A 188804-nucleotide genomic window follows, 5' to 3' on the forward strand; every position below is an offset into this window, starting at 1 on the left:
GCTCAAGGCACTCACACTTATCGGTAATCTGTTTTGTTAAAGAGCGTTTGAACTGCTTCGTTACCGACGCTTCGTCAGCAGCGAAGACGCGAACTATACGCTTGAAGACGTATACGGTCAATACTTTCAGCGGAATTTTTTTCGGGAAATGTTGTCATATCTCTGTCGGATAAGGTTTTTTATTTTTGCCAAATGCTGCGCCGCCTCCAATAATCCCTTCCTCCCCTCCTCTGGCTGGTGCGCCTTTGTGAATATGCCGTCTGAAACTTGGGGCTTCAGACGGCATTTTGTATCCAAAACGGTAACTAATGTATCCGTACTTTGTTATAGAATGGCTGCTGTTTTTCTTCGTAATTTAGAAATTGTCAAAATGGGCAAACATATTCTTTTAGGTGTAACAGGCAGTATTGCAGCGTATAAGTCTTGCGAGTTGGTGCGGCTGCTGAAAAAACAGGGGCATTCGGTTACGGTGGTTATGAGCCGCTCGGCAACCGAGTTTGTCTCTCCTTTAACTTTTCAGGCTTTAAGCGGCAATCCTGTGCTAACCGACACGCACGGTGGCAACGGGTCAAACGGTATGGAACATATCAACTTAACCCGGAATGCGGATGTTTTTCTGATTGCTCCTGCAAGTATGAATACTTTGGCGAAAATTTGCTGCGGGATTGCGGACAATCTGTTGACGAACTTGGCGGCGGCGAGCAAATGTCCTCTTGCTGTTGCGCCCGCGATGAATGTGGAAATGTGGCTCAACCCTGCCAACCAACGGAATATCGCACAACTGGTTTCAGACGGCATTACTGTCTATATGCCGGGATCGGGCGAACAGGCTTGCGGGGAAAATGGTATGGGAAGGATGCCGGAACCTGTCGAATTGCTGGATTTACTTCCGGACTTGTGGACACCGAAAATTTTAAAGGGCAAGAAAATCTTGATTACCGCAGGTGCGACATTTGAAGCCATTGACCCTGTCAGGGGCATCACAAATATTTCCAGCGGGAAAATGGGCGTGGCTTTGGCGCGGGCGTGCCGTGCCGCCGGTGCGGAAGTCAGCCTGATTTACGGGCAACTTCAAACCGAACTGCCTTTCGGCATATCCGATACGGTTCAAGCCGTCAGTGCCGAAGATATGCATCGCGCAGTGCATCGTTTGATTGAAAAACAAGATGCTTTTATTTCTGTTGCCGCCGTCTCAGACTATAAGGTTAAAAACAGGAGTACGCAAAAATTCAAAAAAGATAAAAATGCCAAACCGTTATCCATCGAATTGGATGAGAACCCTGATATTTTGGCTTCCATTGCCTCATTGCCGAACCCGCCGTTCTGCATCGGTTTTGCCGCTGAAACGGAGAATGTATTGGCATATGCGCGGGAAAAACGTATTAAGAAAAAAATACCGGTGATAGTTGCCAATGATGTTTCAATCGCGATGGGCAAACCGACCAACCGGATTACCATTATCGGGGACGACGGGGAACTGTCTTTTCCCGAAACAAGTAAAGATGAAGCGGCAATGCGAATTGTTGAAAGGCTTGCCGTATATTTGAACAAATTCGGGACAGATGAAGGCAGCTACTAAAGATTTATGGAAAACTATTGAACGTGAACAAGTGTCCAAAAATCAATTTACTAATGAACAACTAATGAAGATTAAAGCAGGAAATGAAAAAATTCCTAGTTATACATGGCATCATAATGCACAAAGCTCTCCTAATAATATGCAGTTAATTCCTAATAGTATTTATAAAGCTGTTAGGCATACCGGTCAAAAATCGTTAAAGAAAGATCAGTGAACATGGAAAAACTATCAATATCATCAGATGAGGGATTGGTTCCAATAAGAACAATTCAACAATTTGCTGAAGATATAGGGGTTGTTTTTCCTGTTTCATATGTATCGCTTCTTAGCAAACATGATCATTTATACCCTAAAGAAAATATTTTCAATTTTGTCAATCACTACGGTGCAAATGATGAAAGGGACATTTCATTTTTAGGGTATAAGCAAAATTTAGGCTATGAAGATATTTATAGCTATTCATGTATTGATGATGAATATGGGTATGCAAAAAAAGTGATTGCTTTTGGGATTTCAGCTAATGGTGATTATATCTGTTTTGATTACAGAAAATGCAATGAAAATCCATGTATCATTCTAATGTATCATGATGATTTTTATGAAGATGAGAATGGGGATACGAAAATGGTAACTAGCCATATTGCAGATAGTTTTGATGCCTTTTTGGATATGCTATATGAACTTTCAGATTAAGTGTGTAGGTTGAGTTGAAAACCCAGCTAAATTAAAAAGATCGTCTGAAATCAGCAAGCCGTAGTCCATATGAAACCTAAACTCAACAAGTAGGATGCGTGAGAAACGCACGTACAAAAGCAGCTTACCGCCACACCCATATCAGCAGCACGGCCGGCAAAACGATTATCCGAAGCGGCGGGGATACCACCCTCAAAGGTGCGCAGCTTATCGTCAAAAGCATACAGGCAGATAAGCAATTGAACGGATAAACCATAAAACGGATTGCCTGTTAATCAAAAGATAACCCGTTTTACCTGCTTCAACTTCTGATGACTTTGCGGATATATGGGATGCTGTGCAGATTTTGAATAATCTGATTCAACTGATCCAGATTCTTGACTTTCAATAAGAATTTAAATTCGACAAAACCTTCCGTTCCCGACTGGGATTTAGACGGTGTTTCGACCGACTCGATGTCCGCACCGGAATCGGAAATCGCTTGCGCCATTAATGCCAACAGGCCGTGGCTGTCTTCCGATTGGACTTGAAGCCCGACACGGTAGTTCTGCCCATTCATATTTTCCCAGTCTGCATCCAGCTGCTGTTCGGGATCGGACTTCAACAACGTCGGGCAGGTATCCCTATGGATAATCATGCCTTTTCCCTTAACCAACAACAAACGGATGGAATCGCCGGGAACAGGGTGGCAGCACTCTGCAAAATGAATATGTCCGCTTTCCTGACCATCGACTTTAATGGAGCTGAGCTTGACCTCGCTGCCGAAATGCTCCCCTGCCAACTCGGCAATGTGCATGGCGACATAAACCGGCAGGGTATGCCCCATCCCTACGTTGTATAACACTTCTTCAAACGATGTCTGCTTGTCGTTAAGGTCTTTCAAATACTTTTCTTTGATGCCGTCTGAAAGCAGGACATCTTTGGGCAGCAAACTGGACAGGGCTTTTTGTAAAAGGCTCTCTCCCAAAACGACCGCATCGTGCCGGTTAAGGTTTTTAATATATTGGCGTATAGCACTGCGCGCCCTGCCGGATACGGCAAAATTCAACCACGCGGGATTGGGTTTGGCGTGTTCGGATGTGATGATTTCGACGGAATCACCGGTTTTGAGCTTCGTACGCAGCGGCATCATCACGTTATTGACACGCGCGGCAACGGTTTTATGCCCGATGTCGGTATGTACCGCATAAGCAAAATCGACAGGCGTTGCCCCCTTGGGCAAAGTTAGAATTTTTCCTTTCGGGGTAAGGATGTAGATTTCGTTCGGGAACAAATCGACTTTAACGTGTTCGAGAAACTCAATGGCATTGGCGCTGCTTGCCTGTAAGTCTAAAATGTTTTTCAACCATTGATTGGTGTGCAGCACCGCCTGATCGACCGTTTGGGAATCTGATTTATAGCTCCAATGGCCGGCGATACCTCCTTCCGCCACGGCATCCATTTCCCGCGTGCGTATCTGAACTTCAATCGGCAAGCCGTAAGGACCGACCAAAGTGGTATGCAGGCTTTGATAACCGTTGCTTTTCGGAATGGCGATGTAGTCTTTGAACCTCCCGGGCTTGGGCTGATAGAGGGTATGCAATGCGCCGAGTGCGGCATAACAGGCGGGAATGCTGTTGACAATGACGCGGAAACCGTAAATATCCATAACCTCGGCAAAGCGCAGCTTTTTCGCCATCATTTTCTGATGGATGCCGTACAGGTTTTTTTCCCTGCCTTTGATTTTGGCCTCTATATTCGCGCCTACCAGCCGCTGACCGAATGCGCGCAAGACTTTGCCGACAACGTCCTGCCGGTTCTTCCGGCTCTTGTCCATTGCTTTTTTTAAAGTCTCGTAGCGGTTGGGATGAAGATTTTGGAACGATAAATCCTGAAGCTCCCGATACGCATTATTCAGACCTATGCGGTTGGCAATCTGCGCGTAGATTTCGAGGGTTTCCCTTGCAATCCGGCGACGCTTGTCCGGACGCATCGAACCGAGCGTCCGCATATTGTGCAGGCGGTCGGCAAGCTTGACGACAATCACGCGCACATCTTTGGTCATTGCCAAAATCAGTTTGCGGAAACTCTCCGCCTGATGCTCTGCATGATCTTCAAATTTGAGTTTTTCGAGTTTGGACAGCCCGTCCACCATCTCGGCAACCGTATTGCCGAACACCGCCGCCATTTCCCCTTTTGTTACGCCCGTATCTTCCAATACGTCGTGCATCACGCCTGCACAAAGGCCCTGTATGTCCATATGCCACAGGGCGAGCTGCGTCGCAACGGCAATCGGATGCGTAATGTATGGTTCGCCACTTTTCCGGGTTTGTCCGTCATGAGCGTGAAATGCATAGGCAACAGCCTTCTCGAGCTCAACCTGTTCTTCAGGCTTGAGATAGGAAGCGGTACGGAAAAGCAGGGTACGTGCTTCGGCAGTTAAATAGTCGTAAGGTGCGGTGGGTTGTGGGACAGGCATTTCAGACGGCTTTCGGAACATATTTGATTTTTCGTTTCAAACCGTCGGACTGCACGGCGGCAGAATGTGCCGACGTGCGTTTCCGGCAGAATTTATTTATTGCGCGTCAGCAGTTCCGTACCGATATGCCCGGCAGCGATTTCCCTTAAGGCGGTAACGGTCGGTTTGTTATTGCGGACATCGTCCACAAGCGGCGTGTTGCCGTTCTCAAGCTGGCGGGCGCGGCGGGCCGCTACCAATGTCAGGTCAAAATGGTTGGAAATTTTTCCGGTACAGTCTTCGGTGGTAATACGTGCCATATTATTTGCTTTCTTTCAAAAATATTTAAATTGGGAAACCGAGTATTTTCGCGGTTTTTTAGGAATTTTCCAACAAATCTGCAATAAATCCCAGTTGCCGCGACCTTTTCAGACGGCAGGCATTCACGATATGGAGCAAATCCTCCTCCGCACGCGCCAAGTCGTCATTGACCACGACAAAGTCGAACAATACGGACTGTTCGATTTCATGCCTTGCCTTCGACAGCCTCCTTTGGATAACTTCCCGACTGTCCGTCCCGCGTCCGTTGAGGCGCGCGGCAAGTACGTCGAAAGAAGGCGGCAGGATAAAGATGCCGACGGCTTCGGGCAGCGCGTCGCGAACCTGAGCCGCGCCCTGAACATCGATTTCCAAAATCACGTCATAGCCTGCCGCCGCCAACGCATTCACGCCCTCCGCGCTTGTGCCGTAATAGTTGCCGAACACGTCCGCGTATTCCAAAAAAGCTTCCTGCGCGATAAGCGACTCAAACTCTTCTTTGGAAACAAAGTGATAATGTACGCCGTTTGCTTCGCCTTCACGCGGCGGGCGCGTCGTGTGCGACACGGAAACGCGCAAACCGTTATGGTTTGCCAACAGCCGCGACACCAGCGTGGTTTTGCCCGTGCCGGAAGCGGCCGAAATGATAAAGATGTTGCCTTTTCGATAAGCGGACATATTTTTTACCTGTATATTTTCCAGCCGATTGTATCACAACGGACACTCGGTTTCCTATTTGCCGATGCCCATATTTTGCCGCTATTGTTTTGATTGATTTGGCAAGCGGCAGGCTGACGGCTACAATATGGCGTTAAAAACATCAAACATGGAACACACAATGCTGGTTCATCCCGAAGCTATGAGTGTCGGCGCGCTTGCCGACAAAATCCGCAAAATCGAAAACTGGCCGCAAAAAGGCATCTTATTCCACGACATCACGCCCGTCCTGCAAAGTGCGGAATACTTCCGCCTTTTGGTTGATTTATTGGTTTACCGCTATATGGATCAGAAAATCGACATCGTTGCCGGTTTGGACGCGCGCGGCTTCATTATCGGCGCGGCACTCGCCTACCAGCTCAACGTCGGTTTCGTCCCCATCCGCAAAAAAGGCAAGCTGCCTTTTGAAACCGTATCACAAAGCTACGCGCTCGAATACGGGGAAGCTGCGGTGGAAATCCACACCGATGCCGTCAAACCCGGTTCGCGCGTGCTGCTGGTCGATGATTTGGTTGCCACGGGCGGCACGATGCTTGCCGGACTGGAGCTGCTCCGCAAACTCGGCGGAGAAATTGTCGAAGCCGCTGCCATTTTGGAATTTACCGACCTTCAAGGCGGCAAGAATATCCGTGCAAGCGGCGCGCCCTTATTTACCCTGCTTCAAAACGAAGGCTGTATGAAGGGCTGAAAACCGACCCTGCCGTCTGAAACCGGCAGGGTTGTTGTTATGCGTTCAAATCACACCCAAATCTTGCAAGCCCCTCAACACACCGTCTTCATCAACGCCGGGGCAAACATATTTCGCCGCTTCTTTCGCTGCCTGTTCCCCGTTGCCCATTGCCACGCCGAACCCGACTTCAGACAGCATTTCCACATCGTTCAAACCGTCGCCGAACGCCATCACGTCCGCCATTTTCCATCCCAATGCCTCAACCACGCTTCTGATGCCGTCCGTTTTCGACATTCCCTCAGGCAGCAGATCGACCGCTTCCTCGTGCCAGCGCACCGTTTTCAAGCCTTCCCGTTCCACAATATCCGACCAAAGCGGCATTTCGTTTTCCTCCGCAAACACCAGCATCTGATACACCGGTTTGCTTGAGAAATAATCCTTATCGGCAAAAAAATCGCTGGCGATATGCTTTAAGGCGCGGCACACGCATTCCGACAGTGCGGACACGGCAATCCCCTCTCCGCCGACAAATGCATAATCCATGCCCAAGCCATCCAAATACGCGCAAACCCTGCCCATCAAACCGGCATCCATCGGTACTTCGCGCACAGTTTTTCCGTGCAGCAGCGCAAACTGTCCGTTTATCGTTACCACGGCATCCATACCCATTTCCGCCATCATGTCCCTGACCTTTTCAGGAATCGTCGCCAAAGACCGCCCCGTTGCCAACGCCGTCAATATACCTTTGCCGCGCAAAGCCGCCACCGCCGTTTTCACGGAAGGGCGCAAGGTATCTGTATATTTTCGGTACAGCGTATCGTCAATATCGAAAAACACGATTTTAGGATTCATCACATTCTCTCTCGCATTCAAACTGCCGCATTGTATCCCAAGCAGGCAAATACTTGATAAATCCTTATAAATTTCCCGGCAAAATTGACCGCGAACACGAAAAGGCGGATAATCCGCCCATCTTCAAACACCCTTCAGACGGCATTTGCAGCAATGCCGTCTGAAACATTTTTACAAAGCACACAAATCATGTTTCAACACACAGGACGACACATAAAGCGTCGCCCTATGTGTTGCCCTGATTCGGAAAGGGTTACGCCCCTCCAAATAAAGTCTGATCCTGCCGCCCTAAAGGGCGGGGTTTCAACCGAAAAGGAAACACGATGAAAGCACCCGAACTCTTATTGCCTGCCGGCGGCTTGGAAAGAATGCGCGCCGCCTACGATTACGGCGCAGATGCCGTTTATGCCGGCAGCCCGCGTTACTCCCTGCGCGCCCGCAACAACGAATTTGCCAAACTTGATGTTTTAGAACAAGGCATTAAAGAAGCGCACGAGCGCAACAAAAAATTCTTTTTGACCGTCAACACGCTGCCGCACAACTCCAAACTCAGAACCTTTGTTTCCGATATGGAGCCCTTGATTGCGATGAAACCCGACGCGCTGATTATGGCGGATCCGGGTTTGATTATGACCGTGCGCGAAAAATGGCCGGAGATGCCGATCCACCTGTCCGTACAGGCGAACACTACCAACTACTGGGGCGTAAAATTCTGGCAAAACATCGGTGTCGAACGCATCATCCTGTCGCGCGAATTAAGCATGGAAGAAATCGCCGAAATCCGCCAAGAATGCCCCGACATTGAACTCGAAGTCTTCATTCACGGCGCATTGTGCATCGCTTATTCAGGACGTTGCCTGTTGTCCGGCTATTTCAACCACCGCGACCCCAACCAAGGCACCTGCACCAACTCCTGCCGTTGGGACTACAAAGTCCACAACGCCACGGAAAGCGATGCGGGCGATGCCCAACTTCTGCAAGGTTTCAACTTTGAAAAAGCCCAAGAAGAAGCCAACCAAAACTTTGAAGGCATCAACGGTCAAAAACGCCATCCCTACGCCGACAAAGTTTTCCTGATTGAAGAGTCCAACCGCCCGGGCGAAATGATGCCGATTATGGAAGACGAACACGGCACCTACATCATGAACTCCAAAGACCTTCGCGGTATCGAAGTCGTTGAAAAACTCGCCAAAATCGGTGTGGACAGCCTCAAAGTCGAAGGCCGCACCAAGTCGCTCTACTACGTCGCCCGCGTCGCCCAATCCTACCGCAAAGCGATTGACGATGCCGTCGCAGGCCGTCCGTTCGATTACAGCCTGTTGAGCGAACTCGAAGGCCTCGCCAACCGGGGCTACACCAGCGGCTTCCTCGAACGCCACCAAACCCAAGACTATCAAAACTACCTCAGCGGCCATTCCACCGCCAAACAAAGCCAATATGTCGGCCACGTTACCGAAATCGACGCTGAAGGTTGGGCAACGGTGGAAGTTAAAAACCGCTTCGCCGTCGGCGATTCACTCGAAATCATCCACCCGAGCGGCAACCAAACCATCAAATTGGAACAAATGACTCGCAAAGGTCAGCCTGTCGATGTTGCCCCGGGCAACGGTATTCAGGTCAAAATCCCGAATATGCAAGGCAAAGAAAAAGCCCTCATCGCACGCGTGTTGAACCCCTGAGCCACAATGCCGTCTGAAACCCGTTTTCAGACGGCATTTTGTTGAATCTTACGGTACAATGCTAATGATTTCCCACAGCAAACAAGGACATCCGACATGAAAAAAATCCTCATACTCTCCGCCGCCGCCCTGATGCTGGCAGCCTGCCAATCCGGCCGCGCACCTAAAAACGCGCACATGGCATCCGCCGGCACACAGGCCGGAGAATCATGCAAAGTTATCCGGGGCGACACCGCAGGAGGCGGCAAAAACATCATTTACCGTTGCAGCAACGGTCAGGCGGCAATAAATGCGGCCACCGCGGCCGGCGTATTGGAATCCGGGATTCCCGTCAGCTTCGGCGGCGGCGGCGTACCGGTTGCAAACGGTCAGGGCTTGGTTACCCGTCAGGCGGCAAACGGCGTAGGCAAATCCGACTCCGAGGCCTGCGAACGCGCCCTAATCAATGCCGCCCGCAAATTCCAGCAGACCGCAGGCAAACTCGGCGGGCGCAGTGTTACCGGCTTCCACAGCTACTTCGACAAGCAGCCGCTGCAAGGCGGGCAATACGACTGTCAGGCAGGCTCGTTCCACGTCCGCGTGGTCATGCGCGCCAATGTCGTCCGTTAACATATCGGCAACCAAAAAATGCCGTCTGAAACATTTTTCAGACGGCATTTTTAATCCTGCAACATTACCCCCTGCCCGAGTTCGGATACTGTATCAATATAAAACCCCATCACACAGATTTACGGTAAAAAACCGTCCGAATGAGTTCTTGAACACAATTCGGACGGCTTTAATTTTCAACAAGACGATTAATTCAATAATACCAGATTAAAACTTCCATTCCAGCGATACGGCATAGTTGCGGCCGGGGGCGTAGTAGCGTTCCAGACCCTGATTTGCTGATTTAGTATTCGATACGCTTAAAGAGTTAATAGTCGATCTCGGATTGATGCCGCGCAAGCTGTCCCAAGTATGGTATTTCCGGTTAAACAGATTATAAACGCCCGCCCGCAAAGTCATACGTTTTGCCGGTTTGTAGTAGCCGAATACATCCACAACAGTTGCCGCTTTATTCAACCAACGGAAGTCGATTTTATCGTCACGATACTGCAAGGCAACAGCACAATCATCTGTTTCCTCACCTGTCCAAGGATCGAGCTTATAGCTTGTGCAATAGCTCTTTTGTTCAATTACTTGGGCATCTTTGGCTTTTTTCCTGCCCATATAGCTGACACGGGAGAAAATACCCCAGCGCTCGTCTGGAGATTCATAATCCAATCCAAGCACCAACTTCAGCGGCTGGATGGACAACAAACTGCCGCGATCGCCGGACAATTTGCCTTTGCTGTAACCCAATGCGCCGGATAATTTGAAACCTTCCGGCACGGGCATTACTTGATGCAGGTTTATCTCGCCTTTAAATTCAATTCCCCTCACCCTTGCTTTATCGACATTGACCATTTGCTGACCGATTTGGGTAAGTGTAGCACCGCAATAGGTCGGATCCGTATAACAAGCATACCAATCACCAGCAAATGGATTGGGAACTTGGAAGGTATGTTCTTCTTCAAACAGGAAATTACGGTAACGGGTTTGATACAGGCTGAAATCCAAAGACCCCTTGTCGTTTTTACCATGCAGCGACAATGTTTGATTCAGGCTGCGTTCGGCTTTCAGCGACGGATTCGCTATCCAGTGGCCATACACGCTGGTATAAGTAAAATACATTTCCGATGCTGTCGGCACGCGATGCCCCGTATTGATTTGGTAAGCAGCACGCCAAGTGTCGTTCAAGCGGTAGTCCAAACCTAAAACGCCGTTCCATGTATTAAAACTTCTTGCGGCCGGATTGCCGTCATTAACACAGGTACTCAGACAAGGCGTATCCGGCTTGAAAGCCTGCGGTTTTACCTTCTCATGGTCGTAGCGCACGCCTGCATTTACAGATAACTTGTCGCCTAAAGCGATTTTATCCTGCAATGAAAAACCGATTTGATCCGTCTTCATCGGACGTATAATGGTGTAATGTTTACGTCCGGTTATATCGCCTGTTGAATTAAAATCCAAATCATCATTTACATTTTCAAAGTCGCGACGACTGGCAAAAGTCTTAAACGATAATCTGTGCTCCCCTTTCCACAGTGAAAAAGGCTGGCTGTCCAAACGGAAGGATAAACGCTTGTATTTGGTATCCATATTCCGCTCGTCTCTATCAGCCATAAAGCCGTTGTGATACTGATAACCTGTGCGCCAGTCTCCGGTACGAACCATATCACCTTTATAGTTTATCGCCCCATTGCGGGTCTTCTGATAATCCAAGTCCGTGCGCAGCAAAGCAAGGATGGAAGAGTCGGGAGTCCACTCGTGGTTCAGGTTGATATTGGTGCGTTTCTGTATATCATCCGCCTCCCGCCAATAACTTGTCAGAGAGTAAGTTTTTTCATAAGTGTAATTGCTGTTATTTTGTCCATTAACAGAAAAACCGAAGCGGTGAGAGTCGGCCGGTTGCCAGCCTAATTTCACCAAATAACTGTGGTTATTGTGTTTGGACGGATCTGGATGAATGCGTGCAGAGCCGCGCTCTGCCTGATCCTGCTTATCCAATTCACCAAACCCTACAAGATCAACGACATCCCCCCCCCCGCTTTTCATTTCATGCCCGTGTCGGCGGGAATACAAAACCACGGCATCAAAAACATTGCCCGCATAGCCGAAACCTGCGGTATTCGCCCACTCTCTGTTTTTACTTGCGTAACCGCTGCGTAGAAGTGCGCCGAAATTTTGTTCCGGCAAAACAATATCCCGTGCATCAAGCGTGCGGTAGTTCACATTACCACCTAAAGAACCGCTGCCGCTTTCAAATGAATCCGCACCTTTCGTAATATCCACACCCTTAACCAACTCGGTATCGATACTTAAACGGGAATTATTGAAGTTGCCGTAACGTGCATAAAGTGAATTTTCTTCCGAACTGGGCAATGCCACACCGTCGATACTGATACCGACACGGTTGTCTTCTACCCCGCGCATGGCAAAGCCTTTCATACGGCGGCCATCATCGGATACACCGACATCTGATGAATAACGCACCAAATCGCGTGTATCCCGAATCATTTGCTCTTGAATGGTTTTAGCCTTTACTCGTTCCACAGTGGTAGATGCATTGTGCCTACCTTTAACGCGCACTGCTTTTACCTCTGCCTTAACGGGTGTGGTTTCAGTTGCAGCTTCATCCGCTGCCAAGACTGGATTGCCGAAAATACTGCCGACCAGCGCGGCGATAGGGAGCATTTGTAATGGTTTCATATTATCAACTCAAGATGTATGGATTGTTCATCCTCGGTTAGCGCATAATAGATTTTCTGATAATCATTAATATTTAATAAGACAGTAATCCGTGCAAACAAAACCGCGCCGTGTAATTAAAGGTCCCTGCAAACAGCTATGCCGAGACCTTGTTTATTTGATTCGATTATTTTTTAGTGCCTGTGCGGCATCATACCTTCGGGAGCTTCGGCATCGGCTGCCAAGCCGAAGGTTTCGCGCAACACGACTTTGTAGAATGCAAAGGCTTCGCGCGCGCCTTGGATGGCTTCCGCTTCCGCTTCGGGAGTCAGGTTCAAAGCGTTCAGATGCTCGACGAAGGCGCGCCAGTGTTTGCCGCGACCGTTCGGATGGGGAGCGAGGTGGCGTGCGCCGTGTTCGCCGTTGTAATCGAGTTTTTGCGCGTGTTTGAACAAAAACGCCGCGCCCAAATTGGATCCTTCGGCGCAATAAAGCCAGCCGATTGCTTTGTTGCCGGTTTCGTGTGGCAGCGGTTTGCCGTATTCGTAAGGTTTGTCGCCCAAATCTGCGAGGTCTTGCGTTACGGCATCGTATCGCGCCATATATTCCAACTCGGGAATGGCCTTGTTCAATTCGGCATCTTTATAGATGTGGTTGACGGCTTTGTGGAAAACGGATTGGAGTTTCAAAAATTTGATGTAGTTTTCTTTGCTGACAAACGGTTCGACGGACATAACGAGGTTATCCACGCTGTCGTGAACCGCCGTGGTATCCGCCTTCAGGCGTTTGGCAAACGTCAGGGCTTGATTTTCGGTTTCGCTCATAAGTTTTCCTTTGTCGGTAAGGGATAAGGATGCGGGGCGGGCAAAATCCGCACTTGCCCGCATACAAAAATAATAAAGAATCATAAACGAAATTTATTATCACATATTTTTGGAAAAAATATCATTTGCGTTATATTTTTAAGCGGGTATTTTACGATTATTTACAAAATCGGGGTTTTATCAAATAGGCTTGCCGGCCGGAGGGGCAGCCGCTCAAAAAATATTTTTGCCGGACACCAAGGGTTTGTTCATACTGCCGAACCTGCCGGTTTTGCATCCTGATTAGGTGTATCGCCTTTTTTCCTTTATAATGCCGCCACTTATATTTGCTACTTTCCCGATGAAGCCGTTTGCCGAAAATATCCCCCACAGCCTTCGCGGCAGCTGCCGCGACGAAGCCCTGCCGCCGCATACGGTAGATTGCCCGGAATGTGGCTGCCGCGCGGATGTGCCCCGTTTGGACAGGGGGGAGGCGGCGTTCTGCCCGCGCTGCGGCTATAAGCTCTTCAGGGTGGGCAGCCACCCTTTTTCCGGCCCGCCCGCCTATGCGGCGGCTTCGCTGATTTTGATGGCGTTTGCTTACAGTATGACGTATATCGAGGTCGGGATACCGGGTGCGGCATCCGTCCTTTCGCTGCCCGAGATGATACGCCTGATGGTGTTTCAGGATTATGGTTTTTTGGCCGAAGTGATGTTTGTGCTGACCTTCGGCGCGCCGGTTCTGTTTCTGCTGCTGTGCCTGTATGTCTATGCCGCGCTGATACGGAAACAGGCGTATCCTGCGCTGCGTTTGGCAACGCGTGTGATGGTGCGCTTGAGGCAGGCGATGATGGCGGATGTGTTTTTTATTTCCACTTTGGTGGCGTATATCAAGCTTTCGGCTGTGGCGGAGGTGAAGTTCGGTCCAGCGTTTTACCTGATGTTCGCGCTGTCGGTTATGCTGATTCGGACTTCGGTATCGGTTCCCCAGCATTGGGTGTATTTCCAAATCGGGCGGCTGACGGGGGATAATGCGGTTCAGACGGCATCGGAAGGCAACACCTGTTGCAGCCGCTGCCTGTATTTCCGCGACAGTGCCAAATCCCCCTGCGGCGTGTGCGGTGCGGAACTGTACCGCCGACGGCCGAAAAGTCTGAGTATTTCGTCGGCGTTTCTGACGGCGGCGGTTATTTTGTATTTTCCTGCCAATATCCTGCCGATTATGATTTCGTCCAATCCTGCCGCCACGGAGGCCAACACCATCCTTAGCGGCATCGCTTATATGTGGGACGAGGGCGACAGGCTGATTGCGGCGGTTATTTTCAGCGCGAGTATTTTGGTGCCGGTGCTGAAGATTGCGGCGATGGCGGTTTTGATTGCGGCGGCACGGTTCGCTTTGCCGACGGGTGCAAAGAAATTGTCGCACCTCTACCGCATCACCGAAGCGGTCGGCCGCTGGTCGATGATTGATATTTTTGTGATTATTATTTTGATGTGTTCGTTCCACACTTATGCCGCGCGCGTCATTCCGGGCAGTGCGGCAGTCTATTTCTGCCTGGTCGTGATTCTGACGATGCTGTCCGCCTATTATTTCGACCCGCGCCTGCTTTGGGACAAACGCGCTTCAGACGGCATTGCTTTCAACGAAACGGAAAAATATGACTGACAACAGCCCTCCTCCAAACGGACACGCCCAAGCACGCGTCCGCAAAAACAATACCTTCCTCTCCGCCGTCTGGCTGGTTCCCCTAATCGCGCTGATTGCCGGCGGCTGGCTGTGGGTTAAGGAAATCCGCAACAGGGGGCCTGTGGTTACGCTCTTGATGGACAGCGCGGAAGGCATTGAGGTCAACAATACGGTCATTAAGGTATTGAGCATCGATGTCGGACGCGTTACCCGAATCAAACTGCGCGACGACCAGAAAGGCGTGGAAGTAACCGCCCAACTCAATGCGGACGTATCCGGCCTCATCCGCAGCGACACACAGTTTTGGGTGGTCAAGCCGCGTATCGACCAAAGCGGCGTAACCGGTTTGGGTACGCTGCTTTCGGGTTCGTACATCGCCTTTACACCCGGCAAAAGCGACGAGACAAAAGACGTGTTCCAAGTGCAGGACATTCCGCCCGTTACCGCCATCGGGCAAAGCGGGCTGCGCCTGAATTTGATCGGCAAAAACGACCGCATCCTCAACGTCAACAGCCCTGTTTTGTATGAAAACTTTGTGGTCGGGCAAATCGAAAGCGCGCATTTCGACCCCGCCGACCAAAGCGTGCATTACACCATCTTCATCCAAAGCCCCAACGACAAACTGATTCATTCCGCCAGCCGTTTTTGGCTGGAAAGCGGCATCAATATCGAAACCACAGGCAGCGGCATCACACTCAATTCTGCCCCTCTGCCTGCCCTGCTGTCGGGCGCGATTTCATTTGATTCGCCGAAAACCAAAAACAGTAAAAACGTCAAAAGCGAAGACAGCTTCACGCTTTACGACAGCCGCAGCGAAGTCTCCAACCTGCCTGACGACCGCTCGCTGTATTACACTGCGTTTTTCAAACAATCCGTGCGCGGCCTGACCGTCGGTTCGCCCGTGGAATATAAAGGACTGAATGTGGGCGTGGTTTCCGACGTTCCCTATTTTGACCGAAACGACAGCCTGCATTTGTTTGAAAACGGCTGGATACCCGTACGCATCCGCATTGAGCCTTCCCGTTTGGAAATCAATGCCGACGAGCAAAGCAAAGAACATTGGAAACAACAATTTCAGACGGCCTTAAACAAAGGCCTGACCGCCACCATCTCCAGCAACAACCTACTGACCGGCAGCAAAATGATTGAGTTGAACGATCAGCCTTCCGCCTCGCCCAAGCTGCGACCGCATACCGTTTATGCAGGCGATACCGTCATCGCCACACGGGGCGGCGGTTTGGACGACTTGCAGGCCAAATTGGCGGATTTGCTGGACAAATTCGGCAAACTGCCTTTGGATAAGACGGTTACCGAATTGAACGGCTCACTTGCCGAGCTCAAATCCACACTAAAAGCCGCCAATGCCGCCCTAAGCTCCATCGACAAACTGGTCGGAAAACCGCAGACGCAAAACATTCCGAACGAGCTGAACCAAACCCTGAAAGAGTTGCGCATAACCCTGCAAGGCGTATCGCCGCAATCGCCCGTTTACGGCGACGTACAAAATACGCTGCAAAGTTTGGACAAAACCTTAAAAGACGTTCAACCCGTCATTAACACTTTGAAAGAAAAACCCAACGCGCTGATTTTCAACAGCAGCAGCAAAGACCCTATCCCGAAAGGAAGCCGATAATGCGCCTATTCCCGATTGCCGCCGCCCTGACACTTGCCGCCTGCGGTACTGTGCAAAGCACACAATATTTCGTGTTGCCCGACAGCCGCTACATCCGTCCTGCAACGCAAGGCGGCGAAACCGCCGTCGAAGTCCGTCTTGCCGAACCGCTCAAACGCGGCGGACTGGTCTATCAAACCGACCCCTACCGCCTCAACACCGCACAAAACCACGTTTGGGCAGGCACCTTGGACGATATGCTCGAAGCGGCGTTGAGCAATGCATTCAACCGTTTGGACAGCGCACACATCTTTGTTCCTGCCTCACGCAGCGGCAGTACCGAAAAATGGACGGTCTATATCGACGCATTCCAAGGCAGCTACACGGGCAAAACCCTCATCAGCGGCTACGCCGTCCTACCCGACGGTACGAACAGACCCTTCCATATCGAAACCGAACAGCAGGGTGACGGCTACTCCGCCATGACCGCCGCACTCGAACAGGGACTGAAACAGGCGGCGCAACAGATGATCGAGTAAACCGTGAACTATTGCGAATTTGCCGCCTCACTTCCCGAAAACACCGATAACCCGAACAAACATTACCACGACACGCAATACGGTTTTCCGCTTGAGGACGACAATGAATTGTTTGAACGGCTGGTGTTGGAAATCAATCAGGCAGGATTGAGCTGGACACTGATGTTGAAGAAGCGGCAGGCGTTTCAGACGGCATTTGAAGGGTTCGACATCGATACGGTTGCCGCCTTCGACGACACCGACCGCGAACGCCTGCTTGCCGACGCGGGCATCGTCCGCAACCGTCTGAAAATCGATGCCGCCATTTTCAATGCACGGCAAATCCAAGCATTGCAACAAGAACACGGCTCGTTCAAGAACTGGCTCGACGCGCACCATCCGCGAAGCAAAGACGAATGGGTCAAACTCTTTAAAAAACATTTCAAATTTGTCGGCGGCGAAATCGTCGGTGAATTTCTGATGAGTACCGGCCACCTCAAAGGCGCGCACGCCGAAAGCTGTCCGGTTTACCGTGAAACCCTGAAATACCACCCGAAATGGCTCGATGCCGTCTGAAAAACCAATGAACAGAAGAACCTTCCTCCTCGGCGCAGGCGCGTTGCTTCTTACCGCCTGCGGCAGAAAATCCGCCCGAACCCACGCCAAAATTCCCGAAGGAAGCACTGTGCTTGCCTTGGGCGATTCGCTCACCTTCGGCTACGGCGCAAACCCCGGCAAATCCTACCCCGCGCAACTGCAAAAACTGACAGGTTGGAACATCGTCAACGGCGGCGTATCGGGCGACACGTCCGCACAAGCCCTCGACCGCCTGCCCGCGCTGTTGGCACGCAAACCCAAGCTTGTGATTATCGGCATAGGCGGCAACGACTTTCTGCGCAAAGTTCCCGAGGAGCAGACCCGCGCCAATATCGCGAAAATCATCGAAACCGTGCAAAAGGAAAACATCCCCGCCGTCCTCGTCGGCGTGCCGCACATTACCTTGGGCGCGTTGTTCGGGCATTTGAGCGATCATCCGCTTTACGAAGACCTGTCCGAGGCATACGGCATTCCCCTGTTCGGCGGCGCGTGGGCGGAAATTTTGAGCGATAATAATCTGAAATCCGACCAAATCCACGCCAACGGCAAAGGCTATCGGAAATTTGCCGAAGATTTGAATCAATTTTTGAGAAAACAGGGGTTCAGATAAACAAAGGTTTATCCGCACCCAAGTTGTTTATATAATCATGAACCGACTGGAACACCAAACTGCTTCGGGACGCATATGCCGTCTGAAGTGCAAAACCTATGCCATACAGCCGCATGAAGTTGCAGCGCTATGGCTTTTTTTGAAAAAGACGGTCTGCCGGTTCAGACGGCATGACCGACCGTCCGAACCTGCTGTGGATAAAGCCCGGACAGGCTGAAATCATGGAATATTGCGAACCTGAAGAAGCATCCGACCCGTACGCAACATACAGGCGTGCCAACCTGATGGCGGGGCTGCCGCTGTTTGTCGTGATTTTGGTTCTGCTCAATATTGTTTTTCCGCTTCCGGCGCATCCCTTGGCTTGGCTGGTGCCTGCAGGTTTCATGGTTTTGGTCGGCGGCTTTCCCTTATCGCTGCCGCTTGTGGTGCTGCTTGTCCTGACCTGCTGCATTCTGGCGCGTTGTCCGCCATTATCCCGTCTTTTGTGCTACCCTTGCCCGAATCATCCGATGTCTAAAAATTCTGCCTGATGGCAGCCCTACAAACCCGAAGGAGTAGAAATGAAACTGTCCGAACTGTTCAACCCCAACGAATTTGCCGCGCGACATTTGAGTTTCGGCGACGAGGCCGCGCTTTTGGAAACGCTCGGCGAGAAGAGTATGGACGATTTTGTCGGCAATACCGTGCCGCAAAGCATCCGTATGCCGTCTGAACTCGATTTGCCCGAGGCCTTGACCGAGGCGGACGCATTGGCGAAATTGAAAGGCATTGCGTCGAAAAACGTGATCAACAAGTCCTATATCGGTTTGGGTTATTACCCGACCCGCGTGCCGAACGTGATTTTGCGCAACGTATTGGAAAATCCGGGTTGGTACACTGCCTACACCCCATATCAGGCGGAAATTGCGCAGGGGCGTTTGGAAGCGTTGTTGAACTTCCAACAAGTGTGCATCGATTTGACCGGTTTCCCTGTGGCGGGCGCGTCTTTGTTGGACGAAGCAACCGCCGCCGCCGAAGCAATGGCGATGGCGCACCGCGTGGGCAAAGTGAAATCCGAGCGTTTCTTTGTGGATGCGCGCGTGTATCCGCAGACTTTGGACGTGATGAAAACCCGCGCCAAATATTTCGGCTTTGAATTGGTGGTCGGCGATTTTGCCCAAGCGGATGAAGGCAAATACTTCGGCGCGCTGTTCCAATACGTCGGCAAAGACGGCGACGTGCAAGACTTGCAGGATGTTATCGGCCGTCTGAAAGCAAAAGGCACAATCGTGGCCGTTGCCGCTGATATCATGAGCTTGGTTTTACTGAAATCACCTGCCGAATTGGGCGCGGATATTGCTTTGGGCAACACCCAACGTTTCGGCGTACCGATGGGCTTCGGCGGTCCGCACGCTGCTTATTTCGCGTTTAAAGACGAGTTCAAACGTTCCGCTCCAGGCCGCATCATCGGCGTATCCAAAGACGCATCGGGCAAACCTGCCTTGCGCATGGCGTTGTCCACCCGCGAGCAACACATCCGCCGCGAAAAAGCGACATCCAATATTTGTACCGCGCAGGCATTGCTGGCGAACTTGGCCGGTATGTATGCCGTTTACCACGGCCCTGAAGGTGTGAAACGCATTGCCAACCGCATTCATGCGCTGGCTTCTGCCTTTGCCGATGCGCTGGTTTCAGACGGCCTGAATGTGGTTCATAAGGTCTTCTTCGATACCGTTACCGTCGATTTCGGCAACAAAGAGAAAGCAGACCAAGTGTTTGCCGCTGCTTTGGAATCGGGCTATAACCTGCGCCGCGTTAACGATACTCAAGTTGCGGCTGCATTCCACGAAACATCGGCATGCGAAGATTTGGTTGATTTGTACCGCGCGTTTACCGGCAAGGATACGTTCGCATTTGCCGATGATGTCAAAGGCCGTCTGAATGCAGAATTGCTGCGTCAGGACGATATTCTGCAACATCCTGTGTTCAACAGTTACCACACCGAACACGAAATGCTGCGCTACCTGAAAAAACTCGAAGACCGCGATTTGGCGATGAACCGCAGCATGATTTCGCTGGGCAGTTGCACCATGAAACTCAATGCCACTGCGGAAATGTTGCCGATTACTTGGGCGGAGTTCTCCGACATCCATCCCTACGCTCCCGAAGCGCAAACCGCGGGCTACCGCGAATTGCTCGCCGATATGGAAAACAGCTTGAAAGCCATCACCGGCTTTGACGCGATTTCCTTCCAGCCCAACTCAGGCGCGCAGGGCGAATACAGCGGCATGCTGTCCATCCGCCGCTATCAAGAAGCCAATGGCGAGGGACACCGCAACATCTGTCTGATTCCAAAATCAGCCCATGGTACCAACCCTGCGACTGCGGCCATGCTGGGCTTGAAAGTCGTCGTTGTCGACACCGACGAACACGGCAACGTCAACATCGACGATTTGAAAGCCAAAGCCGAGCAACACCGCGACGCTTTGTCCGCCATCATGATTACTTACCCGTCCACCCACGGCGTGTACGAAGAAGGCATCCGCGACATTTGCCGCATCGTCCATGAAAACGGCGGACAGGTTTATATGGACGGTGCCAACCTCAACGCCCAAATCGGCATCATGCAGCCTGCCGAAGTCGGTGCGGACGTGTTGCACATGAACCTGCACAAAACCTTCTGCATCCCTCACGGCGGCGGCGGTCCGGGCATGGGTCCCATCGGTCTGAAAGCCCACCTCGCCCCATTTGCTCCAGGCCATACCTTGACCGACACCCACAGCGCCAGTGCCAATCAAACTGCCGTGGCTGCCGCAGCATATGGTTCTGCATCCATCCTGCCGATTACTTGGATGTACCTGACCATGATGGGCAAACAAGGTATGGAACAGGCAACGCGCCGCGCATTGCTCAACGCCAACTACATCGCCAAAGCCTTGGGCGAGGATTATCCGATTCTCTACACAGGTAAAAACGGCCGTGTCGCGCACGAATGCATCGTCGATTTGCGTCCGCTCAAAGCCGAAAGCGGCATCACCGAAACCGACATCGCCAAACGCCTGATGGACTACGGTTTCCACGCGCCGACAGTTTCCTTCCCTGTTGCCGGTACGCTGATGATCGAACCGACCGAGAGCGAAAGCAAAGCCGAACTCGACCGCTTCATCTCCGCCCTGAAATCCATCCGCCGCGAAGTGCAGAAAGTCATCGACGGCGAATGGCCGAAAGACAATAATCCGCTGGCCAACGCCCCACACACCGCCGCAGATATAACCGGCGACTGGGCGCGCCCGTATTCCCGCGAAGAAGCCGTCTTCCCGCTGCCGTTCGTGCGCGAACACAAGTTCTGGCCCTTTGTCAACCGCGTGGACGACGTGTACGGCGACCGCAACCTCGTGTGCAGCTGCCCGCCGATGGAAAATTATGAAGACTGACCGTTAAAACCCCGAAGACAAATGCCGTCTGAGACACTTTCAGACGGCATTTTCGTCAACGGCGGGCCGGTTGCACCGATACACATATCTCGGCTATAACTCCAAAATAAATGTGTTAAACCAGTATCCATACATCAGCTTTTTTATCATCCTACTTTTTATTCATCCGATCGGGCAGACAGATTTCAAAGATGAAAAGCCTATTTGCACCCTTTGATGTCATTCCCACACGGACAAACAAATAAATTCCCATAAAAAAAACGGAGCAGACACCTGCCCCGTTTTTTAATTTAATCCAAAATTTTAATCCGAATTTAGAATTTCGCACCGGATTGGTTTGCCATATAGTCAACCGCTGCTTTGACTTCGTCATCGCTCAAGCCGGCATTGCCGCCTTTGGCAGGCATCGCGTTAAAGCCTTCAAGGGCGTGTTTGTGCAAGGTTTCTTTGCCTTTTTTGATACGCGGCGCCCAATCGTCTTTTTTGCCTATGCCGGGAATACCGGGGATTGAACCGCCGTGGCACGCCTGACAACTTGCTTCAAAAACTTTCTTGCCGTCTGCACCGGCTGCAGGTGCGGCAGCACCTTTGTCTTCTGCCCCCGCTTCCGCTGGAGCTGCATTATCGGCAGGAGCAGAAGCTGCCCCTGAAGCGGCATTGTCGGCAGGTGCAGCCTCATCAGGATTTGGGAAAGAACCTCCGCTTTTGTTTGCCATGTAGGTAATCGCCCGTTTGAGTTCCTGATCGGTCAGGTCTGCCGCACCGCCTTTGGCAGGCATGGCGTTAAAGCCGTTCAGCGCGTGTTGGAACAAAGTATCGAAGCCTTGCGCGATACGCGGCGCCCAGTCGCCGTTGTGCTCCAGTTTCGGAGCATTCGGCACATTGCTGTCCGCCGCGTGGCATTGGATACAGATTTTGTTGAAAACCTGATCGCCTTGGCGTTCGCCGACGGGGATGCCGTCGCCCATCGTCAATTGTCCGACGGGCTGGATACGGGTCTGCGTTGCCGCTTCCGTAGTGGCATCGACATCGCCGAACGAGCCGCTGCCCGCCAGCTTAATCAGGAAATAAAGGACTGCAATAACAATAACGATACCGCTCACAAGGGTAAACAGTGCAGAGCCTTGGGCTTTATTGTCGCGGAGTTGTTTCATTTGGTAGGCCTCGCCGTCAGGTTAGGTTGTGCTGTAAATTATAGTTTGGTGTGTTAAACGCAGTTAACAATATTTTGCTGGATTATACTGAATTCACAGGGTCTTTCCAATCGCTATCATTGAAAATATGAAAAAATTTGCCAACAGTATCTGTGCAAAACAAATAATCCGTTGAAAATACTGGATTATCTCCAAGAAAACTCCCATTATGCCGCCATACGCCGCCTGACGGCGCAAGATAACCTTTGCCAATTTGCAGAATTTACGTTAACCTTACGTTCTCCGCACCCATAGCTCAGTTGGAAGAGTGTCAGTTTCCGAAGCTGGAGGTCACAGGTTCGATCCCTGTTGGGTGCGCCAATTATAAAGAGGCCGTCTGAAAGATAAATACTTTTCAGACGGCCTTTTGACTTACTTCAAACTCTTATTTCAACACTTCGGCAAACGCATCGGCAACATAGGCGATATTCGATGCGTTCAGCCCGGCGACGCACATCCTGCCGGAATCCAGCAGGTAAACGGCAAATTCGTCGCGCAGCCTGCGGACTTGTTCTACGCTCAACCCTGTGTAGCTGAACATGCCGCGCTGCTTGATGAAATAAGTGAAATCGCGACCGGGGATTCGGTCGGTCAATACGCCGTAAAGTTTCTGCCGCATCTCACGGATGCGGTCGCGCATCATATAAACTTCGTTTTGCCACAAGGCGTAAAGTTCGGAGCTGTTCATCACATCGGCGGCGAGATACGCACCGTGTGCGGGCGGGCTGGAGTAGATGCGGCGGACGGTAAATTTGAGTTGTCCGAACACCAATTCCGCTTCTTCTGTATTCGGGCAAACCACGCTTAAGCCGCCGACGCGCTCGCCGTAGAGCGACAGGTTTTTTGAAAACGAATTGCTGACGAACAGCGGCAAATCCATTTCCACCGCTTTGCGGACGGCGTAGGCATCGCTGTCCAAATCGCTGCCAAAGCCTTGGTAGGCGATGTCCATAAACGGAATCAGTTTGCGCATTTTGATGATTTGCAACACTTCGTCCCATTGCTGTTCCGACATATCCACGCCGGTCGGGTTGTGGCAGCAGGGATGGAGGATAAGGACGCTGTTTTCGGGCAGGGTGTTGAAAAACGCGGTCATTTCGTCGAATTTCACGCCGACAGTGGCGGGGTCGTAATATGGGTAAGTGCCGACCTCGAAACCTGCACCTTCAAAAATGCCGCGATGGTTGTCCCAAGTCGGGTCGCTGACGTAGGCGCGCGCTTCGGGAAACCAGCGGTGCAGGAAATCCGCCCCGACTTTGAGCGCGCCCGAACCGCCCAAGGTTTGTACGGTAACGATGCGCCCTTGCGCGAGTGTGGAGTTGTCTTTTCCGAACAACAAATGCTGCACCGCGCTGCGGTAAGTGTTCAAACCTTCCATCGGCAGGTAAGGCGACGGCTCAGGTGTAGCGGCACGGGCGGTTTCGGCACGGTTTACGGATTCCAATACGGGCATTTTGCCTTCGTCGTCGAAATAAATGCCTATGCTCAAATTGACTTTTTCAGGGCGCGGGTCGCGGTTGAACGTTTCGACCAAACTCAAAATCGGGTCGCCGGGGTAATATTCAACGTGTCGGTACATAGTCCTTACCTTTTGCTTTTTCCAAGGATTTTCTTTTTCAACAGTACGCCGCTTTCGATATGGTGCGTAAACGGGAATTGGTCGAACAAGGCGGCACGTTCGACCGTATGGGTTTCCGCCAAGGTGTCCAAATTAGCACGCAGGGTTTCGGGATTGCAGGAAATGTAGATGATATTGTCAAACTGCGACACCAGCTTCAAAGTTTCCTCATCGATGCCGGCACGCGGCGGATCAACGAAAATAGTGGAAAATGCATAATCCGTCAAAGCAATACCACCCTCCTTAAGACGTGTAAACTCACGTTTGCCGGTATAGGCTTCGGTAAATTCTTCGGCAGACAGGCGGGCGATTTTGATGTTGCCTATCCCGTTTGCCTCAATATTCCATTGCGCCGCACCTACTGAAGTTTTGGAAATCTCGGTTGCTAAAACCTGTCGGAAATATTGGGACAGCGGCAGGGTGAAATTGCCGTTTCCGCAATATAGTTCGAGCAAATCCCCGCCCAGCCCTTCCGCCGCGCGGCACGCCCATTCGAGCATTTTCCGGCACACAGCGGCATTCGGCTGGGTGAAGCTGCCTTCGATTTGGCGGTAGTGGAAATCGCGGTCGCCGACGCGCAGGGTTTCGGTTACGTAATCTTGTTTTAAAACGATTTTCTGCCCCCTGCTCCGCCCAATAACGGAAATATCCAACTGTTGCTGTAACGCTTGCGCCGCCTGCATCCACTCATCATCAAGCCTTTTGTGGTAAATCATGGTAACCAGCATTTCCCTGCTGAGCGTGGAGAGGAATTCGACGGCATACCAGCGTTTTTTGAGTTCGGGGGATTGCGCGGCGGCGGCGATCAGCTCGGGCATGAGGCGGTTGACGGCCTCGGAAGCTGCTTCAAAACGGTCGCAGCGTATCATGCTTGCGCCGCTGGCTTTCTGCCCTTTTTCAAACATGGCGTAAAACATTTCACCGCCTTCGTGCCAAATACGGAACTCGGCACGCATACGGTAGTGTTTGTCCGGAGATTCGTACACTTCCCACTCGGGAACATCCAAACCTGCAAAAAGGGTTTTAAGGTAGTCTTTTTTACCTTGAAGCTGCTGCGTGTAGTCGCTCATATCGCTATCCTGAAAAATCAGACCGGATTATAAGCCGATTCACTGCAAAACACGCAACCCCTTTACCGGCATATAACCCGTTTTCCTCCGGCTTTTATGCTAAAATCCGCCGTCTCCAACATACCGCCGACAGAGGGAAAATATGGCAGGCAACACTTTCGGACAACTCTTCACCGTGACCACGTTCGGCGAAAGCCACGGCGCGGGTTTGGGCTGCATCATCGACGGCTGCCCGCCCGGACTGGCATTGACCGAATCAGACATCCAAGCCGACCTCGACCGGCGCAAACCCGGCACCAGCCGCCACGTTACCCAACGCCGCGAAGCCGACCAAGTCGAAATCCTCTCCGGCGTCTTCGAAGGCAAAACCACCGGCACACCCATCGCCCTCTTAATCCGCAACACCGACCAACGCAGCAAAGACTACGGCAACATCGCCACCAGCTTCCGTCCCGGCCATGCCGACTATACCTATTGGCAAAAATACGGCACGCGCGACTATCGCGGCGGCGGCAGGAGTTCCGCCCGCGAAACCGCAGCCCGCGTTGCCGCCGGAGCCGTCGCCAAAAAATGGCTGAAAGAAAAATTCGGTACGGAAATCACCGCCTACGTTACCCAAGTCGGCGAAAAAGAAATCCGGTTTGAAGGCTGCGAATATATTTCCCAAAATCCTTTTTTTGCCGCGAACCAAAGCCAAATTGAGGACTTGGAAAACTATATGGACGGCGTGCGTAAATCCTTGGATTCCGTCGGCGCGAAACTGCATATTGAAGCGTCTAACGTCCCTGTAGGCTTGGGCGAACCCGTTTTCGACCGCCTCGATGCCGAAATCGCCTACGCGATGATGGGCATCAACGCCGTCAAAGGCGTGGAAATCGGCGCGGGCTTCGGCAGCGTTGTCCAACGCGGTAGCGAACACGGTGACGAACTGACCCCGCAAGGCTTCCTGTCCAACCACGCCGGTGGCATCCTCGGCGGCATCAGCACCGGGCAAGACATCTGCGTCAATATCGCCATCAAGCCCACCAGCTCCATCGCCACTCCGTGCCGAAGCATCGACATTCACGGCAACCCCGTCGAACTCACCACCCACGGCAGGCACGACCCCTGCGTCGGCTTGCGCGCCGCGCCGATTGCCGAAGCTATGCTGGCATTGGTTTTAATCGACCACGCCCTGCGCCATCGTGCGCAAAATGCCGACGTTCAGGTTAATACGCCCGACATTACTCTTTCAAACAAATAAAAATTTAGCCAAAACACAGACTTTATAATAGAATACCAAGCATTGCCGTGCCGCTTTGACGCACGGGTTTGTTTAGAGGAACACAACCGACATGACACAAGAAACCGCTTTGGGTGCGGCACTGAAATCCGCCGTCCAAACTATGAGCAAAAAGAAACAGACCGAAATGATCGCCGACCACATCTACGGCAAATACGATGTATTCAAACGCTTCAAACCGTTGGCGCTCGGCATCGATCAGGATTTGATTGCCGCGCTGCCCCAATACGATCCTACACTTATTGCACGCGTCCTCGCCAACCACTGCCGCCGTCCGCGTTATCTGAAAGCCTTGGCGCGCGGCGGCAAACGTTTCGATTTGAACAACCGTTTCAAAGGCGAAGTTACCCCCGAAGAACAGGCGATCGCGCAAAACCATCCTTTCGTGCAGCAGGCTTTGCAACAGCAGTCCGCCCAAGCTGCCGCCGAAACGCCGTCTGTTGAAGCCGAAGCAGCCGAATCTTCCGCAGCAGAATAAATCCCCAAACGAAATGCCGTCTGAAAACCGATTTGGTTTCAGACGGCATTTTTTCGTATGCGGCAATCACGGTTCAAATATCGAGTTCCGCCGTATCTCCTTCGCGTTCCATCCAGGCGCGGCGGGCGGCGGCTTCGCCTTTGCCCATCAGTTTGACGAAGATGTCGCGCGTCTCGTCATCCGCGCCTTCAGGGATTTGCACCTGCAACAGGCGGCGGGTGTCTGGGTGCATGGTGGTGTCTTTGAGCTGGTCGGGGTTCATCTCGCCCAAGCCTTTGAAACGGCTGATGGAATAAGCAGTTTCTTTAACGCCTTCTTTTTGCAGCCTCTCTAAAATGCCGTCAAGTTCGTTTTGGTCGAGGGCGTAGAATTTGCGGGCGGGTTTGCTTTTGCCTTGTGCGTTGACATCGACGCGGAACAGCGGCGGCTGGGCGACGTAGATATGTCCGTCGGCAATCAATTTGGGGAAGTGGCGGTAGAACAGGGTCAGCAGCAAAACTTGAATATGCGAGCCGTCCACGTCGGCATCAGACAGAATAGCGATTTTGCCGTAGCGCAGGCCGCTTAAATCGGGATTGTCGTTGATGCCGTGTGGATCGACGCCGATGGCGACGGAAATGTCGTGGATTTCGGCGTTGCCGAAGAGTTGGTCGGGGTGGACTTCGAAGCTGTTGAGCACCTTACCACGCAGGGGCAAAATCGCCTGCGTCGCCTTGTCGCGGGCGAGTTTGGCGGAGCCGCCAGCAGAATCGCCTTCGACGAGGAAGAGTTCGTTTTCGCGAATGTCTTCGCTTTCGCAGTCGGTCAGCTTGCCGGGCAGGACAGCGACGCCGCTGCCTTTTTTCTTTTCAATCTTTTTAACCGAACGCATCCGTGCTTGTGCCTGACGGATAGCGAGTTCGGCGATTTTTTTGCCGTAATCCACGTTTTGGTTCAGCCACAATTCCAAAGGGTCGCCCGATACGGTGGCAACGAGTTTCAACGCGTCACGGTTGGTCAGCTTGTCTTTGGTCTGACCTTGGAACTGCGGGTCGAGGACGCGGGCAGAAAGGACGAAGGCGGTTTTGCCGAACACGTCGTCACTTTGTACTTTCACGCCGCGGGGCAAGAGGTTGTGCAGATTGATGAAGTTGTTGACGGCGTTGAACACGGCTTGTTTCAAGCCTGCTTCGTGCGTGCCGCCCAGCGGGGTGGGGATGAGGTTGACGTAGCTTTCGTTGGCGCACGAGCCTTCTTCCAGCCAAGTCAGGGCAAAGGCGGTGCCTTCTCCGATGCTGAAATCGCCGTTGTGGTTGTCTGAAATATAGTTTTCGCAGGAGAACAGCGGCACGGCTTCCTGCGCGTCGGCAATCAGGTCGGTCAGATAGCTTTTCAGGCCGTCGGGGTAGTGCCAGGTTTGGGTATGCGCTTCGTCTTCGCCTTTGACCGGGCGGGTCAGGGAAACACGCACACCCGGCAGCAGCACGGCTTTGGCGCGCAGCAGGCGTTCGAGTTCGGGAATGCTGTAATTCGGGCTTTCAAAATATTTTCCGTCCGGCCAAACGCGCACTTCGGTGCCGCTGTCTTTGACGGCGCATTTGCCCACTTCCGCCAACGGTTCGACCACGTCGCCGCTGGCAAACACGATGCGGTGGATTTTGCCTTCGCGTTTGACGGTGACTTCAAGACGGGTGGAGAGGGCGTTGGTGACGGACACGCCCACGCCGTGCAGGCCGCCTGAAAAGGCATACGCGCTGCCGCCGTCTTTTTTATTGAACTTGCCACCCGCATGCAGACGGGTAAACACGAGTTCGACCACGGGTACGCCTTCTTCAGGGTGCAGGCCGACGGGAATACCGCGCCCGTTGTCGCGCACAGAAAGCGAACCGTCTTCATGAATTTGCACGTCGATTGCCGTGGCGAAACCGCCCAACGCCTCGTCCGCCGCGTTGTCGATGACTTCTTGGCAGATGTGGGTCGGGCTGTCGGTGCGGGTGTACATACCGGGACGCTCTTTAACCGGCTCCAAGCCTTTGAGGACGGTGATGCTGGATTCGCTGTATTGGTTGTTTTTAGCCATAGGAATAATCTGAAAGTAAGAAAAACAACGCTTTCAGACGGCCTGAAAGCGTTGCGTTCCGTTGTTTTACCGGTTGCCGGAAGGTTGGCGGGCGGCAAAGTCTTCATAACTTTCCATACCGCGCAGGAAGCGGGAGAGTTCTTTCAACGCCCCCAAATAAACGTCGCGTTTGAACTCGATGACTTCGTCAACAGGAGCCCAATATTGGTGCCAACGCCAGCCGTCAAATTCGGGGTGGCGGGTGGCGCGCAGGTTGACATCGCAATCCCGGCCGGTCAGGCGCAGGAGATACCAAATCTGCTTCTGTCCGCGATAAGAGCCGCGCCATTCGCGGCGTACCCAGTTGTTCGGCACGTCGTAACGCAGCCAGTCGCGCGTCCGCCCGACGATTGTGACGTGTTGCGGCAGAAGTCCGACTTCCTCGTAAAGCTCGCGGTACATCGCGGTTTCGGGGCTTTCGCCGGGCTTGATGCCGCCTTGCGGAAACTGCCAAGAATGTTCGCGCACGCGCTTGCCCCAAAAGACCTCGTTGCGGTTGTTGGTTAAGATGATGCCGACATTGGGGCGATAGCCTTCCCTGTCCAACACGGTGTCGCCCTCCGTTAAATTCAATCGTGCGATTTTCCCACAAATCAGGCGGTTTTGACAAATCAGACGGCATGGCGGTACGTGTGCCGAAACACGGGGGGATTTGGGAAAATATCTTGAATTTGGTTTACAATAATACGTTTCAAATTAATTCGGGAATCAGACCATGTTAGATATCCAATTGCTCCGCAGCAACACCGCCGCTGTGGCGGAACGCTTGGCCGCACGCGGTTATGAATTCGATACCGCGCGTTTTAATGCGCTGGAAGAACAGCGAAAAGCCGTCCAAGTGAAAACCGAAGAACTACAAGCCTCGCGCAACAGCATTTCCAAACAAATCGGCGCACTGAAAGGTCAGGGCAAACACGAAGAAGCGCAGGCGGCGATGAATCAGGTTGCCCGAATCAAAACCGATTTGGAACAGGCCGCCGCCGATTTGGAAGCCGTGCAAAAGGAACTGGATGCATGGTTGTTGAGCATACCTAACCTGCCGCACGAAAGCGTACCCACCGGTAAAGACGAAACCGAAAACGTCGAAGTCCGCAAAGTCGGCACGCCACGCGAATTTGACTTTGAAATCAAAGACCATGTCGATTTGGGCGAACCTTTGGGTTTGGATTTCGAAGGCGGCGCAAAACTCTCCGGCGCACGATTTACCGTGATGCGCGGACAAATCGCCCGTCTGCACCGCGCGCTGGCGCAATTCATGCTCGATACGCACACGCTGAAACACGGCTACACCGAGCATTACACGCCCTATATCGTGGACGACACCACCCTGCAAGGCACGGGCCAGCTACCGAAGTTTGCGGAAGATCTGTTCCACGTTACCCGTGGCGGCGACGAAACCAAAACCACGCAATATCTGATTCCGACAGCTGAAGTTACCCTGACCAATACCGTTGCCGACAGCATTGTGTCCGAAAGCGAACTGCCGCTGAAACTGACCGCGCATTCGCCCTGCTTCCGCAGCGAGGCGGGGTCATACGGCAAAGACACACGCGGCCTGATCCGCCAACACCAGTTCGACAAAGTAGAAATGGTACAAATCGTTCATCCCGAAAAATCATACGAAACGCTGGAAGAAATGGTCGGCCATGCCGAAAACATCCTGAAGGCTTTGGAACTGCCCTACCGCGTAATTACCCTGTGTACCGGCGACATGGGCTTCGGCGCAACTAAAACGTATGACTTGGAAGTTTGGGTACCAGCGCAAAACACTTACCGCGAAATCTCAAGCTGCTCCAACTGCGAAGATTTCCAAGCACGCCGCATGAAGGCGCGTTTCAAAGACGAAAACGGCAAAAACCGCTTGGTACATACCTTGAACGGCTCCGGCTTGGCTGTCGGCAGAACGCTGGTCGCCGTATTAGAAAACCATCAAAACGCCGACGGCAGTATCAATATCCCAGCCGCTTTGCAGCCTTATATGGGTGGCGTTGCCAAGTTGGAAGTCAAATAAGTTTGCAGGCTGCCTGAACGTCAAATGCCGTCTGAAACCTGTTTCAGACGGCATTTCCTTTAAACTCTTAAAACACATCAGCCGTCGGCACGAACCGCATTGCCGCAATCGCCGGTCTGTCCGACCTCGCGGATATTGGACAGCGTAACTTCCGAAATATTACCCAACGCCTCTTCCGTCAAAAATGCCTGATGGCCGGTAAACAGCACATTATGACAAGACGACAGGCGGCGGAACACGTCGTCGGTAATCACATCGTTGGATTTGTCTTCAAAAAACAGCTCGCGCTCGTTCTCGTACACATCCATGCCCAATGCGCCGATTTTCCGGCGTTTCAACGCCTCAATCGCGGCAGAACTGTCAATCAGACCGCCCCGGCTGGTGTTGATAATCATCACGCCGTCTTTCATTTTGTCGAATGCCGCTTCGTTCAGCATATAGTGGTTTTCCGGCGTGGAGGGGCAATGCAGCGTGATGATGTCCGATCGGGCATACAGCTCGTCCAAATCCACATATTTTCCGCCGAGTTTTTCCACTTCGGGGTTGCAAAACGGATCGTAAGCCAGCAGGTTCATACCGAAACCCTTTAAAATCCGCATCGTTGCGATACCGATTTTCCCCGTGCCGATAACGCCCGCCGTTTTGCCGTACATATTGAAACCGGTCAGACCTTCCAGCGAAAAATTCGCATCGCGGGTACGCTGATAGGCTTTGTGGATACGGCGGTTCAAAGTCAGCATCAGACCGACCGTATGTTCCGCAACCGATTCGGGCGAATAGGCAGGCACGCGCACGACTTTCAAGCCCAACTCTTCAGCCGCCTTCAAATCCACATTATTGAAGCCGGCACAACGCAACGCCACAGTTTTCACGCCAATTTGCGCCAATTTTTCCAACACAGGCCGGCTGCTGTCGTCGTTTACAAAAATACAGACCGCTTCCGCGCCTTCCGCCATTTTCGCCGTTTTCGCATCCAGCATGAAATCAAAAAACTCCAGCTCGAAGCCGAAATGCCGGTTGGCGCGGGTAAAATGTTCGCGGTCATAGCTTTTCGTACCGTAAATCGCAATCTTCATCCGGATTCCTATCCCTTGTCCGTTGTCGAAAACGGCATCATACACTGGATTCGGGCAGAGCCGGCGGCTTGTTTTCGCGGTTTTGCGCCGCAGGCGCGCCCTGCCCGACCGCCCGGCACGTCAAAATGCCGTCCGAACGCCGTTTGCACCTTATGTTTCCGAAAGAGGGCGCACGTTCAAATCCCCTTTTTTCCTTATTTCCGAACAAAAAAGCCGGGAATATGCGGGCGCATCCCTTCCGCTTATCATCCGATCGGCGGAAAAATGCCGTCTGAAAAAGCATTTCTTTTTCAGACGGCATTTTTCAGACTGTCCGCCATATGCCGCCGGTTTTGCTATTGATTTTTCATTATTTTCATGTTTTTTATGTGCTTTGCCTTAAAAGACTGAAATATAAAAAATAAAGCCGCAAATTGTCAGAAAGAAAAGTAAAGCTAAACTTTTTATTTTATTTTCTGCCGTATCTTCTTCCCATGGTTTAAATATAAATAGACCAGTTATGAAATCAAATATTGAATGCCAAACCGCTAAAAAAAACTCCATAAAATTTCCTTAAAAAATATCCCGCATCATGCAACCGATTTTTTTATCCGGACACAAAACTCAATCGCCCATTGCCGCCAGAAGCTCCGCCTGATGTTCGGCAATCAGGGCATCGGTGATTTCTTCCAAGTCACCGTCCATCACAAAATCCAGCTTGTGCAGGGTGAGGTTGATGCGGTGGTCTGTTACCCTGCCTTGGGGGTAGTTGTAGGTACGGATGCGTTCGCTGCGGTCGCCGCTGCCGATCAGGGATTTGCGTTCAGCGGCTTCTTTGGCTTGGGCTTCGCGTTTTTGCGCGTCGTTCAGGCGGGCGGCGAGGACTTTCATCGCCTGCGCTTTGTTGGCGTGTTGGCTGCGTCCGTCTTGGCATTCGACCACCATGCCTGTGGGCAGGTGGGTGATGCGGACGGCGGAATCGGTTTTATTGATGTGCTGCCCGCCCGCGCCGGATGCGCGAAAGGTGTCGATGCGAAGGTCGACGGGGTTCAACTCGATGTCTTCCAGTTCGTCCGCTTCGGGCATCACGGCAACGGTGCAGGCGGAGGTGTGGATGCGGCCTTGGCTTTCGGTGGCGGGAACGCGCTGCACGCGGTGTCCGCCCGATTCAAATTTCAAACGGCTGTACGCGCCTAAGCCGATAATACGGGCGATAACTTCTTTATAGCCGCCCAACTCGCTTTCGTTGGCGGACACGATTTCAACCTGCCAGCGGTTGCGTTCGGCGTAGCGGCTGTACATACGCAGCAAATCGCCGGCAAACAGCGCGGCTTCGTCGCCGCCCGTTCCGGCGCGTATTTCGATGAAGATGTTTTTGTCGTCGTCGGCATCTTTGGGCAGCAGCAGTTTTTGCAGTTCGGTATCGAGCGTGTTGATTTTGGCTTTTGCCGCTTCGATTTCTTCGGCGGCAAAGTCTTTCATTTCGGGGTCGGACAGCATTTCTTCGGCATCTGCCAAGTCGCTTTGCGCCAGTTGATAGTTTTGAAATACTTCGACGACGGGCGTCAATTCGGCGTGTTCACGCGTGAGCTTGCGGTAGTTGTCCATATCTGCCGTGGCTTCGGGTTGCCCTAAAAGGTGGGTAACTTCTTCCAACCGGTCTCCGAGTTGTTGCAGTTTTTCTAAGATAGACGGCTTCATAATTCTTCCATAACAAACGCCGCCTGAATGTTCAGACGGCATCAAAACGCGGTCATTATAATATATTTTCTGAATATTCAAAAAGATAATCTTAGATGGATAACCTACCGTCCCAACAGGGCATCGGCATTGCGCTCCGTTACCTTTGCAATCTCTTCTACACAGGTTCCGCGGATTTCCGCAGCAATCTTTGCAATACCCGGAATATTGGCAGGCGTATTAATCTCCTTTTTCAGCATAAACGGGCTGTCGGTTTCCAAGACGAAATCGGTGTCATTCAGGGTTTTGAGGGTTTCGCGTATTTTGCGGGCGTTCGGGTTGAGCAACAGCGAACCGATGCCGATTTTGAAACCCAGTTTTGTCAACATGCATGCTTCTTCCGCGCTGCCGGAGAAGGCGTGAACGATGCCGCCTTGGGCAAAGCCTGTCTGTTTGACGGCGGCAGCGATGTCGGCGGTGGCTTTGAGATTATGGATAATCACGCGGCGGCGCAGGGTTTGCGCGATGGCAAGCTGGCGGCTGAAAACTTGGATTTGCCATTCGCGCTGCTGCGGTGTTTGGATTTTGTCGTAAAAATCCAAGCCAATTTCGCCGACCCATGCCGTCGGACGCGCTTTCAATGCTTGTTCCAAATGCCGGAAATCCGGTTCGGAAACGTCGTCTGAAAACCAAGGATGGATGCCGAGCGCGATATGGATATTGCCTAAAAGCGGATTTTCAGACGACCTTTTCGCCAAATCCGCCACGTCCTGCCAATCCTGCGGCCGAGTCGCGGGAACGATAAACCGCCCTACTCCAGCCTCCCGCGCTGCGGTCAAAACATGCGGCAGGTTTTTGCGTAAGGCGGGATCGGCGAGATGGCAGTGGGTGTCGGTGAAGTTCATTTCGATTTCACAATAATTGCAGTCTTGCCAACTCTTTTTCCACCTCTTCCTTACCCCAGCCTTGCGATACGGCGAGGGTCATGAGTGCGGTGGCGGTTTCGAGGTTGCATTTGCCGCCGTTGATGATACCCGAGTTGCGGAACGCATTGCCTTGCGCGTAAACGGCGGCAGTTCTGCCTTGTCGGACTTGGCTGATGTTGAGCAACAATTTGCCTTGCTGCGTAAAGTCTTGCACGGCGCGGATGAAACCTTCGTCTGCGGGTGTGTTGCCGTGTCCGTAGCTTTGCAGGATAAAGGCTTGGGCGGGAAGCTGTCCGAGTCCGTCTGCGAGCTCTTGGATGGCAAAGCCGGGGATAAGCGTGCGGACGGCGATTTTTGCCTGAGGATCGGGATAGCGGATTTTGAGGCCGTCTGAAACGGCTGCTGCGTCTTGGGACGGGATGCGGATATTATGCCAGCCTTGAGTTTCGTCCCATTTGGCAAGTGCGCCGAAATGCGGATTGTCGAAACCTGCGGCGGTTTCGGTGCTGACTTTGCTGCTGCCGACGGCGGGATACAGTTTGCCGTCAAAGGCAATGACGGTTTGTTTGAGCTTGAGGCTGAAGGCGGCAACGGCGGTGGAGAGGTTGCGCGGGGCGTCGCTGTTTTCGGCGGCATAAGGCCATTGGGAACCGGTCAGGACAATCGGTTTGCCCAAACCTTGCAGGGCGAGCGCGAGGAGATTGGCGGTGTACGCCATGCTGTCCGTGCCGTGCAGTATCAGAATGCCGTCGCAGGAAGGGAGTTTGTCGGCGATGATGTCCAGCCAATCGCACCAGTATTGTAGGGTGACGGAGGAGGAATCAATCAAGGGATTGCAGACGTGCCACTCGAAGTCGAGGCCGTCTGAAAAAGGGGAAAGGGCTTGGCTGACCAATGCGGTATCGGGGCGCAGGCCTTTGCTGCTTTGGGTCATGCCTATGGTGCCGCCTGTGTAGAGGACGAAGATTTTTTGTTTCATAGCATTGTCGTACCGTCTGAACATAATGATGCGGCTTATTTAACTATATTTCGCACCGTCCGGCAATTTGGCGGCGGAAGCGGCCTTCAGACGGCATTGAAATGAAAAGACACCGGCTGCCGATATTCCGCCTTCCCAGCGGTTTGCATTTGAAAACCGGCAAGCCCGAAAAGCTACGGCCGCCCGGATGCCGGGCTTTGGATAATAAGGCGCGGCGGCTGCCGATACCGGCAGCCCTTTCAGGCCGTCCGCCCTATTGCCTGTTCCGCGCGGCTTTTTTGGCTGCCTTGGCGGCTTTGCGTTGCGCCCGCTTTTCTTTCAATTTGCTGCGGTAAAACTGGATACGTTGGCGTTTTTTCCACCAAATCCAAGCGACAACGGCCGCACCTATACCCAAGATAACAAAAATACCCGATTGCAGGCTGTGCATTTTCGCCATCAGCCAATCGATGTTGTGCGCACCGTATTCGCCCAGATAAATCCAAATAGGGACGGAAATCAGTGCGGCCAGTCCATCCATAATGATAAAACGCAAGTATGAAACCTTGCGGCTGATACCGGCTGTAACAAATACGGCCGTTCTCAAACCGGGCAGGAAACGGGCAACAAATAAGACCCAGTTACCGTATTTGTCGAATTTTTCCTGAACCTGCGCGTAACGTTTCGGCGTCATGATACGCGCAATAGGTTTGAACCTTAGGATTTTCTGCCCCCAAATTCGTCCGGCAGCGAACATGATGCCGTCCCCGACCAATACGCCGAGCATACCGACTGCAAACATAATATGCGGATTGGTATAACCCATACCCGAAATCACGCCGCCTGTTACCAAAGTCAAATCCTCGGGAATCGGCACGCCGAAACCGCAGATGACCAATACAAAAAAAACAGCCGCATAACCGTATTCGACAAAAAAGGCTTCTAAAAAAGCAAACATGGCGGATATTCCATTGTCGGAGATAAAAAGTCAGAACAAACCGAAACATTTTCTACATGAAGCAGGCATTCTATCAAAGATTATGCCGTCTGAAAGCGGAAAAAAGGCAGATTCGCGCATCCTCCGCATGTTCAGACGGCATTTAAACAGAAAACCGGCCGGTTCTGAAAACGGTTTTTCCTGATTTTGCCTAAATGCTGCCGATGGCGGAAGCAATACGTTCCGCCCCTTCGCGCGCCCAATCGGCCTGCCGTGCCTCAACCATCACGCGCACGACAGGTTCAGTTCCCGAAGCGCGCAACACAACCCTTCCTTTGCCTTCGAGTTCTTTTTCCACTTCGGCCAACACGTCTTTCGAAGCCTCCTGCCATTTCTGACCTTTTTGGATGCGCACGTTAATCATAGTTTGCGGATACGGCTGCCAGTCGGCGCAAACGGTGGCGAGGTCTTGGTTCAGGATTTGCAGCGCCGCCAAAACTTGCAGCGCGGAAATAATGCCGTCGCCGGTGTTGTGTTTGTCCATGCACAAAATATGGCCGCTGGCTTCGCCGCCGATGAGCCAGCCGCGTTGGTTCAGCTGTTCCAACACATAGCGGTCGCCGACTTTGGCGCGGCAGAAATCGACGCCCTGCTCTTTCAGGGCGATTTCCATCGCCATATTGGTCATAACCGTGCCGACCACGCCGCCGATGTTGATACCTTCTCGGGCTCGGGCTTTGGCGATGACGTAAATCAGGCTGTCGCCGTCGTAAACCTTACCGTTTTTATCGACCATCATCAGGCGGTCGCCGTCGCCGTCTAAGGCGATGCCGTAGTCGGCTTCATGCTGTAAAACGGCTGCCTGGAGTGTCTTGGTATAAGTCGCACCGCATTTTTCATTGATGTTGTAGCCGTTGGGTTCGTTGCCGATACTGACGACCTGTGCACCCAGTTCGTGAAACACCTTGGGTGCGACACCGTACCCCGCGCCGTTGGCGGTATCGATAACCAACTTCAAACCCCGAAGGTCGGAATGACTGGGGAAGGTGGATTTGCAAAATTCGATATAGCGGTCGTCCGCACCGCTGATGCGGCGTGCGCGACCGAGGCGTGCAGAAGGCTGGGTTTTCATTTCTTCGTCGATTTTGGCTTCGATTTCCAACTCGATTTCATCGGAAAGCTTCACGCCGCCCTCGGCAAAGAATTTAATGCCGTTGTCGGAATAGGCATTATGCGACGCGGAAATCATCACACCAGCGGACAAACGCAGCGCACGGGTCAGATAAGCCACGCCGGGCGTAGGCAGCGGTCCGGTTTGGATAACGTTGACACCTGCGGCGGTAAAACCCGCCACCAAAGCGGCCTCCAGCATATAGCCGGAAATCCGCGTATCCTTGCCAATTAAAACGGTCGGTTTCTGGTCGGTGTCGTGCTGAACCAAAACCTGCCCCGCCGCATAACCGAGTTTCAATACAAAATCGGGCGTAATCGGAAACTGCCCGACTTCGCTGCGCACGCCGTCCGTGCCGAAATATTTTTTTGCCATGTGTTGCTCCAAGAATGTGAACCGTTGTCCGAGATTATACAGTCAGTTTGTGCCTTGCTGTCTGCACCGTTGATGCCGTCTGAAGCCGCCCCGTCCTTTTCAGACGGCATGAAGTATGTGAACCGCTCTTTACAGATTGATGCCCAACGCTTCCCACACCTTCAACGCATCCGCTGTCGCCTTCACATCATGCACCCGCACGATTTGCGCGCCGCGCGCTACGGAAGCCAACGCTGCCGCCACGCTGCCGTGTACGCGTTCCGCCGCATTTGCCTCGCCGGTCAGCTCGCCTATCGTGCTTTTGCGCGATACGCCGATGAGCAGCGGAAAACCTGTTTCCGCCATCAATTCGGGCAAATGCCGCATCAGCGCGATATTGTGTTGCAAGGGTTTGCCGAAGCCGGAGCCGAAGCCGGGGTCGAGTATGATGCGTTGCGGTGCGATGCCTGCCGCGATACATTCCGCTGAGCGCGCTTTCAAATACCGCGCTACTTCACCGACAACATCTTGATATTTCGGATTAATCTGCATGGTTTTGGGCAAACCCTGCATGTGCATCAGGCAAATGCCCGTGTCCGCCTGACGCGCCAGCAATTCGACCGCGCCCTCGTCATTCAACGCCGCCACATCATTAATAATATCGACGCCGCCGAGTGCCAACGCTTTTTCCATAATCACCGTGCGGCGCGTGTCCAAACTGATGGGAACGCCCCACCCCGCCACTTCCGCCAAAACAGGCTCAACCCGCGCCCATTCTTCTTCAGGCGAAACATAATCCGCACCCGACCGCGTCGATTCGCCGCCGATGTCGAGAATGTCCGCACCCTCTTTCAAAAGCCGTTCGGCGTGCGCCAAAGCTGTTTGGGCATTTTGCGAATACGCGCCGCCGTCGGAAAAAGAATCGGGCGTGAGATTCACGATACCCATGATTTTCGGTTTGTCCAAACCGATTTCAAACCGTCCTGCCTGCCAAACGCATCCGACCATATCCGTGCCTCCGGAATAAAAAGCAAATTATATGCCGTCTGAACAAAACTTGTCCGTTTCAGACGGCATCGGTATTTCAAAAAAGTATCTTGCAGAATCCGCCGCCGTATGAAACATACCCGCCGAAACCCCCGCCCCTGCAAACGCGGCAACACCCCTTTATGCAAGATATAGTGGATTAACAAAAATCAGGACAAGGCGACGAAGCCGCAGACAGTACAGATAGTACGGAACCGATTCACTTGGTGCTTGAGCACCTTAGAGAATCGTTCTCTTTGAGCTAAGACGAGACAACGCCGTACTGGTTTTTGTTAATCCACTATAATCCGCCCGCACAAAATAGGATTTCTACAAGCCGTGTTATACTGTGGCGTGTTTTACGGATTGTTCGGGCTATGGATTTATTATCGGTTTTCCACAAATACCGTCTGAAATATGCGGTGGCCGTGCTGACGATACTGCTTTTGGCGGCAATCGGGCTGCACGCTTCCGTATATCGCATCTTCACACCTGAAAACATCCGAAGCCGCCTCCAACAAAGCATTGCCCATACGCACCGGAAAATCTCGTTTGATGCAGATATACAGCGCAGGCTTCTGCCCCGGCCGACCGTCATCCTGAAAAACCTGACCATTACCGAACCCGGCGGCGACCGGACTGCCGTTTCCATCAAAGAAACCAAAATCGGATTGAGCTGGAAAAATCTGTGGTCGGATCAGATACAGGTTGAAAAATGGGTGGTTTCAGGTGCGGAACTTGCCCTGACACGCGACGGGAAAGGCGTTTGGAACATCCAAGACCTGATCGACAACCCAAAACGCAAAGCCTCGGTAAACCGCATCATTATCGAAAACAGCACCGTCCGCCTCGACTTCCTGCAAGAGCGGTTTACCCTGAAGGAAGTCCGCCTCAACCTGCAATCCCCCATTTCATCGGGACAACAGTTTGAAAGTTCGGGCACACTGACCGGCGAAAACCTGTCTGCCTCATGGAAAAGCAAAGGGCTTTTCATTTCAGACGGCATCAATCCGCCCGAAATCTCACCGTTCCATTTCGAAGCCGAGACCGCCCTAAACGGGCACGGCATTACCGTTTCCACCACCGGCAACCCCACTATCCGTTTTAACGCCGGCGGACCGGATGCGGCCAACCTCAGCCTGCGTGCCGACACCGCCTTCCACAACCTCCACCTGACCGCCCAAATCCCTACGCTGTCACTCAGGAACAACAGCATTAAAATTGAAACCGTCAACGGGACATTTACCGCTACCGCCGACGGCGGGAATTCCCAATGGGGCGGATCGTTCAAACTCGATAAGGCCAAACTTCACCCCGGTATCGGCAACATCGGCAACGCCGAAATCTCCGGCAACGTCAAAACACCCCGCCTTCAAACCAACTTTTCCCTCGGCTCACCATTGGTTTGGAGCCGGAATAACGGTCTGGAGGCACCGCGCCTGCATGTATCAACCCTTCAGGATACCGTCAACCGCCTGCCGCAACCCCGTTTCATTAGCCGGCTCGACGGTTCGATGTCCATAAAAAACCTTCATCAGTGGCATGCCGAACTCAACGGTTCGTTCGACCGCCAAACCGTTGCCGCGAAATTCAGATACACACATAAAGACGCACCGCACCTGGAAGCTGCCGTCGCACTGCAAAAATTGAACCTAACCCCCTATCTTGACGACGTGCGGCAACAAAACGGCAAAATATTTCCCGACACCCTCGGCAAGCTGTCCGGAGATATCGAGGCCCACCTTAAAATCGGCAATGTCCAACTTCCCGGCCTGCAACTGGACGATATGGAAACCTACCTCCACGCTGACAAAGGCCATATTGCGCTCAGCCGTTTCAAGTCAAGGCTTTACGGCGGTCATACCGAAGGCGGCATCAGCATCGCCAACACCCGTCCCGCCACTTACCGCCTGCAACAGAATGCAAGCAACATCCAAATCCAACCGCTGCTGCAAGACCTGTTCGGCTTCCACAGCTTCAGCGGCAACGGCGACGCGGTCATCGACCTGACCGCGAGCGGCGAAACCCGAAAAGAGCTTATCCGCTCGCTTCAAGGCAGCCTGTCGTTGAATATTTCCAACGGCGCGTGGCACGGTATCGACATGGACAATATCCTGAAAAACGGCATTTCGGGCAAAACTGCCGACAATGCCGTACCCAGCACACCCTTCCACCGATTCACGCTCAACAGCGAAATTTCAGACGGCATCAGCCGCCACATCGATACCGAACTCTTCTCAGACAGCCTCTATGTTACCAGCAACGGCTATACCAATCTGGATACGCAGGAATTGTCTGAAGATGTCCTTATCCGCAACGCCGTCCATCCGAAAAACAAACCGATTCCCCTGAAAATCACCGGTACCGTGGACAAGCCGTCCATTACCGTCGATTACGGCAGGCTGACCGGCGGCATCAATTCGCGCAAAGAGAAACAGAAAATCCTCGAAGACACCCTGCTGGAACAATGGCAGTGGCTCAAACCTAAAGAACCGTAAATACCCTGCGTACAAAAATGCCGTCTGAAACGCCCCCGCGCTTCAGACGGCATGACTTTTCCGACCGACCGTACCACATCGGAAACACAAGCCCCATATCTGTTTGGCTTGGTGTCGGCTGGCAATGCCGCCATTTGTATTTTCGTCAACCCGCAGCGATTTTTCGTTGCCGCATCAAAAACAAAGTATGTCGGTTATATAGTGGATTAACAAAAATCAGGACAAGGCGACGAAGCCGCAGACAGTACAAATAGTACGGAACCGATTCACTTGGTGCTTCAGCACCTTAGAGAATCGTTCTCTTTGAGCTAAGGCGAGGCAACGCTGTACTGTTTTTTGTTAATCCACTATATTTCACGACAGGGCATAGGCTGCCCATACTGAAAAGGCAAGCAAGAACGCGAACCAAAACCAACCGCCTATCCATTCGCCCATATCGGCAGAAAACGTCCGCCAGTCCAAACATTCCGTGTTTCCATAATCTTCGACACGAAACAGACCCAAGCTCAAAACCGGCACAACGATACGTGCGGTCCGATGGAAAAAACGGCTTGGTTCCGCAAACGGGAATGCCGAACACATCAGCTCGAGTATCCAGTCCGCCACCGCCGCCAAAATCCTGACTGCCCATTTGAACAGTTCGTCCATGTGTCTTCCCCTCATGCCATCCTAAAAACCGGCCCAACCGACAAAAAACCAGCCACCGGCCAAATATCAACGCCGCCACAAGCAGTGCGGCGAACACCGACCATGCCGAGACCGCCATCTTCCGCCGCAGCAACACGCGCCGCACATTCCGCCAGCTGCCTCGTTTCCAGGCACGGTACAGGATTTTCAGCCGCCGCAATCCGTAACGGACAAAATCGCAGCTTGCCGCAAAAAGCCCAGCCGCTACGTCCAACAAATCCGCCAACATACGCCTTTCCCAACCGTTTCCAAACAGACAAACAGAACGCGCCTGTCCCGCCAGACAACCGCCTTTCAGACGGCATCGGCTGCCTCGAAATTGCCATCCCAACACAAAACCACATAGGCAACACACAAATGCCGTCTGAAAATCCAAACGGCGGCATAGCAATGCCGCCTTACAACCGTAAAGCAGCATTGCGTATCAAACTAACTTTCAATATATTGATTTAAAATAAAAAATACTCAATTATCATCATTTCCGCCAGCGCGGGAATGACGACACGAGGAATCCTATTTGAATCTACTATAAGCCGAGTTCCTCCCAAATCCCATCAATCTTAGCCGTAACCGCAGGGTCTTTTTTAATCACCCGCCCCCATTCGCGGTCGGTTTCGCCCGGACATTTGTTGGTTGCGTCCAAACCCATTTTGCCGCCGAGTCCGCTGACGGGGCTGGCGAAGTCGAGATAATCGATGGGCGTGTTTTCTACCAAAACAGTGTCGCGCACGGGATCCATGCGCGTGGTTACTGCCCAGATGACTTCTTTCCAGTCGCGCACGTTCACATCGTCATCGACCACAATGATGAATTTGGTGTACATAAACTGGCGCAGGAACGACCAGCAGCCCATCATCACGCGCTTGGCGTGTCCGGCGTACTGTTTTTTCATGCTGACCACCGCCATGCGGTAGGAGCAGCCTTCGGGCGGCAGGTAGAAATCGGTGATTTCGGGGAACTGCTTTTGCAAGAGCGGTACGAACACTTCGTTCAACGCCACACCCAAAACGGCAGGTTCATCGGGCGGTTTGCCCGTGTAGGTCGAATGGTAAATCGGGTTTTCGCGCATGGTGATGCGTTCGACCGTAAACACGGGGAAATGGTCCTGCTCGTTGTAATAGCCGGTGTGGTCGCCGTATGGGCCTTCCAACGCGGTTTCGTTCGGATGAATCACGCCTTCCAACACGATTTCGGCGCGTGCAGGCACTTGCAAATCGCTGCCGATACATTTCACCAGCTCCGTCCGCGAACCGCGCAGCAGTCCGGCAAACTGGTATTCGCTCAAGGTATCGGGAACGGGCGTTACCGCGCCCAAAATGGTGGCGGGGTCGCAACCGAGGACAACGGCAACGGGATACGGCGTATCGGGATTGAGTTTGCGGAATTCCTGATAATCCAGCGCGCCGCCGCGATGCGACAGCCAGCGCATAATCAGCTTGTTTTTGCCGATTAATTGTTGGCGGTAAATGCCGAGATTTTGGCGTTTTTTGTGCGGCCCGCGCGTTACAGTCAAGCCCCACGTTACCAGCGGCGCAACGTCTTCCGGCCAGCAATGCTGAATCGGAAGTTGATACAAATCAACGTCTTCGCCTTCCCACACGATTTCCTGACACGGCGCGTTTTTCACCACGTTCGGCGCCATGCTCCAAATGTCTTTCAGCAGCGGCAGTTTGGAAAACGCGTCTTTGATGCCTTTGGGCGGTTCGGGTTCTTTCAAATACGCCAGCGTCTGCCCGATTTCGCGCAGCTTGGACACGCTGTCCGCACCCATGCCCATCGCCACACGTTCGGGCGTGCCGAACAGGTTTGCCAACACGGGATAATCGTAACGCGTACCATCAGGCTTAATCGGGTTTTCAAACAGCAACGCCGACCCTTCGGCGCGCAGCACGCGGTCGGCGATTTCGGTCATTTCCAAATGCGGGGAAACGGGGTGCGCGATGCGTTTGAGTTTGCCTTGCTGCTCGAGCATGGCGATAAAGTCGCGCAGGTCTTTGTATTTCATATTTATCCTTTTTGTCTTTTTATCCTGAGCAATCCGATTCGGATACCGCCCCTATCCTTGCCTGCGCTTCGGCATATTCTATGCCGTGATAAAAGTCGCGTACCAGCGGATGTCCGCTGCCTTGATGGAGTTGCAACAAAGGACGTTGACCATCGGGTTGGGTAACGACATTGCAGTGCAAACCGAAGGTGTCGGTTTCATAAGGGGGCAGCCGGTTGCAGATCATGCCGAAATAAACGGCGTTTTCAGAATTATTGTAAAAGCGGCTTTGATAGTTGTTAAAACTCTTTTCGCTGACGGACACCCACACGCCGTATTCCAGCGTTTCCTGATGCCCGATAATCGGGATTGGCAGCACCGCGCGGATAAAGCGGTCGGTTTGGTCGGGATAACGGATGATGCAGAAATCAGAATCGCATTCCGCTTGATAAGCAATGCGTTCTTCTTCACTGAGTTGATTATAGGGATCGGGAATGGCAAAACCGATTGCCGGCATATCTTCATGTTTTTCGCCGCAGGAAGTGCAAGTGTGCATAAGGTTTCAGACTTTCAAAACAAGTTTGCGGTAAAGCCATTCGCCGGCAAACAATATCCCCATCAATACATAAGCAATCACGCCGGTATAAACCGCCCACCAACCGTATCGCCCCAGCCAGGCCAACAAAGCGGCAACCGCCCCGTTGGCAATAAAAAATACGCACCAAACCTGCGTCACCCGGCGGGTATAACGCACGGCTTGCCCGGGGAGTTCCGGCTGTTGCAAACGCGCGAGCCTTTCTATGACCGTCTGTTTGGCAAACAGGCTTCCCCCGAACACCGCCAACATCATCAAATTAACGAGGACAGGATACCAATACATTGAATCACGCCGCCCGAACACCAATACTGCGGCAAAAAACAGTGTAATAAACAAAGCCGTATAACGCTGTTGGGGCAATTTGGCAGTCAGAGCGCGCAGAAGCCACAACCCGCACATCGCCGCTGCCAGCCAAACAAACCAGCCCGCCTCCCTGCCGTAATACCACAAAGCGGGATAGGCAATGCTGAATACGGTCAGAAAAATATGTCCGAAAAAACCGGGTTTCATTTTGAATCCGCACAAACGTTTTCAGACGGCATCCGATAAAAACATGCCGTCTGAAAAATAATTAGAAATACCCGATTAGCCAGCCTGAATCTTCAATACCGCCTGTACTACGTCGTTGACGGTGCGGACATTGCGGAAATCTTCAGCCTGCAGCTTGCGGCCGGTTTCACGCTTGATACGGTCAATCAAGTCGATGGCATCGATACTGTCGATTTCTAAATCTTCGTAAAGATTGGTATCGGGCGTAATCCGTTCTGGTTCGATTTCAAACAACTCGGTCAGGGTATCGCGCAACAACCGGTAGATTTCTTGTTCGGTCATATGTTTCATCCTTATGCTTGGCGGCTTTTGACAAAGGCGGCGAGTGTTTTGACATTGGCAAAATGTTCGCGCAAGTTCTCCTGCTCGCCGTCCAGGCGGAAACCGAAATGTTTTTGTACCGCCAAGCCTAATTCCAGCGCATCGACGGAATCCAAGCCCAACCCCCCGTCGCCGAACAGCGCATCTTCGCTGCCGATGTCGGCGGCGGTTATATCTTCCAAAGCCAAACTGTCGATAATCAGTTGCTTGATTTGGGCTTCCAAGTCGTTCATATGGTTTTCCTTGTAAAATAGTCCTGTAGATATTCATTCAGCCGCCGCGCCGCAATCGGCAACGGTTTCTCGGCGAGCCAGTCTTGGGGGAGGATGTCGTCTCCGACGGTAATTTCATACCGTATCCTTTTCGGGGGGATGCGGTACCACGGCTGCCCCTTTTTAAAATTGGGCGGATTCATTTTGATACATACGGGCGTAATCACTTCGGCATAGCGCAGCCCCAAAGAAACCGCGCCCCGGTGCATTTTTACCCGTCCGTCCCAGCCCGTCCTCGTTCCTTCAGGGAACACCAGCAGGCTCTGCCCGCTGTCAAAAACCGCCTTTACCGTTTCCAGCATTGCTTCCGACTCTTCGTTCGGAATATAGCCCGCACCTTTAATCTGGCTGCTCATTGCCGGATTGTGCTGCAAATCTTTTTTCACGATGCAGTTCATTTCGGGCACATGACCGACAAGCAGCACCACATCCAGCAAAGACGGATGGTTTGCCAAAATCAACTGTCCCGGGCGGTTGAGTTTTTCAACCCCCCTGAACGATACCTCCAACACGCCCGACCATTTCAGATAAGCAACGAACAAACGCCAAGATGTTCCGATAATCCGGCGCGCCGCCAATTGGAGGGCGACAGACCTTGAAGTACCGTTCAAAGTGTAAGGCAGCAAAACCAATTTCATCATAATGCCGCCGACACCGAAAATCACAAATCCTAACCAAGTCGCCAAAAAACGGCGGCAATAATCCAATTTATCCATTCCGCTGCCACAGCCATTCACGATTGCGATATACCCGGCGGCATTCCCGACTGCCGTTCAGCAGAAAGCGCACCCATTCCAAACCGCTCCAATATGCCTCGGGCAGCATACCGGCTTCAGACGGCATATCGTCCGAAGCAGATAAAGTCAGGCTGTAACGCGTCCCTTTGGTCAGGACCATCGCCAAAGCATAAGCAAACGGCGCGCGCGTCGCCGATACGGCATATCCTTCCGGCAGCGGATCGTCCGCCACCAAAACCAAAACCGACCCGCATCCCTCTTCCAACAGTGATGCCGCTTCCGCCAATGCCGTTTCCACACCGTCGGCACACACGGCCAATGCCGTCTGCTCGCTCATATCCTGACGCAATATCGACCATTGCCCCGCCGTTGCATTGTGCACCGACAAACCGAACGAAGTCGGCGACACGGTATGCGATTTCAACAGTTCCAACCACAAATCGAAACTGCGCGCCATTTCCCCGTCGTGCGAGGCATAAACTACCGGACTGCCGGGATGGGCGGAGGCAATGTCCCAAGCCGCGTCGCATACCAGACGCGCCGCCTTACTCAAACGGCGGCGCTGCATAGCGGGCAGGAACGGCAATTCCGGCCTGACATCGGGCAAACCGTCGGCAAAATCCGGACATTCCGCCCATTTTGCCCACTGCGCCATATCGCGCATTTTGCTGCCCGAAACCCGCCAGTCGGCGATGTCGAAGTGGAACCGGCAAATAATCGGCGGCATAGTTTCTTTCAAAAATTTACACTGTGCCGCATTCTAACCAAAGCCCATCCCCCTGACAATGCCGAAATTCAAACGCATCCACGCCATTTTTTCCGACAACGCCGCCCCTCGGCAAACCGCCAGAATTAGCCTGAATTTACATTTATCATTATAATGCCCGTATTTGCCAGCCTGCCGCCGCAATATATGGACACACTGCCAGAATGCCCGATTACCGACACTGCCTCCCTGCTGCCGCACAGCGGGCGTATGGTTCTGATAGACCGCATTACCCGATACGGCGATGATTTTGTCGAAGCAGGGGCGCAGATAAAACCCGACCACATCCTGCTGGCCGGCGGCATACTGCCCTACACGGCATTTATCGAACTGATGGCACAGGCTGTCGGCGCATATGCCGGCATCCAAGCCCGAAAAAACGCGCAACCGGTCCGGCTCGGATTCCTGCTCGGCACGCGCAAACTTGAAATCTTCGCCCAATCCGTCCCTGTCGGCACGCATCTGCTGGCAACGGCGCATATGTCTATTCAGGATGCCGGGGGGATGGGTGTGTTCGACTGCGAACTGCGTTGGACAGACGCGCCGGAAACTTCGTCCGGAACACTCCCTTCAGACGGCATTTTGGCGCGCGCCTCACTCAACGTGTACAGCCCCGAACACCCTGTCGGAACAACTTAATGCCGTCTGAACAGGCACACACATACGGAGAACAATGATGACCGAAACCGTCCTGATTACCGGTTCAAACAGAGGCATAGGCAAAGCCGCCGCACTCGGTTTGGCAGAAGACGGCTTTGATATCGCCGTCCATTGCCGCAGCCGCCGCGATGAAGCCGAAGCCGTAGCGGAAGAAATCCGCTCTTTGGGCAGAAATGCGCGCGTGTTGCAGTTTGACGTGTCCGACCGCGAAGCCTGCCGCGAGATTCTGACCGCCGACATCGAAGCAAACGGCGCGTATTACGGCGTGGTGTTGAACGCCGGACTGACGCGCGACAATGCCTTCCCCGCGTTTTCAAACGACGATTGGGATGTGGTGCTGCGGACTAATTTGGACGGTTTTTACAATGTATTGCATCCGCTGGTTATGCCGATGATACGCCGCCGCAAAGCCGGACGGATTGTGTGCATGGCATCGGTATCCGGTTTGACGGGCAACCGCGGGCAGGTCAATTACAGCGCGTCAAAAGCGGGCATTATCGGCGCGGCAAAGGCCTTGGCGGTCGAACTGGCGAAACGCAAAATCACCGTCAACTGTGTCGCGCCGGGTCTCATCGATACCGATATTATCGATGAAAACGTACCTGTCGAAGAAATTTTGAAAGCCATCCCCACCGCGCGTATGGGACTGCCCGAAGAAGTGGCGCACGCGGTGCGTTTCCTGATGGATGAAAAAGCGGCGTATATCACGCGCCAGGTGATTGCGGTGAACGGAGGTTTGTGTTGAATACCAGAAGGGTCGCAGTAACAGGCATAGGCGGCATTACCGCCTTCGGCCGGGATTGGCAAAGCATACAGGCAGCATTCAAAGCCGAAAAAAACGCCGTCAAATATATGGATTGGCGCGAACGTTTCCCCGAATTGGAAGCGCAACTGGGTGCGCCGATTGAGGATTACGCACCGCCGAAACATTGGACGCGCAAGCAGCTCAGAAGTATGGGGCGCGTGTCGTATTTGTGCGTCGATGCGGCGGAGCAGGCTTTGACGGATGCCGGTTTGCTCGGAGACGAAAGTATTACCGACGGACGGATGGGCGTTGCCTGCGGCTCTTCCAGCGGCAGCACCAAAGACATCGGCGATGTGGGCGAATTGTTGCTGACCGGCACGTCGCGCAACTTCAGTGCCAACACCTATGTACGCATGATGCCGCACACCACCGCCGCCAATATCGGCATCTTTTTCGGGCTGAAAGGGCGCATCATCCCGACATCGAGCGCGTGTTCGTCCGGCAGCCAAGGCATAGGTTATGCCTACGAAGCCATCAAATACGGGCTGACCGATATGATGCTGGCGGGCGGCGGCGAAGAATTTTGCCCGTCCGAAGTGTATGTTTTCGACTCGCTTTATGCCGCCAGCCGCCGCAACGGCGAACCGGAAAAAACCCCGCGCCCATACGACGTGAACCGCGACGGGCTGGTCATCGGAGAAGGCGCGGGGATTTTTGTACTGGAAGAGTTGGAACACGCCAAACGGCGCGGTGCGAAAATTTACGCCGAACTCGTCGGCTACGGCGCCAACAGCGACGGCAGCCACGTTACCCAGCCGCAAAAAGAAACTATGCAGAAATGTATGGAACTTGCACTGCAAGATGCAGGTATTACGCCCGATAAAATCGGCTATGTAAACGGGCACGGCACAGCAACCGAAAAAGGCGATATCGCCGAAACGCTGGCGACCGAAGCCGTGTTCGGATTTGTGCCCATCAGTTCGCAAAAAAGCTATTTGGGGCACACGCTCGGCGCGTGCGGCGCGCTGGAGGCGTGGTTCTCGATTGAAATGATGAACGGCGGCTGGTTTGCGCCTACCCTGAACTTGAACGACATCGATCCGCGCTGCGGCAAGGCGGACTATATTTTAAGCGGCGGACGTGAAATCCAAACCGATTACGTGATGAGCAACAATTTTGCCTTCGGCGGCGTGAACACTTCACTGGTGTTCAAACGTTGGAAGGACGGATAAAGCCGCACAATCCGATTACATCATATTGATTTAAAACGGAATAAAATAACAAACTGCCCTTTCAGACTTCCTTGCCGCCTATCCGCTCGATATGGCAAACCGTCCGGACGGCATCCGTTCCGCAATACTGCCAATCCAATTCGGCAGCTCCGCGCCACACGCAGGCGACAACCGCGTCGCCGCACCAGATTGCGCTGACGGCGTGCCAACCGATTCCGCCATCCGCACGCAAGCCGCAAACCGCCGAACCGTCGGTCAGATAACCGACTTTCGCCATATCTTGCGGAAAACCCAAACCGCAGGCTTTAAGCAGTGCTTCCTTGATGCACCACAGGCGGTAAAAAGCCTCTGCCTGCCAACCGGAACGTGCCAAAAAAACCCGTTCTTCAGGGGAACAAACCCATTCGGCAAGTGCCTGAAAATTGCGCGGACGGACCGTTTCAATATCGACACCGCAAACCGTGCCGCCGCCGCAGACCAAAACCGCCGCCCGCCCTTTGCTGTGCGAAAGCGAACATATCTTGCCGCCCTGCTGCTTCAGGAAGCGGCTGACCTGCCAATCCGTCCGTCCTGCCAATTTCGGTGCGCGCAGCAAACGTGCCCTGTCCTCATCGTCCAGACAGGATTCCCGATAGGCGGCGGCGACCGACGCATCGGCAAGGCGGCACTGCAATACTGTTTTATTATCCGGCACGACACCCTCCGTTCTGCCATTTGGAATATATGACCCGAATGTTTGACATCAACTTCTCCGACAATACGCCGATTGCCCTCGACCCGCTGTGGACCCGCGCCGATTTTATACGCACGGTACACACCCTGTCGTTAAAATTAAAGCAAAACAACATCCGTTCGGCGGCATTGTGGTTTGACGATGCCGCGCTGTTCGCAGCCGCATTGCTTGCCGTTTGGAGTAGCGGCGGCAAAGCCCTGCTGCTGCCGAATACCGCGCCCGGAAACCTGACTTGGGCGGAATCCGCACAAATCCTGCTGACCGACACCGATATTGTTTCAGACGGCATCCGCGTTTGGCAAATGCCGAACCCTTGCGGCGGTATGCCGTCTGAAAACCGCATACCGCAAGCATTGGACATACCGCCCGAATCCGAAGTGCATTTGCGTACTTCGGGTTCCGGCGGGGAAGCCAAAATAATCGTCAAAACCGCCGCGCAAATCGAATCGGAAGCCCGCGCGCTGGCTGCGGCAATCCCGTTCGGACGCGGCAAAACCGCCGTCCTCGGCAGCGTATCCCCCCAACATATGTACGGACTGACCTTCCGCTTCGCGCTTCCGCTGCTGATGGGGTGGGCGATGATCCGCAGGCAAAACGCCTATCCCGAACTGCTGCTGTCGGCAAGCCTGAACGTGCCGTCCGATTATCAAAATGTCTGGATTGCCAGCCCCGCCCTGCTCAACCGTTTCGGCGAAAATCGGGATTGGGCGGCGTTAAACGGAAGGATGGCCGGCATCGTTTCCGCAGGCGGGGAACTCCCACCGGAAACCGCCGCCCTGTTGGAGCAATATGCAGTCCGCCCTTATGAAGTTTACGGCAGCACGGAAACCGGCATCATTGCATCACGCCAAAAACAGACCTTATGGCAACCGTTCCCCAACGTCTCCGTCCGCAATACCGGCAAATCGGTGGAAATATTCTCGCCGTGGACAGGCGGCGTGCAGCACATTGCCGACTGCATCGAAACCCACGAAGACGGTTTTGCCCTGCTGGGCAGGCAGGACAGGATAATCAAACTGGCAGACAAACGCATTTCGCTCAACCAAATCGAACACGAATTGCTGAAACACCCTTGGATTGCCGACGCACATTGCGCCCTGCATCCGGAACACGGGCGCATTGCCGTTTGGGCGGCACTCGATACGGAAGGCATCACGGCGTGGCTGGAACAGGGGCGCACCGCCGTTATCGCCGCACTCAAGCAACACCTTGCCCAAACGCAAGACACGGCCGCCCTTCCGCGCTACTGGCGTTTTACAGACCGTCTGCCGCGCAACGGACAAGGGAAAATTACCGCAGCGGACTTTCAGACGGCATTGGCAGAACCCGCCGCGCCGCAATGGCACACCTTGCCGCCCGAAGGAAACCGGTTGCACTACCAAACCCGCGTACCGCTAGATTTACCCTATTTCGGCGGACATTTTTCCACCTTCCCACTCGTCCCCGGCGCAGTCGAATTGGAATGGGTGCGCCTACTCGCCGCACGGCACCCCTTCGGCAGGCAAAACATTATCCGTATCGAAAACCTGAAATACCAGCAGTTTATCCGTCCGTATGACGACATTTCCGTAGAACTCGGATACGATGCCGATAAAAACAAACTGTCGTTTAAAATCCGAAAACAGGATGCCGCCTGCGCCTCGGGGAAGCTGGTATTCGACGCGCCGCAGGACAGCCCCAACCCAACCGCAAGGGAAGAACGATGAACCGCCTTCGCAAAGGCAAATATAGTGGATTAACAAAAATCAGGACAAGGCGACGAAGCCGCAGACAGTACAAATAGTACGGAACCGATTCACTTGGTGCTTCAGCACCTTAGAGAATCGTTCTCTTTGGGCTAAGGCGAGGCAACGCCGTACTGGTTTTTGTTAATCCACTATAAGATTACCGCCTTACCTTGATATAAATATGAACATCCTCGCCCTCATCCCCCATTACAACCATCCGGCAACCGTCGGCACGGTCGCGCGCGGCCTGCGCGCCTGCGGTTTGGACGTGTTGGTCGTGGACGACTGCTCGCGTCCCGACTGCATACCCGTTTTAGAAAATCTGGCTTCAGACGGCATCCGCGTCATCCGCCGCACAAGCAACGGCGGCAAAGGCGCGGCAGTACGCACAGGTTTCGAGGCGGCGGCGGAGCTGGGATACAGCCACGTCCTGCAAATCGATGCCGATGGCCAACACTGTTTGGACGACGTGCCGAAGTTCGTCCGTGCCGCGCAACTCAATCCCGAAGCCCTCATCTGCGGTCAGCCGCAATACGGCGGCGACGCGCCCAAATCCCGATTGTACGGGCGCAAAATTACCGACTTTTGGAATATGGTTCATACCTGGTCGTCCGATATTAAAGACGGTATGTGCGGCTTCCGCCTTTATCCGTTGCCGCCTGCGTTGGCGGTCATACGCGGAGAATACGTCGGCAACCGTATGGACTTCGACATCGAAATCCTGATCCGGCTATATTGGCGCGGCATCAAAACCGTTTGGATACCCACGCCCGTCCGTTACGCCGCAGACGGCATTTCCCACTTCCGCGCCCTTGCCGACAACATCCTTATCAGCCAAATGCACACACGGCTGTTTTTCGGTATGCTCAAATGGCGTTGGCGCATCTTGAAAGGCATATTCCGATGAACGGCGCATCCCGACACTGGGCGGAACAAAACGAACGCGGCAACCGCCTGTTCCTCAAGCTGACGGCGGTAATTGTCCGTTATCTGCCCCCTTTTTTAATGAAACCGTGTATTTGGTTTGTCGTCCTATATTTTTACCTGACCTCGCCTCGGGCGCGGAAAAACCTCCATACCTACCAAAACCGCCTGCGGCATACCTTTCCCGACGCTATGCCGTCTGAAAACCGCATATTCGCGCAGTTTTTGGCATTCGGCGAAGCCGTTTGCGACCGGTTTGCCGTATGGCAGCGCAAAATACGTTACGAAGACTTGATTATCGAAGACCCCGACAACCTGACCGCCGCCATGTATCAAAACGGGCGCGGACAGATTTTTGCCTGTTCGCACCTGGGCAATACGGAAATCTGCCGCGCACTGGTTTCCCACCACCGGAATTTCAAACTCAACGTCCTCGTACATAGCCGCCACGCACAAATGTTCAACGAAGCCCTGCAACAGGCGGGCGCGGACAAAATCCAACTGATACAGGTAAGCGACTTGGACGCATCGCTGATGATGACGCTTAACCGGCGCATTGAAGCAGGGGAATGGTTGGCAATCGCCGCCGACCGCATTCCCGTCCGGGGCGAAAAAACCGTAACCGTCGATTTTTTGCAACACCGCACCGAAATACCGCAAGGTGCGTGGATTCTGGCATCGCTGCTGAAAACCAAGGTCAACGCGCTGTTTTGCATCAAACAGGAGGACGGACGCTACCGCCTGAAACTTCGCCCTATGACCGACACATCGGATTGGACGCGGTCAGAACGCACGCAAAAAATCAAAGAATCCGCGCAACATTTCGCCCGCATTTTAGAAGAAGAATGCTGTCTGAATCCGCTGCAATGGTTCAATTTTTACGACTTTTGGCACACGGAGCACCATCCCTGATGAACAAAAAACACATTTTCTGCCGCCACAGCCACACCGTCCGAGTCCCGTTTTTCGATGTCGATCCGATGCAGATCGTCTGGCACGGCAACTACGTCAAATACCTCGAAGTCGCACGCTGCGCCTTCCTTGAAAGCATAGGCTACGGCTACGGTGAAATGGGCAGGCGGGGCTTCAGTTGGCCCATCGTCAAAATGGACTTGAAATACATACGCCCCGCACGGTTCGGACAAACCATCCGCATCGATATGGCAATCGTCGAAATCGACACTTGCCTGCGTATCGACTACACTTTGTCCGATGAGCAAACCGGCGAAAAACTGACCCGCGCATCGACCACGCAGGCGGCAGTATCCTTGGAAACCGGAGAAACACAGTTCCAAACGCCGGAAAGCTGGCTCGAAGCCATACGGAACCATCCGACTTTTCAAGCCGCATAAACCGCCGTCCGCTTTCAGACGGCATTTTTACCCATTCTTGCCACACCGACAGACAACCATGAAAAAATACCTGCTTGCCGCGCTCCTTGCCGCAACCGCCCTTTCCGCCTCGGCATTTTCCACTGCCGAACTGGCCCGGATACTGCAAAAACCCGACAACATCCAAGGCGGTTTTATCCAATACCGCCATCTGAAATCCCTGTCCAAACCCATGACTGCGACCGGAAAATTCGTACTGATGCCCAAACGCGGACTGCTCTGGCAGATGCAGAAACCGTTTGCCGCCACCCTGCGCGTCCGTTCGGACGGCATCAGCCAATGGAACGGCAAAGGCTGGATAATGCCCGACACCGGAAAAATGCCCGGACAAAGCAGGCAAATCAAACTCTTTCTCGACCTGATCGGCGGCGATACGCAAGGGTTGGAAAAACAGTTCGATCTGAAACTCGAAGGCTCGGCGCAAAAATGGACGCTGCAACTCACACCGAAAACACTGGTGATGAAACAAATCTTCAAGCATATCGACATCAGCGGGGACAGCGTCGTGCGCCGTATCGAACTGCATGAAAAACAAGGGGACAAAACCGATATGCAGTTTGACGGCATAAGCGTCGGCAACCCGCCGGACAAGTTTGCCGAACAATCACTCTGATACCGTCCGAACCGCTATGATCCGCCTGATTTACACCCTGCTGATGTGGATACTTGCCGCCTTTGCCTGCTACAACATCACAACGCGCGATTGGCTGCAGACCGATTTGACCGAGCTGCTGCCAAAAAGCAGCCAAGATGCCGTTTTGCAGGCGGCGGAACGCGCCGGCGACGCACAAATCAACAGTCAAATCATCCTGCTTGCCGGCAGCCCCCGACCCGAAACCGCATTTCAGACGGCATCGGAAATCGCCGACTTGTGGCGGCAAAGCGGGATATTTTCCGAAGTAAACAGCCAAATCAGCCCCGACCTTGCACAAATCCGCCAAGACATCGGCAGAATCAGTTTGGCCGTCTTACCCGAAGCCCAACGGCGTTTGCTGACCGAAAAACCCGCCGACTATTTCCGCCAACGCGCCGAAGATGCCGCCAATCCGTTTGCCGTATCCCCCTTACCCTTAGATGAGGACTGGCTGGGTTTCGGACGTTTCGTTGCCGGCAAAATCAATCCCCAAACCCGTCTGCAATGGCATCCCGAAAACGGTATGCTGTTCAACGAAGACAACGGGAAAACCTGGGTTTGGATACGCGCCAAGCTGCCCGATAACGCCCTTCCTCAAGATGCCTTGGGTCATTTGTTCCAAAAAACACAGACATTGGCATCCGACAGGCACACCGAAATCCTGACCGGGGGCGGCGCACTTTTTGCAGCCGCCGCCAAAGCCGATGCCGAAAAAGAAAGCCGGATAATGGGTTTTGCCGGCACCGTCCTGACCGCCGCCCTCATTTTGTGGGTTTTCCGCAGCGCGCGCACCTTCTGGCTGCTGCTGCCGCCTGCGGCGGGCATGCTGGCGGGTTTGGCGGCGGCTCTGGCGGTATTCGGGCATATCCACGCCCTGACGCTGGTTATCGGCACAAGCCTGATCGGGATGCTGGTCGATTTCCCGCTGCACTGGCTGACCCCGTCTGTATTCTCATCATGGCAGGCGAAACCGGCGATGAAACAGGTATTGCCCGCCTTTGCCGTCAGCCTGCTGATTACCGTTTCGGGATACGCGCTGCTCTGGTTTACACCTTTGCCGGTTTTACAGCAAACTGCCGTTTTCTCCGGCTTTTCGCTGCTGGGTGCATTCGGCGCGACCGTCTGCTGGCTACCGCCCCTGTTTGCCCGTTATCAGGCAAAACCCGTACCTTTTGCCGCCTTGAGTGCCATACTGGGCAGACATATCAAGAAACGGCTTCCCCCATCCTTCCGTTATCCCGCAACAGGTTTCCTGATTGTTTTCACTGCCGTCGGGCTATGGCGCAGCAACTGGCACGACGACATCCGCCAATGGGTGAATATGCCGCCCGGACTGTTGTCGCAAATACAAAAAATCGGCACATTGGGCGGAACCGATTTCAGCGGTCAATATCTGGTTGCCGAAGCCGCAAGCGAAGACGCGCTGCTGTTGAAAAATGCCGAACTGCGCCGCACCCTTGATCCCCTGATCAAACAAGGCAAACTGAAAGGCATCCAATCGCTGGATCAATTTATTCTGCCGACAGCCGAACAAAACCGCCTGAAACAACATTTGCGCGCGATTGCAGACAAACCTGGCAACTACCGCGCCCTGCACGAACTGGGCATTCCCGAAGACACGCTGAAATCCGCCCTGCTGCAAGCGGCCGACACGCCCGCCATCACGCTTTCAGACGGCATCGCTCTGCCTCTGGCGCAGGCTTGGAAACCCCTGTATCTCGGCGAAGTCGAACCGCATCGTTATGCCTCGGTTATCCGCCTGAACGGCTTGACCGAACCGGAAACCGTCCGCAAAACGGCGGAAACCGTTCCGGGAATCAAATGGGCGGACAAACGCGGCAGGCTCAACGACCTGTTCCGCCATACGCGCAATCAGGCGGTTTGGCTGAAATTGTCGTCTTACCTGCTGGCATGGCTGCTGCTGTGGCGGCTGTTTGGCGCGCGGCAGGGTGGGAAAATCCTCGCCGTCCCCATTGTTGCCGCCATCGGCACTGTTGCCGTATTGGGTTGGCTGGGCATTCCCGTCAGCCTGTTTGCCATGTTCGGATTGCTGCTGGTTTCCGCCATCGGCATCGATTATGCCGTTTACGCGCTCAATGCCGGACACAGCACCGATGCGCGGCTGGGCGGTATGCTGCTTGCCGCGCTCACGACCGGCATCTCCTTCGTCCTGCTTGCCTTCAGCGGCACACCTGCCGTCGCCGCATTCGGCATGACCGTTGGCATCGGGGTCATATTGAACCTGTGGCTGGCGGCACGGCTGATGTACTCGGTCCCGGATACGCAACATCCACGCCGTTAACCGCCCTACCGCCGCTTCAGACGGCATTCTTGAAAGGAACTTATGCGCCCGACCACGACCCTGCTTGCCATATTGACCGCAAAACTGCTCGCCGCCTGCGCCCCATATGCCCTGCCCCTGCCCCAAACCCAACCGCGCCTTACCCAAGACGTACAATGGTTCAAATGGGAACGCTACAATAAGGGGCAAGAACCGGTACAAACCGGCATACTGGCGACCGAACAGCTGGAAGACGGCATCCGGTTTGTACAAACCGACATATTGGGCGCGCCGGTTTCACGCCAAACCATCAGCGGCGGCGGCTGGAAAAACGACGGGTTCGTGATGCCCAATATGCCGTCCCGCCGCCTGTTTGCCGCACTGCTCCCGCTGATAACCGCCGAAAATGCCGCGCCCCCTTATCCCGACCTCAAACAGGCAGGCGGCGCATCTTTCTGCACAGAAGGAACATTGTTCCGCTACCGCAATCGGGACATATGGTGCGTCAACCATATTGGCGGACAGTTTCTGATTACCCTACCCGACCAAACCCGCTGGTCGGTTACACCGATTGAACCATTATGAACATACCTGTTTACCTCGGAAGCCCTGCACTCACCAGCGCGTTGGGCAGCGGACTGCACACCCACATCGATGCCCTGCTGTCCCCTTCTTCCAAACCGGCACTGACATTTTCATCCAACTGGGTTGGCGGCAAAAACCTTGCCTTCGGTATGGTAAAAGAAACCCTGCGCCCCTTTTCAGACGGCACGCCCGCACACTGCCGCAGCCGCACCAACAGGCTGCTTTGGCACACGCTCGAACAAATCGAACCGCAAATCGATGCCGCCATACGGCGGTACGGCGCAAACCGGATTGCCGTCGTCATCGGCACATCCACCGGCGGCGCGGACGAAAACATCCCGATGTTCCGACAGGCAGTGCAGGGAAAAGCCTGGCAAGACCTCACGTTCAACCAATGCCAACACCTTATGAGCGCACCCGCCGATTTCATTGCCGATGCTTACGGGCTGAGCGGTCTGCGTTACGTCGTTTCCACCGCCTGCACTTCCGGCGCGCGCGCATTAATCAGTGCCGCCCGCCTGCTTCGCGCCGGTATGTGCGATGCCGTCATCTGCGGCGGCGCGGACACACTCTCGCCGCTGACTGTCAACGGATTCGCCTCATTGGAAGTCTTGTCCCCAAACATTGCCAACCCTTTCTCCGCCAACCGCGACGGCATCAATATCGGCGAAGGCGCAGCCGTATTCATCATGACGCGCGATGCGGATTTTTCCGGCGGTATGCGGCTTTTGGGTTATGGCGCAAGCAGCGATGCCTACCATATTTCCACGCCGCGCCCCGACGCTCAAGGCGCAATCCTCGCCTTTCAGACGGCATTGCAACACGCAAACCTTGCGTCCGAAGACATCGGCTGGATTAATCTGCACGGCACCGGGACGCACCACAACGACAGTATGGAAAGTCGCGCCGTTGCAGCGGTTTTCGGCAACAATACGCCCTGCACGTCCACCAAGCCGCAAACCGGGCATACTTTAGGCGCGGCGGGCGCAATCGAAGCCGCGTTCGCGTGGGGCATTGCCGACTGGCAAAGCAATCCCGAAGGAAAACTTCCGCCCCAGCTTTGGGACGGGCAGAACGACCCCAACCTGCCCGCCATCAACCTGACCGGCAGCGGCAGCCGCTGGGAAACCGAAAAGCGCATTGCCGCCAGCTCGTCGTTTGCCTTCGGAGGAAGCAACTGCGTTTTACTCATCGGATGAAATAAGTTTGTCAATCCCACCGCTATGCTATACAATACGCGCCTACTCTTGACGGGTCTGTAGCTCAGGGGTTAGAGCAGGGGACTCATAATCCCTTGGTCGTGGGTTCGAACCCCACCGGACCCACCAATTCCCAAGCCCGGACGTATGTTTGGGCTTTTTTGCCATTTATGGCGGCACATTCAGACCGGACAGGCAACACGGCTTTTCCCTGCATCTACCTTTTGTCGGACGACCTCATTATGAACCCGAAAATTCCCGCCACAGCGGCTATATTGGTCAAAAACTCGGAACGCTATCTGCACGAAGTATTGACCGCGCTTCAAGACTTCGATGAAGTTTTGCTGCTCGACAACGGCTCGACCGACCGCACCTTTGAAATCGCCGAACGCTTCACCAACATCAGTTATCACAAACATAACTTCATCGGCTTCGGCCCGATGAAAAACCTTGCCGCAAAACTTGCGCGAAATGATTGGATATTCAGCATAGACAGCGACGAAGTGGCAGATAGAGAACTGATTGCCGCCATCCGCAAAGCCGTGGCGGAAAACAAAGAACAAAACATCTTCTCCCTCTCGCGCCTGAACCATTACAACGCCCGCCTGATCAAAGCCTGCGGCTGGTATCCCGACATTATCCCGCGCCTTTACCACCGCCGGTTTACCCGTTTTTCCGACCGTCAGGTGCATGAATCGCTGATTTTGCCGCCCGATGCAAACGTCCGTCCGCTCGAAGGCCGTCTGAAACACTATTCCTTCGAAAACGCCGAAGGGCTGATTCAAAAAATGCAGCAATACAGCTCGCTCTACGCCGAAGAAAACCGCTACAAAAAAGACAGCTCCCCCTTCAAGGCCCTGTTGCACGGCAGCGTATCGTTTGTCAAGAACTACCTGCTCAAACGCGGCTTTGCCTACGGCGCGGACGGCTTGACCATTTCCATCGCCAATGCGCAAGGTTCGTACTACAAATATGTCAAACTTTACGAGCGCAACCGCAACATCAGTGTCGCCCTGATTGTAACCACCTACAACCGCCCCGACGCGCTGGAGCTGGTTTTGAAATCCGCGCTCGCGCAAACCCGCCTGCCCGACGAAATCATCGTCGCCGACGACGGTTCGCGCCAAGACACTGCCGAAGTTGTCGAGTTCATCCGCAGCCACACCGACATCCCCGTCAAACACTCTTGGCGGCCGGACGACGGCTTTCGCGCCGCCGAATCGCGCAACCGCGCGCTGGCGCAGGCAAAAAGCGACTACATCATCCTTATCGACGGCGATATGATACTCGACCCGTCCTTCATCGCCGACCACCTCAAACTCGCACGCAAAGGCAGGCTGATACAGGGTTCGCGCGTTATCCTGACCCAAGCGCGCACCCAAGAAATTTTAGCCTCCGGCGAATTGCCCGATTTGTCCGCGTTCAGCCAAGGCATAGAAAAACGCCTGTCCGCCCTGCGCTGCCGCAGCCTATCCGCCCTGATCGGCAGACAAAGCAGCCGCAAACACAAAGGCATCAAAACCTGCAATATGGGCTTTTTCCGCAGCGATACTCTGGCTGTAAACGGCTTCGACAACCGCTTTGTCGGCTGGGGACGCGAAGACAGCGAGTTCGTCGCCCGCCTCTTCCATAACGGCATAAAACGCCACAACCTTAAATTTGCCGGCATTGCCTACCATCTTTGGCACAATGAAGCCGAACGCAATGCCTTACCGCAAAACGACGCGCTGCTCAAAGCCACGCTGTCCGAACAAAAAATCCGCTGCGAAGACGGTTTGGACCGCTTCTTACCATAAATTCAAATAAAAGCACCTATATCCTTATTTCTGCCATCACTCCTGAGCAGGCAGGAATCCGGTTTTTTGAATTTCGGTTATTTTAAATAAATCCTGAAACTTTAATCTCGTCATTCCCGCGAAAGCGGGAATCCAGTCCCTTCGGTTTCAGTTTTTTGTGTTTCGGATAACTTCCTATGATTTTCCGTTACCGGATTCCCACCTTCGTGGGAATGACGACAAAAAGACGGTCGTTGTTTCGGACAAATCACCGTAGCGTTAAAATTCTGTATTCCCACTCTCGCGAAAATGACGATATGCGTATTCTCTATTTAATCCACGATAAAAACTTCAGACGGCCTATGCCGTCTGAAAGCCTTTGATGCAACAAACCGCCAAATTATATTCGTTCATTGGAAAGAAACACCCCGAATTCATCCTTCAAAATAAGAAAATCCCAATATCACCCGATATCGCGCAGCCTATTGGCAAAGTTTTGCAGCGTCTTCCCCGGCTTGTGCCGCCGCGTCAAGTGCTTTGTTACAATGCACTACCTTCACATTTCTTAATAAATTTTATGAGTAACCATACTTCTTGGTCGTCCAAAATCGGTTTCGTCCTTGCTGCGGCAGGTTCGGCCATCGGTTTGGGCGCGATTTGGAAATTCCCTTATACGGCGGGCACCAACGGCGGCGCGGTGTTTTTCCTGCTGTTTTTGATATTTACCGTCTTGGTCGCCCTGCCCGTCCAGCTTGCCGAGTTTTATATCGGGCGCACGGGCGGTAAAAATGCCGTCGATTCCTTCAGGGTTCTGCGTCCGGGTACGCAATGGCTTTGGGTCGGGCGTATGGGCGTTGCCGCCTGCTTTATTTTGCTGTCGTTTTACAGCGTGGTCGGTGGATGGGTATTGAATTATGTCGTCCACAGTTTTACAGGGGCAATCCATGCGGGAGCGGACTTTGAAGCCCTGTTCGGCACAACAATTTCCAATCCGGCAGGTTCGCTGTTTTATCAGGCACTGTTTATGCTGATTACGGTTTGGGTGGTCAAAGGCGGCATTTCAGACGGCATTGAAAAGACAAACCGTTATCTGATGCCGGGGCTGTTTATCCTCTTTATTGCGCTGGCAATCCGTTCGCTGACGCTGCCGGGTGCAATGGAGGGCGTGTCTTTCCTGCTCAAACCGAATTGGTCGTACTTTAAAGCCGATACGATGATTACGGCTTTGGGACAGGCATTTTTTGCCTTGAGCATCGGCGTTTCCGCCATGATTACCTACGCTTCATATTTGGGAAAAGATCAGGATATGTTCCGTTCCGGCCATACGATTATGTGGATGAACCTCTTGGTTTCCCTGCTTGCCGGCCTGGTGATTTTTCCGGCGGTATTCGCCTTCGGTTTTGAACCGAGCCAGGGGCCGGGATTGATTTTTATCGTATTGCCCGCAGTGTTTATGAAGATGCCGTTCGGTACGGTTTTGTTTGCGGTATTTATGCTGCTGGTCGTTTTCGCCACGCTGACTTCCGCATTTTCAATGTTGGAAACGGTCATTGCCTCAACCATCCGCCAAGACGAGCGCAAACGCAAAAAACATACTTGGCTTATCGGCACAGCCATTTTCATTGTCGGCATCCCGTCCGCGCTGTCTTTCGGCGTATGGGGCGAGTTTAAGGTTTTCGGCAAAACCATTTTTGATTTGTGGGACTACCTGATTTCAGCGGTCATTATGCCTGTCGGCGCATTGAGCGTTGCCGTATTTACCGCCTGGATTCAGGACAGGCAGTCTGTGTTAAAAGATGCCGGATCGGGCAGCACCGTACCACGGGCAGTGCTGCTGCTGTGGCTGAATACCTTGCGCTACCTCGCCCCGATTGCCATTATTATCGTTTTCATCAATTCTTTGGGCATCCTTTAAAAGCCATCCAAACAGCAAAAATGCCGTCTGAAACTGTTTCAGACGGCATTTTACTTTTGGTTCAACCTATTTCGTTCAAAGTATTGTCCGGCATGACCAGCCAAACTTTAAGCCGCCTGCTTTCGGCAACCGACCGTATCAGCAGCAAATCCATTACGGAAAACGCCGTCGACAAGGCATCGGCAACCGCCGCATCATCCGCCATTACGCTCATGCTTTTATAGCGCGGCGTACCCGCGCCGGTCCGCGGATCGAACAAATGGGTAAACCTGCCCGCTTTGTCCATCACCGTCCCATAGCCGCCCGAAGTGGCAAACGCCTTGTCTTTCATGACAACCGTCGCCAACACGCCTTCTTCGTCATCCGGGTTGCGGATACCGACATTCCAAGTCCGTTTACCGTTTGTATCAAATCCTCTGATTTCGCCCATATCGACCAGCGCGGCAGGCACGCCGTTTGCTTTAAGCAGCGCAACAACCTTGTCCGTGATATAGCCTTGCGCGATGCCGTTCAAGGACAAACCCATACCCTTTTCGGTAAAACGGATTTCACGGTCGTCAAACGAGACTTTGCCGAAGCCTACCCGTTTCAGGGCTTCCTTCACGCTATTCTCCGGCGGCGGCGTTTCCGCATCGGGATGAGCGGAAAAATAATCGGCATACAGTTTCCACAAAACCTGAACTGTCGGATCAAATGCCCCTCCGGTCAAAGTATGCATATCCCGACAAATGCTCAACAGTTCCAAAAAATCCGCCGGAGGCGAAATCAGATAACCGTCCCTGTTCAGACGGCTGATCAAACTGTCTTCACGGTAAAGGCTGAACATTTTTTCCAAACGCGCCACTTCCGCCAAAACCTTGTTGACCAAATCTGCCGCCTGTCTGTCGTCCACACCGAACAGGCGCAGCTCCGCGCCGGAACCCAGCGCGACACCTTTCCAGAAAAACACATTTTCATCGCGTTTTTCATCCCTGTTGCGTTTTTCGCCGCCGGCGGCAAAAGGATTCGGCAAAAAAGAAACCGCCGCGCCCGCCGCCGCAACGGCGGCAACCGTCAAAAAACGCCTGCGCCCGAAATGCCTGCCCATACCGCCTCCTAAACCGACACTGCCGCCTTGATGTGCGGATGCGGATCGTAGCCTTCCAACTCGAAATCTTCAAATTTGAAGGCAAACAAATCTTTGACTTCAGGATTGATTTTCATCACAGGCAAGGCGCGCGGTTCGCGTTCCAACTGCAATGCGGCCTGCTCGAAATGGTTGCGGTACAAATGCGCGTCGCCAAACGTATGGACAAACTCGCCCGCCTCCAGCCCGCACACTTGCGCCATCATCATCGTCAACAGCGCGTAGCTGGCAATATTAAACGGCACACCAAGGAAAATATCCGCGCTGCGCTGGTAAAGCTGGCAGGACAGTTTGCCGTCAGTAACGTAAAACTGAAACAGCGCGTGGCAGGGCGGAAGTGCCATTTCATCGACCAAAGCCGGATTCCATGCCGATACAATCAGACGGCGCGAGTCTGGATTCTTCTTGATTTGTTCCACCACGTTGGCAATTTGGTCGATATGCCTGCCGTCGGGTGCAGGCCAGCTGCGCCATTGATAGCCGTAAACCGGGCCCAAGTCGCCGTTTTCGTCCGCCCACTCATCCCAAATGGAAACATTGTTGTCCTTCAGGTATTTGATATTGGTATCGCCTTTGAGGAACCAGAGCAGTTCATAAATAATCGAGCGCAAATGCAGCTTTTTGGTCGTCAGCAGCGGAAAACCTTTGCCCAAATCAAAACGCATCTGATAACCGAATACGGAGCGCGTGCCCGTACCGGTGCGGTCTGATTTGTCCGTACCGTTGTCGAGGACGTGGCGCATCAAGTCCAAATAGGCCTTCATCATCATCTTTCATCAAGTTGAACGGCGCATATTGTAACATTTCCGGATAATGCCCAAAACACGGATACAGGCAGACAAGATTGTTGACAATTTCGATTCTTTCCCACGGGAAATCGGGCTTAAAAACAAAATTACCTTGATTGTAATCAAAAAATCTAGTTTAATTACTTAGAATAAAATTCCAATAATATTTTTATTTGCGAAATTAATTTATGATTATTGATTGATTATCGGCAATAAACATCAAACATTAAAAATATGGAAAAAATAATGTCAACAATTTGTGCCAAATCGGGCTTGGCATCAGAAAAAAATAGGTTTATATTGCTACCTACAAATTTGTTTTCCCATTAGTACAATATCAACCAAAAGGAGTATCCGAATGACTGACCTGAACACCCTGTTTGCCAACCTCAAACAACGCAACCCCAATCAGGAGCCGTTCCATCAGGCTGTTGAAGAAGTCTTTATGAGCCTCGATCCATTTTTGGCAAAAAATCCGAAATACACCCAGCAAAGCCTGCTGGAACGCATCGTCGAACCCGAACGCGTCGTGATGTTCCGCGTAACCTGGCAGGACGATAAAGGTCAAGTCCGAGTCAACCGGGGCTACCGCATTCAAATGAGCTCCGCCATCGGTCCTTACAAAGGCGGTCTGCGCTTCCACCCGACCGTCGATTTGGGCGTGTTGAAATTCCTCGCTTTTGAACAAGTCTTCAAAAACGCGCTGACTACCCTGCCTATGGGCGGCGGCAAAGGCGGTTCCGACTTCGATCCCAAAGGCAAATCCGATGCCGAAGTAATGCGCTTCTGCCAAGCCTTTATGACCGAACTCTACCGCCACATCGGCGCGGACACCGATGTTCCGGCCGGCGACATCGGCGTAGGCGGGCGCGAAATCGGCTACCTGTTCGGACAATACAAAAAAATCCGCAATGAATTCACTTCCGTCCTGACCGGCAAAGGTTTGGAATGGGGCGGCAGCCTCATCCGCCCCGAGGCGACCGGCTACGGCTGCGTCTATTTCGCACAAGCCATGCTGCAAACCCGCAACGATAGTTTTGAAGGCAAACGCGTCCTGATTTCAGGCTCCGGCAACGTGGCGCAATACGCTGCCGAAAAAGCTATCCAACTGGGCGCGAAAGTGCTGACCGTTTCCGACTCCAACGGCTTCGTCCTCTTCCCCGACAGCGGTATGACCGAAGCGCAACTCGCCGCCTTGATCGAATTGAAAGAAGTCCGCCGCGAACGGGTTGCCACCTACGCCAAAGAGCAAGGTCTGCAATACTTTGAAAACCAAAAACCGTGGGGCGTTGCTGCCGAAATCGCCCTGCCCTGCGCAACCCAGAACGAATTGGACGAAGAAGCCGCCAAAACCCTGTTGGCAAACGGCTGCTACGTCGTTGCCGAAGGCGCGAATATGCCGTCGACTTTGGGCGCGGTCGAGCAATTTATCAAAGCGGGCATCCTCTACGCCCCGGGCAAAGCCTCCAACGCCGGCGGCGTAGCAACTTCGGGCTTGGAAATGAGCCAAAACGCCATCCGCCTGTCTTGGACTCGTGAAGAAGTGGACAACCGCCTATTCGGCATTATGCAAAGCATCCACGAGTCCTGCCTGAAATACGGCAAAGTCGGCGACAAAGTAAACTATGTCAACGGTGCGAACATCGCCGGCTTCGTCAAAGTTGCCGATGCGATGCTGGCGCAAGGTTTCTAAGCAAACGCCGCCGCCCCGCAAACAAAATGCCGTCTGAACCGCAAATGCTGTTCAGACGGCATTTCATTATCCGGGCATTTCAAACCTTTTTTCCTGTGTTTGGATACCCGGCTGATTCCATCCGTTTGCAAGTGAAAAGCCGCTTATTTTCGTTTGGGCGCAAACCGGTTCCATTGAATAAAAAGCTGTCCGATTGTTGGCGCGCTATGCCGTCTGAACGGCATTCACACCGCCCAATCCTGCACGCGCTTCAAATCGTTTTGCGCCAAAGTATCCGCGTGGCGGTTACGGCTCTGATATTCCCTGTCTTTCAATATGCTGCTTGCCACATAATTCAAATGTGCCTTTGCCGCCTCCGAAGCCTCGACCGGCCGGCGGTTCGATATCGCCTCATACAGCACGCGGTGCTGCGCCATCAGTTTCGGACGCGGATCTTCTTCCTGATTCAGATAAATAAGGCTGCTGCGCGTCTGCCGGTACAGCATTTTCAACAAACCGCCCGACAAATGGCTGAACAACAAATTGTGCGCCGCATCCGCAATCGTCTGATGAAAGCTGACATCGGCTTCGCTCTGATGTTCCAAATTGCCGCTTCCGCACGCTTCCTCAAACTTTTCAAGCCAAAACCGAATCCGCTTCAAATCGGCATCCGTCCGGCGTTCTGCCGCCAATGCTGCCATACAGCCCTCGATGTGGCAGCTGAAATCAAAAACATCCTGTTCCCAATTGGAATGTTTGCCCAAAAGCTCCTGCCAACTTTGCAAAAAATCCTGCTGCGGCTTGACCGAAACATAATAACCGTCTCCCTGCCTCGCTTCCAAAACCTGACGGGCGACCAAAACATTCAATGCCGACCTGACCGACGGGCGCGAAACGCCGAACTCTTCCGCCAAAACGCGTTCGGGCGGAATCTTGCCCCCTTCCGCGTAAACCCCTTCCGCAATGCGCTCCTCCAATACCGACAATACCTGATCGCTGATTTTCTGAGGCCTTACCAGTTTCATCACCCCTCCTTTAAAAGATTATTTAACGAACCCTTCCGAAATACATCAAACATCAAATTGGACTGACCAATCAGGGCGGATTCTAATGACACGCCGTTCCCGCCGTCAACGGCATTTACCTCGCACCACCCCCGAAACACAGGAAGAAACTACATCAAACTACAATTTTTGTTTTTACAAATATTTGTTTTAACTGAATTTAAACGAAAGCTCCGATTCAAATCGGCCGAACCGCCCAAAAATATATTGACCTGAATATTAAAGTTTCGTAAAGTAATGCAACGTTGCTTTAATTGGTTTGACCACTATTGCCGACGATTAGAAAAATATTTTCGGAGATGTTCAATTATGGAAACTTGGGTTCAAAACTACACGGCAATCGGCGGCAGCCTGTATCTGACTGCCGCCGCCGCACTCTTACCCATCGTCTTTTTCTTTGCCGCGCTGACCGTCCTGAAGCTGAAAGGCTATCAGGCGGGGCTTTATACGCTGCTGATTGCGCTTGCCGTTGCCGTATTCGGCTTCGGGATGCCGGCGGGTATGGCGGTTTCTTCCGCGCTGTACGGCTTCGCTTACGGCTTATGGCCGATTGCCTGGATTATCGTTACCGCCGTATTCCTGTATAAAATTACCGTAAAAACAGGGCAGTTCGACATTATCCGCGCTTCCGTGGTTTCGATTACCGAAGACCAACGCCTGCAAATGCTGCTGGTCGGCTTCTCCTTCGGCGCATTCCTCGAAGGCGCGGCAGGCTTCGGCGCGCCGGTGGCGATTACCGCCGCTTTGCTGGTGGGCTTGGGCTTCAATCCGCTCTACGCCGCCGGTTTGTGTTTGATTGCCAACACCGCGCCCGTGGCTTTCGGCGCGATGGGTATTCCCATCTTGGTTGCCGGTCAAGTGTCCAATCTCGATCCTTACCACATCGGTCAGGTCGCCGGCCGCCAACTGCCGATCCTGTCGGTTATCGTACCCTTCTGGTTGGTCGCTATGATGGACGGTATGCGCGGCATACGCCAAACTTGGCCTGCCGTATTGGTGGCGGGCGTATCTTTCGCCGTTACCCAATTCATTACCGCCAACTTCATCGGCCCGGAATTGCCCGACGTTACTTCCGCTCTGGTCAGCCTGATTTGCCTGTCCGCCTTCCTGAAAAAATGGCAGCCTAAAGAAATCTTTACATTCAACGGCATGAAAAAACCGTCCGAACGCAAAGCGGGCGAATACACTGCCGGACAAATCATCAAAGCTTGGTCGCCCTTTGCCATTCTGACCGTTTTCGTCAGCGTGTGGACGATTAAGGGCGTAAAAGAGGCTTTGGGCGTTGCCACCGTCAAATTCGACTGGCCGATGCTGCACAACTTGGTACAAAAAGCCGCGCCCATCGTCAGCGAACCGACACCATACGCCGCCGTGTTCAAAATTGACTTCCTCGGCGCAGTCGGTACGGCAATCCTGTTTGCTTCCATCGTTTCCGCAATCCTGCTGAAAATGAAGCCTTCCGAAGCCGTCGGCACTTTCTTTGAAACGCTCAAAGAATTGCGCCTGTCCATCCTGTCTATCGGTTTGGTACTCGGCTTCGCATTCGTGGCAAACTATTCAGGACTGTCATCTACATTGGCACTCGTCCTTGCCGCTACCGGTGCCGTGTTCCCGTTCTTCTCGCCGTTCCTCGGCTGGTTGGGCGTATTCCTGACCGGTTCGGACACTTCCGCAAACGCCTTATTCGGTTCTTTGCAGGCAAGCACGGCGCATCAAATCGGTGTTACCCCCGAGCTGACCGTTGCCGCCAATACGACCGGCGGCGTAACAGGCAAAATGATTTCCCCTCAATCCATCGCCATCGCCTGTGCGGCAGTAGGCTTAGAGGGCAAGGAATCCAACCTGTTCCGCTTTACCGTGAAACACAGCCTGATTTTCTGTACCTTTGTCGGTCTTCTCACCCTCCTACAGGCATATGTTTTGCCGTGGACGCTGATTTTCTTTAATAAATAACCCGTCTCTCAAAATGCCGTCTGAAGCCTTTTCCGCTTCAGACGGCATTTTTTTATCGGGCCGGTACATTCATTATTGATGTATGTTAAACAAAGTGCATTTTCTGATACATCGTTCAGTTTAGTTTTATATACTACTTTAGAACTAACACAACAACCCTCCATTTAAGTAGATTAAATATGAAAACTACCCACTTCTTACTCCTCCCCCTTGCAGCCGCGCTAAGCCAAGCATGGGCAGCCCCCGTTGCGGAAGAAACCGCCGAACTCTCGCCCGTTACCGTTACCGGAACACAGCAGCAAAAGGCCAACACTGTCAAATTCAATCCTAAAGCCACCCTCCAGCCCCTACCGGCAGGCGACGGCGCGGATTTGCTGCAATCCGTCCCCAATATGAGCATCATCCGCAAAGGCGGCAGCTCGGGCGATCATTGTTCCGAGGTTTGGGCGGCTCGCGCCTTGCCATCAATGCAGACGACCAGTTCGTTTACGGCGGTTGTTCCAACCGCATGGACCCGCCCACTTCCTACATCCACCCCAGCACCTTTGACGAAGTTGTCGTTACCAAAGGTCCGCAAACCGTTACCCAAGGGATGGGTTTGATCAGCGGTTCGGTTCATTTCGTCCGTAAAGATCCGACCTTCCACGAACAACCCTACTCCTTCAACGGCAGCACTACATTAGGCAACAGCGGCAGACGCGATGCCTCCTTTGAAGCAGGTGCGGGCGGCAAATACGGTTATGCCCGCCTCAATGTCTCACACAACGAATCTGACGACTATAAAGACGGAGCAGGCAACCGCGTACATTCCAACTTCAAACGCGACAGCCAAATGGTTCAGTTGGGCGTTACCCCGACCGAAAACACCACCATCGCCGGTACATACGAACGCAGCCGCGGTAAGGCAGCCTACGCCGACCGCATGATGGACGGCAGCAAATTCGACCGCGACGCGTGGAATGTCCGCATCAGCCAGCGCAATATCACACCCTGGTTGAGCGAAATCGAGGCACGCTACGGATCCAGCGAAATCGACCACGTTATGGACACCTACAGCCTGCGCCCCGTCGGTATGATGGGCAAACGTGCCATGAATCCCAAACGCCGCACCGATACCGGCAATCTGAAAGCCACTTTCGATTGGGACAACGTCAACCTTCAAACCGGCATCGACTATATGCGCGACCGCCATACCGAACGGTCAGGCGATGAAAAATTCACCGAAAAAGCATATGCTCCGACACAAAGTTTTAACCAACTGGGCGGTTTTGCCGAACTTGCATGGCAACGTACCGACAAGCAAAAACTAATTGCCGGTTTGCGGCACGATAAAGTTACTGCCGTTTACGAAACTTATCCGAACAGCGACCCCAACAGAACCATCAAATATCCTTTGACTTCCGGCTTCTTCCGTTTCGAGCAAACTGCGGGAAATACCAAATATTATGCAGGTTTGGGCGTTGCCCAGCGTTCGCCTGACTACTGGGAGCGCAATCGGGATGAAGACCTGAAAAAAGAAACCAACCGCCAAATCGATGCAGGCATGATTTGGAACAAGGGCAACCTCCACCTTGCCGCCTCACTCTTTGCCGGTAAAATCCGCGACTATATCCTGATTGAACAGCACATGATGCACCACGGCGGACATGTCATGACCATGGCGCGCAACATCGATGCCACCCGTTTCGGCGGCGAACTTGAAGCCAAATGGCAGTTTGCACCAAGCTGGAGCATCAGCAGCAACCTTGCCTACACGCGCGGTAAAAACATGACCGACAATCTGCCGCTTGCACAAACACCTCCGCTTGAATGGAACAACACCCTTGCCTTCGACAACGGCAAATTCAGCGCGGGCGCATTGTGGAAAGTCGTTGCCAAACAAAACCGCTACGCCAAAGGACAGGGCAACATCATCGGTCAGGACATCGGCGCATCCGCAGGCTTCGGCGTGCTTTCCGTCAATGCAGGTTGGAAATTCAACAAATACGCCACCCTGCAAGCTGGTGTGGACAATGTGTTCAACAAAACCTATGCCGAATTTGTCAGCAGAAGCGGAGGATTTGTCGATCCTGCCGCCGGCATCAAAACCACCCGCGTCAACGAACCCGGCCGCACCGCTTGGTTAAGGCTGCAAGCCAAGTTCTAAACGCTTGCATTTTAAAATGCCGTCTGAAACAGAGTCCGTTTCAGACGGCATTTTTTGTAAGGTGCGACAATCCGACAGCACGCCAGCATTTCCTTTTTCCCCTCCTATAATGGGTTATAGTGGATTAACAAAAACCAGTACGGCGTTGCCTCGCCTTAGCTCAAAGAGAACGATTCTCTAAGGTGCTGAAGCACCAAGTGAATCGGTTCCGTACTATTTGTACTGTCTGCGGCTTCGTCGCCTTGTCCTGATTTTTGTTAATCCACTATAATATAAATACTTATAACTAGATAACTATATATATTTTGACAACAGTCAAACTAATCCTAAATAATATTTACACTAACTGGTATAATTACGCCATTTTGCTAAAATCCCGCCGCCAAACCACTATAAAAGGAAAAATCATGCATACCCCCCCCGCCCTTCACGCACTGCGCTTGCCGTATCATCCGCACTCATGCTGTTATGCGCCGCGCACGCCTCCGCCGCAGATATTGCCGCCCTTCCGGAAATACACGTCAAAGAACTGGGAAAACAAACGGCTTCCAACTACACCATCCCCGCCTCATCCGCAGCCACAGGCATCAAGCTGACCCAGCGTGAAACACCGCAATCCCTGTCTGTCATAACGGCAAAACAAATCGAAGACCAAGGCTTGGACAGTCTGCAGGACGTATTGAAACAAACACCGGGCGTGTTCCACAGCAAAATGGGCAACAACGTCTCCGGCCACAGCCAGTTTATTTCGCGCAGTCAGGCGATTGACAGCATTTCCGTAGATGGCGCGCCCAAATTCCTTTACGACTACAAAGCCATCCGCCGCGGCACCAACAATCTGGACAGCGAATTGTATGACCAAGTCGTCGTCGTGCGCGGCGCAAGCGGTTTGTCCAACGGCGGTATGGGCGAGCCGGGCGGTACGGTTGCTTTGGAACGCAAAAAACCGACTGCCAAGCCAGCCGTCAGCGTGGAAGCCGGAGTCGGTTCGTGGAAACACTACCGCTTCGTCCTTGATGCCAATCAGCCTTTAAATGCCGACAATACCTTGCGCGGCCGCACTATTTTGGTCAGCGACCACGGCGGCGATTACCTGCCGAATACATCGCGCCACAATCATACGTTCTACGGCATTCTCTCCTACGACATTGCCCCTCAGACCCAATGGAATATCGGTACGGAAATACACCGTTTCCGCAATAAAGGTAGCTCGCGTTTCAGCTATCTGACGGCAGCAGGCAATAAGAAAGACGGATTCATACCGTTTGAGGCTTCGCCGCGTAGCAATTCCTCGGCAAAATGGGCTTACGGCAAAGACACCAGTGCCGAAGTGTTCACTTCCCTCAGCCATGAATTTGACAACGGCTGGAAACTGACAGGCAATTACAGCTATCTGACAGGTAAAAGCGACATCGTTTCAGGCATTGCCGGTACATACAAAATCAATACCGACTACTCCGCGCTTTTCACTTCAGACCGCGACCGCAGCAAATACCGCGACCAAAATTTTTCCCTGACTTTGGACGGCGATTATCCGGCGTTGGGCCGTTCGCATGAATTTAATGCAGGCATCAGCTATCAGGACAACAAAGAAAACCTGTCTTTCTATGAAGAAGGCGAATCGACGATTCCCGATTTGCGTAAATTTGACGGCAACATCGCCAAACCCGATATGCCGTATTCGCGCGATGGTTTTACCGATATGAAAAACCTGTCGGTTTACGGCTCGACCCGTTTCAAACTGACCGACAAGCTGGCATTGATAGGCGGCGGACGTTTTGTAGATTGGCGGTACCGTTACAGCACTGACCGTAACAAATTCGCTTACAGCAGCCACAAACAAAACGTTTTCATTCCTTATTTGGGTGTAACTTATGATCTAGACGACAACCTGACTGCCTATGCGTCCTACACCACCATCTTCCGCCCACAAGTGCGCAACCTGACCAAAGACGGCAAACCGCTCGAACCGCAACGCGGCAAAACCTACGAGACCGGTTTGAAAGCCTCGTGGTTTGAAGGCCGTCTGAATGCTTCCGCGTCTGTGTTTATGAACAAACGCGACCATTTGGGCGTGGTTGAAGGCGAATTCGCGAATGGCGATGAATACTACCGTGCAGTCAACAACACCACGACAAAAGGCGTGGAACTCTCTGTCGGCGGCCGCCTAAGTGATAAATGGCTGCTGAATGCGTCTTATGCACGTTCCAAAATCAAAAACAGCGAAGGCAAGCAACTGCATCCGTCTTATCCGGTTCATTTGTTCAAACTCTTTACCGCGTATGACCTAACCGACCGTTTGAACCTGGGTGCAAACATCAACTGGCAAAGCCGCAGTCATACGCTGGACGAATACCCTGCAGACATCAACCCTGCCGCCGCAGCCGCATTGACCCAACGCCCCTACGCCACGCTGGACTTGACCGCGCATTACAAAATCGGCAAATCCACCCGCATCGGTTTGGACTTTGAAAACGTGTTCAACAAACGCTACCGCACGATGCCGGATATTCATGTTTACGGCACGCCGCGCAGCCTGACCGCAACCGTCAAACATACCTTCTAAACGGATACGGCCTGCCGTCTTAAAAGGCAGGCAGGTACCGGAAACCGTTTTAAAGAAAGAAATGCCGTCTGAAACCTTATCGTTTCAGACGGCATTTGGTTGCCCGGGCGGTTATTTACCGGTTGGGGTATCCCGTTTCAATCCTCCGCCGAGTGCCTTGTACAAATCGGCAAGGTTTTCGGCACGGGTCAGTTGTGCCGACAAAGCCGCACCTTCTGCCGCATAGCTGCTGCGTTCCGCATCGAGCAAATCGAGCGCGCCGGATACGCCGTGTTTGTAACGCAGTCCGACCAGGCGCAACGCTTCTTTAGAGGCGCGGCTTTGTTTGCTTAAAGCGGCATAGGCTTTATCCAGCTGCTCGCGCGCCGCCAATGCGTTTGCCACGTCTTGAAAGGCGGATTGGACGGCGGCTTCATAGGCAACGATTTGTGCCTGTTGGCGCAGTTTCGCCACATCGAGGTTCGCCTTGTTCGTTCCCCAAGTAAAAATCGGCAGGGTAATAGACGGCGCAAACGACCAAACGCCGGTGCCGCTTTTGAACAGCCCGCTCAATTCGGCAGAACCCGTACCGACACTTCCGGTCAGGCGGATGGACGGGAAAAAGGCGGCGCGTGCCGCACCGATATTGGCGTTCGCCTGTTTGAGCGCGTGTTCGGCGGCACGGATGTCGGGACGGTCGAGCAATACTTCGGAACTCAAACCGGCCGGCAGTTTTTCAACAAAAAACTGCTTGTCCAACGGCAAACCGGCGGGCAGGTCGTCGGGTATCGGTTGGTTAATCAAGGTTGCCAAGGCATTGCGCGCCTGTTCGCGGCTGCGCGCGGCATGGGCATAATCGGCTTTGGCAGATTCAATCAAGGCTTCCTGCTGGCGCAGGGCGACGGCGGAAATCACACCTGCCTTGTACCGCAATTCTGAAAGCTTGTAGGTTTCCTCGCGCGTTTTCAAGACACGCTGTGCCAAGGACATCGCTTCTTCGGCATAGCGTTCGTTGAAATAGGCTTTGGCAACGGTGGCAATCAGGCTCAAATGTGCCGCATCGCGGTTGGCGGTGCTGGCAAAATAGCCTTGAAGGGCTGCTTCGCTGCTGCTGCGGACGCGTCCGAACAGGTCGAGTTCGTAAGATGCCGCACCCAATCCGACATTGTAGCTGCTGCTGACATTGCCGCCGCCTAAGCTGCCTTGACGCGAGCCGTTCGCATTGGCGGCCAGTGTGGGCAGAAGGTTGTTGCGCTCGATCATGTATTGTTTGCGGTAGATTTCGCTGTTCAATACGGCAGTACGCAGACTGGTATTGCGCTCAAGTGCGATGTCGATCAGCTTTTGCAGGCGCGGGTCGGCAAAGTAGTCGTGCCAACCCAAATCGACCGCACGGATGCCGCTGTCGGCGGTATCGTTTTTAAACGTTTCCGCAACTTCGACTTTGGGCTGCTCGTATTGGGGAATCATCGTGCAGGCGGATAATGCGAAGGCCGCCGCAACGGAGGTTAAGGTAGTTTTCAATGTAGTATCCATAAAAAAGTCCTAATGCCGTCTGAAAACCCGTGGGCATTCAGACGGCATGGTTGCTTAATGTTGGCTGTCGTCCGAACCGGTGATGCCCGCTTCGGCGGCGTGTTTCACCGCCATTTCGTGTTCGTGTGCAGTTTCTTTGAAGAATTTGCGCACCACCACATAGAAAAGCGGAACAAGGAACACGGATAAGAGTGTGCCGATGAGCATCCCCCAGAATACGGTCGTGCCGATGGCGCGCTGGCTGGCAGAACTCGCACCGCCAGCAATATACAGGGGAACCACGCCCAAAATAAAGGCGAACGAGGTCATGATAATCGGACGGAAACGCAGGCGGGCGGCTTCCAAAGCGGCTTCAACCGCGCTTTTCCCTTGCGCTTGAAGGTCTTTGGCAAATTCGATAATCAAAATCGCGTTTTTCGCACTCAAACCCATCACGGTAACGAAACCGACTTGAAAGTAGATGTCGTTGGCAAACGAGGGAACGCTGCCCAACAGCCCTTCAAACAGGTTGCGCCCGGTTATGCCCGCCGCCGCGCCCGCCAAGCCCAAAGGCATCACAAGCAGAACGGCCAGCGGGATAGACCAGCTTTCATAAAGTGCGGCAAGCACCAAGAAGACTGCAACGGCGGCAAGCGCGTAAAGGGCAATGGTTTGCGAACCGCCTTTTGCCTCTTCGCGCGACTGTCCGCCCCACTCCAGGCTGTAACCGCCGCCCAATTCGTCAACCATTTTTTGAACTGCCTCCATGGCCTGACCGGTGGAAACACCGGTTGCGGGCGAACCGGACAGTTCCATAGCGGGATAACCGTTGAAACGAACGCTCTGTTCCGTACCCATCTGCCACGAAACGGTGGCAATCGAAGAAAGCGGAACGGCAATGCCCGAGCTGTTCGGCACAGTCAGATTCAAGATGTCGGCAGGCTGCATACGTGCCGAAGCATCCGCCTGAACCATCACGCGCTGCAAACGGCCTTGGTTCGGGAAGTCGTTGACGTAAGACGAACCCAGCGCATTTGCCAGTGCGGTACGGATGCTGGCAAAAGAAATACCTTGTGCCGAAGCCGCCGAACGGTTAATGTCGATTTTCAACTGCGGCGCATCTTCCAAACCGCCGGCACGGACGGTGCTGGGGTTAAACAAACCGCTGGTACGCATTTTCTGAATCAACTCGTTGCGTTTGGCCAGCAATGCGGCATGACCGGTATTGTTGCGGTCTTGCAGGTTGATGCTCAAACCGGAACCGTTGCCCAACTCCATAATCGGAGGCGGAACGATGGCGATACCGAAACCGTCTTTAAGCGTCCCCATCATCATACCCGTCAGCTTGCCGGCAATCGCAACAGCGTCGCTGCCGGGGGCGGTACGTTCGTTCCAGTCTTTGAGCATGGCAAAACCCATCGCCATGTTCTGACCGCTGCCTGAAAAGCTGAAGCCGGAAACGGTGATGATGTTTTCAATTTCAGGAATGCTTTTTGCCAACTGCGTTACTTGCGCCAGCGTCGCATCGGTACGCTCTTTGGTTGCACCCGCAGGCAGTTGCACGCTGACCATAACGAAGCCTTGGTCTTCGGTCGGCAAGAACGAAGTCGGCAGGCGCATAAACAGGAATATGCCGACAACCGCCAAACCAACGTAAACAACCATCATGCGCAAAGTCTTGTGCAATACTTTGGCAACCCAGCCTTCGTAGCCGTGTGTCCAGTTGTCGAATTTTTTGTTAAACCAACCGAAGAAACCCTTTTTCTCTTCGTGATGCCCTTTCGGGATGGTCTTCAACATCGTGGCACACAAAGCAGGTGTGAGTGTCAGCGCGAGGAAGGCAGAGAATGCGATTGATGCCGCCATCGTCAGTGCAAACTGTTTATAGATATTGCCCGTCGCCCCGCTGAACATAGCCAGTGGAACGAATACAGACATCAAAACAGCAGTAATACCGATGACCGCACCGGAAATCTGACCCATTGCTTTTTTGGTTGCAGCCTTAGGCGGCAGGCCTTCACCCGCCATAATGCGCTCGACGTTTTCAACCACCACAATCGCGTCATCGACCACGATACCGATGACCAAAACCATCGCAAACATGGTCAGTACGTTTATCGACATGCCCATATAAGAGATGAAGGCGAAACCGCCCAACAGGGAAATCGGTACGACGATGGTCGGAATCAGCGTATAACGGATGTTTTGCAGGAAGAGATACATTACGACAAACACCAGCACCATCGCTTCGATTAAAGTGTGAATCACTTTTTCAATCGAAATTTCGACGAATTTGGAAGTATCGTAAGGGGTTTTCCAGCTCATACCCTGAGGAAAGTATTTTTCCAACGTCGCCATGCGTTCTTTAACCGCCTTTGCCGTCGCCATCGCATTACCGCTATTGGACAGCATCACCGCCATACCGGTGGTATTTACCCCGTTCAGACGGGTTGAGGAAGAATAGTCTTCCATACCCAATCCGACTTTCGCCACATCCTTCAGGTAAACATTAGAACCATCAGTATTGGCGCGGAGGATGACGTTGCCGAATTCTTCTGCCGTACTCAACTGCCCTTGCGCCGTTACGGTAGCCGTAACCGTCTGTCCGCGCACAGCGGGAAGCGAACCGATGGAACCTGCGGAAATTTGGATATTCTGTGCCGACAGCGCACTGCCGACATCAGCAAACGACAAATTGTAGTTTTGCAGTTTCTTAGGATCGACCCAAATCCGCATCGCGCGTTGCGCGCCGAACAGGCGCACCTGCCCCACGCCTTCGATACGCTGCAATTCGGGAACGATATTGCGCTGCGCGTAGTCGTTCATCTCTTCGGTTGACTGCACATCCGACGAAAGCATCACAATCATCAAAAAATTGGAACGCGCCTTGGATACGGTAACGCCGTACTGTTGAACGGTTGCCGGCAACATGCTCAATACTTCGGAAAGCTTGTTTTGTACCTCCACCTGAGCCAAATCTTCGTCGGTTTCAGGCGTAAAGGTCAGGCTCACGCTGCCGCTGCCGCTCGAATCGGCAGAAGTGGTCATATAGTCCAAACCTTCCACGCCGTTCATATTCCGCTCGATAACGGAAAGTACGCTGTCTTCCATCACTTGTGCGGATGCACCCGGATAAGTAGCCCTCAGGGTAATATTCGGTGCGGCAACAGACGGATATTGCGAAACCGGCAGGCTTCTAATGCCGAAAATACCCGCCGCAATAATGAAAATCGAAATAACCCACGCGAAAATGGGGCGGTCGATAAAAAATTTAGCCATCGATGCCTTCCTTATTTCGCTTCAGAAGCAGGTTTGGCTTCAGATGCCGTCTGAACGCTGGCTTGAGGGGCAGAGGCTTGGTTTTCAGACGGCATCCATTCTTTAGGCGTTACTTTTTTCGCACCCGTCATGCCTGCAATACTGATTCCTTCCACAACCACCTTGTCCCCGTCCTTCAGACCTGACGTAACAATCCAATTCGCACCCTGCTGTTGTGCAACCGTTACCTCGCGTGGTTCCATGCCGCCTTGGGCGTTCACAATCATCACGGTATCTTTCGTACCACGCGTTACCGCCTGCTGCGGAACGATGAATGCATTATCCACCGCCACTTGATCCATCAGCACGCGCACATACAGGCCGGACATCAGGATATTCTGATCGTTCGGTACGGCGGCGCGCAGGGTAATCTGACCGGTCGATTCGTTGACGGTCGGATCGGCAAACAGCAGGCGGCCTTTTTCAGGATAAACCGTGCCGTCATCAAATTTGATGCCGACCGCTACCGCACCGTCTGCCGCCAGCAGCTTGCCTTCGGCTATCTGCCGGCGCAGTTTCATCACTTCGGATGCAGACTGGGTAACGTTCACATACATCGGATTGGTTTGGCGGATGGTCGCCAGTACGGTCGCATCGCCAGCGTTCAGCAACGTACCTTCGGAAACTTTGGACTGACCGATAAAGCCGGAAATCGGCGCGGTAATGCGCGAACGGTTCAGGCTGATGCCGGCGGATTTGATTGCCGCCTGCGCCGCTTTAACGCCTGCCTCGGCAGAACGTTTCGCCGTTACCGCAGCATCGTACTCTTGTTTACTGATGGCATCGGCGGCGACCAAAGGCTTGTAACGCGCCAAATCCGCATCCGCTTTGGCAAGCGTTGCCTGTGCCGTTGCCAGTTGCGCGCGTGCGCTTTCCAGACCTGCTTCATAAGTGGAACTGTCGATCTGATACAGCGGCTGTCCGGCACGGACATAACTGCCTTCTTGGAACAGGCGTTTTTGGATGATGCCGCCAACTTGGGCGCGGACATCGGCAGTACGCAGCGATTCCAAACGCCCCGGCAACTCGACGGTCAATGCGACGGTTTGCGGATGGACGGTTACGACACCGACGACGGGCGCAGGGGCTTCCCGACCCGCAGGCTGCCCGCCCTGTGCCGCTTCATCTGCTTTGCCGCAAGATGACAGTGCCAACGCGACAGAGGCAGCCAACGCAGCCGCACGCATCGCCTTAGAAGCATAAAAAGCCATTATTTATCCTATCTGTATGATTTTATTAAAGGATTTTAGATTTAACAGAAATTCCCGTTTCAAAATACAAAACCGCCTGCTTCGGCATCCCTGTATTCAAACGGGTTGCAAAGCAGGTGGGTTCGGCACTTCGGCACGGGAAACTGTTTCAATTTCAGGGGCGTTATTATACATACACGATTGCACGGATACAAAGTCTTTTTTATAATCCCAACCGTCAAACCGCGCCGGAACGAAAACGCCATTATGAGAAAAACCAAAACCGAAGCCTTGAAAACCAAAGAACACCTGATGCTTGCTGCCTTGGAAACCTTTTACCGCAAAGGGATTGCGCGCACATCGCTCAACGAAATCGCCCAAGCCGCCGGCGTAACGCGCGGCGCGCTCTATTGGCATTTCAAAAATAAGGAAGACTTGTTCGACGCGCTGTTCCAACGTATCTGCGACGACATCGAAAACTGCATCGCGCAAGATGCCGCAAATGCCGAAGGAGAATCTTGGACGGTATTCCGCCACACGCTGCTGCACTTTTTCGAGCGGCTGCAAAGCAACGACATCCACTACAAATTCCACAACATCCTGTTTTTAAAATGCGAACACACGGAGCAAAACGCCGCCGTTATCGCCATTGCCCGCAAGCATCAGGCAATCTGGCGCGAGAAAATTACCGCCGTTTTGACCGAAGCGGTGGAAAATCAGGATTTGGCAGACGATTTGGACAAAGAAACGGCGGTTATCTTCATCAAATCGACCTTGGACGGGCTGATTTGGCGTTGGCTCTCTTCCGGCGAAAACTTCGATTTGGGCAAAACCGCCCCGCGCATCATCGGGATAATGATGGACAACTTGGAAAACCATCCCGACCTGCGCCGGAAATAGTCAAGCCTTGGTAACAATGCCGTCTGAAACAAACCCTTTCAGACGGCATCAAAATGACACAAAGCCTTCTTCTAAAAATACATATTCACTAAATTGCATTTTTAATTTCTTCTATCATTGCATGGACATTCTCTTGGTCAAAATGTCCGTTTTCTTCTGAATAAACTTCTAACAAATAGTGTTCGATGTGCACTTTGTCTGTCATTAACGATATATCTTTGGCAATGCTTTCATACGACTCAAAATCATCTTCATGCCATGGGTCATGTTTTGCCATAATTGTCTGGATTTTGTTTTTCATATAATTTACCTTTTAAATATTTAAACACGATAAAAAAAATGCCGTCTGAAAACAGCAAATAAGTTTTCAGACGGCATTTGCCTTCCCATCCCGTCAGGCTTCTCCGTCCTCTTCCTTTTTTTCCGCTGCGGCAAGCGTATCGGCGAGCAGGCGGGCGAGGTTTTCAAACAGGGGCTGTTCGAGCGGGTTTTGGCTTGCGTTGCCGAAAACGAGGGCGACTTCGGTATAGTCTTTCTGCCCTTTGCTGACTTTGTTGCCGTGGTAGGCGGTTTGGGCTTTTTTCAGGACGGCTTCCCAATCTTGTTTTTGGGCAAACGCTTCGGCGGCGGCAAGCGAGGTTTTGGCAAAAAACGGCAGCGGGCGGTTTTGCCCGATATTGAAAAACGCCATCCATTCCGACAACAGCCGCAATGCCCTGCCTTGCGCGATTTCCGCCAATACTTCGGTTTCTCCGGATTGGACGATAAAGGTTTGCCGCGTTTCGGCTTCAGACGGCATAACGGCGCAAAATATCAGGTGTTCCAGCAGAAAAGCGATACGTTGCGGCGCATTGGGTTTGCCGTAGGCGTAAAACACTTGTCCGCATTGGTATAAATTGCTCAAACTGCCTTTCAGGATTTGTCCGTCCGACGGTACGGCGTATGGGAACGGGGGCAGTTTTGGGCTGTTTAAAACCGCCGTGTCGATTTGTTTGGCGGCGGTTTGGAAGTCCTGCTGCCAAAGTCTGCCCAACTCTCCCGACGGCAGGAGGCTTTCCGCAACGATGCGGGCGGCGGTCTGGGTAAAATCCCGTCCTTCGCGCCGTGCTTCGATGTAGGTTTCGGCGATTTGACCGGCGTGTTGCGGCTCGAAGGGTTCGGCAGGCTCCCAGGCTTCGCCGATATGGGGTTCGCTCCACGCAAGCTGCTGTTGCAGCCATACTTTGACGGGGTTGCGCCAGAAGCGGATAAATTCGTCCTGTCCGATTTCGGCAACGGGTTCGCGGCTGTCGATGGGTGTGTCGAAAAAGGGTTGCGGCGGTTCGGGCGTTTGTCCGAGCGCGGCGGCGTAGTCGGTACGCGTGCCGAATATGCCGTCTGAACGTCCGCCTTCTTGGAAATATCGGCGCGAGAAGGCTTGCAGCGGATGCTGTTCTATCCAATTTTGTGCAAGTTGGCGACTGTTTGTGCCGGTCATGGCGGCAACTGTGTCAATGAGTTCGCCCAACAGCGAAGACGGAGCCAGTTCTTCGTCTTTGCGGATGTCGCGCCCGATGTAGGACAAATACAGGATTTCGCGCGCGCTGATGAGGGCTTCGAGGAAGAGGTAGCGGTCGTCGTCGCGGCGGGCGCGGTCGCCTTTGGCGGGATGTTTGGCAATCAGGTCGAATACGGCGGCTTTGGTATTACGGGGAAAATCTCCGTCGTTCAAACCCAACAGGCAGATGACTTTAAAGGGCAGGCTGCGCATCGGTACCATACTGCAAAAGGTGATGCCGCCGCGTAAAAAGCCTGCCTCGCTTTCGCTGTCGAGGAAGCGGCGGATGTGGCGGATGACGGTTTGTTGTGGCAACTGTCCGACGAACCCAGCCAGAGCACTCTCTTCCTGCCATTTGACCCATTCGTTTTCGAGATTTTGGACTGCCTTTTGGTCATCGGCTTCGGCTTGGAACAATGTTTTAAGCAAACCTCGGCAACGTCCTACCCATTCATCAACCGTCGCAGGTTGCCGCCATATCCGTACAATATCCGACAGGGACTCGATAAAGGCGGCAAAACGTCCGAACATGGCGGTTTGATTCACGTCGGCATACCACGCGCTGACATCCTGCCACATCGGATTGCCGCCTTCGGGCAGCATCCAGCCCAATATCATGCGTTCTACCGCCTGCTTCCAGGTGAACAGCTGATCCGTGCCGCCGCGCATTTCTCCGTCCAAACCCCAGTGAACGTTCAAATCGGCAACCATATCGTGCAAAAGCGGCAAATCGTCCTCGGTCAGTCCGAAACGGCGCAACACGGGTGCGGTTTCTAAAAGCACAAGCACTTTATCGACTTCAAATCGGCTTTCCAACAAGTCGAACAGGCATGACAAAGCATGAAACAGCGGTTGTCGGCGGCTGATTTTCACGTCTGACACGGAATACGGCAATGCCTGCGCACCGGGCTGCGCCTGTCCGAACACGGCTTCGATAAAAGGCGTATAGGATTCGATATTCGGGGTTAATACGGCGATGTCGTGCGGCTGCCAATCGGGATGTTCATGCAGAATTTTCAACAGCTTGTCTTTGAGTATCTGCAATTCGCGCAAAGGGCTGTGTGCCGAGACGATGCGTATCGAGCCGTCATCCGTACCGACGCTTCCCACATTTTCAGACGGCATTTTCAGGTTTTGAATATCGGTTTGCAGGGCGTGCAAAAGCGTATCGCGCCCGCCTTCTTCAAATACCGGCGTTTCTCCTTCTATTTCCATTTCGTTTAAAAAGTCGAAAAAGTCCCGCCCCTGCTTGCCCAATGAGGCAAGCAGCGGATGACCTGCCTGAGTCAGATCGGGATCGCCGCCGCCTTTGAGGATTTGCGCCGCTTCGATGACGTTGCCCCAATGCATCCCGCTCGGATTGAGTGCGAACACGAACACGTCGCAATGTTCGGACAGCTTGTGCAAAAGCTGAAGATACATCGGCGCCATAGTGGAAATGCCGAACACGAAATAGCGTTCGGGCAACTTGTCGCTGCTCAAAGAAGCCAACAGCTTTTCCCACAACGCGACACGGTGCGGCGCGCTCTGCCTGCCGTCGTCGAGGTAACGCCACAGTTTGGACTGCCAGATTTCGTCGTCGCCCAAACCGAGTATCCTGCCCTGCTGCCACGCGTCAATCCACTGCGGGCGATAGACGAGGTATTGGTCGAATATGTCCGCAAGCTGTCCCGCAAGCTGATAATCCGCCGATTCGCCGCTGCCCAGATAGTCTTGCAGCACACGCCTCACATCTTCAAATTCTGCCGTATTCCGGAATGCCTCGCTGCGGAACAAATCCAGCAGCCGCCAGCGCATGACTTCGGGGGCAAACGGGCTGAGTTCCAGAATACCGGGAATCAGTTTTTTCATCAACTTCCACGTCAGACCGGCAGGCAGGCTGAACGCCAAATTCGCCGCCACGCCCAAATCGCGGGCGAGGCAGGTATTGAGGTAGCGGCGCATCCCCTGACTCTGCACAATAATCTGTTCGGGCTGTAAAGCCGATTTCAGCGGTTTGACTTTTTGAATGTGGGCAAACAGTGCCGCCAGCGTTTCAAGACGGTTGGATTGATACAGATAAAACATGATTTCGACAAAAGTTGCGGAAAAGTATTCGAGATTATATAGCCTTTCCCCCGCCCGCCTTCAAACAAAATGCCGTCTGAACGCTTCAGACGGCATCGGGTCATTTAAACCATCTCCTCAAAACAGGAATCCGCGACAGCAGCAACGTATCCAACAGCCAAATCACGGCAATGGCAACCAATGCAGTCGGGAAAAGCAGTGCAATCAGCAGCAGCGGCACAGCCATCGCCCACCAGACGGGCAGCTTGATTTTCTGCGCCGGAGGAACAATGCCCACCGCTCCGGTCGGACGGCGTTTCCACCACATCACGCAACCGCTGATGCCGATAAAAATCACGGCAAGGCAGAACAAGACGTTTGCCAATACGCTCCACCAGCCCAGAGTACCCATATGCAGCGCAATGCTTGCCGCCATAAATTTGCCGAACGGGTTGTAATCGTCAAAGCGGATGTCGGCAAGGATTTTGCCGCTGTATTGGTCGATATGTACCGTGCGGTCGGCAAACGGGCTGATCATGTCGTAACTCATAGAGTCTTGCGACAAAGTCCATACGCCGTCCTCGCCTTTGGGCAAATTCAGCTGATAACGCCCTTTGAAACCGATTTCCCGCGCAAAACGGTCGACGGTTTCCAATGTCATCGGCTCGTCGGAGTTAATGCCGCCTTCACCCACTGTCGTCCCTGAAACGGGCATAGGCGTAAGTTCCAAAACCCACGGCACTTCCTTAACCTTGCCGTCATTCAATACCTCGCCGTGGGTCGGCACGACTGAAACAGGGTTCGGCTCGACACCCCATTTGCCGGCAGGGAACTGACTCCAAGCCTGTACGAACTTGCCTCCCCAAATACCTGCCCAAGCAATACCCGACAGGCAGAACAACAGTAAAATCAACGATACCCAAGTTCCAAACGCGCCGTGCAGATTCCGCCACCAAGAACGCGCCCTGCCTTTTGGCGGCAGCAGCATCGCCTTGATGCCGCGCCGTTTCACCCACCAAAGGTACAAACCGCTGATTATCATGATAATCGTCAGCGATGCAGCCGTTTCCAAAAGATAATCGCCTGCCGCACCGAGCATCATATCACTGTGGATTTCATCCATCGTGTGATACCAACCCTGATTGCGCGGCATGGTACTGACCACTTTTGCCGTATAAGGATCGACCGCAACCATGGTTGCCTTGCCCTCATTGTTGACACGGAACACGGCAACCATATCATCGGCACGCGGTGCAATATATTGGACGACGGACGAAGTCTCCGGATTAACGGCACTGCGTGCCGCTTCTGCCTGAACAGAGAGGGGCTGCACCACTGCCTGAGGGGTAATATGAATACGTTCGCCCTCCTTGCCGGTAATATTGGCAAACAACAGCATACCCAAACCTGTAACGGCAAGCAGGGTCAAGAAGGGCATAACCAACAAACCGGCATAAAAATGCCACCGCCAAACGGTCAGATAACGCCGGTTATTCTGCTGACCGGCTTCAGTTTTGATTTGTGTATCCATTAATCGTCCTTTTGAAATTAGAGTTATCGTGATGATGCGCGATTATAAACAATAAAGACTAGTTCTTTATGACTAAAATCAATATTTTTCGCAACATATGAAAAAAGATTCAATTTTGAAGAAACAAACCTATATGCCGTCTGAAAGCATCAAACAATGCTGTCCAACACCCAACTGCACCATTCTTTAAACCATACAAAAATATCAGTCGGTCTGACCGTTTAAGCATCAAAATCCCCACTTTCAGACGGCATAAATCAAAAACAGGATTTCCATTCAAAATAAAAAATCCGGATTCGATATGAATCCGGATTTCTGCATCCGACAAAGTCGGAAAACAACGGTTAGAATTTGCCGCCTGACTGGTTGACCATATAGTCAACTGCAGCTTTGACCTCATCATCGCTCAAATCGCCGCGACCGCCTTTTGCGGGCATCGTATTGAAACCTTCGATTGCGTGTTTGTGCAATGTGTCCTTACCTTTTTTGATGCGGTCGGCCCAATCGGCTTTGGTGCCGACGTGGGGAATACCCGGAATCGCATTGCCATGGCAGGCGGCACAAACGGTTTCATAAACCTGTTTGCCGTCCACTTTGGCAGCAGGTGCGGCTTTTTCCTCGGCTTTAGGTTCTGCTGCGGCAGGTTTGGCTTCAGAAGCGGCTTGTGCTGCTTCTGCAGGAGCAGATGCTGCGGGTTCTGCCGCCGGTGCAGGAGTCGGTGCAGGCTCGGCTTTTTTCACCGGAGCTTTACCGTCTTTATTGGAAAGACCCCATACATAAGCAGTCATAATATGCAGTTTGTCTTTATCCAAGAAATGTCCCCACGCAGGCATTTGGCTGCTGCGGCCGTTGGTAATGGTTTCAATAATGGATTTTTGCGTACCGCCCCACAACCACACGTCATCAGTCAGATTCGGACCCAAACCTTGGATACCTTGTCCCTTATCGCCGTGGCAAGTGAAACAGTTGGCAGGCGGACCGCTGAATAAGACTTGTCCGCGTGCAGCACGTTCCTCATCATACTGGCCTTTGGGTTTTGAAAGAGACATCACATAATGCGCAACGTCTTTTACGCCTTCCTCACCTAAAGCAGGACCCCATGCAGGCATGGTAGCAACACGGCCTTTTTCGATGGTCTCGTGGATTTTATCGGGATCGCCGCCCCACAGCCAATCGCTGTCGGTCAGATTCGGAAAACCTTTGGAACCTTTGGCATCAGAGCCGTGGCACTGGATACAGTAGGTATTGAACAGGTTTTGGGCGATTTGCTTGGCCTGTGGGTCTTTTGCCACTTTTTCAATCGGCATATCCGCAAACTTGGCATACAGTTTACCGTATTGCTCATCGGCTTTTTTGACCTCTTTTTCATATTGGTTGTGGCTGGTCCATTTCAGCAGGCCTTTGTAGTCGCCGACACCCGGATACATAACCAGATAACCGATACCGAACAGCCATGTCAAAACATACAGCCAAAACCACCAGCGCGGCAGCGGGTTGTCGTATTCGGCAATACCGTCCCACTCATGGCCTGTAGTTTGTACTTCTTCGCCTTTTTTCGGGCGTTTGACAACATTTTGAGACAGCAGCAGCCAAGCCAAAGCGATAAAGCTCAGTAAGACAATAACTGCAATATATATATTCCAGAAGTTACTGGTAAATTGGGATGTTGTGTTCATTGTTTTGCTCCGTTATCACAATATTAACGGTTTTCGCTTTTCTTATCTTGCGCATCTTGGTTTTCATCAAAAATGCTGTTTGCGGCATCATCGTAGTTTTTCTTATTCCGCCTGTTGAAGACGATATAGAGTACCAACAGGAAACAGATAAAGATCCATACCGTGAAAAGAGCGCGAATACCGTTAATATCCATGATGTTACCTTACGTTTTTCAAAGCCAGACCCAATCCTTGCAGATAGGCGACTACAGCATCCAGCTCGGATTTGTTTGCCAAAGCCTCAGGCGCTTTCGCAATTTCCTCATCACTGTAAGGAGTACCTACTTTACGCAAAGCCTTCATGTTGGCAACGGTTGCATCGACATCGACTTTATTGCGTGCAAGCCACGGAAATGCCGGCATATTGGACTCAGGCACGACATCACGGGGATTCAGCAGGTGGATACGGTGCCATTCGTCGGAATAGCGGCCGCCTACACGTGCCAAATCAGGACCAGTACGTTTGGAACCCCATTGGAACGGATGGTCGTAAACCGACTCTCCGGCAACAGAGTAATGACCGTAACGCTCGGTTTCCGCACGGAACGGACGAATCATTTGAGAGTGGCAGTTGTAACAGCCCTCACGGATGTAAATATCGCGTCCGGCAACCTGCAAGGCATTGTAAGGCTTCACGCCCGGAGCCGGCTGTGTTGCCGCCTTGGTAAAGGCCAAGGGCACAACTTCAATCAACAGACCGACACTGACTACAAGCAGCGTGAACACAATCAGAACACCGATTTTTTCTTCAGCCAATTGTTGTAATTTCATTTTGGTAGCCTATCTTTCTTAGTATTTTAGTGGTGCTGTGTTTGGGAAACCGCAGGGATTTCGGCATCGACTGCTTTACCACCGATGGCTGTGCGGTACACGTTGTACGCCATAATGCACATACCACTCAGATACAATAAACCACCTGCAAAACGAATCATGTAGTAAGGCATGGTGCGTTTTACGGATTCGACAAACGAGTAGGTCAGCGTACCGTCATCGTTCAAAGAACCCCACATCAAACCCTGCATCACACCGGCAATCCACATCGCGGCGATATACAGAACCACGCCGATGGTCGCAATCCAAAAATGCGCCTCTACCAGTTTGGTGCTGTGCATCTGTTCTTTGCCGAACAGACGGGGAATCATGTAATAGACGGAACCGATGGTTACGAAGCCTACCCAGCCCAACGCACCAGCATGAACGTGCGCGACAGTCCAGTCCGTATAGTGGCTCAATGCATTGACCGTTTTAATCGACATCATCGGACCTTCAAAGGTAGACATACCGTAGAAGGACAAGGATACAATCAGGAATTTAAGAATTGGGTCAGTACGCAGTTTGTCCCACGCGCCGGACAAGGTCATGATGCCGTTAATCATACCGCCCCAAGAGGGTGCAAACAGAATCAAAGACAGAACCATACCCAAAGATTGAGTCCAGTCAGGCAGCGCAGTGTAGTGAAGATGGTGCGGACCCGCCCACATATAGGTGAAGATCAGCGCCCAGAAGTGAACGACAGACAAGCGGTAGGAATAAACGGGGCGACCTGCTTGTTTGGGGACGAAGTAGTACATCATACCCAAGAAGCCGGCAGTCAGGAAGAAGCCTACGGCGTTATGCCCGTACCACCATTGAACCATGGCATCAATCGCACCGGAATAAACAGGATACGATTTCATCAAACCGGCCGGGATGCTGATGTTATTGACAATGTGCAAAAGTGCGACCGCCAAAATAAAGCCGCCGTAGAACCAGTTGGCAACGTAAATATGTTTCACCTTGCGTTTGGCAATCGTACCGAAGAATACAATAGCGTATGCAACCCAAACCAAAGTAATCAGAATGTCAATCGGCCATTCCAGTTCGGCATATTCCTTACCTTGGGTCCAACCCATAGGGAAGCTGACGGCGGCGGCAACGATTACCGCCTGCCAGCCCCAAAAGGTAAATGCCGGCAGCCAACCGCCAAACAGGCGGGTATTACAAGTACGTTGGACAACGTAGTATGATGTACCGATCAGACCGCAGCCTCCGAATGCGAAAATAACCGCATTGGTGTGCAGCGGACGCAGGCGACCGAAGTGGAACCAAGGTCCGATATTAGACAAATCAAGGGCGGGAGCAAACAGTTGGGCAGCTACGATAACGCCGACCAACATACCCACGATACCCCAAACTACAGTCATGATGGCGAACTGGCGCACCACTTTGTAGTTGTAAGTTTGTGTGTCCATGAGAGTCTCCATGAATTATGGGAATAAAAATTTTTTATCCTGCCCACTTTTGCGACCTCTTAAGGTACAACTTGGGCAAGCGTAATTTTTTCTAAATTTAACATATCTGCTTTCTTACGCCAAGCAGAATTACATTTGCAACATAAAGGAAAATTTTTCTTAAATTCATTCTTATTATATATAAATCATATTGTTATAATAAATTGCAACCAGTTTGACATTGCTTTGTTTTTCAAGCCTCCTTTTTTATAACACTTTATTGATGTAGATTAAGCTGCATTTTAAAGACATTTTATCAATAATATTTAACGATATATTTAATAGCCATGATTAATTATGAAATTACCCCCTCCCCTCTAGACCATGAATGGCACATCCTGCTGACATTCACACAAGATGATGATTTTCCAATAGAAATAAGCTTGCCAAACTGGGTACCGGGCAGCTATCTGATTCGGGATTTTTCCCGCCACATTACATCTATCGATGCATCCTGCAACGGTGTACCCGTCCGACTCGACCAAATTGCAAAAAACTGTTGGCGTGCCGCCTCCATACGCGGCGAGTGGCAAATCTGCTACACCGTATATGCATTCGATTTGTCGGTTCGAGGTTCTTTCCTGTCTACGGAACGAGGTTTTTTTGACGGATCGTGCCTGTTTTTGAAAGTCGAAGGAACGGAAACGCTGCCGCACCGCTTGGAATTGACGGGCATTCCACCCGAATGGCGTATTGCCACAACACTGCCGGAAACAGGGAGGTTTGTCTTTCAGACGGCATCTTATGCCGAATTGATTGACCGACCTGTCGAGATGGGCTTGATTGAATTTTTAGATTTTGAGGCGGCAGGCATTCCGCACACGATTGCCTTAAGCGGCATATATCCCGATTTCGACCGCAACAAGCTGGTTTCGGACATCAAAGAAATCTGCGAAACAGAACTGGCGATGTTTTCCTCCCCTGCCCCATTTGAGAAATATTTGTTCCTGCTCCACGTCGGCGACCATATTTACGGCGGTTTGGAACACGCCGACAGCACCGCCCTGCTCGCCGACCGCCACAGCCTTCCGCCGTACGGTATGACCGATGCCGACGATGCCTACACCACATTGCTCGGACTTTTCTCCCATGAATATTTTCATGCATGGAACGTCAAATCCATCAAACCTGCCGCGTTCGTCCCTTATGACCTCGACAAAGAAAACTATACCGAACAACTATGGGCATTCGAAGGCATTACATCCTATTACGACGATTTGTTTTTGGCACGCAGCCGCACCATCTCGCCCGAATCTTATTTAAACCTGCTGGCACAAGGCATTACGCGCGTACAACAAACCTGCGGCCGTTTGAGGCAGACCTTGGCGGAATCGAGTTTTACCGCGTGGAACAAATTTTACAAACCGGATGAAAACAGTCCGAACGCCATCGTCAGCTACTACCAAAAAGGCGCGCTTGCCGCATTGTGCCTTGATTTGCTGATACGGAACAAAAGCGGCGGCAGACATTCTCTCGATACGGTAATGGACAAACTCTATCGGGAGTGGGCGGATACGCGCGCGGGCATTCCGGAAAAACACTGGCAAATCCGCTGTCAGGAAATTACCGGCTTGGATTTGGAAGATTTTTTCCAAAAAGCGTTATACAGCACCGAAGATTTGCCGCTTGCCGAATGCCTGGCAACCGCAGGCGTGGGACTGACCTTCCTGCCTCTTCCCCGACAACACGGCGGCGGATATGCGGAACACATCTGCCCCGTCCCGCCGGCAGGCGATTTCGGCGCACGTTTCAAACAAAACGCCGACCACATCGTCCTGACCCATGTCTTCAACGGCAGCAGCGCGGAATCTGCGGCACTGTGCCCGCAAGACAAAATCATTGCTTTAGACGGTTATGCCTGCACCGACTTTGCCGCACAATGGGCCCGATACCACGTCAATGCAAAAATCAATATCCACTTCTTCCGTGCAGGCATATTGCGTCAAACCGTCTTGACGGTTCAGGCAGCGGCGGCGGATACTGCCATCCTACATATCACAGACCGGAACCTGTTGGAAAACTGGTTGTTCGGTTAAACTTTCAGACGGCATTGCACACAAAATGCCGTCTGAAAAACAACCGCAAGGCAAAGCAAAGGAAACAAAATGGCCATTCTGAAACTTGACGAACACCTCTATATTTCTCCGCAACTGACCAAAGCCGATGCGGAACAAATTGCGCAACTGGGCATCAAAACCGTCATCTGCAACCGCCCCGACCGCGAAGAAGAATCGCAGCCCGACTTCTCCCAAATCAAACAGTGGTTGGAACAAGCAGGCGTTACCGGATTCCATCACCAACCCGTTACCGCACGCGACATCCAAAAACACGATGTCGAAACCTTCCGCCAACTCATCGGACAAGCCGAATCTCCCGTCCTTGCCTATTGCCGGACCGGTACGCGCTGCTCGTTGCTGTGGGGCTTCCGCCGGGCGGCAGAAGGTATGCCGGCTGACGAAATCATCCGCCGCGCCCAAGCGGCAGGCGTAAATTTGGAAAACTTCCGCAGCCGTTTGGAAGAAGCAGCCGCCAAACCATAAAACCGGCCGATACAAAAATGCCGTCTGAACAGATTTCAGACGGCATTCGTTCAAACGTCAAACTTTATTGCGCCTTGGTTTCGGTTACAAAACCGATTTTGGTAATCCCTGCCTGACGGGCAGCCTCCAACGCTTTGTTCACATAATCGTATTCCACCGCCTTGTCTGCCGCAATGGCCACAATCACGTTTTCATTCTGCTCCTTGGCGGCTTTCAGACGGCTTTCCACTTCCCCGATTTCCACTTTGCTTGCAGAATCCCCGCCGACATAATAGCCGCCGTTCGCATCAATCGTCAGGCGCAGGGGGTCTTTAGGCTGTTTGTCCTGCTTGTTTGCCTGCTCGGACGCGGTCGGCAGTTCCAAAGGAATGGAATGCGTCAGCACCGGCATAGTAATCATAAACACAATCAGCAACACCAGCATCACATCCACCAACGGCGTAACGTTGATGTCGGACATCGGCGAGTCATCGCCGGAATTCATCGAACCGAATGCCATTTCATTAATCCTTTTGGTTCAACAGGCGGACATGCAAATCATGCGCCATCGCATCCAAATCCTGAGTCAGCGTCTTCGCACCGCGGTTGAGGAAGTTGTACGCCAACACGGCAGGAATCGCCACAAACAGACCCGCCGCAGTAGAAACCAATGCCTCGCCGATCGGACCGGCAACCGCCGCAATACTCATCTGTCCGCTTTGTCCGATATTGATCAGAGCATGGTAAATCCCCCAGACCGTACCAAACAGACCGATAAACGGTGCGGTTGCACCGATGGAAGCAAGCGCGGTCATGCCATAATCAAAGCGACGCATAATCTGAGCCATACTGTTGCGGATTTGAATGACCAAATACTCATTCAACGGCAGCGCCTGAGCCAATTTGGAAGCTTCATTTTGACGGTAGTTGCGGTACGACTGCAATGCCTCTTGCACCAGTTTGGACAGGGGAGCGTCAACGGCACGCACTTTTTCAAGCGCATCGTTCAAAGACAAAGTATTGCTCATATACTGCTTAACAACCGTATTGCCTTTGCGAGCCTGATACAGCTTAATGCTGCGTAAGACAATCAGACACCATGTTACGATACTCATCAGCAGCATCAACACAAACACACCGATCAGGACGGGATCGCCCGATTCAAACACTAATTTCAAATCCATAATGATTCCAAAACTGATAAAAACAAATCAAAAATCCAAGCTGCCGCAAACTGCCGCGACAACAGCCTAATTCAATTCAAATTTAACGGGGACTTTAAACTCCGTCCAAGCATCCGCATGAAAATGCCCGTTTTGCGCCGCCTTGCGTGCTGCATTGTCCAAACGGGAAAAACCGCTGCTTTTCACCACTTTGACGGACTCGACATGACCGCCCGGAGATACCATCACACTCAGGACAACCGTACCCTGTTCATCGTTTTCCATAGAAAGCGTAGGATAAGGCGGTCTCGGAATACTGCCGTTGGCACGCAGGGGATTACCTTTGCTGCTGCCGGCCCCTGTTCCGCCGCCGCTGCCGCCGGTTCCTTCCCCATGCTCACCTTTGGCTCCGCCGCTGCCTTTACCGCTGCCTTCTCCGCGCCCCGTTCCGTCACCTTTGGTACCGGTTCCCTTACCTTCTCCCCCGCCGTGCTCGCTGCCGGCTTTGGCGGAAGTATTGCCGGGATATTCGGCAGGTTTTTCAGACGGCTTCTCTACCGTTTTCTCAACCGGTTTGGGAGTCGGCTTCACTTCCGGCTTAGGCTCTGGTTTCGGTTTTTCTTCGGGTTTCGGCTTTTCCTTGGGCTGCTGAATATCTGCATCCGCCTTTTTTGTAACCACCGGCTTCAAAACCGGTTTGGGCGGCTCGACAGGTTTGGGCTGCTCAGGCTCGGGTTGCGGTTCGGGCGCGGCAGGCGCGCCTGCGCCTTCGGGTGCGCCGTCCCCTCCGCCAAAGTCGCCCAAATCGACAAATTCAATAACATTGCCTGACTCTATCACGGGCAGCTTGTGCGCCTGCCAAAGCAATGCCACCATTGCCAAATGCAGCAGTGCGACGGAAAACACGACTGCGGGGGTTAAAATTCGTTCTTTATCCATAATTCGGGCATAATAATAGCAACAATTCCTATTTGCAACCTATTTTTATCATTCGCCTTTATATGAATACTGTAGTTTTGGTTTTGCTCTTTGCCGGCGGATTTAAAGCCGAAACCGGCTTCGACGGGCAGCAGGGTAGCACCAAAAATTATCTGCGTTAAAGTTCATTTTCATAGTAAGGTGTTAAAAAAATATTCTCCTCTTCCCAAGGAGAAGATACGCCATTTTGATTCATAAATATTTCATAATTATAAAAATCTTTATCATAATCTCCATATGTAATTTTCATTCCTTTTAACCACATGGCATCACATTCGTCACATAGAATAATTTCTTTCAAAATGTATTTTGATTTAAAAATATACAATATTCCTTGGTTGCAGCGCGGACATATTTTTGGATTCATAATGTATCTCTAATCTATTTTATTACAGGTTTTATATTCACAAAATCCATATTGAAACAATATATTATGATAAATTCTCAGATGCCTGCGGACAAATGGGGCGGCTCTGCCTGTTTTCCCGTTCCAACAAAATCGGGTTAAATGATATATTGCCGCCTTTATCCGGCAGCCGGTTGCGGCTGCGTACCAACCTTTATAAAGGAAAATTATGTTTCGGAACTTTGACTTGGGCGTGTTCCTGCTTGCCGTCCTGCCCGTACTGCTCGCCATTACCGTCAGGGAGGTGGTGCGCGGCTATACGGCGCGCTACTGGGGAGACAACACTGCCGAACAATACGGCAGGCTGACACTGAACCCCCTGCCCCATATCGATCCGGTCGGCACAATCATCGTGCCGCTGCTTACTTTGATGTTCACACCGTTTCTATTTGGTTGGGCGCGTCCGATTCCCATCGATTCGCGCAACTTCCGCAATCCGCGCCTTGCCTGGCGTTGCGTTGCCGCGTCCGGCCTGCTGTCGAATCTGGCGATGGAGGTTCTGTGGGGCGTGGTTTTGGTGCTGACTCCGTATGTCGGCGGGGCGTATCAGATGCCGCTGGCTCAAATGGCAAACTACGGTATTCTGATCAATGCGATTCTGTTCGCGCTCAATATCATCCCCATCCTGCCTTCGGACGGCGGCATTTTTATCGATACCTTCCTGCCGGCGAAATATTCGCAAGCGTTCCGCAAAATCGAACCCTATGGGACGTGGATTATCCTGCTGCTGATGCTGACGGGCGTATTGGGTGCGTTTATTGCACAGATTGTGCGGCTGGTGATTGCGTTTGTGCAGATGTTCGTCTGACTGGTTTTCAGACGGCATAAACGTTCCAAAAAACGCGGCAGGACATATTTCCCTGCCGCGTTTTCCTGTTTTACAATGCCCTGTCAAAATAAAGCGGCACGCCTGATTTTTCACTCATCGTCATCAGATAACCCATCACCTTTTGAGGCCATTCGATACCGCGCACCACGGTCAGATTCCTCAAAACGGGGAAAACCAAAATATCCTCCATGCCGATTCCGCCGTTGATGCCGTCTGAAGTACCGTCCATCAGATTCTCCAACTCTTGCAAATCTGCGTTTATCCGTTCGAGGTATTGGGCGGTTTTATTCAAATTGGCGAAAAAGCTGCCGATGCTTTTCTCTTTTTTGTCTGTGAAATATTTCACCGCTTCCGGCGTTGCAAATTCGGGCAGCCCGATTTTGATTACGCGCGGCTGCACCAGTTTATTGTTGTAACTGCCGACTTTGTCCAGCCATGCCTGTATCTCGGGGCAGACTTCGTCTTTCAGACGGCCTTCGCAGTCAAAATGCCGCACAATGTCCAAACTCTCGCCCATAAACGAACCGTTCTCTCTTTCCAGGATGGGCACTTGTTTCGCACCGATCATACCGATCGGCGTTGCCTCGTCGTCGTTTGCCAGCACGACTTCTTCAACGTCCGCGCCAAACAGCCCGGCAGCCATCCGCGCACGCACGCAAAACGGGCAATGGTCGTAAATATACAGTTTCATCAAAATATTCCTCGTCAACCTGTCGGTACCGGCTACCTTAACACCCCGCGCTGCCCGAAACAAGTTTATCTTCCCGCCTATGCACCGTAAATAAATAAGCTGTTACAATAAACTCGTTTTTATCGGAACGGAAGACCCCATCATGACCGCCATCAGCCCGATTCAAGACACGCAAAGCGCAACCCCGCAAGAATTGCGCGAATGGTTCGACAGCTACTACGCCGCGCTGCCGGACAACGATAAAAAACTTGTCTTAGCCGCCCGTTCGCTGGCGGAAGCACATTACCCCGCCGATGCCGCCACGCCGTATGGCGAGCCGTTACCCGACCACTTCCTCGGTGCGGCGCAGATGGTTCATGAACTCGACCTGCTGCCCGATGCCGTCGCCGCCACCCTGCTTGCCGACATCGGACGCTACGTCCCTGATTGGAACCTCTTGGTTTCCGAACGCTGCAACAGCACCGTCGCCGAGCTGGTCAAAGGTGTGGACGAAGTGCAGAAACTTACCCACTTCGCCCGCGTGGACAGCCTCGCCACGCCGGAAGAACGCGCCCAGCAGGCCGAAACTATGCGGAAAATGCTTCTTGCGATGGTTACCGACATCCGCGTCGTGTTAATCAAACTGGCGATGCGTACGCGCACCCTGCAATTTTTAAGCAACGTCCCCGACAGCCCCGAAAAACGCGCCGTCGCCAAAGAAACCCTCGACATCTTCGCCCCGCTCGCCAACCGCTTGGGCGTGTGGCAGCTCAAATGGCAGCTCGAAGACCTCGGCTTCCGCCATCAAGAACCCGAAAAATACCGCGAAATCGCCCTGCTTTTGGACGAAAAACGCACCGAACGCCTCGAATACATCGAAAACTTCCTCAATATCCTGCGCACGGAACTCAAAAAATACAACGTTCACTTCGAAGTCGCCGGCCGGCCGAAACACATCTACTCCATTTACAAAAAAATGGTGAAGAAAAAACTCAGCTTCGACGGGCTGTTCGACATCCGTGCCGTGCGGATTCTGGTCGATACCGTCCCCGAGTGTTACACCACGCTGGGCATCGTCCACAGCCTCTGGCAGCCCATCCCCGGCGAGTTCGACGACTATATCGCCAACCCCAAAGGCAACGGCTATAAAAGTTTGCACACCGTCATTGTCGGCCCGGAAGACAAAGGCGTGGAAGTACAAATCCGCACCTTCGATATGCACCAATTCAACGAATTCGGTGTCGCCGCCCACTGGCGTTATAAAGAGGGCGGCAAAGGCGATTCAGCCTACGAACAAAAAATCGCCTGGTTGCGCCAACTCCTGGACTGGCGTGAAAACATGGCGGAAAGCGGCAAGGAAGACCTCGCCGCCGCCTTCAAAACCGAGCTTTTCAACGACACGATTTACGTCCTGACCCCGCACGGCAAAGTCCTCTCCCTACCCACGGGCGCGACCCCCATCGACTTCGCCTACGCCCTGCACAGCAGCATCGGCGACCGTTGCCGCGGTGCGAAAGTCGAAGGGCAAATCGTGCCGCTGTCCACCCAGCTTGAAAACGGACAGCGCGTCGAAATCATCACCGCCAAAGAAGGGCATCCTTCCGTCAACTGGCTCTACGAAGGCTGGGTCAAATCCAGCAAGGCAATCGGCAAAATCCGCGCCTACATCCGCCAGCAAAACGCCGACACCGTGCGCGAAGAAGGCCGCGTCCAACTCGACAAGCAGCTTGCCAAACTCACGCCTAAACCCAACCTGCAAGAGCTTGCAGAAAACCTCGGCTACAAAAAGCCCGAAGACCTCTATACCGCCGTCGGACAGGGCGAAATTTCCAGCCGCGCCATCCAAAAAGCCTGCGGCAAGTTAAACGAACCGCCGCCCGTGCCCGTCAGCGAAACCACCATTGTCAAACAGTCCAAAATCAAAAAAGGCGGCAAAACCGGTGTGCTCATCGATGGCGAAGACGGCTTGATGACCACGCTTGCCAAGTGCTGCAAACCCGCGCCGCCCGACGATATTGTCGGCTTCGTTACCCGCGAGCGCGGCATTTCCGTCCACCGCAAAACCTGCCCCTCTTTCCGACACCTCGCCGAACACGCGCCCGAAAAAGTGTTGGACGCAAGCTGGGCGGCATTGCAGGAAGGACAAGTATTCGCCGTCGATGTCGAAATCCGCGCCCAAGACCGCTCAGGACTTTTACGCGACGTATCCGACGCGCTCGCCCGCCACAAACTCAACGTTACCGCCGTGCAAACCCAGTCCCGCGACTTGGAAGCCAGCATGAGGTTCACGCTCGAAGTCAAACAAGTCAACGACCTCCCGCGCGTCCTCACCAGCCTCGGCGACGTCAAAGGTGTATTGAGCGTTACCCGGCTTTAAATACAAAAATGCCGTCTGAAAAGCCCAAACCTGTTTCAGACGGCATTTTGATTACCGTTTTTTTTAGCCTGACCGACATTTTCCGTCAGTTCCCATACGAACCAAAACCTTCGTAACTACAATCATTTTTTTGTGCAATATCAAATAACGTAGTTTCAATAGCTAAAATGTTTTCAAGAGAAGGGACGATATTGACGGAACAATAGCAAGTCCACATCCCTCCGAATTCATTTTGCTCAATACTGATTTGAACATCCTGCCGATAAGAAATAATTTGACTTTCTATTGATTGCAGATTCTTTTGAGAACCCTCTATAAAAAACTCTATTGTCATCGGTTTTGCCAAATCAAACCCTAATTCTTGATATTGTTTCAGTACATCTGAAGTGGATTTTTCGTCAATTATCATTTAATAGCAACTCATCAAACCATACGTCTTCATAACCGTTTTCCCCAATTAAAAAACGGTAACCGGGCGGAAGTGTCAAAAAGGGGATGATTTCGGGTCGCCATATTTGCAAATGGAAAGTATGCAGGGGCAGGAAAAAATTTTTATCATGGGAGAAGTTTTCACCGGCCCAGATATACCAACCGTTAGTATCACCTTTGGGACGGTGCCTTAACCCGTTAATCGGATAGAGATTTGCCTGTTTGACATTTTCAGCAACACCGATTTTTGAAACATCGGAAACAGGATAGATTTCTGTATTATATTTTTTACAAATTATTATTTGTTCATTTTTTATTCCCATTACTCAGTTTCCTTTTCTGTTCTTTTGAATATTGGCTTAATCTCCCTCCTTGTTTTGCGGAACAAGTCGGACATTGCGGTTGTACTGATTCAATTGCCACGGTTTCATCTTGCTTCGTCTTTGGCAAGGATACGGGCAATAATTTTTCAGCCGTCTGCCGTTTTGACTAAAGCACCGACGTATAAGGGACGGAGATAGGATTTTTGAAGAACTCAGCTCCCAGTATCCTGTTCCATTCATCAGAATGCCGTCTGAAAAGCCCAAACTTGTTTCAGACGGCATCGGATTGCCGGGTTTTTATCCGGCCTGCCAGACAGTACTCGCACGATTTATATCTAAATAATCAATACCCGCTTCATCGAATTTCGTTTCCAATTCTTCTACCGAATGGGTATCTAAAAAAAGCCTCTCTTGATGAGTAATCGGCAATAACCAGAAAAATCGGACATTATCCATATATTCCAACTCTTGCCCATAAGGATAAGGCAGAGAAATCAGAAAATGCCGAAAGGACGATTGTCCAACCCATGGTCTGCCGATATTGACCGTTTTTCCTAATTGAAATCGGTCTGGATAATGCATACTTGCCGATGCCAGCATCGCCAAGGTCTCAATATGTTCAGGTGTTTCAAATGGGCTGACGATAAAAAACTCCTGTCCTAAAAATGGACCTATCCCAGAGCTGACATAAACCCAGGGCTCATCTTCATGATTAGGAATCACTTGGAAAACTTGGAAATCGGGAAGTTCTTCAACAATCCTTCCTAAAGTCCAAGTAAATCCTTTAATATCATGATGTTTCCAAAATTTTTGCAAGTGAGATAAAACAGTTTGGTTATAGTCCATGCTTTTTAGCCTGTTTTCAAAGGTCGCCTGAAACCTGAAACAAGGTTTTTTAGACGGCATTGACCGTTTGAAAAAGGTATTTACCAAGCAAACGGTTTCCTATTCATATCCGAAAGGTTGTCAACTTCATTATCCAGCAAGAACTGCTCAAAAGCATTCCAACCCTTTTTTTCCACCAATTCGGCTTCCTGTTTATACAACGGGACAAGCAAAGGGAAAACGATATTGTAGTGTTCGCCATAACAGACCTGAAAATCATCGTCGAAATAAAATGGGGCGGAAACATACAGTGCATCCATTTTGCTACCTTCGATAATTACCCTGGGTAATTGAATAATTTCACCTCTTAAAATAGGTTGTCTATTGTCAATCAAATATTCAGCCACTCCTGATAGAAAAGCTGCAATATTTTCTTTATTCCATTCTTCAGAACAGGTAAAAATTAATTCAAACCTACTTTTATAGTTCAAGTCATATCGATTCAAGCCTAAAGTAGAAAAAGTAGTTACCCCTTTATATGGTTGTGATGGGAAGACGGAAACGCTGAGATGATAACGTCGATCCAAGCATTTTATACCGCTTTCGATTTCACCCAAATAATGCTCTAAATGTTCAACTACAATCACTTTTCTTAAACCTTTCATCCCTATTCCGGCAAGGCATAGGCTGTTTTGGGCTCCAATACCAACTTTTTTATTGACGGAAATGCCGTCTGAAAAATAAAGCGGCATCTTGATTTTGCCGCCTAAGGACTTTGCATCCATTCTTCTTTGCTGATTCCAAATTCAAACTCCGCCTGTTCAAATGCCGAATCTAATGTTTCGTGATAAGTATCCGTTTGTTCCTGACCGGCCTCATTCAAATAAAACAAATAAAATCCTTGGTCATCTTCATATTGAACAATACTTAAAGCAACAGGTTTGGGAAGTATCCCCATCGGGGTACGATGAATCGTTCTAATAGGAAAATCTTTATTTTCATCTAAGATGACTTTGAATAATTCTTTTACACTCATCATTCTTCAATCCCGAATAATTGTTACCGCACTATTTTCTATTACACGCCCATTAGGTTTGTCATATGATTCAAAATGACCATGATGCGTAGATGAATTTGTTTCATGATAACCATATCGTACCTGCCGCATTCCATCTTGTGATACATATCGACCATTTGGATACGACTGATAGTTTTTCCCTAGCCATTTCTCAGCTGCATTTAAAAAATTAGATTTAGATACAGTTCCTGCATGGTATTCGGGAGCTCTTTTGGGAGGACAATCATTATGAACCCAAACCCCTTCCGTTTCCGCCTGACTGCCCTTGACGAAGTAAGTATGCCAATCGGCAACGGTCAGGTTGTAGGCTTTGAGCGGTTTTGGTTTGACAACGGTGTTGCGGACGGTTTGGGTTTTGCCGCTTTCGGAATACAGCCTGCTTCCCGCCTTTAAGTCTTCCGCCTTAATCCATTTGCCGTCCGAATAAAACGGGTGGATGCGGTTGGAAATCAGAGTTTGGCTGTTACCGATGCCGTCTGAAACTTCAATGTAAACGGTTTCCTGGTACAGATTGCCGTATCGGGAGGTAACGGGTTTGTATCCCGTTTTCCCGCTTGCCTCGTCCTTGGCAAAGACGCTCTCGCCGGCTCGGATATGGGCAATAGCTTTGTAGCCGTCCGCCGTTTTGACCAAGGTGCTACCGTGGAAGGAGCAGGTGTAGGATTTTTGAAGAACTTAGTTTTCAATATCCTGTTTCATTCATCAAAATGCCGTCTGAAAGTCGAATACCGCTTCAGACGGTATTTTGATTGCCGGGTTTTTAATCAGAGCTTTGTTTGATAATTTGTTATTTTGAATAAAATACAGGTTCTGTCGAGCTGATAACTTCTATTACAGAATCGCTAAAAAAGAAAATATAAGCCTTATAATATTTCTTTTCAAAAAAATCAAAACTTTCTTCTTTCAACCAGTCCATATAACTGTCATCTATTATCTCGAAAAAATAATTTGCAGTAGGATTCCCATCCCAATTATTTTTTTCTTTATTTTCAAATAAATATTCTGAAAATTTTACTTTACAAGATTCATCTGTTATTTGAAAATGAATTATATTGTCGATAAATATTTCAATATTTAATTCATAATTTCGGTCGGATGCTAAAATGTTCACATCTTGTTCGGTAACACAAATTTTGTCTACGTAAAATCTGCGATTATTGTTAGAAAATTGTAATGGTTTAATCTTCACAATCATTTTCCATATCTAATTTTTGTTTTGGTAACACGACGATCGGGGTTTCAGCGACACCGAGGTATTTTACCGTCTAATCATGGAGATTTTACCGATTTTCTTTCCTATTCCAGCCAGTCTTCAAATGGTTGATAACAGTGTTTGCTTTTCAGCTACCTGCCATTTTGACCAAGGTGCTGCCGTGAAAGGAGCAGGTGTAGGATTTTTGAAGAACTTAGTTTTCAATATCCTGTTTCAAATAAGGGGAAGGTCGCCTGAAAATTAAACACGGTTTCAGACGGCACTTTGATTAAATTTAAGAAAATCCTTACCAAACAAACGGTTTCCGATTCATATCCGAAAGGTTGCTAACTTCATTATCCAGCAAGAACTGCTCAAAAGCATTCCAACCCTTTTTTTCCACCAATTCGGCTTCCTGTTTATACAACGGGACAAGCAAAGGGAAAACGATATTGTAGTGTTCGCCATAACAGACTTGGAAATCATCGTCGAAATAAAATGGGGCGGAAACATACAGTGCGTCCATTTTTGTTGAATCAACAATGCTTCTGGGCAAATAAACAACCTGCCCCCGAAGAAGGATTTTTTTGTTCTCAATGATGGTTTCTGCCAACCATCTTAAAAATGGGAAAATCTGATTTTCATCATATTTTAAAGAACATACAAAAAGTATTTCAAATCTGCTTTTATAATTCAGATTATGTTTGCTTAACCCTAAAGTAATATAAGTTTTTAAATCCCTGTTAGGGGAAGAGGGAATAGCTGCGATATTTAATTTGTACTGACTTCCCAAATCGCTTTTCGAGCCATGAGAAATAGTGCCTATATATTTTTCAATATGATTAATCATATTTTTCTTAGCTTCCCATCACTGTATCGAATAATCATAAACCGGATTGAGACAAAATGCCTTGTTCCCATTGATAGAAAGTCCGTCTGAAAAGTAAAAGTGTTTCAGACGGACTACGTTTGCCGACTATCCGACCCACTTTATTATCCAATGAGATTCTTGCAGATATTCTTTTAATGTTTCTAAGTTTTCGACCCAGTCATCATAACTGTCAAACGATGAAAATTTGTCATTTGAAGATAACAGTATCAGAAATCCCCCGGTATTTTCCCAATCGTCAATAATTTTTATGAATTTTTCTTCAGGATTGACCCCATTCAGGATAACCCCCAAAGTATTGAATTTTATTTCCATAGACACACCCTAATCTTTAATGGGAATATGGTTATTTGTTAGTGGTTTTTTCTTATTCGGGTCTATCCTTTCCAAATGGATATGCGGTACATTTGGTGCATGATTTCCCTCTAAAGAGTTGTTATCAATCCTAAATTGCCTTGTGCCTGTTTTGTTCCGATAAACGCCGCTACCTGATTTACCAATTTCTTTATATTCGGAGCCTAAGTATTTAATTCCAGCATCTAAGGCTTCATCAGAAGATAAAGTATGCTTACTTGTTATATTACCTCTTTGAGTATTGGTTTCATTGATAACAGCATTAATTTTTCTTGGAGATTTTCCATACGGACAATCATTATGAACCCAAACCCCTTCCGTTTCCGCCTGATTACCCTTGACGAAGTAAGTATGCCAATCGGCAACGGTCAGATTGTAGGCTTGCAGCGGTTCTTGTTTAACGGTAACGCTTTGAACGGTCTGCTCTGCACCGTTTTCGGCAAACAGCCTGCTTCCCGCTTTCAAATCTTCCGCTTTAATCCATTTGCCGTCCGAATAAAACGGATGGATGCGGTTGGAAATCAGGGTTTGGCTGTTACCGATGCCGTCTGAAACTTCAATGTAAACTGTTTCTTGATACGGATTGCCGTATCGGGCGGTAACAGGTTTGTATCCTGTTTTTCCACTTGCCTCGTCCTTGGAGAGGACGCTCTCGCCGGCTCGGATACGGGCAATAGCTTTGTAGCCGTCTGCCGTTTTGACTAAAGCACCGACGTATAAGGGACGGAGGCAGGATTTTTGAAGAACTTAGTTCCCAATATCCTGCTTCAAATGAAGGAAAGACCGTCTGAAAATTAAAAGCAGTTTCAGACGACTTTTTGATTGTTGGGTTTTTAAACCGACCTAATATTTATTAATCTGATGTACTTTCAATTCCAAATTCCTTATTAATAAAAGAGATTTCTTGGGATTCTTTTTCCGTAAGCTGGATATTGAAATCTTCAATATAATCACATAGCGTTTCAAAAGCTAGCAAACGTTCTGAAAAAGTAATGTACTCTAGTGTGGCATCAATTAGATTAGCGTCAATTCTATCTTCAAGAGATTTTCCTAAATTCTTTATTCGTTCGTCTAATGTTTTCATCTTTCAAATACTCATTATTTTACAGGGTTATATTTGGGATTAGAGGTTCTATCGGGGAATGCAGTTACCACTTTTCCTGTTGCAGGTTCATAAACTGTTCTGATACGAATTCCATCTCTCGTTTCATATGATACCCACCTGGCTGGTCTTCCTTTAGCAATATATTTGCCGCCTGTTCCAGTCTGTGCATACCATTGCGTTTTTGGGGATGTAACGATATCACTAATTTCATGAGTTATTTTACTGGCTGACCAATGTTGGGGGAATGTTGTCTTACCAGGTTTGCCAGGAAAAAGATGCCCACCTCCTGCTTTATCTCCATACAGTATATGTTGTATAGAATTTCCAGATAAAACATTAATATGATTAGGATTATCTCTTCCATAATTTTTCTCATGTATATTACTATTTTTCTGGTTCTGTCTGATTCTATTTAACCCCTCTGTTTCTGTAGTAACTTTTCTAGTTGTTCTTGTATTGTATGCAGCAGAAAAATCTCCGCTAACCGCAGCCTTCCCAGGTTTCGCCGCCCTCACCAATCCTTTGACTTTGGAAAACGGCAGGATGTTGGCTAGGGCTTCGACGGTTTCGGCGGCATTGGGGTTTTCCCGTATCCACCGGTCAACGGCTTCGCGCGTATTCTTTTCAAAGCCCGCCACGCTGCCCAAGCCGCCGATGACGGCGAATTTGCCCTCGGCGGGCAAGGGGGCGATGTTGCGCATCGCGGCTTTGTCTATGGCATAGCCCGTTCCGTACAGTATGTCGCCTATGCCCAAGGCTTCGCCCGCGCTGATAAAGGGGTTGAGCGCGCCGGCGGCGACGCCGTTGATAAACTCCATGCTGTTGCCCCAGCGGTCGAGCTTGGCATTGTGCTCGAACATTTTTTTGTTGGCTTCATCGGCGCGGTCGGAGAAATTGCTGCCGAGGTTGCTGTAGTTGTCGGATATGCGTTGCCGGATACTGCGGGTGTCGGTCGGATTGAGTTTGATACTGCGGGCTGTGCCGTTGACGTGATAGGTGTATTCGTCTCGTGCGCCCGTAGGTTTGGGGTAATTGCCGCCCTTCGGGCCGTCGTAGGCATCGGCAGGATGGTGTTCGTGTCCTTCCCAGTTGAGCCGGTACACGGTAAAGCCGTCGTCAACGTTGCCTTTTTCTTCGCTCGCGCTGTCGGCGGCGTGGTTGTCGAAGGGGGCGTGTTCTTCGTGTCCGTGTCCGGAAAAGCGGACGGTGTAACCAAGATTGCCTTGGATTGCCGCCTGTTGGATGAGCAGGTTGCCCATCTGGTGGGTATAGTCTTGGATGACGTTGATTTGGCCGGTGCGGTCGGAAACGCTGCCGCGCGGGTCGCCGAAGAGGTGGTATTTGCCGCCGGGTTCGTAGTGCTGCCGTTGGGTGTTATCGGTAATGAACGGGTCTTGCGCCAAGTCCGCCGCGAGGGCGGGCTGTATGAGTGCGGCCGCCGCTACGGCGCAGGCGGCAAGGAGGTTTGTTAGTCTTCGCAGCAGTTTCACGGTTTATCCTCCTTTGCAGCGTGTGTTGACAGGATATTTGTTTTGTTTTGAACGGGTTTTAGTGTAAAGGGATTTTAAGATTTTGTAAACAAAAGGGGCGAAAATGCCGTCTGAAAAGCGCAAGGGCTTTCAGACGGCATTGTTTTTTCTGTTTAACGGCCTCAATCCAAAATCTTGCCGACGATTTCGCCTACGTCTTTCGACAATCCTTCCTGCGCCCGAATGCGCTGCAATGCTTGTTTCACCAAGTTTTTGCGGTGCGGCTCGAGCTTGTTGCAGAGGTTGAACGCCTGCACTAGGCGGGCGGCGACCTGCGGGTTGAAGCGGTCGATTTCGATGACTTTGTCGGCGATGAAGCGGTAGCCGCTGCCGTCTTCTGCGTGGAAATGCGGGACGTTGCGGCTGAAGCTGCCGATGAGCGAACGGGCTTTGTTGGGGTTTTCGAGGCTGAATTTCGGATGCTGCAAGGCGGTTTGAACCTGTTGCAGGGTGTCGCTGCGGCGGCTTAAGCCGACGAGGGCGAAATATTTGTCCATCACCAGCGCGTCGTCTGAAAACTTGTCGGCAAACTGCGCCAGCAGGCGGTTGCGCGTATCGCTTTCGTTGCCGTTGACGGCAGACAGGATACCCCATTCGTGGGTCATGTTCTGTGCCATTTCGCCGTATTTTTCGGCAACGGTTTCGATGTGCGCGGGGTCGGCGCGCAGGACGAAGGCGCGGCAGACGTTGCGCAGCGTGCGCCAGCCGGCGGCTTCGGGACCGTATTCGTAGCTTTGGTTTTCCTGCTTCGCCGCCTGACGGTTCAATTCGTGCCATTTCGGCAGAAAGCGGACGGCAAGCGTATCCAACAAAGCTTCGCGCGCCTGATGGTAGCGCAGCGGGTCGATGTTTTCCGCGCCGTCCCACAGCTCGGCTTCAGACGGCACGCCCAAAAGCAGGGCTTTGAAGGCGTTGTCCAAAAGGTCGTCTGAAATGACTTTTTCGACGGCGGCAAGCAGTTTTTCGTGTTTCGGCAACCCGATGCCGTCTGAAAGCGCGGCAAGGTTGGCAGCGACGGCGCGGCGGTAGAGCGTTTGCGCGGCTTCCCAGCGCGTAAAGGCATCGCTGTCGTGGGCAAGCAGGAGCAGCAGGTCATCGTCGCTGTACGGATAGTTCAGATGCACTGGCGCACTGAACCCGCGCAGCAGCGAGGGAACGACGGCTTCGGTTACGCCTTCGAGCGGGAAGGTCTGTTCGGCTTCGGTCAGCAGCAACACGGCTTCGGTCGCGCGTTTGCCCTGATAATCAAATGCCACCGCTTCGCCGTTGCGGTTCAGCAGCCCGATTTTGACGGGAATCATCATCGGCTGCTTGTCCGCCATATCAGGCGTGGGCGGCACGGTTTGTTTAATGGTCAACTCAAAAACATTGTTTTTCAGATGACCTTCCGCTTCCAAAACGGGCGTGCCCGCCTGGCTGTACCACAAGGCGAACTGGTCGAGATTGATGCCGTTCGCGTCCGCCATCGCCGCGCGGAAATCGTCGCAGGTAACGGCCTGGCCGTCGTGGCGTTGGAAATAGAGCTTCATGCCTTTTTGGAAGCCCTCTTCGCCGAGCAAGGTGTGATACATCCGCACCACTTCCGCGCCTTTTTCATAAACGGTCATGGTGTAGAAATTGTTCATCTCCTCATAGCTGGCGGGGCGCACCGGATGCGCGGTCGGGCCTGCGTCTTCGGGGAACTGGTGCTGGCGCAAAAGGCGGATGTTTTCAATGCGGCGCACGGCGCGGCTGGCGCGGTCGCCGGAAAACTCTTGGTCGCGGAACACGGTCAGCCCTTCTTTCAGCGAAAGCTGGAACCAGTCGCGGCAGGTTACGCGGTTACCCGTCCAGTTGTGGAAATATTCGTGTCCGACCACGGATTCGATGCCTTCGAAATCGGTATCGGTGGCGGTGCGGCTGTCGGCGAGGACGAACTTGGTGTTAAAGATGTTCAAACCCTTGTTTTCCATCGCGCCCATATTGAAATCGCCCACGGCGACGACCATGAAAATATCCAAGTCGTATTCCAAACCGAAGCGCGTTTCGTCCCATTTCATCGCGTTTTTCAAGGATTCCACGGCAAAGCCGACCTTGGGCTTGTCCGCTTCGGTGGTGTAAAACTCGATTTTGACGTTTCTGCCGCTCATGGTGGTGAAACGGTCTTCCGTTACCGCCAAATCGCCCGCGACCAAAGCAAACAGATAGCTCGGTTTGGCAAACGGGTCTTCCCATTTCACCCAATAGCGGCCGTCTGAAAACTCGCCACCGTCGATTTTGTTGCCGTTGGAAAGCAAAACGGGATAGCGTTTTTTGTCCGCAACGATGGTGGTCGTGAACTTGGACATCACATCCGGACGGTCGATGTAGAACGTGATTTTGCGGAAGCCCTCCGGCTCGCACTGGGTAAACAGATTGCCGCCGGAAGCATACAGCCCCATCAACGATTTGTTTTCCGCCGGCAGGATTTCGGTTTCCACTTCGACGGCGAAGCGTTCGGACGGCACGCCTGCAATCGTCAGCGTCTCGCCTTCCAACACATAATCTGCCGCCGCCCCGTTGATTTTGACGGACAAGAGTTTCGCCGAACCGTCCAACACCAGCGGCTCCCCCACCCTCTGCGGCTCGACCGTCAAACGGGATTTCACGACGGTTTGCGGTTCGGCAATATCGAAATGCAGTTCGGTTTCGAGAATGCGGTAGGCAGGCGTTTGGTAATCTTTCAGATAACGGACGGTTTTGCTCATTTTTTTCTTTCAATATTGTTTGGTTTGACTGGAAAAGGCTTCAGACGGCACGGATACAGCTTTTAAAGCGGATTAACAAAAATCAGGACAAGGCGACGAAGCCGCAGACAGTACAGATAGTAAGGCAAGGAGAGGCAAGGCCGTACCGGTTTGAATTTAATCCACCATATGCCGTCTGAACCGAAACGGCGGCACAAGCGTACCGCCTCCGGACAGCAGGTTTTCTATTTCCACGCTTGGACAAATTCTGCCCAATGCGGTTTGTCTTCTGTTTGTGCGGAGAGATAGTTTCTGATCCGCTTGATTTCCATTTCGTATTCGTCCGCGTCGAATCTGCCGCTGACCAGACAGAAACGCAGATACATCAAATACGTATTCACGGCATCGGTTTCGCAATAATTGCGGATTTCCTTCAATTTACCGGCATGGAATGCCTCCCACACCTTGCTGCCGTCCATACCCAGCTTGCCCGGGAAACCGCACAGTTTCGCCATATCGTCCAGCGGCACATTCGCCCTCGGCTGGTAAAGCGCGAGCAAATCCATCAAATCGCAGTGGCGTTGGTGGTAGCGGCTGATGTAGTTGTTCCACTTGAAATCGCGGCTGTCGCCGAAATCGCCGTCGCCCATATCCCAATAGCGCGCGGCGTTGATGCCGTATATCAGGGAGCGGTAATGCAGTACGGGCAGGTCGAAACCGCCACCGTTCCAGCTGACCAGTTGCGGCGTATGTTTTTCAATCAATTCAAAAAACTTGGCAATCACAACTTCTTCGCCATCGTCCATCTCGCCGATGGTGCCAACGTGAACCTTGTCCTGACCCCAGCGCATACAGCAGGAAACCGCCACAACCTGATGAAGGTGGTGCTGCATAAAATCGCTGCCGGTCTGTGCGCGGCGTTTCTGCTGCGCGAACGGCACCACTTCGTCGTCCGGCAGGGAAGACGGCAAGTCATACAGCGTACGGATACCCTGCACATCGGGTACGGTTTCAATATCGAAAGCCAAAATCGTATTCATGGCAGTACCTTGCATTCAAAAACAGACTTGCGCCTATTGTGTCATTAAAAGGCGGATAAAAAAAGAGGCAACCCCCCACAGGATTGCCCCAATACCTCAAATCAGAGATTTACGCTTCACAAACAATACAGGCTTTCGCCTGCGGCTTTGCCCGCGTAGCTCAACTCTACGCCGGCAAACTTTCGTTTCACCGTTTCCGATGAAACTCCGACCAATCGCAAGACTGACCGGAAAATCCTTTCAGACGGCATTGCTCCGCTGCGTCTGTAATTCTGTGTAGCGGAATGTACGCCTTTTTTCACACCTTGCCAAGTATTTTTTAAAACAGGGGAATCAGAATGCCTGATTTAGATTATTGCTTAAAATTATAAATAAACAAAATAAAATTCTATATATTTTTATAACTTGATATTAATTTAAATATTATATAAATTTTTGGCACAAAATATCTGAATATCTGTTTAATGAAAAGGCTTGTATGAGATACTTATTTACAACTTTATGTTTTTAAACAAATTTAATTTTAATATGTTAATCGGATTTTCGGCATCCGCCCCCTTTGTTCGCGGAATAAGCCCTAAAACCTGATTTTGTTTTTTTGTCAATTTCAAAAAGCGTTATTTTTACAAACAACTGAACCGTTAAAACCGTCCGGCAAATCCTGTTTGCACGACCCCGGTTTCAAATTTCCAAAAACAATCGGGAATTTCGACTCGAAACGCCTGATTTGTTTTGTAATTTTATGTAGTCAGTAAAAATCGGGGCTGCCTTCCGGACGGGTTTTAAAACGCTTGTGCAGCCAGAAATACTGCTCGGGATGTTCGCGCACGCGTTCTTCGATAAAGCGGTTCATACGTTGCGCGTCGGCTTGCACGTCTTCACTCGGAAAAGATTTCCAAGCCGGGTAGAATTGCAATGTAACCGTATTGTCCGCCTCGCGGACGGGGATGGCGGGTATCACTTTTGCATTTGCAAGCGCGGCAATGCGGCTCAAGCCGGTAATCGTTGCCGTCTGAATGCCGAAAAAATCCACAAAAACCGAATCGTTGCGTCCGAAATCCTGATCGGGCAGATATAGGAACGGCGCGCTGCTTTTGCGGAACTGTTTGACAAGGGCGCGCAGCCCTTCGGTGCGTCCGATGAGGAAGACGTTGCGATAGCGGTTGCGGCCTTTCAAAATCTGTTCGTCCAATATCTTGTTTTTTTGATGGGAATACATACTGATCAGCGGGACATCCTGATTAAGCGCGTACACCGCCATCTCGAACGCGGTGAAGTGCGGGTACAGGATGATGACTTTTTCCCCCGCCGCCAGCGCGTCGTCCAAATAATGCTTATTGCGGTAGCGCACCAGCGATTTCAAACGCCCGGCAGGCGCGTACCAATATAAACCGTATTCCAACATCAGTTTCGCCATGTGTTTGAAATGCTGCTTCAACACGGTTTTACGCTTTTCCTCACTCCATTCGGGAAAACATTTTGCCAAATTGATTTCGCCGATACGGCGGCGCGGTTTGACCAGAAGGTAGGCAAGCGAACCCGTCAGGTCGGCAATCTTGTGCAGCAGCGCAAACGGCAGAAACTGCAAAACATACAGTACAAAAAATATAAATTTCATCTCGATACACATTTTCTTTTCAGACGGCAAAATACAAATGCCGTCTGAAACTATTGAAACCTTCCGCGCTTGACCTGCATCCCTGAAGGATTGAGTTTGGCAGCAAGCCCGTGGTTGCGTAAGGCGTGGGTCAGTGCGACAGCAAGACCGTCGGCCGCATCCGCCTGCGGCGTTCCCGAAAGCCCCAGCATCTGCACCACCATATGCTGCACCTGTTCTTTTGCCGCCTTACCCTTGCCGACTACCGCCTGTTTGACCTGCAAGGCAGTGTATTCCGAAACGGGCAAACCATGGCTGACCAATGCCGCCAATGCCGCACCCCTGGCCTGACCGAGCATCAGCGTCGATGCAGGGTTGACGTTGACGAACACCTGTTCCACCGCCGCCTGTTGCGGCTTGTAAACGGCAACGACTTCGCCGATGTGCCGCACAATCACGGCAATCCTGTCTGCCAGAGGTGCATCGGCAGGCGTTTTGATGCAGCCTGAGGCAACGTAAAAATGATCCCGCCCCCTAACATCGATGACACCAAAACCCGTTACGCGGCTGCCCGGGTCGATGCCCAAGATACGGACGGTTGCCGACATATTCACAGCAAACCGTGTTGAATCAGTTTTTTACGCAAGGTATTGCGGTTCAGTCCCAACATGACGGAGGCTTTGGACTGATTACCGCCGCATTGCTCCATCACACACACCAGCAGCGGTTTTTCCACCTGATGCAATACCATATCGTACACGCCGCAAGGTTCGGTACCGTTCAGGTCTTTGAAATATTGTTCTAAATTTTGTCTGATGCATTGAGAAATATCGGGAAGGGTATGGGGCATGATTGCACTTTCAAAGGATAATCAAGTGTTCAGAAGGCATTTGGGCGGTAGGCGCACGCCCAACTGTCGGTTTTTTCGGCAAGTCTTTCAAGATAACCTGCAAGCATGTCGTATTGCGCCTCCGCACTGTCCAAACGGTTGATTTCACGCCGCGCCTGTTCGCCGTCGGGCATCTCGCCGATGTACCAGCCTATGTGTTTGCGGGCGATGCGCACACCGGCGACTTCGCCATAAAACGCGTGTATGGCGCGAACGTGGTTCAAAATGGCGGCGGTACACTCTGCCAAACTCAAGGCAGGCGGCAAAACGCCGTGTTCGGCGTAATGTTTCAAATCGCGGAAAAGCCACGGTCTGCCTTGCGCGCCGCGCCCTATCATAATGCCGTCTGCGGCGGTTTGTTTGAGGACGGCGGCGGCTTTTTGCGGCGAAGTAATGTCGCCGTTGACCCAGACCGGGATGTTCAGACGGCATTTGGTTTCGGCAATCAGGTCGTAAGCCGCTTCGCCTTTGTACATTTGCGTGCGCGTGCGCCCGTGGACGGCAAGGGCGGCAATGCCGCAATCTTCGGCGATTTTGGCGATGGCAGGCAGGTTTTGATGGTCGTCGTGCCAACCCAAACGGGTTTTGAGGGTAACGGGAACGTCCACCGCGCGGACGACGGCTTCCAAAATGGCGGCAACCAGCGGCTCGTTCTGCATCAGCGCGCTACCGGCTTGGACATTGCACACTTTCTTGGCGGGACAGCCCATGTTGATGTCGATAACCTGCGCCCCGAGGCTGACGTTGTAACGCGCGGCATCCGCCATCTGCTGCGGATCGCTGCCGGCAATCTGCACGGCAACGATGCCGCCTTCATCGGCAAAATCGCTGCGGTGCAGGGTTTTTCTGGTATTTCTGAGCGTCGGGTCGCTGGTCAGCATTTCGCACACCGCCCAACCCGCGCCGAAATCTCGGCAGAGGCGGCGGAACGGTTTGTCGGTAATGCCCGCCATCGGCGCAAGTGCGATGGGGTTGTCGATAATGTAGCCGCCGATGCGCATAATGGGTCCGCGTTTCAAAAAAGTACGCCATTGTACATTTTTTAAGCAGGATTTCCAATCTCCGGACGCGCCCGCGATTGGGGCGGGCACCGTTTTATGGCATAATCCGCACACAGATTCCCTGCCCCGCCACTCACATGAGGGCAGTTTATAGTGGATTAACAAAAACCAGTACGGCGTTGCCTCGCCTTAGCTCAAAGAGAACGATTCTCTAAGGTGCTGAAGCACTAAGTGAATCGGTTCCGTACTATTTGTACTGTCTGCGGCTTCGCCGCCTTGTCCTGATTTTTGTTAATCCACTATACTTTCCCCATCCTATCAGTTTCCCGCTTCAGACGGCATAAGGTCTGAAAGAAAGACTACAATTATGAGCAACCCATTTTCCTCTTTAGGCCTGGGTACGGAACTGGTTTCCGCACTCGCGCTTCAAGGCTATGAAACCCCGACCCCCATCCAAGCCGCAGCCATTCCCAAAGCACTCGCCGGACACGACTTGCTTGCCGCCGCGCAAACCGGCACGGGCAAAACCGCTGCCTTTATGCTGCCCTCGCTCGAACGCCTCAAACGTTACGCCACCGCCAGCACCTCGCCCGCGATGCACCCCGTGCGTATGCTCGTCCTCACCCCCACGCGCGAACTTGCCGACCAAATCGACCAAAACGTGCAGTCCTACATCAAAAACCTGCCGCTGCGGCATACCGTCTTGTTCGGCGGTATGAATATGGACAAACAGACCGCCGATTTGCGCGCCGGCTGCGAAATCGTCGTCGCCACCGTCGGGCGGCTGCTCGACCACGTCAAACAAAAAAACATCAGTTTGAACAAAGTCGAAATCGTCGTTTTGGACGAAGCCGACCGTATGCTGGATATGGGGTTCATCGACGACATCCGCAAAATCATGCAGATGCTGCCCCGCCAACGCCAAACCCTGCTCTTTTCCGCCACCTTCTCCGCACCGATACGCAAACTGGCGCAAGACTTCATGAACGCGCCCGAAACCGTCGAAGTCGCCGCGCAAAACACCACCAACGCCAACGTCGAACAACACATCATCGCCGTCGATACCTTCCAAAAGCGCAACCTGCTCGAACGGCTGATTGTCGATCTGCATATGAACCAGGTCATCGTGTTCTGCAAAACCAAACAAAGCGTCGACCGCGTAACGCGCGAACTGGTGCGCCGCAACCTGTCCGCACAGGCGATACACGGCGACCGTTCCCAACAAAGCAGGCTCGAAACACTCAACGCCTTCAAAGACGGCAGCCTGCGCGTCCTCGTCGCCACCGACATCGCCGCACGCGGCCTGGATATTGCCGAACTGCCCTTCGTCATCAATTACGAAATGCCCGCCCAGCCCGAAGACTACGTCCACCGTATCGGGCGTACGGGGCGCGCCGGTGCGGACGGCGTGGCGATTTCCCTGATGGACGAATCCGAACAGAAAATGTTTGAGGCCATCAAAGAATTGACCGGCAACAAGCTGCTCATCGAACGCATCGAAGGCTTCGAGCCGCAATGGTGGGAACAGGGCGGCGCAAAACCGGAAAAAACCGGCACAAGCGAACCGAAACAGCGCAACCGCTACGAATCCGCCAAAGCGCAGCGCGAAAAAAACACCCGGCCGGAAAATGCGGCAAACGATGCGGGCGCGGCCTGCGGGAAAATTGCCGGACGCAGCCGCCAAAGCCGCCGGGGACACCGGACGTGCGCCCTGCTCCAACCGCGTTACGGCGTAAAATAGCCCTGAAAACCGAATGCCGTCTGAACATTTCCCGTTTCAGACGGCATTTTTCAAACCGGACTGACGCATTGGGAGCAACCGCCCACACCGGATAAATTTCTTCCGCAAACAGTTTCAGACGGCATTTGCCGCCTGTACAATATCATTTCCTTTTCCACTCAAACCATCAGGATTTCCCAATGTCCACACAATTCGATGTCGCCGTAATCGGCGCAGGTCCGGCAGGCTCGGTCGCATCCGCCCTGCTCCGCAAAAAAGGTTATCAAGTCTGCGTGTTGGAAAAACAGCACTTTCCACGCTTCGTCATCGGCGAAAGCCTGCTGCCGCACTGTATGGAAATGCTGGAAGAAGCCGGATTTGCCGATGCCGTGCGCGCCGAGCCCGGCTTTCAGTTGAAAAACGGCGCGGCGTTTTCGTGGGGCAGCCGTTATACCGAATTCGATTTCACCGATAAATTTTCAGACGGCCCCGGCACGACTTATCAAGTGCGCCGCGCCGTGTTCGACAAAATCCTGATTGAAGAAGCCGCCAAACAAGGCGTTGAAGTGCGTTTCGGGCACGGCGTAACCGCGTTCGACAACAGCGGCGGCGTTGCCCGTTTGAGCGTGGAAACCGACACGGGCGAGAGCTATGAACTGACCGCGAAATTCGTCTTGGACGCAAGCGGTTACGGACGCGTGCTGCCGCGCCTGCTGGATTTGGAAACGCCCTCGCACCTGCCGCCGCGCCAAGCGCATTTCACGCACATCGACGACAACATTACCCACCCGAAATTCGACCGCAACAAAATCCTGATTACCACCCACCCGCAACACCGCGACGTGTGGATTTGGCTGATTCCCTTCGGCGGCAACCGCTGTTCCATCGGCGTGGTCGGCACACCCGACAAACTTGCCGGCGAATCGGAAACCGTATTGAAAAAATTTGTTTACGAATGCCCGATGCTGAACGAAATTTTGGACAAAGCCGTTTGGGAAAACGATTTTCCGTTCCGCTCCATCCAAGGCTATTCCGCCAACGTCAAATCGCTGTACGGCAGGCATTTCGCGCTGTTGGGCAATGCCGCCGAGTTCCTCGATCCCGTGTTCTCGTCGGGCGTAACCATCGCGCTGCACTCCGCCAAACTGGCTGCCGATCTGTTGGCAAAACAACTCAAAGGCGAAGCCGCCGATTGGCAAACCGAATTTGCCGAACCCTTGATGATCGGCGTGGACACATTCCGCACCTATGTGGACGGTTGGTATGATTTCCGCTTCCAAAACGTCGTGTACGCGCCCGACCGCAGCCCGGAAATCAGCCGTATGCTTTCTTCGATTTTGGCAGGCTACGCGTGGGATACCGAAAACCCGTTCGTGGCGAAATCCGAACAACGCCTGACTGCCTTGTCCGAATGGGTCGGTCAGTTGGAAACCGAATAAATCCGTACCACCATACAAAATGCCGTCTGAATCCAAACGGGTTCAGACGGCATTTCCATTTCAACTATTTTTATGATTATTCGGGACGCATCTGCGGAAACAAAATCACGTCGCGGATGGTTTGCGAATCGGTCAGCAACATGACCAAGCGGTCAATACCGATACCGCAACCGCCTGTCGGCGGCAGACCGAATTCCATCGCGCGGATGTAGTCGGCATCGTAATGCATCGCTTCGTCGTCTCCAGCGTCTTTTTGCGCCACTTGCGCTTTGAAGCGTTCGGCTTGGTCTTCGGGGTCGTTCAACTCGGAATAGCCGTTTGCCAGTTCGCGCCCGACAACGAAAAGCTCGAAGCGTTCGGTCAGACCTTGTTTCGTATCCGAAGCGCGCGCCAACGGGGAAACTTCGACCGGGTAATCGACAATAAAGGTCGGGTTCCACAGCTTGCCCTCGGCGCAACCTTCAAACAGGGCAAGTTGCAGGCTGCCGATGCCAGGGGACGGCGGCAGGCTTTCGCCGTGTTTGACGATTTCTTTTTTCAGCCACTCCGCATCGTTCAACTGCTCGTCGGTGTAGTGCGGATTGTATTTTTTGATGGCTTCGAGGATGGTCAGACGCTCGAACGGGCTTTCCAAATCGACTTCTTTGCCGTTGTAGCTGATTTTTGCTGTGCCGTTTACTGCGCGGGAAGCGTTGCGGATGATGTCTTCCGCCATCTGCATCATACGCTCGTAGTCGGAGAAGGCTTCGTAGAATTCGATCATGGTGAATTCAGGGTTGTGGCGCACGGACATGCCTTCGTTGCGGAAGCTGCGGTTGATTTCAAACACGCGTTCCAAACCGCCGACAACTAGGCGTTTCAGATACAACTCGGGGGCGATGCGCAGGTAGAGCGGGATGTCCAAAGCGTTGTGGTGGGTCACGAACGGTTTCGCCGTCGCGCCGCCGGGAATCGGGTGCATCATCGGGGTTTCGACTTCGAGATAATGCTCGCCCACCATAAAATTGCGCACGGATTGGATGATTTGGCTGCGTTTGATAAACGTATTGCGCGATTCTTCGTTGGCAATCAAATCGACGTAGCGTTGACGGTATTTGGTTTCCTGATCGCTCAAGCCTTTGTGTTTGTCGGGCAGAGGACGCAGGGATTTGGACAGCAGGCGGATGTTGGATACGCGCACGGTCAATTCACCGTGGTTGGTTTTGAACAAAGTACCTTCCGCGCCGACGATGTCGCCCAGGTCCCAGTGGTTGAAGTCATCCAAAACTTCTTGACTCACGCCTTTGTTGTTCAAATAAAGCTGGATTTGCCCGGACACGTCTTGAATGGTGGCAAAACTCGCCTTGCCCATTTGGCGTTTGAGCATCATGCGGCCGGCAACTTTGACGGGAATGCCTTGCGGGTCGAGTTCTTCTTTGCTGATTTCGCCGTATTGGGCGTGCAAATCGGCGGCAAAGCTGTCGCGTTTGAAATCGTTAGGGTAGGCGTTGCGCTGTTGGCGGATGTTGTGCAGTTTTTCGCGGCGCAGGGCGATGATTTGGTTTTCGTCCAACTGCGGCTCGGTTTGCGGATGGTTTTGTTCGCTCATGGTATTTTCCGAAAAAATAAATCAGGCGCAGTCTGTTTCAGACGACCTGATTGAATCACAAAATTTGCGCATATTTTACGCGATGTCGGTGTTTTTTTCTAGGAAAGGGCAATGCCGTCTGAAAATATTACAGACGGCATTCAGATTTTGAAACCTATGCCAAAAGTCCGCTAAGGTTCAACAGGAACAAAACGGCAAATCCGGTCAGGTAGAGCAAGCCGACAATGGCAAGAAAATTCATACCGGCGGTAAGCTTGTGCCGTTTGTCTCCTTTGACCAGGCGGTAGTTGAGCCATGCGAACACGGGGGCGGACACAAAGGCGGCAATCATCGCAAACTTGAGCAGATTCGCCATTACGCCGTCAAACCAGAAAATCACCGCCAAACCGCTGCCTGCAACCCAAATATTCCAGGCAAAGAGTTCGGCGTTGCCGGTTTTCTCACTGCCGCGCAGCAGGCGCACGGGTTCGGCAATGGCGCGCGCGTAACCGTCAACAACGGTAATCGTCGTACCGTACATGCAGGCAAAAGCGATAAACGCCACCAGCGGACGCGACCAGCCGCCGATGGTTACCGCATACATATTGATCAGTTGTCCGATATATTTGCCGCCGGCCATCTGCACTTCTTCGCCGTTGCCGTATTGCACGTACGCACCCAGGGCAAGGAAGACGACGGCAAGTACGGCACTGGTGATGTAACCGACGTTGAAATCAAAAATCCCGTCATGATAAGAGGAAGGTTGGAGGCGCTGTTTCTCCGTAACCCACAAAGAATTGATGGCGGAAATTTCAATCGGCGCAGGCATCCAGCCCATCAGCGCGATCAGGAAGCCCAAACCGGCAAGCGTCCATGGTGTCGGCTCGATAAAATCGGGTTTCATCTGCATACCGCGCGACATGGCGATACCGGCGGCGGCAACCGTGGCAACCGTCAGGCTGACGATGATGATTTTAGAAACATTGTCCAAAGCCTTGTAGCGTCCGCTCGCCAGGATAATCAGGCAGGAAGCCATAATCAGCGCGGAGATTGCGCCGATACCCAGTGTCAGCGAGGGTATCGCCATTTTGACGATGGCGGCGGTTACAATGGCAACCGCACCCGCGTTAATCGTCGCGGCAGCAATACACAAAATCAAGAAAACCCACAGGTAGATGCGGCTTTTCTCCGCATAACCTTCAATCAGGCTTTTACCCGTATCCAGCGTGTAATGCGCGCTGAAGCGGAAAAACGGGTATTTGAAGAGGTTGGTTAGGACGATAATCAATGCGAGCTGCCAGCCGTAAAGCGCACCTGCCTGTGTGGAGGCAATCAGGTGCGAACCGCCAACTGCCGCCGAAGCCATCATAATCCCCGGTCCCAATGCATTGATTTTACTTTTCCAAGTCGAAATATGTTGTTCGGACATGATTTTTCCGTATTGCTGATATAAAAATGCGTATTTTAACGTAATCTAAATACACGCCAAACCGGCTTATTGAAACTTTACACCCTAATATTCCTGATTTCTCCCAATTATTTTCAGAAAAACATGCAATATGGCATTTTATGCCTGAAAGTTTACAACAAATAGCCTTGCATCGCTTTTTACCGTACAAAATATACTTTCAAAACCCTGAACGCGTTTTGCAGTCGGCAAACGATTTGATAAGATGGTTACGTTTCCCCAGCCGGTACGCCGCCATGCCGTCTGAAACCTTACACTTTCTCTGGAGAATCCGTTCATGAATACCGTATCGAATTACCTGTCCGCATTGCGCGAAGCCATGAAGGCGCAAGGCTTGGACGCACTCGTCATCCCTTCCGCCGACCCCCACCTGTCCGAATACCTGCCCGAGCATTGGCAGGCGCGGCGCGAATTGTCGGGCTTTACCGGCTCGGTCGGCACATTCGTCGTTACCGCCGATGAAGCGGGCGTATGGGTGGACAGCCGCTATTGGGAACAAGCCACCAAACAGCTTGCGGGCAGCGGCATCGAGCTGCAAAAAAGCGGTCAAGTGCCACCGTACAACGAATGGCTCGCGGCAAACCTTCCTGAAAACGCCGCCGTCGGCATCCCTTCCGATATGGTGTCGCTCACCGGCAAACGTACTTTGGCGCAATCGCTTGCCGCCAAAAACATCCGCATCGAACACCCCGACGATCTGCTTGACCAAGTGTGGACAAACCGTCCCGCCCTCCCCGCCGAAACCGTGTTCATCCACGACCCCACCTACGTCTCCGAAACCGCCGCTGAGAAACTCGCCCGCGTGCGCGCAGTTATGGCGGAAAAAAGCGCGGATTACCACTTGGTTTCCTCGCTTGACGACATCGCTTGGCTGACCAACCTGCGCGGCAGCGACGTGCCTTTCAACCCTGTTTTCGTGTCCTTCCTGCTGATTGGCAAAGACAATGCCGTCCTGTTTACCGACCGATGCCGTCTGAACGCCGAAGCCGCCGCCGCGCTGCAAACCGCCGGCATCACGGTCGAGCCTTACGCCCAAGTTGCCGACAAACTCGCGCAAATCGGCGGCACGCTGCTTATCGAGCCGAACAAAACCGCCGTCAGCACCCTCGTGCGTCTGCCCGAAAGCGTGTGCCTGATTGAAGGCATCAACCCGTCCACGCTGTTCAAATCCTGCAAATCCGAAGCCGACATCGCCCGCATCCGCGAAGCGATGGAACACGACGGCGCGGCGTTGTGCTGTTTCTTCGCCGAGTTTGAAGACATCATCGGCAACGGCGGCAGCCTGACCGAAATCGACGTGGACACCATGCTTTACCGCCACCGCAGCGCGCGCCCGGGTTTTGTGTCCTTGAGTTTCGACACCATCGCGGGCTTCAACGCCAACGGCGCCCTGCCGCATTACAGCGCGACACCCGAAAGCCACAGCACCATCAGCGGCAACGGGCTTTTGCTCATCGACTCCGGCGCGCAATACAAAGGCGGCACGACCGACATCACCCGCGTCGTTCCCGTCGGCACGCCGAGTGCCGAACAAAAACGCGACAACACCCTCGTCCTCAAAGCCCATATCGCGCTTGCCGAAGCCATATTCCCCGAAAACATCCCCTCACCGCTGATTGACGCGATTTGCCGCAAACCCCTGTGGCAGGCGCAATGCGACTACGGCCACGGCACCGGCCACGGCGTAGGCTATTTCCTCAACGTCCACGAAGGTCCGCAGCGCATCGCCTTTGCCGCCCCCGCCACGCCCGAAACCGCGATGAAAAAAGGCATGGTAACCTCCATCGAACCCGGCCTCTACCGTCCGGGAAAATGGGGCATCCGCATTGAAAACCTCGCCGCCAACCAAGCCGTCGCCGACCCGCAGGAAACCGAGTTCGGCAGCTTCTTGTACTTCGAAACCCTGACTCTCTGCCCCATCGACACCCGCCTGATGGACACCGCCCTCATGACCGACGGCGAAATCGACTGGGTCAACCGCTACCACGCCGAAGTCCGCCGCCGCCTCGAGCCGCTGACCGAAGGCGCGGCAAAAGCGTGGCTGATTAAACGCACCGAACCGCTGGCGCGTTAAACAGCACGGCGCAAAAAATGCCGTCTGAAAGCCCTTCAGACGGCATTTGTTTCCCAAAACATCCTGCACCGTTTTCATCTTGCCGCAAGCAAATATAGTGGATTAAATTTAAATCAGGACAAGGCGACGAAGCCGCAGACAGTACAAATAGTACGGAACCGATTCACTTGGTGCTTGAGCACCTTAGAGAATCGTTCTCTTTGAGCTAAGGCGAGGCAACGCCGTACTGGTTTAAATTTAATCCACTATACCAATCCGTTTTGTGGCAAATGCACAAAAAGCCCGATGCCGTCTGAAACCCCAAACAGGCTTCAGACGGCATTTATAGCGGATGAAAACAGAAAATACCCATATCGTTATTCCCGCAAAAGCAGTTTCGTAGCAACTGTATTTTTCACCCCGTCGGGCAAAAATACCAAAACTCAAATCAAGCCGTTCGGATGCTGTTTTCGGCGGTACCGTTTTCGGCAAAATAATCACGCATCCGGGCATTCAATATCGTCAGCAGTTTGCGCATACATGCCGTAACGGCAACCTTATACGGCTTACCCTTGGACAGCAGGCGTTGGTAGAAATCCCGAATAAGCGGTTCAAAACGTGTCGCTACCACGGTAGCCATATACAGCGCCTTACGTACCGCAGACCTTCCGCCAAAGCAGCGGCTTTTGAATTTGGTTTCCCCGCTCTCCCTCGGGTGCGGGGCAATGCCGACCAAACTCGCTATCCGTTTGTGCGACAGCCGCCCCAATTCAGGTAGCATCGCCCGTCGTTATCGAACCAATGCCTTTGATTTGCTCCGCCACTTAGGCTTTGCCGTCAAAATGCGTGTGGGTGTGGTCGTCGATTTGTTTGTCCAATTCGTCAATCAGCCGGTCAAAATGGGCAATCAGTTGTTTGACGCTTTCGACTTGCGTTTCATGAACCTGATGCAGACGGTTTTTCTCGGCAGTCCGCATATCCACCAGTTGGTTGCGGCGGTTGACCAAGGCTTCCAACACTTCTTCCGCTTCTGTGGGCGGTTGGTAGGGCATGGTTTGCCAACCTTCTTTCTGTACCGTCATCTGTGCAAAGAAGGCGGGCATTTTGGCATCTTTGGCGTCGGTTTTGGTCAGCGGCGGGGATTTCGAGACCTCCGGTACTTTCCATCACGACGAGTTCAACCTTGTGTTTTTTAAGGTATTCGATGGTATGGGCGATACCTTTGGGGTTGTTGGTTTCAGTTTTGGTTTCAGACAAAGACGAAACGGCGATGACGAAGTTTCGTTTGGCGATGTCGATACCTGCGTAATGATATTGGGTACTCATCATAAACCTGCCTTGCATTCGGTTGTATTGTCTGGCAACTGTCCGGTTGTGTCGATGGGTTGCCCTGCCGCTCCTTGTGCTACGCAACGGTTGTCTGCCTTGGGTGGGCGCGGGTGGCGGCCGGGTGGTTTGTTGCTATGATACAGTGATTACAATATACAAGGGCGGGCTTCAGCCCACCAACTCCCACCATCTTCATCCTAAAATCCCGTCATTTCCGCGAAAGTGGGAATCCGATTTGTTCGGTTTCAGTTTTTTTGAGATTTTGGGTAACTTTTAAACCGTCCTTACCGCCTACGCGGGAATGACGAGATTTCAGATTTCTGTTTTTGATTTTCTGTTTTGCAGAAATAACGAATTTCAAAGTTACGGTGTTATTAAAAGGTTGTGTTTTAGTAATCTGTTGATTTCAATTATTTACAAGGGAAAAGACAATTATTTTTTCGGTTAGGAAGAAACCTATCCTGTTGAATACATTGAAACCAAGTACGCCTATCAACACTATATTAAAACACAGCCTATTAAAAAACAGGAATCTCTCTACCACCATTCCTACCTTCGCAAAATAGCGCAAAATGCCGTCTGAAACCCGTGTTCTCGGATTTCAGACGGCATTGCGCCATGCGGATTATTTTTTCAGTTCAGACAGAATGTCATCCACGGTTTTCTTCGCGTCGCCGAAACACATCACGCTGTTTTCGTTGAAGAACAGCGGGTTTTGTACGCCTGCGTAGCCGGTGTTCATCGAGCGTTTGAAGACGACGACTTCTTTTGCCTTCCATACTTCCAAAACCGGCATACCCGCAATCGGGCTGTTCGGGTCGGTTTGGGCGGCAGGGTTGACGGTGTCGTTTGCGCCGATGACCAAAACCACATCGGTTTCGGGGAAGTCGTCGTTGATTTCGTCCATTTCCAATACGATGTCGTAAGGCACTTTGGCTTCGGCGAGCAGCACGTTCATATGACCGGGCAGGCGGCCGGCGACGGGGTGGATGCCGAAGCGTACTTCTGTGCCGTTTTTACGCAAAAGCTCGGTGATTTCGGCAACGGGGTATTGCGCCTGTGCGACTGCCATACCGTAGCCCGGGGTGATGATGACGCTGTTTGCGCCTTTCAGCATTTCGGCAACATCGGCGGCTTTGACTTCGCGGTATTCGCCGACTTCTTGACCGGCAGAAGATGCCGCGCTGCTGTCGCTGCCGAAGCCGCCGGCGATTACCGAGACAAACGACCGGTTCATGGCTTTGCACATAATGTAGGACAGAATCGCGCCGCTTGAGCCGACCAGCGCGCCGGTAACGATGAGCAGGTCGTTGGAGAGCATAAAGCCTGCCGCTGCGGCCGCCCAGCCGGAGTAGGAGTTGAGCATGGATACGACCACGGGCATATCCGCGCCGCCGATGGAGGCAACCAAGTGCCAGCCGAATGCGAGGGCAATCAGGGTCATAATCAGCAGGATGAAGCCGCTGCCGTCAATACCGACAAATACGAGCAGTAACACAAACGATACGCCAAGTGCCAGTGCGTTGAGCTTGTGTTTGGCGGGCAGTTGCAGCGGGCTGCTGCTGATTTTGCCGTTGAGCTTGCCGAATGCGACCAGCGAGCCGGTAAAGGTTACCGCGCCGATGAAAATGCCCAAATAGACTTCGACCAGATGGATGGTGTGCATATCAGCGGAAACGTTGCCAGGCTCGATATAGCTGTTGAAGCCGACCAAAATCGCCGCCAAGCCGACGAAGCTGTGCAGAAGTGCAATCAGTTCGGGCATTTCGGTCATTTCTACTTTTTTGGCTTTGTAGATGCCGATTGCCGCGCCGATGAGCATGGCGATGATGATCCAGCCCAATCCGTGGGTATTGTCGGAAAAGACCGTTACGAAGAGGGCGACCGCCATACCGGCGATACCGGAATAGCAGCCCTGTTTGGCGGTTTCCTGTTTGGACAGTCCCGCCAGTGAGAAGATGAATAAAATTGCGGCAACGATGTACGCCGCTGTTACGAGTCCTGAAGACATGGAAATTCTCCGATTTTCGATAATTTGTTTCCGATGCCGTCTGAACTGTTCAGACGGCATCTGTTTCAAGCAGCCGCGACAAACAGCCCGACGGTGCAGACAAATCCGCCCGTCCACATCAGCGAGCGCAAGGTTGCTTTGTCGGCGATATAGCACCAAATAAAGGCAAGGCGGAACAGGATGAACAGGCCGGCAAGCGTGTTGACGGTTGCTTGTTCGGCATTGCCGGTTGCGTGTGCCGTCAAAACGGAGGCTGCAAATGGCGCAAATGCTTCAAAACTATTTTGCTGCGCGGCATGGGCACGGGCGGCTGCGCCTTGCGTGTGCGCCAGAAAACCGCGCGGATTGTGGTTGTCTTTAAACCGGAATCCGCCCGCTTTTTTGGCATACGCCGCACAAAAAAGCGGCAATAGGCAGGCAATCAGGATGCACCAATAGGCAAAAGTCATGCTTTATCCTTTCCTAAACATATTCAACATCCGGCGCGTTACGAAGAAGCCGCCGAAGATGTTGATGCCGGCAATCAGGATGGCAACAAACGACAGCAGCGAAACAAAGCCGTTGCCTTGGCTGATTTGCAGCAGCGCGCCGACGACGATGATGCCGGAGATGGCGTTGGTTACCGACATCAGCGGAGTATGCAGCGAGTGGCTGACGTTCCAAACAACGTAGTAGCCGATAACGCAGGCGAGGACGAACACGATAAAGTGGTTCAAAAACGCTTCGGGTGCGACCGCGCCGACCCACAGCACCAATACGGCGGCGATGACGGCGGGCGCGAGTTTTTTCCACAGGGGAACGGGTTTCGGCTCAGGCTTGGCGGCAGGCGCGGCTTTTTCAGACGACGTTTGCTGCGGCTGGGCGGAAACTTGAATCGGCGGAGGCGGGAAGGTGATTTCGCCGTCGCGGGTAACGGTCATGTTGCGGATAATCACGTCTTCAAAATCCAGCGTGATTTCGCCGTCTTTGTTCGGGCTTAACAGCTTGGTCAGGTTCACCAAGTTGGTGGCGTAAAGCTGGGAAGACTGTCCGGCAAGGCGGTTTGCCATGTCGGTGTAGCCGATGATTTTCACGCCGTTGTCGGTTACGGACAATTCGCCCGGTCGGGTGAGTTCGCAGTTACCACCCGTCGCCGCCGCCAAATCGACGATGACGGAGCCGGATTTCATGCTTTCCACCATTTCTTTGGTAATCAGCTTGGGCGCGGGTTTGCCTGGAATGGCGGCGGTGGTGATGATGATGTCCACTTCTTTCGCCTGTTCGGCAAAGAGCTTCATCTCGGCGGCAATAAATTCGTCGCTCATCACTTTGGCGTAGCCGTCGCCGCTGCCGCCCGATTCTTGCGGGAAGTCGAGTTTCAGGAACTTACCGCCCATCGATTCGATTTGTTCCGCCACTTCCAAGCGGGTATCGAACGCGCGCACCACTGCGCCGAGCGAGTTTGCCGTACCGATTGCCGCCAAACCCGCCACACCTGCACCAATCACCAAAACCTGCGCGGGCGGCACTTTGCCGGCGGCAGTGATTTGACCGGTGAAGAAACGGCCGAAGGCGTTGGCGGCTTCAATCACGGCGCGGTAGCCGCTGATGTTTGCCATCGAAGACAAAGCGTCCAAAGCCTGCGCGCGGGAAATGCGGGGCACCATGTCCATCGCCAGCGCGTTCACTTTCTTGGCGCGCAAGGCTTCGACCAAAGCTTCGTTTTGGCGCGGCCACAGGAAGCTGACAATGGTTTGCCCTTCTTTAAGCAGCGGCAGCTCGCCTTCGGACGGCGCGTTGACCTTATAAATCAAAGGACAGGCCCAAACCGTCGCTTTGTCGGCAACGGTCGCGCCTGCTGTTTGGTAAGCGGCATCGTCCAAACTTGCCGCCAAACCTGCGCCGCTTTCGACAACGGTTTCAAAGCCCAGTTTGCCCAGCAGGGCGACGGTGGCGGGCGTGCAGGCGACGCGGGTTTCGCCGGATAATGACTCGCGTGGGATACCGATTTTCATCTCTGAATCCTTTTTCAGGTTGTTTATATGTATCGTGGGTTAAATTTAAATCGGGGCAGGGCGGAGCAACGCCGTACCGGTTTAAAACCGATTCACTTCAAATGTTAATATATTTTAGATAATCCCCTTATAACGAATTTTCATCAGGCTGGCAATAGTTGCGGCATTTTCCCGTGTTGTCCGACACACACTGCCGTTTGCGTTTGAAGTCATTTTCCGATTGCAGTCCCGCCCGCCGTAACATTCTTTGCCGTTTCACTATATAATCCGCATTTTTTGAGCCGCCGTTATGCCGCACGCCCTCGTCCTCCAATTTCCCTCCGCCGAAGCCCTGCCTTCCGCCCTCCTCTCTCACCTGCCCGAACCTGATTGCGCCGATGAAAAACGTATGCGTTTTATCGTTGAAGAAGGCTTTTCTTTAAGCGAAAAAGACGCGGCGTTGCTGGGCAGCAGTCAAATCGATTACGCCGTGTTGCCGGATATGGCGTTCGGTGAACTCGGGCTGATTGTCAGCGATATGGATTCGACGCTGATAACCATCGAATGCATCGATGAAATTGCGGCAGGCGTGGGTTTAAAAGACAAAGTAGCGGAAATTACCGAGCGTTCGATGCGCGGCGAACTCGATTTCGAACAGTCTTTACGCAGCCGCGTTGCGCTGTTGGCGGGATTGGACGAATGGGTTTTGGCGGACATTTACGAAAACGTTTTGCAACTTTCGCCCGGTGCGGAATTTTTGTTGGACGAATGCAAAAGGCACAATGTGAAATTCCTGCTGGTGTCGGGCGGGTTCACGTTTTTTACCGAACGTCTGCAACAACGGCTCGGTTTCGAATACCAACACGCCAATGTTTTGGAAATTGAAAACGGCAGGCTGACCGGACGTTTGAAAGGCAGAATCATCGACGCGCAGGCAAAGGCGGATTTGTTGCGCGAATACCGCAGCCTCTTCGGATTGCAGCCGCATCAGGTGTTGGCGATGGGCGACGGTGCGAACGATATTCCGATGCTCAAAGAAGCGGGCATAGGCGTGGCTTACCGTGCCAAACCGAAAGCGCAGGCAGCCGCCGATGCCTGTATCAACTTCGGCGATTTGGAGCGTGTACGCGGTCTGTTCAGGTAGGCGGACAGGAAACGGATGCCGTCTGAAAGGTTTTCAGACGGCATTTGAACGGCAGGAACGACAGTGGGACGCAAGAAACTTTGGTTTGCCCTGGCAGCAGCGGGCGTTATCGGCGGTCTGGTCGGCATTGTGCTGACGGAACTGATGCACTTCATACAACATACAGCATACGGTTATGGCGCGGACGGCGTGTACATCTCGTTCCGCGAAGGCGTGGCACAGGCTTCCGGTATGCGGCGCGTTGCCGTGCTGACGCTGTGCGGCGCGGTCGCAGGAGTCGGCTGGTGGCTGCTCAAACGTTTCGGCAAGCCGCAAATCGAAATCAAAGCCGCCTTGAAACAGCCGTTGCAGGGGCTACCGTTTCTGACGACGGTTTTCCATGTTCTGCTGCAAATCATAACGGTCGGACTCGGTTCGCCGCTCGGACGGGAAGTGGCGCCGCGCGAAATGACTGCCGCGTTTGCTTTTGCCGGCGGCAGGCGGTTGAGTTTGGACGAAGGCGAAATGCGGCTGCTGATTGCGTGCGCCTCGGGCGCGGGTTTGGCGGCGGTGTATAACGTGCCGCTCGCCTCCACACTTTTCATTCTCGAAGCCATGTTGGGCGTGTGGACGCAGCAAGCCGTCGCCGCCGCATTGCTGACTTCGGTCATTGCCACCGCCGTGGCGCGTATCGGTTTGGGCGACGTGCAGCAGTATCATCCCGCCAACCTTGTCGTAAATACTTCATTGCTTTGGTTTTCCGCCGTCATCGGCCCGATACTGGGCGCAACAGCCGTCTTTTTCCAGCGTACCGCCCAAAAATTCCCCTTCCTCAAGCGCGACAATATCAGAATCATTCCCTTGGCAGTCTGCATGTTTGCGCTCATCGGCGTGATTTCCGTTTGGTTTCCCGAAATTTTAGGTAACGGCAAAGCAGGCAACCAACTGACTTTTGGCGGTTTGACCGGCTGGCAATACAGCCTTGAGTTGACCGCCGTCAAATGGGCGGTCGTTTTGATGGCGTTGGCGGCAGGCGCATACGGCGGCCTGATTACACCGTCCATGATGCTCGGCAGCACCATCGCCTTTGCCGCCGCAGCCGCGTGGAACAGTGTTTTCCCCGCAATGCCGTCTGAAAGCGCGGCAGTCGTCGGAGCGGCGGTGTTTCTCGGCGTATCGCTCAAAATGCCGCTGACCGCCATTGTGTTCGTATTGGAACTGACCTACGCGCCGCTGTCCCTGCTGCTGCCTTTGTGCATCGGCATGGCGGGGGCATTGGGAACATCGGGAAAGATGAGCTTCAAATAAATGCCGACAAATGCCGTCTGAACGGCTTTCAGACGGCATGGCTGCTTTATAGTGGATTAACAAAAATCAGGACAAGGCGACGAAGCCGCAGACAGTACAAATAGTACGGAACCGATTCACTTGGTGCTTGAGCACCTTAGAGAATCGTTCTCTTTGAGCTAAGGCGAGGCAACGCCGTACTGGTTTTTGTTAATCCACTATAAATTGTCAACAATATCTACAAAAACCTACTGCCAAAAAACTGAAAATAGCGGATAATACCGCCCCGAAAAAGTTCCCCTTTCCCCATCCAACTGTCAGAAAAGGAAGCCCCAATGTCCGTCATCAAACGTGCCCTGATCAGCCTGTCCGACAAGGCAGGCGCGGTCGAATTTGCCCAAACCCTGCACAAACTCGGTGTCGAAATCCTCTCCACCGGCGGCACGGCGAAGCTGCTTGCCAATGCGGGCATTCCCGTGATTGAAGTCGCCGACTATACCGGTTTCCCCGAAATGCTCGACGGCCGCGTGAAAACCCTGCATCCGAAAATTCACGGCGGTATTTTGGGCCGGCGCGATTTGGACGAACACGTCGCCAAGATGGAAGAACACGGCATCGGCAACATCGACCTTGTGTGCGTCAACCTTTACCCCTTCGCCGCCACCATCGCCAAACCAAACTGCACGCTGGAAGACGCGATTGAAAACATCGACATCGGCGGCCCGACCATGGTGCGCTCTGCCGCGAAAAACTGGAAACACGTCGCCATCGTTACCGACACAGCCGACTTCCCCGCCATCGCCGCCGAGCTCGAAGCCAACAACGGCGCGTTGAGCGACAAAACCCGCTTCAACCTCTCACGCAAGGCGTTCAGCCACACCGCCCAATACGACGGCATGATTTCCAACTACTTAACCTCGCTTTCAGACGACGTCTTGAGCGGCACGCCCGAAATCGGCGAATTCCCAAGCCAGTTCAACCAAAGCTGGATTAAAGTGCAAGACATGCGCTACGGCGAGAATCCGCACCAACGAGCCGCGTTCTACCGCGATATTTACCCAGCCGCAGGCAGTCTTTCCGCCTACAAACAACTGCAAGGCAAAGAATTGTCTTACAACAACATCGCCGATGCCGATGCCGCATGGGAAGCCGTCAAATCATTCGACGCGCCCGCCTGCGTGATTGTCAAACACGCCAATCCATGCGGCGTAGCCGTTGCAGCCGATACCTTGACCGCCTACAAACTCGCCTACGCCACCGACACCACCAGCGCGTTCGGCGGCATCATCGCCTTCAACCGCGAAGTCGACGGCGAAACCGTCAAACAGATTACCGACAACCAGTTTATGGAAGTCTTGATGGCACCGAAGTTCACCGCCGAAGCCCTCGAAATCGCCGCCGCCAAGAAAAATGTGCGCGTATTGGAAGTGCCGCTTGAAGCAGGCACGAACCGCTTTGAACTCAAACGCGTCGGCGGCGGACTGTTGGTGCAAACCCCCGATATTCACCGCCTCAACCGCGCCGATTTGAAAGTCGTCTCCAAACGCCAACCGACCGAGCAGGAGTGGAACGATTTGCTGTTTGTCTGGAACGTCGCCAAATACGTCAAATCCAACGCCATCGTGTTCGGCAAAGGCGGTCAAACCTACGGCATCGGCGCAGGTCAGATGAGCCGCGTGGACAGCACCCGCATCGCCGCCCGCAAAGCACAGGATGCAGGTTTGGACTTAAACGGCGCGTGTGCCGCCTCCGATGCCTTTTTCCCGTTCCGCGACGGCGTGGACGTGATTGCCGAACAGGGCATCAAAGCCATCATCCACCCCGCAGGCTCGATGCGCGATCAGGAAGTCTTTGACGCGGCAGACGAACACGGCATTGCGATGGTCGTAACCGGCGTGCGCCACTTCCGCCATTAATGCAGATAAACAAGGCAATGCCGTCTGAAGGGCTTTCAGACGGCATTTTGTTTGATGTTCCGAACAGACAATCCGCCTGAAACAAAATGTGCGGCGGCATTTCGAACTTCCGTAAACGGCAAAACACCCGATACGTTCGGACGGTTTATGTTTCAGACGGCATCGGTTTCCCTACAAACCGAACACCGCCGTATCGCCGCAACCTCGGCGCACCAGTTCCGTGCCGTCGGTCATGTCGATGACGGTGGTCGGCTCGGTTCCGCACCAGCCGCCATCAATCACCAAATCGACGGCGTGTTCCAAGCGGTCGCGGATTTCATAAGGGTCGGTCAATGGTTCGCCGTCTTCGGGCAACATCAGGGTGCAGCTTAAAAGCGGCTCGCCCAATTCCCCCAGCAGGGCTTGTGCAATGGCATTATCGGGAATACGCAGCCCGATGGTTTTGCGTTTCGGGTGCAGCGTGCGCGCCGGCACATCCTTCGTCGCCTGTAAAATAAAAGTATAAGGCCCGGGTGTGGCGGCTTTAAGCTGACGAAACTGTACGTTGTCGATTTTGGCATATGTACCCAACTCGCGCAAATCGGCGCACATCAGGGTCAGGTGGTGTTTCAAATCGATTTTTCGGATGGAGAGTATGCGTTCCATCGCCGCCTTATCACCGAGTTTGCAGCCCAAGGCATAACACGAATCGGTCGGATAAACCACCACGCCGCCTTTATTGACGATTTCGACCGCCTGCTTGATGAGGCGTTCCTGCGGGTTGTCGGGATGAACGGCGAAAAACTGTGCCATAGTTTGTGTCCTTATCGTCATGTTTTCCGTATTGTACGCCCAAACGCCAAACAAAATGCCGTCTGAAAATTTTCAGACGGCATTTGATGCTTCCAACCATCAACCCAAATACCAAAATTTCAGTGCCCACAATACGGCAACAATCCATACCATAGGCGGAACATCCCCGGTTCGGCGGCACAAAAGTTTGACTACGGCATAACTGATGAAGCCGAAAGCGATGCCGTCCGCAATCGAATAGGTAAACGGCATGAAGACAATGGTCAGGAATGCGGGCGCGGCTTCCGTCATATCGTCCCAATCAATGTCCCTCGCGCTGCGGAGCATCTGCGTGCCGACGTAAAGCAGGGCGGGCGCGGTAGCAAAAGCGGGAACACTTTTCGCCAATGGGGAGAACATCAGACACGCCAGCATCAATACGCCGACGGTAACCGCCGTCAGACCGGTCCGTCCGCCTGCCGATACGCCCGCCGCGCTTTCCACATAAGGCGTGGTTGAAGAAGTACCCAAAGCCGCACCCGCCACAATGGCGGTAGAGTCTGCAAGCAGTGCGCGTTTCAGGCGGGGCAGCTTACCGTCCACCAGCAGTCCGGCACGGTGGGATATGCCGACCAGCGTTCCGGTACTGTCAAACAGATCGACCAAGAAGAAGACGAAAATCACACTGACCATACTGACGGTAAACAGGCCTTTAAAATCCATCTGCATAAAGGTTGGCGCAATGTCCGGTACTTCGCCGATGATGCCGTGAAACTCGTTCAAACCCATCAGACCGGAGATAACGGTAATCGTCAAAATGGTAATAATGATTGCGCCTTGAACGCGGAAATGCCCCAATACGACCACCATGACAAAACCGAACAATGCCAACAACGCGGACGGCTGATGAATATCGCCCAATCCGACCAAGGTTGCCGGATTGGCAACGATAATGCCTGCGCCTTTCAGGGAAATCAGTGCCAAAAACAAACCGATACCGGCGGCAATCGACATTTTCAAACCCATAGGCAAAGCATTGACCAGCATTTCCCTGACTTTAAAAAAACTGAACAGGATGAAAATCAAACCTGAAATAAAGACCGCGCCCAAAGCCACCTGCCAAGGCACACCCATACCCTTAACGACGGCAAAGGTGAAATACGCGTTCAGCCCCATCCCCGGTGCGAGTGCAATCGGATAGTTGCCGACAAAACCCATAACAAAACAGCCGATGGCAGACGCGATACAGGTGGCAACGAATACCGCCCCCATATCCATGCCGGTTTCACCCAAAATCAACGGGTTGACGATAACGATGTAGCACATCGTCAAAAATGTCGTCAAACCCGCCATCAATTCGGTGCGGACCGTCGTACCGTTTGCCTTCAGCTTAAAAATCCCGTCCAACAGTGTTTGTTTTGAAGTGTCCATATCTGAAAGTCTGTATCAAGTGGAAAAATCTGAATCCGCCGACCGCAAACCGTACGAAATTGCAACATCTTGAAAAACATACCTCCCAAACCGGACAAACCGATTCGGGAGGCAACAGGTTTACGGCAAACGGCACATTATTTGTCTGAATTGTGTTGACGACGCAAAATCGCAGGGATTTCAAAGTCGTCAAGTACGGACTGATTGTCGAAATCCGCTGCTGTCAGATTCATGGTGCGGATACCGCGATTGGTGCGGATCATACCTTCGACATTGTGGCTTTGCTCCTGTTTGGACGGGGCAACCGGTTCTACCTCCCTTGCCGGAGTAGGATCGACCGCGCCTTTTTCTTTCAGACCGGTAGCGATAATGGTAATCCGGATGGCATCTTCGCTCATGGTCTCGTCTTCAGCCGCACCGAATTTGCATTCCAAATCGGGATGCGCGCTTTGGTTGACGATTTTCATGACTTCAGACAACTCGGACATTTTCAGGCAACCCGGAGCAGTCGTAATATTGACCAGCACACCGCGCGCACCATCCAAAGTTACATCGTCCAGCAGCGGACTGGAAATGGCTTGATCGGTCGCCATACGCGCACGGTCGATACCTTGGGCATAACCCGAACCCATCATAGCGATACCGCGATTGCTCATCACGGTTTTCACGTCGGCAAAGTCGAGGTTGATGATTTCGCTCGGACAGGTAACGACTTCGGAAATGCCGGCAACCGCATCGCGCAATACATTGTCGGCGGCGCGGAAGGCTTCACGCATTGTTACGTCTTCACCCAATGCGGTCATCAGTTTGTCGTTCGGGATGATGATCAGCGAATCGACGTGTTCTTTCAACTGTTCCAACCCTGCTTGTGCCACATGGACGCGTTTGCCTTCATAAGAAAACGGACGGGTAACTACGGCAACGGTCAGAATGCCCAAAGACTTGGCAATCTCAGCAACAACCGGCGCGGAACCGGTGCCGGTACCGCCGCCCATACCGGTCGTAATAAAGAGCATGTTTGCACCGCGAATGGCTTCTTCAATGGCTTCCCTATCCTCTTGGGCGGCCGCGCGGCCGATATCGGGATTGGCACCCGCACCCAAACCGCGTGTCAGATTCGTACCCAATTGGATTCTCTTCGCCGCATGGTTTTTTGCCAAAGACTGCGCATCCGTATTGGCACTGATAAACTCCACACCGCGCACATTGTTGGCAACCATGTTGTTGATTGCATTGCAACCGCCGCCACCCAAGCCGATTACTTTAATTACCGCAGGGCTGACTGCCGATTCTGCCACGTCGTAAACAAATTCCATTCAAAAACTCCTGCTCGCCCCGTTCAGAGGACGGTTTAAATAAATTATTATTTATTATATAAGAAGTATCTTGCTGCTGGCAAAATACTTCTCACCTGTCAAACGGCAATCCACCTGTTCAGAAGTTGTTTTCAATCCACCGCTTCAATCTTGCCAACAAACCGCCGCCCTCTTCCCTCTCTTGCACTGCACCGTTTTCCGGCTGCGGCAAGTTTCCTTCCAGCTTGCGTGCTGCATAAAGCAGCCCGATAGCGGTAGAAAAGCGCGGTGTGCGGACACGGTCGGACAAACCGCCCATTTCTTGGGGCGCACCGGTGCGTACAGGCAGATCGAAGATTTTTTCGGCAAATTCCACAATCCCAGTCATCATGGACACACCGCCGGTCAGAACGATACCCGCATTCAGCACTTCTTTGGGGAAACCCGATTTTTGCAGCTCGCCCAGCACTACGCCAAAAATCTCCTGAATGCGTGCGCTGATGATTGCTGCCAAAACCTTACTGGAAACCTGACGCGATGTCCGGTCACCCACGCCCGGAACTTCAATCATCTCACCCAAGCCTTCCGTATCGCATGATGCCACGCCATAATGGATTTTAATGTACTCGGCGGCATCGAGAGGTGTTCTCAACGATTTGGACAAATCTTTGGTAATCAGATTACCACCGGCCGGAATGACGGACGTATGGCGGATGGCGCCGTTCATATAAACGGCAATATCGGTCGTTCCGCCACCAATGTCGATGACGCATACGCCGAGGTCTTTTTCATCTTCAGTCAGCACCGCCTGCCCGCTTGCCAACGGCTGAAGCATGATTTGATCGCTTTTCAAGCCGCACCGCTCGATACATTTTTGGACATTCTGCACTGCCGTACTTGCACCGGTAATGATGTGCACCCGCGTATCCAGACGCACACCGCTCATACCGATGGGCTCCCTCACGCCAAGTTGGGTGTCGATAATGTAGTCTTGAACCACGGCATCGAGAATTTTTTGATCGGGCGGGATATTGATTGCCTTTGCCGTTTCAATGGCGCGGTCGATGTCTGCCTGCGTTACTTCCCCGTCTTTGATTTTAACCACACCTTGCGAATTGAGGCTGCGGATGTGGTTGCCTGCGATACCTGTGGTAACGTGGGTAATTTTGGTATCTGCCATCAGCTCGGCATCATTGACCGCCTGCCTGATGGCTTGGACGGTGGCATCGATATTGGTTACCATGCCCGCGCGCAAGCCCCGTGAAGGAGCCTGCCCCAAACCGACGATGTTGATTTTGTCGTCATCTTGAACTTCCCCGATCAGTGCGAGGACTTTAGACGTACCGATATCCAGTACGCTGATATATCTTTTCTGCTGTTCCATTGTTCGTCTGCTCTTAAAACTGATTGAAATTTGCGCCGCACCGTTTCAGACGGCACGGCCGTAATCTGTCCGATACCTGTCCCCACTATTCTTCGGTTTCTTTTTCGGGTAAACCGTCGGAAGCATAGCGGACTGAAAATCCGTCCTTATACCTCATATCCACATAGGATAACCGATTTTTATTTTTACGCAACAGATGTTGCCACGCTTCGGTAAAAAGCCGGAGGCGTTTCATCTCGTTTTCCCGTCCGAGCCTGACGGTGATGCCGTTGTCTAAAACGACAACCCACGCCGAACGTGCCGTATAGGTCATCTCTTTGATGCCCAAACTCTGTTTTGCCAAAACAATCGAAAATTCGTCATAACGGCGGAGCATTTCGGCAGACGTTCCCTCACCGCCTCTGAATACCGGCATTCCGGGTCTGTCCAAACGGGCTTCAAAAACATTGCCTTCGCTGTCCACCAGTGCACGGTCGCCCCAACGTGCAACCGGCTTGCGCTCGGTCAGGACGATTTCAACCGTATCGGGAAAACGGCGGCGCACCATGACTGACGCAATCCACGGATACCGGCGGTAGGCCTCCTGTGCGCCATTGATGTCCGTCCTCAAAATATTCCCATGGATGTATTCTTTCGCCAAACTGCCCAATGCCTTCTTATCGGAATAAATCAGGTTGCCCTTCAGCGACACCTGCTTGACGGGCAGATGATTCGAATTGTAAAACCAAACCAGCCCGGACGCGGCAAGCAGCATCGCCATCATGACAAGCAGCCAGCGCGTCAGCCGTTCCATCGCTTCGGCATTATCCCACATGTGCGGTCTTCAAAATTTCAATACATAAATCGGCAAAATCCACGCCCGTAACGGCAGCGGATTTCGGTACTAAACTATGGCTCGTCATACCGGGCAGGGTGTTGATTTCCAACAGATAGAGTTTGCCGTCGGTATCTTTGAGGAAATCGACGCGCACGCAGCCTTCCGCACCGATTGCCTGCGCGCCGCGAACCGCCAGTTCGCGCATCAGGCTTTCTTCGGCTTCGGTCAGATCTTCCGAAGGACATTGATAAATGGTGTCGTCGCGGTTGTACTTGGCTTCGTAGTCGTAAAACTCGGTTGCGGGAATGATGTGTATGCCGGGCAGCCCTTTGCCGTTCAGGACGGGGCAGGAATATTCGCCGCCGCCGATAAATCGCTCGGCAATGATTTCGCCTTGAAGGTGTTTCAATTCTTCGTAAACGCTTTTCAGACGGCCTTTTTCTTTGACTTTTACCACGCCGACGCTGCTGCCTTCGGCTGCCGGTTTCACAAACATCGGCAGGCCCAATTTTTCTTCGACGGCATCGAAATCGGTATCGTCGTATAGGACGGCAAACTCGGGGACTGGCAGCCCCAATGCCTGCCAAATCAGTTTGCAGCGGTATTTGTCCATGCCGATGGCGGAAGCGGCAACACCGCTGCCGGTATAAGGAATGCCCAACAATTCCAACGCGCCCTGAACCGCCCCGTCTTCGCCGTAAGTACCGTGAAGGATGTTGAATGCCGTCTGAAAGCCCCGCTCCTTCAGTTCGGATAACGGCGTTTCTTTAGGATCGAAGGCGTATGCGTCTATGCCTTTGCTTTTTAAAGCGTTCAAAATGGCGGTGCCGCTGTCCAGCGAGATTTCTCGTTCGCTGGAAAAACCGCCCATCAATACGGCCACTTTGCCAAAATTCTGCATTGTTTTTGTTCTTTCCTGATTGCTTTATGCTTGTTGTCAGAGGTCGTCTGAAACCTGATTGCGGTTTCAGACGACCTTTATATGATGTTCCGTCTGTCAGGCGGGTGTGCCTCAAATCTGTTTCGACAACTCCAGCAGCGCGAAGGGGACGCGGTTGATGCTGCCTGCACCCATGTTCAATACGATGTCGCCGTCCTGCAAAACGTTCAACAGCATTTCGGGCAGGTCGGCAACGTTTTCACAGTAAATCGGCTCAAGTTTGCCCAATACGCGGATAGCACGCGCCAAGGCGCGGGAGTCGGCGGCGGCAATCGGCTCTTCGCCTGCGGCATAAACTTCGGTCAACACCAGCGCATCAACGGTATTGAGGACTTTGGTAAAGTCTTCAAACAAATCGCGCGTGCGGGTATAGCGGTGCGGTTGGAAGGCGAGCACCAGTCGTTTGTCGGGATACGCGCCGCGTGCGGCGGCGAGGGTTGCCGCCATTTCGACGGGGTGGTGTCCGTAGTCGTCCACCAAGAGCGCGGTTCCGCCGTTTGGCAACTTGATGTCGCCGTATTTTTGGAAGCGGCGGCCGACACCCTCAAAGTCAAGCAGCCCTTTTTGGATCGCTTCGACGGATGCGCCGACTTCAAGTGCCACGCCGATGGCTGCCAATGCGTTCAGCACGTTGTGTCTGCCGGGCATATTCAGCACGACTTCAAACGGCTCCTGCTCATGTCCTTTCATTTGGACATGGACGGTAAACTTCATTTGCGCGCCAACACTTTCGATGTCGGTCGCGTAAATATCGGCGGTATCGTCCAAGCCGTAAGTGGCGTAAGGTTTGCTCACTTTGGGCAGAATCGCTCGGACGTGTTCGCTGTCGATACACAAAAACGCTTTGCCGTAGAACGGCATACGGTGGATAAAATCGACAAACGCCTGATGCAGTTTTTCAACGCTGTGTCCGTAGGTATCCATGTGGTCTTCGTCGATATTGGTGACGACGGACATAATCGGGGTCAGATATAGGAAAGAGGCATCGGATTCGTCGGCTTCGGCGACGATGTATTCGCCTTTTCCCAAGCGGGCGTTAGTACCTGCGGCGTTGAGTTTGCCGCCGATGACGAAAGTGGGGTCGAGTCCTGCCGCACCGAGGATGGAAGCGGTCAGGCTGGTGGTCGTGGTTTTGCCGTGCGTGCCGGCAATGGCGATGCCGTCACGGAAGCGCATCAGTTCCGCCAGCATCAGGGCGCGCGGAATGACGGGGATTTGCTGCTCCAGCGCAGCGACGACTTCGGGATTGTCTTTTTTGACGGCGGTAGAGGTAACGACGACATCCGCGCCGTTGACATGTTCGGCAGTATGACCGGGATAAACTTGAATACCCAAGCTGCTCAAATGCTCGGTAACCGCATTTCGCGCCTGATCCGAACCGGAAACTTTGAAGCCCAAATTGTGCAAGACTTCGGCGATACCGCTCATGCCGACGCCGCCGATACCGACAAAATGGATGTTAGTAACTCGATTTCTCATCATAATGTTGCATTCCGGTTGATTTTTAGTGCGTAAAGGCGTTATTTTAAAGGGCTATCCGCTTCTGCGCCATAGTTTTCTTGTAAATTAAAGATGTTTCGGCATACAGGATTTCACATTGGTGGCAATATGGGTGAAAAAGAGGTTTCGTCCAGCGGCGAATCTTTGCTTTTTTGCCTATTTTTAAACTCGACTTCAACCACCAAAACATCAGCAAAAACAAAACATAAGGTCGTCTGAAACCGGTTTTCAGACGACCTCTCGTTTATCAACTTAACGGCACTTGTATCCTCATCAAGCGCATATCCAATTTGCGCCGCCCCCACGCGGTCGCATACACAAGGCGCAAGAGCCACGGATAACGCGGTTTGCAGACGCTGCTCAAGCCCGCTTCTTCAATGATTTTCACACCCGATATCAGGCGTCGGATGTCGTCCGTTCCGCTTATCGCCCAGCGGAACTCGGGCGGCTTGTCCATTTTGCCGAGCGCGTCGTGGCGTTTACTTTGTCCGATGTAGACTTTGGGAATGGTGTCGAAGGCAAGTTGGACGTTCGGCAGACGGCGGGCAACCTGTTTGAAAAAGTCCTGCACCTGCGCTTCTTCAAAATACATCAACACGCCTTCGATCACGAGCAACACGGGTTTGCCGTGCGCGGCGACGGTGTTCATCCACGCTTCGTCAAACATGGACGCGCCCAGATAATGATTGTCCGACTCGGGTAGCAGCATACGCCGCACTTCAATCACTTCAGGCAAATCCAAATCATACCAGGCGGTAATGCGCGGCTTGCCCAAACGTTCGTAACGTGCATCCAGCCCCGCGCCGATTTGCACGACGACGGCATCGGGATGTTCGGCGATAAAGTGCCGGGTCATATCGTCCAACAGCTTCGCCCGCCCGCAACAGCCGACCTGCGATGCTTTGGCTTTGGCAAACTTGCCGAAGTCGTAGTCAATCTTGCCCAACATCCGCACGGCTTCGTCATCGCGCAAAAGCGGCTGCGCCCTACCCTGCTCTACTGCCTTCGCCCACAGGGGAATCAGCATGGTACTGGACAGTGCGGAAACGGTTTTGGGAGAGATTTTTGCAGATATGGCAGCCTCCAATGAGAGAAATTCCTATTTACATCATACTCCCGCACAATAAGGCTGCCAAGTTGCAAAAAGGCCGTCTGAAACCGGTTTCGTGGTTTTCAGACGGCATCTGTTTCGTTTATCGCATCATATCATCATGCCGTACACTCGATGGCGGCTTCCGCCACATCGTCCGCACTATGCGGCATCGCCAGCGTGCGGGCGTTTTCTGCCCATTTGAGGCATTTTTCGCGGTTCAGGCTGCCGAGGATTTCGGCAAGTTTTTCCGCCGTCAACTGGGTTTGCGGCAACAACAGCCCCGCTTCTGCCTGCACCATAAAACGCGCGTTGGCGGTTTGGTGATCGTCAACGGCGTGAGGATACGGCACCAGCAACGCGCCCAGCCCCGCCGCCGTCAACTCGGCAATCGTCAGCGCGCCGGCACGGCAAATCACCAAGTCGGCATCACGGTAGGCGGACACCATGTCGGTAATAAATTCCACGCATTCGGCTTTCACGCCCAGCGCGTCGTAATCCGCCTGCAAGCTGCCCAGCTTGTTACGCCCTGACTGGTGGTACATCTGCGGGCGTACCTCTTCGGGCAGCAGTGCCAACGCCTGCGGAACGGTTTTGTTCAAAACGTCTGCACCCAAACTGCCGCCGACCACCAAGATTTTCAGACGGCCTTCGCGCCCTTGGAAGCGTTCGGCAGGCGCGGTCAGTTTGGCAATATCGGCGCGGACGGGGTTGCCGACCAAGCCGCCTTCGTGGTTAAACGCTTTGGGGAAGGCGTACAGCACGCGTTTCGCCCAGCGCGACAGGTGGCGGTTGGACAAGCCTGCCACGGCGTTTTGCTCGTGAATCACAATCGGCACGCCCAAGAGTTTTGCCGCCAGACCGCCGGGAAAGGTAACGAAGCCGCCGAACCCGATGACGCATTCGACACGGTGTTTGCGGATAATCTGCTGCGCCTCGCGGACGGTCTTGTACAGGGTAAACGGCAGCATCAGCTTGCGTTTGATGCCGTTGCCGCGCACGCCTTTAATCGCCAGCGTTTCCAAGCGTATGCCGTATTGCGGCACGATACGCTCTTCCATCGAATCCTTACTGCCCAGCCAAATCACATGATGGCCGCGCGCGCGCAACGAATCCGCCACCGCCAGCGCGGGGAAAATGTGTCCGCCCGTTCCGCCCGCCATCAGCATAAAGGTTTTACCGCCCATGATTTACTCCACCCGGTAACCGCGCATTTTCCGGCGGTTTTCATAATCGATACGCAACAGCAGCATCATGCTGATCAGCATGAAAAAGACTGACGAACCGCCATAGGACATCAACGGCAGCGTCAGACCTTTGGTCGGCAAAGCACCGATGTTCACACCGATATTGAAGAAACTTTGGATACCGATCCAAATGCCGATACCCGAAGCGATATAGGCGTTGAAAGTCAAACCCAAATCGCGCGACTGCTTGCCGATGGAAAACGCCCGCACCACCAGCCAGCCGTAACAGAATATCAGCACGCACATGCCGAAGAAGCCGAATTCTTCGGCGATGATGGCAAAAATAAAATCGGTATGCGCTTCCGGCAGAAAGCCGCGTTTGCTCAAACTCGCACCCAAACCCATGCCGAACCACTCTCCGCGCCCGATTGCCATCAGAGAGTGGGTAAGCTGGTAGCCGGCACCCTGCGGGTCTTTCCACGGGTCCAAAAATGCCACTACCCGCTGCACACGGTAGGGAGCGGCGGTAATCATCAGCACCATCCCACCCAAGACGCTGCCTACCAGGACGAAAAAATATTTCCACGGCAATCCTGCCAGAAACAGCATTCCAACGGTAATGACGGTAATGACGACAAACGAACCGAAATCCGGCTGTACCATTATCAGCACCAAACCGAACGCCACCAGCATAATCGGCAGGATGATCGCCCGGAAACGGCCGTACATTTCCAATGTTTCACGACGTGCCTGCGGATTGGTGGCGGACATAATCAGGTTTGCCGTCCCCCGCCAAATCGACTGCCAACCCAAACTTTCCATGCTGCGCAACACTTCTTCACGGCGCGTGAACAGGCTTGCCAAATAAAGGATGACCGCCAGCTTGAACAGCTCGGTCGGCTGGAAATTCAACGGACCCAAAGGTATCCAACGGGTCGCGCCATTGATTTCGCGCCCGGCAATCAATACGACTACCAGCAACAGGCCGGATAAGGCAAAAATCCACGGCACAAGCCGCCGCCATGTCCTCATCCTGCAAAGAAGCCATAAAAAACCGCTCGCTATCAGGCCGGCAACGACGAACCCCGCCTGTCTGGTCAAATAGAAAAACTGATCGCCGCCTTCCTTCGATGCCAAATACACCGAAGCCGAATAAATCATCAGCAGGCTGAACGCCGTCATCAGCACCACCATCCACAAAAGCGGTGCGTCGAATTTCCTGCCGTCGCGCACAATCTGCCTGTCGAGCAGAACGGTATGGATACCGCTCCCCACCTTTACCAATATGTCCGAAATCTTCAAAAAAACCACCTGTCATTCTGTTTGCATCTGCCGCAAAGGGCAAAAATTTCAGACGGCAGATAATGCCGTCCGAACATGCGATACATCCCCAATCAATATTCTAAATCTTTACTTGCCGCCCAACAATGACGGAGTTTGCGTTTCAGACGGCATCACAAAGCCTTGAACGCTTCGATAAACACTTCCGAACGGTGCGCGTAGCCTTTAAACATATCGAAGCTTGCGCAGGCGGGGCTGAGCAACACGATATCGCCCGCTTCGGCTTGGGCATATGCCGTCTGAACGGCTTCTTCCAAAGTGGCGCAGTCGGTCATATTCAGACCGCAGCCGTCCAAATCGCGGCGGATTTGCGGTGCATCGACGCCAATCAGGAACACGCCTTTTGCCTTGCCGGCAAGCGCGTCGCGCAGGGGCGTGAAGTTCTGCCCTTTGCCCATGCCGCCCAAAATGACGAAGAGCGGGTTTTGCAAACCGGCAATCGCGGCGGCAGTCGCGCCGACGTTCGTGCCTTTGCTGTCGTCGATGAACACCACGCCGTTTTTCTCGCCGATTTTTTCCACGCGGTGCGGCAGGCCTTGGAAGGTTTTGACGTGTTCGAGCAATGCTTCGCGCGGCAAACCGATAGCCTCACACAAAGCGACGGCTGCCATAACGTTGGCGGCGTTGTGCAAGCCTTGCAGCGGAATGTCTTGTGTGGCAATCAAATCTTCATCGCCTTGTTTCAGGTGGCCTGTCTCGCGTTCCAACCAAAAATCGGCTTCGTGTTCCAACGAAAACCATTTTACCTCGCGCCCGGCGCGTTTCATCGCGCGACAGAACGCATCGTCCGCATTCAAAACCTGCACGCCATCGCCACGGAAAATCTTGTCCTTGGTATGCGCGTAGTCGAGCAAGTCGTCGTAGCGGTCGAGATGGTCTTCGGAAATGTTCAGTACCGTCGCCGTAGTCGGGCGCAGGCTTTCGGTGTTTTCCAGTTGGAAACTGGAAAGCTCCAACACCCACACGTCCGCCTTTTTGCCTTCGCGCTGCAATTCCGCCTCCAAAACCGGCGTGCCAATATTGCCCGCGATAACGGTATCCAGCCCGCACTTAATGCAGAGATAGCCGACTAGGCTCGTTACCGTGGTTTTACCGTTGCTGCCGGTAATCGCAATCACCTTGTCGCCGCGGCGGTTCACAATGTCCGCCAGTAATTCGATGTCGCCCAACACGCGCCCGCCGTTCTGCTTGAACGCCTCGATATCCGGCTGACGCTCGCTGATGCCGGGACTGAGTGCCAGAATATCGAAACCGTTGGAGAGCGCATCTTTCAGACGGCCTGTATAAAACACCAGCCCGTCAAACATCTTACCGATTTGCGACACGCGCTCGGCTTTCAGCTCCGCATCATAAGCGGCAACCTCCGCGCCGTTTTTGCGCAAGTAGGCAATCATGGAAATACCCGTGCCGCCAAGCCCGGCGATGAGGATTTTTTTGTTTTGGAAAGTCATGTTGGTTTTGTCCTAAAACAAATCATATTGAGCAGGGGGGATGTCCGCCCCTGCCCAAGCCGCTTTCAGACGGCATCGCGAGCTGTTCAATAACCCGCCTACAGGCTTTGGTAAATGTCGCAGCCTTTTTGGTATCCGTTTTGACAAGCCTTGCCAAACCATTCTCGAGCGCGCGCATGGCTTGTGCTCACGCCTTGCCCTTTGTAATACGCCTCACCCAAATTATATGGGCATCGGCATACCCTTGTTCTGCAGCCTTGCGAAACCACTGCGCTGCCTGTGCATAGTCATAACGGGGTCGCCCAGTTTTATACATTACGCCCAAAATATTTTGGGCATAGGCATCCCCTTGTTCTGCCGCCATGCGAAACCACTCCGCTGCCTCTGCAGAGTCATAACGGACTCCTCGCCCATTGGCATACATATTGCCCAAATAATTTTGGGCATCAGCATCCCCTTGTTCTGCAGCCTTGCGAAACCACTGCACTGCCTGTGCATAGTCTTGACGGACGCCTTGCCCATTGAAATACATCAGACCCAAACTATATTGGGCATCGGCATTCCCTTGTTCTGCCGCCTGGAGAAACCACAGCTCTGCCTGTGCATAGTCTTGACGGACTCCTTGCCCTTGTGCATACATCGCACCCAAATAAAATTGAGCTCCAGCATCCCCTTGTTCTGCAGCTTGAAGCCTTTCCTGAAAATTCGGCATATTATCCGCCCACACTGCTTGGTTCAAGCCCAAGGCAATCAGGGCGGCGGCAAGCCATTTGGCTGTCTGTTTCATGGTGTTACTCCTGTTTTGGAAAGTCATTTTGGTTTTGTCCTAAAACAAATCATATTGAGCAGGAGGAATGTCTGCTCCTGCTCAAGCCGCTTTCAGACGGCATCGCGAGCTGTTCAATGACCCGCCTTCAGGCGTTGGTAATTGTCGCAGCCTTTTTGCTCTCCGTTTTGACACGCCTTGCCAAGCCATTCTTGGGCAAGGGCAAGGTCTTGACGGACTCCTTCGCCTTTGTAATACATCCAACCCAAATTATTTTGGGCTTGGGCATGCCCTTGTTCTGCAGCCTTGCGATACCACTGCGCTGCCTGTGCATAGTCTTGACGGACGCCTCGCTCATTGTCATACGCCAAACCCAAATTATATTGGGCTTCGGCATTCCCTTGTTCTGCAGCCTTGCGATACCACTGCACTGCCTGTGCATAGTCTTGACGGACTCCTCGCCCTTGTGCATACATATCGCCCAAATAACTTTGGGCTTGGGCATACCCTTGTTCTACAGCCTTGCGATACCACTGCACCGCCTGTGTATCGTCTTGACGGACGCCTCGCCCATTGTCATACATCACACCCAAATTGAATTGGGCATCGGCAAACCCTTGTTCTGCAGCCTTGCGATACCACTGCACCGCCTGTGTATCGTCTTGACGGACGCCTCGCCCATTGTCATACATCACACCCAAATTATATTGGGCTCGAGCATCCCCTTGTTCTGCCGCCTTGCGATACCACTGTGCTGCCTGTGCATAGTCTTGACGGACTCCTCGCCCTTGTACATACATATTGCCCAAATTGGATTGGGCTGCGGCATACCCTTGTTCTGCAACCTTGAGAAACCACTGCACTGCCTGTGCATCGTCTTGACGGACACCACGCCCTTCGTAATACATCACGCCCAAATCCAATTGGGCTTGAGCATTCCCTTGCTCCGCAGCTTGAAGCGTTTCCTGAAAATCCGGCATATTATCCGCCCACACCGCTTGGTTCAAGCACAAGGTAATCAGGGCGGCTGCAAGCCATTTGGCTGTCTGTTTCATGGTTTCTCTCCTATAGTGGATTAAATTTAAACCAGTACGGCGTTGCCTCGCCTTGCCGTACTATCTGTACTGTCTGCGGCTTCGTCGCCTTGTCCTGATTTAAATTTAATCCACTATATTTCGGTGAGGGGCGGTTTTTCAGCCGCCGTTAACGATAGGGCGGGGCGAATTGCCGCCGCAGGTTTATTGCGCGTTCAAATGCCGTCTGAAAGATGTTCAGACGGCATAGGTTCAGCGGATTTTGAGGGTACTCAAACCGATCAGCACCAAGACGATGGTAATAATCCAAAAGCGGACGACGACTTGGGTTTCTTTCCAGCCTTTTTGTTCGTAATGGTGATGAATCGGCGCCATCAGGAAGATGCGTTTTTTGGTTTTCTTGTACCAGCCGACCTGAAGCATAACGGATACGGCTTCTACGACGAACAGACCACCCATAATCACTAAAACAAACTCTTGGCGGACGATGACGGCAACGGTACCGAGCGCCGCGCCCAATGCCAGCGCACCGACATCGCCCATAAAGACTTGCGCGGGATAGGCGTTGAACCACAAAAATCCGAGGCACGCGCCGCACATGGCGGTGCAGAATATAGCGACTTCGTTCGCACCGGCGACATAGGGAAGCTGGAGGTATTGGGAAAATTGGTAGTGTCCGCTGACGTAGGCGAAAATGGCGAGCCCGGCGGCAACGAGGACGACAGGGAAGGCGGCAAGGCCGTCCAAGCCGTCGGTGAGGTTGACGGCGTTGGATGTGCCGACGATGGTCAGGTAAGACAACACCAAAAAGCCGACCACGCCCAGCGGCAGGGCAATTTGTTTGAAGAACGGGACAATCAAAATATTGTTGGCGGAATTGGCGGCAAGGTAAAACAATGCCAAACCGGCGATAATGGCAACACTCGACTGCCACACCATTTTGAATTTGGCGGACACGCCGTTGGGGTCTTTATAGACGACTTTGCGCCAGTCGTCGTAAAAACCGAGTGCGCCGGTGGCAAGCAATACGCCCAAGAGAATCCAGATATACGGGTTCGCCCAGTTGCCCCACAACAGGGTGGACACGGTAATGGCGGTCAAAATCAGCGAACCGCCCATGGTCGGCGTGCCGTTTTTGACGAGGTGGGTTTGCGGGCCGTCGGTACGCACTGCCTGCCCGCATTTGAGCGCGGTCAGCCTGCGTATCGTCCACGGGCCGAACATCAGGGAAAACGCTAAGGCGGTCAACGCCGCCATGACGGCGCGGAATGTGGTGTATTGAAAAATATTCAGGCCGGTTAACCAGTTGCTGAAATGTGCGAGCCATAAAAACATGGGGCTTCCTTTTTTTGTTTTTGTCGTTACATGGGCTTGCGCCCGTTTGAGGTTGGCTTGCCGCCCGGCAAGGTTTCGGACGGTTTTTGCGGATTAACGTGCAGGGACTTTCTCAATCACGCAAATCGGGTAGCTCCCCGGATTTTTACCGCCGCCCAAGTCTAAACATAAATCTTCATAAAGATACGCCTGCGTCCGCATTCCGGCATAAAACGCGCCGACCAGTGCGGCAATCAGCAATAAGGCTTTGAAAAAACGTCGGCTTTTCATTTTCACTTATCCTCCAATGCCTCGGCCACTTCTTCCATCTTCATAAAGCGCGAACCTTTCACCAATACGGTGGCGCGTTCGGGCAAATCGTGGCTCAACACTTGAATCAACGGGTCTTTAGCGGCGAACCACAAACCGTCCGCGCCAAATTTTTCCGCCGCTTCGACGCTGTTGTCACCGACAAAATAAGCCGCTTCGATGCCTTGGTCGCGGGCATACGCGCCAACTTCGGCGTGCATGGCGGCGGCTTCGTCCTCGCCCAGTTCGCCCATATCACCCATTACGAAAATACGCGGCGCAGGCATACGCGCCAACACGTCAATCGCGGCTTTCATGCTGTCGGGATTCGCGTTGTAGGTATCGTCAATCAGGGTCGCGCCTTTGATACCGGATTTGACGTTCAGACGGCCTTTGATGTTGCTGAAGCCTTGCAAACCTTCCGCCACATCGTCCAAACTCAAACCCGCAGCCAAAGCCAGCGCGGCGGCAGCGGCGGCGTTGTGGACATTGTGGCGGCCGGGAACAGGCAGCACCACGGCGGCGCGCTCATCGCCGCACACCAAATCAAATTCGCACGACAAAGGTTTCAGCACGATATTTTCCGCGTGGACATCGCCGCTATCGACGCCGAAAGTGCGCGTATTCAAATTAAGCGTTGCCGTTTTGAAGACAGCCATATTGGCATCTTCTTGAGGAATCAGTGCCATGCCGTCTGAACATAAGCCTTGATAAATCTCGCTTTTCGCTTTGGCAATATCGCCCACTCCGTCGAAACCGCAACCGACATGGGCGCGCATGGCGTTGTTGACCAATGCGGCATCAGGTTTGGCAATTTGCGTTAAAACCGCCAGTTCGCCAAAATGGTTCATGCCCATTTCAATCACGGCATAGCGGTGTTTTTCGTTTAATTTCAACAAAGTCAGCGGCAATCCGATATGGTTGTTGAAATTGCCCGCCGTCGCCAACACGGCATCATCGCCGAAACGGCGGCGCAATACCGAAGCCAGCATCTCCTTCACCGTCGTCTTGCCGACCGAACCGGTAATGCCGAACACAAACGGATTCACATTTTCACGCCACGCCTTCGCCAGTGTTTGCAATGCGGCAAGCGTGTCATCAACTTTCAACGCGCCATCCATTACAGCACAATCTTCGCGCGAAACCACAACCGCTGCCGCACCTGCGGCCAATACGTCTTCAACAAAATCATGCGCATCAAACCGTTCGCCCGCCAATGCGAAAAACACATCGCCTTCCCGAATATCGCGGCTATCGGTTACGATGCGCGACACGGGTTTGTTTTCAGACGGCATCGGAAGCTTGAGGGCTTGGCAGATGAAATTTAAATCTAGTGGTTTCATGATTTCTTCCGTTTGTTTTTTCAGACGGCCTCACATAACCATCTGTAAATGTTTCATCATAGATTTAGGTGTAACAAAAGTTAAACCGTACATACTGCCCAATGCCGCCGCCTGATTTTCCTCTAAATCAGCAGCCAGTATCACAAAGCGTTCGTCCGGCAAATTCAACCGTTTTTTCAAACGTACATATTTTTCAATGTCCCGTCTGAATTCCCCTGATTTACATTCCACCACAACCGGCTCTTTACCCATCGGTAAAAATACGACATCCAACTCCTGTTTATCTTCATTGCCGAATTCGATTTTCACATTTCTAGCGCAAGAAAAAGCATAATCCTTGCCTTTTTGTTTTGCTTCTTCAAGCATTTTGCCCAAGGCAAACCATTCAAGCCAACCGCCGCAAAAAAAGTGTTTGATGGCAGTGGCACGTTGCAGGTTCAAGCGGACAATTTTTTCCTGTTTCTGATAAAAATACTTAGAAAACAAAGTATGGCTATAAAATTGCCGGCATAGGTTATTCATTGTCTGCCCGTCTTTTTGAGACATTTTGCCGATATCCAAACTAATGCTTGTGTGGTTGTGGCCGTATGCCCGAATAATCTGGCCCAACATATTTTTAGTAATCTGATAATTACCGCCCAATTTAGCGGCAGCCTCATCAAAAAAACCGCTCATATTGACCGCCTGTAAGTTAAACATCGGCACAATATTGGCCCGGGCAAACCATTGGCGTATCGGTTCATGCTGTTTTTCAGTAGCCAAAATGTCGGTTTCCGATAAATTAACGCCTGTCAGCAGATTATAATTTTGGTTTTCCGAACCGGTATCTTGTTGTGCATTTTCCTCACCGCCGTCTTCCTGTTGCTTCAAAGCCTGCAATTCCCGGTTTACCGAGAAATAACGTTCCAACAATTTACTGACAAAAAATAAAGTGTCGTAAACCTTAACCGGAGCCGTGCATTTTGGACAGGCAATTTCACTCATTCCGGATTCGTAGTAATGCTCATTCATGCAACCGCATTTATTGCAACGGTAAATACCCATTCTTTTTCCTTAGATTCGGATTATATAAATCAAGATTCATAATGTTTCAGACGGTCTTTCATCTCCACCCCGCCAACACTTTTTCCGCAATTTCAAAATCGGAAAAATGGTGCTTCACGCCTTGTACATCCTGATAGTTCTCATGCCCTTTGCCGGCAATCAGGATGATGTCGTTTGCGGCGGCGCGTTCGACCGCATAACGGATGGCGGCGGCGCGGTCGGCTTCGACGCGTTCAGGATTAGGTACGGCAGGCAAAATATCGTTGATGATGTCTTGTGGATTTTCCAAGCGTGGGTTATCGCTGGTAACCACTACTTTATCGGCACCCTGAACGGCTGCCGCGCCCATCAATGGGCGTTTGCCGCGATCTCGATTGCCGCCGCAGCCGAAGACGCACCATAAGGCCGCGTCCTGCGGTTTGATTTCCTGCAAAGTGGAGAGTGCTTTTTCCAGTGCATCGGGTGTGTGAGCATAATCGACAACGACCAAAGGTTTGCCGCTGTTCATAATGCAATCCATACGGCCTGAGGCGGGACGGATTTTTGCCAGCACTTCCAAAACGTTATTGAGTGGATAACCGTTGGCACACAGCAAAGCAACGCAGGCGGCGAGGTTTTGTGCGTTGAACCGTCCGAGCAGGCGCGTGCGGCATTTCCCTTCACCCCACGGTGTTTGGAATACGGCTTCCATGCCGTCTGAAGAAGCAGTGAAATGAACAATGCGGATGTCGGCGTGTTCGCTGAAGCCGTAACTGTAAACGGCCAAATCGGGGCAGTCTTTTTTCAGACGGCCTGCGAGTTCCGCGCCGTATCCGTCATCGGTATTGATAACGGCGTGTTTCAAGCCGTGCCAGTAAAACAGGCGCGACTTGATAGCGCCATAAGCTTCCATCGTGCCGTGGTAGTCGAGGTGGTCTCGGGTGAGATTGGTGAAGATTGCGCTGCAAAACGGCACGCCGTTGACGCGCGATTGGTCAAGACCGTGGCTGGAGACTTCCATCGCGGCGGCTGTTGCACCTTGCCGGCGGAAACGGTAGAGCAGGGTTTGGACATCGACGGGGGCGGGGGTGGTGTGCGTGGTTTCTTCCAATGCACCCCAAAAGCCGTTGCCGACCGTGCCGATAATGGCGGTTTTTTCGCCCAACAAATCGGCGGCTTGTGCCAGCCATTGTGTGATGGAGGTTTTGCCGTTAGTGCCGGTTACGCCCCAGACTTTGAGGCCGTCTGAAACATTACCGTAAACTTGCGCCGCCAACATACCGGCTCGGTGTTTCAAATCTTTAATGCCTTGATTGGGGACTTTCCATTCGGGATTCCACGCAAATTTGCCGTCGTCGTCCCAAAAAACAAAAGCCGCGCCGTTGGCAACGGCGGCGGGGATATAACTGCGACCGTCGGCATATTCGCCCTGACAGGCAACGAAAATATCGCCTTGTTTGATTTGGCGGCTGTCTGAATGCAACAAACGCCCTGCCGCGTTTGCACACGACAGGGTCGGGATGCCGGTTTCAGCCAAAGGGGTTAACTTGCTGAACATAAAACAATCTCGCTGATACTCGGATTAAGACGGTGTTTTGACGGCTGCGGCGGTCAGGGGCTTGGTCGGGGAAACGCCCAAGATGTTCAGGCTGCCGCCCATAATTTTTTTGAAGGGCGGCCCTGCCACTACGCCGCCGTAATAGCCGTTGGCAGTCGGTTCGTCGATGGTTACCGCCACAATCACACGGGGATTTTTGGCGGGGGCAAAACCGATAAAGGTAGCGACGTGTTTGTTGTCGGCATAACGCCCGTTGACGAACTTGCGCGCCGTGCCGGTTTTCGCGCCGACATCGAAACCGTCAACCGCACCCGCCGTACCGGTGCCGCCCGGCTCGGTTACGGAAACCATCAGATTGCGTACCTCGCGCGCGGTCGATTCTTTGAATATGCGTTTGCCTTGCGGCGCAACCGCCTGTTTTTCAAAGCTGACCGGCAGCAAAACGCCGTCGTGCGTCAGTGCGGTATAGGCGCGCGCCAATTGCAGCAGGCTCAATTGCAGGCCGTAACCGAAAGACATCGTCGCCTGTTCGATAGGCCGCCACCTGCGCCAATTTCTCAACAAACCTGCAGTTTCGCCCGGAAAGCCCGAGTGCATACGCACACCGATACCCAATTCATGATAGAAGTCATACATTTCTTCGGCACCGAAACGCGCAGACAGTTTGCTTGTGCCGACGTTGGACGATTTCTGCATGATGCCGCGCACATCCAAAGAGGGGTAAACGTGGGTATCGCGCACGGGAGACGGTCCGATTTTATAAGGCTGCGTATTCAGCCGTTCGTTCAAATCGGTTTTGCCCGCATCCAATGCCTTCGCAATCACAAACGGTTTGATTGCCGAACCGGGTTCGATCATATCGGTTACTGCACGGTTGCGCCGCTGTTCGCTGTCTGCATGGCCGGGCCTGTTGGGATCGTAGGCGGGCGTATTGGCCAAGGCGAGGATTTCCCCCGTGCGGGCATCCAAAACCACCACCGTTCCGGCTTTTGCCTGATGGTATTCGACCGCCTTGTTCAACTCTTCATAGGCCAAGGTCTGAATCCTCTGATCGAGGGAAAGGATGATGTCTTTGCCGTTTTGCGGGGCTTTATTGCGCGGGGAGTCCAAGCTGTCCACAATATTGCCCTGCCGGTCCCGCAAAACGACTTCCGCGCCGTCTTCGCCATGCAGGCTGTCTTCAAGCGAAAGTTCCAAACCTTCCTGACCTTTGCCGTCAATATCGGTAAATCCGATGACGTGTGCAAACAGGTTGCCCATCGGGTAATGGCGTTTTAATTCTTTTTCAAATACAAAGTTTTCCAAACCCAAGGCTTTGACCTCTTCGGCAACCTTGGGATCGAGCTGCCGCTTGATCCAAATAAACGACTTGCCTTTCTGTTCGAGTTTGTTCCTCAAAACATCAACCGGCACATCGACAAGCTCGGACAGACGTTCCAATTGGGCGGCAGACGGCATTTCCTTTATATCTTTAGGCACGGCAAACAGGGACTCCGTCGGCGCGCTCAACGCCAAAACCGCACCGTTCCGGTCCGAAACCGTACCGCGTGTAGCCGGCAATGTTTGAGTCCGCACAATCCGGTTGTCGCCCTGTTCTTTCAAAAATTTATACGTTACCGTCTGCAGATACAGTCCGCGGGCAATCAGACCGGCAAACAAGACCGCCATTGCCATCAGGACGAAGCTGATCCGTCCGTTACTGGTCATCGGCTTTTTGGCCTGCTCTTCTTTGGGCAGCATCCGGGGCTTATATTCGCTCTTAATCAACATTTTTACTTCTCGTTATTATTATCCTGACGCAGGAATCCGATTCCGGCACACAGGCTGCTTCTATCTTTGATGTTCCACCATAAAGGTATTGCCCGAAACCGGCGGATGGAGGTTTTGTTTTTCTGCCGCCGCCCTGATCGCTTCGTGGTTCGCCAAACGCGCCTGTTCGAGCCTCAGTTGCGCATAGTTCTGTTCCAAGGCGATTTCCTGTTTTTTCGCCTTGTCCAAAGCTGTGAAGTTGAGCCTGTACTGGTTTTGCTGCATCACAACGGAAAAAGCGGAAACGCACACCGCAAGCAGCAGAAGGAAATTCAATTTGTTCATTGCCGTTCAGACGTTTTTCTCTGTTATTGTTCCGGTATCGGACCGGCAGTCCGCTCCGCCACACGCAAAACCGCACTTCTCGCCCTCGGATTGGCGGCAATTTCCGCCTCACCCGGCTTTAATGCCCTGCCCACGATTTTCAGGGGCGGCTCGGGCAAATCCGCTTCCCTGACCGCCGCCCAGCGCGGCAGGGGCGCGTGTTGCGAATATTTTTTGACAAACTGCTTCACAATGCGGTCTTCCAACGAATGGAAAGCAATGACCGCCAAACGCCCGCCCTCTTTCAGACGGCACATGACCTGCGGCAATACCGCCCCTACTTCTTCAAGCTCGCGGTTAATAAAGATGCGGACCGCCTGGAAGGTGCGCGTCGCAGGATCCTGCCCCCGCTCGCGAGTACGGACGTTTTGTGCCACGATCTGCGCCAGCTTGCGGGTTGTATCGATTGGACTTTCCGCCCGTTGCGCAACAATGGCGCGCGCAATCTGGCGGCTAAACCGCTCTTCACCATAATTCTTGATTACCTCGTGCAAATCCTGTTCCGACGCAACCGCTATCCACTCTGCGGCAGACATACCGCGCGTCGTATCCATACGCATATCCAAAGGGGCATCGAAACGGAAGCTGAAACCGCGGCTGCCGTCATCGATTTGCGGAGACGAAATCCCCAAATCAAACAGCGCACCGTCCACCTTGCCGATACCCAAACCGTCCAATGCCGTCTGAAACGAAGCAAAACCGCCATGCACGACACCGACCCGTTTGTCCGAACGCGCCAGCTCTTCTGCCACAGCAATCGCCTGCGGGTCTTTGTCGAAAACAATCAACCGCCCCGCATCGCCCAAACGCGACAAAATCAGCCGGGAATGCCCTCCCCTGCCGAACGTACCGTCCACATAGACACCGTCTTCGCGCACGGCAAGCGCATCCACCGCCTCATTCAGCAAGACCGTGATATGCCGGTAACTTTCTGCTCCACTCACAATTGCAAATCCGTCTGACTCAACTGGAAGGCAAGTTCGTCAGGATCGTCATCCAAAGCCTGAACCATCTCAGCCTCCCACTGCTCGCGACCCCAGAGCTCCAAACGGTTGGCACGGCCGACCAAAACGACTTCACGGTCGAAATCCACCCTTTTCCTCAGTCCGGCAGGAACCAGCACCCTGCCGGCGCTGTCCCATTCCAAAATTTCCGCGTTATGCAGCAAAAGATTTTGAAACCGCCGCAAAACAGGGTTATCCGCCACTTTTAAGTTTAAAAGTTGCGCCGCAACCTTTTCCCACTCCGCAACAGGGTACATCAACAGCTTATGTTTCGACTCGAGCGTTACCACTACGGCAGGCGTATAGAGGCGCGACAGAATGTCGCGGAATTTGGCAGGAACAGCCAACCGCCCTTTACTGTCGATGCTTAATTCGTGTGCGCCGCCGAACATGACATGTCCCAAGCCGAAATCAAAATCACAAGGGTAAAAGAGACACTTTGCCCCACAATTCCCCACCAATCGACACTATAAGAAATTTTAAACACTCGGTCAAATACGGACGGAAAATTTCATTAATATATCAAGTTTTTTAAATTCCTTTAAAAACAACAAAATAGAAAAATCCAATTGCAGGCAGCCAACCGTAAGGCATAGTAATAAAGGTAAATAATTACCATATATGCTATTTATTTTAAATAAAAAGCAATATATAGCATTAAAATAAAGCCATGACAGCATCTATACCAACGTGTAATATGTCGGGAAATCCAATAAATTTACACAAGATAACATTTATCATGCCCCTCCCCCTCCCCTCCCCTGAAGCACGGCAATCCTCGCTCAAGCTGCAAACCCTCATTGCCGAAGAAATCGGCAAACACGGCAATTGGATTCCATTTTCACGTTTTATGGAATTGGTTTTATACGCTCCGCAATACGGCTACTACACCGGCGGCAGCCATAAAATCGGCAATAACGGGGATTTTATTACCGCACCGGCACTCACCCCTCTGTTTGCACAGACACTGGCACGCCAACTTCAAGAACTCCTGCCCCAAACGGCAGGCAATATCTATGAATTCGGCGCGGGAACCGGACAGCTTGCCGCCGATTTGTTGGGCAGCATTTCAGACGGCATCGACTGTTACTATATTATTGAAATATCGCCGGAGCTGGCCGCGCGTCAGAAAAACCTGATTCAGACCCGCGCACCGGAAGCATCTCAAAAAGTTGTCCACTTGACCGCACTTCCCGAAGCGTTTGACGGAATCGTCATCGGCAACGAAGTGCTCGATGCCATGCCTGTCGAAATCGTCCGTAAAAATGAAGGCGGATTATTCGAGCACATCGGCGTTTGCACGGATAACGGCCGTTTCGCCTATTCTGCAAGACCCTTGCACGCCCCGTCGCTTTCCGCCTCTGCTTCCCTTTATTTCCCTCAAACGGATTCCCCCTACACCAGCGAACTGCACCCGCAACAATATGCCTTTATCCGCACCCTTGCCTCAAGACTCGAACACGGCTGCATGATATTCATCGACTACGGTTTTGATGCAGCGCAGTATTACCACCCTCAACGCAATCAAGGTACTCTGATCGGACACTACCGACATCACGTTATCCACAATCCTTTTGACTTCATCGGATTGGCCGACCTGACCGCACATGTCAACTTTACCGACATTGCACAAGCAGGGACGGATGCCGGATTAGATTTGATAGGTTACCTTCCCCAATCCCATTTCTTATTGAACCTGGGCATTACCGAGCTATTGGCACAGACGGGGAAAACGGATTCGGCAGCCTATATCCGTGAAGCCGCCGCTGTTCAAAAACTAATCGATCAACATGAAATGGGAGAATTGTTTAAAGTCATCGCATTCGGTAAAAATATCAATATTGATTGGACAGGATTTTGTTTTGGCGACATCTGCCACAAACTCTAATCCTTATGCCGTCTGAATCCGCTTCAGACGGCATAAACTTTTTAACATTTAAAAACAGGAAACTAATTCAAAATTAAAAAATACGGCTTGTCAAAAAAACAAAAAAACATATAATAGCGACTTCACGAAACGGCGAATTAGCTCAGTCGGTTAGAGCAGAGGAATCATAATCCTTGTGTCCGGGGTTCGAGTCCCTGATTCGCCACCAGATTTTCGGGGGTATAGCTCAGTTGGTAGAGCGCTTGCATGGCATGCAAGAGGTCAGCGGTTCGATCCCGCTTACCTCCACCAGATAAAAAAGCACAGACCGTAAAAAGGTATGTGCTTTTTTATTGCCTGATTGCCGGAAAATAAAGAACAAACCACTGACTTCAAAACAGGCAATCAACTTTAAACCTATTGCCCCGCCTGTCCTGATTTTATCAGCCCGCCAGACAAACCCGACCCGAATAATGTCTTCAGGTCGGGTTTATGGTTTCATTCCCAACTTATCCAGCCCGACAACCACAATATTATGATGACGATGCCGAAAACAATGCGGTAATAGGCAAACGGGATATAGTTTTTCTTGGAAACAAACTTCAGCAGTGCTTTGACCGCTACTAAACCGGAAACAAAAGCGGCAATAAAGCCTATCAGAATCAAACCGACATCATGCAGGGTGAAAAACCGGTAATGTTTCAGGACATCATAAGCCGTTGCTGCAACCATCATCGGAACGGCCAAGAAAAATGAAAACTCCGTTGCCGTTTTCCGCTCGATTCCCCAAAGCATCCCGCCCATAATCGTACTACCCGAACGGGACGTACCCGGAACCAGTGCAAACACTTGGGCAACGCCGATCATCAACGCATCAATCGGACGCAATGCATCAACATCGGCAATTTTAGGCTCTGCTCGGCTTTGGCGTTTCTCCACCCACAAAATAAAAAAACCGCCCAAAACCAGCATGACTGCAACACTCAAGGGGTTAAACAGATACTCTTTGATTTGTTTGCCGAACAACAGCCCCATCACGGCGGCAGGTATAAAAGCAATGGCAAGATTGAGGACGAAACGGTTGGCTTTCCGGTCTTTTCCTAAGCCGTGCAACACATTGCTGAAACGCTGCCGGTATTCAAACACTACTGCCAAAACTGCACCGAGCTGGATGGCAATTTCAAAAACCTTGTGATTGCTGTGAAAATCAATCAGATTGCCGAACACAATCAAATGTCCGGTGCTGGAAATCGGTAAAAATTCGGTAAAACCTTCTACCAAGCCCATCATCAGGGCTTTCAGGACAATCAGAAAATCCATTGCTTGCGCTTCTTTCGGATACGGGAGTTCGGCTATTTCTGTACAGCAGGGGGCTGACGCTTGCGTTCTTCCCTGACTTTGGCAACCAATTCTTTAATCGTATGAACACCGCCGTCAAAGCCATTATTGAAGATAACGCGGTATTTTCCGCCGACAATAACGGTCGGCGTGCTGTCAATACCGTATTGTTCCGTCAGTTTCTGCATTTTTAATGCGGCGGCGGCGGCATCGGGAGAATCATAGGCGCGCATCAGTTTTTTGCCGTCAAACTGCTTTTGGGACAAAGCCCATTTTCCGGCAACCGACCTGTTTTCCAAGCGGATTTTTTGTTCGTAAACTGCTTTAAACACGGCAGGGTTTGCCTGATATTTCAAACCTGACAAATTGACGGCGGCCGCCATCCTGGCCAGACCGAGCATTTCAGGCTGCCAGACCACGTGCTCCGTCCTCAAATAGGCATCAGACGGCAATGCCTTGCCCAGTTTCAATAACAAAGGATCGAAATGATGACAATGTACGCAGAAATAGCCGAAAAATTCCAAAACCTCAATTTTGCCCGACTGTTCTTGAGGAATGGGTTTATCCAACACAAGATAGTCTTCCCCTTCCATCAGGGCATATGCCTGCGCGGACAACACTGCCGACAGCAGCAGCGGCAACAGATGTTTGAGCTTCATAATTATTTGCCTTCAATCGCACGGATCAGGCTGGCGACCCCGTGCTTTTTCAACTCGTCCTGCATTTTTTTCACCGCATCGGCAGACATATTGCCGCTTTGCACGCGGTAAAGCGTTTTACTTCCTGCCTGATAGCCGACCACCTTGGAAGATATGCCCAAGATTGCCAGTTTGGCACGCTGCCCTTCCGCGCTCCGGCGGTCGGCATACGCACCCATTTGCAGATAATGCGTTGCTTCCGCCTTGTCGGACGTTTTCATTTTCTGCACTTCTTTGGCGGCGGCACTGCGCGCTTTTTCGATGCTGCCGCTGTTGAGGATTTGTTCCGGGGTCGGTTTGGGTGCAACTTTTTCCTTCGCCGCCTTTTTCTCTTCTTTTGAAGCTTTTTTCTCTGTTTCTTTAGACGGTTTTACCGCTTGTTTTTTAACCGTTTCGGCATCTTTTTTCTGCGCTTTTTCCCTGACGGTTTGTTCACGCTCTTCCGTCAATGCTTTCTTGCGCACTGCCTGTCCGTCCGGCTCTTCCCGTTCCGGCTCGCCCGCCTTTTCTTCAACCTCGTCGGCTTTATCGGCAACGGGCTGCTTGTCGGCAGCTTTTTCCGCATCCGACTGCTCTGCCTCTGTCGCAGCATCCGGTTCGGACAAGGCGTTTTGATCGGCCGGTTCAGATTGGATGTCTTCCTTAGGCTGGTTTTTCGGTTTCAGGATTTCCGTTTCTGCAGGCTGCTTCGACGAAGCCGGGATTTTGAACGCATTTTGACCGCTCTGGTTCAGATAAAACAAAATACCGGCAATAATGACCGTCGCCAGTATCAGACCGAAGAAAAAACCGGACAGACCTTTTCCGGATTGGGAAAATTTGTGCATAAACATACCTTAATGTGTTTCAGACGGCATTGACGCCGTTTGCTTACGGGCGGATATTCTAACAATATCGCCATCTTTGGGCAAAACCTGCTTCCATTCCCGTTCCTATAAAGCGCGGCGGAAACCTATGGCTTTCATGACGTGGCTTCTGCCGACTTCTTCATCGCCCGCCAAATCCGCCAATGTACGTGCCACGCGCATAATGCGGTGGAAACTGCGGGCGGAAAGAGACAATTTTTCCAGCAGGCCGCCCAAGGCTTCCTGCGCTTCTTTTTGAATGCGGGCTTGGAAATCGAGTTCGCTGACGCTCAAAGCGGCGTTGACTTTGCCCTGCCGTGCGTATTGTTTGTCGCGGGCGGCGATCACGCGCGCCAACACGACGGCGCTGCTTTCCCCTACTTCCTGCTGCATCAGTTCGGCGGCGGACAGGCTGGGGACTTCGATGGTCAAATCGATGCGGTCGAGCAGCGGACCGGAAATCTTGCTGCGGTAACGCGCGACGCTTTCGGGCGTGCAGCGGCAGGGTTTGACAGGATGCCCGAGATAACCGCACGGACAAGGGTTCATGGCGGCGACGAGTTGGAATTTGGCAGGATAGACGGCTTGGCGCGCCGCGCGGGAAATGTGGATTTCGCCGTTTTCCAACGGTTCGCGCAAAACTTCTAAAACTTTGCGGTCGAACTCGGGCAATTCGTCCAAAAACAATACGCCGTGATGCGCCAATGAAATCTCGCCCGGACGCGGGTCGGAACCGCCGCCGACCATAGCCGCCGCGCTGGCACTGTGATGCGGACTGCGAAAAGGACGGTTGCTGTCGAGTTGTTGCTGGTGGTTGGGCAGGAGCGAACGCAATGCCCAAACTTCGACCAATTCGTCTTCGGTCAGCGGCGGCAGGATGCCGGGCAGCCGTTGGGAGAGCATAGACTTGCCCGTTCCCGGCGGACCTATCATCAAGAGACTGTGTCCGCCTGCGGCAGCGATTTCCAAAGCAAGACGGGCAGTGTGCTGACCTTTCACATCGCACAAATCAGGTTGTCCGCCATGTTCAAACGGCATCTGAGGAACTTGGCATTCGGTTTGCGCCAAAGGTTCGATGCCGTTCAAATGGGCGGCGACTTCACCCAAAGAGCGCGCGCCGTAAACGGTAATGCCGCGCATCACGGCGGCTTGTCCTGCGTTTTCTTCAGGCAAAACAAATGCACGTTTTGCCTGCATACCCTGCCACGCCATCGCCAACGCGCCGCGCACGGGGCGCAACAGCCCCGACAGTGCCAATTCCCCCGCAAACTCGTATTCCGCCAGCTTTTCGGGTGCAACCTGCCCCGATGCGGCAAGGATGCCGATTGCAATCGGCAAATCGAAACGCCCCGACTCTTTGGGCAGGTCGGCAGGGGCGAGGTTGACGGTGATTTTTTTGGCGGGGAATTCAAAACCGCTTTGGATAATGGCGGCGCGGACGCGGTCGCGGCTTTCCTTTACTTCGGTATCGGGCAGTCCGACGATGTTGAAATGCGGCAGGCCGTTGGCAAGGTGGGCTTCCACTTCGACCAACGGCGCATTCATGCCGCTCAAGGCGCGGCTGTAAACCAAGGCAAGCGACATGTTTCAGACGGCCTTATTCGACAGCTTCGGTTTGTTGTTTGACTTCTGCAACAGCTTCTTCGGCAGCGGCTTCAGCCGCTTCCAATGCTGCCCGTTCGGGATTTTGCGCGGCTTCGAGTTTCGCCAGACGCGCTTCCAAAGCCGCCAGTTTGGTACGGGTTTTAATCAAAACCTGCTGCTGGATGTCGAATTCTTCGCGCGTAACCAAATCCATACGGTTGAACGCGCTGCCCAGCATCGCCTTAATATTTTTTTCCACATCTTTGGCAGGGCTGTTGGCGATGGTTTCGCTGATTTTCGAGCCGACTTCTTCAAAAAGCTGCTTGCCGAACATAATCTGTATCCTTCCTGAACATATCAAATTCAAGCGGCTATTGTATAAGGAAAAATGCCGTCTGAAAACGGGCGGCCGGCCATCTGCACAAAATGTTCCGCCCCCACTTCCGTTGCTAAACTACACTTCAAAACATAAGCAGGCGGAAAGCCGGTTTCACAACACCATCCCTTTTCAATTACAAACAACTACAAAATAATATCTTGTTTTAGATAGATTTTATGTTAACAATCTGCTTTTCTCCGCCTTTTTTCGACGGCAAGTGCTTTGCAAACAAAAGAATTTGGGTTATGCTGAACCAAATTATTTACAATTTCATGTGATTTCATTACATATCTTATTGTGATTGAAGATAATTTATCCGAATCCCCTTTCGGGTGTCCGGATTTTCAGTTGTACTTTTATTAGAAAAACATTTCAGGCGCAAGTTGCTTGCAATTTCAAAGCCTGTAATTCTGAAGTTTTAGACGAGGAATAGCACATGAATCCCATGTACATCACTTTTGCAATCTATCTGGTTGCAGTCCTTCTCATCGGGCTTGCCGCTTATTTTTCCACGCGCAATTTCGACGATTATATTTTGGGCGGGCGCAGCCTGGGCCCGTTTGTTACGGCGATGTCGGCGGGCGCGTCCGATATGTCCGGCTGGCTTTTGATGGGGCTGCCGGGCGCGATTTACCTGAGCGGTTTGAACGAAGCCTGGATTGCCATCGGCCTCTTGGTCGGCGCGTATTTCAACTGGCTCTTGGTGGCGGGCCGCCTGCGCGTGCATACCGAATACGCCAACAATGCGCTGACGCTGCCGGATTATTTCTTCCACCGCTTCGGCGCGGGCGGACACTTGATGAAAGTGGTTTCCGCACTGATTATCCTGTTCTTCTTCACGATTTATTGCGCCTCGGGCATTGTGGCGGGCGCAACCCTGTTCCAAAGCCTGTTTGAAGGTATGACTTACAATCAGGCAATGTGGCTGGGCGCGGGCGCGACCATCGCCTATACCTTCTTGGGCGGCTTCTTGGCGGTCAGCTGGACGGATACGTTGCAGGCATCTTTGATGATTTTCGCCCTGATTTTAACGCCAGTGATGGTCTATCTGGGCTTGGGCGGCGCGGAACAGATGTCTGCCGCGATTCAAAGCGTCGCCGCAGGCACGGGCAAAGAATACGGCAGCCTGTTTGCCGGTACGACCGTCATCGGCATCATTTCTACCGCCGCATGGGGCTTGGGCTATTTCGGACAGCCGCACATTTTGGCGCGCTTTATGGCCGCCGAAAGCGCGAAATCGCTGGTATCCGCACGCCGCATCGGTATGACTTGGATGGCGTTGTGCCTTGCGGGCGCGGTAGCGGTCGGTTATTTCGGCATTGCGTATTTCGGTGCAAATCCCGACAAAGTTTCTTCTATGAGCGGCAACCACGAACGCATCTTCATCGCGCTTTCCACCCTGCTGTTCAACCCTTGGATCGCCGGTATTATTTTGAGCGCGATTTTGGCGGCGGTGATGTCCACCCTGTCCTGCCAGCTTTTGGTTTGCTCCAGCGCGATTACCGAAGACTTCTACAAAGGCTTTTTGCGTAAAAACGCGCAACAGTCGGAACTGGTATGGGTCGGCCGCCTGATGGTCTTGGCGATTGCCGTGATTTCCATCCTGATTGCTTCCGATCCGAACAGCAAAGTATTGGGACTGGTGTCTTACGCGTGGGCAGGTTTCGGTGCGGCGTTCGGCCCGATTGTGATTCTGTCCGTATTGTGGAAACGCATCACTGCCTACGGCGCGTTGTCAGGTATGGTTGTAGGTGCGTTAACCGTTGTTGTGTGGGCGGAATGGGTAAAAAAACCGGCTCAAGCGGCAGGCGAAAGCGGCTTGTTGACGATGTACGAAATCGTGCCGGGCTTTATTGTTTGCTTGATCGTTGCCGTGTTGGTTTCCCTGTTCAACAAAGAACCTTCGCGCGAAATCCAAGAACGCTTTGAAAAAGCCGACGCAGATTACCGCGCCGCCCGATAAACCCCTTTCAGACGGCACGGCATCCCGGTTCGTGCCGTCTGAACCCGTTTCCGGGTCAAACACAAATAAACCTTGCCCGCATACAGGCCTTATTTGTGTTTTACCCGTTTCATTTTCAAAGAAACGGAAGCACCTACCCTGCCCGCATTTGAAGCCTTGTATTTCATCTGCGGATTTATTACGATATTACCGTATTCAGGCCGCACCGATGCCGTCTGAACCCCCCGAAAAACTTTGGAGAATCCAAAAAATGTTTCATTTTGCATTTCCGGCACAAACTGCCCTGCGCCAAGCGATAACCGATGCCTACCGCCGTAATGAAATCGAAGCCGTACAGGATATGTTGCAACGTGCACAGATGAGCGACGAAGAGCGCAACGCTGCCTCCGAACTTGCCCGCCGTTTGGTTACCCAAGTCCGCGCCGGCCGCACCAAAGCCGGCGGCGTGGATGCGCTGATGCACGAGTTTTCACTCTCCAGCGAAGAAGGCATCGCGCTGATGTGTCTGGCAGAAGCCCTGCTGCGTATCCCCGACAACGCCACGCGCGACCGCCTGATTGCCGACAAGATTTCAGACGGCAACTGGAAAAGCCATTTGAACAACAGCCCTTCCCTCTTCGTCAACGCCGCCGCCTGGGGTCTGCTGATTACCGGCAAACTGACCGCCACAAACGACAAACAAATAAGTTCCGCACTCAGCCGCCTGATCAGCAAAGGCGGCGCACCGCTCATCCGCCAAGGCGTAAATTACGCCATGCGGCTTCTGGGCAAACAGTTTGTTACCGGACAGACCATTGAAGAAGCCCTGCAAAACGGCAAAGAACGCGAAAAAATGGGCTACCGCTTCTCCTTCGATATGTTGGGCGAAGCCGCCTACACCCAAGCCGATGCCGACCGCTACTACCGCGACTATGTCGAAGCCATCCACGCCATCGGCAAAGATGCGGCAGGACAAGGCGTTTACGAAGGCAACGGCATTTCCGTCAAACTCTCCGCCATCCATCCGCGCTACTCGCGCGCCCAACACGGCCGCGTGATGGGAGAACTGTTGCCGCGCCTGAAAGAATTGTTCCTTTTGGGTAAAAAATACGATATCGGTATCAACATCGATGCCGAAGAAGCCAACCGCTTGGAGCTGTCTTTGGATTTGATGGAGGCACTCGTTTCCGACCCCGATTTGGCAGGCTACAAAGGCATCGGTTTCGTTGTCCAAGCCTACCAAAAACGCTGCCCCTTCGTCATCGACTACCTGATCGACCTTGCCCGCCGCAACAACCAAAAACTGATGATCCGCCTCGTCAAAGGCGCGTATTGGGACAGCGAAATCAAATGGGCGCAAGTGGACGGCTTGAACGGCTATCCGACCTACACCCGCAAAGTGCATACCGACATTTCCTACCTCGCCTGCGCGCGCAAACTGCTTTCCGCGCAAGACGCGGTATTCCCGCAATTCGCCACCCACAACGCCTACACCTTGGGCGCGATTTACCAAATGGGCAAAGGCAAAGACTTTGAACACCAATGCCTGCACGGAATGGGCGAAACCCTGTACGACCAAGTCGTCGGCCCGCAAAACCTAGGCCGCCGCGTGCGCGTGTACGCCCCAGTCGGCACGCACGAAACCCTGCTCGCCTACTTGGTGCGCCGCCTGTTGGAAAACGGCGCGAACTCGTCTTTCGTCAACCAAATCGTCGATGAAAACATCAGCATCGACCGCCTGATTAAGAGCCCGTTCGACACCATCGCCGAACAGGGCATCCACCTGCACAACGCGCTGCCGCTGCCGCGCGATTTGTACGGCAAATGCCGTCTGAACTCGCAAGGCGTGGACTTGAGCAATGAAAACGTATTGCAGCAGCTTCAAGAACAGATGAACAAAGCCGCCGCGCAAGACTTCCACGCCGCATCCATCGTCAACGGCAAAGCCCACGATGTCGGCGAAGCGCAACCGATTAAAAACCCTGCCGACCACGGAGATGTTGTCGGTACGGTCAGCTTTGCCGATGCCGCGCTTGCCCAAGAAGCGGTTGGCGCAGCCGTTGCCGCGTTCCCCGAATGGAGTGCGACACCTGCCGCCGAGCGCGCCGCCTGCCTGCGCCGTTTCGCCGACCTGCTCGAACAGCACACCCCCGCGCTGATGATGCTTGCCGTGCGCGAAGCAGGCAAAACGCTGAACAACGCCATTGCCGAAGTGCGCGAAGCCGTCGATTTCTGCCGCTACTACGCAGGCGAAGCCGAAAACACCCTGCCCAAAGATGCCGAAGCCGTCGGCGCGATTGTCGCCATCAGCCCGTGGAACTTCCCGCTCGCCATCTTTACCGGCGAAGTCGTGTCCGCATTGGCGGCAGGCAACACCGTTATCGCCAAACCTGCCGAACAAACCAGCCTGATTGCCGGTTATGCCGTTTCCCTCATGCACGAAGCCGGCATCCCGACTTCCGCCCTGCAACTCGTCCTCGGCGCAGGCGATGTCGGCGCGGCGCTGACAGGCGATCCACGCATCGGCGGCGTGATTTTCACAGGCTCGACCGAAGTGGCGCGCCTGATCAACAAAGCCCTTGCCAAACGCGGCGACAATCCCGTCCTGATTGCCGAAACTGGCGGACAAAACGCCATGATTGTCGATTCCACCGCACTTGCCGAACAAGTCTGCGCCGACGTATTGAACTCCGCCTTCGACAGTGCGGGACAACGCTGCTCCGCCCTGCGCATTTTGTGCGTCCAAGAAGACGTTGCCGACCGTATGCTCGACATGATCAAAGGCGCGATGGACGAACTCGTCGTCGGCAAACCGATTCAGCTCACTACCGATGTCGGCCCCGTCATCGATGCCGAAGCGCAGCAAAACCTGCTTGCCCACATCAACAAAATGAAAGGCGTTGCCAAGTCTTACCACGAAGTCAAAACCGCCGCCGATGTCGATTCCGAAAAATCCACGTTCGTTCGCCCCATCCTGTTTGAATTGAACAACCTCAACGAACTGCAACGCGAAGTCTTCGGCCCCGTCCTGCACGTCGTCCGCTACCGCGCCGACGAACTCGACAGCGTCATCGACCAAATCAACAGCAAAGGCTACGCCCTGACCCACGGCGTACACAGCCGCATCGAAGGAACGGTACGCCACATCCGCAGCCGCATCGAAGCCGGCAACGTTTACGTCAACCGCAACATCGTCGGCGCAGTCGTCGGCGTACAGCCCTTCGGCGGACACGGCCTGTCCGGCACAGGCCCCAAAGCAGGCGGTTCGTTCTACCTGCAAAAACTGACCCGCATCCCCGAATGGGTTGCCCCGACCCTGAGCCAAATCGGACAGGCGGACGAAGCCGCGCTCAAACGCCTCGAAGCACTGGTTCACAAACTGCCGTTCAACGCCGAAGAGAAAAAAGCCGCAGCGGCCGCTTTGGGACACGCCCGCATCCGCACCCTGCGCCGTGCCGAAACCGTCCTTACCGGCCCGACCGGCGAGCGCAACAGCATCTCATGGCACGCGCCCAAACGCGTTTGGATACACGGCGGCAGCACGGTTCAAGCCTTTGCCGCACTGACCGAACTTGCCGCCTCCGGCGTACAGGCAGTGGTCGAACCCGACAGCCCGCTGGCTTCCTACACCGCCGACTTGGAAGGTCTGCTGCTAGTCAACGGCAAACCCGAAACCGCCGGCATCAGCCACGTTGCCGCCCTGTCGCCTTTGGACAGCGCGCGCAAACAGGAACTTGCCGCCCACGACGGTGCACTCATCCGCGTCCTCCCTTCGGAAAACGGACTCGACATCCTGCAAGTTTTTGAAGAAATCTCTTGCAGCGTCAACACCACAGCCGCCGGCGGCAACGCCAGCCTGATGGCGGTCGCCGACTGATTTTACCGAAATCCCCGGGCGCGGCCCGCGAACCAATGCCGTCTGAAAACCTTTCAGACGGCATTTTTGATGCACTTACCGTTTACAGGCACAGGGCGGGCGTAGGGAAATCCCGAACCGTCATTCCCGATAATACCGTCATCTTGAAACCCGTCATTCCCGCGCAGGCGGGAATCCAGGCCTGTCGGTGCAGAAACTTATCGGATAAAACGGTTTCTTGAGATTTTGCGTCCTGGATTCCCACTTTCGTGGGAATGACGGAATGTAGGTTCGTAGGAATGATGTGGTGCAGGTTTCCGTATGGATGGATTCGTCATTCCCGCGCAGGCGGGAATCTAGGTCTGTCGGTGCGGAAACTTATCGGGTAAAACGGTTTCTTGAAATTTTGCATCCTGGATTCCCACTTTCGTGGGAATGACGAGATCAGGTTTCCGTGCGGACGTGTTCGGATTCCTGCCTGCGAGGGAATGACGGCTATTTTTGCATTTTATAAAAAAGACTAAAAATAGAAAAAAGCCTGTCTGACGACAGGCTTTTTGTTGATACCAATCTTTGCAGATTAGAATTTGTGGCGCAGACCGACGGTGCTGGCAGTCGATACGGTTTTGTTTGCGCCTTTGCCTTCTTGCAACCAGCCGGCAGAAACCAAGGCAGAAGTGCGTTTGGAGAAGTCGTATTCCGCACCGACGATAACTTGGTCGTAACGGTTGTCGCCGTCTGCTTTAGCAACAGTGCCTTTGAAGCCGTGGGCGTAAGAAACGCGGGGCGTTACGTTGCCGAAGCGGTATGCCACGGTAGCGGCAACTTCGGTTTGAGAGTTGTGCGAATTGGAAGCATCAGTCAATTTCGCATCTTGTTGCTGTACGGCTACGGAAGCGTACAGGGCATCGTTGTCGTAACCGCCGACCAAACGGTGAACTTGCAGTTTTTCAACAGGCTGACCAACTTTTTCTGCGCTAGTGCCTTCACCGTGTCTTTGGAACAAACCGGCGTATTGTGCGAAGAAGCCGCTGTTTTGGTAGTTCAAACCGACGTGGTAAGATTCGCCGTTTTTGCCTGAATTGTCTTTAGGCGCGTATTGCACGCTGCCGCTGAAGCCGGCAAATTCGGGAGAATCGTAGCGTACGGATGCGTAGCGGTGTTCCGGAGCGGAGATTTTGCTGACTTGCAACACGTCTTCGGTAGCGCTGCCAGATTCCCAAGCATTGACGTTGCCGCCGGCGTCTTTCAGGACGCTGTTCAGGTGACCGGCTCGGACGGTACCGAAGCCGCCTTTCAAACCGATGAAGGATTGGCGGTTGCCCCAGCCGCTGTCAGTACCGGCGATGGAGGCTTTTTGTTCCAACTGCCAAATGGCTTTCAGTCCGTTGCCGAAATCTTCTTGACCTTTGAAGCCGATTTTTGAACCGAAGTCGGCGATTTCGCTGCCGGTTTTCACTTCAGTTACTTTGCCTTCTGCATGTTTTACAGTGCGGTAAGTTTCTACGCCGGCTTTGATGGTGCCGTACAGGGTAACATCAGCCATTGCTGCAACAGGCAGGGCAGCCAGTGTCAGGGCAATCAGGGATTTTTTCATTGCTGTATTCCTTTTCATAGTTAAGAAATTTAAGCAGACCAAACTTTCCAATCCGCTTAGGCTTTACTTCTACCGCCGATGTCGGCGATTCCATGTCTGAAACTATAAATGTTCCTGTCTGAAAAAACAAACTTCTGCCTGTTTTTGTGTGGAATCCGATGTGTATTTTGAAGGGCGGATAGAGATATTATGGGTATTTTTTGTTTTATAACATATAGTTATTTTAAATTTTTAAGATTTGCATTTTTACAACACTTGCTTGGGAGGGTATTGGAGGGCATTGCAAACCGGGGGTTATAGTGGATTAACAAAAACCAGTACGGCGTTGCCTCGCCTTAGCTCAAAGAGAACGATTCTCTAAGGTGCTGAAGCACCAAGTGAATCGGTTCCGTACTATTTGTACTGTCTGCGGCTTCGTCGCCTTGTCCTGATTTTTGTTAATCCACTATAGTGTCAACATTGAAAAAGATTGCCTGACAGTTTGTCCGATTTCAAAATCTCCGCAACAAGAATGTTTTAAAGCCATTCGGGGATTTGGGGGCGGATGATGCCGTATGCCTCGGGATAATCGACGCCGGTCAGGTAGAGTCCGTCGGGCATGAAGGTCGGTGGGGCTTTAAGGCGGCTGCGTTCTTGAATCAGTGCGGCGAAGCCTTCGACGCTGAGTCTGCCGCTGCCGACATAAACGAGCGCGCCCATGATGTTGCGTACCATGTGGTGTAAAAAGGCGTTGCCGTGCAAATCGAGGCGGACGAGTCCTGCGCTTTGGGTAAGGTCGGCGCGGTAGATGGTTTTGACGGGGGATTTTGCCTGGCACTCGGCGGCGCGGAAACTGGAGAAGTCTTGTTCGCCGATCAATAAGGCGGCAGCCCGGCGCATCGGTTCGATATCAAGTTTGAGGTGTGTCCAGCCTGCCCTGTTTTTGAGCAAGGGGGAACGGACGGGGGCGGATTCGAGCAGGTAGCGGTAGTGCCGTCCGTATGCGTCGAAGCGTGCGTGAAATTCGGGTGCGGTCTGTTGGGCGTGCAAAACGGCAATGCCTTCGGGCAGGTGGGCATTTACGCCGCGCACCCATGCCTGTTGGGGACGGACGGCAGTTGTGTCGAAGTGGACGACTTGGGCGGTGGCGTGCACGCCGGTGTCGGTCCTGCCGGCAACGGTGGTGGCGACAGATTCTCCTGCGATTTGGGCGAGTGCGGTTTCCAATGCCGTCTGAACGGTCGGTACGCCGTCAGCCTGCTTCTGCCAACCGTAAAAGCGGCTGCCGTCATAGGATAGGGTCAGTGCCCAGCGTTGTTTTTGTGCGGTATCCATCGGGTTTGGGATTCGGATAAATGTTCAGACGGCATTGTATCTCAGATTTTGCAGGGAAACGGCAAATGCCCGGGGCGCGCGGCGTTGTTTGGGGGAGATGTTCGGGGTGAAAAATACAGTTGCTACAGTTTGCCGAATCATCAGAAATACCTGCATCGTCATTCCCGCGCAGGCGGGAATCTAGACCTGTCGGCGCAGAAACTTATCAGGTGCAACGGTTTCTTGAGATTTTACGTCCTAGATTCCCGCCTGCGCGGGAATGACGGCATATCTGCGCGGGAATGACGGCATATCGGCAGGCGCAGGGTGTTTTGCATTTGATAAAAATGCCGTCTGAAACCTTCAGACGGCATTTCTGCGGCAACCGGATTATTTCCAAACCAAAAGCGCGTGGTTGCGTTTGCCGCGCCGGACGATGGTGTACTTGCCGAAACGTTTGTGTTCGCCGGTCAGCAGGCAGGCATCGTCGGGGCGTTCGGCGGCGTGGTTCGGATTGTTGGCTTCGGCAGGTTTGCCGTTGAGCAAAACCGCTTTGCTGTTCACAAAACCGCGCGCTTCTTTGTTGGAGGATGCCAAACCGGTTTTTACCAAGGCTTCGACGACATTGATGCCGTCTGAAACTTTAAATGCAGGCAGGCCGTCGAGGGCGAGCTGTTCGAAGTCGCTTTCGGTGAGCCGGCTTTGGTCTTCGGCAAACAGGCTTTCGGAAATGCGCTGTGCGGCTTGTAGGGCGGCTTCGCCGTGAATCAGGCGGGTCATTTCTTCGGCGAGGATGCGTTGCGCTTCAGGCTTGCTGCCGCTGGCTTTGTCTTTCGCTTCGATGGCATCGATTTCTTCGATAGACAGGAAGGTGAAGTATTTCAGGAATTTATACACATCGGCGTCGGCCACTTTCAGCCAGAATTGGTAGAACTGATACGGCGAGGTTTTTTTCGCGTTCAGCCATACTGCGCCGCCTTCGGTTTTGCCGAATTTGGTGCCGTCTGATTTGGTAACCAAAGGCAGGGTCAGTCCGAACACTTGTTTTTGATTTAGGCGGCGGGTCAGGTCGATGCCTGCGGTGATGTTGCCCCATTGGTCGGAGCCGCCGATTTCCAAAACCGCGCCGTGGCGTTTGTTCAGTTCGGCAAAGTCGTAGCCTTGCAGCAGGGAGTAGGCGAACTCGGTGAAGGAAATGCCCGCGCCGTCGCGGTCGATGCGCTGTTTGACGGATTCTTTGTTCAGCATGGCGTTGACGGAGAAATGCTTGCCGATGTCGCGCAGGAAGTCGAGGCAGTTCATGCTGCCGAACCAGTCGGCGTTGTTCGCCATAATGGCGGCATTTTCGCCTTCAAAGCTCAAAAACGGTTTCAGTTGGTTGCGGATGCTTTCTACCCAGCCGGCAACGGTTTCGGCGGAATTGAGGCTGCGTTCGGCGGCTTTGAAGCTGGGGTCGCCGATCATGCCGGTCGCACCGCCCACCAAAGCAATCGGCGTATGCCCCGCCTGTTGGAAACGGCGCAATGCCAATACGGGCAGCAGGTGTCCGATGTGCAGGCTGTCGGCGGTCGGGTCGAAGCCGCAATAAAGGGAAATTTTTTGTTCGTTCAACAAAGCGTCTAAGGCTTCGATGTCGGTCGTTTGCGCGATTAGGCCGCGCGATTGCAGGTCTTGGATGACGCTCATCGGTCTCTTTCAAAAAAATTAGCGGTTTTGCAAACCGCCGATTGTAACAAATTTAATCGGATCAATGGTTATGGCGCGTATCGAGAAACCGTTGTTTTTCGGAAAAACGCTTTGCCAATTCCGTGCCGCCGTAAGGGTTGATGTGGTCTTTGTCCGAGTAAACCGGCAATCCGCCGATTTGGAAATCTGTGGGGATATAGGCGGCGGCATCAATAATATAGACGTTGGGGTATTTGGCTGCCAATTCCCTGATGCGGGCATTGGCTTTCAGGGTGCTTTCGTCGTCCGGGTGCAGGGTCTGGCGGTAGCCCGGTATGCGTGAAGACAAGATATAGGCGCGCTGGACGTTGTAAGACGAGGCAAGGTTGTCGGCCATCAGGTAAACGGCTTGTTTTTCGGACGAGAGTTTGTGCAGCATACGGTCGAATTTTTGGAAAAAACCGGCATCGTAGGCAAGGGAGCGGCTGTTTTCGGGCATCTGGCTGCCCCAGCGCATCGACAAAACCACTTTTGAATACCGGGGCAGGTGTTCTTCGGCATAGCGGTAAACGGCGCGGCAGGCGGCCCAGTTTTGGAACACGCGGGACGCGTAGCCTTCCACATAGGCGCAAGCGTCGGCGGAAACCATTGTGGCGGACCATTTTTCTTTTTTGCCCACGGCATCGAAGAATGTTTTGTAATGGTCGGCGTGGGAATCGCCCAAAACCAGCAGTTCCGGCTGTTTTTCCGTATCCCCCCATAGGCATTGTTTGCCGGTATTGTTGTGGCAGGAGGTGTTGGAACGCGTCAGCCCCATACGGTCATATTGCGCCATAAACGGCAGCCTCATCGCGAAAAACGAGCCCGCGCCCAAAATGAGCATAGGCAAGGCATAAATCCATAAGGCGGATTGCGCGAACGAGCCTTTCCATTTTTTAAACGGCTTTTCGATGCAGTGATAAGAAATCAGGGAAAACGCCAGAGTCAGGACGATTGCTGCCGCTGTCGAATAAGGCGGCAGGTTGTCCGGACCGATATAGCGCATAAAGGCCAATATCGGCCAATGCCACAGATAAAGCGAATAGGAAATCAAACCGGCGGCAACGGTGATTTTCCATTGGAAAAATTTTTTAAGCGGGTGTTCGTAATGGTTGAAGTAAATCAGCGCGGCAACAGCCAGACAGGGAATCAAAGCGGCGGGTCCCGGGAAATAGGCGGTTTGTTCCGAATAGGCAAACAGGCAGGCGGACAGTATGCACGCGGAAAACAATGCGCCGGCGGCGGCACAGCGTCTGCCGGCGGCGAGATTCCGCTGTTGCCGATACCGTATCCGCACGGCGGTCAGCGATCCGACCAGCATTTCGCAGGCGCGCAGGTGGGTCAGGTAATATTTATCGAGCGCGGAAGGCATAAAGGAAGCGGCAAGGCTTAAGGCGCACAATGCGGCGAGGAAGCCGAACTGTACGCGCAGGCTTTTGCGTGCGACAAGCAGCAGCAATATCGGAAAGACAAAGTAAAATTGTTCTTCGACCGACAAAGACCAGATGTGCAGCAGGGGCTTTTCTTCCTGCGCGGGATCGAAATAATCCTTCCCCCTTGCAAAATACAGGTTGGAGGCGAAACCCAAGGCGGTCAGCGCGGATTTCCACAAAAGAAAGAAATCATCTTTGGTGAATAAAAAGAAGCCGCCTGCCAGCGTTGCCGCCAATACGGCGAAAAATGCGGGCAAAATCCGTTTGATGCGGCGGATATAAAATGTCTTGAGAAAGAAACGCCCCCCCCCGGACATTTCGCGAAGGAGGATCGCCGTCATCAAAAAGCCTGAAATCACAAAGAAAATATCGACACCGAGAAACCCGCCCGGCAACCAATCCTTTTCGATATGGAACACGATGACGGACAAAACGGCGGCGGCGCGCAATGTGTCGATGTCCGGGCGGTAGGGTAAGGCTTGGCTCATAATGTTTTTATAGTGGATTAACAAAAACCAGTACGGCGTTGCCTCGCCTTGCCGTACTATTTGTACTGTCTGCGGCTCGCCGCCTTGTCCTGATTTTTGTTAATTCACTATAATCCAAAACGCGGCGGGCTGTGCAAATGCCGTCTGAAAGGTCATTTTGTATCGGGGCTAGGGATATTCGGAATGACGGACGGCTTCCCGTAACGGCGGGGCGGTTTATTTTTGGCAAGCCGTCAGACGCTTGCCGATCGGGCGGGATTTTATTTTGATGCGGCTTTATTCCTGCGGCACGGGAAACGCCGGAACCGTCAAAAACCGGCTTCAGACGGCCTTAAGCTGAAAAAAGGCCGTCTGAAAAGCGTTTTGCCGGATTTACACGTTAAACAAAAAGTGCATCACATCCCCATCCTGCACGACATATTCCTTACCTTCCACACGCATTTTGCCGGCTTCTTTTGCTTTGGCTTCGCCGCCGAGCGAGACAAAATCATCGTAGGCAATCACTTGGGCGCGGATGAAGCCGCGTTCAAAATCCGTATGAATCACGCCGGCGGCTTGCGGCGCGGTGTCGCCTTTGTGTATCGTCCACGCGCGGACTTCTTTCACGCCGGCGGTGAAGTAGGTTTGCAGCCCCAAAAGGTCGTAACCCGCGCGGATGAGGCGATTCAGGCCGGGTTCTTCCAAGCCCATCTCAGCGAGAAATTCGGCTTTTTCGTCATCTTCCAACTCGGCGATTTCGCTTTCCATCGCGGCGCAAACGGCGACGACGGGGGCGTTTTCTTTTGCCGCCAATTCTTTCAGGCGTTCAAGGTGCGGATTGTTTTCAAAACCGTCTTCGGCAACGTTGCCCACATACATCGCAGGTTTGGCAGTCAGCAGGAACAGCGGTTTGAGCATCACGCGTTCTTCCGCGTCCAAACCGAAGGAGCGTACGGGTTTGCCTTCGTCCAGATGCGGCAGCAGTTTTTTGCACAAATCGACCAGTTTTTGCGCATCTTTGTCGCCGGAACGGGCGCGTTTTTCTTCGCGGACGATGGCTTTCTCGACAGAAGCGAGGTCGGCAAGCGCCAACTCTGTACCGATGGTTTCGATGTCGGCAATCGGATCGACTTTGCCGGAAACGTGGACGATGTTGTCGTCGTCAAAGCAGCGCACGACGTTGACGATGGCATCGGTTTCGCGGATGTTGGCGAGGAACTGGTTGCCCAGACCTTCGCCTTTGCTCGCACCCGCAACCAAGCCGGCAATATCGACAAACTCGACGATGGCGGGCTGCATTTTTTGCGGATTGACGATTTTCGCCAGCTCCGCCATACGCGGGTCAGGCACTTCAACGATACCGACGTTGGGTTCGATGGTACAGAAAGGATAGTTCGCCGCTTCGATACCTGATTGGGTCAGCGCATTAAAGAGGGTGGATTTGCCGACGTTGGGCAAACCGACGATGCCGCATTTCAAGCTCATGTTTTTTCCTGAAAATAGAGAAATTTAACGGCGGATTATAGCATACCGCCGCCTTCCTTCCGAAAAAATGCCGTCTGAAACGGCTTCAGACGGCATCCGGTTTCAAAAACCGCTCAGAACAAGCCGTGAATCACGCCTTCTGCGTCCACATCGATTTTCTCGGCGGCCGGAACTTTCGGCAGGCCCGGCATCTTCATCATATTGCCGCACAGTGCGACGATAAAGCCCGCACCGGAAGAAACGGTAATGCCGCGCACGGTAATGCGGAAGCCTTCAGGGCAGCCCAAAAGTTTGGCGTTGTCGCTCAAAGAATATTGGGTTTTCGCCATACAGATCGGCATTTTGTCCAAGCCCAGTTTTTCCAGCGAAGCGATTTCGGCGGATGCTTCCGCGCTGAAATCGACATCTTCCGCACCGTACACTTTTTGGGCAATGGCGCGGATTTTGTCTTTGATACTCAACTCAACATCGTAGGCAAAGCGGAATTCGTTGGGTTGATTTTCAATGGCGTTGACGACTTTGTGCGCCAAATCCGCGCCGCCCGCGCCGCCTTTGCCCCACACTTCGGTCAGGGAAACTTCAACGCCGTGTTCGGCGCAGGCTTTTTCAATCATCGCCAACTCGGCATCGGAATCGGACACGAAGCGGTTGATGGCAACCACCACAGGCAGGCCGAATACGTTTTTCAGGTTGGAAATGTGTTTCAGCAGATTAGGCAGGCCTTTTGCCAAAGCGTCGAGGTTTTCTTCGCCGAGGTTGGCACGTTCCACGCCGCCGTTGTATTTCAGGGCGCGGACAGTCGCCACGACGACCGCCGCATCAGGTTTCAAACCGGCAAGGCGGCATTTGATGTCACAGAATTTTTCCGCGCCCAAATCCGCGCCGAAGCCTGCTTCGGTTACGGCATAATCGGCAAGGTGTTTCGCCAAACGGGTAGCCGTTACAGAGTTACAGCCGTGGGCGATGTTGGCGAACGGGCCGCCGTGTACAAAGGCAGGCGTACCTTCGATGGTTTGTACCAAGTTAGGCTTAATCGCATCTTTGAGCAATGCCGCCATCGCGCCATTCGCTTTCAAATCTTTGGCGTAAACAGGGCTGCCGTCTTTGGCGTAGGCGACGAGGATGTTGCCCAAACGCTCTTTCAAATCGCTGATGTCTTTGGCAAGGCAGAATACCGCCATCACTTCGGAGGCAACGGTAATGTCGAAACCGTCGGGACGCATCACGCCGTCAACAGGTTTGCCCATACCGTCGATGATGTTGCGCAACTGGCGGTCGTTCATATCGACCACGCGACGCCACAGCACGCGTTTCGGATCGATGTTCAACTCGTTGCCTTGGTAGATATGGTTATCGAGCATGGCGGCGAGCAGGTTATTCGCCGCACCGATGGCGTGAAAATCTCCGGTAAAGTGCAGATTGATGTCTTCCATCGGCAAAACTTGGGCATAGCCGCCGCCCGCCGCGCCGCCCTTCACGCCGAATACCGGTCCCAAAGAAGGCTCGCGCAGGGCAATCACGGCATCTTTGCCGATATGGCGCAACGCGTCCGCCAAACCGATGGTAACGGTGGTTTTGCCCTCGCCCGCCGGAGTCGGGTTGATGGCGGTAACCAAAATCAGCCTGCCCTGTTTTTGCGGCAGCTTGAATGCCTCGGCAGGATTGATTTTAGCTTTGTAATGACCATAGGGCTCGATGTTGTCGGCGTTCAAACCCAGCTTGGCGGCAATTTCACCAATCGGGCGCATGGTGGAAGACTGGGCAATTTCAGCATCGGTTTTGAAGCTCATGATTTTCCTTTAGAAATGAGGAGGGACATGCCGTCTGAGAGCATCAGGCGGCAAACAGGTGGATTGAAAATAATATCAGGCATATTATAACGTTATCCGCACCAAACCCGCAGTGAAATTTTTGACGCTGCAACAAAAATACCGTTCATATTGTTCACAATCCAAGGAGAAAACATGGGCAGCAACGCATGGCTGTTTTGGGCATTGGCATCGGCAGGCTTCGCCTCATTGACCGCCATCTTCGCCAAAATGGGTTTACAAGGAATAGATTCCGATTTTGCCACCTTTATCCGCACCTTGGTCATCCTCGCCGCTTTGGTATTGTTTTTAACCTACACCGGCAAATGGCAGGGCGTGAACGGCTTCACGGGGCGCAACTGGACGTTTCTGATTTTATCCGGACTCGCCACCGGCGCATCCTGGCTCGCCTACTTCAAAGCCCTGCAACTGGGCAACGCCTCGCAAGTCGCCCCCGTCGATAAATTCAGCCTGGTTCTGGTCGCCCTGATGGCAGTAGTCTTCCTCGACGAACGCCCCAGTACGCAGGAATGGATAGGCTTGGGCTTGGTAACCGCAGGTGTGTTGACTCTGGCTCTGAAACGGTAAACCTACAAGAAATAAATGAAATGCCGTCTGAAAAACTGTCTTCAGACGGCATTTCCGTTTCTGTCCATTCTCAGCACTCGACCACGCGCACGGATACGGGGATGGCTTTTTTCTGGAGTGTGGCGGCGAGTCCGGCGAGGGAGGTTTCTTTGTAGGTCGCCTTCATATCCCGGCCGGTCTGCAACATGGTTTGGATGACTTCGTCGAGCGAGACTTTCTTGTCCGTGCCGTCTTCCAAGAGCGCGAGCGTGCCGAGTTTGAGGGCTTTTTCGGCGGCTATGCCGTTGCGTTCGATGCAGGGGATTTGCACCAGTCCGCCGACGGGGTCGCAAGTCAGGCCCAGATGGTGTTCCATCGCCATTTCGGCGGCATTTTCCACTTGTTTGGGCGTACCGCCGATAACTTCGGCGTATGCGCCTGCCGCCATCGAACACGCTACGCCGACTTCTCCCTGATAACCGACATCCGCGCCGGAAATGGAGGCGTTGGTTTTGTAGAGGATGCCGATTGCGCCTGCGGTGAGCAGGAAGTTTTCGACACGCTCCTGAGTAGCGTGTGGATTGAACTTGCGGAAATAGTGCAATACGGCGGGAATGATGCCTGCCGCGCCGTTGGTCGGCGCGGTAACGACGCGTCCACCGGCGGCGTTTTCTTCGTTGACCGCCATGGCGTATACCATCGGCCAAAGCTGGGTGTTGACGATTTCGGTTTCGCGCAGGACTTTAAGCTTGGCGGCAAGCTGCGGGGCGCGGCGGCGGACGTTCAATCCGCCGGGCAGTTCGCCGTCTGCCGCCAAACCGCGCTTGATGCAGCCTTCCATAACCTCGGCAACACCGGCAACACGGCGGCGGATTTCGGCTTCGCCGCATCCGGCAAGCGCGGCTTCGTTTGCCAACACGACTTCGGAGATGTCGAGCCGGTTCAGACGGCATCGGGCAAGCAGTTCGGCGCAACTGTTGTAAGGATAAGGAACGGTTTTTTCCGTTTCCGCCTGCCGCTCGAAGTCTTCTTCGGTAACGACAAACCCGCCGCCGACCGAATAATAAACCTGTTCCTTCAATACCGTGCCGTCTGAAGCATAGGCGGTAAAACGCAGTCCGTTGGGGTGTTTGGGCAGCACTTGATTTCCGAGTATGTTCAGGTCGCGGTCGGGGATGAAGTGGATTTCTTGCCCGTTGAGGCGGAGGATGTGCTGCGTGCGGATACGCTCGAGGCGGTCGGGAATGTCGGCAAGCGGAATATCGTGCGGCAGGCTGCCTTCCAAACCGAGCATCAGCGCGTCAAACGTACCGTGCCCTCGCCCTGTCAGTGCGAGCGAGCCGTAAATGTCGATGACGATACGGGCGGTTTGCGCGTCCAAGCCTGCGGCAAAGGCGGCGGCAGCCTTCATCGGGCCGACCGTATGCGAACTGGAAGGGCCGATACCGATTTTGAAAATGTCGAAAATGCTGATCATGGTTTTGCTCCGAAAGGCGGTTTCAGACGGCATGGCTTCCGTTTGACAAACCAAAAGGAGACGCGGCAAGCTGCCCGTCTCCTTTTTTAAAACGGCACTTATGCGTCGATATTTTGGGCAATCAGCGCGTTGTTTTCGATAAAGGCGCGGCGCGGTTCGACCTCGTCGCCCATCAGCGTAACGAACACTTCGTCGGCGGCGATGGCATCTTCGATGCGCACTTTCAACAGACGGCGCACGGCGGGGTCCATCGTCGTTTCCCAAAGCTGCTCGGGGTTCATCTCGCCCAATCCTTTATACCGCTGGATGGACATGCCTTTTTGGGCGTTTTGGAGCAGGATATTCAGCGCGGTTTCAAAGCTGTCCACGTCGTACTCGTTCTCGCCTTTATAAAGCTTGGCACCCTCGCCGACCAAGCCTTTGAGCGCGGCGGCGGTTTGGGTGAGGGTTTGGTAGGCTTTGCTGTTGAGGAACTTGGGTTCGATGTAGCTGACCATGACGTTGCCGTGCAGCTTGCGGGTGATTTTGATGAAGCGGTTGCCTTCGTGTCCTTCGATGCGTTCGAGGGCGACTTCTTTTTCGTCGAGCAAACCGGAAAGTTCGGCAACGGCTTTATCGGCGTTTTCAGACGACGTCAAATCGATGGGCGACGCGTGCAGCATGGCGCGCAGGACGAGTTCGTCCACAAAGCGGCTTTCCTGTTCGATAACGGTTTTCGCCAACAAGAATTGTTTGGCGGTGTCAGCAAGTTCTGCGCCTTCGATGGTGCGGCCGTCTGAAACGATTTTGGCTTTTTCCAAAGCGAGGCCGAGCAACCATTGGTCTTTTTCAAGCTCGTCTTTGAGGTAACGCTCCTGCTTGCCGTATTTGGCTTTATAGAGCGGCGGCTGGGCGATGTAGATGTAGCCGCGCTCGACCAGTTCGGGCATTTGGCGGTAGAAGAAGGTCAGGAGCAGGGTGCGGATGTGCGCGCCGTCCACGTCGGCATCGGTCATGATGATGATGCGGTGGTAACGCAGTTTTTCGGGGTTGAATTCTTCTTTGCCGATGCCTGCGCCTAGCGCGGTAATCAGGGTGGCGACCTCTTGGCTGGCGAGCATTTTTTCAAAACGGGCTTTTTCGACGTTCAAGATTTTGCCTTTGAGCGGCAAAATGGCTTGGAATTTACGGTCGCGGCCTTGTTTGGCGGAACCGCCTGCGGAATCGCCCTCGACCAGATAAAGTTCTGACAAGGCAGGGTCTTTTTCTTGGCAGTCGGCGAGTTTGCCGGGTAGCCCCAAACCGTCCATCACGCCTTTGCGGCGTGTGATTTCGCGGGCTTTGCGGGCGGCTTCGCGCGCGCGGGCGGCATCGACGATTTTGCCGGTGATGATTTTGGCTTCGGTCGGGTTTTCTTCAAGGAAGTCGGTCAGGGCTTGGTTGATGACTTCGTTGACGACGGGGCCGATTTCGCTGGAAACCAGTTTGTCTTTGGTTTGCGACGAGAATTTGGGGTCGGGCAGTTTGACGGACAACACGCAGGTCAAACCTTCGCGCATATCGTCGCCAGCGGTTTCAACTTTAGCTTTTTTGGCGACTTCATTGGCTTCGATGTAGCTGTTGATGGTGCGCGTCATTACTTGGCGCAATGCGGTCAGGTGCGTACCACCGTCGCGCTGCGGGATGTTGTTGGTGAAGCACTGTACGCTTTCCTGATAGCTGTCGTTCCACTGCATTGCGCATTCGACGCTCATGCCGTCTTTCTCGCCGAACGCATAGAAGATTTTTTCATGCAAGGGCGTTTTTTTGCGGTTCATGTATTGCACGAAACCCGCCACGCCGCCGGAAAGGGCGAAGCTTTCGTGTTTGCCGTCGCGCTCGTCGGTCAATTCGATGTCCACGCCGTTGTTCAGGAACGAAAGTTCGCGGATACGTTTGGCGAGGATGTCGAAACTGTATTCGACGTTGCCGAAGGTTTCTGCGCTGGCAAGGAAGCGCACGGTCGTGCCTTTTTTGTCGGAATCGCCGACAACCTTCAACGGCTCTTCGGTTTCGCCGCGTACGAAGCGGACGAAGTGTTCTTTGCCGTCGCGGTAGATGGTCAGCGTTACCCAGTCGGACAGTGCGTTGACGACGGACACGCCCACGCCGTGCAGGCCGCCGGAAATTTTGTAGCTGTTGTTGTCGAACTTGCCGCCTGCGTGCAACACGGTCATGATGACTTCGGCGGCGGAGCGTCCTTCTTTCGGGTGGATGCCGGTGGGCATACCGCGCCCGTTGTCGGCCACGCTGACGGAATTGTCGGCATGGATGGTTACGGTGATTTTATCGCAATGTCCCGCCAGTGCTTCGTCGATGGCGTTGTCCAATACTTCGAACACCATGTGGTGCAGGCCGCTGCCGTCCTGCGTGTCGCCGATGTACATTCCGGGGCGTTTGCGTACCGCTTCCAAGCCTTCGAGCACCTGGATGCTGTCGGCGCCGTATTCTTCGTGTTTTTGTTCAGTCATATTTTTTGCCGGATTTTGAAAAGATTTTGCGATGCCGCCAAAACAGTCCGCACCTTGTAAAAAAAGCGGGCGGGACGGCGTATATAGTTGTGTATTATAGCCGATTTTGCCGCCTAATTCAGCGTTATCCGCATCCGTATGCCGTCTGAAAGGGCGGGCGGCGCATTAGCGGCCGGTACGGGGCGGGATTTGCCGGCAAAGTGGCAAAAGCGTTTTTTTGCCACTAAAATCTACGCCCTAAACTTTTCGGACAGGGTGCAGAAATGGAAATATGGAATATGTTGGACACTTGGCTCGATGCCGTCCCGATACGCGCGGAGGCGGCCGAATCCGTGGCGGCGGTCGCGGCTTTGCTGCTGGCGCGCGCCCTTCTGTTGAACATCCACTTCAGACGGCATCCGGATTTCGGCATCGAAAGCAAGCGGCGGTTTTTGGTTGCCAGCCGCAATGTAACGCTGCTTTTGGTGCTGTTTTCGCTGGCATTTATCTGGTCGGCGCAAATTCAAACGCTGGCTTTGTCGATGTTTGCGGTGGCGGCGGCGGTCGTCGTGGCGACAAAAGAACTGATTATGTGTCTGTCGGGCAGTATTTTAAGGTCTGCCACCCAGCAATACTCGGTCGGCGACTATATCGAAATCAACGGCCTGCGCGGGCGCGTGGTCGATATCAACCTGTTGAACACGCTGATGATGCAGGTCGGTCCGAACCCCTTGGTCGGACAGCTTGCGGGAACCACCGTTTCTTTCCCCAACAGCCTGTTGTTGAGCCACCCCGTGCGCCGCGACAATATTTTGGGCGACTATGTCATCCATACGGTCGAAATCCCCGTTCCCATCCATTTGGATTCGGATGAAGCCGTATGCCGTCTGAAAGCCGTACTCGAGCCCTTGTGCGCGCCCTACATCCCCGCCATCCAACGGCATTTGGAAAACGTGCAGGCGGAAAAACTGTTTATCACGCCCGCCGCCAGACCGCGCGTTACCCGCGTGCCGTACGACGACAAGGCATACCGCATCATCGTCCGCTTCGCTTCCCCCGTTTCAAAGCGGCTGGAAATCCAACAGGCCGTCATGGACGAATTTTTGCGCGTACAATACCGCCTGTTAAATCATCCCGCTGGCTCTGAAACACTTTAACTTTCCCCGGCCGGCCCCATTTCCGGCTTCAGACGGCATATTGCCGATATGCCGTCTGAAGCACAACACACAAAGGAACCCGACATGAACGATAACGTATTGCTCCACTTGGGCGAAGAACCCCGTTTCGACCAAATCAAAACCGAAGACATCAAACCCGCCGTCCAAACCGCCATCGCCGAAGCGCGCGAACAAATCGCCGCCATCAAAGCCCAAACGCACACCGACTGGGCAAACACCGTCGAGCGTCTGACCGGCATCACCGAACGCGTCGGCAGGATTTGGGGCGTCGTGTCCCATCTCAACTCCGTCATCGATACGCCCGAACTGCGCGCCGTCTATAACGAACTGATGCCCGAAATCACCGTCTTCTTCACCGAAATCGGACAAGACATCGAGCTGTACAACCGCTTCAAAACCATCAAAAACTCCCCCGAATTTGCAACGCTTTCCCCAGCACAAAAAACCAAGCTCGACCACGACCTGCGCGATTTCGTATTGAGCGGCGCAGAATTGCCGCCCGAACAGCAGGCAGAACTGGCAAAACTGCAAACCGAAGGCGCGCAACTCTCCGCCAAATTCTCGCAAAACGTCCTAGACGCGACCGACGCGTTCGGCATTTACTTTGACGACGCCGCGCCGCTTGCCGGCATTCCCGAAGACTCGCTCGCCATGTTTGCCGCCGCCGCGCAAAGCGAAGGCAAAATAGGCTACAAAATCGGCTTGCAGATTCCTCACTACCTTGCCGTCATCCAATACGCCGACAACCGCGAACTGCGCGAACAAATCTACCGTGCGTACGTTACCCGCGCCAGCGAACTTTCAGACGACGGTAAATTCGACAACACCGCCAACATCGACCGCACGCTCGAAAACGCCCTGCAAACCGCCAAACTGCTCGGCTTCAAAAACTACGCCGAGCTGTCGCTGGCAACCAAAATGGCGGACACCCCCGAACAAGTTTTAAACTTCCTGCACGACCTCGCCCGCCGCGCCAAACCCTACGCCGAAAAAGACCTCGCCGAAGTCAAAGCCTTCGCCCGCGAAAGCCTGAACCTCGCCGACCCGCAGCCGTGGGACTTGGGCTACGCCGGCGAAAAACTGCGCGAAGCCAAATACGCGTTCAGCGAAACCGAAGTCAAAAAATACTTCCCCGTCGGCAAAGTATTAAACGGACTGTTCGCCCAAATCAAAAAACTCTACGGCATCGGATTTACCGAAAAAACCGTCCCCGTCTGGCACAAAGACGTGCGCTACTTCGAGCTGGAGCAAAACGGCAAAACCATAGGCGGCGTCTATATGGATTTGTACGCACGCGAAGGCAAACGCGGCGGCGCATGGATGAACGACTACAAAGGCCGCCGCCGCTTCGCCGACGGCACGCTGCAACTGCCCACCGCCTACCTCGTCTGCAACTTCACCCCGCCCGTCGGCGGCAAAGAAGCCCGCTTGAGCCATGACGAAATCCTCACCCTCTTCCACGAAACCGGACACGGCCTGCACCACCTGCTTACCCAAGTGGACGAACTGGGCGTGTCCGGTATCAACGGCGTAGAATGGGACGCGGTCGAACTGCCCAGCCAGTTTATGGAAAATTTCGTTTGGGAATACAATGTATTGGCGCAAATGTCCGCCCACGAAGAAACCGGCGAGCCCCTGCCGAAAGAACTCTTCGGCAAAATGCTTGCCGCCAAAAACTTCCAACGCGGAATGTTCCTCGTCCGACAAATGGAGTTCGCCCTCTTCGATATGATGATTTACAGCGAAAGCGACGAAGGCCGTCTGAAAAACTGGCAACAGGTTTTAGACCAAGTGCGTGAAGAAGTTGCCGTTATCCAACCGCCCGAATACAACCGCTTTGCCTTGAGCTTCGGCCATATCTTCGCCGGCGGCTATTCTGCAGGCTATTACAGCTACGCGTGGGCGGAAGTCCTCAGTGCCGATGCCTACGCCGCCTTTGAAGAAAGCGGCGACGTTGCCGCCACAGGCAAACGCTTTTGGCAGGAAATCCTCGCCGTCGGCGGATCGCGCAGTGCGGCAGAATCCTTCAAAGCCTTCCGGGGGCGCGAACCGCGCATAGACGCACTCTTGCGCCACAGCGGCTTCGACAACGCGGCTTGATCGATGTGAACAAAAAATGCCGTCTGAAACAATCAAACAGTGTTTCAGACGGCATCAGCATTTGCACGGTTTCGCCATTTTCACAAAAACAGCAAGCCAAAATCCCGTCATTCCCCAAAAACAAAAAATCAAAAACAGAAATCCCGTCATTCCCGCGCAGGCGGGAATCTAGTTTTGTCGGTACGGAAACTTATCAGATAAAACGGTTTCTTTAGATTTTTCGTCCTAGATTCCCACTTTCGTGGGAATGACGGAATATTTTTGCATTTTATTTTCCGACATCATTGAATCAAACCCAAATGCGACAAGAGCGTCCATGTACCGATGGCAATCAACACCAAACCTCCGGCAAATTCCGCACGCCTGCCGAACAATACGCCCAAAGCCCTTCCCGCCGTCAGCCCGACCGCCACCATCACCGTCGTCACCATACCGATGATTGCGGCGGCAAAGGCAATGTTTACCTCCATAAACGCCAAGCCCACCCCGACTATCATGGAATCAATACTGGTTCCAAAAGCAGTCAAAACCGTCAACCACCAGCTTTCCCGTTTGGTTTCCCGCGCGTCCTCCGCCTCGCCGGACAACCCTTCGTGCATCATTTTCAGACCCAGCCCGCCCAGCAGGACGAAAGCCGCCCAATGGTCCCATTCGCTGATAAACGGCTTGGCATAAAAACCGCCTGCCCAGCCCGCCAGCGGCGTGAGCGCTTCAACCGTGCCGAACACCAAAGCCGTTGCCGCAATTTTGCGCGGGGGCATCCTGACCGCCGCACCCTTTGCCAGCGCGACGGCAAACGCATCCATCGACATCCCCAGCGCAATCAAGAGCAAAGCGTAAAAACCCATACCGCACCCGTCCTTAAAAAGGGCGGATTATAGCAAAACAGCAAAACGCGAAAAACGCCGCACGAAAACCCGCATCCCGCCATTCCCACGAAAACAAAAAATCAAAAATAGAAATCCCGTCATTCCCGCGCAGGCGGGAATCTAGGTCTTTCGGCACGGAAACTTATCGGGAAAAACGGTTTCTTTAGATTTTACGTTCTAGATTCCCACTTTCGTGGGAATGACGGGATGCGGATTTTTGTGCGGATTTGAACCGGTAAGGGTGGGAATGGTGGGATGACGAAATATAAATTTCCGTGCGGAAGGGTCTGGATTCCCGCCTGCGCGGGAATGACGAGAGTTTAGCGGGAATGACGAGGGTTTGGCGGGAATGACGAATCCATCCGCACGGAAACCTGCACCGCGTCATTCCCACGAACCTACATCCCGTCATTCCCACGAAAGTGGGAATCTAGAAACTCAAAGTTGCAAGAATTTATCGGAAATGACGGAAACCCAACGAACCTGGATTCCCGCCTGCGCGGGAATGACGAGGGTTTGGCGGGAATGACGGGATATTTTACGTTTAATAAAAAACGCCCGCCGAAGCGGCAAAGGCGGACGGAGAATGCCGTCTGAAACGGCAAAGGCAGACGGAGAATGCCGTCTGAAGCGGCAAAGGGGAATAGGAAATGCCGCCCAGGCTGTTCGGGCGGCATTTGTTTTCACGGCGGGGTCAAACCCGGTCATTGTCCTTATTTGGTGCGGCAGGAAGACGGCAGGAATTTGTCGTCCACAGTACCTTTTTTACATTCCCAAGAGAACGAGCCGGAGTTTTGTTGACCTACCAAAGTCAAAGTTTTACCTTTGATGTCGGCATTCACACCGGAAGATTTCATGGTAGAGGTAATTTGGGCACCAGACGTACCTACTTTACCAACTTCTACTTTAGCCACATATTTACCTGTAATTGTAGAAGCAGTAGCAATACCTGCAGAGGCATTGTTGGCAGGGAATACTCCGTTGTCGGAAAAATACTCGACCACTGCGGCTTTTTGACCTTCAGCCAAAGTCAGGGCTTCGGACATTTGGGCGCGCGCGGTGTAGTCTTGGTATGCGGGCAGGGCGACGGCTGCCAAGATACCGACGATGGCGATGACAATCATCAGCTCGATCAGGGTAAAACCTTTTTGGATTGCTTTCATTTGGATGACTCCTGTTTGAAAATGTTTAAGTTTGATTGGAAATTTGCGGTATCTGCCGCAAACGTAAACCCGTAATGTATTTGACCGTGGTCTTTTTTGCTTCGGTTCGCCTTCTTACCAGCAAGCGGCGTGCCAAAACCGGGTTCGGCTCGGCATTTTACAGAATATTTTTTTATTTGTCTGTTTGGTATGGGTATTTTTTATATCAACGCGGCGCGGCTTGCGGCGGAATAATGCGGCAGGCTGACGTTTTTTGTCAGTTGTGACAATTTTTGTCAGTTTCGGGCTGACGTTTTTTGTCAGATTTTGTCAGATTGGGTTTTTTTTGGTTTTTTTTTTTTTTGGGGGGGGGCAGGGTGGGGTTGGT

General features: G+C 52.8%; 162 protein-coding genes, 4 tRNA genes and 5 pseudogenes. 59 read left to right on the forward strand and 112 right to left on the reverse strand.

Annotation, left to right across the window (positions count from 1 at the left end; all coding sequences use genetic code 11):
- Positions 1-154: 154 nt before the first annotated feature.
- Complete coding sequence (locus Q9I99_RS01190) at positions 155-286, reverse strand: hypothetical protein (RefSeq protein WP_301667294.1); 132 nt, start codon at positions 284-286, stop codon at positions 155-157.
- 84 nt (positions 287-370) lie between these two features.
- Here Q9I99_RS01190 and coaBC point away from each other — a divergent pair, with 84 nt between their 5' ends.
- The 4 genes and pseudogenes from coaBC to Q9I99_RS01210 form a co-directional block, all read left to right on the forward strand.
- Positions 371-1579, forward strand: coding sequence for a bifunctional phosphopantothenoylcysteine decarboxylase/phosphopantothenate--cysteine ligase CoaBC (coaBC, locus tag Q9I99_RS01195; RefSeq protein WP_301667295.1), 1209 nt, complete (start codon positions 371-373; stop codon positions 1577-1579).
- Complete coding sequence (locus Q9I99_RS01200; RefSeq protein WP_301667296.1) at positions 1563-1793, forward strand: HNH endonuclease; 231 nt, start codon at positions 1563-1565, stop codon at positions 1791-1793. The genes coaBC and Q9I99_RS01200 overlap by 17 nt, the downstream gene beginning before the upstream one ends.
- 2 nt (positions 1794-1795) lie before the next feature.
- Positions 1796-2272, forward strand: coding sequence for an SMI1/KNR4 family protein (locus tag Q9I99_RS01205; protein ID WP_301667450.1), 477 nt, complete (start codon positions 1796-1798; stop codon positions 2270-2272).
- Positions 2273-2397: 125 nt separating this feature from the next.
- Positions 2398-2505 (forward strand): annotated as a pseudogene (locus Q9I99_RS01210) (hemagglutinin repeat-containing protein); the annotation flags it as partial.
- Positions 2506-2573: 68 nt separating this feature from the next.
- Here Q9I99_RS01210 and Q9I99_RS01215 read toward each other — a convergent pair.
- From Q9I99_RS01215 to gmk, 3 genes are all read right to left on the reverse strand, one after another.
- The gene (locus Q9I99_RS01215; protein WP_301667298.1) at positions 2574-4730 is read right to left on the reverse strand and encodes a RelA/SpoT family protein; all 2157 of its coding nucleotides are present in this window, start codon (positions 4728-4730) and stop codon (positions 2574-2576) included.
- A 92-nt stretch (positions 4731-4822) separates the two neighbouring features.
- Positions 4823-5029: a DNA-directed RNA polymerase subunit omega gene (gene rpoZ / locus Q9I99_RS01220; RefSeq protein WP_002212665.1), complete on the reverse strand. Its 207-nt coding sequence runs from the start codon at positions 5027-5029 to the stop codon at positions 4823-4825.
- Between the two features lie 58 nt (positions 5030-5087).
- Positions 5088-5705 carry a guanylate kinase gene (gmk, locus tag Q9I99_RS01225; protein WP_002242918.1) on the reverse strand — a complete coding sequence of 206 codons (618 nt, stop codon included), beginning with the start codon at positions 5703-5705 and terminating at the stop codon, positions 5088-5090.
- 127 nt (positions 5706-5832) lie between these two features.
- Here gmk and Q9I99_RS01230 point away from each other — a divergent pair, with 127 nt between their 5' ends.
- Positions 5833-6432: an adenine phosphoribosyltransferase gene (locus Q9I99_RS01230; protein WP_301667305.1), complete on the forward strand. Its 600-nt coding sequence runs from the start codon at positions 5833-5835 to the stop codon at positions 6430-6432.
- A gap of 45 nt (positions 6433-6477) precedes the next feature.
- Here the strand turns inward: Q9I99_RS01230 and Q9I99_RS01235 are convergent, their stop codons facing one another.
- Positions 6478-7266: a Cof-type HAD-IIB family hydrolase gene (locus Q9I99_RS01235; RefSeq protein ID WP_301667306.1), complete on the reverse strand. Its 789-nt coding sequence runs from the start codon at positions 7264-7266 to the stop codon at positions 6478-6480.
- Between the two features lie 323 nt (positions 7267-7589).
- Here Q9I99_RS01235 and trhP point away from each other — a divergent pair, with 323 nt between their 5' ends.
- A complete protein-coding gene (trhP, locus tag Q9I99_RS01240) occupies positions 7590-8945 on the forward strand; it encodes a prephenate-dependent tRNA uridine(34) hydroxylase TrhP (RefSeq protein ID WP_301667307.1) in 1356 nt (451 codons plus the stop codon).
- A gap of 96 nt (positions 8946-9041) precedes the next feature.
- Positions 9042-9554, forward strand: coding sequence for an excinuclease (locus Q9I99_RS01245; protein WP_439652318.1), 513 nt, complete (start codon positions 9042-9044; stop codon positions 9552-9554).
- Between the two features lie 207 nt (positions 9555-9761).
- On the opposite strand, the gene Q9I99_RS01250 is transcribed toward Q9I99_RS01245, so the two are convergent.
- Both Q9I99_RS01250 and Q9I99_RS01255 read right to left on the reverse strand, forming a co-directional pair.
- A complete protein-coding gene (locus Q9I99_RS01250) occupies positions 9762-12239 on the reverse strand; it encodes a TonB-dependent hemoglobin/transferrin/lactoferrin family receptor (protein WP_301667308.1) in 2478 nt (825 codons plus the stop codon).
- Positions 12240-12412: 173 nt separating this feature from the next.
- The gene (locus Q9I99_RS01255; protein ID WP_301667309.1) at positions 12413-13042 is read right to left on the reverse strand and encodes a biliverdin-producing heme oxygenase; all 630 of its coding nucleotides are present in this window, start codon (positions 13040-13042) and stop codon (positions 12413-12415) included.
- 310 nt (positions 13043-13352) lie between these two features.
- Between Q9I99_RS01255 and Q9I99_RS01260 the strand changes: the two genes are divergently transcribed.
- The 7 genes from Q9I99_RS01260 (at position 13353) to gcvP (ending at position 21458) form a co-directional block, all read left to right on the forward strand.
- Positions 13353-14687, forward strand: a complete 1335-nt coding sequence (locus Q9I99_RS01260) for a paraquat-inducible protein A (RefSeq protein ID WP_301667310.1) — start codon at positions 13353-13355, stop codon at positions 14685-14687.
- Complete coding sequence (pqiB, locus tag Q9I99_RS01265) at positions 14680-16341, forward strand: intermembrane transport protein PqiB (RefSeq protein ID WP_301667311.1); 1662 nt, start codon at positions 14680-14682, stop codon at positions 16339-16341. The genes Q9I99_RS01260 and pqiB overlap by 8 nt, the downstream gene beginning before the upstream one ends.
- Complete coding sequence (locus Q9I99_RS01270) at positions 16341-16859, forward strand: PqiC family protein (protein WP_301667312.1); 519 nt, start codon at positions 16341-16343, stop codon at positions 16857-16859. Before pqiB ends, Q9I99_RS01270 begins: the two co-directional genes overlap by 1 nt.
- Positions 16860-16862: 3 nt before the next feature.
- Positions 16863-17414, forward strand: a complete 552-nt coding sequence (locus tag Q9I99_RS01275) for a DNA-3-methyladenine glycosylase I (protein ID WP_301667313.1) — start codon at positions 16863-16865, stop codon at positions 17412-17414.
- Entirely contained in the window at positions 17404-18045 is a 642-nt protein-coding gene (locus Q9I99_RS01280) for an arylesterase (RefSeq protein ID WP_301667314.1), read from the forward strand. The genes Q9I99_RS01275 and Q9I99_RS01280 overlap by 11 nt, the downstream gene beginning before the upstream one ends.
- A 170-nt stretch (positions 18046-18215) precedes the next feature.
- Positions 18216-18575, forward strand: coding sequence for a hypothetical protein (locus Q9I99_RS01285; RefSeq protein ID WP_301667316.1), 360 nt, complete (start codon positions 18216-18218; stop codon positions 18573-18575).
- A 30-nt stretch (positions 18576-18605) separates the two neighbouring features.
- Complete coding sequence (gcvP, locus tag Q9I99_RS01290) at positions 18606-21458, forward strand: aminomethyl-transferring glycine dehydrogenase (protein ID WP_301667317.1); 2853 nt, start codon at positions 18606-18608, stop codon at positions 21456-21458.
- A 314-nt stretch (positions 21459-21772) separates the two neighbouring features.
- Here the strand turns inward: gcvP and Q9I99_RS01295 are convergent, their stop codons facing one another.
- Positions 21773-22612: a c-type cytochrome gene (locus Q9I99_RS01295; protein WP_301667318.1), complete on the reverse strand. Its 840-nt coding sequence runs from the start codon at positions 22610-22612 to the stop codon at positions 21773-21775.
- Between the two features lie 284 nt (positions 22613-22896).
- Here Q9I99_RS01295 and Q9I99_RS01300 point away from each other — a divergent pair.
- Positions 22897-22972 (forward strand) — tRNA-Arg (locus Q9I99_RS01300).
- 64 nt (positions 22973-23036) lie between these two features.
- On the opposite strand, the gene Q9I99_RS01305 is transcribed toward Q9I99_RS01300, so the two are convergent.
- Complete coding sequence (locus tag Q9I99_RS01305) at positions 23037-24230, reverse strand: amino acid aminotransferase (protein ID WP_301667319.1); 1194 nt, start codon at positions 24228-24230, stop codon at positions 23037-23039.
- Between the two features lie 5 nt (positions 24231-24235).
- Complete coding sequence (gene trmA, locus Q9I99_RS01310) at positions 24236-25339, reverse strand: tRNA (uridine(54)-C5)-methyltransferase TrmA (RefSeq protein WP_301667321.1); 1104 nt, start codon at positions 25337-25339, stop codon at positions 24236-24238.
- Between the two features lie 142 nt (positions 25340-25481).
- Here trmA and aroC point away from each other — a divergent pair, with 142 nt between their 5' ends.
- Both aroC and Q9I99_RS01320 read left to right on the forward strand, forming a co-directional pair.
- A complete protein-coding gene (gene aroC, locus Q9I99_RS01315; RefSeq protein ID WP_301667322.1) occupies positions 25482-26582 on the forward strand; it encodes a chorismate synthase in 1101 nt (366 codons plus the stop codon).
- Positions 26583-26673: 91 nt separating this feature from the next.
- Positions 26674-27099 carry a ProQ/FINO family protein gene (locus tag Q9I99_RS01320; protein WP_301667323.1) on the forward strand — a complete coding sequence of 142 codons (426 nt, stop codon included), beginning with the start codon at positions 26674-26676 and terminating at the stop codon, positions 27097-27099.
- 73 nt (positions 27100-27172) lie between these two features.
- Here the strand turns inward: Q9I99_RS01320 and parE are convergent, their stop codons facing one another.
- Together parE and Q9I99_RS01330 are read right to left on the reverse strand one after the other, a co-directional pair.
- Positions 27173-29158: a DNA topoisomerase IV subunit B gene (parE, locus tag Q9I99_RS01325; protein ID WP_301667324.1), complete on the reverse strand. Its 1986-nt coding sequence runs from the start codon at positions 29156-29158 to the stop codon at positions 27173-27175.
- A gap of 66 nt (positions 29159-29224) precedes the next feature.
- Entirely contained in the window at positions 29225-29746 is a 522-nt protein-coding gene (locus Q9I99_RS01330; RefSeq protein ID WP_301667452.1) for an RNA pyrophosphohydrolase, read from the reverse strand.
- 166 nt (positions 29747-29912) lie between these two features.
- Between Q9I99_RS01330 and serS the strand changes: the two genes are divergently transcribed.
- The gene (gene serS, locus Q9I99_RS01335; protein WP_301667325.1) at positions 29913-31208 is read left to right on the forward strand and encodes a serine--tRNA ligase; all 1296 of its coding nucleotides are present in this window, start codon (positions 29913-29915) and stop codon (positions 31206-31208) included.
- A 77-nt stretch (positions 31209-31285) separates the two neighbouring features.
- Here serS and Q9I99_RS01340 read toward each other — a convergent pair whose 3' ends face one another.
- The 7 genes from Q9I99_RS01340 to folP form a co-directional block, all read right to left on the reverse strand.
- A complete protein-coding gene (locus Q9I99_RS01340) occupies positions 31286-32284 on the reverse strand; it encodes a 2-hydroxyacid dehydrogenase (RefSeq protein WP_301667327.1) in 999 nt (332 codons plus the stop codon).
- A gap of 603 nt (positions 32285-32887) precedes the next feature.
- A complete protein-coding gene (gene prfA, locus Q9I99_RS01345) occupies positions 32888-33964 on the reverse strand; it encodes a peptide chain release factor 1 (RefSeq protein WP_301667453.1) in 1077 nt (358 codons plus the stop codon).
- 104 nt (positions 33965-34068) lie between these two features.
- Positions 34069-34848, reverse strand: a complete 780-nt coding sequence (locus Q9I99_RS01350) for a TatD family hydrolase (RefSeq protein ID WP_301667328.1) — start codon at positions 34846-34848, stop codon at positions 34069-34071.
- Between the two features lie 7 nt (positions 34849-34855).
- Positions 34856-35848 carry an asparaginase gene (locus tag Q9I99_RS01355; protein ID WP_301667329.1) on the reverse strand — a complete coding sequence of 331 codons (993 nt, stop codon included), beginning with the start codon at positions 35846-35848 and terminating at the stop codon, positions 34856-34858.
- 253 nt (positions 35849-36101) lie between these two features.
- Positions 36102-36785: a DedA family protein gene (locus Q9I99_RS01360; RefSeq protein ID WP_301667330.1), complete on the reverse strand. Its 684-nt coding sequence runs from the start codon at positions 36783-36785 to the stop codon at positions 36102-36104.
- A gap of 190 nt (positions 36786-36975) precedes the next feature.
- Positions 36976-38310 (reverse strand): phosphoglucosamine mutase, encoded by a 1335-nt coding sequence (gene glmM / locus Q9I99_RS01365; RefSeq protein ID WP_301667331.1) that lies wholly within the window; start codon positions 38308-38310, stop codon positions 36976-36978.
- 129 nt (positions 38311-38439) lie between these two features.
- Positions 38440-39297: a dihydropteroate synthase gene (folP, locus tag Q9I99_RS01370; protein WP_127404567.1), complete on the reverse strand. Its 858-nt coding sequence runs from the start codon at positions 39295-39297 to the stop codon at positions 38440-38442.
- A 395-nt stretch (positions 39298-39692) separates the two neighbouring features.
- On the opposite strand from folP, the gene Q9I99_RS01375 reads away from it, so the two are divergent.
- Positions 39693-41813 carry an AsmA family protein gene (locus Q9I99_RS01375; protein WP_301667332.1) on the forward strand — a complete coding sequence of 707 codons (2121 nt, stop codon included), beginning with the start codon at positions 39693-39695 and terminating at the stop codon, positions 41811-41813.
- A 354-nt stretch (positions 41814-42167) separates the two neighbouring features.
- On the opposite strand, the gene Q9I99_RS01380 is transcribed toward Q9I99_RS01375, so the two are convergent.
- From Q9I99_RS01380 to Q9I99_RS01420, 9 genes are all read right to left on the reverse strand, one after another.
- Entirely contained in the window at positions 42168-42461 is a 294-nt protein-coding gene (locus tag Q9I99_RS01380) for a 6-aminohexanoate hydrolase (protein ID WP_107819502.1), read from the reverse strand.
- Between the two features lie 11 nt (positions 42462-42472).
- Positions 42473-42805 carry a hypothetical protein gene (locus tag Q9I99_RS01385; RefSeq protein ID WP_301667333.1) on the reverse strand — a complete coding sequence of 111 codons (333 nt, stop codon included), beginning with the start codon at positions 42803-42805 and terminating at the stop codon, positions 42473-42475.
- Between the two features lie 221 nt (positions 42806-43026).
- A complete protein-coding gene (gene ubiD, locus Q9I99_RS01390) occupies positions 43027-44505 on the reverse strand; it encodes a 4-hydroxy-3-polyprenylbenzoate decarboxylase (RefSeq protein ID WP_301667334.1) in 1479 nt (492 codons plus the stop codon).
- Positions 44506-44524: 19 nt separating this feature from the next.
- The gene (locus Q9I99_RS01395; RefSeq protein WP_301667335.1) at positions 44525-45040 is read right to left on the reverse strand and encodes a DUF2199 domain-containing protein; all 516 of its coding nucleotides are present in this window, start codon (positions 45038-45040) and stop codon (positions 44525-44527) included.
- 6 nt (positions 45041-45046) lie between these two features.
- Positions 45047-45592, reverse strand: a complete 546-nt coding sequence (locus Q9I99_RS01400; RefSeq protein WP_301667336.1) for a COG4648 family protein — start codon at positions 45590-45592, stop codon at positions 45047-45049.
- Positions 45593-45667: 75 nt separating this feature from the next.
- Positions 45668-45913, reverse strand: a complete 246-nt coding sequence (locus tag Q9I99_RS01405) for an acyl carrier protein (protein WP_002222119.1) — start codon at positions 45911-45913, stop codon at positions 45668-45670.
- Between the two features lie 11 nt (positions 45914-45924).
- Positions 45925-46185 carry a phosphopantetheine-binding protein gene (locus Q9I99_RS01410; RefSeq protein ID WP_301667338.1) on the reverse strand — a complete coding sequence of 87 codons (261 nt, stop codon included), beginning with the start codon at positions 46183-46185 and terminating at the stop codon, positions 45925-45927.
- On the reverse strand, positions 46182-46940 hold the full coding sequence (locus Q9I99_RS01415) for a lysophospholipid acyltransferase family protein (RefSeq protein ID WP_301667339.1): 759 nt from the start codon (positions 46938-46940) through the stop codon (positions 46182-46184). The genes Q9I99_RS01410 and Q9I99_RS01415 overlap by 4 nt, the downstream gene beginning before the upstream one ends.
- Positions 46933-47688, reverse strand: a complete 756-nt coding sequence (locus tag Q9I99_RS01420) for a beta-ketoacyl synthase chain length factor (RefSeq protein ID WP_118810765.1) — start codon at positions 47686-47688, stop codon at positions 46933-46935. The genes Q9I99_RS01415 and Q9I99_RS01420 overlap by 8 nt, the downstream gene beginning before the upstream one ends.
- A 153-nt stretch (positions 47689-47841) precedes the next feature.
- On the opposite strand from Q9I99_RS01420, the gene Q9I99_RS01425 reads away from it, so the two are divergent.
- The 3 genes from Q9I99_RS01425 to Q9I99_RS01435 are packed head-to-tail and all read left to right on the forward strand — an operon-like array spanning position 47842 to position 50364.
- Positions 47842-48366 (forward strand): hotdog family protein, encoded by a 525-nt coding sequence (locus Q9I99_RS01425; RefSeq protein WP_301667341.1) that lies wholly within the window; start codon positions 47842-47844, stop codon positions 48364-48366.
- Positions 48367-48403: 37 nt separating this feature from the next.
- Positions 48404-49132: a 3-oxoacyl-ACP reductase FabG gene (gene fabG, locus Q9I99_RS01430; protein ID WP_301667454.1), complete on the forward strand. Its 729-nt coding sequence runs from the start codon at positions 48404-48406 to the stop codon at positions 49130-49132.
- Positions 49126-50364: a beta-ketoacyl-ACP synthase gene (locus Q9I99_RS01435; RefSeq protein WP_301667342.1), complete on the forward strand. Its 1239-nt coding sequence runs from the start codon at positions 49126-49128 to the stop codon at positions 50362-50364. The genes fabG and Q9I99_RS01435 overlap by 7 nt, the downstream gene beginning before the upstream one ends.
- A gap of 61 nt (positions 50365-50425) precedes the next feature.
- On the opposite strand, the gene Q9I99_RS01440 is transcribed toward Q9I99_RS01435, so the two are convergent.
- Complete coding sequence (locus tag Q9I99_RS01440; RefSeq protein WP_301667343.1) at positions 50426-51058, reverse strand: 4'-phosphopantetheinyl transferase family protein; 633 nt, start codon at positions 51056-51058, stop codon at positions 50426-50428.
- A gap of 29 nt (positions 51059-51087) precedes the next feature.
- Here Q9I99_RS01440 and Q9I99_RS01445 point away from each other — a divergent pair, with 29 nt between their 5' ends.
- The 11 genes from Q9I99_RS01445 to Q9I99_RS01495 all read left to right on the forward strand — a co-directional run bounded on the left by Q9I99_RS01445 (position 51088) and on the right by Q9I99_RS01495 (position 63528).
- A complete protein-coding gene (locus Q9I99_RS01445; protein WP_301667344.1) occupies positions 51088-52803 on the forward strand; it encodes an ApeI family dehydratase in 1716 nt (571 codons plus the stop codon).
- A 202-nt stretch (positions 52804-53005) separates the two neighbouring features.
- The gene (locus Q9I99_RS01450) at positions 53006-53731 is read left to right on the forward strand and encodes a glycosyltransferase family 2 protein (protein WP_301667345.1); all 726 of its coding nucleotides are present in this window, start codon (positions 53006-53008) and stop codon (positions 53729-53731) included.
- On the forward strand, positions 53728-54660 hold the full coding sequence (locus Q9I99_RS01455) for a lysophospholipid acyltransferase family protein (protein ID WP_003750024.1): 933 nt from the start codon (positions 53728-53730) through the stop codon (positions 54658-54660). The genes Q9I99_RS01450 and Q9I99_RS01455 overlap by 4 nt, the downstream gene beginning before the upstream one ends.
- Positions 54660-55100, forward strand: coding sequence for an acyl-CoA thioesterase (locus tag Q9I99_RS01460; RefSeq protein WP_301667346.1), 441 nt, complete (start codon positions 54660-54662; stop codon positions 55098-55100). Before Q9I99_RS01455 ends, Q9I99_RS01460 begins: the two co-directional genes overlap by 1 nt.
- A 58-nt stretch (positions 55101-55158) precedes the next feature.
- On the forward strand, positions 55159-55752 hold the full coding sequence (locus Q9I99_RS01465) for an outer membrane lipoprotein carrier protein LolA (RefSeq protein WP_301667347.1): 594 nt from the start codon (positions 55159-55161) through the stop codon (positions 55750-55752).
- 16 nt (positions 55753-55768) lie between these two features.
- Positions 55769-58075 (forward strand): MMPL family transporter, encoded by a 2307-nt coding sequence (locus tag Q9I99_RS01470; protein ID WP_301667455.1) that lies wholly within the window; start codon positions 55769-55771, stop codon positions 58073-58075.
- A 42-nt stretch (positions 58076-58117) separates the two neighbouring features.
- Positions 58118-58639, forward strand: coding sequence for a hypothetical protein (locus tag Q9I99_RS01475; RefSeq protein WP_301667348.1), 522 nt, complete (start codon positions 58118-58120; stop codon positions 58637-58639).
- On the forward strand, positions 58636-59838 hold the full coding sequence (locus tag Q9I99_RS01480; RefSeq protein WP_301667349.1) for a beta-ketoacyl-ACP synthase: 1203 nt from the start codon (positions 58636-58638) through the stop codon (positions 59836-59838). The genes Q9I99_RS01475 and Q9I99_RS01480 overlap by 4 nt, the downstream gene beginning before the upstream one ends.
- A gap of 53 nt (positions 59839-59891) precedes the next feature.
- Positions 59892-59967: transfer RNA gene (locus Q9I99_RS01485), tRNA-Ile, on the forward strand.
- Positions 59968-60080: 113 nt separating this feature from the next.
- Complete coding sequence (locus Q9I99_RS01490; RefSeq protein WP_301667350.1) at positions 60081-61634, forward strand: glycosyltransferase family 2 protein; 1554 nt, start codon at positions 60081-60083, stop codon at positions 61632-61634.
- Between the two features lie 556 nt (positions 61635-62190).
- Positions 62191-63528 (forward strand): sodium-dependent transporter, encoded by a 1338-nt coding sequence (locus tag Q9I99_RS01495; protein WP_301667351.1) that lies wholly within the window; start codon positions 62191-62193, stop codon positions 63526-63528.
- A gap of 61 nt (positions 63529-63589) precedes the next feature.
- Here Q9I99_RS01495 and Q9I99_RS01500 read toward each other — a convergent pair whose 3' ends face one another.
- Positions 63590-64615, reverse strand: a complete 1026-nt coding sequence (locus Q9I99_RS01500; RefSeq protein ID WP_301667352.1) for an FAD:protein FMN transferase — start codon at positions 64613-64615, stop codon at positions 63590-63592.
- A gap of 8 nt (positions 64616-64623) precedes the next feature.
- A complete protein-coding gene (locus Q9I99_RS01505; protein ID WP_250314936.1) occupies positions 64624-65418 on the reverse strand; it encodes a thymidylate synthase in 795 nt (264 codons plus the stop codon).
- 382 nt (positions 65419-65800) lie between these two features.
- On the opposite strand from Q9I99_RS01505, the gene gdhA reads away from it, so the two are divergent.
- On the forward strand, positions 65801-67135 hold the full coding sequence (gdhA, locus tag Q9I99_RS01510; protein WP_301667353.1) for an NADP-specific glutamate dehydrogenase: 1335 nt from the start codon (positions 65801-65803) through the stop codon (positions 67133-67135).
- 224 nt (positions 67136-67359) lie between these two features.
- On the opposite strand, the gene Q9I99_RS01515 is transcribed toward gdhA, so the two are convergent.
- Positions 67360-68139, reverse strand: a complete 780-nt coding sequence (locus Q9I99_RS01515; RefSeq protein ID WP_107819483.1) for a FadR/GntR family transcriptional regulator — start codon at positions 68137-68139, stop codon at positions 67360-67362.
- Between the two features lie 348 nt (positions 68140-68487).
- Here Q9I99_RS01515 and Q9I99_RS01520 point away from each other — a divergent pair, with 348 nt between their 5' ends.
- The 3 genes and pseudogenes from Q9I99_RS01520 to Q9I99_RS01530 all read left to right on the forward strand — a co-directional run bounded on the left by Q9I99_RS01520 (position 68488) and on the right by Q9I99_RS01530 (position 74843).
- Positions 68488-70131, forward strand: a complete 1644-nt coding sequence (locus Q9I99_RS01520) for a lactate permease LctP family transporter (protein ID WP_301667355.1) — start codon at positions 68488-68490, stop codon at positions 70129-70131.
- A gap of 179 nt (positions 70132-70310) precedes the next feature.
- Positions 70311-72277: pseudogene (locus Q9I99_RS01525) on the forward strand (TonB-dependent copper receptor).
- Positions 72278-72737: 460 nt separating this feature from the next.
- Entirely contained in the window at positions 72738-74843 is a 2106-nt protein-coding gene (locus Q9I99_RS01530; RefSeq protein WP_301667356.1) for a TonB-dependent siderophore receptor, read from the forward strand.
- A gap of 111 nt (positions 74844-74954) precedes the next feature.
- Here Q9I99_RS01530 and mtrE read toward each other — a convergent pair whose 3' ends face one another.
- Genes mtrE through mtrC form a run of 3 tightly spaced genes read right to left on the reverse strand, consistent with a single transcriptional unit; the run spans position 74955 to position 80866 of the window.
- The gene (gene mtrE / locus Q9I99_RS01535; RefSeq protein ID WP_301667357.1) at positions 74955-76358 is read right to left on the reverse strand and encodes a multidrug efflux transporter outer membrane subunit MtrE; all 1404 of its coding nucleotides are present in this window, start codon (positions 76356-76358) and stop codon (positions 74955-74957) included.
- A gap of 54 nt (positions 76359-76412) precedes the next feature.
- Positions 76413-79616: a multidrug efflux RND transporter permease subunit MtrD gene (gene mtrD / locus Q9I99_RS01540; protein ID WP_301667358.1), complete on the reverse strand. Its 3204-nt coding sequence runs from the start codon at positions 79614-79616 to the stop codon at positions 76413-76415.
- An 11-nt stretch (positions 79617-79627) separates the two neighbouring features.
- Positions 79628-80866, reverse strand: a complete 1239-nt coding sequence (gene mtrC, locus Q9I99_RS01545) for a multidrug efflux RND transporter periplasmic adaptor subunit MtrC (protein WP_301667359.1) — start codon at positions 80864-80866, stop codon at positions 79628-79630.
- Between the two features lie 246 nt (positions 80867-81112).
- Between mtrC and mtrR the strand changes: the two genes are divergently transcribed.
- Positions 81113-81745: a multidrug efflux system transcriptional repressor MtrR gene (gene mtrR, locus Q9I99_RS01550; protein WP_118792792.1), complete on the forward strand. Its 633-nt coding sequence runs from the start codon at positions 81113-81115 to the stop codon at positions 81743-81745.
- 88 nt (positions 81746-81833) lie between these two features.
- Here the strand turns inward: mtrR and Q9I99_RS01555 are convergent, their stop codons facing one another.
- The 7 genes from Q9I99_RS01555 to ccoN all read right to left on the reverse strand — a co-directional run bounded on the left by Q9I99_RS01555 (position 81834) and on the right by ccoN (position 90805).
- A complete protein-coding gene (locus Q9I99_RS01555) occupies positions 81834-82046 on the reverse strand; it encodes a hypothetical protein (RefSeq protein ID WP_118792793.1) in 213 nt (70 codons plus the stop codon).
- Between the two features lie 93 nt (positions 82047-82139).
- The gene (gene recC / locus Q9I99_RS01560) at positions 82140-85349 is read right to left on the reverse strand and encodes an exodeoxyribonuclease V subunit gamma (protein ID WP_301667361.1); all 3210 of its coding nucleotides are present in this window, start codon (positions 85347-85349) and stop codon (positions 82140-82142) included.
- A gap of 100 nt (positions 85350-85449) precedes the next feature.
- The gene (locus Q9I99_RS01565; protein ID WP_301667362.1) at positions 85450-86859 is read right to left on the reverse strand and encodes a PepSY-associated TM helix domain-containing protein; all 1410 of its coding nucleotides are present in this window, start codon (positions 86857-86859) and stop codon (positions 85450-85452) included.
- A gap of 344 nt (positions 86860-87203) precedes the next feature.
- The gene (ccoP, locus tag Q9I99_RS01570) at positions 87204-88535 is read right to left on the reverse strand and encodes a cytochrome-c oxidase, cbb3-type subunit III (RefSeq protein ID WP_301667363.1); all 1332 of its coding nucleotides are present in this window, start codon (positions 88533-88535) and stop codon (positions 87204-87206) included.
- A gap of 23 nt (positions 88536-88558) precedes the next feature.
- Positions 88559-88729, reverse strand: coding sequence for a CcoQ/FixQ family Cbb3-type cytochrome c oxidase assembly chaperone (locus tag Q9I99_RS01575; protein ID WP_003752303.1), 171 nt, complete (start codon positions 88727-88729; stop codon positions 88559-88561).
- Between the two features lie 4 nt (positions 88730-88733).
- Positions 88734-89345 carry a cytochrome-c oxidase, cbb3-type subunit II gene (gene ccoO / locus Q9I99_RS01580; RefSeq protein WP_002212596.1) on the reverse strand — a complete coding sequence of 204 codons (612 nt, stop codon included), beginning with the start codon at positions 89343-89345 and terminating at the stop codon, positions 88734-88736.
- A 26-nt stretch (positions 89346-89371) separates the two neighbouring features.
- Positions 89372-90805: a cytochrome-c oxidase, cbb3-type subunit I gene (ccoN, locus tag Q9I99_RS01585; protein WP_192883297.1), complete on the reverse strand. Its 1434-nt coding sequence runs from the start codon at positions 90803-90805 to the stop codon at positions 89372-89374.
- A gap of 326 nt (positions 90806-91131) precedes the next feature.
- Between ccoN and Q9I99_RS01590 the strand changes: the two genes are divergently transcribed.
- Both Q9I99_RS01590 and Q9I99_RS01595 read left to right on the forward strand, forming a co-directional pair.
- Positions 91132-92880, forward strand: coding sequence for a M61 family metallopeptidase (locus Q9I99_RS01590; RefSeq protein WP_301667374.1), 1749 nt, complete (start codon positions 91132-91134; stop codon positions 92878-92880).
- Between the two features lie 69 nt (positions 92881-92949).
- Positions 92950-93384 (forward strand): TIGR01244 family sulfur transferase, encoded by a 435-nt coding sequence (locus Q9I99_RS01595; protein ID WP_301667376.1) that lies wholly within the window; start codon positions 92950-92952, stop codon positions 93382-93384.
- 64 nt (positions 93385-93448) lie between these two features.
- On the opposite strand, the gene Q9I99_RS01600 is transcribed toward Q9I99_RS01595, so the two are convergent.
- The 4 genes from Q9I99_RS01600 to Q9I99_RS01615 form a co-directional block, all read right to left on the reverse strand.
- A complete protein-coding gene (locus Q9I99_RS01600) occupies positions 93449-93883 on the reverse strand; it encodes an ExbD/TolR family protein (RefSeq protein WP_003706998.1) in 435 nt (144 codons plus the stop codon).
- Between the two features lie 4 nt (positions 93884-93887).
- On the reverse strand, positions 93888-94547 hold the full coding sequence (locus Q9I99_RS01605; protein WP_196428857.1) for a MotA/TolQ/ExbB proton channel family protein: 660 nt from the start codon (positions 94545-94547) through the stop codon (positions 93888-93890).
- Positions 94548-94613: 66 nt separating this feature from the next.
- Positions 94614-95465 (reverse strand): energy transducer TonB, encoded by an 852-nt coding sequence (locus Q9I99_RS01610; protein ID WP_196428856.1) that lies wholly within the window; start codon positions 95463-95465, stop codon positions 94614-94616.
- Positions 95466-95622: 157 nt separating this feature from the next.
- Positions 95623-95871 carry a hypothetical protein gene (locus Q9I99_RS01615; RefSeq protein ID WP_003680115.1) on the reverse strand — a complete coding sequence of 83 codons (249 nt, stop codon included), beginning with the start codon at positions 95869-95871 and terminating at the stop codon, positions 95623-95625.
- Positions 95872-96079: 208 nt separating this feature from the next.
- Between Q9I99_RS01615 and Q9I99_RS01620 the strand changes: the two genes are divergently transcribed.
- Entirely contained in the window at positions 96080-96718 is a 639-nt protein-coding gene (locus tag Q9I99_RS01620) for a site-2 protease family protein (protein WP_196428855.1), read from the forward strand.
- A gap of 70 nt (positions 96719-96788) precedes the next feature.
- Here Q9I99_RS01620 and Q9I99_RS01625 read toward each other — a convergent pair whose 3' ends face one another.
- The gene (locus tag Q9I99_RS01625; RefSeq protein ID WP_301667377.1) at positions 96789-97430 is read right to left on the reverse strand and encodes a GrxB family glutaredoxin; all 642 of its coding nucleotides are present in this window, start codon (positions 97428-97430) and stop codon (positions 96789-96791) included.
- Positions 97431-97572: 142 nt separating this feature from the next.
- On the opposite strand from Q9I99_RS01625, the gene Q9I99_RS01630 reads away from it, so the two are divergent.
- Positions 97573-99786: a RelA/SpoT family protein gene (locus tag Q9I99_RS01630; RefSeq protein ID WP_301667379.1), complete on the forward strand. Its 2214-nt coding sequence runs from the start codon at positions 97573-97575 to the stop codon at positions 99784-99786.
- 85 nt (positions 99787-99871) lie between these two features.
- On the opposite strand, the gene Q9I99_RS01635 is transcribed toward Q9I99_RS01630, so the two are convergent.
- The 19 genes from Q9I99_RS01635 to dusB form a co-directional block, all read right to left on the reverse strand.
- Entirely contained in the window at positions 99872-100195 is a 324-nt protein-coding gene (locus Q9I99_RS01635; RefSeq protein ID WP_301667380.1) for a ribonuclease E inhibitor RraB, read from the reverse strand.
- Entirely contained in the window at positions 100185-100538 is a 354-nt protein-coding gene (locus Q9I99_RS01640) for an immunity protein Imm33 domain-containing protein (protein WP_025457562.1), read from the reverse strand. Before Q9I99_RS01640 ends, Q9I99_RS01635 begins: the two co-directional genes overlap by 11 nt.
- Positions 100539-100574: 36 nt before the next feature.
- Positions 100575-100820 carry a hypothetical protein gene (locus Q9I99_RS01645; protein ID WP_301667381.1) on the reverse strand — a complete coding sequence of 82 codons (246 nt, stop codon included), beginning with the start codon at positions 100818-100820 and terminating at the stop codon, positions 100575-100577.
- 15 nt (positions 100821-100835) lie between these two features.
- Complete coding sequence (locus Q9I99_RS01650) at positions 100836-101384, reverse strand: suppressor of fused domain protein (protein WP_301667382.1); 549 nt, start codon at positions 101382-101384, stop codon at positions 100836-100838.
- Positions 101385-101464: 80 nt separating this feature from the next.
- Positions 101465-102010: a suppressor of fused domain protein gene (locus Q9I99_RS01655; protein WP_301667456.1), complete on the reverse strand. Its 546-nt coding sequence runs from the start codon at positions 102008-102010 to the stop codon at positions 101465-101467.
- Positions 102011-102129: 119 nt separating this feature from the next.
- Positions 102130-102402: a hypothetical protein gene (locus Q9I99_RS01660; RefSeq protein ID WP_301667383.1), complete on the reverse strand. Its 273-nt coding sequence runs from the start codon at positions 102400-102402 to the stop codon at positions 102130-102132.
- Positions 102403-102405: 3 nt separating this feature from the next.
- Entirely contained in the window at positions 102406-103074 is a 669-nt protein-coding gene (locus Q9I99_RS01665; RefSeq protein ID WP_308447941.1) for an HINT domain-containing protein, read from the reverse strand.
- A 154-nt stretch (positions 103075-103228) separates the two neighbouring features.
- Entirely contained in the window at positions 103229-103630 is a 402-nt protein-coding gene (locus tag Q9I99_RS01670; protein WP_301667384.1) for a hypothetical protein, read from the reverse strand.
- Positions 103631-103940: 310 nt separating this feature from the next.
- Positions 103941-104483 (reverse strand): suppressor of fused domain protein, encoded by a 543-nt coding sequence (locus Q9I99_RS01675; RefSeq protein ID WP_301667385.1) that lies wholly within the window; start codon positions 104481-104483, stop codon positions 103941-103943.
- A gap of 126 nt (positions 104484-104609) precedes the next feature.
- The gene (locus Q9I99_RS01680; protein WP_301667386.1) at positions 104610-104837 is read right to left on the reverse strand and encodes a hypothetical protein; all 228 of its coding nucleotides are present in this window, start codon (positions 104835-104837) and stop codon (positions 104610-104612) included.
- 9 nt (positions 104838-104846) lie between these two features.
- A complete protein-coding gene (locus Q9I99_RS01685) occupies positions 104847-105551 on the reverse strand; it encodes an HINT domain-containing protein (protein ID WP_373325193.1) in 705 nt (234 codons plus the stop codon).
- A 178-nt stretch (positions 105552-105729) separates the two neighbouring features.
- The gene (locus Q9I99_RS01690; protein WP_013448465.1) at positions 105730-105960 is read right to left on the reverse strand and encodes a MafI family immunity protein; all 231 of its coding nucleotides are present in this window, start codon (positions 105958-105960) and stop codon (positions 105730-105732) included.
- 14 nt (positions 105961-105974) lie between these two features.
- A complete protein-coding gene (gene mafB, locus Q9I99_RS01695) occupies positions 105975-107471 on the reverse strand; it encodes a polymorphic toxin MafB class 1 (RefSeq protein WP_301667387.1) in 1497 nt (498 codons plus the stop codon).
- A 161-nt stretch (positions 107472-107632) separates the two neighbouring features.
- Positions 107633-110236, reverse strand: coding sequence for an aminopeptidase N (gene pepN / locus Q9I99_RS01700; RefSeq protein ID WP_301667388.1), 2604 nt, complete (start codon positions 110234-110236; stop codon positions 107633-107635).
- 224 nt (positions 110237-110460) lie between these two features.
- A complete protein-coding gene (locus Q9I99_RS01710) occupies positions 110461-111255 on the reverse strand; it encodes a 3'-5' exonuclease (RefSeq protein ID WP_301667389.1) in 795 nt (264 codons plus the stop codon).
- A gap of 748 nt (positions 111256-112003) precedes the next feature.
- Positions 112004-112873, reverse strand: a complete 870-nt coding sequence (locus Q9I99_RS01715) for a lipid A biosynthesis lauroyl acyltransferase (RefSeq protein ID WP_301667457.1) — start codon at positions 112871-112873, stop codon at positions 112004-112006.
- A gap of 50 nt (positions 112874-112923) precedes the next feature.
- Positions 112924-113460, reverse strand: a complete 537-nt coding sequence (gene ruvC, locus Q9I99_RS01720; protein WP_301667390.1) for a crossover junction endodeoxyribonuclease RuvC — start codon at positions 113458-113460, stop codon at positions 112924-112926.
- A 2-nt stretch (positions 113461-113462) separates the two neighbouring features.
- Complete coding sequence (locus Q9I99_RS01725) at positions 113463-113702, reverse strand: Fis family transcriptional regulator (RefSeq protein ID WP_002213092.1); 240 nt, start codon at positions 113700-113702, stop codon at positions 113463-113465.
- A 29-nt stretch (positions 113703-113731) separates the two neighbouring features.
- Positions 113732-114742, reverse strand: coding sequence for a tRNA dihydrouridine synthase DusB (dusB, locus tag Q9I99_RS01730; RefSeq protein WP_301667458.1), 1011 nt, complete (start codon positions 114740-114742; stop codon positions 113732-113734).
- A 367-nt stretch (positions 114743-115109) separates the two neighbouring features.
- On the opposite strand from dusB, the gene Q9I99_RS01735 reads away from it, so the two are divergent.
- On the forward strand, positions 115110-116483 hold the full coding sequence (locus tag Q9I99_RS01735) for a DEAD/DEAH box helicase (RefSeq protein ID WP_301667400.1): 1374 nt from the start codon (positions 115110-115112) through the stop codon (positions 116481-116483).
- 179 nt (positions 116484-116662) lie between these two features.
- A complete protein-coding gene (locus Q9I99_RS01740; protein ID WP_301667401.1) occupies positions 116663-117901 on the forward strand; it encodes an NAD(P)/FAD-dependent oxidoreductase in 1239 nt (412 codons plus the stop codon).
- Positions 117902-117977: 76 nt separating this feature from the next.
- Here the strand turns inward: Q9I99_RS01740 and lysS are convergent, their stop codons facing one another.
- On the reverse strand, positions 117978-119489 hold the full coding sequence (gene lysS, locus Q9I99_RS01745) for a lysine--tRNA ligase (RefSeq protein WP_301667402.1): 1512 nt from the start codon (positions 119487-119489) through the stop codon (positions 117978-117980).
- A 154-nt stretch (positions 119490-119643) separates the two neighbouring features.
- Complete coding sequence (locus Q9I99_RS01750) at positions 119644-120897, reverse strand: NRAMP family divalent metal transporter (RefSeq protein ID WP_301667403.1); 1254 nt, start codon at positions 120895-120897, stop codon at positions 119644-119646.
- A 316-nt stretch (positions 120898-121213) separates the two neighbouring features.
- On the opposite strand from Q9I99_RS01750, the gene Q9I99_RS01755 reads away from it, so the two are divergent.
- Positions 121214-123010, forward strand: a complete 1797-nt coding sequence (locus Q9I99_RS01755; RefSeq protein ID WP_301667404.1) for an aminopeptidase P family protein — start codon at positions 121214-121216, stop codon at positions 123008-123010.
- 9 nt (positions 123011-123019) lie between these two features.
- Positions 123020-123291: pseudogene (locus tag Q9I99_RS11525) on the forward strand (hypothetical protein); the annotation flags it as partial.
- A gap of 146 nt (positions 123292-123437) precedes the next feature.
- Here the strand turns inward: Q9I99_RS11525 and Q9I99_RS01760 are convergent.
- The 4 genes and pseudogenes from Q9I99_RS01760 to Q9I99_RS01775 all read right to left on the reverse strand — a co-directional run bounded on the left by Q9I99_RS01760 (position 123438) and on the right by Q9I99_RS01775 (position 128323).
- Positions 123438-124333, reverse strand: a pseudogene (locus tag Q9I99_RS01760) (IS110 family transposase).
- A 610-nt stretch (positions 124334-124943) separates the two neighbouring features.
- Positions 124944-126329, reverse strand: coding sequence for a Re/Si-specific NAD(P)(+) transhydrogenase subunit beta (pntB, locus tag Q9I99_RS01765; RefSeq protein WP_301667459.1), 1386 nt, complete (start codon positions 126327-126329; stop codon positions 124944-124946).
- Positions 126330-126394: 65 nt separating this feature from the next.
- Positions 126395-126778 (reverse strand): MAPEG family protein, encoded by a 384-nt coding sequence (locus Q9I99_RS01770; RefSeq protein ID WP_301667405.1) that lies wholly within the window; start codon positions 126776-126778, stop codon positions 126395-126397.
- Between the two features lie 3 nt (positions 126779-126781).
- Complete coding sequence (locus tag Q9I99_RS01775) at positions 126782-128323, reverse strand: Re/Si-specific NAD(P)(+) transhydrogenase subunit alpha (RefSeq protein ID WP_301667406.1); 1542 nt, start codon at positions 128321-128323, stop codon at positions 126782-126784.
- Between the two features lie 289 nt (positions 128324-128612).
- Here Q9I99_RS01775 and serB point away from each other — a divergent pair, with 289 nt between their 5' ends.
- From serB to purH, 3 genes are all read left to right on the forward strand, one after another.
- A complete protein-coding gene (gene serB / locus Q9I99_RS01780) occupies positions 128613-129446 on the forward strand; it encodes a phosphoserine phosphatase SerB (RefSeq protein WP_301667407.1) in 834 nt (277 codons plus the stop codon).
- A gap of 63 nt (positions 129447-129509) precedes the next feature.
- Positions 129510-130733, forward strand: a complete 1224-nt coding sequence (locus tag Q9I99_RS01785; protein ID WP_301667408.1) for a chloride channel protein — start codon at positions 129510-129512, stop codon at positions 130731-130733.
- Between the two features lie 314 nt (positions 130734-131047).
- On the forward strand, positions 131048-132628 hold the full coding sequence (gene purH / locus Q9I99_RS01790) for a bifunctional phosphoribosylaminoimidazolecarboxamide formyltransferase/IMP cyclohydrolase (RefSeq protein WP_301667409.1): 1581 nt from the start codon (positions 131048-131050) through the stop codon (positions 132626-132628).
- Between the two features lie 171 nt (positions 132629-132799).
- Here purH and Q9I99_RS01795 read toward each other — a convergent pair whose 3' ends face one another.
- The 24 genes and pseudogenes from Q9I99_RS01795 to mraZ all read right to left on the reverse strand — a co-directional run bounded on the left by Q9I99_RS01795 (position 132800) and on the right by mraZ (position 156711).
- Positions 132800-133420, reverse strand: coding sequence for an L-threonylcarbamoyladenylate synthase (locus Q9I99_RS01795; protein WP_301667410.1), 621 nt, complete (start codon positions 133418-133420; stop codon positions 132800-132802).
- Positions 133421-133519: 99 nt separating this feature from the next.
- Positions 133520-134830 carry an NCS2 family permease gene (locus tag Q9I99_RS01800; protein ID WP_301667411.1) on the reverse strand — a complete coding sequence of 437 codons (1311 nt, stop codon included), beginning with the start codon at positions 134828-134830 and terminating at the stop codon, positions 133520-133522.
- 137 nt (positions 134831-134967) lie between these two features.
- Positions 134968-136146, reverse strand: a complete 1179-nt coding sequence (ftsZ, locus tag Q9I99_RS01805; protein WP_301667412.1) for a cell division protein FtsZ — start codon at positions 136144-136146, stop codon at positions 134968-134970.
- 118 nt (positions 136147-136264) lie between these two features.
- A complete protein-coding gene (gene ftsA / locus Q9I99_RS01810) occupies positions 136265-137509 on the reverse strand; it encodes a cell division protein FtsA (protein WP_301667413.1) in 1245 nt (414 codons plus the stop codon).
- Positions 137510-137594: 85 nt separating this feature from the next.
- Positions 137595-138323, reverse strand: coding sequence for a cell division protein FtsQ/DivIB (locus tag Q9I99_RS01815; RefSeq protein WP_301667414.1), 729 nt, complete (start codon positions 138321-138323; stop codon positions 137595-137597).
- Positions 138313-139227, reverse strand: a complete 915-nt coding sequence (locus Q9I99_RS01820) for a D-alanine--D-alanine ligase (RefSeq protein WP_301667415.1) — start codon at positions 139225-139227, stop codon at positions 138313-138315. Before Q9I99_RS01820 ends, Q9I99_RS01815 begins: the two co-directional genes overlap by 11 nt.
- A 111-nt stretch (positions 139228-139338) precedes the next feature.
- Entirely contained in the window at positions 139339-140748 is a 1410-nt protein-coding gene (gene murC, locus Q9I99_RS01825) for a UDP-N-acetylmuramate--L-alanine ligase (protein ID WP_301667416.1), read from the reverse strand.
- A gap of 265 nt (positions 140749-141013) precedes the next feature.
- Entirely contained in the window at positions 141014-141841 is an 828-nt protein-coding gene (locus Q9I99_RS01830) for a class I SAM-dependent methyltransferase (RefSeq protein ID WP_301667460.1), read from the reverse strand.
- A 134-nt stretch (positions 141842-141975) separates the two neighbouring features.
- Complete coding sequence (murG, locus tag Q9I99_RS01835) at positions 141976-143043, reverse strand: undecaprenyldiphospho-muramoylpentapeptide beta-N-acetylglucosaminyltransferase (RefSeq protein ID WP_301667417.1); 1068 nt, start codon at positions 143041-143043, stop codon at positions 141976-141978.
- Between the two features lie 3 nt (positions 143044-143046).
- Positions 143047-144318, reverse strand: coding sequence for an FtsW/RodA/SpoVE family cell cycle protein (locus Q9I99_RS01840; protein ID WP_301667418.1), 1272 nt, complete (start codon positions 144316-144318; stop codon positions 143047-143049).
- A 179-nt stretch (positions 144319-144497) separates the two neighbouring features.
- Complete coding sequence (murD, locus tag Q9I99_RS01845) at positions 144498-145835, reverse strand: UDP-N-acetylmuramoyl-L-alanine--D-glutamate ligase (RefSeq protein WP_301667419.1); 1338 nt, start codon at positions 145833-145835, stop codon at positions 144498-144500.
- 98 nt (positions 145836-145933) lie between these two features.
- Complete coding sequence (locus Q9I99_RS11420; RefSeq protein WP_308447942.1) at positions 145934-146104, reverse strand: SEL1-like repeat protein; 171 nt, start codon at positions 146102-146104, stop codon at positions 145934-145936.
- Positions 146023-146622, reverse strand: a complete 600-nt coding sequence (locus tag Q9I99_RS01855) for a tetratricopeptide repeat protein (RefSeq protein ID WP_301667421.1) — start codon at positions 146620-146622, stop codon at positions 146023-146025. Before Q9I99_RS01855 ends, Q9I99_RS11420 begins: the two co-directional genes overlap by 82 nt.
- A 113-nt stretch (positions 146623-146735) precedes the next feature.
- On the reverse strand, positions 146736-147656 hold the full coding sequence (locus Q9I99_RS01860; protein WP_301667422.1) for an SEL1-like repeat protein: 921 nt from the start codon (positions 147654-147656) through the stop codon (positions 146736-146738).
- A 13-nt stretch (positions 147657-147669) separates the two neighbouring features.
- A pseudogene (locus tag Q9I99_RS01865) lies at positions 147670-147777 on the reverse strand (IS5/IS1182 family transposase); the annotation flags it as partial.
- A 110-nt stretch (positions 147778-147887) separates the two neighbouring features.
- On the reverse strand, positions 147888-148970 hold the full coding sequence (gene mraY, locus Q9I99_RS01870; protein ID WP_002232826.1) for a phospho-N-acetylmuramoyl-pentapeptide-transferase: 1083 nt from the start codon (positions 148968-148970) through the stop codon (positions 147888-147890).
- A 93-nt stretch (positions 148971-149063) separates the two neighbouring features.
- Complete coding sequence (locus Q9I99_RS01875) at positions 149064-149240, reverse strand: hypothetical protein (protein WP_002218790.1); 177 nt, start codon at positions 149238-149240, stop codon at positions 149064-149066.
- 2 nt (positions 149241-149242) lie between these two features.
- On the reverse strand, positions 149243-150601 hold the full coding sequence (locus tag Q9I99_RS01880; RefSeq protein ID WP_301667424.1) for a UDP-N-acetylmuramoyl-tripeptide--D-alanyl-D-alanine ligase: 1359 nt from the start codon (positions 150599-150601) through the stop codon (positions 149243-149245).
- 30 nt (positions 150602-150631) lie between these two features.
- Positions 150632-151645 carry a Card1-like endonuclease domain-containing protein gene (locus Q9I99_RS01885; RefSeq protein ID WP_301667425.1) on the reverse strand — a complete coding sequence of 338 codons (1014 nt, stop codon included), beginning with the start codon at positions 151643-151645 and terminating at the stop codon, positions 150632-150634.
- A 58-nt stretch (positions 151646-151703) separates the two neighbouring features.
- Complete coding sequence (locus Q9I99_RS01890; protein WP_301667426.1) at positions 151704-153182, reverse strand: UDP-N-acetylmuramoyl-L-alanyl-D-glutamate--2,6-diaminopimelate ligase; 1479 nt, start codon at positions 153180-153182, stop codon at positions 151704-151706.
- A gap of 24 nt (positions 153183-153206) precedes the next feature.
- The gene (gene penA, locus Q9I99_RS01895) at positions 153207-154952 is read right to left on the reverse strand and encodes a peptidoglycan D,D-transpeptidase PBP2 (RefSeq protein ID WP_301667427.1); all 1746 of its coding nucleotides are present in this window, start codon (positions 154950-154952) and stop codon (positions 153207-153209) included.
- A gap of 60 nt (positions 154953-155012) precedes the next feature.
- Complete coding sequence (ftsL, locus tag Q9I99_RS01900; protein WP_082300428.1) at positions 155013-155276, reverse strand: cell division protein FtsL; 264 nt, start codon at positions 155274-155276, stop codon at positions 155013-155015.
- 23 nt (positions 155277-155299) lie between these two features.
- A complete protein-coding gene (gene rsmH, locus Q9I99_RS01905; RefSeq protein ID WP_301667428.1) occupies positions 155300-156259 on the reverse strand; it encodes a 16S rRNA (cytosine(1402)-N(4))-methyltransferase RsmH in 960 nt (319 codons plus the stop codon).
- Complete coding sequence (gene mraZ / locus Q9I99_RS01910; protein WP_002222027.1) at positions 156256-156711, reverse strand: division/cell wall cluster transcriptional repressor MraZ; 456 nt, start codon at positions 156709-156711, stop codon at positions 156256-156258. The genes rsmH and mraZ overlap by 4 nt, the downstream gene beginning before the upstream one ends.
- Before the next feature lie 278 nt (positions 156712-156989).
- Here mraZ and Q9I99_RS01915 point away from each other — a divergent pair, with 278 nt between their 5' ends.
- The 3 genes from Q9I99_RS01915 to Q9I99_RS01925 all read left to right on the forward strand — a co-directional run bounded on the left by Q9I99_RS01915 (position 156990) and on the right by Q9I99_RS01925 (position 158498).
- A complete protein-coding gene (locus Q9I99_RS01915; RefSeq protein ID WP_301667429.1) occupies positions 156990-158207 on the forward strand; it encodes a class I SAM-dependent methyltransferase in 1218 nt (405 codons plus the stop codon).
- A 131-nt stretch (positions 158208-158338) separates the two neighbouring features.
- Positions 158339-158415 (forward strand) — tRNA-Met (locus Q9I99_RS01920).
- A 7-nt stretch (positions 158416-158422) separates the two neighbouring features.
- A tRNA-Ala gene (locus Q9I99_RS01925) sits at positions 158423-158498 on the forward strand.
- A 186-nt stretch (positions 158499-158684) separates the two neighbouring features.
- Here the strand turns inward: Q9I99_RS01925 and Q9I99_RS01930 are convergent.
- From Q9I99_RS01930 to Q9I99_RS01950, 5 genes are all read right to left on the reverse strand, one after another.
- Positions 158685-159506 carry an undecaprenyl-diphosphate phosphatase gene (locus tag Q9I99_RS01930; RefSeq protein WP_301667430.1) on the reverse strand — a complete coding sequence of 274 codons (822 nt, stop codon included), beginning with the start codon at positions 159504-159506 and terminating at the stop codon, positions 158685-158687.
- A 32-nt stretch (positions 159507-159538) separates the two neighbouring features.
- The gene (locus tag Q9I99_RS01935) at positions 159539-160183 is read right to left on the reverse strand and encodes a thiol:disulfide interchange protein DsbA/DsbL (RefSeq protein ID WP_301667431.1); all 645 of its coding nucleotides are present in this window, start codon (positions 160181-160183) and stop codon (positions 159539-159541) included.
- Positions 160184-160185: 2 nt separating this feature from the next.
- Positions 160186-161049, reverse strand: coding sequence for a cell division protein FtsN (gene ftsN, locus Q9I99_RS01940; protein ID WP_301667432.1), 864 nt, complete (start codon positions 161047-161049; stop codon positions 160186-160188).
- Between the two features lie 105 nt (positions 161050-161154).
- Positions 161155-162651 carry a YifB family Mg chelatase-like AAA ATPase gene (locus Q9I99_RS01945; RefSeq protein ID WP_301667433.1) on the reverse strand — a complete coding sequence of 499 codons (1497 nt, stop codon included), beginning with the start codon at positions 162649-162651 and terminating at the stop codon, positions 161155-161157.
- A gap of 13 nt (positions 162652-162664) precedes the next feature.
- Positions 162665-162985: an accessory factor UbiK family protein gene (locus tag Q9I99_RS01950; protein WP_301667434.1), complete on the reverse strand. Its 321-nt coding sequence runs from the start codon at positions 162983-162985 to the stop codon at positions 162665-162667.
- A gap of 481 nt (positions 162986-163466) precedes the next feature.
- Here Q9I99_RS01950 and putP point away from each other — a divergent pair, with 481 nt between their 5' ends.
- The 3 genes from putP to Q9I99_RS01965 all read left to right on the forward strand — a co-directional run bounded on the left by putP (position 163467) and on the right by Q9I99_RS01965 (position 169070).
- Positions 163467-164993: a sodium/proline symporter PutP gene (gene putP, locus Q9I99_RS01955; protein WP_301667435.1), complete on the forward strand. Its 1527-nt coding sequence runs from the start codon at positions 163467-163469 to the stop codon at positions 164991-164993.
- A 250-nt stretch (positions 164994-165243) separates the two neighbouring features.
- On the forward strand, positions 165244-168849 hold the full coding sequence (putA, locus tag Q9I99_RS01960; protein ID WP_301667461.1) for a bifunctional proline dehydrogenase/L-glutamate gamma-semialdehyde dehydrogenase PutA: 3606 nt from the start codon (positions 165244-165246) through the stop codon (positions 168847-168849).
- 35 nt (positions 168850-168884) lie between these two features.
- On the forward strand, positions 168885-169070 hold the full coding sequence (locus Q9I99_RS01965; RefSeq protein ID WP_301667436.1) for a hypothetical protein: 186 nt from the start codon (positions 168885-168887) through the stop codon (positions 169068-169070).
- 338 nt (positions 169071-169408) lie between these two features.
- On the opposite strand, the gene porB is transcribed toward Q9I99_RS01965, so the two are convergent.
- The 7 genes from porB to Q9I99_RS02000 all read right to left on the reverse strand — a co-directional run bounded on the left by porB (position 169409) and on the right by Q9I99_RS02000 (position 178597).
- A complete protein-coding gene (gene porB / locus Q9I99_RS01970) occupies positions 169409-170425 on the reverse strand; it encodes a trimeric porin PorB (RefSeq protein WP_301667437.1) in 1017 nt (338 codons plus the stop codon).
- 516 nt (positions 170426-170941) lie between these two features.
- On the reverse strand, positions 170942-171739 hold the full coding sequence (gene truA, locus Q9I99_RS01975) for a tRNA pseudouridine(38-40) synthase TruA (RefSeq protein ID WP_301667438.1): 798 nt from the start codon (positions 171737-171739) through the stop codon (positions 170942-170944).
- A 230-nt stretch (positions 171740-171969) separates the two neighbouring features.
- Positions 171970-172092, reverse strand: a complete 123-nt coding sequence (locus Q9I99_RS01980; RefSeq protein WP_301667439.1) for a hypothetical protein — start codon at positions 172090-172092, stop codon at positions 171970-171972.
- Between the two features lie 16 nt (positions 172093-172108).
- A complete protein-coding gene (tyrS, locus tag Q9I99_RS01985) occupies positions 172109-173404 on the reverse strand; it encodes a tyrosine--tRNA ligase (RefSeq protein ID WP_301667440.1) in 1296 nt (431 codons plus the stop codon).
- Positions 173405-173465: 61 nt separating this feature from the next.
- Complete coding sequence (locus tag Q9I99_RS01990; RefSeq protein WP_301667441.1) at positions 173466-175343, reverse strand: acyltransferase family protein; 1878 nt, start codon at positions 175341-175343, stop codon at positions 173466-173468.
- Between the two features lie 372 nt (positions 175344-175715).
- Entirely contained in the window at positions 175716-176807 is a 1092-nt protein-coding gene (gene ychF / locus Q9I99_RS01995) for a redox-regulated ATPase YchF (protein ID WP_301667442.1), read from the reverse strand.
- Between the two features lie 113 nt (positions 176808-176920).
- Positions 176921-178597 (reverse strand): formate--tetrahydrofolate ligase, encoded by a 1677-nt coding sequence (locus Q9I99_RS02000; protein WP_301667443.1) that lies wholly within the window; start codon positions 178595-178597, stop codon positions 176921-176923.
- Between the two features lie 174 nt (positions 178598-178771).
- Between Q9I99_RS02000 and Q9I99_RS02005 the strand changes: the two genes are divergently transcribed.
- Entirely contained in the window at positions 178772-179203 is a 432-nt protein-coding gene (locus Q9I99_RS02005; RefSeq protein WP_003761693.1) for an EamA family transporter, read from the forward strand.
- Positions 179204-179273: 70 nt separating this feature from the next.
- Here the strand turns inward: Q9I99_RS02005 and Q9I99_RS02010 are convergent, their stop codons facing one another.
- Together Q9I99_RS02010 and gyrB are read right to left on the reverse strand one after the other, a co-directional pair.
- Positions 179274-180659 carry an L-serine ammonia-lyase gene (locus Q9I99_RS02010; RefSeq protein WP_301667462.1) on the reverse strand — a complete coding sequence of 462 codons (1386 nt, stop codon included), beginning with the start codon at positions 180657-180659 and terminating at the stop codon, positions 179274-179276.
- A 98-nt stretch (positions 180660-180757) separates the two neighbouring features.
- Complete coding sequence (gyrB, locus tag Q9I99_RS02015) at positions 180758-183148, reverse strand: DNA topoisomerase (ATP-hydrolyzing) subunit B (protein WP_301667445.1); 2391 nt, start codon at positions 183146-183148, stop codon at positions 180758-180760.
- Positions 183149-183411: 263 nt separating this feature from the next.
- Here gyrB and Q9I99_RS02020 point away from each other — a divergent pair, with 263 nt between their 5' ends.
- The 3 genes from Q9I99_RS02020 to Q9I99_RS02030 all read left to right on the forward strand — a co-directional run bounded on the left by Q9I99_RS02020 (position 183412) and on the right by Q9I99_RS02030 (position 186577).
- Positions 183412-184284, forward strand: a complete 873-nt coding sequence (locus Q9I99_RS02020) for a mechanosensitive ion channel family protein (protein WP_301667446.1) — start codon at positions 183412-183414, stop codon at positions 184282-184284.
- 84 nt (positions 184285-184368) lie between these two features.
- Positions 184369-186405: a M3 family metallopeptidase gene (locus tag Q9I99_RS02025; protein ID WP_301667463.1), complete on the forward strand. Its 2037-nt coding sequence runs from the start codon at positions 184369-184371 to the stop codon at positions 186403-186405.
- A 16-nt stretch (positions 186406-186421) separates the two neighbouring features.
- Positions 186422-186577 (forward strand): hypothetical protein, encoded by a 156-nt coding sequence (locus Q9I99_RS02030; RefSeq protein WP_301667447.1) that lies wholly within the window; start codon positions 186422-186424, stop codon positions 186575-186577.
- 109 nt (positions 186578-186686) lie between these two features.
- Here the strand turns inward: Q9I99_RS02030 and Q9I99_RS02035 are convergent, their stop codons facing one another.
- Together Q9I99_RS02035 and Q9I99_RS02040 are read right to left on the reverse strand one after the other, a co-directional pair.
- Complete coding sequence (locus Q9I99_RS02035; RefSeq protein ID WP_301667448.1) at positions 186687-187253, reverse strand: manganese efflux pump MntP; 567 nt, start codon at positions 187251-187253, stop codon at positions 186687-186689.
- A gap of 734 nt (positions 187254-187987) precedes the next feature.
- On the reverse strand, positions 187988-188437 hold the full coding sequence (locus Q9I99_RS02040) for a pilin (RefSeq protein WP_301667449.1): 450 nt from the start codon (positions 188435-188437) through the stop codon (positions 187988-187990).
- Positions 188438-188804: the final 367 nt, after the last annotated feature.

The sequence above is a fragment of the Neisseria basseii genome, assembly GCF_962707005.1.
GTDB lineage: Bacteria > Pseudomonadota > Gammaproteobacteria > Burkholderiales > Neisseriaceae > Neisseria > Neisseria bergeri.

Bases quoted from the DNA above. Each gene is read 5' to 3' on its own strand.
- Q9I99_RS01880 (WP_301667424.1), bottom strand. From the start codon at position 150,601: ATGAAACCACTAGATTTAAATTTCATCTGCCAAGCCCTCAAGCTTCCG.
- Q9I99_RS02010 (WP_301667462.1), bottom strand. From the start codon at position 180,659: ATGATCAGCATTTTCGACATTTTCAAAATCGGTATCGGCCCTTCCAGT.
- Q9I99_RS01270 (WP_301667312.1), top strand. From the start codon at position 16,341: ATGCGCCTATTCCCGATTGCCGCCGCCCTGACACTTGCCGCCTGCGGT.
- Q9I99_RS01875 (WP_002218790.1), bottom strand. From the start codon at position 149,240: ATGAAAAGCCGACGTTTTTTCAAAGCCTTATTGCTGATTGCCGCACTG.
- Q9I99_RS02035 (WP_301667448.1), bottom strand. From the start codon at position 187,253: ATGGGTTTTTACGCTTTGCTCTTGATTGCGCTGGGGATGTCGATGGAT.
- Q9I99_RS01740 (WP_301667401.1), top strand. From the start codon at position 116,663: ATGTCCACACAATTCGATGTCGCCGTAATCGGCGCAGGTCCGGCAGGC.
- Q9I99_RS01595 (WP_301667376.1), top strand. From the start codon at position 92,950: ATGGCCATTCTGAAACTTGACGAACACCTCTATATTTCTCCGCAACTG.
- murG (WP_301667417.1), bottom strand. From the start codon at position 143,043: ATGGGCGGTAAAACCTTTATGCTGATGGCGGGCGGAACGGGCGGACAC.
- Q9I99_RS01660 (WP_301667383.1), bottom strand. From the start codon at position 102,402: ATGATGAGTGTAAAAGAATTATTCAAAGTCATCTTAGATGAAAATAAA.
- Q9I99_RS01675 (WP_301667385.1), bottom strand. From the start codon at position 104,483: ATGATTAATCATATTGAAAAATATATAGGCACTATTTCTCATGGCTCG.
- Q9I99_RS01320 (WP_301667323.1), top strand. From the start codon at position 26,674: ATGACACAAGAAACCGCTTTGGGTGCGGCACTGAAATCCGCCGTCCAA.
- Q9I99_RS01425 (WP_301667341.1), top strand. From the start codon at position 47,842: ATGCCCGTATTTGCCAGCCTGCCGCCGCAATATATGGACACACTGCCA.
- Q9I99_RS01480 (WP_301667349.1), top strand. From the start codon at position 58,636: ATGAACATACCTGTTTACCTCGGAAGCCCTGCACTCACCAGCGCGTTG.
- Q9I99_RS01615 (WP_003680115.1), bottom strand. From the start codon at position 95,871: ATGAATCCAAAAATATGTCCGCGCTGCAACCAAGGAATATTGTATATT.
- Q9I99_RS01945 (WP_301667433.1), bottom strand. From the start codon at position 162,651: ATGTCGCTTGCCTTGGTTTACAGCCGCGCCTTGAGCGGCATGAATGCG.
- Q9I99_RS01360 (WP_301667330.1), bottom strand. From the start codon at position 36,785: ATGTTTGCTTTTTTAGAAGCCTTTTTTGTCGAATACGGTTATGCGGCT.
- Q9I99_RS01200 (WP_301667296.1), top strand. From the start codon at position 1,563: ATGAAGGCAGCTACTAAAGATTTATGGAAAACTATTGAACGTGAACAA.
- Q9I99_RS01965 (WP_301667436.1), top strand. From the start codon at position 168,885: ATGCCGTCTGAAAACCTTTCAGACGGCATTTTTGATGCACTTACCGTT.
- Q9I99_RS01395 (WP_301667335.1), bottom strand. From the start codon at position 45,040: ATGCACACTTGCACTTCCTGCGGCGAAAAACATGAAGATATGCCGGCA.
- Q9I99_RS01410 (WP_301667338.1), bottom strand. From the start codon at position 46,185: ATGAACGACTTGGAAGCCCAAATCAAGCAACTGATTATCGACAGTTTG.
- Q9I99_RS01260 (WP_301667310.1), top strand. From the start codon at position 13,353: ATGCCGCCACTTATATTTGCTACTTTCCCGATGAAGCCGTTTGCCGAA.
- Q9I99_RS01490 (WP_301667350.1), top strand. From the start codon at position 60,081: ATGAACCCGAAAATTCCCGCCACAGCGGCTATATTGGTCAAAAACTCG.
- Q9I99_RS01625 (WP_301667377.1), bottom strand. From the start codon at position 97,430: ATGAAACTGTATATTTACGACCATTGCCCGTTTTGCGTGCGTGCGCGG.
- ftsA (WP_301667413.1), bottom strand. From the start codon at position 137,509: ATGGAACAGCAGAAAAGATATATCAGCGTACTGGATATCGGTACGTCT.
- Q9I99_RS01885 (WP_301667425.1), bottom strand. From the start codon at position 151,645: ATGGGTATTTACCGTTGCAATAAATGCGGTTGCATGAATGAGCATTAC.
- truA (WP_301667438.1), bottom strand. From the start codon at position 171,739: ATGGATACCGCACAAAAACAACGCTGGGCACTGACCCTATCCTATGAC.
- Q9I99_RS01245 (WP_439652318.1), top strand. From the start codon at position 9,042: ATGAAAAAAATCCTCATACTCTCCGCCGCCGCCCTGATGCTGGCAGCC.
- Q9I99_RS01980 (WP_301667439.1), bottom strand. From the start codon at position 172,092: ATGCCGTCTGAAGGTTTCAGACGGCATTTTTATCAAATGCAAAACACC.
- ccoN (WP_192883297.1), bottom strand. From the start codon at position 90,805: ATGGACACACAAACTTACAACTACAAAGTGGTGCGCCAGTTCGCCATC.
- Q9I99_RS01800 (WP_301667411.1), bottom strand. From the start codon at position 134,830: ATGGACACTTCAAAACAAACACTGTTGGACGGGATTTTTAAGCTGAAG.
- Q9I99_RS01255 (WP_301667309.1), bottom strand. From the start codon at position 13,042: ATGAGCGAAACCGAAAATCAAGCCCTGACGTTTGCCAAACGCCTGAAG.
- Q9I99_RS01610 (WP_196428856.1), bottom strand. From the start codon at position 95,465: ATGGATAAAGAACGAATTTTAACCCCCGCAGTCGTGTTTTCCGTCGCA.
- Q9I99_RS01640 (WP_025457562.1), bottom strand. From the start codon at position 100,538: ATGGGAATAAAAAATGAACAAATAATAATTTGTAAAAAATATAATACA.
- Q9I99_RS01715 (WP_301667457.1), bottom strand. From the start codon at position 112,873: ATGAAATTTATATTTTTTGTACTGTATGTTTTGCAGTTTCTGCCGTTT.
- Q9I99_RS01350 (WP_301667328.1), bottom strand. From the start codon at position 34,848: ATGAACTTCACCGACACCCACTGCCATCTCGCCGATCCCGCCTTACGC.
- Q9I99_RS01930 (WP_301667430.1), bottom strand. From the start codon at position 159,506: ATGGATTTTCTGATTGTCCTGAAAGCCCTGATGATGGGCTTGGTAGAA.
- Q9I99_RS01795 (WP_301667410.1), bottom strand. From the start codon at position 133,420: ATGGCACAGTTTTTCGCCGTTCATCCCGACAACCCGCAGGAACGCCTC.
- putP (WP_301667435.1), top strand. From the start codon at position 163,467: ATGAATCCCATGTACATCACTTTTGCAATCTATCTGGTTGCAGTCCTT.
- Q9I99_RS01285 (WP_301667316.1), top strand. From the start codon at position 18,216: ATGACCGACCGTCCGAACCTGCTGTGGATAAAGCCCGGACAGGCTGAA.
- trmA (WP_301667321.1), bottom strand. From the start codon at position 25,339: ATGAGCGACTACACGCAGCAGCTTCAAGGTAAAAAAGACTACCTTAAA.
- folP (WP_127404567.1), bottom strand. From the start codon at position 39,297: ATGGTCGGATGCGTTTGGCAGGCAGGACGGTTTGAAATCGGTTTGGAC.
- Q9I99_RS01725 (WP_002213092.1), bottom strand. From the start codon at position 113,702: ATGCCCCATACCCTTCCCGATATTTCTCAATGCATCAGACAAAATTTA.
- Q9I99_RS01590 (WP_301667374.1), top strand. From the start codon at position 91,132: ATGATTAATTATGAAATTACCCCCTCCCCTCTAGACCATGAATGGCAC.
- Q9I99_RS01710 (WP_301667389.1), bottom strand. From the start codon at position 111,255: ATGAATACGATTTTGGCTTTCGATATTGAAACCGTACCCGATGTGCAG.
- Q9I99_RS01190 (WP_301667294.1), bottom strand. From the start codon at position 286: ATGCCGTCTGAAGCCCCAAGTTTCAGACGGCATATTCACAAAGGCGCA.
- Q9I99_RS01385 (WP_301667333.1), bottom strand. From the start codon at position 42,805: ATGCCGTCTGAAAGGCGGTTGTCTGGCGGGACAGGCGCGTTCTGTTTG.
- parE (WP_301667324.1), bottom strand. From the start codon at position 29,158: ATGGCTAAAAACAACCAATACAGCGAATCCAGCATCACCGTCCTCAAA.
- serS (WP_301667325.1), top strand. From the start codon at position 29,913: ATGTTAGATATCCAATTGCTCCGCAGCAACACCGCCGCTGTGGCGGAA.
- Q9I99_RS01565 (WP_301667362.1), bottom strand. From the start codon at position 86,859: ATGGATACACAAATCAAAACTGAAGCCGGTCAGCAGAATAACCGGCGT.
- Q9I99_RS01630 (WP_301667379.1), top strand. From the start codon at position 97,573: ATGACCGCCATCAGCCCGATTCAAGACACGCAAAGCGCAACCCCGCAA.
- Q9I99_RS01235 (WP_301667306.1), bottom strand. From the start codon at position 7,266: ATGAATCCTAAAATCGTGTTTTTCGATATTGACGATACGCTGTACCGA.
- Q9I99_RS01775 (WP_301667406.1), bottom strand. From the start codon at position 128,323: ATGAAAATCGGTATCCCACGCGAGTCATTATCCGGCGAAACCCGCGTC.
- gdhA (WP_301667353.1), top strand. From the start codon at position 65,801: ATGACTGACCTGAACACCCTGTTTGCCAACCTCAAACAACGCAACCCC.
- Q9I99_RS01690 (WP_013448465.1), bottom strand. From the start codon at position 105,960: ATGAAAACATTAGACGAACGAATAAAGAATTTAGGAAAATCTCTTGAA.
- Q9I99_RS01620 (WP_196428855.1), top strand. From the start codon at position 96,080: ATGTTTCGGAACTTTGACTTGGGCGTGTTCCTGCTTGCCGTCCTGCCC.
- gyrB (WP_301667445.1), bottom strand. From the start codon at position 183,148: ATGACTGAACAAAAACACGAAGAATACGGCGCCGACAGCATCCAGGTG.
- ychF (WP_301667442.1), bottom strand. From the start codon at position 176,807: ATGAGCTTGAAATGCGGCATCGTCGGTTTGCCCAACGTCGGCAAATCC.
- ruvC (WP_301667390.1), bottom strand. From the start codon at position 113,460: ATGTCGGCAACCGTCCGTATCTTGGGCATCGACCCGGGCAGCCGCGTA.
- Q9I99_RS01935 (WP_301667431.1), bottom strand. From the start codon at position 160,183: ATGAAGCTCAAACATCTGTTGCCGCTGCTGCTGTCGGCAGTGTTGTCC.
- Q9I99_RS01770 (WP_301667405.1), bottom strand. From the start codon at position 126,778: ATGACTTTTGCCTATTGGTGCATCCTGATTGCCTGCCTATTGCCGCTT.
- mraZ (WP_002222027.1), bottom strand. From the start codon at position 156,711: ATGTTCGGCGGCGCACACGAATTAAGCATCGACAGTAAAGGGCGGTTG.
- rpoZ (WP_002212665.1), bottom strand. From the start codon at position 5,029: ATGGCACGTATTACCACCGAAGACTGTACCGGAAAAATTTCCAACCAT.
- Q9I99_RS01230 (WP_301667305.1), top strand. From the start codon at position 5,833: ATGGCGTTAAAAACATCAAACATGGAACACACAATGCTGGTTCATCCC.
- ccoO (WP_002212596.1), bottom strand. From the start codon at position 89,345: ATGAAATTACAACAATTGGCTGAAGAAAAAATCGGTGTTCTGATTGTG.
- Q9I99_RS01860 (WP_301667422.1), bottom strand. From the start codon at position 147,656: ATGAAACAGACAGCCAAATGGCTTGCAGCCGCCCTGATTACCTTGTGC.
- Q9I99_RS01575 (WP_003752303.1), bottom strand. From the start codon at position 88,729: ATGGATATTAACGGTATTCGCGCTCTTTTCACGGTATGGATCTTTATC.
- Q9I99_RS01250 (WP_301667308.1), bottom strand. From the start codon at position 12,239: ATGAAACCATTACAAATGCTCCCTATCGCCGCGCTGGTCGGCAGTATT.
- Q9I99_RS01400 (WP_301667336.1), bottom strand. From the start codon at position 45,592: ATGAAACCCGGTTTTTTCGGACATATTTTTCTGACCGTATTCAGCATT.
- Q9I99_RS01855 (WP_301667421.1), bottom strand. From the start codon at position 146,622: ATGAAACAGACAGCCAAATGGCTTGCCGCCGCCCTGATTGCCTTGGGC.
- Q9I99_RS01445 (WP_301667344.1), top strand. From the start codon at position 51,088: ATGACCCGAATGTTTGACATCAACTTCTCCGACAATACGCCGATTGCC.
- Q9I99_RS02005 (WP_003761693.1), top strand. From the start codon at position 178,772: ATGGGCAGCAACGCATGGCTGTTTTGGGCATTGGCATCGGCAGGCTTC.
- Q9I99_RS01460 (WP_301667346.1), top strand. From the start codon at position 54,660: ATGAACAAAAAACACATTTTCTGCCGCCACAGCCACACCGTCCGAGTC.
- prfA (WP_301667453.1), bottom strand. From the start codon at position 33,964: ATGAAGCCGTCTATCTTAGAAAAACTGCAACAACTCGGAGACCGGTTG.
- Q9I99_RS01645 (WP_301667381.1), bottom strand. From the start codon at position 100,820: ATGCCGTCTGAAACAAGTTTGGGCTTTTCAGACGGCATTCTGATGAAT.
- Q9I99_RS01605 (WP_196428857.1), bottom strand. From the start codon at position 94,547: ATGGATTTGAAATTAGTGTTTGAATCGGGCGATCCCGTCCTGATCGGT.
- mtrD (WP_301667358.1), bottom strand. From the start codon at position 79,616: ATGGCTAAATTTTTTATCGACCGCCCCATTTTCGCGTGGGTTATTTCG.
- purH (WP_301667409.1), top strand. From the start codon at position 131,048: ATGTCCGTCATCAAACGTGCCCTGATCAGCCTGTCCGACAAGGCAGGC.
- Q9I99_RS01750 (WP_301667403.1), bottom strand. From the start codon at position 120,897: ATGTCCGAACAACATATTTCGACTTGGAAAAGTAAAATCAATGCATTG.
- mtrC (WP_301667359.1), bottom strand. From the start codon at position 80,866: ATGGCTTTTTATGCTTCTAAGGCGATGCGTGCGGCTGCGTTGGCTGCC.
- Q9I99_RS01205 (WP_301667450.1), top strand. From the start codon at position 1,796: ATGGAAAAACTATCAATATCATCAGATGAGGGATTGGTTCCAATAAGA.
- Q9I99_RS01340 (WP_301667327.1), bottom strand. From the start codon at position 32,284: ATGAAGATTGCGATTTACGGTACGAAAAGCTATGACCGCGAACATTTT.
- Q9I99_RS02020 (WP_301667446.1), top strand. From the start codon at position 183,412: ATGGAAATATGGAATATGTTGGACACTTGGCTCGATGCCGTCCCGATA.
- Q9I99_RS01520 (WP_301667355.1), top strand. From the start codon at position 68,488: ATGGAAACTTGGGTTCAAAACTACACGGCAATCGGCGGCAGCCTGTAT.
- gmk (WP_002242918.1), bottom strand. From the start codon at position 5,705: ATGTCCGCTTATCGAAAAGGCAACATCTTTATCATTTCGGCCGCTTCC.
- Q9I99_RS01375 (WP_301667332.1), top strand. From the start codon at position 39,693: ATGGATTTATTATCGGTTTTCCACAAATACCGTCTGAAATATGCGGTG.
- Q9I99_RS01890 (WP_301667426.1), bottom strand. From the start codon at position 153,182: ATGTTCAGCAAGTTAACCCCTTTGGCTGAAACCGGCATCCCGACCCTG.
- mtrR (WP_118792792.1), top strand. From the start codon at position 81,113: ATGAGAAAAACCAAAACCGAAGCCTTGAAAACCAAAGAACACCTGATG.
- penA (WP_301667427.1), bottom strand. From the start codon at position 154,952: ATGTTGATTAAGAGCGAATATAAGCCCCGGATGCTGCCCAAAGAAGAG.
- Q9I99_RS01475 (WP_301667348.1), top strand. From the start codon at position 58,118: ATGCGCCCGACCACGACCCTGCTTGCCATATTGACCGCAAAACTGCTC.
- murD (WP_301667419.1), bottom strand. From the start codon at position 145,835: ATGACTTTCCAAAACAAAAAAATCCTCATCGCCGGGCTTGGCGGCACG.
- pntB (WP_301667459.1), bottom strand. From the start codon at position 126,329: ATGTCTTCAGGACTCGTAACAGCGGCGTACATCGTTGCCGCAATTTTA.
- aroC (WP_301667322.1), top strand. From the start codon at position 25,482: ATGGCAGGCAACACTTTCGGACAACTCTTCACCGTGACCACGTTCGGC.
- Q9I99_RS01515 (WP_107819483.1), bottom strand. From the start codon at position 68,139: ATGAAACTGGTAAGGCCTCAGAAAATCAGCGATCAGGTATTGTCGGTA.
- Q9I99_RS01815 (WP_301667414.1), bottom strand. From the start codon at position 138,323: ATGTGGGATAATGCCGAAGCGATGGAACGGCTGACGCGCTGGCTGCTT.
- murC (WP_301667416.1), bottom strand. From the start codon at position 140,748: ATGATGAGAAATCGAGTTACTAACATCCATTTTGTCGGTATCGGCGGC.
- Q9I99_RS01450 (WP_301667345.1), top strand. From the start codon at position 53,006: ATGAACATCCTCGCCCTCATCCCCCATTACAACCATCCGGCAACCGTC.
- mraY (WP_002232826.1), bottom strand. From the start codon at position 148,970: ATGTTTTTATGGCTCGCACATTTCAGCAACTGGTTAACCGGCCTGAAT.
- Q9I99_RS01555 (WP_118792793.1), bottom strand. From the start codon at position 82,046: ATGAAAAACAAAATCCAGACAATTATGGCAAAACATGACCCATGGCAT.
- trhP (WP_301667307.1), top strand. From the start codon at position 7,590: ATGAAAGCACCCGAACTCTTATTGCCTGCCGGCGGCTTGGAAAGAATG.
- Q9I99_RS02025 (WP_301667463.1), top strand. From the start codon at position 184,369: ATGAACGATAACGTATTGCTCCACTTGGGCGAAGAACCCCGTTTCGAC.
- Q9I99_RS01755 (WP_301667404.1), top strand. From the start codon at position 121,214: ATGAATACCGTATCGAATTACCTGTCCGCATTGCGCGAAGCCATGAAG.
- Q9I99_RS01680 (WP_301667386.1), bottom strand. From the start codon at position 104,837: ATGGAAATAAAATTCAATACTTTGGGGGTTATCCTGAATGGGGTCAAT.
- Q9I99_RS01455 (WP_003750024.1), top strand. From the start codon at position 53,728: ATGAACGGCGCATCCCGACACTGGGCGGAACAAAACGAACGCGGCAAC.
- tyrS (WP_301667440.1), bottom strand. From the start codon at position 173,404: ATGAGCGTCATCCAAGACCTGCAATCGCGCGGCCTAATCGCGCAAACG.
- Q9I99_RS01600 (WP_003706998.1), bottom strand. From the start codon at position 93,883: ATGGCATTCGGTTCGATGAATTCCGGCGATGACTCGCCGATGTCCGAC.
- ftsN (WP_301667432.1), bottom strand. From the start codon at position 161,049: ATGCACAAATTTTCCCAATCCGGAAAAGGTCTGTCCGGTTTTTTCTTC.
- pepN (WP_301667388.1), bottom strand. From the start codon at position 110,236: ATGAGCAAAACCGTCCGTTATCTGAAAGATTACCAAACGCCTGCCTAC.
- Q9I99_RS01990 (WP_301667441.1), bottom strand. From the start codon at position 175,343: ATGAGCCAAGCCTTACCCTACCGCCCGGACATCGACACATTGCGCGCC.
- ccoP (WP_301667363.1), bottom strand. From the start codon at position 88,535: ATGAACACAACATCCCAATTTACCAGTAACTTCTGGAATATATATATT.
- lysS (WP_301667402.1), bottom strand. From the start codon at position 119,489: ATGAGCGAACAAAACCATCCGCAAACCGAGCCGCAGTTGGACGAAAAC.
- Q9I99_RS01465 (WP_301667347.1), top strand. From the start codon at position 55,159: ATGAAAAAATACCTGCTTGCCGCGCTCCTTGCCGCAACCGCCCTTTCC.
- ftsL (WP_082300428.1), bottom strand. From the start codon at position 155,276: ATGAACAAATTGAATTTCCTTCTGCTGCTTGCGGTGTGCGTTTCCGCT.
- Q9I99_RS01915 (WP_301667429.1), top strand. From the start codon at position 156,990: ATGACAGCATCTATACCAACGTGTAATATGTCGGGAAATCCAATAAAT.
- pqiB (WP_301667311.1), top strand. From the start codon at position 14,680: ATGACTGACAACAGCCCTCCTCCAAACGGACACGCCCAAGCACGCGTC.
- Q9I99_RS01405 (WP_002222119.1), bottom strand. From the start codon at position 45,913: ATGACCGAACAAGAAATCTACCGGTTGTTGCGCGATACCCTGACCGAG.
- Q9I99_RS01295 (WP_301667318.1), bottom strand. From the start codon at position 22,612: ATGAAACAACTCCGCGACAATAAAGCCCAAGGCTCTGCACTGTTTACC.
- porB (WP_301667437.1), bottom strand. From the start codon at position 170,425: ATGAAAAAATCCCTGATTGCCCTGACACTGGCTGCCCTGCCTGTTGCA.
- serB (WP_301667407.1), top strand. From the start codon at position 128,613: ATGCCGCACGCCCTCGTCCTCCAATTTCCCTCCGCCGAAGCCCTGCCT.
- putA (WP_301667461.1), top strand. From the start codon at position 165,244: ATGTTTCATTTTGCATTTCCGGCACAAACTGCCCTGCGCCAAGCGATA.
- Q9I99_RS01495 (WP_301667351.1), top strand. From the start codon at position 62,191: ATGAGTAACCATACTTCTTGGTCGTCCAAAATCGGTTTCGTCCTTGCT.
- recC (WP_301667361.1), bottom strand. From the start codon at position 85,349: ATGTTTTATCTGTATCAATCCAACCGTCTTGAAACGCTGGCGGCACTG.
- Q9I99_RS01380 (WP_107819502.1), bottom strand. From the start codon at position 42,461: ATGGACGAACTGTTCAAATGGGCAGTCAGGATTTTGGCGGCGGTGGCG.
- ubiD (WP_301667334.1), bottom strand. From the start codon at position 44,505: ATGAAATACAAAGACCTGCGCGACTTTATCGCCATGCTCGAGCAGCAA.
- dusB (WP_301667458.1), bottom strand. From the start codon at position 114,742: ATGCGCATCGGCGGCTACATTATCGACAACCCCATCGCACTTGCGCCG.
- Q9I99_RS02030 (WP_301667447.1), top strand. From the start codon at position 186,422: ATGCCGTCTGAAACAATCAAACAGTGTTTCAGACGGCATCAGCATTTG.
- Q9I99_RS01530 (WP_301667356.1), top strand. From the start codon at position 72,738: ATGCTGTTATGCGCCGCGCACGCCTCCGCCGCAGATATTGCCGCCCTT.
- Q9I99_RS01415 (WP_301667339.1), bottom strand. From the start codon at position 46,940: ATGGATAAATTGGATTATTGCCGCCGTTTTTTGGCGACTTGGTTAGGA.
- Q9I99_RS01635 (WP_301667380.1), bottom strand. From the start codon at position 100,195: ATGATAATTGACGAAAAATCCACTTCAGATGTACTGAAACAATATCAA.
- Q9I99_RS02000 (WP_301667443.1), bottom strand. From the start codon at position 178,597: ATGAGCTTCAAAACCGATGCTGAAATTGCCCAGTCTTCCACCATGCGC.
- Q9I99_RS01505 (WP_250314936.1), bottom strand. From the start codon at position 65,418: ATGAAGGCCTATTTGGACTTGATGCGCCACGTCCTCGACAACGGTACG.
- gcvP (WP_301667317.1), top strand. From the start codon at position 18,606: ATGAAACTGTCCGAACTGTTCAACCCCAACGAATTTGCCGCGCGACAT.
- Q9I99_RS01820 (WP_301667415.1), bottom strand. From the start codon at position 139,227: ATGCAGAATTTTGGCAAAGTGGCCGTATTGATGGGCGGTTTTTCCAGC.
- Q9I99_RS01305 (WP_301667319.1), bottom strand. From the start codon at position 24,230: ATGTACCGACACGTTGAATATTACCCCGGCGACCCGATTTTGAGTTTG.
- Q9I99_RS01650 (WP_301667382.1), bottom strand. From the start codon at position 101,384: ATGGACTATAACCAAACTGTTTTATCTCACTTGCAAAAATTTTGGAAA.
- Q9I99_RS01735 (WP_301667400.1), top strand. From the start codon at position 115,110: ATGAGCAACCCATTTTCCTCTTTAGGCCTGGGTACGGAACTGGTTTCC.
- coaBC (WP_301667295.1), top strand. From the start codon at position 371: ATGGGCAAACATATTCTTTTAGGTGTAACAGGCAGTATTGCAGCGTAT.
- glmM (WP_301667331.1), bottom strand. From the start codon at position 38,310: ATGGCAAAAAAATATTTCGGCACGGACGGCGTGCGCAGCGAAGTCGGG.
- Q9I99_RS01280 (WP_301667314.1), top strand. From the start codon at position 17,404: ATGCCGTCTGAAAAACCAATGAACAGAAGAACCTTCCTCCTCGGCGCA.
- Q9I99_RS01215 (WP_301667298.1), bottom strand. From the start codon at position 4,730: ATGCCTGTCCCACAACCCACCGCACCTTACGACTATTTAACTGCCGAA.
- fabG (WP_301667454.1), top strand. From the start codon at position 48,404: ATGACCGAAACCGTCCTGATTACCGGTTCAAACAGAGGCATAGGCAAA.
- Q9I99_RS01420 (WP_118810765.1), bottom strand. From the start codon at position 47,688: ATGCCGCCGATTATTTGCCGGTTCCACTTCGACATCGCCGACTGGCGG.
- mtrE (WP_301667357.1), bottom strand. From the start codon at position 76,358: ATGGATACTACATTGAAAACTACCTTAACCTCCGTTGCGGCGGCCTTC.
- ftsZ (WP_301667412.1), bottom strand. From the start codon at position 136,146: ATGGAATTTGTTTACGACGTGGCAGAATCGGCAGTCAGCCCTGCGGTA.
- Q9I99_RS01470 (WP_301667455.1), top strand. From the start codon at position 55,769: ATGATCCGCCTGATTTACACCCTGCTGATGTGGATACTTGCCGCCTTT.
- Q9I99_RS01950 (WP_301667434.1), bottom strand. From the start codon at position 162,985: ATGTTCGGCAAGCAGCTTTTTGAAGAAGTCGGCTCGAAAATCAGCGAA.
- Q9I99_RS01500 (WP_301667352.1), bottom strand. From the start codon at position 64,615: ATGGGCAGGCATTTCGGGCGCAGGCGTTTTTTGACGGTTGCCGCCGTT.
- Q9I99_RS02040 (WP_301667449.1), bottom strand. From the start codon at position 188,437: ATGAAAGCAATCCAAAAAGGTTTTACCCTGATCGAGCTGATGATTGTC.
- Q9I99_RS01355 (WP_301667329.1), bottom strand. From the start codon at position 35,848: ATGAAACAAAAAATCTTCGTCCTCTACACAGGCGGCACCATAGGCATG.